The following is a 223,519-nucleotide window of genomic DNA, read 5'->3' on the forward strand; positions in this document are numbered from 1 at the left end:
CCCCCCCCCCCCCCCCCCCCCCCCCCCCCCCCGACGGTAAACTATCGCGCGTTGCGGCCGACGATACGATTGGCCGCTGACGTTACCGCTTCCAGTGAGGCAGCGACGATGTTGGTGTTGATGCCGGCGCCGAACAGCTTGCCGCCGGGATATTCCATCTCGACATAGGAGATGGCCGACGCATTCGAGCCGCGCTGCATCGAATGCTCGGAATAATCGAGCACCGACATCTCGACGCCGACATGGCGTGACAGCGCATCGACGAAGCCGTCGATCGGGCCGGTGCCGGTGCCTGATATCGTCACTTCCTTGCCGTTGTCGAGGATGACCGCCTCGACCACGCGCCGGCCCTTCACCTCGGTGGCCGGGTAAGTGTGATGATCGAGGAATTTCAGGCGGGCGCCAGGCTGGTCGACATAGGTTTCGAGGAAGCGGTCATGAATACGCTTGGCCGGCACTTCCTTGCCTTCGGCGTCGGTGATCGCCTGGATAGCCTGACTGAATTCGATCTGCAGGTTGCGCGGCAAATTGAGGCCGTAATCGGCCTGCAGCACATAGGCAATGCCGCCCTTGCCCGACTGCGAGTTGATGCGGATGATGGCCTCATAGCTGCGGCCGACATCGGCCGGATCGATTGGCAGGTATGGCACTTCCCAGCGCGGTGTGTTGGCCTTCTTCAAGGCCTTCATGCCCTTGTTGATGGCGTCCTGGTGCGAGCCGGAAAAAGCAGTGTAGACGAGTTCGCCGACATAGGGGTGGCGCTCGGGAATCTTCAGCTGGTTCGAATATTCGTAGACATCCTTCATCCGGTTGATGTCGGAGCAGTCGATGCCCGGATCGACGCCTTGCGTGTACATGTTGAGCGCCAAGGTGACGATGTCGACATTGCCGGTGCGCTCGCCATTGCCGAACAGCGTGCCCTCGACGCGGTCGGCGCCAGCCATCAAGCCGAGTTCGGTGGTGGCGATGCCGGTGCCACGATCATTGTGCGGATGCAGCGAGATGATCAGGTTTTCGCGGTTGTCGAGATTGCGGCACATCCACTCGATGCGGTCGGCATAGATGTTGGGCGTCGACATCTCGACCGTCGACGGCAGGTTGATGATCAGCTTGTTGTCGGGCGTCGGCCTGACGATCTCGGTGACGGCGTTGCAGATCTCCAGCGCAACCTCGAGTTCGGTACCGGTGAAGCTCTCCGGCGAATATTCGAAGCGATAGCCGCCGCCGGCCCTGGCAGCCATGTCGGTGATCATCTTGGCCGCGTCGGTCGCGATACGCTTGATGCCGCCGACATCTTTCTCGAAGACGACGCGACGCTGCAACTCGCTGGTCGAGTTGTAGAAATGCACGATCGGGTTGGTGGCGCCCTTCAGCGCCTCGAAGGTGCGGCTGATCAGTTCAGGCCGGCACTGCACCAGCACCTGCAACGACACATCGGCCGGCACGTTGCCTTGCTCGATGCACCAGCGCGCGAAGTCGAAATCGGTCTGCGAAGCCGAGGGGAAGCCGATCTCGATTTCCTTGAAGCCCATGTCGAGCAGCAGGCCGAACATGCGCGCCTTGCGCTCGTGGCCCATCGGATCGATCAGCGCCTGGTTGCCGTCGCGCAGGTCGACCGAGCACCAGATCGGCGCCTTGTCGATCACCTTCGAGGGCCAGGTCCGGTCGGTGAGGCCGACGGTCGGGTAGGGTTGATATTTGCGGGCTGCGTCCGGCATGCCCCGGCCAACTTGCTTGCCGGTCGCGGCCTCGCTGGCGCGGATGTCTTCTCGTGCGTTCATCGTTGTTTCTCCCGGCGGCTGGCGGGTCCACCTTTCAGGCGGATGTGGAGCCAAGCGGCGCCTTTACCAGAATTTCGTTCGCTTGATATGATTTGCCAAGGAGCATGCGCTTGCGCGGCGGTTCGACCGCCGGGCGCTCCTTCAGCGAACCCGGCGATCGCCGATAAGGCCGAGAAGAAGCAGGGTCGAGGCAAGCGCGCGCACGGTCTCGCCGGCAAAGCCGGTCTGACGGGAAGCGGTGGTGGCGCGCGTGTTCATGGCCGCTCTCATACAGGAGCGGCCTGTTGGAGGCAAGCGGGCCGGCCCCCGTCGAATTTTATCTTAACGCGGATGCTCTTCCCCGCGCGCCGCAAATGCGCCAGACTTGGCTTCCGGCGGGGTGCCGTCGGCAGGGGGCGTTCATGAATTTCGTGTTCTTCTCGCCGCATTTTCCCGCCAATGGCGCCGATTTCTGCGACCGGCTGAAGAAGGCCGGCGCGACCGTGCTCGGTATTGGCGATGCGCCCTATGATGCGCTCGACGGCAAGCTGAAGCAGGCGCTTTCGGAATACTATCGCGTCGCCGACATGGAGGATTACGAGCCGGTGTTCCGGGCGATAGGCCATTTCATCCACAAATGGGGCCGCATCGACCGGTTCGAATCGCTCAACGAGCACTGGCTGGAGCTGGAAGCCAACATCCGCACCGACTTCAACATCTACGGCACCAAGCTCGATTTCGTGAAGAATCTGAAGCGCAAGAGCCGCATGCGCGCCTTCTTCCGCAAGAGCGGTGTCGAGACGATCGCGCAGCGCAAATGCTCCGACCGGGCCGGCGCCATGACCTTCATCCGCCGCGTCGGCTACCCCGTGGTGGTGAAGCCGGATTCGGGCTCCGGCGCTTCGAACACGTTCAAGATCTCCAATGCGAAAGAGCTCGACCAGTTCTTCCGGGACAAGCCGGAGGACGTGACCTTCGTCATGGAGCAGTTCATCGAAGGGCTGGTGGTGACCTATGACGGATTGATCAACCGCGACGGCGAGGTGGTGCTGGCGGCCAGCCATCGCTACGACCAGAGCGTCATGGACGTGGTCAACAAGGACCGCCACATGAGCTACACCTGCTTTCCCCGGATCAGGCCTGCCGTCGAGGAGGCCGGCCGCAAGATCCTGAAAGCATTCGACGTGCGCGAGCGCTTTTTCCACATCGAACTGTTCGAGACCAGGGACGACCGCATCATCGCGCTGGAGGTCAACATGCGGCCGCCCGGCGCCTGGATGACCGACGCGATCAACTACACGTTCGACATCGATGTCTACGCGGCATGGGCGGACATGGTGGTCAAGGATGCCGTCGGCGGCCCTTATGAGGGCAAGTATTTCACCGCCTATGCCAGCCGCAAGCGCCACCTCGACTATTTGCACAGCCATGCGGACGTGCTAGCCGCCCACCGCGACAAGATCGTCCATCATCAGCCGATAGAAGAGGTTTTCAGCCGGGCCATGGGAAATTACGCCTACCAGATGCGCTCGAAGGATCAGGCTGATCTGCGCGAGGCGGTGGCCTATATCCACGCCGAAAAGGCTTGAGGCATGGACATTTCCTATCACAAGGTCTTCGCCCGCAATCTCGGCCGCGACATGGAGTACAAGCGCTACGGGCATGCCGGCCGGCCGGTCGTGGTGTTCCCGACCTCGCAGGGCCGCTTCTACCAGTTCGAGGATTCCGGCGGAGTGGGGGCGCTCGCCGAGTTCGTCGATACCGGCCGCATCCAGCTGTTCACCGTCGACGGCATCGATACAGAATCCTTCTTCGCCAGGAATGTCGATGCCGCGCATCGCATCGACCGGCACGAGGCCTATTTCCGCTATCTGCGCGAGGAGGCGCTGCCGGACTTTCTGGAAACCGCCGCGCAAGCCAATGGCGGACGGCGGTTGAAGCCGCTGTTCTCGGGCTGTTCGATGGGCGGCTACCATTCCTCGAACTTCGTCTTCCGGTTTCCCGAGCTCGCCAGCGGCGTCATCTCGCTGTCGGGTGTCTATTCGGCCCGCGATTTCTTCGGCAAGGCGCTCGACGGCGACATTTTCTACAATTCGCCGCTCGATTATCTGCCAGGGATCGTCGACCCGAAACTGCTGGCGCGGCTGAAAGCGCTCAGGCTGATCTTCTGCTGTGGGCAGGGCGCATGGGAGGAGCGCATGCTGGTCGAGACGCGCCAGCTGGAACAGATCCTGCACGACAAATCCATTCCGGCCTGGGTCGACTATTGGGGCGGCGACGTCAGCCATGACTGGCCGTGGTGGCACAAGCAGCTGGCTTATTTCTTCGGCCGCTGGCTGGATGACGATCTGATGCACAGGCTGGACTAAGGTGCATTGATATTCAGCCGGCCTGCGAATGGCTGACGCCTACCCTTCCTGGCAGGCCGGCAGGGATACGGTCTGGTGCTCCGCCGCGGATCCGCGGCGCAGGCCGAGAAAGACGACGAGGGCGGTGACGATGGTGATTGCCGCCAGCACGATCAGTAGCCTGTCGAACGCCGTTTCGTAGGCCTCGACCAGCACGGCGGCGCCGGCCGCCGGCAAACGGTGCACGGTTCCACCGAGATTGCCGGTCACCAGCAATTGCGCCGCGGCGGCCGCGTCGCTGGAAGGCGCAGCGCCCCGAGCGGCGAGTTGCGCGGCGGTGAAGCCTGACAGCGTCGCCATGACGATGGCCAGCGCCACACCTTCGCAAGCGACACGGGTGGTGTTGAAGATGCCGACCGCCATCCCGGCCCGCTCCGTCGGCACGACGCTGACGGCGAGCCCGTCCATCAACCCCCAAGGCAAGGCGATGCCGACGCCGATCAGAATCAGTGGCGCGACCAGCGCAACCTCAACCGGTGGCGTCAGGCTCAGCCAGATCAGGCCGGCCCCCGCGACGAGCAGGCCGACGCCGCAGATCGTGGCCGGAGCAATCCAGCGCGCCAGCTGGCCGGCGAGCAAGGGCAGGAACAGCAACGGTCCGGAGAGGCAGATCATCAATTGCCCGGCCTTGATCTCGCTCATCCCCTCGATGCCGATGAAGCGGATCGGTAAAAGTACGAGCAGGACGACGAAGCCATAGGCGGGCGCCGCCGCAAGAAACTGGACGCCGACGAAGCGAGGAAAGCGAAACAGGGTGAGATCGAGCATCGGCCGGCGCACGCGCCGCTCGGCGACGACAAACAGCACAAAGCAAAGGACGGCGACGCCGAGAAGCGTTGCCACCAGCGGGTCGGTCCAGCCGCTCTGGGGTGCCTGGAGCACGCCATAGGTCAGCGAGGCCAGCGCGAAGGTGAACGTGGTGGCGCCCGCCCAGTCGAGGCCGGTCGCATCCGGATCACGCGATTCCCTGATGGTGCGCAGGCCGAGGGTTGCCGAGGCAGCCGCGAGCGCCATCACCAGAACAAAGATCGACCGCCAGCCGAAGGCGGCGATGAGCAGGCCGGAGGCGATCGGGCCGAAGGCCAGCCCGATGCCGAAACTGGTGCCGAGAAAGGAGAAGGCGCGCAGCCGCGATGGTCCCTCGAATTCCTGGGCAAGTGCGGAGGCGCCGCCAGCGAAGGCCAAGGCACTGCCGAGCCCTTGCGCGGCCCTGAAGACGTCGAACCTGGTGATGTCGGACGCCAGCATCGCGCCGAGCGAGGCGATAATGTAGAGGGCGAGACCGACGAGGAAGATCCGCTTGCGGCCATGATTATCGGCCAGCGCTCCGGCCGCCATCAGGCTGGCGGCGAAGGTCAGCATAAAGGCGTTGGTCACCCAGTTGAGCGCGATCGGGCTGCCGCCGAGATCGGCCGCGATGCGGGAGAGCGCGACGGCCGGGCCGGTGAAGGTCAGAGGCATCGTCATAGCGGCGAGGCATACCGACAGGAGCACGAGCCATCGCTCGGCCGGGCCGGTGGTGGTCTTCAGGTCATGGGTTTTTCCTATCTGAGCGGTCTGCGCTGGCATGCGCGCAACCGCGGCGCCGATCATGCGGACCAAGATAGGTCAGAGACAGATCAGGAATAATAGTATTAAATATCCTGATATAACGGACGGAAACGCTCGAATGGAGCAGCATGATGGATCGCCTCAGCGGCCTTCTGGCTTTCGCCCGCACCGCCGAGTTCGGCAGCTTCGTCGCCGCCGGCCGGGCGCTCGGCATCTCCGCTTCAGCGGTCGGCAAAAGCGTCGCGCGGCTCGAACAGGAACTCGGCGTGCGGCTGCTGCAGCGCTCCACGCGGCGGATCGGCCTGACGGAGGAGGGCAAGCTGTTCAACGAGCGCGTGCGGCGCATCCTCGACGACATCGACGATGCCGAGGCGATGCTGTCGCGGACAAGGGAGACGCCGCGTGGGCGGTTGCGCGTCTCCACCCCGATCGTCACCTACCATCTTTTGCTGCCGGTGCTGTCGGAGTTCATGGCCCGCTATCCCGAGATCGAGCTCGATATCGATTTCAACGACCGGATCGTCGACGTCATCGAGGAAGGCATCGACGTCGCCATCCGCAGCGGCGAGCTGCCTGATTCACGATTGGTGTCCAGACCCATTGCGCCCTTCCGCATGCTGCTGTGCGCGGCTCCCTCCTACCTCGATCGCCATGGCACTCCCGGTGTGCCGGCGGATCTCATCAGGCATTTCGGCATAAACTTCCGCTATCTCAACAGCGGCAGGCTGCTGGACTGGCCGTTCATTACCGGGAGCGCCCAACCGCTGATCCGTTCAATGTTGACCTGCAACAACATGGAAGCTTTGAAAGGCGCCACGATCGCCGGACTCGGCATCGCCTGCATGCCCGATTTCCTGGTGCGGGACGCGTTGCGCGAGGACCGGCTGCGCACCGTGCTCGACGATCATGTCGACGGCCGTGGCCAGTTCCGGATGCTATGGCCCTCCAATCGCCATCTGTCGCCAAAGGTGCGGGTTTTCGTCGATTTCCTGCCCGAACGCCTGGCAGCCGCGCGATAGCGGTGCCCTGGTGGCAGCCCTCATCATTCCCGGATGCTTCTGGCTACCAGCCGGGCAATGCTGGGGCCGACAAGCAGCACGATCAGGAAGCGCGCCGACTGCAGGGCCATGACAAAGGAGATGTCGACGTTCTGCGCGGCGGCGGCGATGATGGCGACGCTGTCCATGCCGCCAGGGCTGGTCGCCAGATAGGCGGTCAGCGGGTCGACGCCGGCGAGCCGGCTGATGAGGAAGGCAAGGCCGCCGCAAAACGCGATCAGCGCGATGATCGAAGCGATGATCTGCGGCAAAGCGCGTGCCGCGTGGCGCAGGATCGGCCTGGTGAAGTTCAGGCCGATCGCCCAGCCGACCATCGCGTAACTGACCGCCAGCAGCCATTGCGGCAATTGCATCGGCACCCCGAGGCCGAGATGGATGACTGTGCCGAAGATGAAGCTGCCGAGGAAGAAGGGCGAAGGCAGCCGGCAAAGCCTGCCCGCGAGGCCGCCGATGAGCGCCATGCCGATGGTGGCGGCGAAGGGTTGCGGATCGATCTCGGGGAACCAGATAACGGGCGGGACCTCGATGCCCGAGGTGTCGACCCACATCTTGGCGACGAGGGCTGCCGTCATCGAGACGAAGATGACGCGCAGATACTGCATGAAGGCGACAAGGCGCTGGTCGGCGCCGAAGGCGCCGGCCATCAGCACCATGGCGGTGGCGGCCCCCGGCGAAGAACCCCAGACGGCGGTGGTGCCCGGCAGGATGCGCCAGCGGCTGATCAGCCAGCCAAGCAGGCTCGAGGCCGCGACGGTGGCGATCACCACGCCGAGGAACAGCGGCCATTCCTTGTAGAAGACCGGGAAGATATCGGCCGAGATCGAAGCCGCGACGAGGCAGCCGACGACAGCCTGGGCGGCGCCGAACAGAAGCCGCGGCACACGCACCGCGGCACCGTTGGTGCCGGCGACGATGGCCGCCAGCATCGGTCCGATCAGCAGCGCCGCCGGCAAAGCGGCGAGTTCCAGCGCGCCGGCGAAGAGCGCGGAGATGACCAGCAGGATGAGCCACTGCCAAGGCTTGCTCAGCCGCGTCATGCGCTCGATGGCGGGTTGGTCGGAAGATGGCTGCTCGGCCTCGGAAACCATGTTCTGGTCTAACCCCAGACGCGAAAAATGCGAACGCAAGTGCGCCTGAAAAAGCACGTTTCGGCCTCGGGCGCCCGCCTCAGCCCGTTTTGGCTTCAGCCAAGCCGAAGCCGCCCACCGGATGCGTTTCCACCTGGAATTCGAAGCCGCCGATGAAGGGGCGCGCCTTGGCGATCGCCGCCTGGACTTCGGGAAGCTGCAGCGAGGCCTTGTGGCTCGCCTGATCTGTCCACACCTCGGTCACCCAGATCGCGTCGGCATCGGCCGGATCGGTGGCGATGATATAGCTCAGGCAGCCGGGCAGGGCGCCAGTGCTCTCACGCAGCACGGCCATGACAGCGTCGCGCTGGCCACGCGCCGCCCGCATCTTGCCGATCAGTCCATACATGTCCTCGTCTCCCCCTGGGTTGGCGCGAAAGGAGTGTGTCCAGTATGCCGGTCGCCGGTCAAGGCATCAACTGGCCGCCATTGACTTCGATCACCTGGCCGGTGACGTAGCCGCTCAACAGGTCCGATGAGAGGAACAGATAGGCGCCGACGCAATCTTGCGCCGTGCCGGCACGGCCCTGCGGGATGGTGGCGACCATGCCCTTCATCTGCTCGTCGGTCGAATAGCGTTCGTGGAAGGGGGTGAGGATGGTGCCCGGCGCCACGGCGTTGACGCGGATGCCGAAGCCGATCAGTTCCTTGGCCATGCCGCGCGTCACGTTGGAGACGAAGGCCTTGGCCGAGCCGTAAAGGCCGGCGCCGCCGCCCGCCCCGTTGCGCGCGGCGATCGACGAGGTGTTGACGATGAAGCCGCCCTGTTTTTTCAGCCACGGGATCGCCTTACGCGAGGCGGTCAGCACCGAGCGTGCGTTGAGGTCCATCACCGCGTCGTAATGCGCCTCGGTCTGCTCGGCGTAGGGCACGCGGCCAAGCATGCCGCCGGCATTGTTGACCAGCCCGTCGAGCCGGCCGAAATGCCGCGCGCTGTCCTCGACGACGCGTTCGACATCGGCAGGGAGAGAAAAGTCGCCCTGGACGAGGAACACCTCACCGCCGCCGTCGCGGATGGTCTGGCCGAGTTTCTCGGCGGCGTCGCGGCTGGAATTGTAGTGCAGCGCCACCTTGCATTCCTGCCCGGCATAAGCGAGCGCGAGCGCCGCGCCGATGCCGGTCGAGGCGCCGGTGACCAGCACCGCCTTGCCGGCGAGGTCGGGGATGACAAGACCAAGGGCTGTCTCTGGCACTGCTGTTCCTCCGGGGGATTTCCAAGTTTCTTGGCGGGTGTTGCCACCCTTGCATTCAAGTCAGTGCCGCTTCAAGGCCTGAGATAGACATAGCCCTGGCTTTGCAGTTCGGCGAGCTTGACGACGCCACCCCTGTCGGTGGCATGGAAGCCGTCGAGCAAATCGGCGAGCGTAATATCCATGCCGTGCATGGTGTTGCCGCAGGCATGCGGGTCGAGCCCTTGCTGGACAAGACCGGTAAAGCGCCCCGAAACCGCCGCCGATATGCCCTTCGACTTGAAGCCGGCAAGCGCCGGACCATGCACGACCAGCGCGATATCGACGTTGCCGCCCGTGCCCTCATAGTGGTTCTTGATGTTGCCGAGCACGAAATTGACCTTGTCGAGGTCGCTGAGGTGATAGGCGACCTTCAGCCTGGCAGGCTCGGTGGTTGCCGCCTGCACCGCCCGCAGGCCTAGAAGCGTCCCGGCTCCGGCGAGAGCCGCGTGGAACATGTCACGTCGGCGCATGGCGTGCCTCCCTGGCTTGCCGGCTCAGCGCGATTTGCGTGGCCGCGGCCGCAATACTAGCATAAATTGACGTTACGTCCTGTCGATGCGGAGAGGGGCACATGGCGTTCAGGGAATGGAAGACGTTTGCCAGCGCCGGATTTGGCGCCGCACTGCTTGGCGGACTTGTGGGTTCTGCTTTTGCCGACAATGCGCTCAAACTCACCGAACTCAGCCCCAACGGGGCGGACGCCTGTTTCGGCCGGGTCTATGACGCGGCGCACCTCAAGGCGCGTCCGAAGCAGAAGGTGACGCGGATTTTCTTCTACTACGGCCGTGATCCGGTCAGCCGTCCGAATGAGGAACCGAACGCGAATTCCGATACTTCCTACAATGGGTTCCTCACCACCACGGTGCGTGGCGCCAAGGCGCCGGAATGGGCCGGAGGCTGGTGCAATCACGAGTCCGAGGATGGCAAATCGGGCCCGATCCGTTGCGGCATGGACTGCGACCGTACGCTGGCATCGCTGAAGGTCGACGGCAAGGGTCGGCTGATCCTGTCGGACCTGTCGTCCGATATCTACCTCGACGCCGGTTCGGAAGAAGAACTCGGCGCGGCTGAATACGACAGGCAGGCGCTTGGCAAGGAAGACGACAATTTCCGCCTCGATCCGATGCCGGCGGCGATCTGCAAGGCTGAATTCGCCCGCATCGATCCGATCGACCCGGCGCTCGGGCCGCCGCTGCGCGAGCGGCTCAAACCCGACCAGGCCTTCTGCTACGGGCGCGACTATGACGCTGCGCATATGAGTTCGCATCCCGAGCAACTGACGCAGTCGATCCGGGTGTTTCGAGGACCGGTGGAACTGGCATCCTTCGCCTCGGGAGGCGACGCCGCGAACTGGCCCGACGGCGCCGACATCGCGGTCTCGGTCACGACGCGGCAGAAGGGGGCCAAGGTCACGCAGACTTATTCATGCCAGGGCGAGGCCGATCAATGGCGTTGTGCCGCGAGTTCGAAGACGAGCAATTTCTCCTGCGACATCGCGCAAAAGGAAATCTTCCTCAAGCGTGGTGCCAACGGCGCCATCACGCTTGCCAACCCCAACAGCAGCCTGGCGGTCGTCGACCTGTGCTCGAAGGCGGCCGACGGCAAGACGATGTCCGACGACAAGGTCTATCGGCTGGAGCCAATGCCACAATCCGCCTGCGCGCCGTAACCAGCGTTTCGTCATCCTTCGGTCGCCGCTACGGAGCTGCGCTCCTGATTCGCCCAAGGATGACGAAGTCGAGAAACTTCGGTTCTTTGTTTTTACGCAATTCCGGACGGAAAACCGTTCACACTTTTCCAGGAATTGCTCTTCCAAGGTCGCGACGGTGACCCGCCTCAGGCGAACGGCACCGCGGTCGTGCCCTTGGGCAGCTTGGCTTCGTCGTCGGGCTCGACATGGATGGTCACCTGCACCGAGGGGAGTTCGGCCTTCAGCGCGTCTTCGATGCGATCGCAGATGACATGGCTGGCGCCGACCGACATGTCGGCGTCGACGACCAGATGGAACTCGATGAAGGTGGCGCGGCCGGCGATGCGGGTCTTGAGGTCGTGCACCTCCATGGCGCCCTTGCAATTGGCCGAGATGATGTCGCGGATGCGCACATGCTCCGCCGTGTCGACGGCCCGGTCCATCAGGCCGTTCATCGACGAGCCGATGACATGCCAGCCCTGCCACAGGATGTTGAGCGCGACGATGACGGCCAATGCCGGGTCGAGGATCTGCCAGCCGGTCAGGATTGCTCCGACCAGGCCGCCGAAGACGCCGACCGACGTCACCACATCGGTCATGATGTGATTGCCGTCGGCGACCAGCGCCGGCGATTTCTCCGCCCGGCCCGTGCGGATCAGCATCCAGGCCCAGAAGGCGTTGATGACGGTGGCGACGCCGTTGACGGCAAGGCCTTTCCAAGGCTGTTCGAGTGGCGCCGGGGCCTGCCAGGAGCGCCAGACTTCGTTCAGAATCAAAAGCGCGGCGAGCACGATCAGCACGCCTTCCAGCACGGCGGAGAAATATTCGGCCTTGTGATGGCCGAAGGGGTGATCCTGGTCGGCCGGCTTGTGGCTGACCTGGATCGCCCAGAAAGCGGCAATCGACGCGATGACGTTGACGATCGATTCCAGCGCGTCCGAATAGAGCGCGACGGAGCCGGTCACGTACCAGGCGGCGGCTTTCAGCGCGAGCACGACAAAAGCGACCACGATCGACCAGAAGGCAAGGTTGGCGACCTTGCGCTTCGCGGCCGCCCTGGCTGCGATCGCCATCGTGTTCTCGGCTTCGGCCATTGGCGTCAGGCTGCCTTTTCCTTGGCCTTTCGCGGCAAATGCGCGACGATGTTCTCGATGATGCGCATGCCGGCATTGTGGCCGAGCGTCATGATCGATTCCGGGTGGAACTGGACCGCGGCGATCGGCTCCTTGCGGTGCTCGAAGGCCATGATGACGCCGTCTTCCGTCTCGGCCGTAACCATGAAATCGTCGGGCAGGCGTACCGGATCGGCGAAGATCGAGTGGTAGCGGCCGACGGTGACTTCCTTGGGCAGGCCGGAGAAGATGATGCCCGGCTTCGAGACGCGGATACGCGACGGCTTGCCGTGCATGGGAATGTGCAACTGCCTGAGTTCTCCGCCATAGGCTTCCGCCAGTGCCTGCAGGCCGAGGCACACGCCGAAGATGGGCAGGTCGCGCGCGCGCGCCTTTTTGATGGTCGCGGCGCAGTCGAAGTCCTTCGGCGTGCCGGGTCCGGGTGACAGCACGACGAGGTCGGGCTTCAGCCGGTCGAAGACTTCCTCCGGCACCGGCGAGCGCACGGTCGAGACATTGGCGCCGGTCTGGCGGAAGTAGTTGGCCAGCGTATGGACGAAGGAATCCTCGTGGTCGACCAAAAGGATGTTGACGCCGTCGCCGACGCGCGCCGTGGTGCGCTCGGTGCTGGTCGAATTGCCCGTCTTGGCGTCGCGGATCGCGGAGAGCATGGCGGATGCCTTCAGTTCGGTTTCAGCTTCTTCTTCCTCTGGAATGCTGTCGAAGAGCAATGTAGCGCCGGCACGAACCTCGGCGATGCCGTCCTTGATGCGGATGGTGCGCAAGGTAAGGCCGGTATTCATGTCGCCGTTGAAGTTGACCATGCCGATCGCGCCGCCATACCAGGCGCGCGGGCTTTTCTCGTTCTGCTCGATGAAGCGCATGGCCCACAGTTTCGGTGCGCCGGTGACGGTGACCGCCCAGGCGTGCGAGAGAAACGCGTCGAAAGCGTCCATGCCTTCACGCAAGCGGCCCTCGATGTGGTCGACGGTGTGGATCAGGCGCGAATACATCTCGATCTGGCGGCGGCCGATGACGCGTACAGAACCCGGCTCGCAGACCCTGGACTTGTCGTTGCGATCGACGTCCGAGCACATTGTGAGCTCGGATTCGTCCTTCTTCGAATTGAGCAGCTTCAGGATCTGCTCGCTATCGGAAATGGCGTCGTCGCCGCGTTTGATGGTGCCGGAGATCGGACAGGTCTCGACGCGGCGGCCGTTGACGCGCACGAACATCTCCGGCGACGCACCGATCAGGTATTCGTTCTCGCCCAGGTTGATGAAGAAGGAATAGGGCGACGGGTTGATGGACTTCAGCTTGCGCGAAATCTCGGAGGGCTGGGTCTCGCAACGCTCGTAGAACATCTGGCCGGGGACGACCTCGAACAGGTCGCCACGCTTGAACGAGTCCATCGCGCGGCGCACCAGATTGGCGTATTCGCCGGGCTCATGGTCGCCGCGTGGCGGGATGCGGTCGGCGGTCCTGAACGGCTCGGCGATTTGGTCGCGTGGCAGGCCTTCGGTCGAAAAACCTTCGCCCGCATAGTCGTAGCGATCGGTCCAGGCCTTGGCCGAGTAGTGGTCGACGACCAGAATCTCGTCGGGCAGGAACAACACCAGGTCGCGCTGGCTTTGCTTGCGCACGAGCGTGTGGTCGACCGGGTCGAACTGGAAGGCAAGGTCGTAGCCGAAGGCGCCGTAGAGACCGAGATTGGCGTCTTCCGCCGTCTTGAACAGCGCGGTGATGGCGCGCAGCACAGTGAAGACCGAGGGAACGCGGCTGCGTTCCTCCTCGGTGAAGACACGGCCGGGTTTGGCGACATCGAGGCGGATCAGCTTTTTCGAGGTCTCGGCGATCGTGACCTCGGCGAGGCCGCCCAGTGTCCTGCCGATGACCGGCAACAGCGCCTCGCCACGGCCGTTCAGCGCCTCGATACGCATGGCGCGGCCGCGTGCCGAGATGACCAGCGGCGGATCGATGATGGCCGTATCCCAGCGCGTGTAGCGGCCGGGATATTCGTAGTTCGAGGAAAATACCGCGCCCCGGCGCGAGTTCAGTCCGTCGACATAAGTGTCGATCGCGCCTTCATAAGGGCGGCCGTGGCGCTCGCGGGTGATGGTGATGCCACCCGCCGTCGCGAAGCTTTCAGCGCCGTTTTCCAGAACCTTCAACGTCATTGCCGTCTCCATCAGCTACTTGGGCAACGGACCCGGGAATGGCTTTAAAAAACAAATGGCCGCCCGGACATTCCGTTGCGGCCACCCTCTATTTTCACGCGCACGCGTTCGAACAGGCCGCTGTCAGCAGGCCCACCACCAAATGGTCTTGATCGAACGCATGTTCATGGCGATTCCCTTAGCGGCGATTGGGCGGCCGCGCAACTGGATTCGACGCAGGCTCAATCCTCCAGCGTGCCCGACCTTGCATCGGCGCTCTTCCTGTCGCCAACCAGTTTCAACAGGTCTTCGCCGGAGCGGATGATGCGGCGCGAGCGGCGGGTCAGGATGATGCCGTCCTGCGGCGCGAACACTTCCGTGCGGCCATCGGCTTCGCCTGGCGCGTGAACGATGGTAGCGAGCCGCGCGCCCCTGGTGACGCGGTCGCCGGGCTTGACGTCGTAGAGGACCGCACCGCCACGGGGCGCCGGCATCATGTCGATATTTTCCAGAGGTGCCGCGACGCCCTTGAAGGGGCCGGGCGCGGGCAGGGCGGTGTCGGATATCACGCCGCGCGCCACCAGCAGCCGGTAGAGGCCTTCGGCGTCGGACTTGGCCAGCGCGCCGTCGACATCGAGAATGCCGCGATATTCGACGGTGGTGGCGAAGCGCCTGTCGAACTTCGCCACATCGGCCGATGCGTTCTGGTAGGGCATGATCGAAGCGCCCTCGAAGGTGCCGTCTGTGTCCTCGCTCCACAGCACCACGGCATCGACGCCCATGGCGGCGGCGCAATCGGCCATCTCAGGCCACAGGCTGGTGTGGACGTAGAGATAGGCAAGACCCTCATCGTCGCAGTGCAGGTCGAGCACGATGTCATGGCCGAGCGAAAGCTGCACCAGGCGCGACTTCAGCCGATGGTCGGCGCCGCCAAAGGTGGCGTCCGGCAAGAGCCTGGCGTCGGGCGCGGCCAGCAGCGGAAAGCCGCGGTTGAAGTTGGTGCGGGTGCCGAGATGAAAGCGACCCTGGTGCTCGCCGAAGTGGTATTGCGCGCGGCCGATCGGGTTGGCCCAGGGCACGATGGTGATGTTGCCCCTGATGCGACCCTCGGCCTCGGCCTTGTTCAGCATCGGCATCAATGCATCGATGGCGACGACGCCAGGCAATTCGCCGGCATGGAGCGCTGCCTGCAGGTAGGCCGAAGGTGCTGTCTTGTCGGCGCCGGCCAAGCGGAGCACCGGGAATTCGTAGGAAACGCCGTCGCTGTCGCCGGCGATGCGTTCGATCGATTTCTGCATGACGTTCTCCATGAAAGCGAGAAGACATGCCCATTGGAAGGTACCGATGTCGATTGGTCCAGCCCGCCGCGCTATGGGCGCAAGGGCCTATTCCGCGGCAGCGTGAAGCGTGACAGGCGCGCGCCTGTCCAGCGCCGCCGACAGCACCGCAACGGCGACCGCCAGCAGGGCTAGCACCGCGCCGACCAGTGGCAAACCGGCATAGGAAACGCCTGATGACAGCGCCACGCCGCCGATCCATGCGCCGCCGGCATTGCCGACATTGAAGGCGCCTTGATTGAGCGTGGCTGCAAGGTTCGGTCCTTCGGAAGCCGCCTCGACGACCCGGATCTGCAGAGGTGGCACGACGACGAAGATGAGCAGGCCCCAGAGGAAGACGATGCCGATGGCAACGCTGGCGATCGTGCCGAACTGCATGAAGCCGACGAACAGCAGGGCCATCAGCAGCAAGGTGGCGATCACTGTCGGCATCAGTTTCCAGTCGGCAAGCCTGCCGCCGATGATGTTGCCGATGGTCATGCCGGCGCCGAACAGCAAAAGCACCCAGGTGACCGCCGCGGTCGACAGGCCCGACACGCCGGTGAGGTATGGCTTTATGTATGTGAAAACGGCGAACAGGCTGGCCGAGGTCAGCGCCGCGATCAGCATCGCCAGCCACACCTGCAGCTTGCCGAGGACACGGACTTCGGCGCGCAGACCGCCGCCGCTCGGTTCCGTGACGTCGGACGGCACCAGCCAAGCGATGGCCGCGACCGAGATCAGGCCAATGCCGACCACGGCCAGAAAGGTGGCCCGCCAGCCGAAGGCTTCGCCGAGTGCGGTACCGGCGGGAACCCCGAGGATGTTGGCGAGCGTCAGGCCCGCGAACATCAGCGCGATGGCGCTGGCGCGCTTGTTGCGCGGCACAAGGCTTGCCGCGACGACCGAGCCGATGCCGAAGAAGGCGCCATGGCCGAAAGCGGTGAAGACGCGCGCCGCCATCAGCAGCCAGTAATTGGGCGCGATGGCGCAGAAGACGTTGCCGACGACGAACAGGGCTGCAAGTCCCACCAGCACGGGCTTGCGCGGCAAATGCGCGGTGGCCATGGCCACGACAGGCGCGCCGAAGACGACTCCCAGCGCATAGCCGGTGACCAGCAGGCCGGCGGCGGGGATCGTCACGCCGAGATCGGCGGCGACCTCGGGCAGCAGGCCCATGATGACGAATTCGGTGGTGCCGATGCAGAAGGACGCAATGGCAAGCGCAAGGATCGGCAAAGGCATGGGAGGTCCAGACTGAATCGGTTCAATTTCAGACTGCGCGAGGACCCCTGCCGGGCGCAACAGACATTGCCGCAATGCAGCAATGCAGAAAGCGTGGAGCGGACGTCTCCTCTTCTACCGGCCCGACGCAGACCGATCCTTCAAGGGCTGAAACGATGTCGCTTCGTCCCAGTTCTGCAGCCGGACACGTTATCTTGAAGCCTGCCGGTGCCCCAACAATAATTGCGTGATGACGACCGTGAAATCGCGGAGCCTTCGGCAAGACACAGGCGACGACTGAAGGGGCAGCGGCTGACAGTCTCACGCCAGCGGCTTCAGCTCCTGGGCGATGGTGGGCAGCAGCTCCGAGACGGTGGGATGGATGTGCACGGCGCGCGCCAGTGTGTCGACCGGCGCCTTGGCGTACATCAGGTCGAGCACGCAATGCACCGCCTCGTCACCGCCGGGACCGAGCACCGAGCAGCCGAGGATCTCCCTAGTGTCGGCGTCCACGAGGATCTTCATGAAGCCCTGCGTCTCGCCCTTCTCGATGGCGCGGCCGACACGGGTCATCGGCCGCTGGCCGACCAGGGCGCGACGTCCGGATTTCCTCACCGCCGTCTCGGTCATGCCGCAGCGGCCGAGCGGCGGGTCGATGTAGAGCGCGTACGCCTCGACACGGTCGCTGATCCTGCGCGGATCCTTGTCGAGCAGATTGGCGGCGACGATCTCATAGTCGTTGTAGGAGGTGTGGGTGAAGGCGCCCTTGCCGTTGCAGTCGCCCATCGCCCAGATGCCTGGCACGCTGGTGCGCAGCTGGTCGTCGACGACAACCGCGCCGCGTCCGTCGACCTCGACGCCCGCCTTGTCGAGGCCGAGATCGTCGGTATTGAGCGTTCGGCCCAGCGCCAGCAGCACATGCGAGCCGACCGCGGGCGGCTGGCCCGTGGAGAAACTCACGGCAATGTCCCCGCCCTGCTTGGCGAAGCCGATGTCGTCGGCGCCGACATGGACCGCGATCCCTTCATTTTCGAGGATCGACAGGATGGCGGCCGAGACGTCCTCGTCCTCGCGGCCGGTGAGGCGCGGGCTCTTTTCGATGACGGTGACTTCCGAACCGAAGCGGCGGAACATCTGCGCGAATTCGAGCGAGATGTAGCTGCCGCCGACGACGATCAGGTGGCGCGGCAAAACGTCGAGATCCATCATCGACGAGTTGGTCAGATAGTCGATGTCGTGGATGCCGGGCAGGTCCGGCACCGAGGCGCGGCCGCCGGTGTTGAGAAAGATCTTCTCGGCGGTCAACAGGTCGTCGCCGACGCGCACCGTGTTGGCGGATTCGAAGCGTGCATGGCCGCGATAGAGCGTGCAGCGCTCCATTCCGGCGATCCAGGTCTCCAGATTGCCACGGGCGTCGTTGGTGACCTTGTCCTTGCGCGCCTTGATCCTGCTATAATCGACCCCGACGGAGCCGGGGAACGTCACGCCATAGTCGGCAGCGCGCCGCGCCAGATGGGCGGCATAGGCGCTGGCGACCATGGTCTTGGTCGGCATGCAGCCGGTGTTGACACAGGTGCCGCCGACCAGCTTGCGCTCGATCAGCGCCACGCTCATACCGGCTGCCGCCAGGCGGCCCGCCAGGGGCGACCCCGCCTGGCCAGCGCCGATGATGATGGCGTCGAAGGTCCTTGCGTTCAAGGTCTGGGCCGTCATGCCACCGCCGCCACGATCAGCAGGCCGCCGATGATCGCCACCGCATCCTCGATGAAGGCCGCGGGCGGATCCTTGCCGAAAACGGCCGCCAGCCGGCCGCGCGCTTCGGCACCACCCAGGGTGCCGATGACCGCGCCGATCGCTCCGGCGATCAGGCACACGATGGTGGCGCCGCTGGTCGCGCCGATCACCGCGCCGCTGAACGCGCCGAGCAGAATGCGGGCGCCGAACTGCTGCGGCACCTTGCGGCTTGGCGTCGACGGCAGCTGGTCGGTGACCAGTTCGACTATGGCCAGGACGGTGAAGATGCCGACAGCCGCCCAATGGCCCATGAAGCTCGCCCAGGTGCCGGCAACCGGCAGCCAGCCGAGATAGGCGCCCCAGGCAACGGCGGCAGGTGCCGTCATGGCGCGCAGGCCGGCAATGACGCCGATCAGGAGTGCAAGAATGTAGAGCATGGTCGATCCCCCTCGATCCCGGGCCGGTACAGCCTTGAAACGGCAAGCTACCATAGGCCGGATATTTGGCTAGGCCGCAGACTCACAAGCGCACAGCCACGGCGGATCGAGGCAAGTCAGTTGGCTGATGGAGCGTTGATCGCAAATTGCGCGGCGAAAGCCCTGATATAAGCGGGCCGAGCTTCCCCGCGCGCCACATAGGCGGCCAGGTTTTGGTATTCATCCAGAATGCCTGACATTCTCAGTCGTAGCAGCACTGACACCATCAATAGATCGCCGGCGCTGAACGCATCATCGAGCCAGTCCGCGACGCCCAAATGCGTCGAGAGACAGTCCAGCCGGGCGCGAACACGGTCCTTTACCAGCGGCAAGCGCGCCTCGCTCCAGGGCTTGTCCGCTTCGAAAATTCTTGCCGTGGTCAATTCGAGGATCGGCGGCTCGATGGTGTTCAGCGCGGCAAACATCCACGTGATCGCTCGCGCGCGGGCGTTGCGCTCCTTCGGCAGCAGGCCCGCATGCTGCTCGGCAAGATGAAAGACGATCGAGCCGGTCTCGAACAGCGAGAGAGAACCGTCCTCATAGGTGGGGATCTGGCCGAAAGGATGGATGGCCAGATGGTCAGGCGCCTTCATGCCCGCGAAGGAAACAAAACGAACCGCGTAAGGCTGCCCCACTTCTTCCAGCGCCCAGCGAACACGCGTATCGCGGGCCAGTCCCTTCCCGCCATCGGGTGATCGTTCAAACGCCGTGATCGTGATTGTCATCGCATTTGTTCCTTGCCTGGGCGAATTTCTTCGGCTTCCTACCGAGGACGAATGAGCTTCCCGGAAATCGACATCGGTCCTGAACTATTTCATTGCTGGAGCAGATCGCGAATGGCCGCCAATCAGCAAGGCCGCGCATCCTGGTTTACGGATTTCACGTCAGTCCTCGCCTTGGCGCTGTTCGCAGTGATGTAAAAAAACGGAGGCACTGCCATGGTTCAGAGCGAACGCGCGAAAATGGCTGGTGGTGAATGGTATACGTGCCTGGATGACGATCTTGGCGCGTTTCGCGGCTTGGCCGCGGATGCGGTGTTCGAGCACAATACGCTGCCGCCTCGCCGACGCGGGAATCTCGGGCCGGCCCTGCGGACACTGCTGGGCGGCGTGGGCGAGGGTGCCCGCATCGAGGCGCCGTTCCATTGCGCCTACGGCTTCAACATCTTTCTCGGCGCCGGCACCTTCCTCAATGCCGGCTGCACCATTCTTGACACCGCGCCGGTGCGTATCGGCGAGGGGACGCTGCTTGGCCCCAATGTGCAGATCTATTGCGCCGAGCACCATAAGGAGGCGGCAAGGCGCCAGGCGGGGCTGGAGATCGCCAAGCCGGTCACGATCGGTGACAATGCCTGGATCGGCGGCAGCGCGGTCGTCCTTGGCGGCGTCAGCATCGGCGAGGGCGCCATCGTCGGCGCCGGGGCGGTGGTGACGCGCGACGTGGCGGCGCACACGACCGTGGTCGGCAACCCGGCGCGGGTGGTCAGGCGGGGCTGACACTACGCGGCGGGAACCTGATCGTCGCTTCAAAACCGTCCCGTCGGCCGGATGCCGGTGAGGTCAGGACAAGCGTCGCATCGATCTGCTGCAGGATTTTGGTGACGATCGCCAGTCCCAGGCCTGATCCTTCGGCACGCGTCCCACCGCGTTCGAACCGTTTGACCAGACCGCCGGGAGCTGACGCCACCGGACCTTGGTTGATCACGCTGAGCCGGGCATCGTCAGTGATGCGAACGACAACCTCGCCGCCCTCGGCGCCATGCCGCAAGGCGTTCTCGATGAGGTTGCGCAGGATAATGGCCAATGCATCCGTATCGATCGCGGCCAACGCCTTGCCTTGGTCGGACGCTTCAAGACGAAGCCGACCCCTGTTCTGGCCGTGCTGCTCGAAGTCGGCGACCACCAATGCGGCGACCGCGGCGAGATCGGCTGGCTTGCCGGCGATCGCTACTCCGGCGTCGGCGCGCGCCAGCTGCATCAGCTTTTCGGACAGGCCGGCGAGGTCGGACAGAGCCGCCTTGATCTGGCGCGGGCGTTTTCTTGCCGCCTCGTCGGATGTTTCCGCGATCAGGCGCTCCGTTTGTGCCAACGCCCCAGCGATTGGTGTGCGCAATTCATGCGCGGCGTTCGCCGTGAACTCCTTTTCAGCATCGAGCGCCATATGCAGGCGCCGCATCAGGCTGTTGACCGACTTGGCGATGGCGGCAAGTTCGGAGGGCAGGTCCTCGGTGCGGATCGGAGCAAGGTTGTCGCCGTGGCGGGCGCTGATTTCGCCGCGCAGTGTCGCGATCGGCCTCAGGAAACGCGTCAGGGTCAGCCACGCGACAAGTGCGCTCAACGGGATCAGAATGACCATCGGTATGAGGAAGCCGGTGGCGGCTTCGAGCGTTTCCTCATTGCGCCGTGAATCGAGCTCGGCGACCTGAATGAGTATTGTGCCGCTGACCGCAGGCTCGGTGTAGATGCGCCATCCGGCTGCCTCCGAGAAGCCCTGCGCGAGCTCAGCCGTGAGCGGCTCCGCGGGAGCGTCATGGGAATGCATGAGAACGCTGCCGCCGGCGTCCCGCACCTGGAAGATGAGGCGGCCGCCTTCGTCGTCCGAAACAGCCTCCCCCAGCCTGCGCGGCGATTGCGATGCCTCACGCCCGAACATATCGTCGATGACCAGCGGCAGCAGTCTGCGGGCTGCCTCCTGCATCGAATTGTCCATGGCTTCATTGATTTCGCGGTGCAGCGTGATGCTTCCGGTGCCAGCGGCGACCAGGCCAACAGCGACCGTGACGAGGATCAGCGACGACACGAGGCGACCGGCAAGGCTGCTGAAGACCTTCATGGGAGTGCAAGGCGGTAGCCCAACCCCCTCACGGTTGTAAGGACCTGGCGCCCGATCTTCTTGCGCAAGCGGCTGACATAGACTTCGACAGTGTTGCTTTCGATCTCCGCGCCGAAGGCATAGAGCGCCTCCTCGATCTGGTTCTTGCCGACTGTCATGCCGGGCCGGCGCAGGAACTGCTCCAGCACCGCCCATTCGCGCGATGTCAGCATGGCCTCCGTGCCGTCGATGGTAACGCGGCGCGCGGCCTGGTCGATTTCGACGGCTCCGAGCCGGATCAAAGGGTTGGGGTTTCCGGCATAGCGGCGCGCGACCGCGGCAAGGCGTGCGGACAACTCGCTGAGATCGAACGGCTTGACCAGATAGTCGTCCGCCCCGGAATTCAGCCCCGCTATGCGGTCTGAGAGCTGGTCGCGCGCGGTCAGGATGATGACCGGCGTATCGGTGCCCTCACGACGCAGCGTTTTAAGGAATTCGAGACCCTTGCCGTCGGGCAGATGCAGGTCAAGCAGGAGGAGCACATAGGAAACTACACGGAGGTGATCGCAGGCACCGCCAAGCGTCGTGCTCCAGTCCACGGCGTGGCCGTCGGCGGCGATATGATCGCGCACCGCTTCGCCCAGCACCGGATCATCTTCGATCAACAGAACGCGCACTTCGCCTCCGTGTCGCTGCAACACGCGCCTTCATGCGGCACGAGGCTGACAGGAAGCTGAATGAAAGCCAACTGAGGCTTTTGCACGATGCGATGCGTGTTCAGGCTGCTGTCAGGTTTCGCGGCCAAGGTCCTCGACATCGGAATTGGCCGATGGAGAAAATAAGATGAAGACCTTGATCCTGACCGCGCTGGTTATGGCTTTTGCCAGACCGGCCTTCGCCGCCGACAAATGCGATGTGCCGACCGGCCAGTGGCAGCCGCGCGAAGCCTTGCAGAAGAAGCTTGAAAGCGAAGGCTGGAAGGTTCGCAACATCAAGACGGAACAGGGCTGCTATGAAGCCAAGGCGCTTGACGCCAATGGCAAGAAGCTGGAAGCCGTCTTCAATCCCAAGACGCTGGAGTCGGTCGGTGCCGATTCCGATGACGGTTGACGGCCATGAACGCCACTGTTTCGACACGAGAAACCTCGGTCGAGTCGACACGAGAAACCTCGGTCGAGTCGACACGAGAGGCCTCGGTCGAGGTCTGGAGCCCCTACGTCCGCCTCTTTCACTGGTCGCTGGTCCTTTGCGTCGCGGTGGCGTGGCTTTCTTCAGGCGAAATCATGAAGGTGCATGAACTGGCCGGCTACAGTGCCGGGGTTCTGATTGCCTCGCGTTTGATCGCCGGTCTGGCGGGGTCGGGATACACGCGCTTCCGTCAGTTTGTGCGTGGACCGCGCGTGGTGAGTTCTTATCTCGCCGACGTGGCGCATGGCGATGAAAAACGCTATCTCGGCCACAACCCCGCCGGCGGTGCCATGATGCTGGCGCTTCTGGCTTGCGTGGCAGGAATTGCGCTCACCGGCTGGATGCAGACCACCGATGCCTGGTGGGGCGTGGCCTGGGTCGAGGATACGCACAAGATCCTGGGCAATGGTGTACTGGTGCTGATTGGACTTCATGTCGGCGGCGTGCTGCTCGCCAGTCTGCGTCATCATGAAAATCTGGTTCGCGCCATGATCACCGGCCGTAAACGCGCGGCCTCGCCGCAAGACGTTGGCTGACCGCGGAGAGCGGAAATGCAAGGGCACCGCAGCGACGCGACGCCCTTGCCGTTCGATCACGATGACAGGGCCAGCGCCACCCGTCCGTCCTGATCGACCCGTCTGGAAAACTCGCGCCGATATTGCGCGGGTGATGTCCTTAGCCGCGCGGCGAAATGTTGGCGCAAGGAAGTTGCGCTGCCGAAGCCGGCCTCGAAGGCGACCATGTCCACCGGCTTGTCCGTCGTCTCCAGCAGCCTCTGCGCCAGCGCGACGCGCTGGTCGGCCAGCCAGTCGCCGAAGCTGGTACCTGTCGTCTTCTGGAAACGGCGGGTAAAGGTGCGGCGGGTGAGACCGGCGGCGTCGGCGACGCTATCGAGACCGTGCGGTTCGCCTGATGTCGCGCGCACCTTGTCGAGAGCCTGGGTAAAGCGGTCGGCGGTCGGGCTCGGCGCTACCGGGCGTTCGATGAACTGCGCCTGTCCGCCCTGCCGGTGCGGTGAAAGCACGATGTGCCGGGCGAGCCGCAGTGCCGCCTCGGCGCCATAGCGGGCGCGCACGATGTGCAGGCAGCAGTCGAGCCCGGCGGCGACGCCGGCGGAGGTGATGATGTCGCCGCCGTCAACGTAGAGCACGTCCGCATCGACCGAAATGTCGGGATGGAGAGCCTGCAACTGATCCGTATAGGCCCAATGCGTGGTCGCCTTCCGTCCCGAAAGCAGGCCGACGGCGGCGAGGGCAAAGGTGCCGAGGCAGAGGCCCACGATCAGCGCGCCGCGCCGGTGGGCGCGGCCGAGCGCTTCCTCGAGCGGTTTTGCCACAGGCGCTCCGAGATCCTTCCAGCTCGGGATGATGACGATATCGGCGTCTTCGAGCGCGGCAAGCCCGTGCGGGACCAGGATGCTCAATCCGGCGTCGGTCTCGATCAGCCCTTCCTCCACGCCGCAGACGCGGAAGTCGAAGCGCGGCAGGCCGAGCCTGGTGCGGTCGGCGCCGAACACCAGGCACGGCACGGAGAGATGGAACGGACTGATGCCGGCGAAGGCGAGGACGGCGATGATGGGAGCGGTCATGGGGCGTTTCCAGTGTGAAGGAGGATTGTCCCAATTCTTTCGTATGATGTCAATCGGGCCACTGTTGGCGCCTCGGTCAGCAGGCTATCTTCGGTCCATCGCATTCAAGCCTGAAAGGAAATATCATGTCTGCCCCAGCCAACACCGCGCCGCGCCGCGCGCTGATCGTCGTCGACGTCCAGAATGACTATGACGGCGGCAACCTGGCTATCCAGCATCCGCCATTCCGCGACAGCGTCGTCAACGTGACGCGTGCCATGGATGCCGCATCGGCAGCAGGCATCAAGGTCGTGGTCGTCAAGCAGATGGCGCCCGAGACGTCGCCGATCTTCGCCCGGGGCAGCCATGGCGGCGAACTGCATCCCGAGATCGCCAGGCGCGGCCGCGACCATTATGTCGAGAAGAACTTGCCAAGCGCCTTCACCGGTACCGACCTCGAGGACTGGTTGCGCGCCAACGCCATCGATACGATCGCGGTCGTCGGCTACATGACGCATAATTGCGACCTGTCGACCATCATCCATGCCGTGCATATGGGCTTCGCGGTCGAGTTCCTGTCCGACGCGACCGGTTCGGTGCCTTACGCCAACAGCGCCGGTTACGCCTCGGCCGAGGAGATCCATCGCGTGGTGAGCATCATCCTTCAGTCGCGCTTCGCCGCGGTGCTCAAGACCGCCGAATGGATCGACTGCCTGGAGACCGGCGCGCTGCCGGAACGCGACACGATCCATGCGTCCAACCAGCGGGCGCTGTCGCGCAGCGCCGCGTAGGACGATCCGCAAACGAGAAGGGCGCCGCGGCGATGCGGCGCCCTTCTTGTTCTTGTCAAGATGAAGATCAGAACAGGCCTTCGATCTGGCCGGCCTCGTTGAGGAAGATCTTTTCCGACGACGGCTTGCTCGGCAGGCCAGGCATGGTCATGACCTCGCCGCAGATGATGACGACGAAGCCGGCGCCGGCGGACAGCCTGACCTCGCGCACCGGCACGGTGTGGCCGGTCGGCGCGCCGCGCAGGTTCGGGTCGGTCGAGAACGAGTACTGTGTCTTGGCCATGCAGACCGGAAGGTTGCCGTAACCAGCATCCTCCCAGGCCTTCAACTGGTCGCGCACCGATTTGTCGGCGATGGCTTCCGAGCCGCGATAGATGCGCTGAACGATGGTGTTTATTTTCTCGAACAGCGGCATGGAGTCGGGATAGAGTGGCGCGAACTGCGAGGCGCCGGATTCGGCGAGCGCCACCACCTTGTTGGCAAGCTCCTCGATGCCGGCGGAGCCGTTGGCCCAGTGCTTGCACAGGATCGCTTCCTCGCCCATCGAGGCGACGTAGTCCTTGAGCGCCTGGATCTCGGCGTCGGTGTCGGAATAGAAGTGGTTGATGGCAACGACCGCCGGGACGCCGAACTGCCTGATGTTCTCGATGTGGCGTCCAAGGTTCGGGCAGCCCTTCCTGACGGCTTCGACATTCTCCTTGCCAAGGTCTTCCTTCTTGACGCCGCCATTCATCTTCATGGCGCGCACGGTGGCGACGATGACGGTGGCGGCCGGCTTCAGCCCGGCCTTGCGGCACTTGATGTCGAAGAACTTTTCGGCACCCAGATCAGCACCAAAACCGGCTTCGGTGACGACGTAGTCGGCAAGCTTGAGCGCCGTTGTGGTGGCGACGACCGAATTGCAGCCATGCGCGATGTTGGCGAACGGGCCGCCATGCACGAAGGCCGGGTTGTTCTCCAGCGTCTGCACCAGATTGGGCTGCATGGCGTCCTTGAGCAGGACGGCCATGGCGCCATCGGCCTTGAGGTCGCGGGCATAGACCGCCGACTTGTCGCGGCGATAGGCGACGATGATGTCGCCGAGGCGCTTTTCCAGGTCCTTCAGGTCGGTGGCGAGGCACAGGATGGCCATTACTTCCGAGGCGACGGTGATGTCGAAGCCGGCTTCGCGCGGAAAGCCGTTGGCGACGCCGCCGAGCGAGCAGATGATCTCGCGCAGCGCCCGGTCGTTCATGTCCATGACGCGGCGCCACACCACGCGGCGGGTGTCGATGCCGAGTTCATTGCCCCAGTAGATGTGGTTGTCGATCAGGGCCGACAAAAGGTTGTGCGCCGTGGTGATGGCGTGGAAGTCGCCGGTGAAGTGGAGGTTCATGTCCTCCATCGGCACGACCTGCGCGTAACCGCCGCCGGCGGCACCGCCCTTGACGCCGAAATTCGGGCCGAGCGAGGCTTCGCGGATGCAGACGATCGCCTTCTTGCCGACGCGGTTGAGGCCATCACCGAGGCCGACGGTGGTGGTGGTCTTGCCCTCGCCGGCCGGGGTCGGGTTGATGGCGGTGACCAGGATCAGCTTGCCGTCCTTGTTGCCCTTCACCGACTTGATGAACTCGGCCGAAATCTTGGCCTTGTCGTGGCCGTAGGGCAGCAGATGTTCGGTCGGGATGCCGATCTTCTGGCCGATCTCCTGGATCTGCTTTTTCCTGGCGCCACGCGCGATCTCGATGTCGGACTTCACTTCGGCCATGACGGCGTTCCTCTGGATTGGACGGTGGAGGGGACGGGGTTGATCTTACTCGCAAGAAGGCTGGAGCCGGACGCGCGGGGCATCTAACCCTGTCGCTGCGGCGGCGTCAACTTTCATGCAACTATGTTTCCTATAGAGAAAATTCCTCTGCGGCGGGCCGACCTATTCCCGGTTCTTTATGGCTCCGCTTGCCGCGCCGTATAGAAGCCAGAGCAGGGGCGCTTCCGCCGTCTCAAAACAGCCGCACAATGCACGGAATGCGACAGACGCGACGACGCAAATCCGCCATCGCGAGTGTTGCCGTGGGACAGCGCTACTGCGTCAGCACGTTGCTGATTTCAACCATGTTCGAGCGCACCCGAAGCACGTAGAAGCCCATCGTCGTCAGATGGGTGGGCAGCAGCCAGCCGTCCTCGCGGCCATTGGCGATGATGAAGGGCTGGATGCGCAGGGCCGACACGAACTGCGCGTCCATCGTATCCCACAGGCTCTGCAGGTGCTTTTCCTTGATGACGTCCTCGAAGTCGGCCTGGGCGCCCTTCATCAGGCCGTAATAGGCATAGAGCTGGCCATAGGCGAACCAGTAGCGGTCGTCGGCGCGGGTGTCGAACCAGCCATTGTTGTGGTTCTCGGCACGCTCCTTGAGGATGGCGGAGGTCGAGCCGATGTCACTGGCGATGCGATCGATATACTGCTTCAGATTGTCGGCGCGGGCATCGAAAGTGGCCTGGCAGGTGGCGAGCCGGGCATTGAACGAACGCAGCTTGCGCACGGCGTCGCGATAGTAGCTCGGCGTCGGTGTCTTCGGTCCAAACGGGCTCACGCCGAAATACCAGGTATACTCGTCGAACTGCAGATTGCCACGCGCGTCCTGCAGGTCGGCATCGATCTGCGAGGTGGTGCGCACGCGGCCGAGATTGTCGGCAAGCTCGGTCGCCGTGCGTCGCACCGCCTGGTTGATGCCGCGCTGGAAAGAGGCCTTGTTGTCCATCCACGGGGTGTTGTCCCAGTCGATGCCGAACAGGCCGAGCTTGTAGAGGATCATCGACGAGATCCAGGCATTCTGGTTGACGTTGAAGTCAGTCAGGTCCGCCGCCACCTGGGCGATGCCGGAGTTGCCGCAAGTCTTGGCCGTGTCGGTGCCGGCGCCGGCGGCCACCTGTTCACCGGCGGAAACGTTGCGCTTCTCGAACGTATAGGTGTCCGGGTAGTTCGGGTTGAACCTGTTCCACCACTGGGTGGCGTAGAAGAAGTTGGCGTAAAGGCCGATCAGCACCAGCAAGGCTAGGCCGACGACGGCCTTCAGGATCCCGCCGCGCTGCGTGTACCAGCGGCCGGCCCACAAGAAGGGCCACAGGATCACGCCGATCAGAAGGCCGATGCCGCGGCCGATCCACTGGAACAGCTTGACGAAGAAGTTCACGATCGGGTCGAGCATGGCTGTATCACCCCCTCAGCACGATGCCAAAAAGTTGCAGACTTTTTGGATAACATCATGCACCAAAACAACAAGTTAGAACGGAATGACGGTTCATATCGTTCTAGTCGGTCAGGCCGTAGAGGCGTGTGCGAAACGCCACCTTTTCCTTCAAATATGTGGTTTTCAGAACGTCCACAACATGCGATCGCCAAGCGTCGCTGAAGCCGTCATAGTCCTTGTAGAAGCCGTCCTTGTTGAAGATGTAGCGCGACACGAAGTCCGACGGCACGAAATCCGAGATCAGCCGGTTGGTCAGCCAGGCGTCGGGATGATCAGGCTTGGCGCGGACCACCAGGAAGCGCTGCTGCGGGAAGACGTCCTCGATCTTGAGGTGGCCGAACTGGGCGATCTCGCGCTTGGCGGCGTTGAGGAAGGGAAAATTGCCGTCCCTGGTGATCAGGTCGGCATGGCCCTGGATCCAGGTCTGCAGCCAGACCTTGTCGACGTCGGTCAAATTGCGGTTCGGCTCGGCGTCGCGGATCAGCGCGCGCACGACCATTTCAGCGCGGTGCTCGAGATAGCCCGAGGTTTCGATCCAGGAGGCGCGCGGCAATTCGATGCGCCCGGTGGCGGCCAGGAATTTGAACACCTTGTCGGCGTCCTTGATGGAGAGATAGCTCACCTGCCAGGGCCGCGAGCGGCGGAAACCTGGAGCCGCCGGATCGCTGATCACCGTCGTCATGTCGGGATCGACGAAGACGTAGAGGCCGCCGAAATGGCTGGTCCAGTAGGCGTTGTGGCGGAAGATCACCTGGTCGGGCACCAGCGCGTTCTCCCTGATGTCGCCGCAGACCTTGGCGAGTTCCACCATGCGGGTCAGCATGGCATTGTCGCGCCAGGCGTCGGGCTCCTGCTTCAGCCGGTCGACGAGCTTGCCGAGCTCGGCCGCCTTGCCCAGCACGTCCTCGGCCGACAGCACCTTGAACTCGACCTGGCTGATCGACAGCAGGTCCTCGATGTCGTTGACCTTGGGAACGGAATCCTCCATCTCGCCGTAGATCACGTCCTTGATGGTCAGCGCGTCTATGGCGCGCTGGTTCCTGGACATGAATTCGAACATCAGCTGCGAGGTGTTCGAGAAGGCCGTGTGCACCACCGGCAGGTCGATCTGCGACGGCGTCAGGATGATGAAGCGGCGGTTGACCTCGTTGGGATCCAGATAATCGTAGTCGCCACACTCCTCGGCCACTTCGGGCGAAAAGCCGGTGCGGTCGATCTGGAAACTCTTCAGCTTTGTCGGCTTGAGACCGAAAGCCGCCAGCGCCTTGTTGTAGCGCTGGATGAGATGCGGCTCGTCGACCGTGAGCAGCCGGCCGTAGATGAGTTCGTTGTCGCGCAGGAGATCGGGTTTTTTGCTCATCTTGCCTTCTCCCCGTTCACGGGGAGAAGGTGCCCGAAGGGCGGATGAGGGGCGGCGCAAACGCTCATCATCTCGTCTCCAAGATTGAAGGCAGAAACTTCGCGTCGATGCCAATCATCTTCTTGTTCAGCCGACCATCCACGGCCGCAACGATGGTCTCCAATACGCTCTTTCGGCCGCTCAAAACATCAGCGTGCCAAATCCTCAATACCGACCAACCATTAGCGTTCATCGTTTCGTCCCTGTAGCGATCCCGGGATCCACCTGCATGCTGGCTGCCATCGACCTCCACGACCAGATTAGCCTCACGACAGGCAAAGTCGGCGAAATAGGGCCCGATGGGCAGTTGGCGAATGAATTTGTGGCCATTCAATCGTTGCCCACGCAGTTCATGCCAGAGCTTTTCCTCGGCATCGTTCTCGATTTTCCGAAGCTCGCGGGCTCTTGCCACCTTGGGCTCGTTTCCACCACGCATGGCGCTGCCCCTCATCCGCCCTTCGGGCACCTTCTCCCCGTGAACGGGGAGAAGGAAGAAGAGCTCGCCTCACGCATTCCACAGACCCTTCTTCTTCATCTCCTCCATCTCACGCGCCGCGCGTTCGCGCAGCCTTGCGTCGCGCAGCAGCTTCTCCACCGCGGCATCGTCGGATTTGTCGGAATAGCGGAACTCGGAATCGGCGTAGCGGTTGATCTCCTGCATGACCATGTCCAGCGAGAACGGCCCGCGCAATTCCTCGATCATCGCTTTCTTGGCGTCGTAGCTCTTGTGCATGAAGGCTTCCGGCTTTTCGAACCAGTCGTCGGGAAGCTCGATGTCCATGGCACGCATCTTGATGGCGTCGGTGACGTTCTTGATGGCGCGGCCGGTGAAGCGCGGCTCGGCGTCCTTGATCAGGTGCAGGTAGGTGCCGATGTCGGCCATGGTCTTGGGCGCGCCATTTTCCTTCATATAGCGCTCGTAGACCCGCACCAGTCCGTCCTCCCGCGGCTTTTCATGCTCTTCATAGGCTTCGGTCACGGCGCGCTGGATCTCCTGCGCGGCGTAGAGTTCGTGCTTGCCCAGGGGGATTTCGTGGTTCTTGCCGGCGAGCAGCACGAAAATGTCGATATAGTCGTCTCGGGTCTGCGGCCCGTCGACCAGCCAGCGGGCGCCGGCGCGCTGGCGCAGCGCATCGTCGACATTTTCGGGATAGTTGGAAAACATGCCGAACGAGCAATTGCCACGCACCACGGTGGCAGCACCGGCGAAGGCGTCCATCAGCACGCCGGTGATCTCCTGCTGGCCGGCCGATGCGCGGTCGTCGGAACGGCGGGCGGCCACCTGGTCGATGTCGTCGATGGTGCCGAAGCCGATGACGCGCGGGTTCAACACATTGTTGATGAACTGGCGGCAGTTCTGGCCAGACTTGCCTTGGTAGGACGAAATCTGGTCGACGCCGAAATTTTCATAGGCAAAGGGGTAGCCGGCGACCTGGCAATAGCCGTTGACGAGGCCGGCGATCATCTGGATCAGTGTCGTCTTGCCGGTACCGGGCGCGCCGTCGCCGATGAAGGTGAACAGGAAGCCGCCGAGCTCGACGAACGGGTTCAGTTCACGCTCGAAATCATAGGCCATCAGCATCTTGGCGAGCTTGACCGACTGGTATTTGGCGATGTGGTTGCCGACGACCTCTTCCGGTTTCTTGAAGGTCATCACCAGCGGCTTGGAGCGCTTGCCGGGCGCGACGTCGAAGCCGTCGAGGGTGAAGTCGTCGGCGTCGATGCGGATATGGGCGTTCTCGAACGGGCCGATGCCGTCGAAGCGGCTTTTGCGCGCCAAAAGCCCGTCGATGGCGACGCGGGCGAAGGCGCGCGCCCTGGTCGTCAGGTCGCCGTCGTCCGTCGAGCCCGCTATCGCCTTGTCGAGGCCGGCCAGGATCGATTTCACGGCATCCTGGGGCGTGTCGAACAGGAAGTCCGGCTCGGGGATATCGTTCGGCGCCTCGCCGTCGCCGTCGATGAGCTGGAACAGATACGAGGCGAGGCTGAAGGCCGAGATATAGGCCGAAGCCGACAGCAGTTTCTTGAAGGTGGACGCCTCGTCGCCTTCGAGCGGCGCGCGGGTGTTCCTGGCCTGCAGGCTTTCGAGATCAGAGCCTTCGGCGAAGACGTCCGATACCGCCAGCGCGATCGCCGTGCCGCGCCGGGCGCGAAAGAGCAGCGTGTGCTGCGGGATGGTCAGCAACTGGTCGTCGGGATGAACGGCGCCGACCGTCTTCGACAGCTCGACCTCGCGGGTGCGGCGCACCGAACCGACCGAGACGGTGGAGACGAAGCGGCGGTTGGTGCCGGCCAATGCCGTACCGGATTCGCGCGATGGATCCTCCAGCACGACGATGCGGGTGATGAAGCTCTGCGCGGTGGCGCGGTGTTTTTCGATAGCCGCTTCCGGGATGGTGGTCAGGCCGGTGTCCATGAAGGGTGCTCCGCGGTGTGACGGTCAGACGTCTGAGATGACCTGCCCATTCGACAGGATGTGAACCTTGTAGCCGCCAAAGATCTTCTGTGCTTCGCCGGCCGCGTAAAGCGCCTGGTAGGCTTCGTGCGGGATCAGCGCGTGGTTTTCGTAGCTCGACACGCCCTGGCGGGCGGCTTCCAGGTCGTCGGTGTTGATGAAGAATTCCTGCGTCGTCTTCTCGCTGGAGAACAGGCCCTTGCGGCCGGGCTTCTCGCCCTTGGAATAGACTTCCTGGATGGTCCAGGTCAAAAGCCAGGCATTTTCGGGCTTGCGCACCTTGGCCAGCACTTCCGTCACCGTCGAATTGTTGTCGGTGATGCCTGCCGAGTAGAAGGGGCCAAGCACCACCCGCCTCAGCTGCTTGGGGTGCAATGGCTCGAAATCCTTGTCGAGATTGACCGCGATGGTCGCCGGCGACAGCGTATAGGCTGAATTCTTCTCGGTGAAATCGTCGAAGCGGTGGGCAAGCTCGGGGTTGAGCAGGCCGTCGACGGGCAGCGGAATGTCGACCTTGTCGTTGAGCTTGCCGCTCCGGTCGACAAGCTGGCGGACCATGCTTTCCGAGGAATCCTCCACTGTCACCATGTAGACCAGAGGCAGGTTGGCGCTGCCGTCGAAGCTTGCCCAGTGGACGAGGTAATAAGGCCGCGCCGTCTTCGGATTGACCGACACCTTGGCCGTCTGCGCCAGCGTGAACGGACCGAAGGTCTGCTCGCTCTTGACGTCTTCGAGATAGAGCCGCTCGGCCATCGATTTCTGCAGCGCCTCGGGAAACTCCTTGTGGCGCAGGATGAAGTCGGCCATCTCCTCGCGCAGCTCGCCGGCCTGGGGGATGTTGGCGAGCCGCGCGTCGGCCTGCAGGCGGTCGTTTTCCAGTTCAAGCAGGTTCTGGAACACCGGGTAGCCGCTCTCGGCGCGCGAAATGCGGAACGTGTCCATGAAGCCCAGCCGGTTGCGCCAGCAGGAAAAGGACTTGTCGAGCCGAGCGATGTACTCGGCAACGATCTTGGCGACGATGCCGTGTCGGTAAAGCGGCGAGCGGTCGTCGCGCATGAACACTTCAAGGCCGCTGAGCGCGGCCGTGATTGCCGAGAAATACCGCGCTGCGGCGTCGTTTTCGGGGGTCATGCTGTCAGTCCTGGGATTGTCGCACCGATGCGCGCGGCAATTATGACTGCACGTAGTTGGCCGAATTGTGCTTCTTCAGCACCTCGTCGAAGCGGCGGGCAAAGGCATCGTCGGCCAGCTTCTTGCGGCGCTGGATGTCGGCGCTGGCGACCATGTTCTTCTCGTGCATCTCTAAGAGATCGCCGATGTGCTTCTGCGAGGCGGCGCCGATGCCGGCCATGGTTTCCTCGGCCGTGTTGTCGACCTGGCTGCCCAGCGTGTTGATCTTGTGGGCGACGTCCTGCTGGGCGGCGGTCTTCAGCGAGTCCTCGAGCGCCTTGTAGAGCACGATGCGCTGTTCGGTATCGATGGTCAGCTTGTTGATCAGCGTCGACTGCGCGGCGATCTGGTTGTTGAGCGAATCGACGAAGGTCTGGAACATCGAAGTATAGCGCTCCAGCGTCTGGCTTTCGGCCAGCAGCTCCTGCTCCTTCGCCTGCTTTTCATTGTATTCGGTGGCGAGCTTGGAACGCTCGCCCTCGAGCTGCGTGCGGTCTTTCTGGCTGGTCGAGGCGGCGATCCTGTTTTCGATGTCGAGCAGCATCGGATTGAGCTCCTCGATGCGCTTCTGCACGGTTTCGAGGTTGGTCATGGTGATCTTGCGGCGCTCGATAACCTGCGACAGGCTGGCCTCGGAGGTCTTGTAGCGCTGGTCGAGAATTTCCTTCTGCGCCTTCAATATGCCGACGATGGTATCGGACTTGGCCAGCAGCTCCTGCAGGTTGCCGGCGAGCGACATGTTGCGGACGCGATCGGTGCGCATGCGCTGCTTGCGCTGTGCCGAAAAAACGCCGACGAAGTTTTCCCAGCCGGTATAGTTCTTCATGCTCTCGAACTCGGCGCCGAAGACGTTGGTGGCGTCCTCCAGCCCGATGATCAGGTCGGCGATGTTGCCTTCCATCACCTTCTGCTGCTTCAGTACATCCTCAATGCGGGCGTTCTCGATGTCGAAATTGGCGTCGCCGATCTTCTTGTCGGCGGTTGCGAGCGTGTCGAGCACGGTGCCGGATTGCTCGATCTTGGTGCGCATGTCCTGGACGACCTGCTTGGTCTTGGCAATTTCGGCATCGAAATTCTGCAATGTCGCCATAGGGGCCTCCCGCTTCGGCTTCCGCTCGCTGGTTGCGAACAGCGGCGAATATATGTGGGGTATCAGGGGATTGAAAGACATGAAGACAGTGCACGGCGCGAAAACAAATATCCAGCCGAAACCCTTGAAAGCCAATGGAGCCGTGGTCATGGCGTGATCAACTGGCAGGCCAAGCCTTGTTCAGCTGGTTTTGAACTTTCATGCCAGCAAAGCAATCAATCCACGCGGAAGCGAATGGCTCCTAAACTCGACAACAACTGGCCATTTGCAGCCCCACACGGCGGCACAAGTCGGCCCGTCCGACGACGAACGGCGTCTGCTCAGGGTTTGGGGTCGGCCTTCAGATAGGCGATGACGTTGGCGATGTCGTCGTCATTGCTGAGGCCGCCAAAGGCCATCCTGTTGCCGGGCACCTTCAGCTTGGGCGATCTGAGGTATTCGGCAAGATTTGCCTCGTCCCAGACGAGGCCGGCAGCACCCGCGCTCTTCATGGCGTCCGAATAATGGCCGAGGAAGCTTTCGGCGGTTCCCGCCTTGCGGCCGACGACGCCCATCAGATGCGGGCCGACCTTGTCGCGGTCGGTCGCCGCCTCATGGCAGGCCATGCATCGGTTGAAAACATGTTTGCCCAGCACAGGATCGCCCCCGGCCCGGGCGGTAACGGAGGTGGCAAGCAAAAGAAGGCTGGCGGACAAGGCGGCTCGAAGCATGGCTGACCCCGGGAGGCTCTGGCTGAGGGTGGGAAAATAGGGCGCTGGCCTTAACAAAGGCACCATAGAACGGCGCGGCCGACAAGAGGTGGCAGCCAGCTACCCACGCCGACGCCCCAGCGAGCCACATTCAGCGGCTGATAAAGCCGATGAAGTCGTCAGGTGCCGCGCGGCCCATTTCCTCTTCCCAATGCCGGCGGCAGAGCGAGACGTAGACGTCCTTGCCGATCGCCACCTGTTCGCCCTGCCTGGCCACCTTGCCGTCGGGACCGAGGCGCACGACCATTGTCGCCTTGCGGCCGCAGCGGCAGATGGTGCGCACTTCGCGCAGATCGTCGGCGATCGCCAGCAGCGCCCGCGAGCCGGGAAACAGCTTTCCCTGGAAATCGGTGCGCAGGCCATAGCACATGACCGGGATGTTGAGCCGGTCGGCGATGCGGGCAAGCTGCCAGACCTGCTCCTCCTCCAGGAACTGCGCCTCGTCGACAAAGACGCAATGCACCGCCGTGTGCTGGTGATGCTCGGCGACGCGGGCGAACAGGTCGTCGCCGTCGCGGAACATCTCGGCTTCCGTTTCCAGCCCGATGCGCGACGAGATCAGGCCGGTGTCACCCTTGCGGTAGTGGCCGGCGACGAACAGCATCGTCGTCATGCCGCGCTCGCGGTAATTGTACGACGCCTGCAACAGCATGGTCGTCTTGCCGGCATTCATCGTCGCGTAGTGGAAGTAAAGCTTGGCCATGCCGCTCTTTTAAGCCGACTTGCCACGCCTCGGGGAGGGGCAGGCGCCGCATTCCCCTGAAAAAGCCGCCATTGCCGAGGCAGATTGCGCTTGGGCTCGGCGCGGAAAGCGTCAGCTGTGTCGCTGATGGGCCAGCCAGCGCCGTTGATCGTGATTGTCTTAGCGCTTGAAACCACTCCAGAATGGTGTTTGGCTGACGAAACAAGGCGGGCACAAAAACCGTAACTTCGCTTCGCCAAAGAATCGAAATGGGAGAATACAGATGTCGCGCATGAATTCCTTCGTCGCCGGCCTGGGCCTGGCGGCTTTCCTGTCCACGAGCGCCGCCTTCGCCGGCGATCCGGCAAGCTGCAAGGCGGTTCGCCTCTCCGATGTCGGCTGGACCGACATCCAGGCCACCACCGGGCTGGCCTCGGTGCTGCTCACCGCGCTCGGCTACGAGCCGCAGGTGATCCAGCTCTCGGTTCCGGTGACCTATGCGTCGCTGAAGAACAAGGACCTCGACGTCTTCCTCGGCAACTGGATGCCGTCGATGACCAATGACATCAAGGATTATACGGCCGACGGTTCGGTCGAGACCGTCAGCCAGAACCTGGCCGGCGCCGGTTACGGCATCGTCGTGCCGACCTATGTCGCGGATGCCGGCGTCAAGTCGCTGACCGACCTCGGCAAGTTCAAGGACAAGTTCAACGGCAAGATCTACGGCATCGAGGCCGGCAATGACGGCAATCGCATCATCCTCGACATGATCAAGAACCCGAAGGACAATCTCGACGGGTTCGAGTTGGTCGAATCCTCGGAGGCCGGCATGCTGACGCAGGCCGAGCAGTCGATGAAGAGCAATGAGTGGATCGCCTTCCTCGGCTGGACGCCGCATCCGGTGATGGGCGCCATGAAGATCACCTATCTCGACGGCATGGGCGACAGCGGTTTCGGCGCGGCCACCGTCTCGACCAATGTGCGCAAGGGCTACATGACCGAGTGCCCGAATGTCGGCAAGTTCATCGCCAACCTGAAGTTCAATCTGGATATGGAAGGCCAGATGATGGACGCCATCCTGAAGGGCAGCGATGCCAACAAGGTGGCAACCGACTGGTTGAAGAAAAACCCGGATGCGGTCAAGCCGTGGATCGCCGGCGTGACCACCTTCGACGGCGGCGACGCTGCGGCGGCGGTCAAGACCGCGCTCGGAAGCTGAGCCGACTTTGATTTCGGCGTGACCGAAACAGAGGGCAGTCTTTGTGGAAAAGGCTGCCCTTTTTCGTATCCTGTGACAAGATGACGTCGCGACAGTACGGGGCCGAAGGCAGAGCTCTGGCAAACGAGGGGTGAGATGGATCCGATTTCCAAGTTCATGGTCGATCACAAGATCCCGATCGGCGCCTGGGGAAAGGCGTTCTTCGGTTTCCTTACCGACAATTTCGACACCGTCTTCAGGGCGTTCTCGAATGGCCTCAATTTTCTGCTCGACGGGCTGGTCAACATCCTGCTGATGGTGCCGCCGGTGCTGCTCGCTTTGGTGATTGCCGTCATCGCCTGGCTGCTGCAGCGTTCGCGCCCGCTCGCCATTGGCGTTTTCATCGGGCTGATCTTCATCATCAACCAGAACCTTTGGAAACAGACGGTGCAGACGCTGGTGCTGGTTGTCGCGGCGGCGGCGGCGGCGATGGCGATCGGCGTGCCGCTCGGCATCTGGGCCGCGCACAAGCCGAAGGTCTATCGCATCATGCTGCCGGTGCTCGACCTGATGCAGACGCTGCCGACCTTCGTCTACCTGATCCCGGTGCTGACGCTGTTCGGTCTTGGCAACGCGCCCGGCCTGATCGTCACCATCATCTTCGTCATCCCGACCGCGGTCCGGCTCACCCATCTCGGCGTCGTCTCGGTACCGAAGTCGATCATCGAGGCCGGCGAGGCCTTCGGCGCCACCAAGAGCCAGCTGTTGTGGAAGGTCGAGCTGCCCTCGGCGCTGCCGACCATCATGGCGGGTCTGACGCAGTCGATCATGCTGTCGCTGTCGATGGTGGTGTTCGCGGCCCTGATCGGCGCCGGCGGGCTCGGCACGGAAATCAACCGGGCGCTCGGTTCGCGCCGCATCGACCTGGGCCTTGAGGCCGGTCTCGCTATCGTCGTGCTCGCCATCGTGCTCGACCGGATGACCCGCATTGGCGTTGGAGGCAAGAAATGACCGTCGCCGTCGATTTCAGGAATGTCGATATCGTCTTCGGCGCCGACCAGGCCGGCTCGCTGGCGATGATCGACAAGGGCGCCACCCGGGCCGAAATCCTCGAGAAGACCGGCAATGTGCTCGGCTGCGCCGGCGCCAGCCTGACCGTGCATGAAGGCGAAATCTCGGTGCTGATGGGCCTGTCCGGTTCGGGCAAGTCGACGCTGCTTCGCGCGGTCAACCGGCTGAACTTGGTGTCGCGCGGCCAGGTGCTGGTGAAGGACGGTGACCGCACGGTCGATGTCGTCACCTGCGACGAGCCGACCCTGCGGCGGCTGCGCCAGAAGCAGGTGGCGATGGTGTTCCAGCAGTTCGGCCTGCTGCCATGGCGCACGGTGGAAGAAAATGTCGGGCTCGGCCTCGAACTCGCCGGCGTGCCGGACGCCGAGCGCAAGGAGCGGGTGCATCGCCAGCTCAAGCTGGTCAATCTCGACCAATGGTCGAACAAATACGCCCATGAGCTGTCGGGCGGCATGCAGCAGCGCGTCGGCCTGGCGCGTGCCTTCGCCACCGAGGCGCCTATCCTGTTGATGGACGAGCCGTTCTCGGCCCTCGACCCGCTGATCCGCACCAAGCTGCAGGACGAACTTCTGCAGCTGCAGGCGGAATTGAAGAAGACCATCATCTTCGTCAGCCACGATCTCGAGGAGGCACTGAAGATCGGCAGCCACATCACTATCATGGAGGGCGGCCGTATCGTCCAGACCGGCGCGCCGGAAGACATCGTGCTGCGCCCCGCCAACGATTATGTCCGCGACTTCATCGCCAATGTGAACCCGCTCTCGGTGCTGACCGCCTGGAACGTGATGCGCGACCGCCGCGATCTCGAACAGGGCAAGGACGGCTGGGTGTGGCTCGACCGGCGCAAGACGACGCGCTTCAAGATCGACGAACACGGGCTGGTGGCGGCGGCCGAGCGCGACGGCAAGCCGGCCGTATGGGTGTCCTGCGCCGATGTCGAGGGCCAGCCGGAGGAGTTGGCGCAAGTGTTCTGGGCCAATCCCGGCACCTCGCTGAAGACCGTGATGCTGGCCATGCACCGGTCGCAGACCGCACCCGTGGCGCTGTTCGACGACCAGTCGCGCTTCGTCGGCGCGATCGGCATCCGCGACGTGCTGAGCGCGGTGCTGCGGCGCTGATGCATGTCGCCCAAAAGTGACCTCGGTTTTGGGAAGACGACATGCACAAAAAACGAAGACTGAAGCGCGGCGCCTGATCCGCTTCGGCGCGACGCGCTTCAGGCGGCTATGTCCTAAGCCGCCATCGGCAGGCGCAACTCGGTCAGCAGGCCGCCGTCTGGATGGTTGGACAGGCGCACTTCGCCGCCCGCCGCGCGCGCGATGTTGCGGGCAATGGTCAGCCCCAGCCCGAGACCGCCGGTCTGGCGGTTGCGGGACTGTTCGAGACGCACGAAGGAGCCGAAGACGGCGTCGATCTGGGCCTGGGGAATGCCCGGTCCCTCGTCACGGATGGCGAGCGTGATCGTGCCGTCCAAGCGGCTGAGGCTGAGATGCGCCTGCTTGCCGTAGGTGACGGCGTTCTGCACCAGATTGGTGACGCAACGCTTGAGGGCCACCGGCCGCGCCATGCAGATCAGGCCGCGCGGGCGGACGTCGTCATTGTCGAAGGAAACCGTCTCGTAGCTGTCGGCGACCGATTCGACGAGCGACCAGAAATCGATCCGTTCGGCCTTCTCTTCCGTGACCTCGAATTTGGCGAAGTCTATCACGGAACTCGCGATGCTTTCGATGTCGGCGAGATCGTGGGCGAGCGCCTGGCGCGCCGGTGATCTGCGCAACAGCTCCAGGCGCAGCCGCATCCTGGTCATCGGCGTGCGCAGGTCGTGCGCGAGGGCCGCCGCCAGGTGCTCACGATCCTCGACATATTCGCGCAGCCTCGCCTGCATGGCGTTGATCGCCTTGGCGGCTGCGCGCACCTCGCGGCTGCCGCTCTCGGCGATCGGCGGGCTCTTTAGGTCGTTGCCGATCCGGTTGACGGCGGTTTCCATCATCCGGTAGGGCGCGGTCAGCCGGCGCAGCGACCAGATCGACATGATCACCACCAGCCCCGCGATCAGCGAATAGAGCGGCAGGCTATCGACGCTCAGGATCGGGCCGACGGGCGTGATCGGTTCGGTGAAATTCAGCCATTGGCCGTCGGCGAAGCGCAGCGAAGCCGTCAGCTTGTCGCTCTGGGCGAAATCGGCGGCCAGCACCAGAAGATCCCGCTCGACCTGGCCGATCTCGGGTCCCGGCGCCGCGCCGCCGGCATCGTCGGCTTCGCGCGTCGCCGGATCGCGCCGCACGCGCGCGTCGGTGATGCCGAACTTGGACAATCGGCCGACGAGAATGTCTTCCAGTTCGGCCAGTTCGTCGTCGCCGGCGATCGAGGAGGTGACGGCGGGCGTGTCCGAGACGGTGAGCGCGTAGGTGGAGTTGAACAGCCCGGTCGCCGTCGCCTTGCGCTCCTCCGGCGTGGCGTCGTGCATCAGCTGCACGAGCGAGAAGGCGCGGTCGTTGAGGCGGTAGAGGTCGACCACGTCGTTGGCGGCGGCGCGGTCGCGCGATACGATATAAAGCGTCGCGACCTGACTGATCAGCAGGCCGGCAATGACGATCAGCAGCACCCAGACAGGCAAGGTCTGCGGCAGGAAACGTCTCATTCGGATGTCGTCTCGGGCAGGAACTGGTAGCCGCCGCTGCGCACGGTGAGGATCAGTTTGGGCGTCTTGGGATCATCTTCCATCTTGCGCCGCAGCCTGGAGACAAGGATGTCGATGCTGCGGTCGAAGGAATAGTCGCTGTCGCCGCCGGACAGTTCGATGAGCTGATCGCGGGTCAGCACGCGCTGGGCGCTCTTGACGAAGGTCTGCAGGAGGTTGAACTCAGCCATGGTCAGTTCGACCCTGACGTCGTCGGGCGCGGTCAGCCGCCGCCGCGAGCAGTCCATCGTCCAGCCGGCGAAGTGGTAAATCTGCTTGGTGGTGGCGCGCTTGGGCTCGGCGGCGCCATTGCGCCGCAGCACGGCGCGGATGCGGGCCAGCAATTCGCGCGGGTCGAAGGGTTTGGGCACATAGTCGTCGGCGCCCATCTCGAGTCCGACGACGCGGTCGGTCGTCTCGGTGACGGCGGTCAGCATGATGATCGGCGTTGTATACTGGGCGCGGATGTCGCGGCACAGTTCCAGCCCGCTCCTGCCGGGCAGCATCACGTCAAGCACGATCAGATCCACCTGCGTGCGGCGCAGGATGGTTTCCATCTCGGTGCCGTCGGCGGCAACCGAGGTGTGCAGGCCCCGTTTCTGGAAGAACTCCTGAAGCAGGTCGCGAATGCCCTTGTCGTCGTCGACGATCAATATGTGTGTCTCGGATTTCACAGCTGCCCTGTCTGGTTTGCCGGCCACGCCATTCTTGGCTCGTGAGCCACACGATAGAATTCGGGCCGTATGTTGGCCAGTGCCTTGGTTTTCAAGGAAGAATGAATTCCGCCTTCTCCACATGAAGCAACGGCCAGCTTGGCGTGGCCTGGCCAGACACAATCCAGAAACAAAATTCTACAATCGGGAAAAACTCCTGAAAAGGTAGGCCGGCATAACGGTGCCGTGGCGGTCAGGTCATCGGCTGCGACGCTAGTCTCCGGGTTCACGGATAAACCGATGCCAAGATTGTCGATCAGTTTGTTGGGAGTTTTGCTGGGCCTTGGCCTGCTCACTGCCGCTGTCGACCAATCCGACGCAAAGGCGCCGCTGACCCGGAGCGAACGGTGCGCCAATCTCAGCCACCAATTTGATGAAGCCCTCGAAACCCATGCCACGGCAACGCAGGTCACCGCGGCAAAGGCACTTCAGAGAAAGGGTAACCGGTACTGCGCCGCCAAGAAACAGGCGCAGGGCATCCGGATGCTCGCCAATGCTTTGAAGCTGCTTGGAGTGACACCGAACGACCCGGTCCAGTGACGCTCAAAACGACCCGCACAAAAAAAGGAAAACGAAGCCATGAAAAAATCCCTCCTGTCCGCCCTTGGTCTCGCCGTCGCTCTCGCCTTCTCGATGCCCGTTCTCGGCAACGCTGCCGCGACCACGACCGCTGCCCCGGCCGCTGCCACCACGACCACCGCTCCGGCTGCTGCCGCGACGACCACTGCTCCGGCCAAGGCTGCTCCGAAGAAGGTCGCCAAGAAGGCCGTTTGCAAGGTGACCAAGAAGCACAAGTGCCCGGTCAAGAAGGCTCCCGCAATGGCGGCTCCCGCGAAGGCGGCCCCTGCGAAGGCTGCTCCCAAGAAGCCCTGATCAGCTTCGAGGTTAGTTCTAGCAAGGCCGCCCCCCCCCCCAACCCGCGGGGGGGGGGGGGCCCTTCTGCCAAGGGCATGGTCGATGAGCTGAACGCCGGCGGCTTCCAGCCACGCATCTCGATCGTGCTTAACCCGTTTGCAATGCCGGCCCTGTAGGACAATCCGCATGAAGAAGCGGCTTTCGTCCATTTTTCGCTCTATGGTGATCGGCGGCCTGGTTGCCACCGGCGTCGCCAGGGTGCTGATTCTGCTCACCGCCAGCCCCGTGCCGGATCCTGCAAGCGGGCGCACCGAGCCTTCGCTATTCGCACCGGCGATTTCCAGCAACTGGGATTACATCACGCCGGTGCAGGCATGGCTTTTGATCGTGCTCGCCGGCGTGACGCTGATCTGTGTTGTCGGATGGCCGATCGCGGCATGGCTGGAACGCCGGGCGGATGCCGACCCAACGCGCCGCGTCTTCGGCCGTCAGGGCCGTTGAACCGCGACCGACAATTCCCCACATGATCCCGGAGGACCGGGCCCGCCCGCCGACGGTCCGTAAATGGACGATCACTGCCGCCCGTGGCAAAATGCGGACTTAAGCTGATCGCGAAAACAGTCGGGTCGAATGCCTGAAATCACCACAAAACCGCGCACCAAGGTCAAACCGCAGACAGAGCGGCCGAAGCTCTACAAGGTCATCCTCGTCAATGACGACTTCACGCCGCGCGAATTCGTGGTGACGGTGCTGAAGGGCGAGTTCAAGCTTTCGGAGGACCAGGCGCACCGGGTCATGATCACCGCGCACCAGCGTGGCGTCTGCGTGGTCGCGGTCTTCACCCGGGATGTCGCCGAGACCAAGGCGACGCGGGCCACCGACGCCGGCAAGGCCAAGGGCTACCCGCTGCTGTTCACGACGGAACCGGAGGAGTGAGGAGGGGCTCGTCATAGCCTTGGTTTCGACGATTGGCGAAACCACTCGCGATAGCGTCGCTCTCCGCGTCACTACACGGGGAGAAAGTAAGAGCGCACCGCTCTATCGTCCCTCGCGGTACCACATCGAACCCATCGCCAGGAGCAACAGGCCCAGGCCAAGGAAGCCGCCGAACAGTGGCACGCGCGACACGGCCTTGAGCACACTGTCATCGGTGGTGCGCAGGCCGATCCAGTCGCTGCCCGACGCCTCGCCGGCCGAGCGCACCGGCACGATGGAAGGCAGCGTCACGTCGCTGCCCGCGGCAGACGCCAACCGGCGCACGCTGCCGCCGGTGGCTTCCGCCGGCGCCTTCAGCCGCTCCTGCGTGGAGACGACGTCGGCGAATTCCGGAGCGTTGACCGGTCCGACATGGGCAAGCGCGGTGAGATCGCCATTGGCGACCTGGAAGAGGCCGATTTCGCTGGTCTGGACGCTGCCGAGGAAGACGCCGGGCTCGGACTTGTCGAGCTTGACGGCGAGCGTCTTGCCGGAGGGGGTGATGATCTGCGCCGGGCCGGGATCGTCGGCCATGGTCTGGCGGCGGATCTCCAGCACCATGCCGCGTCCCTCGGCGGTCAGCCGCTCTTCCTCGAGTTCGGGCTCCTTCATCAGCCAGTGGGCGATGCGCCGGTAGAGCTGGACATGCGGGCCGCCGCCCTCGAAGCCGCGCGCCCACAGCCAGCCCTGGTCGGACAGAAGCATGCCGACGCGGCCTTCGCCCTTGCGGTCGAGCAGCAGCAGCGGCCGGTTGTCGGCGCCCTTCATCACCACTTCACCCTGCGGATTCTGCACACCGATGGTGCGGAACCAGCGGCTCCAGTGCGGCGGCTCGGTGGCCGAACCGTCGAGGCCGCGCGTCACCGGGTGACGCTGACCGAGTTCGGTGAGGCGGGGATAAAAGGCCTTGTCGACGACCTCGCCGGTCGGCATGGCCGGCAGCGCCGACATCAGCGGCGTGCGTGCGATCGAAGCCTCGCCGGCATATTCGGGACCGGCGGCGATCAGCAGCGCGCCGCCCTTTTCGACATATTCGGAGATGTAGTCGTAATAGAGGATCGGCAGCACGTCGCGGTGCTGGTAGCGGTCGAAGATGATGAGGTCGAAATCCTTGATCTTCTCGACGAACAGCTCGCGGGTCGGGAAGGCAATCAGCGACAATTCGTTGATCGGCGTGCCGTCCTGCTTTTCCGGCGGCCGCAGGATTGTGAAATGGACGAGATCGACCGAGGCGTCGGATTTCAACAGATTGCGCCAGGTGCGCTCGCCCGCATGCGGTTCGCCCGAAACGAGCAGAACGCGCAGGTTCTCGCGGATGCCGTCGACCAGCGCGATGGCGCGGTTGTTGGTGTCGGTCAGTTCGCCCGGCTCACGGTCGATGGCAAGTTCGATGATGTTGCGGCCAGCACCCGGGATGGTCACCTGCAGCGGCATGGCCTGGCCGACCGTGGCATGCTCGACCGAAACCTGCTCGCCATTGACCGAGACCCGCACATCGACCGGTCCGGTCTCGTTTTCGGTCGAGATGACGCGATAGCTCATGTCGAGCGGCTTGCCGACGAGGCCGAAACGCGGCGCGTTCTCGAAACGTATACGGCGGTCCTTCTCATGGTCGTTGCCGGTGATCAGGGCATGCAGCGGGGCGTTGAACTCGGGCTTGCCCGACGGCGTGTCATGCACCTCGCCGTCGGTGACCATGATGGCGCCGCCGATGCGCGAGGGCGGCACGTCGCGGAAGGCGCCTTCCAGCGCTCCGAACAGCCGCGTTTCCGTGCGCTCCTCGGCGGCGTCGGATTTGCCGGCCTCGACGACACGGACGTCGAACTGCTTGAAGCGGCCAAGACGCTGCTGCAACCCGGCCACGGCCTCGTCGGTCTGCCTGGTACGGTCGCCAATGTCCTGGCTCTGGCTGCGGTCGACGACCAGCGCGACGACGCTTTTCAGCGGCTCGCGCTCCTCGTTGAGGAATACGGGGTTGAAGATGGCGGCGGCGAGCGCCAGCAGGGCGACCAGGCGCAGGACCGCGCCGCGCTGGCGAAACCAAAGGCCGACGAGCGCCAGCAGCGCCAACGGTACCAGCACCAGGGCCAGCAGCGGCCAGGATAGAAGCGGTTCGAAGGAGATAGACCAGTTCATGCTTCATCCTCTCCGTTGTGGAGAGAGTTGACCCGCCGTGGAGGGTAAGAACGTCATCCTACTGCCCCAGACGTTCGAGCAGGATGGGAACATGCACCTGGTCGGATTTGTAGTTGCCGGTCAGCATGTACATCATGATGTTGACGCCGGCGCGCAGCGCGTAGACCCGCTGCATCGGATCGTTTGGTACGGTCGGCAGCAGCGGATCGCCATTCTCGTCAACCGCCCAGGCGCCGGCGAAATCATTGGCGGTGATCATGATCGGCGATACGCCGTCGCCGGTGCGCACCGGTCGGTTGTCGGCATTGCTGGCATCGAGCGATGCCTCGACCCAGAGCGGGCTGCCGGCAAAGCGGCCGGGAAACTCGGGCAGGATGAAGAAGGATTTGGTCAGCACATGGTCCGACGGCACCGGCTCCAGTGGCGGCACGTTCAAGTTGCCGAGGATGTCGCGCAGCCGCTCGGTCGCCGGGCTGGTGGAATCGGCACCGATGCCGTTGGCGAACTGGTCGCGGGTGTCGAACAGCACGGTGCCGCCCTGCTGCATATAGGCGTCGATGCGGGCGATCGCGGCCTGGCTCGGCATCGGTGCCGCCGGATCGATCGGCCAGTAAATCAGGGGATAGAAGGACAGTTCGTCCTTCGAGATATCGACGCCGGCCGGCGCCCCCGGCTCCAAGGCGGTCTTCTCGATCAGGAAGCGGGTCAGACCCTCGAGCCCGGCGCGGCTGATCGAATCGACACCCGGGACGCCTGTCAGCACATAGGCGATGCGGGTTTTCGAAATCGCCTCGATAGCGACCTGATCGCCCGGCTTGGCATCGTCGGCGCGCGCGACATCGGCATGGCCGAACAGTGCGCCAAGCGCGATCAGCACGGCGGCTGTGGTCGCGGCCGCACCGGCACGGCGCGGCCGGCGCGAAAAGAGGCCGCCCATCCACAACACCGCCAGCGTGTCGAGCAGCATCAGCAGCAGAGCCGCCGCGACCAGCGTGCCCTTCAGGTTGCGCGATTCATCGAAGGCGTACTGGACGGTGGTAACAGGCACCGTCACTTGCGGGCGCGCCAGCGGGGCAAAGGTGCTTGAGGCGTCGAGCAGATTGTGGGCGAAGACGCCGGTCTCCGAGCCGTAGAGGCCAGGCGGGTTCTCGAAGGTGACCGGCAGTGGTCCTGCGCCCGGCACCAGCGGCCGTGCATCCGGTGTCGGCGGCACCAGCGAGCCGTCTGCCGCGATCATCCGATAGGGCGCCAGCGACGTGGCGGCGGCTTCGGCATTGGCGATCGCCGCGCCCTGGTTGCGCGACAATTGCACGATGCGGCGCAGCATCTCCACGAAACTGCCCGATATGGGCAGGTTCGACCACGTCGCCTCGGGCGTGACATGGAACAGCACCAGCGTGCCCTTGCCCTTCTTCAGCCCGGTCACCAGCGGCGTGCCGTCGGCAAGAGCCGCCCAGGTGCGCTCGACGATGTCGGGTGTCGGTTCGGCCAGCACCTGCCTGGTCACCGTGACCTCGGTCGGCGGCGCCAGGTCGGCGAAGGGGCCGGCCTTGGGAAATTCGGTGACCGGCTGCGGCGAGGTCCATGACAGCGCTCCGCCGAGCGAACGCTCGCCGGTGCGCAGGCGGACCGGCAGCAAATCGTCGTCATTGCCGGCAGCGGCCAGCCGCGAGCCGGCGAAACGCACGAGCGTGCCGCCATTGTCGACCCAGTCGACCAGTCTTTGCCGGACCTGTGCGGGAATGGTGCCGATATCGGCCATGACGATCATCGCCGGCTTCTGGTCGAGGATCTGCGGGATGGCGTCGGCGAGATCGGCGCTGGAGGGCTCGACCAGATCGGCGAAGGGCTGCAGCGCGCGCCTGATGTAGTAGAGCGGCGACAGAAGCGGCTGCGCCTGGTCGGACTCGGCTTGCGACAACAGCCCGACGCGGCGGCGTTTGGAGCTTTCGTCGAGCACGCGCACGGCACCTGCATGCCGTTCGCCATCGAGCGCGATCGAGGCGAAGTCGTTGCGCAATTCGAACGGCACCGCCATGGTGCCGGTGGCCGTGGCTTCGCCCGGCGCGAAGGTCAGGGTCGCATCGGCGATGCGGCGGCCCTTGTCGTCGAATGCGCCGGCGGTGACCTGCGCCGGGGCGGGATCGCCGGGCGCGCGGATGGCGGTCAAACCAAAGCCATCAACCTGGTTTTCGGCTGATGTCAGGCCAGTCAGCGACAGCCGGTCGGCCACCGCCCAGACGATGCGGGCGGCATTTTTCGACAACAGCGTGTTGAAGGCGGCCTCGTCGCCCCTTGCCGCCAGGCCATCGGCCAGCACGGCGACGCTGGCGCCTGGCAAGGTTTCCAGCATGCCGGCCACGCGCGCATAGACGGCGGGCCGGTCGGTCGGGATCGGCCGCGGCTTGGCGGCGCGCAGCCGGTCGAGCGCGGCGGCGGCATCGAAGGGGCCGATCTCGGCATTGGGCTTTTCGGCGGTGAAGGCGATGATAACAGGCACGCCGTTCGAGCCGGCGTCCTTGATCAGCCGCTCGGCGGTGGCGACGCGCTTGTTCCAGTCGGCGGCACTCGCCCAATCATTGTCGATGACCAGGGCAAGCGCGGCACCCTCGGCCGGCAGCTTTTCGCGCGGGTTGAACACCGGTTCGGCCAATGCCGCGACGACGAGGGCGGCCATCAGCAGCCTGAGCAGCGTCAGCCACCAGGGGCTGCGCTGCGGGGTTTCCTCACGCCTCAGCACACGGGCCAGGATCTTCAGCGGCGGGAACACCTCGGTCTGCGGCTTGGGCGGGGTGAGCCTGAGCAGCCACCAGATCACCGGTAGCGCCAGCAGGCCCCACAGCACCATCGGAGCGCCGAAGGAGAGCGGCAGCCAGCTCATGCGACCGCCTTTCCAGGCTGATCGCCCTTGGCGATCAGCCTAGGCTGATCGCCGGCAATGATACCGGCATGCCCGCCATCGGCGGTCATCGCCATGTGCAGGCGCACCAGCGCGTCGGACGCGAGCCGGTCGGTGTGGTTGACGGTAAAGCTCCAGCCAAGCCGCTTGCACCAGCCGGCCAACTCCTGGCGGCGAGCGGTGTAGAGCAGGCGGTATTCATCGGCCAGCATCTCGGCGCGGCCGGCAGTCAGCTTGTCGCCGGTCTCGGGATCGGTGAACTCGGTGCGGCCGGCATAGGGGAAGGTTTCCTCGGCCGGGTCGGCAACCTCGATCAGATGGGCGCGCACGCCATGGCGGGCGAGCACGTCGAGCCAGGCCATGGTCTCCTCGACGGGGTCGAGGAAATCGCTGGCGATGACGATGTCGCAGAAGCGCCTGATGTTGGAGAGATCGGGTTTTGCCGGCAGTTCGCCGGCATGCATGAGCTGGGCGGCGATGCGCTCGGCGCCGTTGCGGGCGGTGAATGGATCGGTCAGATCAGGCCAGGCGATGCGTTCGCCGCTGCGTGACAAAAGCTCGGCCATGGCCAAGGTCAGCACCAGCGCGCGCGATTGCTTGGAAACGCCGGCTCCCGTCGATTTGTATAGCATGGATGGCGAGGGGTCGGCCCACAGCCAGACGGTGTGGGCGGCTTCCCATTCGCGGTCGCGCACATAGGTGTGGTCGTCGCGGGCCGAGCGGCGCCAGTCGATGCGCGAGGCGTCGCCTTCGACATAAGGCCGGAACTGCCAGAAATTCTCGCCTATGCCGCGCTTGCGGCGGCCATGCCAGCCGGCGATCACGGTGTTGACGATACGGCGTGCCTCGACCAGCAGGTCGGGAACCAGCGAAGCCCGCAACCGGCCTCGGGCGAGCGCATCGCGCGTCGCTGCCGGGGCCTGGACTTCGCCGATACGCGCCATCAAATGCCTTTCACAAGCTTCGCCACCACGTCGCGCACGCTGGTGCCCTCCGCGCGGGCGGCGAAGGTCAGCGCCATGCGATGCTGCAGCACCGGTTCGGCCAGCGCCCTGACATCGTCGACCGAAGGCGCCAGGCGTCCGTCGTAGAGCGCGCGGGCCCTGGTGCACAGCATCAGCGCCTGGCTGGCGCGCGGGCCCGGGCCCCAGGCGACATGCTTGTCCGTGTCGGCATTGCCCTGGCCCGGACGCGCCGAGCGCACCAGGGTAAGGATCGCCTCGACGACGCTTTCGGGTACCGGCATGCGGCGGATCAGTGTCTGGATCTCCTTCAGCCGCGCCGGCTGCAGCACGTTCTGGGCTTTCGCGTCCTCGACGCCGGTGGTTTCCAACAGGATGCGGCGCTCGGCCTCGATTTCGGGGTACAAGATGTCGACCTGCATCAGGAAGCGGTCGAGCTGGGCTTCGGGCAGCGGATAGGTGCCTTCCTGCTCCAGCGGGTTCTGCGTCGCCAGCACATGGAAGGGGGAAGGCAGGTCGTAGCGCGCGCCGGCAATGGTGACATGATATTCCTGCATCGCCTGCAGCAGCGCCGACTGCGTGCGCGGCGAGGCGCGGTTGATCTCGTCGGCCATCAGCAGCTGGGCGAAGATCGGCCCGGAAATGAAGCGGAACGAGCGCTTGCCGGTCTCGTCCTGCTCCATGACCTCGGAGCCGAGGATGTCGGACGGCATCAGGTCGGGCGTGAACTGGATGCGGCGCGAATCGAGCCCCAGCACGACGCCCAGCGTCTCCACCAGCTTGGTCTTGGCGAGGCCCGGCACACCGACCAGAAGCGCATGGCCGCCGGCAAGCAGCGCCACCAGCGTACGCTCGACGACGTTCTCCTGGCCGAAGATCACCCGGCCAACCCCGTCACGGATCCTGGAGATGTCGGCAAGTGCCTTCTCGGCCTCGGCGACCATGTCCGTTTCGCTGATCGGGCTTTCCTTGACCATCACGCTCATGCCGCATCGATCCCTTTGGTTGGAAATGCCATGGTTTGGAAATGCTGGCCCGCACCATACCATAGACTGCCGCGATTCGGCCTCGCGGAGCGCCTATGGTTGAACTTAAATCACAGACTTAGGCTGACAAGCGGAACAACAGTGACTATTTCGTGACGATGAGCGAACACCACGAACATCGCCAACAAAGCCTTACGCAGGCCACCGAGGCTCGGGGCCTCGAGGCGCTGATCTCGCGCGCGGCCCGCGCAGGCAAGGGCGCGGCGCCGGTCGAGCGCTGGAATCCCGACTTTTGCGGCGATCTCGACATGGAAATCAAGGCCGACGGCACCTGGTTCTACCTGGGCACGCCGATCGGCCGCATGCCGCTGGTGCAGCTTTTCTCCTCCGTGCTGCGCAAGGACGCCGACGGCAGGACCTATCTGGTGACGCCGGTGGAAAAAGTCGGCATCCGCGTCGCCGATGCGCCTTTCGTCGCCGTCGAGATGGATGTTTCGGGCGAAGGCGAGGATCAGGTCATCACCTTCCGCACCAATGTCGGCGACGTGATCGAGGCCGGACCGGAGCGGCCGCTGCGCTTCGTCGACGAGAACGGGACCGGCGGTTTGAAGCCGTATCTGCTGGTGCGCGGCAGGCTGGAGGCGCTTGTGGCGCGGCCGGTCATGTACGAACTGGTCGGGCATGGCGAGGAGATCGAAATCGACGGCAGGACGATGTTTTCGGTGCGCTCCAAGAACGCCGTGTTTCCGATCATGCCGGCCGATCAGTTGAAGCGGTTGAGCGAATGATGGACCAGGTATCGCCGGCGCCGTTTTCGTCGGCGGATTTTCGCGCGCGCTTTGCCGCGCAGCCGGAGGCGCATGCCGGCGGCGACTATGGCGATCACCGCTTCAATCCCGGCCATCCACGCCTCAACCCTGGCAAGCCGCTGCGCAACGCCGCGGTGCTGATCCCGGTGGTCGACCATGACGGCGAGGCGACGGTTCTGCTGACCAAACGGGCCGAAAAACTCCGCAATCATTCCGGGCAAGTGGCTTTCCCGGGCGGCACGATCGATGCGACCGACGCAAGCCCGGAGGCGGCGGCACTGCGCGAGACCTTCGAGGAGATCGGCCTTGGCCAGGATCGCATCGAGATCATCGGCCGGATGCCCGATTACGTCGCCGGCAGCGGCTATCGCATCGCGCCGGTGCTTGGCATCGTGCGGCCACATTTCCAGCTGACCCTGAACGCGGATGAGGTCGACGCCGCCTTCGAAGTGCCGCTGCGCTTCCTGATGGACGCGGCCAACCACAAGCGCGACAGCCGCATCTGGAACGATCTCGAATGGTTCTTCTACGACATGCCCTATGGCGACCGGCGCATCTGGGGTGTCACCGCCGGGATCATCCGCACACTGTATGAAAGGCTCTATGCGTGAGTGTTTCGATCGCGGGCAGGGCGGACTGGCTCTTCGACAAGCATCTGCAGCGCCTGCTTGGCGCGCTCACCGAAGGCGGTGAAGAGGCGCGCATCGCCGGCGGCGCCGTACGCAACGTGCTGATGGGCCAGCCTGTCACCGACATCGACATAGCAACCTCTTGCCTGCCGCGGGAAACCATTCGCCGCGCCGAGGCGGAAGGCTTCAAAGCGGTGCCGACCGGTATCGAGCACGGCACCATCACGGTGGTCGCCGATGGCAAACCTTATGAAATCACCACCTTGCGCGCCGATGTCGAGACCGATGGCCGTCGCGCCAAGGTGTCGTTCGGGCGCGACTGGAAGCTCGACGCCGAGCGGCGCGACTTCACCATCAACGCGCTCTATGCGGAGGCCGACGGCAGCGTTGTCGACCTTGTCGGCGGCATCGCCGACATCGAGGCGCGCCGGCTGCGCTTCATCGGCGACCCGGAGGCACGCATCCGTGAGGATTATCTGCGCATCCTGCGCTTCTTCCGCTTCTTCGCCTGGTATGGCGAAGGCCGGCCCGACGCCGAGGGGCTGAAGGCCTGCGCCCGGTTGAAGGAAGGCCTCGCCCAACTCTCGGCGGAGCGCATCTGGTCCGAACTGAAAAAGCTCTTGTCCGCACCCGATCCCTCGCGGGCGCTGCTCTGGATGCGGCAGGCCGGTGTCTTGACCGCCGCGCTGTCGGAAAGCGAGAAATGGGGCATCGATGCGATCCACGGATTGACCAGGGCCGAGAAGGACCTGGGCTGGGCGGTGGATCCGATGCTGCGGCTGGAGGCGATGGTGCCGCCGGATACGGCGCGCATGAAGACGCTTGCGGAGCGGCTGAAATTCTCGACCGCCGAAGCGGATCGCCTGCGCCATTGGTCGATGGCAACCGCGGTCGAACCGAAGACGACCGAGGGCGAATTGGCGAAACGGCTCTATCGCGGCGACCGCCAAGGATTTGTCGACCGCCTGCGGCTTTCGCTTGCGGCGGCGCGGGTGCGGGCCGTCGAAGACAATGAAGCGCTGCTCGAAGCCGGCGGCTTTTCGCGCCTGCTTTCCTTTGCGCTCAAATGGAAAAGGCCCGAATTTCCGCTGCGAGGCGCCGATCTGACCGCGCTCGGCGCAACCCCGGGGCCGAAGCTCGGCGAGATCCTCAAGAACCTGGAAGCGGAATGGATCGATGCGAGTTTCACGCCCGATCGCGACGCACTGATCAAGCGCGCCGCGGAGGCACTTGAAGGCTGATGAGGATCATGCCGCGTCGCGGACCTTCTCAATTCGGGAGCGGATAGCCTCGATCATCGTCTCGCGGATGGTCGTTTCGCCATGTGTCTCACGCATATGCTCGACGGCACGGCGCATCACTTCGGCCTCCTCGCCGGCACGAGTATGCCACTCACAGCCGGGAACCAGCGACCCGCAGTGAAATTCCTTCATCGGATTTCTCCTTTTCCTCCGTGGAGCCTGCGAGGCTCCGGTACTTTTTTGGCTCATGATCCGACTTTTCCGATCATGGGCGGGGGTGAGAACCATAACACAGATGGTGTGATATTGGTTGCGGTCAACGGTGAAAGGGCGGAGCAGCGCTGCTCCGCCCTCTTACGCTAGCCCGGCGGGCAGGCCGTCACTTCACGATCTTGACTGCCTCGGCAACTTTGTCCTTGCCGCTCATGTCCCACGAAATTCTGACCTTCTCGCCGACCTTCAGGCCAGGATCCTTGAAGGTTTGGGGAAGCGTAAAAGACGATCCATTGTCGAGAACCAGGCTCTTGGCCGTCGCATCGAAGCTCTTGACCGTTCCGGTGGTGTGCTTGACGGCGGCGAACGCCACCGAACCGGAAGCAAGAAAGGCAGCCGCGGCAGCGGAAACAATGATCTTTCTCATGCTGATATACTCCTGGGAAAGCGGCCATCCTTTGACGAAGATGATCCGCATCGTCTTCGGGCCGTCCGGTCGCGTCGAGTCGCGGTTCGCCTGTTCCGACGCAATTCCGAAGGGAAAACCGCATTTTCCTGGAATTGCCCTCAGGCAAACCACCGGCGCTTCCCGACCCGAATGCGATAACTAACCCAGCTTTTTCAGATGGATATTAGACGAAAAAGATATTCATTGCGTCACATTCCGCGCCCAGATTCGAACAATGGGACATCAATGCGGCCTCACATCGCGCTCACAATTTTTTTATGGCCAGCGCACCTCCGGCGGCAGGCTGGACAGGATCGAGGCGACATTGCCGCCGGTCTTGAGCCCGAAGATGGTGCCGCGATCGTGAAGAAGGTTGAATTCGACATAGCGGCCGCGGCGAACGAGCTGTTCGTCGCGGTCGCCATCGGTCCAGTTCTCGTTGAAGTTGGCGCGCACGAGGTGGCCGTAGACCACGAGAAAAGAGCGCCCGACATCCTGGACGAAGTTGAAATTGGCATTCCAGCCGCCCTTCTCTTCTTCCGGATGCAGGTAGTCGAAGAAGATGCCGCCGGTGCCGCGCGGCTCGTTGCGGTGCGGCAGGAAGAAGTACTCGTCGCACCAAGCCTTGAATTTCGGATAGTCGGCGACGGCGGCATTCTTCTCGCAAGCGAATTGCATGGCACGCTGGAAGGCTATCGTGTCGGGATCATCCTGGGTGCGGCGGCGGTCGAGCACCGGCGTCAGGTCGGCGCCGCCGCCGAACCACTGGCGCGAGGTCACCACCATGCGGGTGTTCATATGCACGGCCGGAACGTTGGGGTTCCAGGGGTGCGCGATCAGTGAAATGCCCGATGCCCAGAAGCGCGGGTCTTCCTCGGCGCCTGGCATCTGCTTCCTGAACTCGGGCGAGAACTCGCCATGAACAGTCGAAGTGTGGACGCCGACCTTCTCGAAGACGCGGCCGTGCATCATCGACATGGTGCCGCCACCGCCCTTGCCGTGATCGCGCTCCCAGGGCGTCTTTTCGAAACGGCCCGGTGACCACGAAGCCAGCGGCCCGCCGAGATCCTGCTCGATCTGCTCGAAAGCGCCGCAGATGCGCTCGCGCAGCGCCTCGAACCAAAGCCGGGCCTTCATCTTCTTTTCTTCGATGTCGACAGGCAGCCCCGCCGGTATTTCAGGTCGTTCCAAGTGCCGTCTCCGGTTGCGGGGCGGTGAGTCGACAAAAGACTCGTCTTTTCCGGGCGCGATCCCTAATCTCTTAAGGGACAGGGTCAAGTCACTTTGGTTTCGCGCATGATCCTTTCCGAAACCCGATTCCGATTTCGGGGTCATGCGCCAGGTGCAAGGAGTTGTTTCGTGCGCACCCCGGCAAGACCGCCGCTGGATGGCCTGAAGAAAAGGCTCGATCAAAGCCGGGCCGAGCGCGCACGCATGCCGCGCGACGGTTTTTTGCGTGAAACCTTCGTGCTGCCGCGTTCGGACGCGCGCCTCAAGGCCAAGGAGTGGTTCGAGCGTTTCCCCAAGCAGGCCTACTGGACCGAGATCGAAAGCTGGTTCGAACGCCCGGGCGATCTGATCGAGTTCACGATAAGGCGGCTGCCAGCCGCGGATTAGCGCTCGGCCAGCAGGCGCCTCGCGCCCGTTCCCTCCCTTGCCAGCCGATCCCCCTTATTGCGAAGCGGGCATTTGTCGATCGACATGCAGCCGCAGCCTATGCAGTCGGTCAAGCCGTCGCGCAGCTTCCTTAGCTGGCTGATTTTCTGGTCGAGGCTATCGCGCCAAGCCGTTGAAAGCAGATTCCAATCCTCGCGCGTCGGCGTGCGGCCTTCAGGTAATGATTCAAGCGCGGCACCGATTTCCGCCAGCGAGATTCCGACCTCCTGGGCAATCCGGATGATGGCCACCCGGCGCAGCACGTCACGGCCGTAGCGCCGCTGGTTGCCTGCCGTACGATGGCTGCGGATCAGACCGCGGGCCTCGTAGAAATGCAGTGCCGACACAGCCACGCCGCTGCGCGCGGCCACCTGGCCGACCGTCAATTCCGTTACCGGCGCCATTTTCGCACTTTCCGCTTGACCTCAAGTTAAGTTGAGCTTGTAGCCAAGAAAGCCTGACTGTGCAAACCAAAGGAGAAGGCGGATGTGCGCCTGGGCAAAAATCACCGCTGACGGCGCTGCCGGCGATCCCCTATCGGAGTTGCCGGACGGCTTCGCCCGCCACCATGGCGACGGAAAGGGCGACGTTGATGCTGCGCGCACCGGGCTGCATCGGGATGGTCAGCCGCGCATCCGCCGCCTGATGGACTGGATCCGGCACGCCCGCGGATTCGCGACCGAACAGGAGGATGTCGCGGTCGGTGAAGCTGAAGTCGGTGTAGGGGGTCGTAGCCTTGGTCGACAGCAGCACCATGCGATCCGCGCGGGCCTTGCGCCACTCCTCGAAGGCGTCCCAGTCGACATGCCGGGTCAGGGCAGCCATTTCGAGGTAGTCCATGCCGGCGCGCTTGAGCGCTTTGTCGGAGAGCGGAAAGCCGGCCGGCTCAATGATGTCGACGCCGAGGCCGAGGCAAGCGGCGAAGCGCAGGATTGTCCCGGTATTGCCGGCAATGTCAGGCTGGTAGAGCGCGATGCGGAGACCAGGGTTCACTTCCGCGTCCTTCTAATAAGTGGCAGATCGGCCACAGCAGCTTCCTGGTTTTGGAAATTCCTGGACCTGCGGGTGGCCATTTTTTTCGAAGTCGGGTATATGACCGGCATTGTCAACCCGAACCGATGGAGGGGTAATTCATGGTGGCCATGTACATCCAGCGCCCCACCTGTGGGCTTATTTGCGCCCTGGCGGTTTCGGTACGACGTTTCTCCTGATCTTTTAGACACTTCCGCACCGATTTCCGCCGAAACCATACCCTGGTCTTCGAAGGAAACCCGCGATGTTTTTCAAGCTGCCGAAGGGGCCGATGGCCCCGTCCCAACGCGTTCCGACTGATCCGCCGCCGATCCCGCGGCACGACGTCGATCATCCTTTTTATCTCTATTTCAACACGGAGGACGGACCGATGTTCGATCCCTACAGAATACCGGGCTCGAGGAGCCTGCAACACCCGAAGGTGGTGGCTTGGGCGCTGTTGATCGGCGACACCTATTCGTCGGCGGTTCATGCCGAAGTACGCCGGCGTCCACATCGCGGCATGCTGCCGGATGTCGATTTCTCGCGCGCGGTACCCGATCCGAGCCGTCCGTCGCTGGTGCGCCGGATCATCCGGCTGATCCGGCCAGGCGCGAAAAACCGGACTGGTGGCGCCATGTCGTCAGGATCGACAAAGGTGGCTGTCGGCGAAAAGCCGGCGAACCCCTATATAGCGCGAAGCAGGGCCGACGCTCCGGATGATTCCGGAGCGTCGGCCCTCGATGCCATGCGGTCCGAGGACTTCGTACGCCGCCAAGCCGCGTAAGCGGAAAACAGATCTCACAGGCGTGACCTATGTTGTTGTTTAGCTGGTTTGAAAGAAAGCTCGATCCGTTCCCGGCCGCGGAACCGGTCGAGCCGCCCAAGACGCTTGTTGCCTTCTGCCTGCATTATACGCGCGGGGCATGGCCCTATATTCTTGTCGATGCGGTGCTGGTCGCGGCCATCGCCATCGCGGAAGTGTGGATGTTCGGCTTCCTCGGCCGCATCGTCGACTGGCTGTCGGGGCAGAACCGCGAAACCTTCCTGCAGACGGAGGGCTGGAAACTCGCCGGCATGGCCTTCATCGTATTGTTTGCGCTGCCCGGCACGGTCTGGCTGCATTCCCTGCTCAACCAGCAGACGCTGATGGGCAATTACCCCATGCGCATCCGCTGGCAGGTGCACCGCTACCTGCTCAAGCAATCGATGAGCTTCTACCAGGACGAGTTCGCCGGCCGCATCGCCACCAAGCTGATGCAGACCGCGCTTGCCGTGCGCGAATGCGTCATCAAGGTGATCGACGTCCTGAACTACGTCGTCGTCTATTTCCTCGGCATGCTGTTGATCGTCGGTTCGGCCGACTGGCGGCTGGCCGCGCCGCTCGGCGTCTGGATGGTCGGCTACATCCTGCTGCTGCGCTTCTTCATCCCGCGCCTGGGCAAGGTCGGCGAGGAGCAGGCCAATGCGCGCTCGACCATGACCGGTCGCGTCGTCGACAGCTACACCAACATCCAGACGGTCAAGCTGTTTTCCCATTCACGCCGCGAGGCCGCCTTCGCCAGGGAAGGCATGATGGGCTTCCTCGACACGGTCTACCGGTCGATGCGGCTGGTGACACTGCTGTTCGGCTCGCTCTACATACTGAACGCGCTGCTGCTGTTCTCGGTCACCGCCATCTCGCTGTGGCTGTGGATGGGGCAAGTGGTGACGATCGGTGCGGTCGCGGTGGTCATCGGCCTGGTGCTCCGGATGTGGGGCATGTCGCAGTGGATCATGTGGGAAATGTCGAGCCTGTTCGAGAATATCGGCACGGTGCAGGACGGCATTGCCTCGATTTCGTTGCCGCGCCTTGTCGAGGACAGGCCGGATGCCAAGGAGATCATCGTTTCCAAAGGCGATATCCGCTTCGAGGATATCCGCTTCCATTACGGCAAGCAGAAGGGCGTCATCGAAAACCTGTCGCTGGCGGTGAAGCCGGGCGAGAAGGTCGGCATTGTCGGCCGCTCGGGCGCCGGCAAGTCGACGCTGGTCAATCTCCTCCTGCGCTTCTACGACCTGGAAAGCGGCCGGATCCTGATCGACGGCCAGGAGATCGCCGGCATGAAACAGGATTCGCTGCGCGCCCAGATCGGGATGGTCACGCAGGACACCTCGCTGCTGCATCGTTCGGTGCGGGAGAACATCCTCTACGGCCGGCCCGATGCCACCGACGAGATGCTGCTCGAGGCGGCGCGGCGGGCCGAGGCGATGGATTTCATATCAGGACTTTCGGACCATCATGGACGCAAGGGGTTCGACGCCTATGTAGGCGACCGCGGCGTCAAACTGTCCGGCGGTCAGCGGCAACGCATCGCCATTGCTCGCGTTATGTTGAAGGATGCGCCCATACTTATCCTTGACGAGGCGACGTCGGCGCTCGATTCCGAGGCGGAAGCCGCCATCCAGGAGAACCTCTACAAGCTCATGCAAGGCAAGACCGTCATCGCCATCGCGCACCGGCTGTCGACCATCGCGGCGATGGACAGGCTCGTCGTGATGGACCAGGGTCGCGTCATCGAGGAGGGCTCGCACGAGGAACTGGTCGCCAGAGGCGGGCTCTACGCGCAACTCTGGCAGCGCCAGTCGGGTGGGTTCCTGCTCGATGACGTCCCAGTCGAAGCCGCCAATGACGCAATAGCAAAGGGGCAAGCCGCAGAATGATGGCCGCCGCATGATGACAGCCGTCTACCGCTGGTTCGAGACCTGGGTCTACCCGTTCAGGGAGCCGGCGAATCTTCGGCCACCGGCCAGCGTTACGGGCTTCCTCTGGCACTATGTCGGGCAAGCGAAGTTCGCCTTCTTCGCGATGCTGGTCATCGGCGGCATCGCGCCGCTGGTCGAGGCCGGCCTGTTCTATTTCGTCGGACGGCTGGTCGATATTCTCGACCAATTGCCCGGCGAACGGAGCTGGCACGCGCTGTGGACTGCCGCCGGCCCCGAACTGGTGTTCATGGTCGCGGTGGTGCTGATCATCCGCACCGTGGTCGTCGCCTTGTCGGCGCTGGTCGACGAACAGACGATCACGCCCGGCTTCTACAATCTGGTGCGTTGGCAGGCGCACCGGCACGTCTCGCGCCAATCCTACGCCTTCTTCCAGAACGATTTTGCCGGCCGCATCGCGACGAAAGTCTGGCAAGCCGGGCAGGCGACGGGCGACCTGATGGAAAGCTTCATCGAGGTCGTCTGGTTCATGGTCGTCTATACGGTGACGACGCTGGCGCTGGTCGCCGGGCTTGACCTCAGGCTGGCGGCACTCGTGGTGGTCTGGATCACCGCCTTCGGCTTTCTGGCGAAGCGCTATTTGCCGGCAATCCGCAAGCACGCCGAAGCGACGGCGGAGGCGGGCTCCATGATCAATGGCCGCATTGTCGATTCCTACTCCAACGTGCAGACGCTGAAACTGTTCGCGGCCGACGGCGACGATCGCTACATCAGGAACGGCTTCGACATCTATCTCGACGCATTGCGGCCCTTCACCCGCCGCTTGACCGGCGTGCGCATGGCGCTGACGACGCTGTCGGGCATCATGATCACGGCGATCGGCTGCTTTGCCGTTTATCTCTGGGTCGAGGGCTCGATCACGGTCGGGGCGGTCGCTTTCACGCTCAGCCTGGTGCTGCGGCTCAACATGCTGCTCGGCCGGCTGATGATGCAGATGAACGGCATCTTGCGGAATCTCGGCGTGCTGGAGAACTCCAAGGCGCTGATCTCGCAGCCGCTCGGCCTGACCGATGCACCGGACGCCGGGGAACTGGTCGTGGCGGGTGGGCGCATCGACGTAAAAAATGTCGAGTTCCACTACGGCAAGGGGTTTGGGGTGCTGAACGGCATCAACCTTATCGTCAAGCCGGGTGAGAAGGTCGGGCTGGTCGGGCCTTCGGGCGCCGGCAAGACGACGCTGGCGAACCTTATCCTGCGCCTCTACGATCTCGAAAGCGGCCAGATCACCATCGATGGCCAGGACGTCTCTGGTGTAACGCAGGATTCGTTGCGCGCCAATATCGGCGTCGTCAGCCAAGATACGGCCCTGTTCCACCGTTCGCTGCGTGACAACATCAAGCTCGGCATGCCCGACGCAACCGACGCGCAGGTCATCGCGGCGGCGAAAAAAGCCGAGGCCCATGAATTCATCCTGACCTTGCGCGACAACAGGGACCGCCAGGGCTACGAAGCCTTTGTCGGCGAGCGCGGCGTGAAACTGTCGGGCGGTCAGCGCCAGCGCGTGGCGATCGCCCGCGTCTTCCTCAAGGACGCGCCGGTCCTGATCCTCGACGAGGCGACGTCGGCGCTCGATTCCGACATCGAGGCGGCGATCCAGGAGAATCTGACGCGGCTGATGGAGAACAAGACCGTGATCGCGATTGCCCACCGGCTGTCGACGATCGCGGCACTTGACCGCCTGGTGGTGCTCGACGGCGGCCGCATCGTCGAGCAAGGCACGCATGACGAGCTGGTGGCGCTCGACGGGCTTTATGCCCGGCTGTGGAAGCGCCAGTCCGGCGGGTTCCTCTATCACGAGGAAAGCGTGCTGGAAGAGACGCGGCCGGCGGAGTAGGTGCATGGGTGGATCGCCAGAGCTCAGTCCGGAGATCGGCCCAGAGATCGGCTACACGCTCAAGCGTTTGCGGCCAACCGTGGCGGCTTTCGACGCGTTGAAGGAAGAGAGCCGGCTGGAAGGCTACTGGATGCTGGTGCGTCTGGGCGATGGCTGGGCAAGCGGCCGCAACAAGTTCCTGAAGCGGGGCGAGGCGCTGTTCGGAGCCTGGCATGGCGCCGAACTCGCCGGTGTCTGCGGGCTGAACATCGATCCCTATTTCGAGGGCAGGGACCACGGCCGGGTCCGCCACCTGTTCGTCAGCGCGCGTCACCGTCGCGCCGGCCTTGGCCGAACGCTGGTCGAGATCGTGATCGACCGAGCCCGCCAGTATTTCACCGTGTTGAACACCCGCGCGCCGCCGGAAGCCTTCGCTTTCTATGAACGGCTTGGTTTTCAGCGCGTGGAGGGCGAAGAATTCGTCACCCATCGCATGGTGTTCGGGAAAGGGAACTGAAATGTCCTTGCGTCCGCCGTCCCATCTTGCCGGCACGTCGGCCGCCGACGCGGCCTTCGACGCGCTTGGCCATGAAATCCTGGCAGAGAAGGCGGCGGCGCTCGGGCGGGCCGGCCAGCGCGTCGAAGAAACCTTGGCGCGGTTGCGCGATAACGGGGACGATGGGTTGCGCCCCCGTCTGCTCAAGGAGGCTGCCGTGGCCGTTCACGCCTATTTCATCCAGCGCGAACTGTGCGGCCTTCGCAAGCATGACGCCGTGATCCGCGAATACAATATCCCCAAGGCGGTTCTAGTGAGGCTGGGCGCCGCGTAAAATCAGTTTTTAGGAATCACTCCAGCCATTCGGTGATGAAGCTGCCGTTTTCGTGAATGTCGGTCGTTTCCAGCGGACCGGGACCGAGATTGGTGAACTTGTGCGGCGTGTTGGGCGGCACGATCAGGATCTGCCCCGCCGAAGCCTCGATTTCCTGGTCACCGACCGTGAAGAGGCCGGTTCCCTGGCGGATGATGAAGATCTCCGCATAGGGATGGGCGTGCAGCCGCGGGCCGCCGCCGACGTCGGGCAGGTGATTGAAGATCAGGCAGGAGTTTGAGCCGTAGGCACCGCACTGCAGTTCGCCCTTCCAGTGGTCGGAACGAACAGCCCATTGCTCGCGATCGATGACGTGCGCCATGCGAAGGAGGATAGATCACACCGGCGCCCTGTGTCGAGGCAAGCCGGAGCCTTGGATTTTGCTGATATTTCCCGGTTGTTTAGCCGCCCTTTGCAGCCATTCGCCGTCCCGCCGGACACGAGGGGATTTTGTCCCCGCGACAATCTGCCCTTGTGCCTTCACCCGTCTGGACAAAAACGGGCTTCACGCATAAACCGAAGTCCAAATGCCGGAGGAATTCGCTAGCCTGTTCGCCATGCGCTGTCGGGTTGGCGTGATTGAGCGGGGAACAAGGCTCGGCCACCGGCGCGGAAGAGGCGAAAGGATCAGGCACCCGTGAGCGCAACCGACATCCACGATCCCAATCGTCGAGATTTTCTCTACGTCGCCACCGGCATGGCCGCCGTGGTCGGCGCCGGTGCCGTGGCCTGGCCGTTCATCGACCAGATGCGCCCCGACGCCTCGACGCTGGCGCTCGCTTCGGTTGAGGTCGATGTCTCCTCGCTGGCGCCTGGCAGCTCGCTGATCGTCAAGTGGCGCGGCAAGCCGGTCGTGGTGCGCAACCGGACCGAGAAGGAAATGAAGGACGGAGAGGCCGTCAGCCTCTCCGATCTCAAGGATCCGATTGCCCGCAACGCCAATTTGCCGTCCGATGCGCCGGCGACCGACGCCAACCGCACCACGCCAGGCAAGGAAGCCTGGATGGTGATGGTTCAGGTCTGCACCCATCTGGGCTGCATCCCGCTCGGCCAGGAAGGCGATTTCGGCGGCTGGTTCTGCCCGTGCCACGGTTCGCAATACGACACGGCCGGCCGCATCCGCAAAGGCCCGGCGCCGGAGAACATGGCGATTCCGGTATTCAAATTCGTTTCCGACACCAAACTCCTTATCGGTTGAGGCAGGGGATATTTCGATGAGCGAGGGACACTCGACCTACACGCCGAAGACCGGTATCGAACGCTGGTTCGACGCCCGCATGCCGCTGCCCAGGATGGTCTATGACAGCTTCATCGCCTATCCGGTGCCGCGCAACCTGAACTATATGTGGACCTTCGGCGGCATCCTGGCGATCATGCTGGTGGCGCAGATCCTGACCGGCATCGTGCTGGCCATGCACTATACGGCCGACACCAATCTCGCCTTCGGTTCGGTCGAAAAGATCATGCGCGACGTGAATTCCGGATGGTTGCTGCGCTACATGCACGCCAACGGCGCCTCGTTCTTCTTTATCGCCGTCTATTTGCACATCTTCCGCGGCCTCTATTACGGCTCCTACAAGGCGCCGCGCGAGCTGCTGTGGATCCTCGGCTGCATCATCTACCTCCTGATGATGGCGACCGGTTTCATGGGCTATGTGCTGCCATGGGGGCAGATGAGCTTCTGGGGCGCCACTGTCATCACCGGCTTCTTCAGCGCCATTCCTCTGGTTGGCGACTGGATCCAGCAGCTCCTGCTCGGCGGCTTCGCCGTCGACAATCCGACGCTGAACCGCTTCTTCGCCCTGCATTACCTGCTGCCGTTCATGATTGCCGGCGTCGTCGTTCTGCATGTCTGGGCGCTGCATGTCGTCGGCCAGTCGAACCCGACCGGCATCGAGGTCAAGTCGAAGACAGATACCGTGGCCTTCACGCCCTACGCGACCATCAAGGACGCGTTCGGCATGATCGTGTTCCTGTTCGTCTTCGCCTACTTCGTCTTCTACCTGCCGAACTATCTCGGCCATCCGGACAACTACACGGTCGCCAACCCGCTTAAGACGCCGGCCCATATCGTCCCGGAATGGTACTTCCTGCCGTTCTACGCAATCCTGCGCGCCATCACGTTCAACATCGGGCCGATCAATTCCAAACTCGGCGGCGTGCTGTGCATGTTCGGCGCCATCGTCATGCTGTTCCTGGTGCCGTGGCTCGACACCTCCAAGGTGCGCTCGGCGGTCTACCGGCCCTGGTACAAGCTGTTTTTCTGGCTGTTCGTGGCCGATGCCATCCTGCTGGGCTGGCTGGGCTCGCAGCCGGCGGAAGGCAGCTATGTGTTCATGGCGCAGATGGCGACGCTGTTCTACTTCGCCTTCTTCCTGATCGCGCTGCCGGTGCTCGGCTTGATCGAGACACCCCGCAGGCTGCCGAACTCGATCACCGAGGCGGTGCTCGAAAAGAACAAGGGTGGCAGCGGGCATCCGGCGGGCGCCACGGCAGCACCTGAGACCAAGGGCTGAGCGGTAGAGAATCTAAGGGGATTTGGCATGAAAAAGATTCTCACCTCGCTTGCGCTGGTCGGCCTCGTGGCCGCCGGCACCGGAGTTGCAGGCACTTGGGCGTTCGCGGCCGAAGAGGCGCACAACGCGGCGGCACCGACGCATTTCCCGATCAACGAGCCGAAGGAAATGAGCTGGAGCTTCACCGGCCCGTTCGGCACCTATGACAAGGCGCAGTTGCAGCGCGGGCTGAAGGTCTACAAGGAAGTCTGCTCGGCCTGCCATTCGATGAACCTGGTGGCGTTCCGCACGCTTTCGGACCTCGGTTACAGCGACGCGCAGATCAAGACGCTGTCAGCCGAATACACAATCCATGATGGCCCCAACGATGCCGGCGACATGTTCGACCGTCCCGGCAAGCCGTCCGACCATTTCCCGGCCCCATTCGCCAATGAGGAAGCCGCCGCTGCCTCCAATGGCGGTGCGGCGCCGCCGGATATGTCGTTGCTGGCCAAGGCGCGCGGCGTCGAGCGCGGCTTCCCGCAGTTCGTCTTCGATATCTTCACCCAGTATGATGCCGGTGGTCCCGACTACATCCATTCGCTCTTGACCGGCTACGACCAGACCCCGCCCGCCGGCATGGTCATCCCCGAAGGCACACACTACAACCCGTACTTCATGTCCGGCGTGTCGCTGAAGATGCCCAAGCCGCTCTCCGACGGCCAGGTCACCTATGACGACGGTTCGCCGCAGACCATCGACCAGTATTCCCGCGACGTGGCTGCCTTCCTGACATGGGCTGCCGAGCCGCACATGGAAGACCGCAAGAAGATGGGCTTCCGCGTGCTGGTGTTCCTGCTTCTGTTCGGCGCCCTGGTCTACCTGACCAAGCGCAAGGTGTGGGAAGCCGTCGCGCACTAGGCCTGTTGATCTTCAGGTGAGGCCGGTCTGCAAACGATGGCTTCCTGCGCTTCCGGTGCTCACGTACTTCAAGTACGCTCCGCTCCGGTTCTCGGAAACCATCGTTTTCGATTCGGCCTGACCTGAATCTCAAAGGCCCTGGGCCGTTCAGTGTACAACATGGGGCGCCGCGAGGTGCCCTTTCTGCTTTTTGAGTGGATTGCGCCTCCACGTCTCGGCGGTGTCACATGGCCGTCACCACACATCGCGATCCTGCGGCGCTCTCATCAAAGGATCACGCCCATGAAAAGATACGCATCGCTTGCGGCAGGCCTGCTGCTGCTCGTCGTAGGTTCCGCGGCCCGCGCCGAAGACGCAAAACCATTCATCACCAACAAGGATGTCGACCTGACGATGATCCTGCCGCCGCCGCCGGCCAATGATTCGGCTGAGACCAAGGCCGAGCTTGGCGAAGTGCTGACCATGCAGGTCACGCGCACACCCGAGATGGAAGCCCGCGCCATCGCCGACGCCGAGGAAAACGTCTGGCGTTTCGCCGATGTCATGGGGCCGAATTTCAACAAGGACAAGCTGCCGAAATTCAGCGCCTTCTTCGATCGCGTGGTGGAGACCGAAGGCGCCGTCGTCGATCCGGCCAAGGATGTCTGGAAGCGCCCGCGTCCGCACCAGCTCAGCGATCTCGTCAAGCCGGTGGTCAAGCTGTCGAGCTCCGGTTCCTGGCCGTCCGGCCATGCGACCGTCGGCACGATGATGGGCATCATCCTGTCCGACATGGTTCCGGAAAGGCGTGCTGAGATCATGGCGCGCGCGGCTGAGTTCGCCCACAACCGCATCGTCGGCGGCATCCACTATCCGTCCGACGTCGAGATGGGCAAGATTTCCGGCAGCGTCATCGCCGCCGTCCTGCTCAACCGGGATGACTTCAAGGCCGAGTACGACGTGGCCAGGGCGGAGCTTCGTTCCGATCTCGGCATGTAGGATTTGGCCGATAGCCATCCGTTCGAGCGGGGCGCCTTCGGGCGCCCCTTTTTCGTGGCTGCGCCCAACAGGAGGAAAATCGCCTGGTGGTTGCTCCCAGCCCGTAGTCAATTCCTTTGCCGGATGCGCTTGTCTCGGTCGCCACATCGCGCTAGCCGTTGTCGGTCGCGCCGGGTTACGATCGGCCCCGCGCCGTTTCACTTTGTCAGCCGGATCATTCGGAGCCGCTTCATGAAACCTTCTCTCGAAGACACGCTGCTGGCCTCGATCCGTACCATCCCGGACTATCCCAAGCCCGGCATCCTGTTTCGCGACATCACCACGCTGCTCGGCAATGCGCGCGCCTTCCGCCGCGCCATCGACGAGCTGGTGCATCCCTATGCCGGGCAGAAGATCGACAAGATCGCCGGCATCGAAGCGCGCGGCTTCATCCTGGGCGGCGCCGTTGCTCACCAGCTCTCGGCCGGCTTCGTGCCGATCCGCAAGAAGGGCAAGCTGCCTTATGAGACCGTGCGCGTCGCCTACAGCCTGGAATACGGGCTGGACGAGATGGAGATGCACAAGGACGGCGTCGCGCCCGGCGAGAAGGTGATCCTGGTCGACGATCTGATCGCCACCGGCGGCACGGCTGAAGCGGCGGTCAAGCTGCTGCGCCAGATCGGCGCCGACATTCTCGCCGCCTGTTTCGTCATCGACCTGCCGGATTTGGGCGGGCGCGCCAAGCTCGAAGCGCTCGGCGTGCCGGTGCGAACGCTGATCGGGTTCGAGGGGGTTTGAGACCGGTTTGCCGAAGGCAAATTGAAAGGTCCAGTGGACCTTTCAAAGATCTCGAACGCCCGGAGCGATAGCGAAGGGCAGGGAGGCAACACGATAACCAGCGCGGGTGCCGCCCTCATCCGCCCTTCGGCCACGCCGTAAACGGGGCGAAGGAAGAAACTACTCCACCTTCACCAGCACCGCGCTTTCGAACTCCAGCACCTTGCCGCCGGTCGAATCAGTGGCCTCGCAGAGCAGCGCCAGCAACCGCCAGCCGGGGCGGGACGCGATGGGGCGGTGGGACAGCGCCGTGCGCGTGAAGGTGATGGTTTGCCCGGCAAAGACGGGCTTCAGCCACTTCAGGTTCTTGAATCCGGGCGAGGGGCCGAATTCGGGCACCGGGCCGTCCCAGCCTTCGGCGTCCAGGCGGCTCTCCAGGTTCAGCTTCATCCAGGTGGCGGCGGTATGCCAGCCGGAGGCGCAGAGGCCGCCGAGCACGCTCTTCTTCGCGGCCTCTTCGTCGATGTGAAAGATCTGCGGGTCGTATTTGCGGGCGAACGCCTTGATCGCCTCGGGCTCGAATCTGTGCGAGCCCAGCGTCACCGTGGTGCCGATGCGGAAGAATTCGTCGAGCGTCATGCCGCATTCCCCGCGTCGCGCGTCAGGAACATGACGGAGTTCTCGAGCTCGAAGACGCTTTCGCCGCGCTGGTTGACCAGTTCGCTGCGCATGGTCACGAAGCCGAGTTGCGGCTTCGATTTCGACAGGCGCCTGGCCAGAACCACCAGGCTGCCCCGCAGCGTATCGCCGGCGAGCACCGGCTTCTTCCATTTGACCTGATCGACTCCTGGTGCGCCCTGGCAGGTGGAGTCCAGCAGGAAGGCATCGGACAGCATGCGCATGAACATGGCGCAGGTGTGCCAGCCTGAAGCCGAGAGGCCGCCCAGGATACTCGCCTTGCCGGCCTCCTCGTCGAGATGCATCGGCTGGGCATCGAACTCGCTGGCGAACTCGATGATTTCGGCCGCGCTCACCTGTTTGGTGCCGAGATCGAACGAGATCCCCTCGACGAAGTCCTCATAGGCCCATGTCTTGCCGGTCATGGTCTGGCATCCCTGCAGAACGCGCGATCCGTATGGATCGGCAAACCCGGATGCAGGCCGCGGGCGATTTGGTCAAGCCCTTTCTGGTGAGCCAGCCGGCGCGATCGGGCCCGCGGCGGCCGTAGGGGCCAGCCGCGGCGCCTCCGATCGCCTAGCGGGCGTTCGGCAGGATCTGGTGCAGGACAATCGCCCAGACGGCGCCGAAGGCTATGGATGAGCCCAGAATGTACTGCACGATATCGGGCAGCGTCTTGACGAAATCCGGCGGTACCAGCGTGGCGAACAGCGCCATCAGGATGGGCAGGCCGATGACCAGCATGTTGCGTTCGGTCAGCGGCGTCCCGCGCACCACCCGAAAACCGTTCATGGCGATGACGACGCAAAGCACTCCGAAGACGCCGCCGATCACCGGCCCCGGGATTGAGGCGATGACCGCCGAAAGCTTGCCGATCAGCCCGAACAGCACCAGGAAGATGCCGGCCGCCCCGAAGGCGGCACGGCTGGCGATGCCGGTGATGGCGATGATGCCGGCGTTGGACGAATAGCCGGTGACCGGCGTGCTGCACAGCAGCGCGCTGATCAGGCAGCCAAGGCCTTCGCCCGTGGCGCCCCGGTCGAGCTGCTCGTCCGAGAGCGGCTTGTCGATGACGGCACCGACCGCGAACCAGGTGCCGGTGGTTTCGGCCAGGACGACGATGTAGACGATCAGCATGGTCAGCGTCGCCGACCAGGAGAAGGTGACGTCGAGATTGAGGAAGGCGATGCGCGGCATGGAAAACCAGGTCGCGGCGGAAACGCCCGTCATGTCGAGCTGGCCCATGAAGGCGGCGGCCACGCTGCCAGCCACAAGCGCGATGATCACGGACAGCAGGCGCAGCCATGCGCCTTTCGCGCCAAGCGCCATGCCGGTCAGCATGCAGCCGACAAGCACCGCCGCGGCGACGAAGGCGAGGACGATGTTGCCGCCGACGGTGGCGGTGCCGTGGACGGCGAAGACGCTCTCCTTCAGTGCCACCGGCATCAGCGCGACGCCGACGACGATGATGATGGCGCCGCCGACGATGGACGGCACGAAGCGGTTGACGAGGCGGTGGAAGAGCTTTGTGGGCGATCCCAGAAGCATGACCAGTATGGCGCCCGGAATGAGTGCGCCGATCACGGCCGACAGGCCCGGCAGGCCGCCGCCGGCGCCAAAGGCAATCGCCAGCACCGCGCCGATCGGGACGAAGGACGGTCCCTGGACGACGGGCAGCCGCATCAGCAACTGCGACTGGATCAGGGTTGCGATGCCTGCCGCCACGAAGGCCGACTGGATGAAGGCGCCAGCGTCGCCGACGCTGAAGGCAAGCACCGACGCGATGATGAACGGCACGATATAGACGTCCATCGCCAGCACGTGCTGGAGGCCGAGCAGGGCGGCCTTGCCCAGGGGCAACGGATCGTCCGGCTGGGCGATCAAACTGATTTCTGGCGCAACGCGTTCCATGATGTCCCCTCTGGAAATCCCCGGCCGATCATGGGATCAGTCGGCGGCAAAGGACAGCGGCGGAAATGTTTGCCAACTGTTTTCTTCTAGGCCACGCATTGGCAGCCCCGCCCGCCAGCAGCACTGGAGCGACGATATGACGGCAGATCCTTTCATGCTGCTCGGCACCGCCTTCCATACGCCTGAGCGCGGCAGGCTGGAGGTGCTGGAGGAGCATCTGTTCTGCGTCGATGCACAGGGGCGCATCGCCGAGATCCTGGCGCCTGGCCACCCGGAATACACGGCCACGATAAGCGATGCCCGCCGGGCGGGCAGGCTGGTGGAACTTGGCGAGGGGCAGTTCCTGCTGCCGGGGCTCGTCGACCTGCACATCCATGCGCCGCAATGGCCGCAGATGGGCAAGGCGCTGGACGTGCCGCTCGAAGTCTGGCTGCGGAAATACACTTTTCCGCTCGAGGCCCGCTATGCGGATTTGGACTATGCTCGCGCGGTCTATGCTGATCTGGTCGACAATCTGCTCGCCAACGGCACCACCACCGCGCTCTATTTCGCCACCGTCCATGTCTCGGGGAGCGTGGCGCTCGCCGAGACATGTCTTGAGAAAGGCCAGCGTGCCCTGGTCGGCAAGGTGGTGATGGACGACCCCGAACAGTGTCCGCCCTTCTATCGCGATGCCGATGCGGCAAGCGCTGTTTCGGATACCAGGCGCTTCATCGAGGCCGTCATGTCATTGGATCCGGGCGAGAGGCCGCTTGTCCAGCCGGTGATCACGCCGCGCTTCATTCCAAGCTGCACCGACGCGGCCTTGCAGGGGCTGGGCGAACTCGCGGAAGAGTTCGGGTGCCACGTGCAGACCCATTGCTCCGAAAGCGATTGGGCAAAGCAGTTCGTGGAAGCGCGCTTCGGCCAAACGGATGCGGCAAGCCTCGATGGTTTCGGCCTGCTCACCCGTCATACGATCCTGGCGCATTCGAACTTCATCGATGGGCAGGACATGGACCTGATCAAGGAGAAGGGCGCCGGCGTCGCTCATTGCCCGCTGTCCAACGTCTACTTCGCCAATGCAGTGTTTCCGCTTCGCGAGGCGCTCGACCGGCACATGCATGTCGGGCTCGGCACCGATATTTCAGGCGGCTACAGCCCATCGCTGTTCGACGGTTGCCGGAACGCGCTGTCGGCCTCGAGAACATTGCAGAGCGGCGTGCATGCCGGCCTGCCGGCAAAGGAGCGCGGCGCGCCCGGCGAGCCGATCACGCATCAGGAAGCGTTCTGGCTGGCGACTGCGGGAGGCGCGGAAGCGCTCGACCTGCCGACAGGCAGTTTTCGCGTCGGACACGAATTCGACGCCCTGCTGATCGACACCGAAGCAAGCGCCTCGAACATCCATGTCAACGGCGCCGACGATACGCTCGACGACGTCTTTCAGAAGATCGTGCTCAATGCGGCACGGGCCAATATTGCCACTGTTTGGGTCGGAGGCCGGGCGGTGGTCGGCTATAGCTAAGCTACGCTCACTTGTAGTGGCCTCGCCTGCGCGAATAAACATGGCCCTGTGCCGACGTCGGCAGCGCCTGCGAGCATGGAATACGACAGCCCGTTTTTGTCTTTCGCAACGGGCGCTATACGAGATCGTCAACCGAGACATTGAGGGCGGCGGCGATGCGCTTGATCGTGTCGAAGCTACCGTCGCGGGTGCCTGTCTCGATCTGCGAGAGATAGCCTGCGCTGATCTCAGTCTTTTCAGCGAGGTCGCGAGCCGAAATCCCGCGATGCTCGCGCCAGACGCGGATCTTATTCTCGCCGTCCAGGATGCGGTTGACGACGGCGGCCGGAATAAGCTCCTCCTCGCCGGCAGCGATCTTTTGCTTGATCTGATCGTAGGTTTGAATGTCGGCCACGTCCTCCGCCGCTTCAACAAGGCTCTCGTAATCAGCGAGTGGCAGAATAGCCATACGGTCGCCATTCGGCGTGGTAATGATGGTGGGCTTGTTCATGTCCTCATCCCTCGTAGATGCTACCGCGCGGTCCGATCTCCAGAATGTCCATTACCGTGCCTTCCTGATCGAAGATAACACGGTAGTCCCCGACCCTAAGCCTGAAGCCTGGCCGGCCTTTCAGCCGTTTGACATTTTTCGCCAAGCTGGCCGGTTCGGCTGCATATTGGCCGATTTTAGCAGTGATCAGCCGAGCCGTGTTGGCGGGCATCCGCGCGCAAGCTAGAAATTTGCGTTAGCAAATAATGGGACATGGCTTTCATCGGTCTCCACCGGGTGCTGATCGGGGTAAGGCGACTTATGGTCTTCAATACCCCCGCGAGAGCTCTGCGGCAGGGATGGTGCTGTCCGACTGACGGTTGGGTCGCTCCGCCGCGACCTCCTCAGGTATTGAACTTGAACAGCATGATGTCGCCGTCCTGGACGACGTACTCCTTGCCTTCGTCGCGTGCCTTGCCGGCTTCCTTGGCCGCCACTTCGCCGCCCAGCGTGACGAAGTCGTTGTAGGCGATGGTCTGGGCGCGGATGAAGCCGCGCTCGAAATCGGTGTGGATGACGCCGGCCGCCTGCGGCGCCTTGGCGCCCTTGTGCACGGTCCAGGCGCGCGTCTCCTTCGGTCCAACGGTGAAATAGGTGATGAGCTGCAACAATTCGTAGCCGGCACGGATCACCTTGTTCAGGCCGGGCTCGTCGAGGCCGAGCGAGGACAGGAATTCCATCTCTTCCTCGTCGGAGAGCTGCGCAACCTCGGCTTCGATCGCGGCCGAAATGACGACAGTGCGGGCGCCCTGCGCTGCGGCCATCTGCTCCACGGCCCTGGTGTGCTCGTTGCCGGTGGCCGCGTCCGCCTCGGCGACGTTGCAGACGTAGAGCACGGGATGTGAGGTCAGAAGGTTCAAGCCCTGCAAAATGTGCAGATCTTCCGCCGAGATGCCGTCGAGCAGGATGCGGGTCGGCTTGCCTGCCTGCAGCAGCTCGAGCGCGGCCTCCATCATAGGCAGCACGGTCGTCGCTTCCTTGTCCTTGCTGCCGGCGCGCTTGCGGAACTGGACGATGCGGCGCTCGAGGCTGTCGAGGTCGGCGAGCATCAGTTCGGTCTCGACCGTCTCGGCGTCGGCGACGGGGTCGATGCGGCCCTCGACATGGGTGATGTCGTCATCCTCGAAGCAGCGCAGCACATGCACGATGGCGTCGACCTCGCGGATGTTGGCGAGGAACTGGTTGCCCAGGCCTTCGCCCTTGGAGGCGCCGCGCACCAGGCCGGCGATGTCGACAAAGGAGATGCGGGTCGGGATGATCTCCTTCGACTTGCCGATCGCCGCGATCTTCTGCAGGCGCGGATCGGGCACCGCCACCTCGCCGGTGTTCGGTTCGATGGTGCAGAACGGGTAGTTGGCGGCCTGCGCGGCGGCCGTCCTCGTCAGCGCGTTGAAAAGCGTCGACTTGCCGACATTGGGCAAGCCAACGATGCCGCATTTGAAACCCATTTTATCTAGTCCTATCGGGAAAAGCGAAATTTGATGAGGCTATGGGCGATAGGGGTTGGGAACGTCAAGTCCCGTGACGCCGCATGCGCCTACGCCTCAGTCCTTGTTGCCGAAGAGTTTCTTCAGCATGGCGGCCATGGGGCCGCTTTCCGGCAGCTTGGCGACCGGCTGCTGAGGGCGGGCCTGGCGGACATGACTTTGCTGTTTCGGGCTTTGCTGTTTCGGGCTCGACTGCTTCCGCGCCGGGTTTTCCGGTTCGGCGCCGGTCTTGCCCTGGACGGCAAGGGCGGCCTTGTTCATGAAACCGGATTCGTCGCCCTTGACGATCATCGCCGCATTGTCGGCGATCGCGTCGAGCAGCGGGTCGAGCCAGTCGCGGTCGGCCTTGGCGAAATCACCGAGCACATGATGCTGGACCATTTCCTTGACGCCGGGATGGCCGACGCCGATGCGCACACGGCGGTACGCATTGCCGACATGGCCGTCGATCGAGCGGATGCCGTTGTGGCCGCCGGCGCCGCCGCCGGTCTTGATGCGCAGCTTGCCTTCGGCAAGGTCGATCTCGTCGTAGAAGACGGTGAGGGCGGAAAGGTCGAGCTTGTAGAAGCGCAGCGCTTCGCCGACCGACTGGCCGGACAGGTTCATGAAGGTCTGCGGCTTGATCAGGATGATCTTTTCGCCGCCGAGCGTGCCCTCGGAAATCAGGCCCTGGAACTTCTTCGACCAGGGTGAAAAGGAATGGCGGCGGGCGATAGCGTCCGCCGCCATGAAGCCGACATTGTGCCGGTTTTCAGCGTATTTCGCGCCCGGATTGCCGAGGCCGGCAAAGACAAGCGCTGTCTTTTCTGGCATCGTCGCCTCCGGGCGTGAAAAGAGTTACTTCTCTTCGGCGGCGGGAGCCGCTTCGGGAGCCGCGGCCTCAGCTGTCTCTTCGGTCTCCGGCTTCATCGCCGACGAACCGGCAACGGTCGCGATGGTGAAGTCGCGGTCGGAGATGACCGGCTTGACGCCGGCCGGCAGCTTAACCGACGAGATGTGGATCGAATCGCCAATGTCGGCGCCGGTGAGATCGACGGTGATGAATTCCGGGATCGCATTGGCCGGGCAGTGGAACTCGACTTCGTGACGCACGATGTTGAGCACGCCGCCCCGCTTGATGCCGGGTGACTTGTCTTCATTGATGAAGTGCACGGGAACATCGACGTTGACTTCGGTGTCCTTGCCGATGCGCAGGAAGTCGACATGGACAGGGAAATCCTTGACCGGGTCGAGCTGGAAGTCCTTCGGCAGGACCTGGATCTTCTTGCCGTCGACATCGATCGTGGCGATCGTGGTCAGGAACCCGCCGCCATGGATCTTGTAGTAGATGTCCTTGTAGGTGAGCGCGATCGCCAGGGGAGGCTGTCTGTCACCATAAATTACTGCAGGCACTTTACCGTTGCGGCGAACTGCACGGGCGGACCCCTTACCGACCTGTTCGCGCGCTTCGGCCTTGAGCTCGTAAGTATCGTGGCTCATGGCTTTTCCTTTCGCGTGTTATGGAGCGCCTACGGTTGGCAATGTACCAGGCCGTAAACGTCGAAAGCCGCCAGACCTCGATGTCCGAATGCCGGAAACCGCAGCGAGCGGATCTTTGTTCGGGATCACAAGGGGAAGGCAGCCTTCCGCCGCGTTGCCTCCAAGGGTGTCTACGCGGGTGGCGGCTCTATAGCGGAAGGCGGGCAGGCGTGCAAGCGGCGGGTGGGAAGGCCGTTGCTACCGGTCGCCGCTCAACGCGTCGCGCAACGCCTGGACCTGCCGGTTCAGCGTGTCGAGTTCGGCCAGCGTCATGCCCGAGCGTTCGACCAGGGTCGCGTTCAGGCAGTTGCACTGGACGAGCAGCTTGCGGCCGGCCGGTGTCAGGTCGACCTGTACCTGGCGCTCGTCGGTCTGGCTGCGCTGGCGGGTAACCAGGCCGGCCTGCTCCATCCGCTTCACCAGCGGCGTGACCGTGCTCGATTCCAGAGCGAGCCTGTGCGCGATCGTGCCGACAGACATGCCGTCGGCCTCTCCCAGCGCGTTGAGCACGAGATATTGCGGATAGGTGATCCCCATCTCGTCCAACATCGGCTTGTAGGTGCGATTGATCGCCATGCTGGTGGCGTAGAGCGTGAAGCAGAGCTGATTGTCCAGCGGGAGAGGCACGGTGGATTCCTTTGCCGATTAAGCGCACGCATTATGTACCACGGAAAAAGATATCGCGATACATATTTCCATGGACAAGAACCTCGATCTGGGTTAGCGATATTGATATCGCGATATTGTTTATCGCGACAGCAATAAAACGGAGATTGATATGACTTCGCAGACCAAACCAGGCTCAGGCAGCGGCACGATCACCACCAAGGACGGCACGCAGATCTATTACAAGGACTGGGGAACCGGTCAGCCCATCGTGTTCCATCACGGCTGGCCGCTGAGCAGCGACGACTGGGATGCACAGATGCTGTTCTTCCTGGGCCAAGGCTACCGGGTCATCGCCCACGACCGCCGCGGCCACGGCCGTTCGACGCAGACGGATATCGGCAACGAGATGGACACCTATGCCGCCGATGTGGCTGAACTTGTCGCGCATCTCGATCTCAAGGACGCCATCCATGTCGGCCATTCGACGGGTGGCGGCGAGGTGGCGCGCTATGTCTCCCAGTATGGAGCGGGCGGCCGTGTCGCCAAGGCAGCGTTGCTCGGCGCGGTACCGCCGATCATGCTCAAGACCCCAGCCAATCCCGGCGGCCTGCCGATCGAGGTCTTCGACGGCTTCCGCTCCGGCGTCGCCGCCAACCGCGCGCAGCTATATCTGGATGTTCCCGCTGGCCCGTTCTACGGGTTCAACCGTCCGGGCGCCGTGGTCTCGCAGGGCATTATCGACAACTGGTACCGCCAGGGCATGATGGGCGGCACCAAGGCGCATTACGACTGCATCAAGGCCTTCTCGGAGACCGACTTCACCGAAGACCTCGAGAAGATCGACGTGCCGGTGCTGGTCATGCATGGCGACGACGACCAGATCGTGCCGATCGCCGACTCGGCGCTGCTGAGCATCAAGCTGCTCAAGAAGGGCGAGCTCAAGGTCTACAACGGCTTTCCACACGGCATGGCCACGACCCACGCCGATGTCATCAACGCCGACCTGCTGGCTTTCTTCAAGGCCTGAAGCCCTCCGCCTGAACAGAAAAAGGCATCCGCCATATGGCGGGTGCCTTTTGCCTGGATAGAGATGATTCAAGCGGCCGCTTGCGCCTTCCGGGCTTCCTTCATGTTGGGCAGGAACACCGTCAGCAGCCCCAGGAATGGCAGGTAGGAGCAGATCTGGAAGACGAAGTCGATGCCCTTCATGTCGGCGACGACGCCAAGCACCGCGGCCGCGATACCGCCGACGCCGAAGGCGAAGCCGAAGAAGATGCCGGCGATCGTGCCGACGCGGCCCGGCACCAGCTCCTGCGCGAAGACGACGATGTTGGAGAAGGCCGACGACAGGATGAGGCCGATCAGCACGGTCAGCACCATCGTCCATTCCATGTTGGCGTAGGGCAGCGCCAGGGTGAAGGGCAGGACACCGACGATCGAGAACCAGATCATCGCCTTTTGTCCATAGCGATCGCCGAAGGGACCGCCGAGCAGGATGCCCAGCGCCGAAGAGCCGAGGAAGAGGAACAGCATGACCTGCGACATCTGCACCGAAACGCCGAACTTGTGGATGGAATAGAAGGTGTAGTAGCTGGCCAGGCTGGCGATGTAGGCGTTCTTGGTCAGCACCAGCAAGGTCAGCACCGCTAGGGCCCACATCACCTTGCGGCGCGGGAAGGGCGACACGAAGCTTGCCGCCTTGCGATTGCCTTGCGCTGCGCGCAGGCGGCTGTACCAGCCGCCGACCTGCCACAGGATGACGATGCCGATCAGCGAGCCGACGGCGAACCAGGCGATGCTGGTCTGGCCGAAAGGCACGACGATGAAGGCGGCCAGCAAGGGACCCATGGACTGGCCGAAATTGCCGCCGACCTGGAACAGCGACTGCGCCAGGCCAAACCGGCCGCCGGATGCGAAGCGGGCGATGCGCGAGGATTCCGGATGGAAGATCGCCGAACCGATGCCGATCAGCGAGGCGCCGATCAGCAGCAGGTAGTAGTGCCCGGCATAGGCCAGCACGATCAGGCCGATCAGCGAGGATGCCATGCCCCAGGGCAGCGAGTAGGGCATAGGCCGCTTGTCGGTGACCGCGCCGATGATCGGCTGCAGCAGGGATGCCGTTACCTGGAAGGTGAAGGTCAACAGCCCGATCTGCCAGAAGTCGAGGCCGTAATTGTCCTTCAGAAGCGGATAGATGGCCGATAGCAGCGACTGCATGATGTCGTTGATGGAATGGCAGAGGCTCACTGCCAGGATGACGGTGAAGGCCGTCGCCTGGGCTGACGCGTGACTGGCGGTCGCAGGCGGCGCGACGCCGGTGGCTGTCGTATCGGTCAAGATAGGCTCCGTAGTCTTTTTGGCGGGGTTGTTCCCGCAGGCGACGTGGCGGGCGCTTCCCGCAGGCAGCCTTATAGTCCGGTTGCCAGGCGACTTCTTTCGTGGTTTGGTCCAATAGTTTCGCAAGTGGGCCATACCGAATGCCAAAAACCAGGGAAATTTTCGGCGCCGGACACACCGACCTCGAGCAATTGCACGGGCTGCGCTGGCAGTGGCTCGAGCAGGCGGTCGGGCCGGCGGTGGTGCTGCCGACCGAATATCCGGATGGCTACCACGTGCCGCACCACCACCACAGCCGCAGCCAGTTGCTGCATGCGCTGGTCGGCGTCGTGCTGGTGACGACGCGGCATGGGCGCTGGATGGTGCCGCCGGACCATGCGATGTGGATTCCGGCTGGCATCGAACATTCCGTCGAGATGCTCGGCGACGTCTCGATGCGCTCGGTCTATGTCATGCCGCAGGCGATCCCGGGCCTGCCGGAGGGCATGCGCGTCGTCGGCGTCACCGACCTGATGCACAGTCTTATCGTGGAATCCGAGAAGCTGCCGCAAGGCAGCGAACTGGAAGGGCGCGGTGGCCTGATCATGAACCTGCTGCTGCATGAGATCCCGCAATTGCCGGAGCGGCCGCTCGGCCTGCCGTTCCCGTCGGATCCCAAACTGGCGGCGCTTTGCCGGCGTTTCGTCGCCGCACCCTCACCGCACGCGACGATCGACGAATGGGCCGATACCGTCGGCATGAGCCGGCGCACCTTCACGCGGGCCTTCCAGCGGCAGACCGGCCTGTCGCTGTCGACATGGCGCCAGCAGGCCTGCCTGTTCGCGGCGCTGCCGAGGCTCGCCGATGGCGAGCCGATCACGCGGGTGGCGCTCGATCTCGGCTATGACAGCGTGCCGGCCTTCATCACCATGTTCAAGCGCATGCTTGGCTCCTCGCCGCGCGGCTATATGCGCGGTGCACGTGACGCCGGCGAAGGCATGCGGCGAGTCCCGGCCCGGTTGGAGGCGCCGACGCCATCGGCCTTGCCGCAGGAATAATTTGGGCCGCAGGGGTAACTTGGGCCGCAGGGATAACTGGTTTTCAGTCGAACAGGCTCGAGACCGATTCCTCGGGCGCTGTGCGCGAAATGGCTTCGCCCATCTGGTCGGCGATCGATTATCCGGTGGAATTCGGGATGCGAACCGTGCATTTCGCCAGACACGAAGCCGGACCATCGTCCGTTCGGAATTCAAAATGCGGGTTGCCTCAATATGTAACGGTGACAACTACCGTGTCGGTGTAGACACCGGGTGACGGCGTGGCTTGTGGCGGCACGCGGCCATACACGGGCAGATTCTGCGCTGTGCCCCCGCCTGTGCCGGCCACCGTGTTTGTGCCGACCGTGTTGCCCCAGGATTGACTGCGGTTGGCGTCCCGATAGAGACCATAGGTGACTGCCTGGGTGCCAAGTGTCATGCGTCTTGTCGTGGGGGCAGTGCCGGTCAGCCCATTGCTTAGGCCAACGGTGTAGGTAGTTCCGGGTGTGCAGGTTACAGAGACCTGGCCCGTAGCATCGACATTGTCGCTCAGCACCCCTTTGGGGCCGAAATCCACATCCTGAGTGCCGACGAGACAGTTCGCTGCAACGGTAGCCGCCACGTTGAAGCTCGGCCGGGCGATAGTCCCGGTCCCGGTGCCGCATGAACTCGAGGTTGTATACAGGTAGCGGAATTCAACGTGGCTGCTGGAAAAAGTCGAGAGATAGCTGCCCGGCGGAACAGTCCCCTGGCTGCCGAGAATCGCGCCGTAGACCGTGGCGCTGCCCGAGCCTGTGCCCAATACACCGAGCGTCAGCGCCAAGGCCGGCGCGCGTGCTGGATAGGGCCAGAAATATGCACCCCAGACAACACTGCGCGCCGAATCCGAATAGAGCTGATAGTTGAGGATGTTGGATCCGCTGAGCATCTGCCGGGCCGATGCCGTGGCACCACCGCTGCCGGTGCCGAGGTTTGGACAGATCAGAATGCGCGCCAGCGGCGTACCGCTGCAATTAACGCTCATTGTCGCCGTGGAACTGGTCTGGGCACCTGACAAGGTATCGACTTGGCCAAAACTCATGCCAGAGACGCCAAAGCTACAACTCTGAGCCCAGGCTGCTGCCGGCAAAAGGATTACGAGAGCGGCAATGAGAATGCGGAGGATCGGCTCTGGAATCTTCATTGGCATTTCACGTTCTCGATGGTCACTTGCGTGCCGGAGGCTGGTCGATATGAAAATTCCGCGCGACAGGAACTGCCGTCGTCAAGCCCGATGACTGCAACATTCCGCGCCTGCAGTCCGCGGATATAGGCCTCGCCGTCATAGCCGACGACGAACGATTCCGAGGCGCCTTCCATGTGGCCGCTCAAGCCGGCTTGCAGCGGCGCACCGCTCGCATCTGCAAAGGAGACCAATGCGGCGGCCGCCTTCTCCGAGACGCCGAATTCGACGACAACGCCGCTGCGGTCAGCAGGGACGACGACCTCCTTTGTGGCCGGCACATCGGCGTCTACCGGCAGCTTGCTCGGATCGATCGACACGGTATTCGGCTCGTAAGACTTGAGATCGGAGACGATGATCTTCCCCTGGCGGTTGGTCTTGCCGACCGGCCGGTTCTGAAATTGCACATCGACGTCGGGCGTGCCCACGTTGACGACCGCGAAAGCGTCATCGATGCGGTTCGTGGCAAACACGCCGCCACCCGCGACTGCGATCGCACCATCGACCTGAGCCGTGGCCCGGAAATCGTCGTCATATTGCTGCACGCCCGCTTCGAACCGTGCGAATGGTGACCGGTAACTGGCAGCCACGGACCGGTTTGGTACATCACCTTCGGAGGTTCGGAGCCGAAAGCCCGTGCTCCCGTCCTCAAGACGCTCGGACTTCACCAGGTCCGCGACGACATTGAGGCCATCGGGACCCTGCTCGATCCCGCTGGAAGCCGTGATGGCGTCGCCGAACGGAATGGAAATACCTGCGAAAACGCCGAAACTGTCCCTGTCGTCGAGATCCTTGAAAGCAGTCGCATAGATCGTGCTACGCTTGAAAATCTGTTGGCTGTAGGAGAGGCCGACAATCTGGCTGCGCTCGCCATCCGCATCCGTCAGACGAGTGTACGAAAGGTTGAGGCTGGACAGATCGAGCGGCGTCGGCACGCTAAGTGTGACCTGATCTATCGCGCGCGGAACGCCGGCGCTGAAGACCGGAAGACCGTTGGAGCCGAAGGTCGGTTCAGCCGTTATCGAGGCTATGTCTTCATAGTCGCCGAACGCGCGCTGGATCCGGCCATAGAGAGACCATCCATCCCAGCTCAGTTCAAGCGCGGCGTTGACGAGCGATCCGGTGCTGCCATCATGATGACTGCCGGCGACAGCAACAGAGGCCGCACCGTAAGGACCGAGCGGAAATGCAGCACCCAGCCCGCCATTCAGCAGGTCCTCGCCGCCCTCGGCATGCCCTTCGAGCGTCAGCCAATCGGTGAGCCCGTAGCGCGCGCTCAAAATCCCCATCATTCGATCGTCATAGTCATTGGACTCGACGCCGAAGTTGCGGCGCGGGTAGCCAATCTCGGCGGAGAAATCGAGCAACCCCTTACGCAACAACATGCTGGATGCGTAATAGGGCAGGTTGACCACGGTTTCGCGGCCAAGACTGTCTCGCAGAACGACCCGCGCTTCCCCCGCGCCGGTGAAAGCGGGCAGGTTGACGACCTGGAACGGGCCGGCGGCGACATCGCCGGCATAGGTGCGCGCATTCTGCGTATAGACCTCAAGTGTCGACGGCACCGCCGCGGTCCCGGAGAAAGACGGCAAAGGCAGCGTTACGAGATCGGAGCGCAGCGCGAAGTTTCGTTCGGCCTGCAAGCCGCCGAGATAGACGGGCCGCGTCCATGAAAGGCCGCCGGAAACGAAATCTCCAGCCCTATACGTCAGCAAGCGCTCGGGATCAGAATAGCTCCATGTCGTGTTGAGCCTGGTGAAGTCGTCAAATCTGTTGTTGGTGTAACCGCCAATGAAGGACTGGCTGAGCGTGCCGAACGGGCTGAAGAGCCGCGCGTCGAAGCCTCCTGACACCCCTTGGAACAACTCGGTGTCTTTTTCGAAGAGCGTGTTGGAGCTTGCAAAGAGCGTGTAGTTGAGCACGCCGCCATAGCCCGATTTGGGTTTCAGCCGATCCTTTTTTTCGCCGGCTGAAAGGTCAATCACCTTCGCCGCCCGCGCCTCGTTCGTGGTCGTGACGTAAAGCCGCTGTGCCGGCTCATCGATTTTATAGGTTACACTCGGAAGCTGGTCGACGCGCACAAGGCCGTCCACGGTCCTTGCGGCTTCCGCAGGCTTGAGACCGACTTCCGTCAGGTCCTCTACCGTCGTGGCGAGCCCGCCGTCCGGGATCTCTTTGAAGTTTCCGATCAGTTCGGTCGAAACGTTGTTGATGAAAACTTCAAGGTATAGATCGCGCGACGCCTTTGAAGTCGTGCCCGCATCTGTAATGTCGGTTGCCAGTTCCTCCGCTTGCGCGGACGACAAAACAGCGAACAATTCTCCTATGACAAAGGCGATCCTAATGGCCGGTCGTAACGCTCGCACTGATTGGGCCGAAGTCGCTCTGAGCAGAGAGTGTCACTGCACCGCCCGAGAGCCGGCTTGCCCTGCCCACAGGCCATTGCATGGTTGCTCCCCCAAGCACATAGCCGAGCAGCCCCTTGCGTCCGCCAAGCGATTTTCCACCCTGCGAAAGGGAAACGTCCGACAACCTGACCCTGCTGCCGCCGTTGTTTTGCGCAACAAGCATCAGGCTGCCGCCGGAGCGCGCCAGACTCCACGAAACATCGGCGCCGGGTGCGTCGGCGTTTCGAAAGAAAACCGGAAGCACATGGCGTACGAGCTGGCTGACGGTTCCCGCTTTCCGGCGTGAAGGATCCGGAAGCTCGTCGACGACCACCCGATAGCTCTCCTCCGATTTGACGGGCGCCTTCGAAACGCGGACGACCCGCACCACATAGTCCTCGTTGGATGAGAGCTGGGCCGACGGAGGGCTCGCGACCACGTCGGATGTTGGCTCAAGCTGCTCTGAGCCGCCCTGCTGTGTCCAGCGGAAGACCCGCACCTGAACATTGAGCGGCCGTTGCGCTTCGTTGCGAAGATTCAAGACGGTGGCGCTATCTGGCGCGATGAGCTCGACCGTCGTCGGCGCGACTCGCAGAGACGCGGCCTCGGCAGCCGTGAGGCCCAATAGCAGCGCAGCAACGACCCCACCTATCCCTTTCAGGATGGAATGCATGGCGTTCTCCTGCCGGTTGGATCAATAGGTTATGGTGACAGCGACGACATCGGAATAGACGCCAGGCGCTGGAGTGGTCTGAGCTGGCACCCGACCGTAGGCCGTCAGACTCTGTGCCGACCCGTTGCCAGTTCCCGTGATCACATCCGTGCCGACGGTATTGCCCCAGACCTGGGTGCGGGCAGCATCCCGGTAGATTGCATAATTGATCGTGGCCGATGCCGGGCCGGTCATCTTGCGAACCGCCACGGTTGCGCCTGCGCCACCCCCGGCATTCAGCCCGACGCTGTAAGGCGTGCTGTTCGTGCACTGGACCGAGATCGTTGTCGTCTGGTCTATATTGGCGTCGACTACACCCCGCGTGCCGAAATCCAGATCCGCGGCCGTAACGACTTTGCATTCCGCCTGGATGGTGATGCGGACGTTGAGGTTTCCGGTCGCTGTCGCGGAAAAGGCCGACGCCATAAAGAGCGGTTGGGCCAAAAGGCTTGCCGATAAAGCGATTGGCAGAATCCTCATATGCGTGCTCCCTCAAGTTGCCCGCTCACGTGATCAACGAAAAGCGCGCGCAGAAGCCCCTGCCTCGTGGCTTAATGCCATAGCTCCAATGACGATTCAACTAAGAGGTGCAATTTACGACGCCGGAACGGGGATTTTCATTGCGGTGCGATATGCGATGGCTATCGCCGCGACAGCGCCGGCGCGCTCGGCTTCCCCACATTTTGCTACGGCGCATATGCCTAGTCTAGTCGAACAGGCTCGAGACCGATTCCTCGGTCGCTGTGCGCGAAATGGCTTCGCCCATCAGGTCGGCGATCGAGATGACGCGGATGTTGGGTGCGTCGAGCACGCCTTGCGTCGGCTGGATGGAATCGGTGATCACCAGTTCCTGCAGCTTCGAGCCGCTGATGCGAGCGACCGCGCCGCCCGACAGCACGCCGTGGGTGATATAGGCGGTGACGCTGGTGGCGCCGTTGGCTAGCAGTGCGTCTGCGGCATTGCACAGCGTGCCGCCGGAATCGACGATGTCGTCGATCAAAAGGCAATCCTTGCCGGCGACCGCGCCGATGATGTTCATGACTTCCGATTCGCCGGGACGCTCACGGCGCTTATCGACGATGGCAAGTTGCGCGTCGAAACGCTTGGCAAGCGCACGCGCACGCACCACGCCGCCAATATCGGGCGACACGACGACGACATTGCCGAGTTGCTTGTACTTCGCCTTGACGTCGCGGGCCATCACCGGCACCGAGAACAGATTGTCGGTGGGGATGTCGAAAAAGCCCTGGATCTGGCCGGCATGGAGATCCAGCGTCAAAACCCGGTCGACACCTGCACGGGTGATCATGTTGGCGACCAGCTTGGCAGAGATCGGCGTGCGCCCGGAAGCGCGGCGATCCTGCCTGGCATAGCCGAAATAGGGAATAACCGCCGTGATGCGCTTGGCCGACGAGCGCATGAAGGCGTCGATCATGATGAGCAGTTCCATCAGGTGATCGTTGGTCGGAAACGAGGTCGACTGCAGGATGAAGACATCCTCGCCGCGCACGTTTTCCTGGATCTCGACGAAGATTTCCTGGTCGGCGAAGCGCCTGACACTGGCCTTGCCCAGCGGGACGTTGAGATAGCGGGCGACCGCTTCGGCCAGCACCCTGTTGGAATTGCCCGCGAAGAGTTTCATGCACCGTTCCTGGTGGAGGACGGAGAAGCCTGGCGGACTCTCCTGCACCTTTTAACCGGGCTTTTAGCGGCCCGCGCGGCTATTGCAAGCGCCGAGATCGTGAATCCGCCGGCTAAGCCTAAGAAAGCTGTTCGGCATCACCGGCTGGCAACACCTCAACTCGCCTTGCCGCTGAGAAAGGCCGCAAACTGGTCGATGGTCTGGTCGGCGATCGCCTGCATGGTGGCTGGCGAGACCGACTTCCAGCTGTCGGCGCCCGCGCTGTCGCGGGAACCGGTGGAAGGCGCCTTCATCTGGCCGTTGATGCGGTGCAGCCGGTTGCCGGAGGGGTCGTAGACGTCCCAGACATAGATGACCGTGGTGTCCTTGCCCTCGGTCATCGCCGAGAAGTAGCCCTTGAGCACATGGGTCGCGGTCTGGTCCTGGCTGCCGGCCAGCGTGATGCCGCGCTGCCTGGCGCGTGTCTGCAGTTCCGCCGTCAGCGGCGTGGCGGCGTCCACCGAAGCGCCGACGATCGGCGCGATCTGCAGCCGGGTCTTCGACAGGATGGCGGCGGCCTGGGCCGAAGTGATGGGCGCGGGCGCGCCCGCCGTCGTGGTGGCCGTCGCGGCCGTGGATGGCGCCGGGGCGGAAACGGTGGCGGCAGCGCTGCCTTGCGCGGCCGGTGCGGAGGCCGCCGGCGGGGTGATGGCGGAAGGTTCGAGGACGTCCTTTGCGTTGGTGCAGGCGGTCAAAGCCAATGCCACAAGCAATGACACGGTCGTCACATGCGATCGTCTCATTTGCCTTCTAACTCCTTGGCGAAGAACGCCTCCCATCATGGATTCACTGCACGATCAAGTCGAGATCATGGCGGGACAGCGGCTTCGGCTGGGATTCGGTGGTCAGGTAGGTGCGGCCAAGCGTCATCGCCGTCTCGGTCTCGGAGTCCATGATGATCATGTGGGCAAACAGCGTCATGTTCGGCGCGATCGGCTCGGGATTGCCCTGGTAGAACATCGGCATGTCCATCCAGGAGGGCGTGAAGCGGGCGCCGACCGAATAGCCGCAGGCGTTCAGCCGGTGCTTGGTCAGCCCGTGCGCTTCCATGGTGCGGGCATGGGCGTCGAACACATCGCCGAAGCTGTTGCCCGGCGTCATCGCCTTTTCAACGGCCAGAAGTGCCGCGCGTGCGGCGTCGAACAGCTCCTGATGGCGCTTGGAGACCTTGCCGGTCAGCACCGTGCGCATCATCGGCGCATGGTAGTGATGGAAGACGCCGGCCCATTCGAGCGTCAGCTGGTCGTTCTTGGTGAGCTTGCGGCGGCCGGCCTTGTAGCGGCACAGCAGCGCATCGACGCCGGAGCCGATGATGAACTCGTTGGCCGGATAGTCGCCGCCGCCGGCGAAGATCGCGCCCTGCATGGCGGCCAGGATCAGCGCCTCGTCGCCGCCCTGCTTGATCAGCGGCAGGGCCGCGTCCAGCGCGTCGTCGGAGAGATTGGCTGCCTTTTCCGCCTTGGCGACCTCGGCCGGGCTCTTGAACAGGCGCAGCCGCCCGACGATGCCGGAGGCGTCGGCGATCTGGCCGAAGGTCTGCAACTGCTCGTCCAGGCGGCGGCCATTGTAGGCGGTCAGGCCGTGAGTGTCGTATTCGACGCCGATGCGGGCGCCGAGCAGGTCGAGTTCGTTGAGCAGGTTGCGCAGGTCGACCGCGGGATTGGCGCCGTCGCGGTCGGTCCACAGCACAATGTTGTCGATGATCGAGGTTTGGCGCGCCTGGCGCAGATCGGCCGAGCGGGTCAGCAGCACCATCGAGCCGTCGGCCTTGACCACCATGCACTGGAAGAAACAGAAGCCGAACGTGTCGTAGCCGGTGAGCCAGTACATGCTTTCCTGGGCGAACAGCAGGATGGCGTCGAGCTTTTTCTCGGCCATCTCTATCATCAGCCGGTCGCGCCGCGCGTCGAATTCGGATCGTTCAAAATGCAGCGCCATTATACCTTCTCCAAAACGATTGCCGAAACCTGCCGGCCATAATCGGGCTCCCTGCGGTGCGTGGTGCGCCGGTAGGAGTAAAACAGATCTTCCTCGGCATAGGTGCAGCGGCCAAGGCCATCGGCCGTCACACCAGCCTTGGCCAGCCGGTCGATCGTGTAGCGGTTGAGGTCGAACATAGCGTGGCCGGCATGGGCCGAAGGCGCGAAATACCGGGCATTTTCGCTGTCGGCCTCGACGAAGCGGGCGACGAATTCGGGGCCGACCTCGTAATTTGCGGGGCCGATGGAAGGGCCAAGCACGGCGACGATGTTTTCGCGCCGGGCGCCGAGGCGCTCCATGGCGGCAATGGTGTTTTCGAGCACGCCTGACAAAGCGCCTTTCCAGCCGGCATGCGCCGCGCCGATGATGCGCGCGCCGGGATCCGCGAACAGAACCGGGCCGCAATCGGCGGTCGAGGCCCCGATGGCGATGCCCGGCCGGTCGGTGACGATGGCGTCGGCCTTTGGCCGCTCGCCGGCAAAGGGTTCCCTGGCGACGATGACGTCGGGCGAATGGACCTGCCAGGCGGTCAGCAGATGATTTGCGGGCACGCCTATCCAGGCGGCGACACGGGCGCGGTTCTCGGTCACCAGTGCCTGGTCGTCATCCGACCCGGTGCCGATGTTGAGGCCCCGGTAGATGCCCGTGGAGACGCCGCCGATGCGGGTGAAATAGCCGTGGCGGATGCCTTGTGCCTGTGCCTTGTCCAGCAGCGGCGACCGAATGGGATCCGGTTTGGTCTGATTGAGCATGCGGGCGTTGTTGTCCGTGTGGGCGGTTTCGTCAAGGAAAAGCGGCCGGCAGTCCGGCGGCTCTTTTACCGGACGGGAGATTGGGAGGGGTAGCGACGAAAAGTCAATCCGCCGTTGCGAAGGGCCTGACGGAGACGTCGCGTGGAACGACGGCCAGGACCTTGAAGAGTTCGCCCATCGCTTGCGGCCCGGCGAGCCGTTCGACGGCATCCGATATGTTGTCGCGTGCCGCCTGGCCGGCATCGGCGCCCAGCAGGCCGGCGCGCTCAAGAATGCCCATGCCGAGCAGGAAATTGCCCTGCGTCGACAGATGGGCATCGAGACCATGCGCGCGCACGATCGCTGCAAGAGCGGCGAAATCGACATGGGACGTAAGGTCTGCTTCGCCGGGATTGGCCAGCACATCTTCGTGATTGTGCCGGCGCAAGGCCTGCAGCGTGTCGCCGACGCCGGGCCGCAGATGGCCGTAGTCGAGGAATAGCCCGGCGCCGCCATGAGCCGCCATGCGCTCGGCGATCGCCGCCATCAAGGCGGTGCGGGCGGGCGCGATTTCGACGATCGCGCCTTGCGGCGCGTCGGCCGCATCCCTGGGCAGCAGCGTCGGGTCGACCGAGCCGGCGCCGGCGAAGAAGCAAAGATTGTCGGCATCGCCCAGGCCGACCATGCGCTCGCGCCAGTCGGCGCCGGCGCGGATGAACTGGCGGATCGGCACGGCATCGAACAATTCGTTGCCGACGATCAACAGCGGTTGATGGGGCAGGGTCTCGATCGCTTCATGCCAGTCTATCGCGAAGGGTGTCGCTCCAAGCGTCTGCTTCTGGATCTCGGCCAAGCGCGGACTGGTCTCGATCATGGCGAAGGCGGCGCCATTGGCCAAGGCCGGATCGAGCCGCGACAGAGTGCGCAGCATGTCCTTCATCAGCGTGCCACGGCCGGGGCCGATCTCGGCGACGGTGACCGGCATCGGCCGGCCGATCGCCGCCCAAGCCTGATAAAGCCAGACGGCGACGAGTTCGCCGAACATCTGGCTGATCTCCGGCGCGGTGATGAAGTCGCCGGCCGCGCCGAACGGCTCGTGCGTGGTGTAATAACCATCGCGCGGATCGAACAGGCACAGCGCCATGTATTCGTTGATGGGCATCGGACCGACCGCCTCGATCAGATCGACGATACGAGCCTTCAGCCGCGTCATGTCGCCTGCGGCTGCGCTTGCGTCACCGGCTTGGCCGTCGCCATCGCCCAGATGCCGGCCAGCACCATCGGCGTCGACAGGATCATGCCCATGGTCAGCCAGTTGGTGCCGAGGAGATAGCCGAGCTGCTGGTCGGGCTCGCGAAAGAACTCCACGAAAATTCGTGACAGGCCGTAGCCGCAGATGAAGGCGCCGCCGACAAAGCGCGGTGTCTTCAGCTTGAGGCGCGAATGGGTAAGAATGCGCAGCACGACAAACAGCACCAGCCCTTCGAGCAAGGCCTCGTAGAGCTGGCTCGGATGGCGGGTGAACGGACCGCCATTGGGGAATTCGATCGCCCAGGGCACATCGGTGGGCCGCCCCCAGAGCTCGGAATTAATGAAGTTGGCGACGCGCACGAGACCGAGACCGACTGGCACGCCAGCTGCCACGACATCGAACAGCGACCAGGTGCGGATGCCGCGCTTCATGGAAAACAGCGTCATGGCGAGGATGACGCCGAGCAGGCCGCCATGGAAGGACATGCCGCCTTGCCAGACAGCGAAGATGTCGAGCGGATGGGCGATATAGCGCGCCAGGTCGTAGAACAGGACATAGCCGGTGCGGCCGCCCAGAACCACGCCAATGGCCGCCCAGACAATGAAATCGTCGAGATCCTCAGGCTTCATCGGCAGGACGCCGTCGGGCCAGAGTTTAGGATTGGCGGCGAGCCGCTTGGCATACCACCAGGCAAACAGGATGCCTACGATGTAACCGATGCCGTACCAGTGCACCGCCAGCGGCCCGATCTGGACGAGGATCGGATTGATATTGGGAAAAGGCAGCGAAGCCAGCGGCAGCAGGAAATATTCGTTCAACGGGGAGCTCTCGGTTGCGATCGGCGCGGACCATGCGGCAGGGTTTTGGCAGGGTCAAGGCAAGGTCACGGGCGTCAATGCTGCGGGAACAGATTCGGGTCCGGGAACAGATTCGCTTCCAGCTCCGTCGCCGGGGAAGCCGTGCTTACCCCCTGGGCTTGGCGGCCACCACTTCGCGCAAGGCGTCGTTGATCCTGTCCTGCCAGCCGGGACCATCTTCCTGGAAATGATCGAGCACGGCCCGGTCGATCCTGATCGAGACAAGCTCGCGGGCATTCGGTGCGGTGGAGGGTTCGCGAGGCGGGGCCGCGGCCGGTTTCTTGACCGGCTTGAAGACTGCTTCGGCGGCTTCCGTCGGATTTGTCGGTCTGCGCGGGGGCGTTGCCATTGGTGATCCTGATTGAAACGTGCGTGAAGGGAGACGAGGGCCTTACAATAGGCGAGTTGCCGCTACCAAGTACAGCTTCGGAGCCGTTCGAGAGGCTCCTGCAGGACCCGCGCCCATCATGCGGGCCGTGCGCCATAGCAGCGCGGAGGCCGCCTCGGACCCCAACGTTCTTGCATTCCTCGCGCCACCTCACTAATTCAAATCAAGCAAGCGAGGATTTGCCATGTCGACCGGACCGAACCGCATTCTCGATGAATTCGCCAAGCTGATGACCGATGCGGCCGGTGCCGCTCAAGGTGTGCGGCGTGAGGTGGAGACGGCCTTCAAGGGCCAGGCGGAACGCATCCTCAACTCCATGGATGTCGTGCAGCGCGAGGAGTTCGAGGCCGCGCGCGAGATGGCCGCCAAGGCGAGGGAAGAAAACGGCAGGCTCGCCTCGCGCATCGAGACGCTCGAGGCCAGGATCGCCGAGCTGACCGGTCAGGCCACACCTGCGGCGCCGGCGAAGCCCAAGCCGAAAAAATAATTCGTTAAACTTTTCCACAAAGCACCAGCCTGAAAATCGCTTTGCCGTGAATCGCTTACCGGCATTGCGTGACTCTTTGTGACAGGCACCTTTCCACATGCGAATGACGCAGTGCGAAAAATTGGGCTGTTCACGCGACTCCCGATCAATAGACTGAATTTGTTGCATGATTCGGAGCATGGTCATGCAACCGGGCGGTGGGGTTCGGTCTGGGGTCTTTGCGTTGATAAGTCCCGGCCGTCCGAGTTCTAGACAAGATTGTTCGTCGTGTGTGCCCCGCGGAGCGTGTGGCGCTCCCCCTGAACACAGGAAGCATTCCATGGAACTTCTCGAACTCGAATTTTCCCGCGAAATCCATCCGGTGGATGTGATCGAGCAGGTGGCCCACAACAATGACTGGTCCTTCGAACGGGCCGGCGATGACGAAATCTCGATCTCGGTTGCCGGCAGCTGGACCGACTATCACGTCTCCTTCTCGTGGATGGAGGATTTCGAGGCGCTGCACCTTGCCTGCGCCTTCGACATCAAGGTGCCGGAAGCCCGCACGCTGGAAGTGATGCGGCTGTTGTCGCTGATCAACGAACAGATGCTGTTCGGCCATTTCGACCTCTGGGAGCAGGAAGGCGCGATCATGTTCCGCCAGTCGCTGCTGCTCGCTGGCGGGGTCGAACCCTCGAGCCAGCAGGTCGAGGTGCTTTTGTCCTCGGCGCTGGAAGCCTGCGAATGCTATTTCCAGGCTTTCCAGTTCGTCGTCTGGTCGGGAACCTCGGCCAAGGACGCGCTGGCCGGCGTGCTGTTCGAGACCTTCGGCAACGCCTGAGCAGAAGCGTTCGACATGGGTTCAAACAACGAGCGCAAGCCTGAAATCAGCTTCGCCGATTTCGATCGTGTCGACATCCGTGCCGGCACGATCGTCGAGGCCGAACCGTTTCCAGAGGCGCGCAAGCCGGCCTTCAAGCTGAAGATCGATTTTGGGCCCGAGATCGGAGTGAAGAAGTCCTCGGCGCAGATCACCAAATATTATACGCCCGAGACCTTGATCGGCCGCCAGGTGTTCGCGGTGGTCAATTTCCCGCCGCGCCAGATCGGCCCGTTCATGTCGGAAGTGCTGACGCTCGGCTTTCCCGATGAAGAGGGCGCCGTGGTGTTGGGCGCTATCGAACGCAAGGTGCCGGATGGCGGCAGGCTGTTCTAGGCTTTCCGAGGTCAAACAGAATACCGCCTCGTTCCTTGGCGTCCCCGCCGGCCTGTCGGATCAGGCAGCCAGCTTGCGCGTCTTTCCCAGTGCTTCCTCGACCGCGTCGAGAAACATTTCCGCGCAGGCCTTCCAACTGTAGCGCATGGCGCGCTCGCGGGCCTGGTCGCGGCTGACGTCGAGCGCGGCCAGCGCGGCCTCGCGCAAATCGGTGGAAACAGCACCGCCGACACCATCACCAACGATGTCGATCGGCCCGGTCACCGGGTAGGCGGCGACCGGCGTGCCGCTGGCCAGCGCCTCGATGATGACGTTACCGAAAGTGTCGGTGCGGCTGGGAAAGACGAAGACGTCGGCGGAGGCGTAGATTTCGGCCAGTTCGTCATTGGGGCGATGGCCGAGGAAATGCGCCTTAGGATATTTCGCCTTCAGCTTGGCAAGCTCGGGCCCTTCACCGACGATCACCTTGCTGCCGGGCAGGTCTAGGTCGAGAAAGGCCGACAGGTTCTTTTCGATGGCGACGCGGCCGACGCATAGGAAGACCGGTCCGGGGAAGCCGAGGTCCTTGCGCTTGTCGGGCCGGAAATGCTCGGTGTCGACGCCACGCGTCCAGGGCCTCAGCTTGTTGAAGCCGCGCGCCGTGAGATCGTCGGCGAGCGACTGGGTGGCGACCAGCGTGCCTTGGCCCGAATTGTGGAAATCGCGCAGCCAGCGATAGGCCCAGCTCTCCGGCACCGGCAGGCGGGCGCTGAGATATTCGGGAAAGCGGGTGTGGTAGCTGGTGGTGAACGGCCGGCCGGCATTGCGGCAATGGCGCCGCGCCATGATGCCAAGCGGTCCTTCGGTGACGATGTGAATGTGGTCGGCCTTGTAGCCGTCGATCAGGCGCGCGACATGGCCGGGCGTGGTCAGCGCCAGGCGGATGTCGGGGTAGGTCGGCAGGGGCAGGGTGCGAAAGATGTTCGGGGTCAGGAACTCGACCGCGACGTCGAAGGATTTCAGGGTCTCGGTGAGCCGCTCGAGCGTGTGGACGACGCCGTTGACCTGCGGGCGCCAGGCGTCGGTGACCATCACTATGCGCATGGCGGCCCTTTGCTCCGGAGGTCGGCGGTTGCCTTGAAACGATGCCGGAACGGCGACCATGCGGCCGCCCTCGCTTCGCTCCAGCGCACCCTGACGGGTACGGGATCGAAGTGAGGCGGCAAGGACGAATCAAGTGCGGTCGCGCGCTTCATGCGCGCTCTTGACCATGGTTTCATGACGGGCGGATGAAGCAGACCGTGATCCCGAAAAGTCGAAAGCGGTTTTCAGGCAAGATCATGCCAAATAGAAATCAGGCCGGAACCTTGATCACCGCGCGCAGGCCACCCATCGGGCTGTCGTCGAGCGTGATGTCGCCGCCATGGCTGCGGGCGATGTCGCGGGCGATCGACAGACCGAGCCCGGTGCCGCTGGCGTCGAGATTACGGGCTTCGTCGAGCCGCACGAAGGGCTTGAACACGTCTTCGCGCCTGTCGGCCGGAATGCCTGGCCCATTATCGTCGACGGTGACCAGAAGCGAGCCGCGGCCGTGGTCGGCGGTGACCTCAACGGTGCGGGCATAGCGGAAGGCATTGCCGATGACGTTGGACAGCAGCCGCGCGAAGGCGTTCGGCCTGACATGCACGGTCGGATCGCCGGAAAGCGTCGTCGACAGTCTGCATTTGCGCAAGTTCGCTTCTTCGCCAAGCTTCTGGAAATAGGCTTCCAGATCGAAACGTCCCGGGTCCTCCGAGGCCTCGCCCTTGGCAAAGGCGAGATAGCCTTCCAGCATCGACTGCATGTCCTCGATGTCCTGGTCGAGCGCCGCCTTGGTCTCGGCCTTGCCGCCGGCCAGCGCCAGCTGCAGCTTGAAGCGAGTAAGGATGGTCCTGAGATCATGGCTGACACCGGTCAGCATGGCCGTGCGCTGCTCGATCTGGCGCTCGATGCGCTCCCGCATCTGGATGAAGGCAAAGCCGGCGCGGCGCACCTCTTCGGCCCCGCGCGGGCGGAAATCGCGCGGCATCGGCCGGCCCTTGCCGAAGCTTTCGGCGGCCTCGGCAAGCGCCAGGATCGGCCGGATCTGGTTGCGCAGGAAGGGGATGGCGATCATCAGGAGCACCAGCGAGGTGCCGACCATCCAGATCAGGAAAATGTGGGTGTTGGAGGCATAGGCCTGGCTGCGGCGCACGAAGACGCGCAGCACCTTGTTCTCGAGCTGGACGCGCACTTCGATGATGTTGGAATTGCCGACAGTGTCGATCCAGAAGGGGCGGTTGATCTGCCGGGTGATTTCGGCGGAGAGAACATCGTCGAGGATAGAGAAGAACGGCTTTGGACCGGGAGGCGGCAGCGGATCGGGCGGCAGGAGATCGACCTTCAGCTGCATGCGATCCTGCGCGATGCGGATGATGTTGGCGTAGTCGGCGTCGTGCGGATAAGTCTCGATCAGGTCGATGATGGCGGCGATGTCGCGCACGGTGGCCTGCGACAGGCGTTGCGTCACGGTTGCCCAGTGGCGTTCCATGAAATCGAAGGCGACGACCGACTGCAAAAGGATCATCGGCGCGATGACGATGATCAGCGAGCGCGCATAGAGGCGCTTGGGCATGTAAAGCGAAACCAGGCGCCAGAACCGGTTCCAGATGCGCGGCACCGCCTTGAGCGACCGTGTGGCGCGTGCACTCAAACCGTCATTGTCCGGCTGTTCCAGTTCCGTGGTCGCCATTGGCTCTTTTCATCCGTCGGCGGTATTGGGTCGGGATGACGTTTGGCTGAATCGTCATCCTGATCCAACTCTTTGTTGGAGCATGATCTTTTCCGAAAACCGGTTCCCACTTTTCGGGACCATGCACTTGGGCCGCCGCCGGCATTCTATTCCACGCTGAGCCGATACCCAATACCGCGCACGGTCTGCAGCCAGACCGGATTGGACGGATCGCGCTCGATCTTGCGGCGCAGCCGGTTGATCTGGACGTCGATGGTGCGCTCGCCGACTTCCGAATCGTCGCCGACGAGTTCGTGGCGGGGGATGGTTTCGCCGGCGCGCGCGGCGAAGATCGCCAGGATCTCCTGTTCGCGGTCGGTCAGCTTCAGCGCCTCGCCGCCTCGCTTCAGTTCGCGCCTGGCGATCTGGAAGGTGTAGGGGCCGAACACCAGCTGCTCGACCTTGGGCGTCGCCGCCGGGCCGCCACGGCGCAGGATGTTGTTGATGCGCAGGATCAGCTCGCGCGGGTCGAAGGGTTTTGGCAGGTAGTCGTCGGCGCCGGCTTCGAGCCCCGAGATGCGGCTGTCGGTTTCCGACAAGGCCGTCAGCATCAGGATCGGCACGTTCTTCTCGGCGCGCAGCGCCTTGGTGAGATCGACGCCGCTTTCTCCCGGCATCATCACGTCGAGCACGAGCAGGTCGAAATCGAGGCCGGCGAGCTTGCGGCGGGCCTCGCCGGCATTGCCGGCGACGGTGACGCGAAAGCCGTTTTCGGTCAGATACTGCTTGAGAAGATTGCGAATGCGGGTGTCGTCGTCGACCACGAGCAGATGTGGTGCGTCGTCATCCGGTGCGGCCGCGGTGTCGACCCTCTCAGTGCTCTCCATGGCTTTTCCCTGACATTTTTGCGGACCCAACGTCGATCTGAGCTCTCAGTTCCGGATTGACCATTGCTTCGAGGAAGCGTTCCACCAAGGTCCGTTCGGTGGCGCCGGAATCTTCCAATGCAGCACGGATGCGGCGTGACTGTGGCCGCGCCAGCGCCAGCGCCAGCGCACGGCCCTTGGCCGTCGGATAGAGTTCGCGCTGGCGACGGTCGCGCGGGCCCTGCAACTGCACGACGTGATCGGTGTCGATCAATTGCTTCAGCACACGCGCCAGGCTCTGCTTGGTTATCTTCAGCACGTCGAGCAATTCGGCGACGGTCAGGCCCGGCCGGCGGTTGACGAAATGCAGCACGCGGTGGTGGGCGCGGCCGAAGCCGTAGTCGGCCAGGATCTGATCGGGATCGGAAGTGAAGTCGCGATAGGCGAAGAAGAAGAGTTCGATGATGGCGAAGTCGATGCCGTCCTCGCTGGTGATTGCGGTCCTGATCGGTTTTCCGGCAGCTGGGCTTTTGTCCGTCATCATTTCTCCATGGGAACAGGAGATTATGTCAGTACTATTGACGTAATTTCCCTGCAATGGTAATTTTTGACAAGCTTTTGGGCGGATTGCGAACGAAAAGGCGAGGCAAGCCGGTTTTTCCGGAACTTCCTGAGTTTGCCAGGGCGCGATTATCCGCTTACGCTTCCAGACACCGGCCGGCGTCTCCAACCACATGGCGCTGCCAAAAGAACACGCAACGACACTAGGATATGCGGGTCGCGACCCGCGGGAGGTTACCATGGCATCCGTTCCCTTCGATCAACTGGACGGCTTCATCTGGATGAATGGCGCGTTCGTCCCGTGGGGGGACGCCAAGATTCATGTGCTGACCCACGGCCTGCATTACGCCAGCGCGGTCTTCGAGGGTGAGCGCGCCTATGGCGGCGAGATCTTCAAGCTCAACGAGCATACGGAACGCCTGCATGAATCGGCACGCCTGCTCGGCTTCAAGATTCCCTATTCGGTGGCCGAGCTCAACGACGCGTCGACCACGCTCCTGAAGAAGCAGGGCTTCCAGGACGCCTATGTCAGGCCGATCGCCTGGCGCGGCAGCGAGCAGATGGGTGTTTCGGCGCAAAACAACCGCATCAACGTCGCCATCGCCATTTGGCAATGGCCGAGCTATTTCGACCCGGCGCAGAAGCTGAAGGGCATCCGTCTCGATGTGGCGGAATGGCGCCGGCCCGATCCGCGCACGGCGCCGTCGCGGTCGAAGGCCGCCGGCCTCTACATGATCTGCACCATGTCCAAGCATGCCGCCGAGGCCAAGGGCTATGCCGACGCCATGATGCTCGACTGGCGGGGCCAGGTCGCCGAAGCGACGGGCGCCAACATCTTCTTCGTCAAGGACGGCAAGATCCACACGCCCAAGCCCGATTGCTTCCTCGACGGCATTACCCGCCGCACGGTCATTGGACTCGCCAGGGATCGCGGCCTGGAGATCATCGAACGCGCCATCCTGCCGGAAGAACTGGAAGGGTTCGAGCAGTGCTTCCTGACCGGAACGGCAGCGGAAGTAACCCCGGTTTCGGAGATCGGCCCTTACCGATTCGAAGTCGGCGAGATCGCCAAGAATCTCATGAACGACTATTCTATCGCCGTTCAACCCAAGCATGCTATCGCCGCAGAATAACGATAGTCACAGCTTTTCGCGCAAGCAGGGGCGGTTTTCGGGCCGCCCCTTTTATTTCAGCGTTTCTGCATTTGACTTTCCTCCAATTCGGCGTCTCATGATGGTGTCGGCCCGGGAGGCTGGCAGCTATGGAGGGACTAATCATATGGACATGAACACGCTTCTTCCGATCATCATTCAGATCATCACAGGCATCATTGGTGGTCAGGCGGTCGGCGCGGCGATCAAGACGGCGGCAATGGGTCAGCTTCCCAAAATCCTGGGCGGAGCCATCGGCGGTGTCGGCGGCGCGGCGATCCTCGGCAGCCTGCTTGGCGGCGGTGCGATCAGTCCTGACGCGGCCGCGGCGGCGACCAGCGGCCTGGGCAGCGCGCTCAACCTGCAGAACATCGTCGGTGGCGCCGGCGGTGGCGCGATCCTGACCGGCATTCTCGGCGCGGTCATGGGCGCCATGAAGAAATAAGCCTGCCGATCTCGGGCTTCGCAGAATGGGCGGCTTCGGCCGCCCATTCCTTTGGAGACGCACTGTTTGGCCTTCCGGCTGTGGACGGTTTTAAGCGATGCCTCTACATGATCGCTGACACAGCGAAAGGACGATCATGGGTCAGCTCAATGCCGGCATCGTGCCGGTCACACCGTTCCAGCAGAACTGCACCATCCTGTTCGACATGGACGACAAGCATGGCGTCGTCGTGGATCCGGGCGGCGACATCGACAAGGTGCTGGCAACGTTGAAGGACAACGCGATCGCGGCCGAGGCGATCTGGATCACGCACGGTCATATCGATCATGCCGGCGGCGCCATGGAACTGAAGGAAGCACTCGGCGTCGAGATCATCGGCCCGCATGAAGCCGACAAGATGCTGCTCGACAATCTGGAAAACCAGGGCAGGCGCTACGGCATCGGCGGTGTGCGAAACTGCGTGCCCGATCGGTTCCTCGCCGAAGGCGAGACGGTGTCGTTCGGCGGCCATGTGTTCGAGGTGCTGCATTGTCCCGGCCACGCACCGGGCCACGTCGTCTATTATAACCGCGCCGCCAAATTCGCCCATGTCGGCGATGTTCTGTTTCGCGGCTCGGTCGGCCGCACCGACCTGCCCGGCGGCGACCATGCGGCCCTCATCGCCTCGATCAAAAACAAGCTGTTGCCGCTCGGCGACGACATCGGCTTCATCTGCGGCCATGGCCCCGGCGGGCGTTTTGGCGAGGAACGGCGAACCAACCCGTTTTTGACCTGAATGAGATCGCTGCCGGAAGCCCAACAAACCGACAGCAAAAAAGCGCTGGCCTTGCGGTCAGCGCATTTTTGTTTGGGGCAGGGAAGCCTCAGTTTGCGGTGCAGAAATGCTGTTCACCGTCGCTGCCGGTGAAGGTGCCGGTACGGGAATTGAAGGTGCGGTAGCGGTCCGAGCAGTACTCGTACCAGCCGCGCGTCCACGGTTCGGCGTAACGGTCGGCATAGACCACCTGCGGTTCCGCGTAGTAGCGGCGGACCGGGGCAGGGCGCACCCGCACGTCACGATCGTAGTAACCGTCATCGTAATAACGGTCGGAATCGGGCGGTGGCCGGTCATTGGCCAATGCGCCACCGATCAATGCGCCGGCGGCAAGGCCGAGAACGCCGGCTGCCACGGCATCGCCATGGCCATGGCCGTGATGGTGCCAACGGCGCCAGTCATCGGCATTGGCCGCCGAGAAGGTCCCCAGCGTGGTGGCGACCACGGCTGCGGACAGCACAGCTGTCTTGAAAATGCGGTTCATCTTGGTCTCCTTCGTACCGGACCGTGCAGTTTCTTGCAGGGGATGCAGTCCGGCTTTACGAATGACTAATATGGGACCGTGGCTGAACGGGGGCTGAACGAAAATTTGGCCGCACGCATTCTTTCACCGCCTCAAAATCGCACCTTTCGGCGCGGACCTGACTGTCGGAGCCGGTCCGAAGCCGGCTCAGCCGACCGACAGGTTGACGGCCTTGGGTCCCTTGCCGCGCTTGTCCGGCTCGGTGTCGAATGTCACTTTCTGCCCATCTTCGAGACCGGGGAGACCCGACGCCTGCACGGCCGAAATATGGACGAAGACATCCTTCGCGCCATCATCGGGTGTGATGAAGCCGAAGCCCTTGGCATGGTTGAAGAATTTGACGGTGCCGGTCTGCGGCATGGGAAGCTCCTTTGATCCCATAAACTCCAGTCTCGGGCCGGCAAATGCCCGAATGCAAATTTGTCCTTTATTTTAGCGCTATCGGCAAGAGAAAGTTTTGCTGGCACTTAAAGCACGTCGCTTTAAGTGCTTGTTTTGATGCGCGTCATTGGCCCGGACCCGGGATGAACTTCCGGATGAGATGCGTCTGCGCTGCGCGGCGGACATGAAAAAGGCGCGGCGAAAACCGCCGCGCCTTTCAAAAATCCGTCTGCCTGCCCAGGTGCTGGTCAAGCTCCTCGTTCGCCCATCCGCCTGGGATGCGCGCGCGCCGATCGCTCAGGCTGCGCGCAGGTTGACCGCCTTCGGGCCTTTGCCCATGCGGTCCGGCTCGACGTCGAACGTGACCTTCTGGCCATCGACGAGCGTGCGCAGGCCCGAGGCCTCGATCGCTGAAATGTGGACGAACACGTCCTTGGCGCCGCCGTCGGGCGTGATGAAACCGAAGCCTTTGGTCGCATTGAAGAATTTAACGGTGCCGGTCTGGGCCATTGGGGAAACTCCTTCACCCGTTCAGTCTTGGTGGTCCTGCCCGCCACCTGGCGTCGAGGGCAGTTCCTGGTGGTTGCTTTCGGCAGTCATGCATTGGCGCATGGTCAAACCCCCCGCCGAAAAACGGGGCCGTCAGAGATTCACAGTATCGGGGAAAGGTCGTCCAAAACGTTCCGCTCTCCGGGTCGCAAATGCCCGAACACAGAATTTATCGCACGGAAACGTGAAGGTTGCAAGATAGCGCCGCGGGCCGCCGCCCTTGGCGCATCCCGACGCAAAAATCGACCGATCAAAGCGTCGACCGGCCGCAAATAGGCTTCGTTGGCGGAAGGGTCATCGGCCCACAGCACCGGTCATGGATGGGCCAGGAGCGACGATTGCCGGGGACGCGGCTGGGGCCCATCGGTTCGGGTGTCGTTCTCCTACAGAAGCCGCAAACAAGGGTTGCAATTGGCGGTGGAATGACGACGCTCACGCCATTGGGTGACTGATCCAAATCTTGTTTTGATCGATATCATCATCAACGAACCGCCACGCAGTCTTGGGCGGTACGGACCGGGACGGGGATCGAGGGAGAGACGATCATGAGGTTTCTTGCGGCGATCTTTTCACGGCAGGTTTTTGCCGTCCTTTTCCTGTCGGCAATTCTTGCCGCCTGCACGGTCGTCGTCGATGACGGACCTGGGCCGCGACCGCGTCCGCCGCGCCCTGAACCGCAATTCTGCACCAAGCAATACGAGCCGGTCTGCGCCCGGCGCGGCGGAGATCGCCAGACCTTCGCCAATGCCTGTCTGGCCGATCGGGCGGGTTACCGCATCGTGCGTGACGGCGCCTGTCACGGCGGTGATGGCGGTGATGGCGGTGGCGAGAAGACGTTCTGCACCCGCGAATATGCTCCGGTGTGCGCCCGCCGGCATGGAGAGATGCGCACCTTCCCCAACGCCTGCGAGGCGCGGGCCTCGGACTACCGCATCGTCGGCGAGGGGCCGTGCTGAGATTCTGCCGTCTCCCGCATGAGGGGAAGGCCATTATTTGTCCACGCCAACATAAGCTTTGCTCTTGAGCAGGCCGGCCAGATGAGCAGCGTTTGAGGCCGCCATTTCGATGGCTTCGGTAACCTTGGCGGGGGTTTTCGGCAGGTCGACGTAATTGACGTCATGCATGGCTTCACCGACCCAGTAGACGCCGCCATTGGCGGGAATGGTGAAGCCGACATCGTTCAGCGCCTGGAAGCACTCCGCATGGCAATGATGCGCGCCGTCCTCGTTGCCGACGATCGCCACTAGGGCCACCTTGCCGGCGGCCGGCATGCGGCCCTTGTCGTCGGTCTCCTCGAGAAAGGCGTCCATCCGCTCCATGACGCGCTTGGCGACGCTCGATGGTTGGCCCAACCAGATCGGCAAGCCGAGAATGAAGATATCGGCGGCCAGGATCTTTTCGCGCAGGCCAGGCCAGTCGTCGTCCCTGCCCATGTCGGAGAGCACGCCAGGCTTGATGTCATGATCAAGCGTGCGCACGACCTCGCCTTCCACGCCATGCGGTTTGAGCGCCGCGAGCAGATCGGCGATGATCTTGTCGGTGGACGATTTTTCCTTGTCGCCGGATGCTTTCAGCGAACAGTTGAGGGCAAAGGCGGTGAGGGACATCGCAAAACTCCTGCATCTGGTGTGCAGGCTCAACGCCGCGAGGCGTTTGCGGTTGCGCGGTGTGTCGGCTGGCCTCCGCTCAGCTGGCCGGATTGTCGGCCAGTTCGAGATTGTCTTCCGTGGTGACCCGTTCGTGGGTCTCCTGGTCGCTGCGGATGCGGTATTGCGGGGAACCGTCCTTGACCGGCAGCCTGCTCTTGATCTCGAACAGTTCCGCGGCCTTGTTGACCAAGCCGGTCCGGCTTTTCATCCGCACGGTCTGGCCGATGGCGAAGAGATGCGAGGGGGTGTCGGTGCGCGGTCGCGCATTCTGTTGAAAACGGATCATGCTGCATTCTCCCGGTCGCGCACCAGCGCGGTTTCGAGGTCCAGGTGGTCGATGGCGACGAGCTGGCTGGTGAGCGGGTTGTTCACCGCCTTTGCCGGCAGATGGATGAAGGTGGCGACGCGGCGCCAGGCAAGCCGCGACATGCCCTCGATCAACTCCTCGTCGTGATCGATGTCGTAGTCGCCGGCCGGCAGTTGTCCTTCCAGGCCACCGAGCATGAATGGCGCGGTGAAATGGGCGATGGAACGGGTGGTGCGGTCGGGCATTGTCCTGGCCTTTTGGGATGAGATTGGCGGGTCGAGAACCTCTGACGCCGCGAGATGCCAATTCTGGCCCAAACCATATGTGATATATAACGGAAATCGGCGCTCTATTCAAGAATAATAACGGAATTCCTTGCTTCGATTTGAAAAATAGACGGATATTAATTTTAGAATAAATCTGCTATGGCTGCGGATATCTTCGAAAATTTCTTGGAGACGTTCCGAGTTTTTCCTCGGCGCTTATGTTTTTATTTTTCAAAAGGGATAAAGCCATGGATTCAATCAGAACTTCGAAAGGGAAGAGCATGGCGATCAATCCGATCGTCAGGTCAATCGCCACGTACCCCATTGGCGCTGCCGGAAAGCCGATGGCCGTCCAGTCGGCGCGGCTGACCATCAGAAGGGACGAGGCGGCAAGGCGAACGATCTCCGATACCGATGGAACTGTGAGGCGGGCCAGGCAGGTTGCAGAGACCAATCGCCTGATTTGATCGCTTTCGCCGCGACGTGAGGCGCAGAATCAAGCAAAGCCTTGAACCTGTAACGCCGATGGCCTAGATCGCGGCAGGCGCACGAACACGGTAGGTGTCCCATCAACAGAGATCAGAGAAGAGCGGCGGGTGCGGGGACCAAGCCTGGCGCGGCCAAGTCTGGCGGGGGAGGACAGCCGCCGCTGGGCCTCGACCAGTATGTGCAGCAGGCATTGCAACTGCACCAGGCCGGGCGCCGGCAGGAGGCCGAGGCGATCTACCGCCAGGTGCTGACGCGTCAGCCCAAACACGCGGCCGCGGCGCATTTCCTGGGGTTGCTGCTGCACCAGACGGGGCGCAGCGAAGAAGGCATGGATTTCCTCGAACAGTCGGTTCAGCTGCAGCCGACCAATCCCGACTTCCTCAACAATCTCGGCACGGTGATGCGCGATCTGGGCCGTGTCGCGGCGGCGATCGATTTCTTCCGCGGCGCGGTGGACCTGCGGCCGGAGCAGCTCGCGGCGCGCGACAATCTCGGCTCGTCGCTTAAGCAGATCGGCCGGTTCGACGAGGCCGAGGACATCTATCGCGGCACGGTGCAGCGCAATCCATTCCACGTGCGCGCCCGTATCGGGCTTGCCGAAACCCTGCAGGAAGCCGGACGCCTCGACGAGGCGCTGGCTGTCTTCCAGGAGGCACTGACCATCCGGCCTAGGGATGCCGACCTGCTGCACGGACTGGGCGTCGGGCTGATGGAAAAGGGCAAGCTCGACGAGGCGACCGGCCTGTTCCGGCAGGCGGTGGCGATCCAGCCCGGCATGGCCCGCGCGTGGCTGATGCTGACGCAGGTCAAGCGCCAGAAGGAGCGCGATGCCGAAATGGCTGGCATGGAGGCGCAGCACGCCAAGGCGCCTCAGGACAGCCTGGCACGCATGCAGCTGTCGTTTGGCCTCGGCAAGGCCAATGACGATCTCAAGGATTATGGCAGGGCCTTCGACTATTTCGCCGAGGGCAATGCCATCCGCCGCAAGGGCATCGACTACGACCCGGTGAAGACGCGCGCCGAATTCGAGGCAATGAAGACGGTGTTCGATGCCGGTTTCTTCGAAAAGCACAGACCGAGCCCGATTGCCGACGACGCGCCGATCTTCGTCGTCGGCATGCCGCGTTCGGGTACGACGCTGGTCGAACAGATCATCGCCAGTCACCCCCAGGTCTATGGCGCGGGTGAGCTCAGCATCCTGAAGACGGCGGTCGGCAAGCAGTTCCCGTCGAACATGCCGGGCGGCTTCCCCTGGGGCGTGGCCGACACGGACGATAGGGATTTCGCCGAGGCGGGGCAGGCCTATCTGGACATGCTGCATGCCCGATATCCGCATATGCGCCACGTCACCGACAAGATGCCGGGCAACTTCCTGCTTGTCGGCTTCATCCACATGATGCTGCCGAAGGCCAGGATCATCCATTGCGCCCGCGATGCGGCGGCGACATGCCTGTCGATCTACAAGGTGCATTTCCGCGGCGACAGCCACCGCTATGGCTATGAGCTCGGTGAGCTCGCCGATTTCCACAATCTCTACACCGACATCATGGCGCATTGGCACAAGGTGCTGCCCGGCGTCGTGCACGATGTGCGCTACGAGGATTTCGTCGCCGACCAGGATGGGCAGAGCCGGGCGCTGATCGACTATCTCGGCCTGCCATGGGACGATGCCGTGCTGTCGTTCCACGAGACCGACAGGCCGGTGCGCACGGCGTCGGCCGCGCAGGTGCGCCAGCCCATGTACCAGGGCTCGGTCGATCTGTGGAAGCGCTATGGCGACAGGCTGAAACCACTGCTGGATAAGCTCGGATAGGCCGATAGCGCGGTAAGGCCGGCCTGCGAACGGCGGTCGAGCCGTCTCAAAGTTCCATGAAGGGCTGGAAGCCGCCGAAGATCATGCGCTTGCCGTCGAACGGCATCGTGGCCATATCGCGCTGCAGACGAGGGTCGGCCATCACCTTGGCCATCACCGCATCGCGATCCTGCCTGGATTTGTATACGGCCCAGGAGAAAACGACGATCTCATCATCCTTGGCCTGAACGGCACGCGGAAACGAGGTGATTTCGCCATAGGGCACGTCGTCGCCGATGCATTCGACATAGGCGAGCGCGCCATGTTCCATCCATATGGGGCCTGCGAGGTCGGCGAGCTTTTTATAGTCATCGAGATTTGCCTTCGGCACGGCAAGCACGAAGCCATCGACATAGGACATGGTGGTCTCCTCTTTGCTGAATTCGAACGCCGGGTCGGCGGGAATACACCCGGCGCGATTGGGCGCATCCCCTCGGCGAGGGGCGCGCTCGCTAAAGCCTATTCCGTCGGTGCGTTCATTGCCCATGCGACGCCGAAGGGATCCTTCACCTGGCCCCAGCGGTCGCCCCAGAACATCACCTGCAGCGGCGTGACGGCCTCGCAGCCGGCGTCGACGGCGCGCTTCCACCAAGCGTCGATATCATCCTTGCCGAGATGGAGCTGCAGCGTATAGCCCTGTGCCGCCTGGTGCGGATGGCCGTGTTCCGGATAGGCGTCGCCTAGCATCAGTGTCGAGCCGTTGATATAGAGATGGATATGCATGGTGCGGCCTTTTTCGTCCGCCGGGTAGGCAAAGACTTCCTCGGCCCCGAAAGCCTTCTTGTAGAACTCGGCCGCCTTGATGGCACCGTCGACCTGAAGATAGGGGGTCAATCCGCCAAGCACTTTTGGCCGGGGTCGGGTCTGGTCGGTCATTGCATGTTCCTCTTCACGTTTGTTTGGTCTTGCGGACCACAGGACGGATGAGACGACGGCAATCCTACAGGACGCCGAAAATTTTTGGCCGGGCGACAACCGATGGGTTGGGAAGGCGTGCAACGAACTTGCGTCGGCGGCTTCCAATCAGAGCGCAATTCTCTCGGCTCCCAAGCTAAAAGAGTTGGATTGCGCGCCGCCTACTCAGCCCGGAGACGACAATGATCCTCTATTATCAGACCCACTCACCTTTCGCGCGCAAGGCGCTGGTCTTCGCGCATGAGGCAGGCGTCGCCGATCAGCTCCAGGTCATTCATCACGAAACCAGCCCGACCTTGCACAACGCCAGTGTCCACGCCGAAAACCCGCTAGGCCAAGTGCCGGTGCTGCTGCGTCCGGGTGCGCCGGCGATCTTCGATTCCGACGTCATCTGCGCCTATCTCGATACGTTGCATGATGACCGGAAGTTGCTGCCGCAGGTCGGCGAGGCACGCTGGCAGGCGTTGCGGCTGCAATCGGCCGCCCAAGGCCTTGCGCAGACGGGCATCGCCTTGCGCTGGGAGACGGAAAGGAGACCCGAACAGCTGCGCTATGATGCTCTTGCCGAAGGATATCGGCAGAAGATCGAGGCGACCTACGACTGGGCCGAGGGCGCCCTTGACGACGAGGCGCCGCTCCATGTTGGACATATTGCGCTAGCCACCACGCTGTCCTGGATGGCGTTCCGTCATCTTCCGTCGTTTGGTTCGCGGGCGCGGCTGACGCGCTGGTTCGAGGCTTTCGAAAGGCGTGCGTCGATGCGTGCGACGCCGCTTTCGGGCGATACACATGATTGATTCGCGCTCGCCTGAGAGGCGGCGAGCGTCAACGGTTGTTCCGCGTGTCGAGGATTTCCGGAAAGCCGATATCCTTGCGCAGCGCGGCAGGCAGCGACAGCAGGATGCGTTCGCTGCGGTGACGGGCGCGCGCCGCGGCATACCGGGTTGCGATGCGGCCGATGGATGACAGGACGGACATGACGAATTCTCCCTGGTTGGCGCCGGCATCATCGTGTCGGCATCCCAAGGACGGGGCCGCAACGGGCGATCCGACAGATTGCCCGGAAAATTTTTTGTCAGCATTTACATCTCGTTCAGGCGTCGCCGAGGAGAGCCTATGCGACCTTGAGCGTGGGAATAGCCGAAACATCGACCTCACGCTCGGCGTGCCAGGCATCGAAAGCCGCCTGCATCCGAAGCCAGATCGCGGCGCCGTCGCCGAACAGCTTCCCAAGGCGAGCGGCCACCGCCGGCGAAACCGGCTTCCTTTCGCGGATAATGTCATAGAGCTGCTGCCGGGATATCCCGAGCAGATTTGCAATTTCCACCTTGGTCTTTCCAGTTGCCGGGATAATGTCCTCAAGCAGCGCTCCCGGGTGGGAGGGGCAACGCTCGATCGGACGCGTCGGCTCGTGCACGGTCATACGTCGAACTTCTCCAATCTGGCCGCCTCAGTGATATTGCTCGAAATCGACGCGGGCGGCGTCGTTACCGTCGAATTCAAATGTAATGCACCACGGACCATTGACGTGGACCGTGTAGCGGATGGGATCGAGGCCTTTCAGCGAATGGAAGTCGAAGCCGGGAAGGTTCATCTCCTCCGGCTTTTCCGATGCTTCCAGGCGGTCAAGCCGAACAAGGATGCGCTTGTGCATCTTGGCATCGATCTTGCCGGTTTTTCCGGTTTGAAAAAGGTCGGACAGCGCCTTGTTCTTGAACGATTTGATCATGACATATGTAAACAGATCGCTTACACAAATCAAGAACCCTGTAAGCAAATAATTTACAGGCATGCCGATCTCCCGCCGCTCAGCCGGTTCCCTCAGCCACCTCGCGGAAGAAGCTCTCCGGATCCTCGACTTCGGTCAGCTTCCGCTTCTCGATCAGCCAGAAGCGGTTGCCGATGGCGCGGATGAAGGAGCGGTCGTGCGAGGCGAGCAGACAGCTTGCCTGGTGCTTCAGCAACTCTTCCTCCAGCGCTTCCTGGCCGTCTATGTCGAGATGGTTGGTGGGCTCGTCGAGCAGATAGAAATTGGGATTGGCGAGCCTGAGCGCCAGCATCATCAGCCGTGCCTTCTGGCCGCCCGACAGAACACCGATCTTTTTCTCCTGCATCTCGATGACCACGCCGGCGCCGGCAAGCAGCGAGCGGGCGCGCTGTTCGCCGACATCGTAACGGCGCGAGACCATCGCCAGCGGCGTGTCGTCGCCGCTGATGCCCGACAGCGCCTGGTCGCTGTAGCCGAGCACGGTGGACGGCGTCACCTTCACATTCCGCACCGTGTCCGGCTCGAGGATGGCGTTGCGGATCATGGTGACGAAGCGCGACTTGCCGACGCCGTTGCGGCCGAGCAGCACGATGCGGTCGCCCTGGCAGATGTGGCGCTTGCCGGTCCTGAACAGCAGCGTGCCGTCGGGCGTTTCGACCGCCACGTCGTCAAGCGTGATCAGCACCTTGGCGTGGGTGCCGCGATTGGCGAGTTTGATCGCGCCCGCCGATTTCTCGCGATGAGCCGGATTGGCGGCCTCTTCCAATTTTTCCGCGCGCTGGTTGAGTTGCTTGGTCTTGACCGTCAGCAGGTCGCTGCCGGAATTGATGCCGATATTGTTGAGCTTGGCCGCCTGCCGGCGCAATTGCTGCGCCACCTTCATGTCGCGCTGGAACTTTCGTTCGGTCGACGCGTCAACCTCGTCCAGCGCCTCCCTGGCGCGGGAATAGGGGAGGGAGAACACCGGCGACTGTTCCGGGCGCAGGAACAGCGTCCGGTTGGTGGTGGCGTCTAGGAAGGCGCGGTCATGGCTGGCGATGATGACGGGCACCTCGCGCGGCAGCGCGTTGAGCCAGGTTTCCAATTGGCTGATGCGGGCAAGGTCGAGATGGTTGGTCGGCTCGTCGAGCAAAAGCATGTCGGGATCGGTGACCCAGACGCGGGCGATCAGCGCCAGCCGCTGCCAGCCGCCGCTCAGTGCCTGCATTTCTCGCCCGCGCATCGGCTCGGGCACGTCAAGCGAATCGAGAACCACATCGACGCGCCACATCTCGCTGTCGGCCTGTTCGGGCGGTAACGCCTCAGCCACAACCTCGTAAAAAGTGCGGCCAAGCAGGGCAGGGGCAACGGACTGCTCGACATGGCCGACACGCAGACCGCGCGTGCGGCTGATGTCGCCTGTCGTCGGTTCCAGTTCGCCGGTCAGGCATTTGAGCAAGGTCGACTTGCCGCGGCCGTTGGCGGCGACGATGCCGAGCCGGTCGCCGTTGCCGATGCTGAGGTCGAGATTGGAAAAGAGCGGCGCACTCATGGTGACGCCGAGGGATTTGAAGCTGATCAGGGCCATTTTGATTTCTCTGGTCTTGCCGGAATGCCGGCTCATGCACTTTGACGGTGCGCGTGCCGGCCATCAGGCCAGGCGTTGCACACCACGAAGGGCAGACCAAAAATCGAAGCGGGAAAACCCGGACCGTCCCTGGTCAGCCCTGCAAGCTGGCTCGCAGGGCGGAAATCGGGCCACGCTGACGATGGTGACGATAGAACGTAAACACGTGAGCCCTCCTTTCGAGACGTTCGAGTGTGACGACTGGCTACATCAAAGGCGAGGCTGATGGCAAGGCCGCCGCTTTCAAGCGGCGCGGGAAGGGGTCCAGCACCAGTATGCAGCCGCCGATGATTGCCACCGCGCCGAAGCCCTGGATCAGGGTCAGCGACTCGCCGAGCACAATCGTTCCAGCCAGCACCGCGATCGTGGTCACGGCGAATTCGACGCTGATGGTCCTGGTGGCTCCGATGCTGGCCACCAGCCGGAAATACACGACATAGGTCAATGCGCTCATCACGCAGGCCAGTATGGCCAGGTAGAGGAAGTCGACAGGGCGCGGCATGGCCGGCACCGGCACGGCGAGCAGCAGCGGCAGCGTCATCAGGCCGCCGAACAGGAAGGCGGCGCTGGTGAGTTCCAGCGAGCCGGCCGAGCGCAAATGGCGATTGGCGTAGTTGCTGCCGAATGCCGCCGAGAAGGAACTGAACAGCGAGGCGGCACAGCCGATCGCAAAGGATGCGGTGACCGGAACGGCGGGGAAACCGACCAGGACGATGATGCCGGCAGCGCCGAGCAGCAGTCCGGCCAGGCCGCGAACAGCGATGCGCTCAAGCCCCCAGAGCTGGCCGATGATCATCGAGAACAGCGGGATGGCGGCAACCAGGATGGCCGCCATCGCCGTGCCGATGCGCGGCGTGGCATAGGACAGGCCGATCAGCTGCGCCGCCACCGTCGTCGCGCCGACCATGGCGAAATGCCGCCAGCCGGCGCTGAAATCCAGCCGTCGCCGCGTCGCGGCGGCAAGCAGAAAGAGCGTGATGCCGGCGATCAGCGCGCGCAAGGTGACCGCGCCGACCCAGCCAAAGGCATGTACCACCTTGAGCAGCACCAGGAACGACAGTCCCCAGGTGACAGCCAGGAAGACGTAGGCGGCGATGTCTCTGGGTTTCATGGGGGAGTTGGCTGATGGTTTTCGGAGCGGAAGAGCAGAATTGAAAGGCCCGTATAGGTTCGTCCCACGACTGGCAAGGCGGCAAGAAAAGCTGATCTATATTGGAGGGACAGCGGGGGCGCGAAGAATTGCTACCGTCCGGGCCTGCCTGTCTTGCCCGGCCGGCGCTTTTCGCGGCGGGCGTCGCCTTGGTCCTTGTAGGAGCCGATGCCGGAGCGTTGACGGACGATAGGCTTGTCGGCATCGCCGCGATCCTTCGCGCCCCTCTCTGTCCTGCCGGACATCTCCTCCACGGGGGAGATTGGCTGTGGCTTCGCCGGCACTTTTCCTTCTACCGGTTTTTCGGTGCGGCGCACCGTCATCTCGTCGAGCGAGTTCTTCTTGAACAGCGGCTTGGTCGCATCGCCGGGGATGCCGAAGTCGGAGCCATGCGCTTCTTCCGCCGACTGCTTCTTGAACAGCGACCGCGACACCGCGCCTGACGGCGTCGGCATGTCGGTGCCAGGCCCCATGTCGTCCAGTGACGGCTTGGCGAACAGTGGCTTCTTCACCGGCACGGCGCCGTCGGCGCCCATCTCGTCGAGATCGGGCTTGCGGAAGAGGTTCGGCCTGGCGGCCTTGGCTGCCTCTTCGGCGGCGCGTGCCTGATCGAGCTTGCGGAACCGTTCCTGTTCCTCCAATGTCCGATGCTTGGCCACGCCCTTGTTGTGCTTGCCCTTTTCGCGGCCAGAGGCCGGACTTTGGCCTTCCACCTCGCGCGCCAGCGGATCGTCGGAGATCGACAATTCCATCTCGTGCAGCCGCTTGATCTCGTCGCGGATGCGGGCCGCCTTTTCGAAGTCGAGATTGGCGGCGGCGTCGCGCATCTGCTTGTCCAGCGCGTCGAGATGGGCCTTGAAATTGTTGCCCATCATGGCGCCGGCGCTGTCGGTGAACTGCGAGATGTCGGCGCGAACATGGTCCTTCTCGTAGACCGAGTCCAGAATATCGGAGATGCGCGACTTGACCGATTCCGGCGTGATGCCGTTGGCGGTGTTCCACTCCATCTGCTTCTCGCGGCGCCGGTTGGTCTCGGCCATCGCCCGCTCCATCGAACCGGTGACTTGGTCCGCGTAGAGGATGACCTTGCCGTCGACATTGCGGGCGGCACGGCCGATGGTCTGGATCAGCGAGGTTTCCGAACGCAGGAAACCTTCCTTGTCAGCGTCGAGAATGGCGACGAAGCCGCATTCGGGAATATCGAGGCCTTCGCGCAAAAGGTTGATGCCGACCAGCACGTCGAAGGCGCCGAGGCGCAGGTCGCGCAGGATCTCGATGCGCTCCAGCGTGTCGATGTCGGAGTGCATGTAACGCACGCGCACGCCCTGCTCGTGCAGGTATTCGGTCAGGTCCTCCGCCATGCGCTTGGTCAGCACGGTGACCAGCGTGCGGTAGCCGGCCTTGGTCGTCTCGCGGATCTCGCCGACGACGTCGTCGACCTGGGTCTTGGCCGGACGCACCTCGACCGGCGGATCGATGAGGCCGGTCGGTCGGATGACCTGCTCGGCGAACACGCCGCCGGACTGCTCCATCTCCCAGCCGCCGGGCGTTGCCGAGACAGCGACCGAAAGCGGGCGCATAGCGTCCCATTCCTCGAAGCGCAGCGGCCGGTTGTCCATGCAGGAAGGCAGGCGGAAGCCGTATTCGGCAAGCGTCGCCTTGCGCCTGAAGTCGCCGCGATACATGCCGCCGATCTGCGGCACGGTGACGTGGCTCTCGTCGATGAAGACCAGCGCATTGTCTGGAATGTACTCGAACAGCGTCGGCGGCGGATCGCCCGGCTGGCGGCCGGTGAGGTAGCGCGAATAGTTCTCGATGCCGGCGCAGGAGCCGGTGGCTTCCAGCATTTCGAGGTCGAAGCGGCAGCGCTGCTCCAGCCGCTGCGCCTCGAGCAGGCGGCCGGCGCGCTCGAGTTCCACCAGCCGGTGCTTGAGCTCTTCCTTGATCGACTTGATCGCCTGGTTGAGCGTCGGGCGCGGCGTCACATAGTGCGAGTTGGCGTAGATCTTGACGCTCTTCAACTCGCCGGTCTTCTGGCCGGTCAGCGGGTCGAACTCGGTGATCGCCTCGATCTCGTCGCCGAACATCGAGATGCGCCAGGCGCGGTCCTCAAGGTGGGCCGGGAAGATCTCGATCGTGTCGCCGCGCACGCGGAACGAGCCGCGCACGAAATTGATGTCCTGGCGCTTGTACTGCTGGGCAACGAGGTCGGCGAGCAGAGCGCGCTGGTCGAGCCGGTCGCCGATCTGCATCTGGAAGGTCATCGCCGTGTAGGTTTCGACCGAACCGATACCGTAGATGCAGGATACGGAGGCGACGATGATGACGTCGTCGCGCTCGAGCAGCGAACGCGTCGCCGAATGGCGCATGCGGTCGATCTGCTCGTTGATCGAGGATTCCTTCTCGATGAAGGTGTCGGTGCGCGGAACGTAGGCTTCCGGCTGGTAATAGTCGTAGTAGGAGACGAAATACTCCACCGCATTGTCGGGGAAGAATTTCTTGAACTCGGAATAGAGCTGCGCGGCCAGAGTCTTGTTGGGCGCCAGGATCAGAGCCGGGCGCTGTGTCTCCTCGATCACCTTGGCCATGGTGAAGGTTTTCCCGGAACCGGTGACGCCGAGCAGCACCTGGGTGCGGTCGTTGTTGTCAACGCCCTCGACCAGATCCTTGATGGCGGTCGGTTGGTCGCCGGCGGGTTCGAAGTCCGACACCATCTTGATGGCGATGCCGCCTTCGGATTTTTCCGGCCGGGCAGGGCGGTGCGGCGTCCACAGCACGCCGTCCTTGTGCAGCGGATTGCCGGCTTCGATCAGCGCCGAGAGCGCGGCCACCGTGGCGGTGACGCCACTGGACGACATCGTCTCGGCTTCTTCCAGCGAGATGTCGAGCCCGGCGACCGGATTGAGGCCGGCCGCCGTGCGTTCGCGGGCCGACGCGGCGCCGCCCATCGAGGTGCCGCGCGCGGTGCGGCCCGGCGCGGCGGAGCGCTCGGGTATTTTCTTCGGCGACTTGGCGCCGCCGCCTTTGCCCGCGGCGCGTCCTTCCCGTTCAGCCTCCTGCTCGATCTGCTCGGCCCAATCGGCGATCGAGCCGGTCAGCGGCGTGCCCGACAATTCGGCCTGCGGCATCTCGGCGAAGCCGCCTTTGTGCAGCGGTTCCGAGGCGTCGAGGAAATCGGTCAGCGGGCTGCGCCGCTTCGGCGCGGCGCGGTCCTCATTCGCCGTCGGCGGCGTTCTTTTATCGGGGGATTTGGCCATGTCCCGAATATGGGATTTCTCGGCCAAAATGGAAAGAGCGCGATGAGGACGGGCCGGCGGTCGCGTCAGACTCCTGACAGAAGGCTGTCAGGAGGTGGCGGACGGTTTCGCCTTATCTCAAGCGCCGCTTCCGTTCGACGCGACCCGGGTCGCCGATCCGTTCAGGCGATCCACCACGACGAGGCGGGTGACCTTGCCCTTCTTGAAGGCGGCGAGGAAGCGGGAATAGTCCCTGAAGACGACGCAGCCATTGGATTCGGCGCGACCGCCCCGCAGCATGTAGGTATGCGCGAGCAGGCCGTTGCGGTTGTATTTGTTGCCGCCGCTCGTCGGGGTCAGGCGAATGGCCTCGACGCCGTGGAAGCGGGATTCGCGCAGCGACAGATTGTAGGTGTTGGGCGGCGTCGGGCCACGGTCCTTGACGTGGACATAGCGCGGCTGGTCGACCATTGCGCCGAGGCCGGAATGCGCCTCGAGCCGCTGGCCGTCGGGCATGTAGACGGTCTTGGCACTGATGTCGTAGACGGCGACCCCATGGCCGGCGCCGCTTCCGGCGCTCGGGCCGTTGAACAGGTTCCTGAACGCCTGGCCGAGGCCGCCCGAAGGCGTGTCCGGCTTGGCATAGGCCAGCACGTCGCCACCATCACGGGTCCGGCCTTGCCGGGCCGGCTGCCTGGCTTGCTGGACGGGCTTCGGCTGGGGCGCCGGCTTCTGCTCCAAGGTCCTGGGCTGTGCGGCCGGCTTGTCCTCTTCCACGATCCGGGGTTGCCGCGGCGCGTCATATTGCGGGCGGCGGGTCGGCAGCGGCACGTCGTCGGTGAGCGCATCCGGCAGCGAAGCGGCGTCGCCCGGCTGTTCCTGCTGGGTCTCGACAGGCGCCACCGCGACATCGGGCGAGGATTCGGTCATCGGCAGCGGCGAGGCGAAAGCTTCGTCCTCGACCGGCATCGACTCGACCAGGGCAAGCGCCAGTTGCGCGTTGTCGGGCGTTTCCGATTGGGCAAAGCCCATCGGCGCCGGCGCGGTCTGCACGACGGAATCCGTTTCGGCGCGGGCGAAGCGTTCCGCCGCCGGAGCCGGCATGTCGTTGGACAGGCTGGCCATGACCTGGACGGACGGCACGAGGGACGCCTCGGTGATCCGTGGAGTGGCGCTCGAAATCACTGGATGGGTGCTGGCCGCGGTCGCAGGCTTTCCCGCGCCGGCGAAGGCAGCGGCAAGCTTTGTCGGCGACAGCGACGCTTCCATCAGTTCGAAGCGCTGCTGCGATTTCGACTTCGCCGGCGTTGGCTTGGCCTGCGCCACCAGGCGCCCGGATTTCTCCGCCTTGGAGGTTATCGCGGCCAGCTTGAAGCAACTGGCACCGCACTGTACGGCATGGTCGTGCAGCGCCTGCGCGCCGCCATGCGCATTGGCTGTCATGAAGGGCGCCGAAGAGCTGAGGAAATGCTGCTTCAGCGGATCGGCGAGAGCGAGCGTGCCCGGCATGGACAGCGTCTGCGGCAGGCCGACCGACGTGACCGAAAGCGAGGCACCGACAGAGCTAAGGCCGGCCATGGTGCCGATCAGCCATAGGCCGACGGCGGCGCTGACGCCCGGCACCGCAATCCAGCGGACAACCCGTTCAGGGGTGAAGGATGAGGCACGTGGCGCTTCGAAGGCGGTCTCGCCGCTGCAACGCCTGTCCCCGACAATTTTACGACTCAACAACGCCATGCAACCAATCTTGCTCCAATCGGCTCCCACGTCCGCGGCTGTGATAGCCGCGACGACCATTCTGTGAGTGATCCCAGGTGGTCCCCGACGCGTTTGCCGCGCCTGTCGTTAGTTGCCGATTGCTTCAAAATATGGACAAAGTTGGTTAACCAATCCCTCTCAAAACCAATCGAGAGACGTGGACTTTGTGCCGAAAAAGGCTCGTCCACGACCATGCACGCGGTATTGCAGCCCTTCCAAGGCTTTTTTGCTGCCTGTTTTTGCCGGGCGAGTCAAGCGAAACAGCCTTCGCTAATCCTCGCAAAAGGCGATTCGGCGCTTCCGGGACAGTGAGGCACGCCAAATGCCTGTCGGCCGGGCGCCCGCAAACATCACGGGTGCCAACAGATTTTGTTGCCGTGCTGCCACAAGTCTTCGGCCCAAAAGGGTCGGCTCTCGGGGCTCATAGCAGCGGTCGTGGTGGGCTCCTACGGCTCCAACGCCGCTGTCCAAGGGTTCCCTACTTTCGGATACGTCGGAGTTCGGCCGACGCGCAGCGTCCGCGCCGCTCAGTTGAACCACAGTGCGAACGTCAAAAACCCGCCACCTCCAAACTCGCGCTGGATCTGGTCGAAATCCTCGCTGGTCAGGATCTTGCCGCTCTCCAGATAAGGCGCGATGCCGGGACCGGTGATCGAGAGTACGAGGTCGAAGGGTTTAGGCTCGTCGAAGAAGCGCTTCATGTTGATGCCTTTGCCGGTGATGCGGAAGTGCGGCAGCAGCGCGCGGCCTTCGAGCAGGTCCTCGGCCATCGTCAGGGTCGCGAGCCAGGCCTGCACCTGCTCCTCGCCGACTTCGAGGCCGGTGAGCGGGTTCTCGCCCTTTTGCTGCGGGCCGGGCAGCCATTCGCGGTCATTGTCGGTCTCGGCGCGGATCGCCTTCCAGTCCTCGCGCGACAGCCGGATCATTTCGAGCAGCTCCTGGCGCGCCGCCTTGCGGCGTTCCGGTTCGACAACCGGCCAGTTGACGAGATGCACCATCGAGATGAAGTCGGCGATGCGCCATTCCGAGGAGAAGATGCTCGAGCCCATCTCGCTTGGCGGCGGCACGAGGATGTCCTGCAACGGCAGCTTGGCGCGCGGAAACAGCATGTGGAACGAGCCGTCGAACGTGCCCTTGAAATCATGCGCCAGCCAGAAATCGGCCTGCGCCATCAGGAATTCGGCATAGCCTTGCAGCCAATAGCCGTCGGCGCGGTCGAAGCGGAAGGTGAGCGCGGGGGCTGTATCGCCCGGGGAGATGCCGCCGCGCGACAACGCCGCCATGATCGCCGCCATGCTTTCATCCGGTGCGATGGTGCCGTCCTCGTTGAGGTCGATGCCGACATGGGTGAGGTCGATGACCATGCCGATTTCGGCATCGGCCGGCACCGAACCAAGCGTGGTGGCGGACTTTGCCAGCCGGTCACGGAAAGCCACCAGTATGGCGCGGAACTCTTCGTAGGTCAGCGGCTCGGGATTGGGGTTCGCCGGTACCGGCAGCTGCATCAGCGGCAACATGAAGGATTGCGGGCTCTCAAACCCATGGCGATGCAGGCCGCTGGCCAGCAGTTCCAGCGCGGTGAAGAACTCGCCGGCGCCGGCGGCATAGGCTGACGCTGGATCTTTCGGCGCGGCCGCTTCCAGGGTCGACAGCGCGCCGTCGCGCGCGGCCACGGTCCTTGCCTCGAACAAAGCGGTTGCCGCTTCGGGCATGGCCGCCGATGCGGACGACAGCGGCACGAGCACAATGAAGGCCGATGCCAGCAGGCTTGCTATTCGTGTCATCTTTTCCCTCCCATTTGTCGCCGGCGACCATACACAGATTTACGACGCCGCGCCTGTGATGCCGGCACGCCGTTCACATCGTTGCATGATTGTCACCGGGGCACGCTTCAACCGGTCCGGCGGACGGTCTACAGAAGGCCAACGATGAGGCGTGCCGTGTCGAACTATCCGCTCTCCTACAAACTGTCCTGGCTGCCGCGTTTCCTGAAACCGTCGCTCGAGGGCGACGTCAACGGGTTCGAGCCGGCATCGGGGACGCTGATGGAGCCGCCACCGAGACAGACGGTGCGGCTGGCCTTCATCGGCGACATCTCGGCGGTAGCCAACCGGAGCGCGCCGGACTGCGATCCGGCGATCAAGGCGCTGCTGGGCACGGCCGACCTGGTGATCGGCAATTGCGAAAGCCCTGTCGTCGACAGGCCGAGCGCCGTGCTGGGGACAAAGCTCGGCACGCATCATGCTATGGGCGAACGCTTTCTGGCCGAGACACTCGCGGCGGTCGGCATCGGGCGCGAAAAACTGGTCCTGTCGCTGGCCAACAATCATGTGTTCGACCAGGGCGTCGCCGGTTTCGACGCAACGGTCGCGGCGTTGAAGCGGCTCGGTATCGGCACCATCGGCCTCGCCGCCAAGGGTCCGGTCGAACGCTTCGCTGCCGGGCCGCTCGCTCTCGGCTTCGCCGCTTTCACGCTCTGGCGCAACGCCGACGAGAGACTGTTTGCCGACCGCGTCTCGATGGAAGGCGATCCGGCGCGCTGGCCGCGCGAGGCGAGTGCTGGGGTCGATCTCCTCTGTGCCGTGCCGCATTGGGATTGGGAATTCCGGCATTTTCCGCGCGCCGCAACACGGGCACTGGCGCGGCGGCTGGCCGGGCAGGGCGTCGGTCTGATCGCCGGCCATCACGCCCATGTCGTGCAGCCGGTGGAGCGGATCGGCGGGACGGTGATTGCCTATGGGCTCGGCGATTTCCTCGGCACGGCTTTTGCCCGGCAGCCATGGCCGGGGCGGATTGGCGGGATTTTCATCGTGGACGTCAGCGCCGATGCGGAGACGCGCGGCGCTGTCGCGTCCTATTGGTTTCATCCCTTTGTGCGCTTGCGTGCGGGAGACCACGAACGGCTGCTGCCGGTCGAGGCATTGGACGAGCCCATGCGGCAAAAAATCGAGGGCCGGCTGGACGCGATCTTTCCTGCTTCCCTTGTGGACGCGTCGCCCTGACCGCGTGACAGGTCCACGACAGGAGAGGGGTAAGCGCTGGCGACTTTCCCGCGAAAATGGCTATCATGCGGCAACACTGGCGGCGGGGATTGGCGATGGAGACAGCGGATTTCATGCCGGGCGCGGCTGCTATCGCAGCCATTAAGAAAGACATCGAGATCTACGAAGCGAAAAGGGCCTCGGTGGCACGCGCGGCCAAGTGGCGCGCACCGTTGTTCGTTGGCCTGGCGGTCGTCTTCGTGGCGCTCATTGCGTGGCTGTTCAACACGGTCGCCGATCCCAACGAGCAATGGTTCTCGACGCCGCACGTATTTCTGTACGTGGTCGGCTTCGTGGTGGCGGTCGTGCTTTATTTCCGGGCGATCAGGCCGGCGGCGAGGCTGCAGCAATCGTTTCGCCAGACGCTGATGCCGATCATCTTCGGCTTCATTGGGGATATGCGCTACCAGCATGACGTGACGCCGCATTCTTTTGACCGATTGCCGCGCGAGACCGTCGGCGGTTTCACCATGAGCCGCTTCGACGATATCATCTCCGGACGCTATGACGGATTTGCGTTCGAACTGTACGAAGCCGACCTATGGGACGGGGGCGCCACCAAGAACAAGGCCACCACATTCAAGGGCGTCGTCGTCGCCTTCGAAACCATCGAGCCGTTTCCAGGAATACTGGTCGCGGCGCGACGTGCCAGTGGCGTGATCGGCTTTTTCCGCGGCATGTTCGCGCCCAGGATGCAGGAACTGCCGTCCGGCGTGCCGGAGCTCGACGCCGCCTACGAGTTCCGCACCAACAATGTCGAGGCGGCGCGGCCGCTGGTGACCGGCCGGCTGGCGCAAGCGCTGAAATGGCTCGGCGAAACCTGGCCGGACGAGCCCGCGCGCGTCGCGCTCAACGGCAGCGATGGTTTTCTGCTCCTGCCGCAACCGAAGAACTTTTTCGAGCTACCTGATATTTCGGTGCCGCTCGACTACGCCAGTCATGTCGCACCGATGATTTCGGACCTGGGTGCCATGCTGGCGACCGCGGCACTGGTGCGCAAGATCGGCGCAAGCTAGTCCGGTTGGGCAAACGATCAACAATCGTAACCGGATTTGTCGCGCAGGTAGTCCGCTTCTTCCTTCGACATCCTCTTGAACATCACACACACGGTGAAGCTCCCTACTTGCCGCCCGTCGTGTCTGTATCCCCAGTCCGAAATATCGTCCCTGGTGAATTCTATCTCCTGGCCGAGGACGACATTGCGCACAGCTGCCGGTTCGTTTGCCAATATGCCGACGAACCCCGTTTCGGTGCGCTGGAACGGGATGACCCAGAAGTGCTCGCTGATATCCCCATCCCGCACCTCGACCTTCAATTTGAACCTGTCCGTCCCCGAGGGCGGCGTTCCAGCCAGGGCCAGGAACTCATCCAGGCTGGCAAGAGCCTTTGCAGTCGCCGTCGCCATCTCGGGGTCGTCCGTAGCAAACATAAGCGCTTTGTCATCGTTAGGATTCGCGGCTTGCGCGCCGGCCGATCCCGGAGCACACGCCAACATCATCAAGGACATCATGGACCGGACTGCAAGCTTCATGGAAAGGCCCCCTCATGGTAACGGCGCACCATCCGGCATCCGTTCCAGATTTGCAACCGGAGCGCGAGTTTTCTCCATTTCAATTGGCGATCTGAACTGATCCATGACACAAAATGTGTATCGATAACGGCTCGGCGGTCTGTTTCGTGATGCTGCTCGAGACGGATTGCGGCGGCCTCGCCGTGATCGCAACCGCTCGCCACAATCCCTCTAAACGACTCTTTTCGCGAACGGAAATGCGCTCGCCGGGGGAACCGAAGCGGCCCGGAATGATGTCGGCCGCAGACAATATGTCGGAATTAAGCTTATGATATCCTTTGCGAAAATTCACCCAACGTGATTTGCCGATGATAGCTGTTTCGTTCCAGTTTCGGGCCGTTCGGTGCTGCCCTCTCCCAAGCGGTACCGGAAAACCGAAACAGCACGGAGTGATATCCATGAAGAAGACCCTCGCAACCACCGCCGCTTTGCTCGCCTTCCTCGGCACGGCCTATGCCGCGACCGTTCAGGGCACCATCCAGGCCGTCGATCCGACAACCAGGTCGGTCACCCTCGACGACGGCAAGATCTACCAGCTGTCGCCCGATGCGTCGGTCGGGAAACTGAAGGTCGGCGCCAAGGTGGCGGTGACCGTCGATGACAAGACCGGCATGGTGACGTCGATCAAGAAGGCCTCGTAGAGACTGCCGACCGGACTTTGAGACCCTGCTCCAATCTGGCCGGTTCCTTGGGGAACCGGCCATTTTCATTGGCTTGGACACTCACCGCCGGGCGACGACGGTGGCGGAACGCCGTTGCGGCAGCGACGCTATGGTCTTTGCCAAAAGGCCGCGCTATTCCTTGGCTGCGGGGGGATCCGATGGCCGAGGAACAAAAGGGATTGCGCCTGTCGCGGCGGCTGCTGCTGGGGGCGGCTGTTTTTGGCGGCGCCGTGCTGTGGGGCGGCACCACCGTGGCGCGGCTGGCGCGAGGCCCGTCAGGGCCGAAGAACAGCGGACGCATCGCCGATGTAGACGGCATCGCACTGCCGCTGAAGCCGATCGGGAGCCCGCCGGCCTTCGATCCGTCGCTGCCCTGGCTGGCCAAGGGCGGCGACATCAACGATGCCAGCGGTCTGTCGAGGACCCCGATCTATGGCGTCGTCGAGGTCAGCGAGGAAGAGCATATCGCCAAGGCGCTCGCCTTCGCGCGCGCCAACGGGCTGAAAGTGTCGCTGGCGGCCATCCGCCATTCGATGGGCGGGCATGCTTTCGACGACAATGCGCTGGTCCTGGATATGAGAAAGTTCAACAAGGTTACGGTGGACGCCGCGGCCAAGACCATGACCTTGCAGCCGGGCGCGTGCTGGCACGACATCCAGACCATGCTGCATCCGCGTTTCGCGGTGAAGGCGATGCAGTCGACCGACATCTTTTCAGTCGGCGGTTCGCTGTCGGTGAACGCGCATGGCATGGACCATCAGGCGGGCTCGGTGGCCGGCTCCATCCGTTCGATGCGGGTGATGCTGGCCGACGGATCGGGGATCATCTGCTCGCCAACCGAAAACATCCAGCTGTTCCGACATGTCGTCGGCGGCTACGGTCTGTTCGGGGTGGTGCTAGAGGCGACGCTCGATATCGTCGACAATGCCGTCTACCGCACCTCGCGCGAGATCATCAGATCCGACGATTTCCCGAAATTCTTCGCCGAGGTGCTGGAGCCGAACAAGGACATCGGCCTGTTCTACGGGCATCTGTCGACCGCGCCGGGCAATTTCCTAGAGGACATGATCGTCTACCGCTACGATAGAGTGGCGGAGCAGCCGCCGGGCGACCAGCCGGCGCTCGGCGAACCCGATGGCGTCGGCCTGAAGCGGGTGATCATGAACATGGCCAAATGGGGCAGCGCGTTCCAGGAACTGAAATGGTTCACCGAAAAGACGCTGGAGCCGAAATTCGAAAGCTGCACGGTGCCGCGTAGCTCGGCGCTTGCCCAGGGCGAGGCCTGTCTCGTCACCCGCAACAACCCGATGCACGATTCGGTGCCGTATCTGTTCAACGACCTGATGAACGAGACCGACATACTGCACGAATATTTTATTCCTCGCGCGAGCTATAATTCATTCATCGCGGAAGCGCGCGAGATCCTGCGCAACCAGGATCTGCCGGTGCTCAACGCCTCGGTGCGCATCGTCCACAAGGAGGACGTGGCGCTGACCTACGCGCCGGAGCCGGCCTATTCGCTGGTGCTCTATATCAACCAGCCGGCCGATGCCGATGGCAATGCCAGGATGCGGGCGCTGACGCGGGCGCTGATCGACGTGACGATCAAGCATGGCGGGCGCTTCTTCCTGCCCTACCAGCTGCACTACACGGCCAAGGAATTGCTGGCGTCCTATCCCGAATTGCCGGCCTTCCTGAAGGTAAAGCGGCACTATGACCCGGCGGAATTGTTTTCCTCGACCTTCTACCGTGCCATCAAGGCGCTGAGCGGGACGGTGTAGACGGGCGGCACGCGGGCCGGCCTACAGGCCCGTCGGCATCAGCCCCGCCAGCCAGTTCACGGAGCGTTTTGCCGCGTCGGCGGTTGCCGAGGCGGCGCGGCCGAGATCGGTCTTGACCAAGGCGTAGCCATTCTTCGTGCGATAGAGCACGCCGGTTCCGCCGTCGACCACCTGTTCATAGGCGACGGGTCGGGCAGCGGCCGCGTCCAGGGCCGTCGTCGGCGATCCGACCGGCACGCTCGGCCGATGGCTGAGCTCCGGCGGCAGCGGGCTTTCCGTCCTGACGGCCCGGCTGGCGGGCTTCAGTTCCGGGCCCGACGCGATCGCGGCCAGGTGCGAGGAGGACGCCGAGCCCTTTGCGCGGCAGATGCCGGACACCAGCGGATAATTGAAATTGCGCTCGTGCAGGATCTGGCTCTTCATCGCCGCTTCGCAATCGGCGATGGTCGACCACTTGGCCGGCGTCTCGCCGATATATTCGCACAGCTTGGCGTCGCAGTCGCAGCCGACAATGGTCATGGCGACAAGGGCGGTCTTGATCACGGTCTCGTCCCTTCGAGATGCCCCCCGGCAGCCCAGTCAGGCATGTCGCGCCTTCAGGCCGACATGCGATCTTCCATTGCGCGCGAACAAGGCGGGATTTTGCCGCGATTGTGGAATGAGCATGACGGCTCGCCGATCCAGGCCAGGCGTGGCTGAAAAACCTCAGTAGTCGTAGACGTGTTCGAGCCTGGCGCCGGCCTTGATCAGCGACGGCAGCACCAGATGCAGCTTGCGCACGGCCACGACCATGCCGGTGCGGCGCGTCGAGGGCTCCGCCGGCAGCGGATAGCTGAAAAGGATGCGCATGCCTTCGGGAATGGCGATCGAATCGGTCGACAGCACCGTGACCATGATCTCGTCATTGCCGCCGATCTCGACAAAGGAGACACCCTTGTCGATCAGCTGCGGGATCATGTCGGTGAACACCTGGTAGCGCCTGGTGACGAAGACGGTGCCGTCCGCGCCGTAATCGCGTTCCAGCAAGGTGTCGGGCTCGTTGCGGGTGGCTTCGCCGACCGGCCCCCTGGCCCAGACATGGACATCGAGGAAGGCTGGGTCGGAGGTCGCGGCAAGCGCCTTGGTGATCAGGTCGGCATAGCCTTGCTTGATGATGTCGGCGAGACCGAAGGCAAGCTTGCGTTCGCTGGTGCGGATGGAACTGTCACCAGGCGCCGGCTGCACCGCGAACAGCCCGGCGCGCTTCTCGGCATAAGGGAACTGGTACCACGGCACCTGATCGAGGAAAGAGGCATACTCCGCGGCCACCTTGGCCTGGTAGATGTCGGCCGCCGTGCGCTTGGCTGACGTCGCCTCGGTGATGCGACCGACCGTGTTCTCATAGGCCCATTGCAGGATATGCTCGATCGAATGGCTGGTGCCGATGATGACCAGCATCTGGTGGTTGGCGTAGTTGAACTTGTAGGGAGAACTGGCGCGGATCACCGTGGCATAGTCTTGCCAGAAGCGGCCGACGTAGGACCAATAGGGAAAGCCGCTCGGCTGGTCCTTGGCGACGAAACCGGCATATTCGCGCGCGGCGTAGACGATCGCCCATTCCGGGTAGGTGAGGAAGGTCGACTCCTCCGGCCGCTGGTAGCCGGGGATTTCGGCGCGCACCTTGTCGGCCAGTGCCTTGGGCGGCGCGCCGTCGGCAATGCCTGGCAGCGGCGTCCTGTCGAGCGCCGGCGTCGTCAGGAAGCCATAGGCCAGCCCGGCGATCGGGATCAGGATGACGATGACGATCAGCCAGAGGATCGCCTTGACGATGCGCTTTATCAAGCGGAACAGGAACATGGCCCGTCAGGCCGTGGCGAAGTGGTCGTAGATGCGCTTCGACAGCCAGAAGCCGATATAGACGGCGATGCCGCCAATGACGATGTGCGGCAGGTTGGCGAAGAAGCGGGCAGGGAATTCGATGTCGTTGAGGGAGCGGAAGCCGTTGATGAAGATACCGGCATCGAGGCAGCCTGAGCCGGTGATCAGCCCGAGCACGCCGTCGAACAGGTAGACCGAGCCGAACAGCTTGAAATAGAACACCGCCTGGCGATGCGAGATGAAGGCGGCGGCCAACGCCCAGACGCCGGAGAAGGCGTGCAGCAGGTCGTCGTACCATTGCAATGAGAACAGGCCGAACAGATTGCCGTCTGCATCGTTGAAGGCCGGAATGTAGCCGATGGCCACGACGCCGAAGAACAAGAACGCGTAGGCGACTGCAAGCTTCTGGATCAGCGTCATGAAGTATCCCCCTTCTACGAGCCCATTTGTAAACGCTACTCTGCCAGCCGCCTGACGCGGTTTTCTGCGCTTCCGCGTTCTACTGCACCGCAGTAGAACTGTGCTCACGGACCCAAAGGTCCGCTGTGCTTCGGTTCTCGAAAACCACGCCATCCGACTCGGCAGAGCGCGTTTTCAAACGGGCTCTGACGACGTCGAACGTTAGCTGATTTTGCCGCCGGTTGCAGCCCCAACCGGAAACACCGTAAAAATTGCGTGGGAGAGCCAAAAGACAGTCGGCGCCGGGATTTCTCCCAGCGCCTCCCTGTCAGATCAGGACACGGTCGCGGCAGCAACTTCCGTAAAGTCGTCGCGCCATGCCGGCCTTGATTTTGACGGTCCTGCCAGAAGCCACCCGAGAGCAGCATCCGTTCCAGACCACGCCGGTCTTGGCCCTCGCGGGCCTTTGCCCTGCGTGCCATCGAAGGTTTTTGCCGTCCTTCATGGCAGCATCGGTCCGCCGTCGGCGTTGGCACGCTTTCCGCGGCCCCGTAGGTCTCGGCTTCCGTCCCTTGAACAAGCAAGCCTGCTCTCGTTCCGGGCCGTACGGGCCTCAGGAAATCCGCCTTTCACTTCGCCTTTCGGCTTGATGATCGGTAGCCGCCTGAGATGGGTTCAACTTACGCCGGGTAAGGGGTTTGGGGAATGGCCGCGCCCCTGTGGATAGCGGGATTATCGGGGACCAATGCCAGAAGCCAGGGAAGTTCAAGCGCGAAGGCCTTAGACAGCCTGCCCCGCGCTTTTTGGCGTCCGAAAGCGCCCTTGCTCCGCCGGCCGGTACGAGTTTGAATGCCGGCAAAGGATCGGGCATCCAGGTCCGGCGCCGGGGGGGAAACTTGAAGGTCGGGGTGGTGCTCAATCCGATTGCCGGCGGCGGCCGGCTGAAACAGCATTGGCCTGACGTCGCCGCCGCGCTGAAAAAACACTTCGGCGATTTCGAACTGCGCGAGACGCAGGCCGAAGGCGACGCCGAGCGGCTGGCGCTCGATCTCGCGGCAAACGGCTTCGATCTGGTGATCGCGGCCGGCGGCGACGGCACGGCGAGCGAGGTGGCCGACGGCTTGCTGCAGGTCCGCGAGGAGGGCGGCAGGACGACCGAGCTCGGCCTGCTGCCGTGCGGCACCGGCATCGATTTCGCGCGTGGCCTCGGCCTGCCGAAGGAGATCGGCGCGACGCTGGAACGGATTGCCGGGGCGAAGGCCAGGGCGGTCGATGCCGGCCGCATCTGCTATATCGACGACCATGGCGCGCTGGCCAGCCGCCACTTCATCAACATCGCCAGCCTTGGCCTGTCGGGCGCCACTGATCGCGCCGTCAATGCCGACAAGCGCAAGGGCAGGATGTCGGCCAAGGCGCTGTTCCTGTGGCGCACCGTGGTCGAGTTCATCCGCTACCGCTTCCAGGACGTGCGGATCACCGTCGATGACGGCGACGCGGTCGAGGCGCGCATGGCGCTGGTGGCGGTGGCCAATGGCAAATTCTTCGGCGGCGGCATGATGATCGCGCCCGATGCGGAACTGACCGATGGACAGTTCGACATCGTCATCCTGCGCGCGGCGGGCAAGCTGAAGCTGATCTGGGACATCCGCCTGCTCTATGGTGGGCGGCACCGCAACCATCCAGCGATCACCATCCTGCGCGGCAGGAAAGTGGTTGTCGAACCGCTCGGCGACGTCGAGAAGAATGGCGCGCTGGTCGACATAGACGGCGAGTCACCGGGGCGCATACCCGCCACCTTCGAGATCCTGCCTGGCGCGTTGCTGGTGAGATATTGAATCAAGGCACAGCCCGGCGGTGGAGCGTCTCAACGTCGTCATCCCAGGGCGAAGCAGGAGCGAAGCTCCGTCGCGGAGACCCTGGGATCCATGCCGTGATATTGGCCGAAGAGTGCGGCGGAGCCGAAATCAGCACCGTTGCAGCGCCTTGATGTTACGGGATGGATCCTCGGGTCAAGCCCGAGGATGACGAAAGGATGGGGTGTCTCCCGCCAATCGCCGAGCCATGCAGTCCGATCGAAACTCTCGCCCGAGAAACCGGTCGAGATGTTGCAGCTCTGATTCAAATTGTTGCCGCTATGATTCTAGATGCTCGCCCAACATCTTGATTTTATTTGCTAGTTCATATTTCCAGCCTGGCCGGAAAGCCCGGCGCGCGCAGGTCGGTGCCGACGGTATCTTCAAGCAATTTGACGATCTGGGTCGACCAGGCATCGCCGCCATAAGCCGCCTTGCCTTGCTCGAAGATCGCGTTGACGCGCGACGCCAGATCGAGCGGCACGCCGGATTGTTCGGCCATGGTCAGCGCAAAGCCAAGGTCCTTCAGCGCAAGGTCCATGGTGAAGCCGATATCGTAGGAGCCGTTCAGCACCAACTGGCTTTCGGTCTCGTGGACGAAGCTGTTGCCTGAAGACGCGACGATGGCGTGGTAGGATTGCGCGAGGTCGAGCCCGCCTTGCTTGGCCAGCATCAGCGCCTCGCCGGCGGCGACCAGATGGATGAAGGCCAGCATGTTGGTGATAACCTTGATCACCGCCGCCGAGCCGATCGGGCCCATCAGGAACGACTTGGCGCACATCGCTTCGATGGCCGGGCGGTGACGCTCGTAGAGGGGGGCGTCGCCGCCGACCAGCGCGGTGATCTTGCCGGCCGCCGCCAGATGCACACCGCCGGTGACCGGGCATTCCAGCGTCTCGATCCCCTTGGCCGAGGCGAGGGCGGCCAGCCGCAAAATCTCGTCGCGGCCGTTGGTCGACATCTCGATCCAGGTGCCGCCCCTGGGCAGCCCTTCCAGCAATCCGCCCGGGCCGCCCAGCACCGCCTCGCTGACTTTTGGCGAAGGCAGGCACGTGATGGCATTGCCGGCCCGCGCCGCGGCTTCGGCCGGGCTATTGGCGGCCGTCGCGCCGAGCGCGACAAGGCGCTCGACGGCGGCGGGGTCGCGGTCGACGACGGTGACGTCAAAGCCGTTGCGGATCAGGCTGGCGGCAAGATTGCCGCCGAGATGGCCAAGGCCGATGAAGGCGTAGCTTTCGCTCACGGCATCAGCGGCGTCTGCATCATCTGCAGATGCAGGTCCTTGCCGGTGTAGGGATGGGCGTCGCAGACCGCCTCGTTCAGCTCGACGCCGAGGCCCGGCTCCTTCGACGGGATGACATTGCCGTCCTGCCATTCGATCTTCTTCTTCAACAGCGTGGCGTGGAAACCGTCCCACTGCTTCAGCGATTCCAGGATCAGGAAGTTGGGCAGCGTCACCGCGAGCTGGATGTTGGCGGCACCGACGATCGGCCCGCAATAGCAGTGCGGCGCGACCTGGATGTGATAGGCCTCGGCCATGGCCGCGATCTTCTTGGTTTCCAGAATGCCGCCGGAGCGGCCGAGGTCCGGCTGCAGGATGGTGGCGGCGCGGTTCTCGATGACACGGGCGAATTCGGATTTGGTCGTCAGCCGCTCGCCGGTGGCGATCGGGATCGAAGTCGCGCGGGCGACCTGCGCCATCACTTCGGGCATGTCGGGCGGCACCGGCTCCTCGAACCACAGCGGATCATAAGGCTCGATGGCGCGCGCCATGCGCAGCGCGCCCGATGCCGTGAACTGGCCGTGCGTGCCGAACAGGATATCGGCGCGGGTGCCGACCGCCTCGCGGATCGCCTTGATCATGCGGGTCGAGACATCGATGTCGACGAGGCGCGGCTGATGGCCGTCGAAGGCGGTGTAGGGGCCGGCCGGGTCGAGCTTGACGGCATTGAACCCCTGCTCGACATATTCGAGCGCGCAAGCCGCCGCCATCTCCGGGTCGTTATAGACATTCCTGCCATCCGGCGCGTCCTCGGAATGGACGCTGCCGGTGTGCGGATAGAGATAGGTGTAGGAGCGCAGCGTCTCGTGCACCTGGCCGCCAAGGAGCTTGTAGACCGGCTTGTTGGCTTCCTTGCCGACGATGTCCCAACAAGCCATTTCGAGTGCGGAAAAACAGCCCATGCCGGTCACGTCGGGGCGCTGGGTAAAGCCGGAGGAATAGGCGCGGCGGAAGAAGTTCTCGATGTCGTGCGGATCGTGGCCGATCAGATAGCGCTCGGCCATGTCCTCGACGAGCTTGGCCGTGACATGGGCGGAGAAGGTGGCGTTGTAGGCCTCGCCATAGCCGACCACGCCGCCATCGGTGGTGAGCTTGACGAAGATGAAATACTTGCCGCCGATGCCGGGTGGCGGGTTGCCGACAACCCAGGTCTTGACGTCGGTGATCTTCATGTGTGGTCCTCCAGAACCAGTTCGGCGCCCTTCCACCCGGTCATGACCGAGGCGGCGTTGGTGTTGCCGGTGATGTTGTCGGGAAAGATCGAGGCGTCGATGATGCGCAAGCCTTCGAGCCCGTGCGCCTTGAGGCGCGGATCGACGACGGAGCGCGAGGGATCGGGTCCCATGCGGCAGGTCGAGACCGGGTGATAGACGGTGCCGGAGCGTTTCCTGAAATCGGTGATCAGGTCGGCGTCGGACCGGATCGACGGACCGGGCAGCACCTCTTCGGCGATGATCTCGGCCATGGCGGGCATCGAGGCGATCTTGCGCACGAATTTCACCGCCGACAGCATTTCGTCGACATCGGCATTGGTGGAATAGGCGTTGGCGACGATCTTGGGATAGTCGAGCGGATTGCTGGAGCGGATCATGATCTCGCCGCGGCTCGATGGCCGGCAGTTGGACAGGCCGATGGAGAAGCCCGGCCACGGATCCGGCGTCAGGATCGGCCGCTCGCCGTTCTTCGGGATGAGGGTCGAGAAGGCCTGGAAATAGAGCTGCATGTTGGGGCGCGAGAAGGCCGGATCGGTGCGGAAGAAGCCGCCGCCATGGTTCATCGACAGCGACAGCGGCCCGGAGCGGGTCAGGATGTACTGCATGCCGACCAAAAGCTTGCCCCACCAGGGACGCAGGATCTGGTTCAGCGTCGGCAGCTTGCCCTTGAAGGTGTAGTTGATGCCGACATGGTCCTGCAGATTGGCGCCGACATTCTCGTTGGCATGCACGACCGGGATGCCCAAGCCTTCAAGCAGCGCCGCCGGACCCACCCCGGAGAGCTGCATGAGCTGCGGCGAGTTGATCGAACCCGCGGACAGGATGATTTCGCGGCCGGCGCGGGCCGTCCTGGTCTGACCGTTCTGCAAATACTCGACGCCGACGGCGCGCTTGCCTTCGAACAGGACGCGGCTTGCCAGCGCCTTGGTCTCCACGCGCACATTGGCGCGCTTCATCGCCGGGCGCAGGAAGGCACGGGCGGCCGACATGCGCCGGCCGTTCTTGGTCGAGATCTGGTAGATGCCGACGCCTTCCTGGGCAGCACCATTGAAATCGGGGTTGAGCGGCAGACCGGCCTGCTGGCCTGCGGTGAGATAGCGCTTCGTCAGCGGGTGGACGGCATCGGTGGTGTCGCTGATGTGCAGGGGACCGCCGCTGCCGCGCCATGCGTCGGCGCCGGCTTCATTGTCCTCGAGCGCCTTGAAGGCCGGCAACAGATCGTCATAGCCCCAGCCGGGATTGCCGGCGGCGCGCCAGTCATCGAAGTCTTCGCGGGCGCCTCTGATCCAGACCATGGCGTTGATCGAGCTCGACCCGCCAAGCAGCTTGCCGCGCGGCCAGTGGTCGACATTGCCGCCGAGGCCGGGATCCGGCTCGGTCTTGTAGTTCCAGTTCACCGTGGGATCGAAGAAGGTCTTGCCGTAGCCGAGCGGCATCTGCACGTAGAAGCGCCGGTCGCTGCCGCCGGCTTCCAGCACCAGCACCGAGAAGCGGCCCGAAGCCGACAGTTTGTCGGCCAGAACCGAGCCGGCCGAGCCGGAGCCGACGATGATGAAGTCATAGGTCTGCATGATGAAAATGGCGGCTCCGGAAATCTGGCGCAGCCTAGACGCCATGGGTTCGCCGCGTCGCCGCGCCTTCCGGCATCGGTTGTGAAAAAAGCGACTGGTATACCGGCCGGCTTTCGGGGAATGCCGACAATCGCGCTTGATATGCATGGGGTCGACGGACTATGCGGATAGCATCATTTCGGCATGATTTTTTCCGATAAGTCTGCAACTTTTCGGAATCATGCCCCTGGCCACTCCGCGCAAAGGCAGGAGAACCCATGCGTGTCCTGTCGGATGCTTTCATTCCCGAACTGCCGGGCTATTACAAAGGCAAGGTCCGCGAGAATTACGACCTGGCCGACGGCAGGCGTATCATCATCGCCACCGACCGTCTCAGCGCCTTCGACATCATTCTGACCTCGATCCCGTTCAAGGGAGAGATCCTCACCCGGACGGCGCGGTACTGGTTCGAGGAAACCGCCGACATCTGCCCGAACCATGTGCTGGAATATCCCGACCCCAACGTCGTCGTCGGCACAAGGCTCGACATACTGCCGGTCGAGATCGTCGTGCGCGGCTATCTGGCGGGGACCACCAGCACCTCGATCCTGACCCGCTACCGACGCGGCGAACGGGACATGTATGGAATGCGCCTGCCAGACGGCCTGCGCGACAATGAGAGGCTGGCCGAACCGGTCATCACGCCGACCAGCAAGGCGGCCGACGGCGGCCATGACGAGCCGCTGTCCAGGGCCGAGATCCTGGAGCAGGGCCTGCTTACGCAGGAGCAGTGGGACACGGTTTCGGATTATGCCTTGAAGCTGTTCGCCCGCGGCCAGGCGCGCGCAGCCGAACGCGGCCTGATCCTGGCCGACACGAAATACGAATTCGGCACAGACAAGGACGGGACGATCATTCTCGCCGACGAAATCCACACGCCCGACAGCAGCCGGTACTGGATCGCGGCGAGCTACCAACAGGCGCTGGCTGATGGCACGCGGCCGGAGAGCTTCGACAAGGATTTCATCCGCTCATGGGTGACGGCGCGCTGCGATCCCTACAAGGACCCGATCCCGAGGATTCCGGACGAGATCGTCGAACAGGCCTCTGGGGTGTATGCCCAGGCTTACGAGGCGATCACCGGCAAGGCATTCGTTCCAGACATTTCCGGGGATACGGTTCTCGACCGCATCCGCGCTAACCTTGCACGTTATTTCTGAGAGGTGCGATCTCCAGGAACCGCGTTCCTCGGCGATTGGAGGAAACCCTCCCTGACACCCGAAGCCGCTGAAAATCCGGCACAATCGGGCGAATGCAGGGTTAGCCTATGGCCTTGGGGCGAGGAAACAGCAGCGGCGGCGCGTTGACCTATTCCCGTAGCGGCGATACGGGATCGATGACCATCACTGCTTGAGGATTCTGCCCATGGTGCAGTACGCGGACGGACGGCCGATCGGAGACCTGACGCTGCGCACCCTGGCCATGCCTTCGGACGCCAATGCCGCCGGCGACATTTTCGGTGGCTGGGTGATGGCGCAGATGGATCTTGCCTGCGGCATCCGCGCCGCCGAGCGCGCCAGGGGCCGCGTGGTGACGGCGGCGGTCAAGGAGATGTCCTTCGCCAAGCCGATGAAGATCGGCGACACGCTGTGCATCTACACCCATGTCGAACGCGTCGGCCGCACCTCGATGACGCTCAAGGTCGAGGCCTGGGCGCAGCGCTACCTTTCCGACCTGATGGAAAAGGTGACGCACGCCGATTTCGTCATGGTGGCGCTCGACGGCGAGGGCAAGCCGAAGGCGGTTCCGGCCGAGAGCTGATTCGACACCGCCAAGCCGGGGGCATTTGTAACATCGCCCGAGTGAAGCGATGCGTTCAGCGACATGCTGCCGTTGCCTTCCACGCGCAATTCTCCCGGACACCGGAGGAAGACAATGCGTCAACACCTGTTGAACGGCTGGCTTGCGGCGGCTCTCGTGGCCCTTGTCTGCCTGCTCGGCATAACCGCTTACGCCGAAGTCAAACAGGACCTTGGGCGCACCGCCTGCCTGCATGACACGACGGATGCGAAGCAGCGAACAGCGACGTGCACGATCTGCAGCCAGACGCCTTGCTTGGCGCGAAGGGCCTGACTGGCTGCCGTTGGAATGTGTGTTACCGTCGAGAGGGGGCCGGGCGCGTCGGGCCGGCATCGAGCGCCATGGACTGTTTCCAAGTCGCCTTTAGGTCCAGTCGCTTTCAAGGAGCCGTGACTTCGCTTGGGCAGCTAGAGCCGCTCAGTGCAGGTCCCGAATCCCTTGCCGCGCATGGGCTTCAGGCGTGCATGTCGTCGAATCTGGCGCGTGCCGACTGGACACGCTGGGTGTTCTTGCGGGCCCATTCGCCGAGCGCGCCGACCGGCACCAGCAACTCGTGACCGAGCTCCGTCAGCTCGTAATCGACGCGCGGCGGAATGGTTGGAAACACCTTGCGGGTGATGAAGCCGTCACGCTCCAGGCCGCGCAAGGTGGTGGTCAGCATCTTCTGGGAGATGCCGCCGACGGCGGCGCGCAATTCGTTGAAACGCAGCGGTCCGCCGCCCAGCTTGCCGACCACGAGCACGGTCCATTTGTCGCCGACGCGCTGCAGGATTTCCGATACGGCGCGGCAGTCCTCGGTGTTATGCGGGTGCCTCAGTAACAAAAACGTGCCTCCTTGCGCATCAAATTGTCAGTATCACATATAGCGCCGGTATCCAAACGATACCAAAAATTCCCGCAAGGAGAGCCCCTTATGTCCAAGCCCAAAATCGCCATTGTCATCGGTTCGACGCGCGCCGCCCGCTTCGCCGACGTGCCGACGCAGTGGATCGCCAAGATCGCCAAGGCACATGCCGACATCGATGTCGAAATTGTCGATCTGCGCGACTTTCCGCTGCCCTTCTTCGATGAGGTCGCGTCCTCCGCCTGGGCGCCGTCGCAGAACGAAGTCGCACAGCGCTGGCAGAAGAAGGTCGCCGGATTCGATGGCTTCATCTTCACCGCCGCCGAATACAATCACGGCCCGACGGCCGTGCTGAAGAATGCGATCGACTACGCCGCCAACGAGTGGAACAAGAAGCCGGCCGGCTTTGTCGGCTATGGCAGCGTCGGTGGCGCCCGCGCCGTCGAACAGCTTCGTCTCCACGCCGTCGAATTGCAGATGGCGCCGGTCAAGTCCGCAGTCCATATCGCCTGGGGCGATTTCCTCGCCGTGCGCCAGGGCGAGAAGAAGCTCGAAGATCTCGAGCACCTGAACCAGGCCGCCACCGCGCTGGTCAACGACGTCGCCTGGTGGGCCAAGGTGCTGAAGGCCGCCCGCGCCGCCGACGCCATCGCCGGAGAAGCCCAGGCGGCCTGATCCGCCGGATCGGATTGTCCTCCCAAGGGATATGGGGCGGCGCTTGCGTCGCCCTTTTTTCGCGTTCCTGCAAGGAGTTGCGGCTGCGCGAAAGATCTGCATGCAACGCCGCGCCGCCCCTCAGCGCCTCGCAAGCAGGTGAGGGTGCCGCAGACACAGCGCTCTTGCGAAGGCGCCCGTCCCGGGAGCCACGTGCTCGTCCTTTGCCCGAAGAGGGCGGCTCGACCGGCAAGGTCGTGCTGATGCCTTAGTTCCCGAAGCTGCTCGTCGGCAGACTGCCACCTCAAAGGGCGGTCGTCGGTCCAGGTCGGGTCGGCTCCGAATATCGAACGGCTCAAATACCCGCGATCGCGAAAAGCCAGGCCAGGATGTCGAACAACAGAAGGACCAGCGCAATCTGCAATGCCACCCGAAGCCGCTGGATAATGCGCCAGTTGCTGACCATGTCCGCCTTGATGCGAAGGGCGAGCGCGCGCTGCATGGCCGACATGTTTGCCGGCCTGTCGCCGTCGACATATTGATGGAGCAGCTCTTCTGGGTCGAAGCGGAACGTGTATTTGTGGTAGGGCCAAAGCAAGAAGACGATCAGCCCGCCGATGACGAACAGCAGAACCACCGCGATCCAGTCCCAAAGCCCAAGCCCGTCGGAAAGCGCCCTTCCGCCAAGCAGCGAGTTGGCGAACGCAGTGGCGAAGATGAGGCTGCCAGCGCGGGCGTTCATGTTCTCGACGAGGTTCTGCTGGTGATTGAGGCCTCTCACTGCCTCCTGATAAATGAAGGCAAGGCGGGGATCGCCGTCGGCAAGGTCGCTCGCGACTGCTGTGTTGCTGTCTGCTCTATTGGCAGATTCGTTCATAAGGGTGCTCTATAGCGCGCCAGTGCTGCGTCATCCTAACTCAAATCTCTTGCCGCCAAAACGTTGGCCGTACAGGACAGCTCCTCGACTCTTCCACCGGCCTCCATTTATGGGCCGACTGTTTTTGACGGCACTCTGGCGGAGATCTTTGATCTCCAGGATCAGATCGCCTCAAACATAGTCGGCGCAATCACGCCGAAGATCGAGGAGGCTGAAATCGAACGTGCCAAGCGCAAACCGAGATCTTTGCGCTCGCAGCCAAACTACGCGAGCGCGATGCGTGTCGCGATGGCAAGTCATGCCTTGGCGGGACAGCTTTCTGAAGCGGAGAAGATGCGCGCCTGCGCGAACTCGATCCCACATTGCGGCTTTCGGACCTCGCGGAGGTGCTGCCCCGTTTCAACGGGTGGAAGACCGCGACAACTATATCGAGGGCCTTCGGAAGGCGGACTTGCCAGAATAGCGCAAAAGCCGGTCCGTCATGCCATGGCCGAAACTCGATGCTCAGATATCCGCTTTCGCGGTCACGCGCCGCTAGACAAGCCGGCAATGGTTGGCGGGCTCGCTGCGAGCTTTCCCAGCCATTCCACAAGTCGCCATGGTTGGACCGCCATATCGGCGGGGCTGCCATCTGGCCCCGCCGGTCCGCCCTGATATATCCGGCTGCGATCCGTCACATGAGGGGCCTCGTGAAGTCATCCAGCCTGGCAGGCGCCGTTTCTCCCATGATCCCGGTGCTTGTCTGCGCGCTTGGCATCTTCCTGCTGTCGGGGATGGACGCGGCGATGAAGGTCCTGGTCCTTGCCGTCGGCGTCTACAACACGGTGCTGTGGCGCAGCATGCTCGCGACCGTGGTTGCCGGCGCCGGCTGGTCGGCGGGACCGCGCACGCTGCCCAAGCCTTCCGTGCTCAGGCTGCATGCGCTGCGTGCCGCGGTCGTCGGCTTTGTCCTGCTGTCCTTCTTCTGGGGGCTTGCCAGGCTGCCGCTGGCGGAGGCGATCGGGCTCAGTTTCGTGGCGCCGCTGTTCGCCCTGCTGCTGGCGGCGTTGCTGCTCGGCGAACGCATACAGCGTCAGGCGATCTGGGCTTCGCTGGCCGGCATTGCGGGCGTCGCAATCATCGTCGGCGGACAGTTCGGGCAGACAAGCCATGCCAGGGATGCCTTGCTCGGCACGGCGGCGGTGCTGGTGTCGACAGGGTTCTATGCCTACAATTTGATCCTTGCGCGGCAGCAGGCGCTGGTGGCCAAGCCGATCGAGATCATGCTGTTCCAGAACCTTTGCGTGGCGGTCTTCCTTGGTCTCGCTGCACCCTGGCTGGCCATTGCCCTGCCGCGCGAGCTCTGGCTTCCGCTCGCCGGGGTGACGGCGCTGTCGCTCGCCGGCCAATTCCTGATGAGCTGGGCCTATGCGCGTGCCGAAGCGCAGTATCTGATTCCGACGGAATACTCCGCCTTCATCTGGGCGATCGCACTTGGCTGGTTTTTCTTCGACGAGGCGGTGACCTGGACCACGCTGGCGGGAGCGGGTCTCATCGTCACCAGTTGCCTGATCGCGGCACGCTCAAATCCCAGGCTTGCCGAGCCGATCGAAGCCGCTCTCTGATGGCCTAAGCTTCCCGCCCACCATGCGCCGAGGAGGGAGGCTGATGGGCTCGGAGGGGTAGCCGTCATCTAAGTAGATCATTCATCTAAGTAGATCCTTTGCAATTTCTAGTTTATACACCATTTTACTAAATATCTTTGCTTAAGCGCCGCTCTTTTCCCGGACAATAAGTATATGTCTTCCGAAAGATCGATGTTATGGTGGATTGTGTAATGATTCCCCGGAACGAAATCGTTCCTTTCAGCATTGATCCGACGTGGCCATCCGGAAGTCCGTAAGCGAACGGTTCGAGGCGGCCATGCCTCACGAGGAGGATGTATCCGATGAGCTTCTTCGTCAACGCCGTGGGTGTTCCTCTTCCCTATAGCGGTACGTCCAACCACTGGTTCTCGGCGCCTGGTGCCGGGCCGGACTTGTATGGCAGCGCGGGAAATGACTCGTTTTACGGAGCGGGCAATCTCAACGTCACCATGCATGGCGGCACGGGCGATGACATCTATTACCTCTATGGGGCGGGCAACAAGGTGGCCGAGGGCGCCGGGGCAGGCATCGACACGATCAGCACGTGGATGAGCTACAAGCTCCCCGCCAATGTCGAGAACCTCATCGTCACAAACCCCAACAACTACGCTTTCGGAAACGGCTTGGACAACATCATCACCGCCAAGGCTGGGCACCAGACGCTGGACGGCGGCGCGGGAAACGATGTTCTGATCGATGGCGGCGGTGGCTACGACACGTTCGTCATCTCGAAAGGCAACGGCAGCGACCTGATCGCCAATTTCGCCGCCACCGACACCGTCCGCCTCAATGGCTATGGTTTCACGTCGTTCGATGCCGTTCACTCGAACCTGATCCAGGCGGGATCAAACGTGCTGCTGAACCTCGGATCCGGCGAGATCCTCGAGTTCAAGGACACGACCATCGACAAGCTGCAGCCCAACCAGTTCGAATTGCCGATCGACATGTCCGGCATGAAGCTGTCCTTCAGCGACGACTTCAACGCGCTCAATCTTCACAACGCTCAGGGCGGCACGTGGGATACCAACTTCTCATGGGGAGCGCCGAACGGCAGCACATTGACCAGCAATGGCGAGCTGCAATGGTACATCGACGCCAATTACGGGCCGACGAGTTCCGTCCACCCGTTCAGCGTGAATAACGGCGTGCTCACCATCACCGCCGCGCAGGCGCCGGCCGACATCAAGCCGCTGATCAACAACTACGAATACACGTCAGGTATCCTCAATACGCACAGCACCTTCTCACAAACCTACGGCTATTTCGAAATGCGCGCCGACCTGCCCGAGAACGCCGGCGCCTGGCCCGCCTTCTGGCTGCTGCCGGCAGACGGCTCGTGGCCGCCGGAACTGGATGTGGTCGAGACGCGCGGGCAGGACCCGAACTCGTTGATCATGACGGCGCATTCGAATGAAACGGGAACCCACACCAAGGTGACGTCGACGGTAAACACCATGGATACCGCCGGCTTCCACACCTATGGGCTGCTGTGGACGCCGGACAAGCTCGTCTGGACTTATGACGGTGTCCAGGTCGCGGAAGCGGCGACGCCATCCGATATGCACAAGCCCATGTACATGCTGGCCGATCTCGCGGTCGGCGGTCTTGCCGGCGCGCCTCCCGATCATCTGGCGACGCCTGCCGAGATGAAGATCGACTATATCCGCGCCTATACGCTGGACAACGCGCCGGCGAGCGCTTTGCACACCACCACCAGCACCGCCACGCATAGCATCGCCAGCAGCACGCTGCACGGCGGTTCCGAATTCGGGGGCCACGCGTAAGGGCCGGGATCATGCAGCGGCGGGAAATGCGGAAATGACTGGACCGTCCGGCCTGCGTCCGGTCTTCCTGCGCGCTATCGCCGATGTCGGCGTCTTCTCGCTGCTGATCAACATCCTGCTGTTGGTGATTCCGCTCTACCTGCTGCAGATGTATGACCGCGTGCTGCCGTCCTCCAGCGTCGAGACGCTTGTCTATCTGTCAGCTATCGCGGTGCTCGCGCTCGCCTTCCTCGGGCTGCTGGACGCGATCCGCGCCGTTTACACGCAGCGCGTCGCGGCGACCGTCGACCGCAAGCTGGGTGCCAGCACCTTCGCCGTTTCGCTCGGCGCGAGATATGCCGGCGGCCTGTCGCCGCTGCGCGATCTCGCTTCGGTCTGCGCCTTCATCAGGTCACGCGGCGTGGCGGTGCTGTTCGACCTGCCTTTCGCCCCTGTCTTCCTCGCCTTGCTCTATCTCATCCATCCGGTGCTGTTCTGGGTGACGGTCGCCGGCGCGGTGCTTCTGCTATTCCTCGTCGTGGCCAACCAGCTTGCGATCGGCAGGAACGATGCCTTGTCCGCGGAGTGTTCGGCGTTGGCCAGCCAGGCGGAACAGGCCTTTGCCCGCAATGCCGAGACGCTGCGCGCCATGGGCATGGTGCGGAATGCCTCCCTGGTCTGGGGACGGCACGTGGCGGCGGCGCTCACTTTCCATGATCGTTCCTCGAGCGCCAACGCGATCTTCAGCGGCGCCTCGCGGGCGCTGCGCATGATGCTGCAACTGGCGATCCTCGGCGCCGGCGCATGGCTGGTGCTGCAGGGGCAGATGACGGCCGGCATGATCTTCGCCTCCTCGCTGGTGTCGTCGCGCGCGCTGCAGCCGCTCGACCAGCTGATCGGCGCCTGGCGGCAGATCGCCGACGCGCGGCGGGCGTGGACGCGGCTGGAAAAAGCGCTCGCAATGCGCCCGGCCGAGCCGCGAAAACTGATCCTGCCCGATCCGGCCGGTGCGATTTCCGTACAGGACGTCTTCTTCATGGCGCCGAACGCCCAACCCGGCACGGAACCCATCCTCAAGCGGCTCAACTTTGCGATCGGCGCGGGCGAAGCGCTGGCCATCGTCGGCCCGAGCGGGGCCGGCAAATCGACACTGGCGCGGTTGCTCGTGGGGGCCGCCCAACCGACCGGCGGCTCAATCAGGATCGACGGCGCCGACCTCAGGACCTGGGACGAAAGCCAACTCGGAAAGCATGTCGGCTACCTCGCGCAGGAGGTTGAGCTCTTTCCTGGATCAATCGCGCAAAACGTCGCCCGCTTCGACCCGCAAGCAGACGACGCCGCAATCGTCGAGGCGGCAAGGCGCGCCCAGGTGCACGAACTGATCCTGGCGCAGCGCGACGGCTATCAGACCATGATCGGCCCGTCGGACAGGGCGCTGTCGGGGGGCGAGCGCCAGCGAATCGGCCTGGCGCGCGCCTTCTACGGCAATCCGCGGCTCCTGGTGCTCGACGAGCCCAGCTCCCATCTCGACGGCAGCGGCGAGGCCGCGCTCGAGGCGGTGCTTTCAGCCGCGCGGGCGGCGGGCGTCACGGTGATCGTGATCACCCATCGCCCTTCGATCGCCGCCGCTTGCGACCGCGTGATGCTTTTGCGCGCCGGCATGGTCGAAGCCTTCGGCCCTGGCGACGAGGTGCTGCGGCGCTCGGTCATCGGCAAGGCCCCCCAGCAGAGCACGGTGGTGACCGGGTCATTCGTCCCGACAATCCGCGCAGGTGGCAGTTTCGGATCGTGAGATGACGACACAGAGCCTCGCCTGGGACAGCCAGCCGCGCACCGACATAAGACGCGTGGCCCTCACCGGCTACGTCGCCATAGCGGTTCTGGCGGGCGGCTTCGGCTATTGGGCCGTCAGCGCTCCCTTGTCGGGAGCGGTGATCACGCAAGGCACGATCTCGGCGACCGGCGGAAACATCCGCATCCAGCATCGCGAGGGCGGGATCATCAGGGAGCTACCGGTCCATGAAGGCGATCGGGTGCAACAGGGCCAGGACCTGGTCTTGCTGGATCCAACGGCCGCGCAGGCCGAGCTCAACCGGCTGGTGAGGCAGTCGATCGCGCTCAGGGCAAGTGCGGCGCGGCTGGAGGCGGAACGCGACGGATTGGACAGGATGGCGCCCATCACCGAAGCGGCGCCGGCACCTTTTCAGCACGATTTCGAGATCCTGGTTCGCGAACAGCAAAAGGAATTCGACGCCAGGCTCGCCCGGTTCCGGTCGGAAAAATCGATCCTGGCACAACGCGTCGCCATGCATCGGCAGTCGGTGGTGGGGTTGCAGGCCCAGCAACAGGCCATTCAGCAACAAGCCGACGTCGTGAAGAACGAACTCGGCATCAAGACCGGTCTGCTGGACAAGGGCCTCACCAACCGCACCGAGTACTCCCAGCTATTGCGCAGCGAGGCCGATCTCGTCGGGCAGGCCGGGGCGCTGGAGGCCAATCTGGCGACGGCCAACACCCAGATCGTCGAAGCCCAGGAGCAGATCGAGCGCCAGACCACGCAACGCGTCGAGGAGGCGCTGACGAAGCTGGACGACGTTCGCTCCAATCTGGCCGACGTCGAGGAGCAGACCAGGGCGGCGGAGGCGGTGCTGCGGCGCACGACGATCAAGGCGCCGGCGGCAGGCATCGTGGTGTCGTCGGCCTATAATTCCAAGGGAAGCGTGATCGCCCCCGGCGAAAAGATCATGGAGATCCTGCCCACGGCATCGGGCCTCGTCGTCGATGCAAGGCTGCGGCCGAAAGACCTCGATCAGGTCCGTGTCGGCCAGCCGGCGAAGCTGCGGCTGTCGGCTTTGAACGCGCGGCTCACTCCCGAGGTCTCAGCCACGGTGGCGCAAATCTCAGCGGACCGGCTCATCGACGAGGCAACGCATGAGCCCTATTTCCGCGCCAAGCTGAGGATCGCGGCCGACCTTCCGTCCGGCGTAAAGCCCGAGCAGCTTTATCCCGGAACGCCGGTCGAGGCGTTCATCAACACCGGTGACCGGACTTTCCTGGAGTATCTGGCGCGTCCGATGCTCGATTCCTTCGCCCGCGCCTTCACCGAGCGGTAGAGATCGCGGTCCGCGCAATATATTGGCCGCCGTCGAGGGCCGCCGGGCCGAACCATGCATATGCCGTCAGCGCACCATCTCACGGTGGCCGCTGGGCAGGCGGGTGGCGATCAGCTTGTCGATGCGGCGGCCGTCGAGGTCGACGACCTCAAAACGCCAGCCCTGCGCGTCGACACATTCGCCGGTCGCCGGCAGATGGTGCATGTGCGACAGCACATAGCCGGCGACGGTCTCGTAGTCGCGGTTCTCCGGCAGGTCGATGCCGAGCACCTCGGCCATCTCGTCGGCCTGCATGTAGCCGGCGAGAAGCCATGAGCCGTCGTCGCGCTGGACGGCGTTTTCTTCCTCGCCGGCCTCGAGATCCGAGCGGAAGACGCCGGTGATGGCTTCTAGGATGTCGGCGGGGGTGACGATGCCTTCGAAGTGGCCGTATTCGTCATGCACCAGCGCCATCGGCACGTCGCTCTCCTTCAGCTTCTGCAACACATCAAGCGCATCGGCCTGATCGTGCACGATCGGTGCCGCGCGCACATATTTGCGCGGGTCGAGCGCGCGGCCGCCGAGCAGTGCCGCCAGCACGTCGCGTGTCTGGATGACGCCGATCATGGCGTCCACCCCGCCGTCGCCGGCGGGCAGGCGCGAATGCTGGGTGTCCATCAGAAGCTTGCGGATCGTGGCATCGTCGGACTGCAGGTTGATCCAGTCGACATCGGTGCGCGGTGACATGACGGCGCGCACGGCGCGGTCGCCAAGCCGCATGACGCCGGCGATCATGCGCCGCTCGTCGGATTCGATAGTGCCGTGATGCTCGGCCTCGGCGACCAGCATCTTGATCTCCTCGTCGGTGACCTTTTCCTCGCTTTCGCCGCGCTGGCCGAGCAGCCAGAGCACGGCACGGCCCGAAATATCGAGCAGGAAGACCAGAGGGGCCGAGATGGTGGCCAGGATGGTCATTGCCGGCGCCGCCCGTGCCGCGACCCGCTCGGGATCGCGCAACGCGATCTGCTTGGGCACGAGTTCGCCGATAATCAGCGAGGCATAGGTGATGATGGCCACGACGATGCCGACGCCGAGCGGATCGGCTATGTTCTCGCGGATGCCTGCCGTAGCCAGATATTGCGCCAGCCTCTGGCCGAGCGTGGCGCCGGAAAAGGCACCCGAGAGCACGCCGACCAGCGTGATGCCGATCTGCACGGAGGACAGGAATTTGCCGGGATTGGAGCCAAGCGCCAAAGCGCGGCCGGCACCCTTGACGTTGCGGTCGATCATCGCCTTCAGGCGAGCCGGCCGCGATGAGACGATGGCGAGTTCGGACATCGACAGAAGGCCGTTCACGCAGATGAGGACGACCACGGTGGCGATTTCAACGTATAGCATGAGGGCTCAATAGCATTGCCGCACGGCTTTCGAAAATAGTCGGCGGCCATTTTAGAAAGATGACAGCGGATGCGGGTGGATCAGACAGCATCCCAGGGCGGCGCGCCTTCGAGAAGGGGCCGTTCGGCAAGATCGTCATCGCGACGACCTGACCTGCCGTTACGGCAACTGCTTCAGCACGCCGACGACCGCCTTGCCGTCGGTGAAATAAGGGTCGCCGCCGCCATTGCGGCCGCTCCGGGTGGGGCCGATGCCCGCCAGGCCGCTGGTCGAGGCCAACAGGCCGGCGGCATTGAGATCGCCGATCATAAAGTCGCGCTCGGCATCGAGGTCGGGACCGATGTGATGGGTGATGGCGCCCGTGTCATGGCTCAGACCGACGCCGCGATCGAAGCTGGCGGCACCCAGCCAGAGCGGCCTGCCATCGTCGCCAACCATATCCGTTCGCCAAAAACGGACGTGATGGCGCCGGTCGGCACTGTCGCCGACCGGCTTTTCGAAAGCGAGTTCCTGGGCGCGGCCTTCGAACAGCAGACGGCTTATCGGTGCGTCGGGATAGGGGCGGGAAAACAGTACACTTTCGCCGATGTCGATGGCGGTTCTCAAGGTGACGGCGTCGGCGGTGTCCCAGCCGGCGACGGCGAAAGCGTGCACCAGCTCCTTCTCCGTGCCGATCAGGCCGACATTGATGGGGTCGCCGGGAATGCCTTGCGACGTGTGGGTGACCATCTCGAAATGCCGATCGCGAAAGCCGCGATCACGGAATGTCCAGAATTCCGGCGCCGCGACATAGGCGAGCGCCAGATAGCCGCCCAGCACGGCCACTACCCAGATCGCAATGCGTCGCTGGAGGCTTCGTTGGCTCATAAAGGCGGCTCGATCCGAGCGCTATCTGTTGCCTGACGGTTCCCTGGAAATCAATGGCCAGAGATGAGCAGACGGTTTATCGTCAGCCATCATTTTTTCGTGGGGGCGGGAATGAAACGGAAGCCGACGGGCCCGAGAACGATGGCGTTGACCGCGGATCTTGTCGCCCGGGTCGAGCGCGTCGAACTGGATCCCGGGCCTGAGCCTGGAACGGCCGAGCACACCAACGCGGAGTTCGATGAGTTGGTCGCTCGACTGCTTGCCGAATATCGGCCCGAAATGCTGTGGGTCTTCGCCTATGGTTCGTTGATCTGGAATCCCGAATTCGTTCCTGTCGAGCAGCGCCCGGCGACGGCGCCTGGATGGCACCGTTCGTTCTGCCTGAAGCTGACGCGTTGGCGGGGCACGCGCGAATTGCCTGCCCTGATGCTGGCGCTGGACCGCGGCGGCAGCTGCAACGGGATCGTCTACCGGCTTCCCGATGAAGATCATTTCGGGCAGCTCGGCCAGCTGATGCGCCGGGAAATCGATGCCAACCCACCAACCAACGTGCCCTGCTGGATCAAGGTCAAGACCAAGCAGGGTCCGCTGCGCGCTCTGGCTTTCGTCGCCGCGCCGGGTGGCAAGGCCTATGCCGGACGGTTGCCGTTGGAGCAGGTTGCGGACACGCTGGCGCGAGCCGCCGGACACTGGGGGTCGTCGGCGCAGTATCTGTTCCGGACCGTCAGCAAGCTGGAAGAAAGCGGTATTCGGGACAAGAATCTCTGGCGCATCCAGGATCTCGTGGCTCGGCAAATTGTCGCGTCCACCGGTGACGCATGATCTTTTCCTACCGGCAGGCGCGGTAACCGTTCCTGCGGTTCTTGATGTCGAAATGGAAATGGTTGCGGTGGTCGTAATTGTAGCCGGGGCCGAGCACGGTGGTGAAATACTGGCAACCGTCGGCGCGCACATTGTTGAGGAAGCCGCGGGTGCGGAAGGCGAACAGGCCGGGTTTGCGCACGTCGATGTCGTCGCCATTGTTGAGTTCGATGCTCATGACATCGAGCGCGTTGCCCTTGCCGTGCTCCGACAGCACGCCTTCGCCGGCAATGTTGCGGCAGGAGTAGCTTGAGCCCTGGTGGATGGTCCTGACGCCGGAGAAATAGCGCCAGCGGGCGGAGGGAACGAGTTCGTTCTTGGTCCAGGCGGCGAAGGTGGCGGCCATGTCGCAGGTCAGGGTCGCGGCGGGTTTCATCTCGATGCTGCCGATAGCCGTGACCTTGACCGGATAGTCGATGCCGCACTGGCCCTCATGGATCGGTGCCAGATCGGTGTAGGCGACATCGAGGCGCTTCAGCTGCTGGCGGCAATCGGTTTCGCTGGCTGGAATCTGCTCCACCGGCGACATCGGCTCGTCCATGCGCGGATAGGCGGCCTGAGTCATGTAGGGATTGGACGGAACAAGCTTCTGCATGCCCTGATATTGCGGCACGGCCGCGGTCTGCGAGCCGACATCGACGGCAGGCTGCAGCGACAGCACGCTGCCGGTGTTGCAGGCGGAAACCGTGGCCAATGCAAGACCGGCGGCCATAAGCGCCGCAGGTTTCAATTGGTGCGCGGCGGCGAGGAAAACGGCGCGAAATTTGCCGGCCATTGGCGGAATCCTACTTCTGGATATCCGGCATTTTAACGATCAAGGGTAAAGGAAAACTCAGCGTCCGCGTTCATGCCTGCGGCGGAATTGCGGCGGCGATCCTGCGTCAACCGCGTTTACTGGCAGAACGTGCCGCCATGCCGCCGGGGCTCAAGGTCGAGATGGAAGTGCAGCGCGTGGTCGGCGTCGGCGCCTGGGCCGAGCACGGTCTTGAACGGGCCGCAGGCGGCCTTGCGCACGGCGTCGAGGAATTTGCCGTCTTTTTCCGGCGGCGCCGGCCCGACCTCGATCGTCCTGCCATCGGACAGCGTAAAGCTGGCAATGTCGAGCGCGTTGCCGAAAGCATGTTCCGACAGTTTGCGCGTGCCATTGCGCGGCCGGCAGACGAAGGCCGACGCCTGGCCGATCGATTTCAGGTCGGCGCCGAATTCGGCTTTAGCCGCCGGCTGGATGACGTCGGCGGCAAAACGCGCCGCCGCCTCGGCCATCGGGCAGTTGAGCTCGGTGCCCGGAGCAATCGCGATCGATTTGCCAAGCGACTTCAGCACGACGGGGTAGGGGATCGAGCAGCCGATTTCGGGGTTGCTTTCGGCCTTGTGCTCCTCGAATTCGACCCCGAGTGTCTTCAGGCGCTCGCGGCAGGCGACTTCCTCAGCCGGCATCTTGTCGGCGGGAAGATCGGCCGAGCGTGGATCGGGCAGCATCTTCTCCTCGTCACCTGCTTCCGCCGGCTTTGGCGTTGGCTGCGGGGCGACGGCCGGCGGTTGAGGTTCGGGCGTCGTGGTGGCGGGCTTTGGCGTCGGCGTCGGCGCCACGGCAGGCGGCTCCGGCTCGCTTTCGGTTTCGGCTGGTGGTTCCGGTGGTTTCGGGCTTTTCTGATGGGACTCTTCGTCGCTGGGTAGATCGGGGTCCTTGGGCGGGTTGGGCGCCGCGCCGCTCTTTGGATTTTCAGCGTTCTGGTCTTGGGACTTCGGGGTGTCCACTTTCTGAGTGTCCACCGGGCGTGGCTCGGGCACCGGAACATCGGCAGACGGCCGAGCATCCTGCGTTGCCGGCGGTGCCGGATTGGGCGCGAGATGCTGCCTGGTTCGCGCTCTCGACTGCCGCTTGCCGCGCGATTTCAGCGGCTGATCGGCCCGCTGTGTCAGCGGCTGCTCCACGCGCGGGCTCAGCGCCCTATGGTGTTTGTGACGATGTCTGGCGTCGGCCGGCATGACCAGCAGAGCCGTGACGGCCAAGGCCAATGCAATCCTGTACCCTCGAGAAAAGCTCAGCTTTGCCATCATCCACAAAACGGCGCCAGTCGGCCGAAGTTGCCTGGACAGGCGCTTAGACCCGATCACAATCGGTTACCTCCGCGTTACGCGCCGATCGCTTCCAGCCCCTCTTCCAGCCAGTCGGCGAGCAGCGGCATGCCGAGCAGGTATTTTGCCGTGCGCTTGTTGGCGCGCTCGCGTGCCGCGGTTACGGCGTCAGCCCATTCCGAGGCGTCGTAGTCGCCGCGGCCGACCCAGGCCAGCGCGATCAACTCGGCGGCCTCGTCGATGTTGAGGTCGTTGATCAGCTCGCGCAGCTCTTCCTCGGTGAGGTTTTCGGAGCTTTCCTCGGCAAGGCCGTCATGGTGATGGTTGTCATGGGTGTCACCGTCGAACTCGACCTCGTGTTCGGCGCCGTCGGCATAGTCCTCGTTGACGGCCGCGCTCAGCGCCTTGGCCTTGAGAATGAACAGCCGCACGGTATCGGGGCCGATCGTGAGATCCCAGTCCTTTTCGAGCCGTCGCTGCACGGGCCCTCTCCGTCAGTCGTTTGCCGGATGATACCGGATTTGCGGCATCCGTCACCTCATGTTCTCCAGGCGATCTTTTCCGGGATGAAACGCGGACCGCTCGGCGTTAGTGTTGCATTGTCACACCCTCAGGAGGTTTCCATGCATAAAAGAGTGCTGATCCAGGCGGCGAGCGCGCTTCTCGCCCTGCAGTTCCTTGCCGTTCCGGTTTTCGCCGCCGGCAGCGGCGGCGACACCAATACGACCACCCAATGCAAGAAGGGCATGGTCTGGGACAAGAAGAAGAACAAATGCGTCGCACCCCAGGAAGGCAAGCTGGACGACGACAGCATCTATTATGCCGGACATGACCTGGCGATGGCCGGCCGCTATGACGAGGCGATCGCCGTGCTCAGCCTCGCCGCCAACAAGCAGGATCCGCGCATCCTCAACTATCTCGGCTATTCGCACCGCCATTCCGGCCGCGTCACCGTCGGCCTCGGCTATTACGAGGAAGCGCTGCGCATCGATCCCGATTACACGCTGGTGCGCGAATATCTCGGCGAGGCGCATCTGCAGATCGGCGATCTGGCCGGCGCCCAGCAGCAGCTGATGGAAATCGAAAAGCGCACCGGCAAGGGTTCGCGCGAATACGGCATGCTGTCCGAGCAGATCGAGCATTTCATGAGGAGCTGATCGGGCTCTCATGATTTCTCAAAGCGGCTGCGAGCGATCGCGGCCGTTTTCGTTCGGCTCCGTCCCACGGCCGCCCTTGCTATAAAAGAAGGGATGATTTTTACAAAACCGATTTTTGGGCGTGAAAAGCCCGCAAAGATTGCTATATTCAGGGAAATTGCGGTGAAACGGTTCCGTTAGCCCGAGGCTGCCGGACCGTTTTCTTTTTGTACCCCAACGACAAGGCTTCCCCCGAATGCGGGGGCGGCGGCAGGAAAGGTCAGGCACTATGAACAAGGTCCCGATGACAGGCGAGGGGTTCGCGTCATTGAAGGAAGAACTGCGTTGGCGCCAGCAGGAAGAGCGGCCTCGCATCATCGAGGCGATCTCCGAGGCGCGCTCGCATGGCGACCTGTCCGAAAATGCCGAATATCACGCCGCCAAAGAGGCGCAGAGCCTCAATGAAGGCCGCGTCAACGAGCTTGAGGATTATATCGCGCGCGCCGAGGTGATCGACGTGACCAAGCTTAGCGGCGAAAAGGTCAAGTTCGGCGCCACCGTGGTGCTGGTCGACGAGGACACCGAGGAGAAGAAGACCTACCAGATCGTCGGCGACCAGGAAGCCGACGTGAAATCCGGCCGCATCTCGATCTCCTCCCCGATCGCGCGCGCGCTCATCGGCAAGGAAGTCGGTGACGCCATCGAGGTGAATGCGCCGGGCGGCGCCAGGGGTTACGAGATCGTCCAGGTGCAGTTCATCTGAGGGTCTCGGCTGGGCGCGGCTCCGCGCTGACAGGTGCTATTCGCGCGAGATTGGCGCCGCCCCTGCCGGCAGGCAGATGGGCAACGCCACCCTGCAATCGTTCATCGAAAATTCAGTCTTTCCCGGTAGTTGTCCGCCTAAGCTCTAAAAGTCGTTCCGCTTCCGCCATCACTTCCGAGGGCGTCACGCGCCTGCCACCAGGTGCCAGCAACGTCGATGCATACGGCCCGCGCGGTCCGGTCAAACCCGGCTCCGTCGCCAGGAACACGGCGACCGTCGGCAGGCCGAGGGCGCTGGCGAGATGGGTCAGCCCGGTATCGGCGCCGATGACCAGGGTCGAGCGGCCGAGGATGGCGGCAATGTCGGCCAGCGGCGACTTCGGCACCACGACCGTGGCTGGCACGGCCTTGGCGATCGCTTCGGCCACCGCCTTCTCCCGTTCGTTCGACCAGGTTGTGACCGGCGTCATGCCACGCTCGACCAGCAGGCGGGCGGTTCCGATCCAGCCCTCGACCGGCCATTTCTTGTCCTCGCGGCTGGTGCCGTGCAGCAGGAACGCGGTCCTGCCGTCGATGCCGGCGATCATGCCCGTCGGCGCCACGATGCCGGAGTCGAGCGTCAAAAGGTCCGGCCGATAACCGAGCGCCAGCCCGAACAGCCGCCGTGTCCGCTCGATGGCGTGCAGGTCGCGCGCCACCGCATAGGTGATATCATAGAACAGCGTCGCCGAGGCCTCGCGCACGCTCGACCGGTCGAAGCCGGCGATCGGCGCGCGCGCCTGGCGTGCCACCAGGGCCGACTTCAGCAGGCCTTGCGCATCGATGACGAGGTCGTAGCGGCAGGCGCGCAAGGTTCGGCGCAAGGCCGCCGCCTCGCGCCAGGTGTTCGTGTCGAAGAGGTTCTTTCGCCAGCGCCTTATCGCCACCGTGTGGATGGTGCCGATCGCCGGATGCAGCGTGAGGATACCGGCAAACGCCTCCTCCACGCACCAGTCGAAAGCGATATCGGGCCGTGCGCGGCAGGCATCCTGAAGTGCCGGAAAAGTGTGGATGACATCGCCCATCGACGAAGTCTTGACGATCAGCACCTTCATGCCGCGTCCGGTACTTCCAGCAGGCGGTCCGCTGCCGCGGCGACCTGCCCGACTTCCAATGTCCTCAGGCAGTTGAGATGACCGAGCGGACAGATTTTCCGGTGGCAGGGCGAGCAGGACAGGCCGAGCCAGACCAGTTCGCGACGCTCCGCCAGCGGCGGCGTGTTTTCAGGCGAGGTCGAGCCATAGACGGCGACGATGGATGTACCGACGGCGGCCGCGACATGCATCAGCCCGCTGTCGTTGGAGACCGCGAGCCTTGCCGCCGCGATCAGGTCGATGGCGTCCTCCAGCCGCGTCTGGCCGGCGAGGTCGACGACGCCGGGGGCAAGGGCTGCGATCTCCGCCGTCACATCGCGGTCGTTCTTCGAACCAAACAGCGCGACCCCTAGGCCCTTGGCCATGAATTCGCGGGCAAGGCCGGCATAGCTCTCGCTTGGCCAGCGCTTGGCCGGGCCGAACTCGGCCCCAGGCATCAGGGCTACGAATTTCCGCGGCGCCAGGCCGAAACGATCGAGCAGGGCGGCCTGGTTTTTCACGTCCACGGTCAGCCGGGGCGCGCGGAAGTTGCCGCCCTGGGCGAGGCCGAAATAGGCCTGCGCGGTACGCCGTTTCACGGCATCGGGCAGCGGCACGATGTCGGTCAAGAGGCCGTAGCGCATTTCGCGCAGATGGCCGAAACGGCGCGGAATGCGGGCAAAGAACGGGATCAGCGCCGACTTCCAACTGCCCGGCAGGACATAGGCCATGTCGTAGCGGCCGCGCAGCAGACGGCCGAAACGGCGGCGATGGCTGAATTCGAGTGCGCCAGGCTTCAGCGGAAAGTCGATCTGCTGTCGGATTTCGGGCATGCGCTTGACCAGAGGTGCCGCCCAGGCGGGCGCCAGCACATCGATCGCGGCATCGGGATGGAGTTCCTTCAGCGCCGAGAACAGGCACTGCGCCATCACCATATCGCCCACCCAGCGTGGGCCGATCACGAGGATCGTTGGGCTTTCAGCCATTCGACATAGTCTCTGACGCCGGTTTCTACAGTGCGGAATTGCCCGTTATAGCCGGCCGCGCGCAAGCGGGACATATCAGCCTGGGTAAAACTCTGGTAGCTGCCCTTGAGGTGGTCGGGGAAGGGGATGAACTCGATCTCGCCCTTGCCCAGCGTGTCGATGACCGTTTCGGCGATCGCACGGAACGGCTGCGCGCGGCCGGTGCCGCAGTTGAAGATGCCGCTGGCGCCGCGCTTCCACAGCCACAGATTGACGTCGGCGACATCGCCGACATGGATGAAGTCGCGGCTCTGTTCGCCCGGCCCGAAGCCATCGTAAGCGCCGAACAGCTTTGGATTCTCGCCACGCTCGACCTGGTTGAACAGATGGAAGGCGACCGAGGCCATGGCCCCCTTATGCGCCTCGCGCGGGCCATAGACATTGAAGTAGCGCAAGCCGGCGACCTGCGAATGATCGCTGTCGAACACCGTGCGCCTGACATAATCGTCGAAGAGTTTCTTGGAATAGGCATAGACGTTGAGCGGCCGCTCCAGCGCCGGCTCCTCGCGAAATTCGGCGCCGCCGCCATAGACCGAAGCGGAGGAGGCGTAGAGGAAGGGCACGCGCAGCGCCTGGCAGGCATGCAGCAGCCGTTTCGAATAGGCGTAATTCACCTCCATCATGAACTTGCCGTTCCACTCGGTGGTGGTCGAGCAGGCCCCCTGATGGAAGACGGCCTCGACACGGCCAAGCGAGCCGGCCTCCATGCGCGACAGGAAATCATCCCTGTCGAGATAGTCGGCTATCGTCAAATCGGCCAGGTTGGCGATCTTGTGGCCGTCGGTGAGATCGTCGACGACCAGGATGTCGTCATGGCCTTCCGCATTGAGCGCGGCGACGATGTTGGAGCCGATCATGCCGGCGCCGCCCGTGACGATGATCATGAAGGCCTCTGGTTGCGTGCGATTCCGGTCCTTATAAGGGAGGCTGGCCGGGCTGTCGACAAAGCAGGCCGTCGCTCGGGGCTCGCCCGCTCAGGCTTGTCTGTTTTGTCTATTATGGGCAAACGGAGTTTCCAATGAAACACTATCCATCCACTGATCTGAAACAGAATCTCGGCGATGTGCTCGCGGCTGCCAGCCAGCGGCCGGTCGCCATCACTCGCCACAACAGGCCGAGATACGTCCTGATGAGCATCGAGGCCTACGAAGCGCGCTTCGGCAACGATAGCCGTCGCGTCTACGCGGCCGAGGATGCACCGCTGCAACATGTCGAGATGCTGGAGGAGTACGCCGCGGAATTGGACCGTGATTAAACCCGTGGCCGCGGGCGATATCCATATCTATGGCATCGCCAACATGGAGACGGCGAGGCTGAAGCCCGCAAGGCGAGGCCTGTCGCCTTCGTCGCCGCTCTTCCCGGAAAAGCCGGAGGCACGAACCTTTTCATCCTTGCAATCACCTCCACCCAGCAAGGCCGTGATCGCGTCGCAGTTGGCGTTCCGGAAATTGAACGCCGCCGCGCCGGCCTTGACCCAATCCCGCTTTGGGTCATAGTCGACGAGTACAACCACGATGTTCTGGAATCGTCGGCTTATTTCGAACCGGGTGCGCGTATCGGCGCATTCAGTCCGTCATTCCACAAAAAAGTCATGTCGGCTTTCATGGCAACTGTTCGCGCGGGCCAATCCAAAGCCATCCCACGGGCTGACTGAAGGCCTGCAATCGGGCAGGGCAGGATCATGAGGGACAAGAAATGCCGCCGGCCGAACTGCTGATCGCGTTTTTCGCCACCACGGCGATCTTCGCCTACATTCCGGGCCCCGCCATGCTCTACGCCGCCGCGCAGACCATGGCGCGGGGGCGCTGGTCGGGGCTGACGGCCGCACTCGGCATTCATCTGGGCGGCTATGTCCATGTCCTTGCCGCCGCCGCTGGCCTGTCGGTGCTGTTCCACGCCGTGCCGCCGCTCTACATGGCCGTCAAGCTGGGGGGCGCGCTGTACCTGATCTGGTTGGGTATCTCGCTGTTTCGCAAGCGCGTGGAGGGCGACGTGGCGCTGCCGGCGATCGAGCGGAAGTCGGCGCGGCGTGCGTTCTTCGAGAGCATCACCGTCGAGGTGCTCAATCCCAAGACCGCGATCTTCTTCATGGCATTCCTGCCGCAGTTCATCGATGCCTCGGCGGGGTTGCCGGTCTGGCTGCAATTCGTGGTGCTGGGCACCATCGTCAACCTGATGTTCTCGTCGGCCGATGTCGTGTGCGTGTTCCTGGCCGGCCTCGTGATCGGCCGGCTGCGGCGTTCGAGCCGTGCGCAGCGGCTGATGCAGAAGGCCGGCGGCGCGGTGCTGGTCGGGCTGGGCGTCCACGTCGCCTTGCAGAAGGCCTGACCCGTCCGGGTTTGCCTTTCCGCCCCGGCGTTGCGCTGTGCCCAATTGCGGTATATCGGCAGGCATGACCCGGCCGGCCTCGCAAATCTGGTGTTTCGACCTATTTGAGATCGGCGTTTCCCGCGCGTGGCAGATGACATGATCAAGCACAATCCGCCTTCTCCCGAACCCCTGCACCGCGCCATTGCGCGTTTCGGCGACGTCGCCGTGCTGGTGGTCGGCGATATCATCCTCGATCGCTTCGTCAATGGCGTCATCGAGCGGATCTCGCCGGAAGCGCCGATCCCGGTGTTGCATGGGCGTGGCGAAAGCTCGGCGATGGGCGGCGCCGGCAACGTCGTGGCCAACATCGTCTCGCTTGGCGCGCGCGCCATTCCGGTCTCGGTGATCGGCACCGATCCCGCCGGTGACAGTCTGGTGCGGATGCTGGGCGAGCTTGGCGCCGAGACAGTGGGCCTTTCACAGCAGCGCGGCCGCATGACCTCGTCGAAGAGCCGCTTCAGCGCGCTCAACCAGCAGGTGCTGCGTTTCGACGAGGAAGAGATCAAGCCGCTCGGCGAGGCGGAACGGGCGGAGCTGATCCGCCGCTTCCGGAACGCGTTGCAACAGGCCGACATCGTCATCCTGTCCGACTACGGCAAGGGCATATTGCTGGACGGCGTCGCCGCCGAATTGATCGCCATCTGCCGCGAGGCGGGCAAGCCGGTGCTGGTCGACCCGAAGGGCCGCGACTACGCGCGCTACGCCGGTGCGACCGCCGTCACCCCCAACCGCAAGGAGCTTGGCGAGGCCGTCGGCCATGCGGTGTTCGCCGATGACGAGATCGTTGCGGCGGCGCGGGAACTGATTGCGGCGCACGGCTTCGACTTCGTCGTCGCCACGCGCAGCGAGAAAGGCATGAGCGTGGTCGGTCCCGACGAGGCGAGCCACATCGCCACCCAGGCGCGCGAGGTGTTCGATGTCTCGGGCGCCGGCGATACGGTGATCGCGAGCTTCGCGCTGGCGCTTGCCGCCGGTGCCGATCCTGTCGCCGCTGCCTCCATTGCCAACGCCGCCGGCGGCGTCGTGGTCGGAAAACGCGGCACCGCGCGGCTGAGCGTCGAGGAACTCACCGGCGCGCTGTTCCGCTCGCATGGTCCGACCGCCCACAAGGACGCCATCCTGGACGCCGCCTCGGCCGCGCGCATGGTGGCGGGATGGAAGGCGGAGGGCCTGAGTGTCGGCTTCACCAATGGCTGTTTCGATATCCTGCATGCCGGCCATGTCAGCCTGCTGCACGCGGCGCGCAGCCAGTGCGACCGGCTGGTGCTCGGGCTCAACAGCGATGCCTCGGTGCGCCGGCTGAAAGGACCGGGCCGACCGGTCAACGACCAGCATGACCGCGCCTGCGTGCTCGCCGCGCTCGCTTCGGTCGACGCCGTCATTGTCTTCGATGAGGATACGCCGCTGGCTCTGATCGAGGCGCTTCTGCCCGACATACTGGTCAAGGGCGCGGACTACACGATCGACACCGTGGTCGGCGCCGATGTGGTGCAAAAGGCGGGCGGGCGCGTCGTTCTGGTCGATCTCGTCGCCGGCAAGAGCACCACTGGCACCATCGGCAAACTGCGCGCCGGCAGCGCCACCAACTGAGGGAATTCATGTCCGAATTGAACGACTATCTGGTCCGCTCGGCGGCCGCCATCACTGCCACGGTCGAGCGAGATCTGACCGGAGAGATGGACCGTGCGGTGAATGCCGTCGTGGCGGCGCTTTCCCAGGGAAAGGCCCTGCTGGTCTGCGGCAATGGCGGCTCGGCCAGCGACGCCATCCATATCGCCACCGAACTGGTCGGCCGCTTCTTGAAGGAGCGCAAGGCCTACAATGTGATCGCGCTGCCGGCCAATGCCGGGATGCTGACCGCCTGGGGCAATGATTACGGCTTCGACACAGTGTTTTCGCGCCAGGTCGAAGCGCATGGCGCCGCGGGCGGCGTGCTTTTGGCGATCTCGACCAGCGGCAATTCACCGAGCATTCTCGCCGCGGCCGAACAGGCGCGCATGATGGACATGACGGTGGTCAGCCTGACCGGTGATACCGGCGGCAAGCTCAAGCCGCTCACCGACATCCTGCTCAACGTCCCCTCGACCTCGACGCCGATCATCCAGCAGGGGCATCTGTGCCTCTATCACTATCTGTGCGAGGTGGTCGAAGCGCGCCTGTCGAATGGCTGACAGGACCGGGAAGCCGCACCCGCTGACCGAACCGGGCCTGTGGGTGGAGCAGGTCGGCGGGCGGGTTTTTCCCGCGCGCTCGCCGGCGCTGTTCCTGGACCGTGACGGCACCATCAATGTCGACACCGACTATCCCAGCGATCCGGCCGAGATAGAACTGAGACCGCGGATGCTGCCGGCGATCGCCGCCGCCAACCGGATCGGCATTCCGGTGGTCGTGGTCACCAATCAGTCCGGCATCGCGCGCGGCTATTTCGACTGGGGCGTCTTTGCCGCGGTAAACGACCGCGTGCTCCATTTGCTGGACAGGCAGGGCGCGTTCGTCGACATGGTGCTGGCCTGCGCCTATCACGAGGCCGGCGTCGGGCCGCTCGCCATTGCCGACCACCCGATGCGCAAGCCCAATCCGGGCATGCTGATGGAAGCGGGCAGGCGCCTTGATCTTGACCTCCAGCGCTCCCTGATGGTCGGCGACAAGCTGGCCGACATGCAGGCAGCCCAACGCGCAGGGCTGGCACAGGGCTGGCTGGTCGACGGTGAGGCGGCGCTTCAGCCTGGCTTCGCCATCAGGCGCTTGCATGACGACCACGATCTCGGCGGCCTGCTCGCCGCCATCGACGCGCTCGGATCGTAGGGCCTACGCCTGGTCGTTTTGCTGCGAGGCTTCGTAGAGCTTGGCTTCGGTGGCGAAGGAATAAATCATCACCGACATCGAATAGACGAAACCGTGCCGGCCGCACAGAAAGTAGCGCTTGGCCAGGTAGAATTTCAGGAAGTTGCCGAACGGCGACAGCACCAGCCGCATCAGGCCGGGCTTCTTGCCCCTCTCGACCTGCGTCACCGCCTTGAGGCTGGAATAGGTGTTGGCTCGGGCAAGATCCTCCTCGACCGATATTTCACGGCGATGCAGCAAGAGACCCTCTTCGATCGTGTCGGTCTCGCCCGGCACGTGAACGGATTCATGCACCCGCGCCGTTAGATCCATGCTGGCGCCTTCCCTGCGGAAAAGCCTGAGCAGCCTGTTGTGCAGCACCCAGCGATGGGCATAGCCGTAGCCCTTCAGCCAGTCGCGGCGGCGCATGTACCATCCGCTGGCCTTGCCTCCGGCCGCCTCGGTGATGGCCACGATCGACTGCCGCAAGCGATCGTCGACGCGCTCGTCCGGGTCGATCGAAAGGCACCAGGGCTGGTTGGCGTGGTCGAGCGCGAATTGCCGCTGGCGGGAGAAGCCCGGCCAGTCATTGTGCAGCAGCGTTATCGGATAGCCCTTGGCGATATAGCTTTCAACACATTCGACGGTGCCGTCCGTCGAGCCGGAATCGACGATGATGATCTCGGCACAGAAATCGATGCTTTCCAGGCACGGGCCGATCATGTCGGCCTCGTTCACGCAGATGATCAGCGCCGAGACCGGGCTTGCAAAACGGGTCATGGTCCCCTTCCCATGGCGGATTCTTTCCGGAATATACGCTGCTGCTGGCGCCATCTGTTCTCAAGCAATTCCGGGCGGAGAACCGTTACACATTTTTTGCTGGAATTGCTCGGGAACCAATCAAGCGTCGGTTGAGCGGCGAATCCGACAGAGCCGTCCAGCCTTGTACATCAGCGTCTTTCGAATACCAACGCGGCACCGATGTGGCGAATGTCGGGAATTTGGCCATCGCGCAGGCGTTCGCCTGGCTCAGGATCGCTCGAACGACACCAGGCCCTCATCCTTGACGCGGCGGATGGTGAGCGCGGTGCGCACCGTGTCGACGTTCGGCGTCGAGGTCAGTTCCTCGATGACGAAGGTCTGGAAGGCGCCGAGGTCGCTCGCCACGCAATGCAGCAGAAAGTCGGATTCGCCCGACACCATCCAGGCATCGCGCACGACCGGCCAGCCGCGCGTACGCTCGGCGAAGATGCGCAGTTCGGCATCGGCCTGGTGATGCAGCCCGACCAGGCAGAAGGCAACGACATCGAGGCCCAGCGCCGGGGCGTTGAGCAGCGCGCGGTAGCCGCGAATGATGCCGGCTTCTTCCAGCCGCTTGACCCGGCGCAGGCAGGGCGGTGCCGAAATGCCGACGCGGTTCGAGAGCTCGACATTGGTCATGCGCCCGTCCGACTGAAGCTCGCGCAGGATCTTCCAGTCGATGGCGTCAAGATCGGCCTTGAGGGGCATCAGGGTTCTCGATGATCAGTGTGGCGCAAGAATCTTTCGCTATTTTGTAATTAAACGACTTTTGCGTCGAAGCCAGCCCTCGTCGACGCGATTGTGGACAGGTAACGAAAGCGGCCATCGCGCGAATATCCATATGGGTCGAAGCTTTCCGGGGACGACGGTCCGTTCGTCTTGCTGGCGTGGTTGGCAGCCCTTACATTAAGCGCGATATTCTACGTCTTTTTCCAAGGCACACTCGCTGTCCGCCCCCGCAGAGGCTCCAAATGACCACCAAGCACGCGCCCGTTCTCATCATCGGTTCCGGTCCGGCCGGCTATACGGCGGCGGTCTATGCCGCGCGCGCCATGCTGAAGCCGATGCTGGTCGCCGGTCTGCAGCAGGGCGGCCAATTGATGATCACCACGGATGTCGAGAACTACCCCGGCTTCGCCGATCCGATCCAGGGGCCGTGGCTGATGGAGCAGATGCTCAAGCAGGCCGAGCATGTCGGCACCGACATCGTCAACGACATCATCACCGAGGTTGACCTCAACGTGCGGCCGTTCCGCGCCAAGGGCGATTCCGGCACGACCTACACGGCCGATGCGCTGATCATCGCCACCGGCGCGCAAGCCAAGTGGCTGGGCATCCCGACCGAACAGGACTTCATGGGCTTCGGCGTTTCCGCCTGCGCCACCTGCGACGGCTTCTTCTATCGCGGCAAGGATGTCGCGGTAGTCGGCGGCGGCAATTCGGCGGTGGAGGAGGCGCTCTATCTGTCCAACCTCGCCAAGAGCGTCACCGTCATCCACAGGCGCTCGGATTTCCGTGCCGAACGCATCCTGCGCGAACGGTTGCTGAAAAAGGACAATGTCCGCGTCATCTGGGACACGATCGTCGACGAGATCACCGGCCGCCCCGGCAAGGCACCGCTGCCGCCTTCGGTCGAAGGGCTGAAGCTCAGGCATGCCGTGACCGGCGCCGAGAGCCACCTCAAGATCGACGGCGTCTTCGTGGCCATCGGCCATGCGCCCGCGGTCGAGCTGTTCGCCGGCAAGCTGAAGCAGAAGCCGAACGGCTATCTGTGGACAGCGCCGGATTCGACGCGCACTGACGTGCCCGGCGTGTTCGCCGCCGGCGACGTGACCGACGATATCTATCGGCAGGCCGTGACAGCCGCGGGGCTGGGCTGCATGGCCGCGCTCGAAGCGGAAAAGTATCTGGCCGGCATCGAGGTACATCGCGAAGCAGCGGAATAGGGGCCGCCGCGGACTGTAAAAAAACGGCTTGGAAACGCCGTGTAAAAGCCTGATTTTTCATTCAGACGCCAACCGGAACGAGGGGAAAATCATGGCGTTGGACTGGGACAAGCTACGCGTGTTTCACGCTGCGGCGGAAGCGGGGTCGTTCACGCATGCGGCCGAGACGCTGCATCTGTCGCAATCGGCAATCTCGAGGCAGGTGAGCGCGCTCGAACATGATGTCGGCGTGCCGCTGTTCAACCGCCATGCGCGTGGCCTGGTGCTGACCGAACAGGGCGAGATGCTGTTCCGCACGGCGCATGACGTGCTGATGAAGCTCGAGACCATCAAGTCGCGGCTGACGGAGACCAAGGACCGGCCGTCCGGCGTGCTCAGGGTAACGACGACCGTTGGCCTCGGCGCCGGCTGGCTGACCGAGCGGGTGCAGGAGTTCATCGAACTCTATCCCGAAGTCAGCCTGCAGCTGATCCTCGCCAACGAGGAACTGGACCTCACCATGCGTCAGGCCGATTGCGCCATCCGTTTGCGCCAGCCGCAACAGCCGGACCTGATCCAGCGCCGCCTGTTCACCGTGCATTTCCACCTTTACGCAGCCCCCTCCTATGTCGCCAAGCACGGCAAGCCGGGCTCGGTCGCGGAGCTCAGAACCCATCGCATCGTCACCTTCGGCCTGCCCGTGCCGTCGCATCTGTCGGAGTTGAACTGGCTGGAGACGGTCGGCGATTTCGAGAGCGGCCAGCGCGTGCCGTCGCTGCAGATCAACGACATCCTGTCGATCAAGCGCGCCGTGCAGGGCGGCGCCGGCATCGCCATGCTGCCGGACTATGTGATCAGCAAGGATTCCGGTCTGGTGCAATTGCTGCCGGAAACCGAGGTGCCGTCCTTCGACACCTATTTCGCCTACCCCGACGCGATGAAGAACCAAGCCAAGCTGCATGTGTTTCGCGACTTCATCATCGCCAAGGCCAGAAGCTGGTCGTTCTGATCCAAGGTCAGCTCTGCGAGCCTATCCCTTCCAAGGCGTAATCCGCGGCAGCCAGCCCGGTACGTTGCGGCGGTAGGCCTCGTATTCGGCGCCATAGCGGCCGGCGAGCGTCGGCTCCTCGTAGAGCTTGACGAAGGTGACCATGGCAGCCGCCGCGATTGCCGCGTAGGCAGCGATCGACCAGCTCGAGAACAGCAGCGCCTGGCCCAGAATGATCGACAGCACGGCGACATACATGGGATTGCGGACATGGCGGTAGATGCCGCCGATCACCAGCCTTTCGGTCGGTGCGACGGGGGCGGGCGTGCCCAGCCCCTCCAGCGCGAAGCGGGCGAAGGCATGCAGCAGCACCGCGGCCGCGGCAATGACGAGCATGCCGCCGGTGAGCGCAAACAAGGGCAGGGGCGACCATGGCAGGCCCCAGCGATCGCTAAGCAGCCAGGGAACCAGCCCGGCGACAACGCCGGGAGCCGCGATCAGGAAAATGCCGCTGCCGGCGATCGCCGAAAACCTGCGCAATGGTCGATCCTCGCTTGACTGCCTTGGAAATGAACCGCCGCTGCCTCATTCCACATCATCAGTGTTTTTCGGCATTCGGGAGCAAAATCGGTCGGGATCGGCGTTTTCGAGACGACAATGACCCGAAATCGCGCCTCATTTTCACGATTCTGCTGGTCCTATTGGCTTTCGGAATGGGTTGGACCACAGCCTGTGCCTTTTTGCATGTGTGTGTTGCAAAATAGATGCTTGTTTCTTGGGCATGAAGAGCACATATATAGATCATCTCCTGGACGCGTTCTCCTCCCATTAGCGTCCTCGAGTGTTCCCCTCTGGAGGTTAGCCTTAACAGGCACTTCCAATCAAACTCAGCCGGATCTTCATTGATCCGGCTTTTTTGTTGCCTGCATGCCACTGGGATGGCTGAAAAATTCACCAGAATTGCCGCGTAACAGTGTCATGTAACCTCTGGTAACATGACAAGGACACCCTCCATCTGCTAAGTGGATGATAGGACGCGGTGTGGTTCGGACGGGAGATGGGGGCATCACTCGTACGGCCCGGGCTCAGGCGGCTACCGCGTCCGAACTTTTTCCGCCGAAGCGCGGCGACCTCGACATGCGGCGGACCTGCCGTTTTTCCTCCCGAGAAGACGGTCCGCAAACAAAACGACGTCCGGCCCCCCGGGCGTCGTTTTTGGTTTTTGCCCCCTCGATCGTTCGAGGGGGCTTCACATGAATCGAAATCTGGCACCGGGCGAAATCAGGCAGCCTTGCCGTTGGCGTTCATCGCTTCGTCGGCGAGACGGCCAGTCAACTCGGCCATATGGTCGAAAGCGGCGCGGTAGCTGGCAACGCCTGAGGTGGCCGAGCGCAACTCGATAATCAGATCGCCGATCTCGGCCTGCGGCATGGTCGCCTCGACGACATCCCATCCCGGCCAGTCGGGCCGCGCGTCATAGCCGAGGATCTGGCCGCGCCGCTGCGGGATCAGCGCGATGATCTTCGACGTCGCGTCCGACGGCGTGACGATCTCTACCTTCATCACCGGTTCCAGAAGCACTGGCGAGCAGGCGGCCATGCCTTCCTTCATGGCGAGCTTGGCCGCCATCTGGAAGGCCATGTCGGAGGAATCTACCGCATGGTACGAGCCGTCCGACAGGTTGACCGCGACATCGACCACGGGAAAGCCGAGCGGGCCGGATTTCAGGTAGTCACGTATGCCTGTCTCGACCGACTGGATGTAGGTCTTGGGCACGACGCCGCCGGTGATGGTGTCGGTGAACTGGAAGCCGGAGCCGCGCGGCAGCGGCTTGATCTCGATGACCACATCGCCGAACTGGCCGTGGCCGCCCGACTGTTTCTTGTGGCGGCCGCGCTGCTGCACCGGCTTTCGGATCGTCTCGCGATAGGGCACCGCCGGCGCATGGCCTTCCACCGGTATCTGGTTCTTGCCCTCCAGCCGCTCGCGCACGACGCGCAGATGCATCTCGCCATGCCCTGACAGCACTGTCTCGGCCGAATCCTGGTTGTGGCGCAGGCTGAGCGAGGGATCCTCCTCGGCCAGGCGCTGGATGGCGGCCGACATCTTGACCTCGTCCTTGCGCTCCCTGGGGCGCAGCGCGAAGGCGAAGACCGGCTGCGGCGGCTCGACATCGAAGAGCTGTCTGGCTCCGCCCTTGGCCGAGGTGAGGGTCTGGCCGGTCTTGACCGCGTCCAGTTTGCCGAGCGCCACGGTGTCGCCGGTCCTGGCGGCGGTCAGCTTGACCTGATCCTTGCCCAGCATCCTGTAGATTCCGGAAACCTTGGCGGTGTCGCCGCCGGGCAGCCACAGTTCCGAGCCGTCGGCGACCTGGCCGGACAGGATGCGCGACACCGACAGCTTGCCGCCATGCGGCGTGTGGATGGTCTTCATCACCTGGACCACCGTCGCAGTGCCGTCCGGAGCGCCGAGCCGCTTGCGGGTCGCCTCGATGTCGGGCGCATCGTGGCGGATCGTCTTCAAGAGGCGCAGCACGCCATTGCCTTTCTCGGCGGTGCCGATCAGCACCGGCGTCACCGCGCCTTCGCGCAGATCGGCGGCGAGATCGTCGAAGATCGCGTCCTTCGGCGGCTCTATTTCTTCCAGCAGCTGCTCCATCAAATCATCGTCGTGATCGGCCAGCGTCTCCAGCATCGAGAAGCGCGCCTCCAGTTCGCGCGCCTTGTCGTCGCCCGGTATCTCGGCCACCTCGCTCTCGGCATATTCGCGGTAGATGTAGGCGCGCTCCAGCGCCAGATCGATCGATCCGATGACGACGCCGTCCTTGCGCAGCGGGATCTGGCGCAGAAGCAGCGGCGCCGCGCTTGTCGGCTGCAGCATCTTCAGCGTATCGCGCACGCCCGCGATCGCCTTGTCGACCTTGTTGAGAAACAGGATGCGCGGCACGCCGAGATCGTCGAGCTTGCGCATGATGAGCTGCAAGGCGGGGATTTTCTTTTCGTCGGCCTCGGCCACGACCACAGCGATGTCGCAGGCGGCCAGCACCGGTTCGGCCTCGAAGGAGAATTCGATCGATCCGGGGCAGTCGATGAAGGTGAACTGCTCGCCCATGAACTCGGTGGTGGCGATCGACGCCTCGACGCTCATGGCGTGGGCGCGGGCCTCGGGCGAATGATCTGAAACGGTATTGCCTGAGGAAACCGGGTTCTGGCGGGGAATGGCGCCGGTACGGGCCAATATGGCTTCGAGAAGTGTCGTCTTACCGCTTGCGAAGGGACCGACTATGGCAATGCATTTCGGTCCCGTGCGTCGTCCTCCGGCGCGAGTACCCATGACTGACCTCCACTCAGGCGTTTCCTGGGGACCGACTGGCATTCATGGTTCAGGCCAGGGTCAATCGGTCCTGAGCGGCGGCCGGCCTGTTCGACCGTCGCGGGCGGCCTGTTTCGACCTGCCCGCGATTATCGTCCCACTTGTTTGCCGGCAGGGCAAGAAAAATAGGAAGCAGGCACGGCCGGTCGTCTCATGCGCTGAGCGCGAGCGGTTCGACCGAGCGCCCGTCAAGCAGCGCGAGCTTGCCGCGAGGCGCCGGCCTGCCAAAAAAATAACCTTGGAAACGATTGCACCCGGCCGCCTTGGCGAGAGCGAATTCCTCCGCCGTCTCCACGCCTTCCGCCACGATGGTGACCTCCTGGATGCGCGCGATCTGCGCCAGCGCCGAGACGAATATCTGTGCTACCTGATCGTGAGCGAGGGCGCGGATGTAGGAGCGATCGATCTTGATGATATCGACGGGCAAGGTCTTCAGATAGTTGAAGCCGCAATGGCCGGTGCCGAAATCGTCGAGGGCGATGTGAAAGCCGAGGCCACGCAATGCTTCGAGGCGCCGCAGGATCTCGGGCGTGGCGGCGGTCGCCACCGTCTCGGTGATCTCGATGATGAACTGTGATGCCGACCGGCCAGTGTCCTTCAGCACGCGGTCGCACATGGTCACGATCTCGTCACGCTTGAGCTGCTCGCCGGAGACGTTGATGGAAATGCGGCGGCCGGCGAACTGGCCGATGTCGGCACAAGCCCGCTTGAACACCCATTCGCCGAGCATGTCGATCAACGTCGATCGCTCGGCGATCGCAATGAACTCGGCCGGCGCGATCAGCCCGCGAACCGGGTGGCGCCAGCGGATCAGCCCCTCGAACGCCTCGGTGGAACCGTCCGGGCCGACGATCGGCTGATAATGCAGTTCGAGTTCGCCCAGATAGACCGCGGCGCGCAATTCCCGTTCGACCAGCCGCCGGTAGCGCTTGTCGGACAGCATCTCCTCGTCGAAGACGGTGACGCGGCCACGGCCCGCCGCCTTGCTTTCATAAAGCGCCAGATCGGCAACCAGCATCAATTCCGTCGTGTTCGAGGCATGGGCCGGCGCCAGGGCGACGCCGATCGAAATGGAGAGCGGAATGGTCTTGCCTTCATGCGATTTGCCGGCGCGCATGGCATCCAGCAATCGTCTGACATCCTTGTTGATGGCCGTCAGGTCGCCATGCGGAATGATGACACCGAATTCGTCGCCGCCGAGGCGTCCTACCATGGCGCCGGCAAAGATGCGCTCCGCGGTCTTGACCAGATGCGCCAAGGTGAGGTCGCCGAACTGGTGTCCGAACGTGTCGTTCAACTGCTTGAAATGGTCGAGGTCGATCAAGAGCAAGGCTGCCTCGCGCCTGTCGCGCCTGGTGCCCAGGCTTTCGCGCAGCGCTTCGAGGAAATAGCGTCTCGTCGTGGCGCCGGTCATCGCATCCCTGGTGAGGAAATGATGTTTCTCGGCTTCCGCAGCGGCGGCCGACTGGAGACGATGGACGACGCTGCTGCGCATGTACATCAATGCCAGCAAGGCCAGGCTCGTGGCCAGGATCGAGATGGCGAAGGCACCGCCGGCTGACAGGTCTTGCGAGACGTCGAAAGCGCCAAGCACCGCCGCGCCGGTGCTGATCACGAGCAGCGACTGGATACCGCGATAGATCCGGCCGCTATGGTCCTTGATCGTCGCCAGTATGCTCATCCGCCAGCCCCCGCAATGCAGGCCAACGGCTAGTGCGCAGCCGTTAAGAAGACATTGAATTCGCCGGCATTTCGCTTGGCGGTCCCGTGCCGGCAAGTGTCATGGTTAAGAAATCAGGCCTTCGTCCAAGCGAGGTGACAAGGGCGGTTGCATCAGAGCCGATCCAGACCGAGAATGCGGCTCACTTCGCGGGCCGGCATCTCACCGGCAACCACCAGTTCCAGGGAACAGACGATGAAGATCATTGCTTGCGGCAGCGTGCCGACCGTTATAGCGCCGGAAAAATACTTCACCGGCCGGGTTCTGCAGACGCCAATCATCGAGAAGGAGCCGCCAGCGCGGCTCAGGGCCACGCTGGTCAGTTTCGAGCCCGGCGCGCGCACCCACTGGCACACGCATCCGCTTGGCCAGACGCTTTATGTCACCGCAGGCGCCGGCTTGGTCCAGACATGGGACGGGCCGATCCAGGAAATCAGGGCCGGTGACGTCATCTCCTTCGCGCCTGGCGAGAAGCATTGGCATGGCGCGGCGCCGAAATCGGCAATGACGCACATCGCCATGCAGGAGGCGCTCGACGGCGTCCATGCCGACTGGCTGGAAGAAGTGACCGCGGCGCAATATGGCGGCTGATTGCTGTATCCACAAAACCCGGCGGTAACGCCTGACAGCGGTGACGCCGGGTTTGTTTCGGATCTACCAGATCAGGTCAGCGATGCCGTGAAGCGCTGGATGCGCGTGCAGGCTTCCTCCAGCAGCGTCTCCGAGGTGGCGTAGGAGATGCGGAAGTTGGGACCAAGGCCGAAGGCCGAGCCGAACACCACCGCGACGCCCTCGGCCTCGAGCAGTTCCGAGCAGAAGGCCTCGTCGGTGTCGATCACCTTGCCGGCCCTGGTTTTCTTCCCGATCAGCTGGGCGCAGGACGGATAGACATAGAAGGCGCCTTCCGGCGACGGGCAGGTGATGCCGCGCGCCTGGTTGAGCATCGAGACGACGAGGTCCCGCCTGCCTTGAAAGATCGCCTTGTTCTTGGCGATGAAATCCTGCGGGCCATTCAACGCCTCGACCGAAGCCCATTGCGCGATGGTGCAGGCGCCGGAGGTCTGCTGGCCCTGAATCATGTCCATCGCCTTGATCAACTGGACGGGACCGGCGGCGTAGCCGATGCGCCAGCCGGTCATGGCATAGGCTTTCGAGACGCCGTTCATGGTCAGCGTGCGCTCGTAGAGCTTGGGCTCGACCTCGGCGATGGTCTTGAAGACGAAGTCGCCATAGGTCAGGTGTTCGTACATGTCGTCGGTCAGCGTCCAGACCTGCGGGTGCTTCAACAGCACGTCGGCGAGCGCCCGCAGTTCGGCCTCGCTATAGGCCGCGCCCGACGGGTTCGACGGCGAGTTCATCAGCAGCCATTTGGTCTTCGGCGTGATTGCCTTTTCCAGCACCGCCGGCGTCAGCTTGAAGCCATTGTCGATCGAGGTGTCGGCAAACACCGACGTGCCGCCGCAGATCGCCACCATTTCGGGATAGCTGACCCAGTAGGGGCGGGGGATGATGACCTCGTCGCCGGGGTTCAGCGTCGCCATGAAGGCGTTGAACAGGATCTGCTTGCCGCCGGTGCCGACGATGGTCTGCTCGGGCTTGTAGTCGAGATTGTTCTCGCGCTTGAATTTTTTCGCGATCGCCTCGCGCAGCGGCACGATGCCCGAAACCGGCGGGTATTTGGTCTCGCCACGGCGAATGGCCTCGATCGCCGCATTCTTGATGTTGTCGGGCGTGTCGAAATCGGGCTCGCCGGCGCCAAGGCCAATGATGTCCCGGCCGGCATTTTTCAGCTCGCGCGCTTTCTGCGTCACCGCGATGGTGGCGGAAGGCTTAACGCGGGAAAGGGTGTCGGCAAGAAAGGCCATGACCTTTTGTCTCTCCAAAGGATCGGCGCGGCCAGAAGCGGCCGCGGCGCTTCTCATGTCGCAACATTCCCGTCAGCGCAAGCCTTGTCGGCTGGGCCAGGTGGGGCAGCGCGGTCAATGAGGCGTGATCGGCAAAAGAAAGTTCATTAACGGGCGGTAGAGGCTTGCATGGCAGGATCGCGGTTCAATTCCGCCAGGTCGCGGAGCGAGGAACCTTTGTCGCGCAGCATCGGACTTGCCCATATCACCCGTCATGATGACGGCACCTCGAGTGGTGTCTGGGGCATTTATACGCTGCAAAGCGCTTTTCAGCCGATCTTTGCCTTCAACGAGGGCAAGCTTTCGGTTGCCGCCTTCGAAGGGCTGATCCGTCCGTTTCGCGACGGCGAGCCGCAATCGCCGATGAGCTTTTTTTCGACCTGTCCGGCGGCCGACCGTCTGCATGTCGAGGCGCTGACCAGGACGCTGCATCTGCTCAATGCCGGCGCCTGCCTGCCGCAAGAGGCGTCGATCTTCATCAATTTCGACCCGTCGGTGTTCACCGAGCGCGCTGTCGCCGACAATGCCTTGCGTGACATGCGGCTGGTGCTGCAGGAAGCCGGCATCGATCCGGGCCGCGTCGTTTGCGAGGTGACGGAGCAGAGATCGGCATCGCAGGAAACCCTGCACGGCTTCGTCGCCGCGCTCAGGGCCAACGGCTTCCGGATTGCCGTCGACGACTATGGCGCCGACGATTCCGACATCACCCGCGTCAAGGAATTGCGCCCCGACATTGTCAAGTTCGATGCGCACTGGATCACGCAACTGATGGAATCGGGCGCCGGTTTCGCGCTGCTGACATCCATGGTGAGGAGCTTCGAGGACCAGGGCATCCGCACGGTGTTCGAAGGCATCGAGGAAGGCTGGCAACTGGAGCTGGCGGAACGATCGGGCGCCTCGATGGTCCAGGGCTATGTGCTGGCCCGCCCAGAACTGGCGCCGACGAGTTTCCGCGCTTTCGGCCAGGGCAGTCCCGAGCCGGTTCCTCCTCCGAGCCATGCGTCCGCTCCCGCCGCCGTCGCGCCGCGCACCGGGCGGCCCGCAAAAGCCTTCGGGCGCAAGGTGGCGCCATGAGCGTCGAGCGGCGGCGCACCGTGGGCGATGCGATCTTCGTCGACGAGATCGGCATCGAATGTGGCATCCATGGCGACTTCCGCCTGCGCAGCGCCTACCAGCCGATCTACGCCCAGCGCGGCGGCAGCTTGCATCCGGTCGCCGTCGAGGGCCTGATCGAACCGCACCGCGCCGGCCGGCCGGTGTCGCCGCGGGTGTTCTTCGACAGCGTCGCGGCTCCGGAGCGGCTGTACGTCGAAACAATGTGCCGGGTGCTGCATCTGAGGAATTTCCACAATATCGGGGTCGACGGGCTCGACCTGTTCTTCAATTACAATCCCCTGGTCAACGACCATGCCGGACGGGCGCTGGCCGAGATCCGGCTGATGAGCCGGCACCTCGACGAACTTGGCCTGGCTCCGGCAATGCTCGTGTGTGAAATCACCGAGCAGGCGGCGGACGATGCGCAGCTGGCCAGGCTGGTGCGTGAAATGCGGCGCGACGGCATCCGCATCGCCATTGACGATTTCGGCACCGGCCACTCGACCGTGGAGCGGGTGAGCCTGCTTCAGCCCGACATCGTCAAGATCGATGGCGGCTGGTTCGCGGAATTCTGCCGCCACGCCGCCGCGGAACGCTTCTTCCGCCCGCTGGTGTCCAGCCTCCACGATCGCGGTGCCAAGGTGCTGGTCGAGGGCATCGAACAGCCCACCCATTTGCGTGTCGCGCTCGAAGGCGGAGTCGATTTGCTGCAGGGCTTTCTTCTTGGGCGTCCGGCGCTGGCCGGCACCATCTTCAACGAAGAGCCGCTTGCCGTCGATGCGCTGCTGGGCTTCGACAACAAGGTTGTGCCGTTGCATAAGCGGCGCTGATGGTCGCGCCAAAACAAATCATTGGTTGAGGATGGCGCCGCTGCGATAATCCGCTCGCAGAAGCAGCGCTCCGGGGAACCATGATGATACTTTACAGCATGATCGATAGCGGCAATTGCTACAAGCCGCGTTTACTGATGGCCAAGCTCGGCCTGGCCTTCACCACCGTCGAGGTGAGTTCGCATACCGGCGATACGCGCAAGGCCGATTTCGTCGCCAAGAACCCGAACGCCATGGTGCCACTGCTGGAACTGGACGACGGCCGGCGGCTGGCAGAATCCAACGCCATCCTGCTCTATCTCGCCGAAGGCACGCGCTTGCTGCCCGCGGACAAATATGAGCGCGGGCTCGCTTATCAGTGGCTGTTCTTCGAACAATACAGCCACGAGCCCTATATCGCCGTGCGCAAGGCGCTGCTGACCTTTCCGGAACGCGCAGCGGATGCCACGCCGGAGCGGCTGGCTGTGACGCTGGAGCGCGGCAACAAGGCGCTTGGCGTCATGAACACATATCTCGAAAACAACGCCTTCTTCGCCGGCCGCACATTCAGCATCGCCGACATCGCGCTCTATGCCTATACCCACACGGCGGAGCAGGGCGGGTTCCAGCTCGACGCCTATCCGGCGGTGGTCGCCTGGCTCGGCCGCGTGGAGGCGGACCCGGGGCATGTGCCGATCGAGTGGGTGGGGTAGGCGACGCAGGTGATTGGCGAAAGCGGCAACACAGCGTGATCTCTGAACCCCAGACAAATAAAAAGGCGGGATAAATCCCGCCTTCCCATTTCGGTAGCCTGATTGGGAGCGTCCGGTCCGGGCTGGCAGCTATCTGCTGTTCCAGCTTGTCGGGTCTTTCCGCTCCGGCGCGCTTCTCGCGCGACCGTCAGTACATCCGTGACTTGCCGCGCGCCCCGAACTCTCGTCCGGCGCGCGCCATTTTCAAAATCAGGCTGCCTTGCTCAGAGAACCAGCGGACGACTTGCCGGTGCGGCGGTCCTGCTCGATCTCGAAGTTGATCTTCTGGCCTTCGACCAGGGTCGACAGTCCAGCGCGCTCGACAGCCGAGATGTGGACGAAAACGTCCGCGCCGCCGCTGTCAGGCTGGATGAAGCCGAAACCCTTGGTGGCGTTGAACCACTTGACCGTTCCAGTTGCCATAAAAATAGTCCTTCACATTTGCTTTGGTATGACCGGACCGAAGTCCAGCCGGTGTGCATCGAGATTTTGGAGATAGACGTCAGCAAACGCGAAGATCGCGAGGCCCGGATCGATCGGCCGAAATATCAATGGGGCTGATATAGGCTGCTTTCGCACAAAAAACAAGACTGCGTGAAAACGTCGTGATCCGGGGCCGCCCAACGGCCGCCCCAATCTGGTGAAACCGTGGCGCAAGATCGTGCCGTCCCGGGCGGCGGATCGAGGGAGAGGACCATGAAAACCATCCTGCTTGCCGCCTGCCTCACGCTGGTGGCCGCCCAGGCGCAGGCCATCTCGCGCTACGACCCCACACGTCTGAGCTGCGGCAAGGTTCAGTCGACGATCGCGCGCCAAGGTGCGGTTATCCTTCGCTATCAGTCGAACCGGGTGCCGGGGCTGCCGCTCTATGACCGCTATGTGCAGAGCCAGCAGTTCTGCACCATCGGCGAGGTGCGGACACGCGCCTATGTGCCGAGCGCCGACACCAAGTCCTGTCCGGTGTACAACTGCAAGCGGCCGGACAATGAGCATTTCAGGCATCGATTCATCCGGCGCCATTAGCACCCGGGAGCGGCTTACTGCTCTCAGAAGCCGAAGGACACCTGCGCCGGCGGCGGCGGGCCGACATGCACGCCTTCCATGGCCAGCATCTTTTCCTTGGTGGTCGAGCCGCCGGGCGCCGAGAAGCCGCCGATCTTGCCGCCGGCGGCAAGGATGCGGTGGCACGGGATGACCAGCGGCACCGGATTGGCGCCAAGGGCCGCCCCTGTTTCGCGCGGCAGGCCGGCATGGCCGGCGCGCTTGGCGAGTTCGCCATAGGTGGTGGTTTCGCCATAGCTGAGCTTTCGTGCCGCGTCGTAGATGGCGAGGCGGAAATCGTCGACGCCGTCGAGGTCGACGGGAAAGCCGGTGAAATCGACGTCCTCGCCAGCGGCGTAAGCCTTGATCGAGGCGATCAGTTCGACCACCCATGATGGCTGGGCCGTGGAGGCGGAAATCCCGGCATGGCGCATCAGCCGCCGCTCCACCGCTTCGCGGCTGCGTTCGGGCAGGCAAAGCCGGATCAGGCCCTTTTCGCTCCAGGCGATGCCCATGAAACCGATCACTGTTTCTAACACTGCGTGGCCGGCCGTGATCGAAGATGTCGTTTCCATGCTGCACTCCTTTCCGCAAAGCGGCGAAATCCGGGATTCCTGCCGGTACATATCAGGAACAATATGGCATCGCTGCCTGCATCCCGCCACCCGAAAACCACCAGATGGCCCCGATTGCTACCCAGGAATCGCTGGTGTAAGGAAAATCTTAACACCCGACAAACCGGACACCGAACGCGGCTTGCCAGCAAAACAAACCCTTATCGCCATCGGCGTGATCGTGGCGGCTGCCGGCATCAGCGGCTGCACCTCGACCTCGCAGATGAAGGCCGCGCCGTCGCTGACCGAAACCGCGACCGTTGCCGGCAGCGATGCCGGCTTCACCATCCCCTTGCCGGAGACGGTTTCGGTGCTGCCGCAATCCTCCGGAATCAGCCCCGTCCAGACCACCGAGTCGACTCCAAGCGCGGGTGCACCGGCCCTCGATGCCGTCGCCCAGCCGGCTGCGACCTTTGCCGGGGCGACCCCAACCGCGCCTGCCGTGCCCGCCGTGATGGCCGCCAATGCCTGGCAGGCGCCGGCCCCGGCGAAAGCCGGCCGACCGATCCAGTCGGCGGAGACCTATACGACCGCCGGGCTCATCGTGCCGGCGGTTGCCAAGGGCGGCCAGAAACTGCCTGGCGTGCAGCAGGTGGCCTATGTCGTGCCGCAGAACCCTGCCGCCCTGGTGCAGTTCCCGTCGGAGCCGGTCGAGCCGGAGCAGCATGCGACCGGCATGCGCGGCGACGTCGACCGGCTGATCGTCAAATACGCCGCCTTCTACCAGGTGCCGGTGGATCTGGTGCGCCATGTCGTCAACCGCGAAAGCACCTACAATCCCAAGGCCTACAACAATGGCCATTGGGGGCTGATGCAGATCAAGCACGCGACGGCGCGCGGCATGGGCTATGATGGGCCGGCCAAGGGCCTGTTCGACGCCGAGACCAACCTCAAATACGCGGTCAAATATCTGCGCGGCGCCTGGCTGGTGTCCAACGGCAACGCCAAGAAGGCCGACTGGCTCTACCAGACCGGCTATTATTTCGACGCCAAGCGCAAGGGCCTGCTCGAGGCGACCGGCCTCGGCGTCGACCGCAAGCGCGGGCGCCTTCAGCCCGACGCCTGAGCGCGATGCCCGAACCGCGCCCGCCGGCTCCGAACGACATCCGGCTGCGCAAGATCCTCGACGAGACACTCGTTCCACCGCATTGGCCGGACGGCTTCGTCATGCGCTCGTTCGAGCGCGGCGACGCGCTGCCCCTGCATGCGTTGCTGGGCGAAGTGTTCGACGACGGCACGGACGGCCCCTTCGACGAATGGTGGCCGCGCATATCCGAAGATCCCCAATTCGACCCGGCGCTGTGTTTCCTCGTCATCGACGCCAAGGGCAGGCTGGCGGCGGCTGCACTGTGCTGGAGCTCGGCGTTCGTCAAGGATCTGGCCGTTCATCCAGAGGCGCGCGGCAAGGGTGTCGGCGAAGCGCTGATGTGGCACGCCTTCGCCATTTTTCGCGACCGGGGCGCCGCCCATGTCGACCTCAAGACCAATACGCTCGAGAACCCCGCCGCCGTGCGGCTTTACGAGCGGCTGGGCATGAGGCCCGTCGCCTGGGAAGGCTGACTGGCGGCGATGGCTGTTCGGGAACCCAAGGCGCTGCTCCGCATTCAATGAACGGTGGGGTCCTGACCGGCTGCCGGTGCCGTGCGCCGCCGGCTGCCAAGGGAGATCCACCGCGATGAAGCTTTTCCATGCATGGCTGGCGTTGAGCGCCGCTGTCGTGCTCGCAGCGGGTCCGGCGCGCGCGGTCGAGCTGTCGATCGTGTCGGGCGACACCGGCAACGGCCTCAAGGTGCTGCGCGAGATCCTCGACCGCTATGAGAAGGAGAGCGGCGACACGGTCACCATCGTCGCCATGCCGTCGTCCGGGACCGACCAGTTCGGCCAGTACAGGCTGTGGCTCGCCGCCGGCAACAGCGACGTCGACGTCTACCAGACCGATGTCATCTGGGCGCCGCAGCTCGCCAGCCAGTTCGTCGACCTGACCCAGGCGACCAGGGATGTCGTGGCCCAGCATTTCCCGTCGATCATCCAGTCGCAGACCGTCGACGGCAGGCTGGTGGCGCTGCCGATCTTCACCGATGCGCCGGCGCTCTACTACCGCAAGGACCTGCTCGACAAATACGGCGCCAAGGTGCCGGCCACCTGGAAGGAGCTGGGCGACACCGCCAGGCTGGTGATGGACAAGGAGCGGGCGTCGGGCAACAGGGATATCTGGGGTTTCGTCTTCCAGGGCAACGCCTATGAGGGGCTGACCTGCGACGCGTTCGAATGGGTGGTGTCGAATGGCGGCGGCCATATCGTCGAGCCGGATGGCGCGATTTCAATCAACAACCCCCAGGCGGCGGCCGCGCTCGACATGGCGAAGGCCTGGATCGGCACCATCGCCCCGCCCGGCGTGCTCGCCTACCAGGAAGAGGAGGCGCGCGGCGTGTGGCAGACCGGCAATGCGGTCTTCATGCGCAACTGGCCCTATGCCTATGCACTGGGCAACAGCCAGGGGTCGCCGATCAAGGGCAAGTTCGATGTCGCACCGCTGCCGGCGGGCACGGGCGATGGCGCGCGGCCGGCGGCGACGCTCGGCGGCTGGAACCTCGCGGTCTCGAAATATTCCAAGCACCCGGATGCGGCGATCGAGCTGGTCAAGTTCATCGCCTCGCCGGCAATGCAGAAATACCGCACGCTCAAGACCGCCAACCTGCCGACCATCCAGGCGCTCTATGACGATGCCGACATCGCCCGGCAACAGCCGATCATTCCACACTGGAAAGAGGTCTTCCTCAATGCCGGGCCTCGGCCCTCGGCGGTGACCAGAAACAAGTACAACGAGGCGTCGAGCCAGTTCTGGAACGCCGTCCACAAGACCTTGTCCGGCGAAGGCAGCGCCGCCGACAATCTGGCCGACCTCGAAGCGACGCTGACCCGGCTGAAAGGCGAGGGCTGGTGAGCGTGCATCCGGCCGATGCGCGCTCTGGTTCGAGCCTGACGCGCCAGCGTGCGCGCTCGGCATGGCTGTTCCTGGCGCCGATGCTTGTGGTGCTCGCCGCCGCTGCCGGCTGGCCGCTGGCGCGCACGGTCTATTTCAGCTTCACCGATGCCTCGCTGTCAGACCTCGATGCCCGCCAATGGGTCGGCCTGGCCAATTACGTCTCGGTGCTGCGCATGCCGAGCGGGCGGGTCATCTATGACGGGCTGCTTCTCGATCCGGTCTGGTGGGGCGCCGTTTGGAACACCGTGCGGTTCGCGGTGGTTTCGGTGACCTGCGAGACGATCCTCGGCATGGTCGTCGCCCTGGTGCTCAACGCCGAATTCCCCGGCCGCGGCATCGTCAGGGCGGCGATCCTCATCCCCTGGGCGATCCCGACCATCGTCTCGGCGAAGATGTGGCAGTGGATGCTGAACGACCAGTTCGGCATCATCAATGTCGTGCTCGTCAATCTCGGTCTGATCGACCACAAGATCGCCTGGACCGCCAGCGCCGACACGGCGATGGCGGCGGTGCTGATCGTCGACATCTGGAAGACGACGCCCTTCATGGCGCTGCTGATCCTTGCCGCGCTGCAGATGCTGCCGCGCGAGATCATCGAGGTCGCCAGGCTGGACGGCGCCAATCCCTGGCAGATCTTCTGGCGGGTGACCTTGCCGCTGATCCGCCCGGCGGTGATGGTGGCGGTGATCTTCCGGGCGCTCGATGCGCTGCGCATCTTCGACCTGATCTATGTGCTGACGCCCAACAACGCGCACACCAAGTCGATGTCGGTGTTCGCCCGCGAGAACCTGTTCGAGTTCGACAAGTTCGCCTATGGCTCGGCCGCCTCGACCCTGCTTTTCCTCATCCTCGCTCTGCTCACCATCCTCACCATCCGCATCGGCCGGATAAGCCTGGACGGAGGCCGCTGATATGTGGCTGCTGAAGCGCATAGGTTTTTATCTGCTGGTCGGAGCAATCGTGCTGATCGCGGTGTTCCCGTTCTATTACGCCATCGTCACCAGCCTGAAATCGGGGACCGAGCTGTTCCAGGCCGACCTGTGGCCGAAGGCGCCCAGCCTCGGCAATTATCGCAACGTGCTGTCCGAAGGCGCCTTCCTGCGCAACCTCCTGAACTCGCTGGTCGTCTCTGGCGCGGTGGTGGCGCTGTCGCTGTTCCTCGGCGTCACCGCGGCCTACGCGCTGGCGCGTATCCGTTTTCGCGGCCGCCCGGCATTGCTGTTCGCCATCCTGTCGGTCTCGATGTTCCCGCAGGTGGCGGTGCTGGCCGGGCTGTTCGAGCTGGTGCGGCTGTTCGGCCTCTACAATTCGCTCCTCGCGCTGATCTTCTCCTACATGATCTTCACGCTGCCGTTCACCGTCTGGGTGCTCACCGCTTTCGTGCGCGACCTGCCGGTCGAGGTCGAGGAGGCGGCGATCCTCGACGGCGCGACGCCGTGGATCATCATCACGCGCATCTTCCTGCCGCTGATGTGGCCGGCGCTGGCGACCACCGGGCTGCTGGCCTTCATCGGCGCGTGGAACGAGTTCCTGTTTGCGCTGACCTTCACCTCCAACGACGCGCGGCGGACCGTGCCGGTGGCGATCGCGCTGCTTTCGGGCAATTCGCAGTTCGAAATCCCCTGGGGCAACATCATGGCCGCCTCGGTGATCGTCACGGTGCCGCTGGTGGTGCTGGTGCTGATCTTCCAGCGCAAGATCGTCTCCGGCCTCACTGCCGGCGGGGTGAAGGGGTGAGGGGCGGTCGGCGTTCAGATATCGGGCGCGTTGCCGATTTTCTGCTTGATCTCCAGCGCCCAGGCGCGGCCCTCGTCGCCACCCCATAAGAGCCAGGCGATGGTGCCGGCCGAAGGGTTTTCCTCATTGCCGTAATTCTTGCCGCGCTTGTCGACCTCGTGGCGGGCAAAGTAGCTGACAATGCGGCGGATGGTGGAAGGCGCCAGCTTCTCGCGGTTCTTCAGCTCCGTCGCCCGCGCCACGCCGATCTCGGTGCCGCCACGGCCGAACTGCTTGCGCAGCCGCAGGCCCTTGGCGGCATTGTCGGCCACCACTTGCGGGCAGCGCAGGTCGATCTCGTCGGCTTCGTGCATTCTTCTCTCCACTCCGCAGCTGTAGCCGATAACGGGGATGTGGCAAGGCCGGGCCTGTCCCGATGCGAAATGTCGGGACCGGTTCCGGCCAAACGTCCTTGGGTCGCAGAGCAACCGCGCCGGGACGCCGGCGCGCGGAACCAAGGAGCCGATCATGATCACCTTTCCCAACGAATCCGCCAGATACCGCACCGCGCGCGAAAAGCTGCTGAACAAGGAAATCGAGCTGCGCCGCGCCATGGAAGCCGTGGCCGAGGCGCGCCGCGCGCTGCCGCCGGGCGGGCTGGTGCCGCAGGATTATGTATTCGACGGGCTCGATGCCGCCGGCAAGCCCGCCAGGATAAAATTGTCGGAGCTGTTCACGCCCGGCAAGAACACGCTGATCCTCTACAACATGATGTTCCCGCGCCATCCGCGGGAGACGCGCGACGTCGCGACCAGCGGCGGCACCGCGAAGCTCGCCCGACCCGACCAGCCATGCCCGTCCTGCACCGCCCTGCTCGACCAGTTCGACGGCGCGGTCGGCCATCTCGAAGCGGCCGGCTTCAACTTCGCCGTGGTGGCCAAGACGGCGCTGGAAAACCTCGTCACGCTCGGCCGCGATCGCGGCTGGCGCAACATGCGGCTGCTGTCGTCGGCCAACAACAGCTTCAAGCGCGACTACAATGCCGAGGATGCGGACGGTGCGCAGATCCCGCTGCTGTCGGTGTTCCACCGCGACGCTGACGGCATCAGGCATTTCTGGTCGTCGGAACTCGGCTTCGCACCGACCGAGCCCGGCCAGGACCCGCGCGCCATCGGCACCTGCGAGATCCTGTGGAACCTGATGGATTTCACGCCGGAAGGCCGGCCGAATTTCGGCGAGCAACTGCAATATGGCGAGGCGTGCTGCCACTGAAGTCGCTCGGTCCGCACGCTTCAGTTCCGAGTGGCTCTTCAGCACATGGTCGCCGTCGGCCTGTTCGATGAGGCAGGCGGGCTCGTCGGGGGATGCCTTGTGTTTGACCCGTGTCCTTGATCCGCGCTTCACGTGGCTGCTGAAACTCTCGCTCGGGTCGCCGGAACATCGGAAGATCCGCTGCATTGATAGGAGACGGTTTGCGACCCGCTTCACGGATTAGACGTGCGCCCTGCAATTAAAGACGTATGGGACTTGGTGCGAGAAAGCGTGGTTGGCTTTGTCAACGACAATGCTCTTAGCCATGGCGCGGCGATGGCGTTTTATGCCGCCACGTCGCTGGCCCCGGTCCTGATAATCGTCGTCGCGATAGCCGGCATCGCTTTTGGTCATGACGCGGCACAGTTGGCCTTGTCTGCACAGACATCGGGGCTGATGGGCCGGGAAAGCGCGGCGCTGCTTCAGACGGCGCTCGAAGGGGCATCCAGCAAATCATCGGGGACCCTGGCGGCCCTGATCGGCGTGGCCACGCTGCTCGTCACCGCGTCAGCGGTGTTTGGCGAGATGCAGCAGGCCCTGAATGCAATATGGAAGGTTGAAGCGAAAGGGGATTCGCTGTCGCGTCTGTTGCGCGCGCGTGCGGCAAGTCTGGGCCTGGTCGCCGCCCTTGGCTTCATGTTGCTGGTATCCTTGGCGGCGAGCGCGGCGATCTCGGCTCTGGGCAGTGTGATCAGCGCTCATCTGCCGTTCGGCCAATTTGTTCTGAGCGCCATCAACACCCTGATTTCCTTTTCCCTGATCTCCGTGATGTTTGCCGCGATCTACAAAGTGCTGCCGGACCGTGCCTTGCAATGGCGGGATGTCGGGATCGGTGCCGTGGTGACCGCCGCTCTGTTCACGTTGGGAAAGTCGCTTATCGGTTGGTATATCGGCACGAGTGCGATCGCATCGTCCTATGGTGCGGCCGGAGGGCTGCTCGTCATACTGCTCTGGGTCTATTATTCATCGGAAATCTTTCTGCTCGGTGCGGAGTTGACGCGCGCCTATTCCGTTCGACGGGGGAGCAGGTCCGACCTGGACGGGTTGGTTCAAAATGCTCCGGCTCCGGAAAGCCTTGTTCCAATGCACCGAAGCCCCGGCTCTTCGGGCTTGGTCCCCTTGTTGGCGGTGGCGTGCGTGAGCGCGACGATGACAGCCTTTCTGCTGGGGCCTCGCCGCCCTTAGGGAGAGATCCTGCCGCGGTCGCAAGGCTGCTTTCCCTTCTACGGCGCGACGAGAAGGATGCGGCTGGCAACCTCGCCGCATCTGCGGCGTTGGACTCCTCGAGGGAACCATTCCGATCGGAGACGCCAGATGAAAATGCTCCTGACCATGGTCGCCGTCGCGCTGACCGCCGTCGCGCCCGCCGCCCTTGCCCAGACGAACGGCACCAACTCGAATGCCGTCGCGCCCATGTTGCCCGACAGCAAGGTCGACACCCCGACTTTTGTCGGCACCGTGCCCAGTGCCAATGAATTCGAGATCCAGTCGAGCCAGTTGGCCGAACAGAAATCCGCCTCGGCGGACGTCAAGGCCTTCGCCGCCCAGATGATCAAGGACCACACCAAGGCCGGCGAGGACTTCAAGCAGGCGCTGAGCAAAGGGCAGACCACCGCCTCGATCAAGCCCGCCGGACCGGCGCTGCAGCCCAAGGACCAGCAGATGCTGGACCAGCTGAAAGCCGCCAGCGGCAAGGCGTTCGATGAGAAATACGTCATGATGCAGACCGAGGCCCACAAGCAGGCGGTCGCCCTGTTCAGCACCTATGCGAAATCGGGCGACGACCCCGCGCTGAAGGAATTCGCCAAGAAGACGCTGCCGACGCTGAAGATGCACGAGAAGCACGTGAAGGAGCTCGGCGCGGCGCATTAGGGGGGCGGTGGCCAGGGCGAGAACGGTTCGAGATCCGCGCTCTACGGCGCCCCCCCTGTCCTGCCGGACATCTCCCCCTCAAGTGGGGAGATTGGCGGCTTCGGCGCCGGCTCTCTTCCTGGCGCTGTTGAAAATTGGCGAGAGCAGCGACAACAGCCAATCTCCCCCCAAGAGGGGGAGATGTCCGGCAGGACAGAGGGGGGCGCCGTAGGGCGCTACGTCGGTACGCCCAGGCAAAACGCGCAACTTGGCCCTGTGCCTTCACCGGCCATGCGCTACACTGCCGCCTCACCTCGGGAGCACCCCATGCCCAAGATCGACCTCGCATCCGTGCCCGTGCGCAAGGGCTCGGGCTACCCCGCACCCTTCGACGCCCCTTGCGCCCTCCGCACGCGCCGGCGCCTCGGCGATGCCGGCGGGCTTACCGATTTCGGCGTCAACCTGATGACATTGCCACCCGGCGGCTGGTCGAGCCAGCGTCACTGGCACAGCCACGAGGACGAGCTCGTCTATGTCTTGGAAGGCGAACTGGTGCTGGTCGAGGATGGCGGCGAGACGCTGCTCAAGGCCGGCGACAGTGCTGCCTTCGCCAAGAACAGCGGCAACGGCCACCACATGATCAACCGCTCGCCGGTCACCGCGCGCTACCTGGAAGTCGGCTCGCGCTCTCAGGACGATGTCATCACCTGTTCGGACATCGACATGATGAGCCCGAGTTCGGACGGGCGCTTCCTGCACAAGGACGGCACGCCGTATCCGGGGCAGGGGTGAGGGCAATCGCATAGGGCGGCGCCGCCCCCTCTCCGTCTCGGCTTCGCCGCGCCACCTCTCCCCCACGCTGTGGGGGCGAGGAACCCAGGTTTTTCAAGGCCGCGACGTCCGAGATTGGCGTTTCCTCGCCCCCATGAAATGGGGGAGAGGTGGCCCGGCACAGCCGGGTCGGAGAGGGGGAGCGCCATACGAGATTCTCTGGGACAGTGACGAGCTCCGGCTCTGCACCAAGGGTTTGCCACTGGCGTTCCGCCAGTGCCGGGATAAGCTCCCACAACCCAGGGAGCACCACCATGAAAAAAGAAGTCATCGAAGTGCCCGTCATGTCGGACAAGGTGCGGGCGCTGGGCCTGCCCTGTTCGACGGCGGTGCGGGCCAACGGCTTCGTGTTCATCTCGGCGACGCCGCCGGTGGACATGGTGACCGGCGAGATGGTGCGCGGCGACATCGAGGTCCAGACCGAGGCGTCGCTGAAGGCGTTGAAACACTGCCTGGAAGCGGCCGGAACCTCGCTGGAAAACGTCGTGATGGTGCGCATCTACGCCGTCAATTCCGGCTTCTACAACGCGATAAACAGGGTGTATGCGCGGTATTTCAATGTGAACCCGCCGGCGCGGAGTTTCGTGCCGGTGGCGTCATGGCCGATGGAGTTTGATATCGAGATTGAGTGCGTGGCTGTGGGGTGAGGGGGGCCTAAACCGCAATGCGTCGTATTTCTCTCCCCTTAGAAAAAAGCAGTCAATCTCAACTTCCTTCGGGATCTACGGATGACGTGAACTGCTGGAAAATCGGTAGAGAGGGACTGACAAGCGCATATTTGTCTAATCAGACACGTTAACAGTCTGGTTAGACAAAATACCGTTTGCGTCCCGTCCGAATCGTGATACAAGCGGCGCAAAGGATGGCACCCATGGACGGAAAACGATCTCGCGGAGCGCTGCTCGAATTTATCGACTACCTTTCCAAGAAAGGGTTGATGAACAAGGCTACTGCCAACGCTCGCAAAGCTGCAGCTAACACAGTGCTTAGCATCTTGGATGAGAATGAGGCCGAAGACGTCACAGTTATTGACATTGATCAGTTGTTTGTCAGGTATGCCAATCTTGCTGGGTCGAAATATAAGCCGGAAAGTCTGAATGTTTACAAAGGTCGCCTGAGAGCGGCGATTGAAGATTTCAAGAATTACCAGAGCAATCCAATGACTTTCCGTCCCTCGGTGCAGTCGAATGGACGCAAGCCAACGGAGCGACCGAGAGCTTCTGGGCAAGGGGAGCCCGCAGTCCCTTACCAGTCTGTGCCTCGCCCTACGGTTAGTGCTTCGGGACCTCCGCCAGCCTCAGTATCAATTTTGCCGGTTCCTATCAGGCCAGAGCTAGTCGTCCAAATTCAAGGGCTTCCCTATGATTTGACCCCTGCAGAGGCGAATAAGATCGCGAACGTGATACGTGCGATGGCGTCTACGGAATAATTTCCCGGTCCAAATGGGAGATTAGCTCAGCCTAGCTGAGACCACGGGAGCCGCTGGCTCGGTGTCCAAAACCGATGTCCAGCGGCCCTCTTGCCCGTACTGGGGCAAGAAAATAATAATGAACAAACTTGATGATTGCAATTCAATTTGCCTCTAGCAGCCTTGGCATTCAATGACTTCCCCTGACCCGACGCGACAGAAGGAGGCATGGCGAGAGATCGACAGCATTTTTTTGGACGCAAAGAATACTTGGGTAATTCATTATTCCTGCGAAAGTTTCTATGATCGGGCCGAGGGCCGCTCCCCTAGGGTTACCTCTATTGGTGTTCGCAAGTTGAGCGATGCGCAGACGCATTCATTCTCTATTCACCAAATTGCTGAGCGCCAAGGCGTGGCGTTTGGAGAGATAGAGCAGCATTACGATCGATTGGAGCGGCTTATGTTGGATGCGTTCTTTTCGTTTGTGGGCTCATACCGAAACAGTCACTTTTTGCATTGGAATATGCGCGATGCAAACTATGGATTCGCCGCAATCGAGCATCGCTATACTGTTCTCGGTGGTACTCCTGTTATAATCGACGATGAGCGAAAGCATGATCTTTCGAGGATTATTATAAACATTTATGGCAAGGGGTATATTTCGCACCCTAGAATGGAATCGCTAATCGAAAAAAATCAGATACGACCTTTGGATTTTATGACCGGAGCACAAGAGGCGGCTGCGTTCGATCAGAGAAATTTTAACGGCCTCCATCAGTCCACGTTGCGTAAAGCGGACATCCTGGCAAATCTCGCAACTCTGGTGAAAGATCGTTCTCTCAAAACTAACACTACGCGGTGGGAAATGCATGGCGGTCGCATTCGTGCGAGTGTTTCATGGGCCCTCGAAAACAAACTTGTTGCTTTCTCGGCCAGTATTGCAAGCATCATAGGCTTAGGGCTAACGATCTATGCCCTAAAGTAGCGCGCTACCCTCATCTGTGCCGGCATCTTCTCTCCGTTAAATGGGGAGAAGGGATCTAATCTTACCCAAAATACTCCTGCAGCGGCCTGACCTCCAGGCTCCCCGCCTTCAGCGCCGCGATCGCCTCGGCCACGGCCGCGGCACCCGACAGCGTCGTGTAGTACGGCACCTTCTGCATCAGCGTTGCCCGGCGCAGCGATTTGGAGTCCGACACCGCCTTCTGGCCATCAGTCGTGTTGAACACGATCTGGACCTGGCGGTTGCGGATGGCGTCCTCGATGTGAGGGCGGCCTTCCAGGACCTTGTTGATTTTCTGGGCGTCGACGCCGTTTTCGGCGAGGAAGCGTTGCGTGCCCGAGGTGGCCAGCACCTTGAAGCCGAGGCCGGCGAGGCGCTTGACCGCCGGCAGGATGCCTTTCTTGTCCTCGTCGCGCACCGAGACGAACAGCGTGCCGGAGCGGGGCAGGTCGACGCCGGCGCCGAGCTGGCTCTTGGCGAAGGCCAGCGCGAAGTCGCGGTCGAGGCCCATGACCTCGCCGGTCGAACGCATTTCCGGGCCGAGCAAGATGTCGACGCCGGGGAAGCGGGCGAAGGGGAAGACGGCTTCCTTGACCGCGATATGGCCGGGGTTGCGGGGGTCGGGCATGGCGCCGTAATGGGCGAAGGCGTCTTCTAGCGTCTCGCCGGCCATGATGCGGGCGGCGATTTTCGCGATCGGGCGGCCGATCGTCTTGGCGACGAAGGGCACGGTGCGCGACGCTCGCGGGTTGACCTCCAGCACATAGACCGTGCCGTCCTTGATCGCGTATTGCACGTTCATCAGTCCGCCGACATTGAGCGCGCGGGCAAGGGCTGATGTCTGGCGCTCGAGCTCGTCGACGAGGGCCGAGGGCAGCGAATGAACCGGCAGCGAGCAGGCGCTGTCGCCCGAGTGGATGCCGGCTTCCTCGATGTGCTCGAGAATGCCCGACACGAAGGTCGCCTTGCCGTCGCAGAGGCAGTCGACATCGACCTCGATGGCGCCGGAGAGATAGGTGTCGAACAGCAGCGGGTTCTTGCCCAGCAGCGTGTTGATCTGGCCGGTCTTGTCGTTGGGGTATTTCTGCTTGATGTCCTCCGGCACCAGGCCGGGCACGGTGTCGAGCAAATAGGACTGCAGCATGCCCTCGTCATGGATGATCTGCATGGCGCGGCCGCCGAGCACATAGGAGGGGCGCACCACCAGCGGGAAGCCGAGCTCGCCGGCGACGAGGCGGGCCTGCTCGACCGAATAGGCGATGCCGTTCTTCGGCTGGCTGAGGTTGAGCTTGTGCAGCAGTTTCTGGAAGCGGTCGCGGTCTTCGGCCAGATCGATCATGTCGGGCGAGGTGCCGAGGATCGGAATGCCGGCCTTCTCCAGCGCGTCGGCCAGCTTCAGCGGCGTCTGGCCGCCGAACTGGACGATGACGCCGACCAGTTCGCCCGAGGCCTGCTCGGCGCGCAGGATCTCCAGCACGTCCTCCGCCGTCAGCGGCTCGAAATAGAGCCGGTCCGACGTGTCGTAATCGGTCGACACGGTTTCGGGGTTGCAGTTGATCATGATCGCTTCATAGCCGGCGTCGCGCAGCGCGAAGGCGGCGTGGCAGCAGCAATAGTCGAACTCGATGCCCTGGCCGATGCGGTTCGGTCCGCCGCCGAGAATGACGACCTTCTTGCGCGCCGAGACCTGCGCCTCGTTGGCGAGCGCGCCGGCGAAGGGCACTTCGTAGGTCGAGTACATGTAGGCGGTGGGCGAGGCGAACTCGGCGGCGCAGGTGTCGATGCGCTTGTAAACCGGATGAACGTCGAGCTTTTCGCGAGTCTTCTGAACGACTTCGGCGTCGGTCTTCGTCAGTGACGCGAGGCGGGCGTCGGAGAAGCCCATCGCCTTCAGCATGCGCAGATTGACGGCGTCGCCCGGAATGCCGTGCTCGCGGATGCGGGCTTCCATGGCGACGATGCCGGCGATCTGTTCGAGGAACCAAGGGTCGATCTTGCACATGGCGTGCACGTCTTCCAGAGAGGTGCCCATGCGGATCGCCTGCGCCACCATGCGCAGCCGGTCGGGCGTCGGCGTGCCCAAGGCGGCGCGGATGGCGTTGCGGTCGTCGGCGCTGTTGGTCGCGCCGAGGCCGGGGATCTCGATCTCGTCGAGGCCGGTGAGGCCGGTTTCGAGACCGCGCAGCGCCTTCTGCAAAGACTCCTGGAAGGTGCGGCCGATGGCCATGACTTCGCCGACCGACTTCATGGCCGTGGTCAGCACCGGCTCGGCGCCGGGGAACTTTTCAAAGGCAAAGCGCGGGATCTTGGTCACGACATAGTCGATGCTCGGCTCGAACGAGGCGGGCGTGGCGCCGCCGGTGATGTCGTTCTCCAGCTCGTCTAGCGTGTAGCCGACGGCAAGCTTGGCGGCGATCTTGGCGATCGGGAAGCCGGTCGCCTTGGAGGCGAGCGCGGACGAGCGCGAGACGCGCGGGTTCATCTCGATGACGACGAGACGGCCATCGACCGGGTTGACGGCGAACTGCACGTTGGAGCCGCCGGTCTCGACGCCGATCTCGCGCAGCACCGCGATCGAGGCGTTGCGCATCATCTGGTATTCCTTGTCGGTCAAGGTCAGTGCCGGGGCGACGGTGATGCTGTCGCCCGTGTGCACGCCCATCGGGTCGATGTTCTCGATCGAGCAGACGATGATGCAATTGTCCGCTCTGTCGCGGACCACCTCCATCTCATACTCCTTCCAGCCGAGCACGCTTTCCTCGATCAGCACTTCGGTGGTCGGCGAGGCGTCGAGGCCGGACTGGACGATCTCGTAAAATTCGGCCCTGTTGTAGGCGATGCCACCGCCGGTGCCGCCCATGGTGAAGGACGGGCGGATGATGGCCGGCAGGCCGACATGGTCGAGCGCCTGGGCGGCGATCGCCATGCCGTGGCTGATGTAGCGCTGCTTGCGGTCGCCTTCGCCGAGGTTCCAGCGGGTTTCCAGCGCATCGAGTTCGGCGTCGAGATTGTCGGGCTTCTCGGCCTTCAGCGCGGCGCGCTCGGCCTCATGCGTCTTGCGGTCGGCGTTCTTGACGTCGGTGGCGTTGGCCAGCATCGACTTCGGTGTTTCCAACCCGATCGTCTTCATCGCCTCGCGAAACAGCGCGCGGTCCTCGGCCTTGTCGATGGCATGGGCGTCGGCGCCGATCATCTCGACATTGTAGCGCTCGAGCACGCCCATGCGGCGCAGCGACAAAGCGGTGTTGAGCGCGGTCTGGCCGCCCATGGTCGGCAGCAGCGCGTCGGGCCGCTCCTTGGCGATGATCTTGGCGACCACTTCGGGGGTGATCGGCTCGATATAGGTGGCGTCGGCCAGTTCCGGGTCGGTCATGATGGTGGCCGGGTTGGAATTGACCAGGATGACGCGAAAGCCCTCTTCCTTCAGCGCCTTGCAGGCCTGGGTGCCGGAATAGTCGAATTCGCAGGCCTGGCCGATGACGATGGGGCCGGCCCCGATGATCAGGATCGACTTGATGTCGGTGCGTCTGGGCATGTCTATGAATTCCGTTCGGCAGCGGGCTTGCACAAAAAACCGGGACGGGAAGACCCGGCCGGTTGTGCTCGCGATTCTGGTATCAGGCTAGGAGGGCCTTATAGGGAAGAGTTTTGCCCGATGTAACCCCGAAAATGCGGGATTGGGCGGGGCTGCACAGGCTGGGCGCGCGCGTTGGGTTTGAATGGGTATCTTGCAGTGCGTTGGCGCTGCCCCTCACCTGCCTGCCGGCATCCTCTCCCCGTATAGCGACGGGGAGAGGGGTGCTGCCGTCGCCGGTGTCGCCAATCACCGCTGTTGCAAGAAGAGCGCAAGGTTGCGGCCAGCATCTTTCTCCCCGTCATTATACGGAGAGAAATGCCCGGCAGGGCAATGAGGGCGGCGCAAACCCCAGCATTCAGGCAGCCACGGCAAAAGTCGCCGAACTCTAATCCCCCAGCACCACCGTGTCCGTGATCTCGAACCGCTCCGACACGCCGATGCGGATCATGTTGAGTTTGCCTTCCCGGGTGAAGCGGAAGTCGCTGCCGGCGTCCGAGCTTGCCGGCAGGCCGGCAGCGAAGGAGATGACGCGGCTGCCGCCATCGGGCCAGGTCACGGTCACGTCGGCCTTGTCCGTGCCCTTGTGCGTCACGCTCGCCGCGCAAGGCGCCATGGGCTGTCCAACGTAGCGGGCGCAGGGAATTTGCACGGCGCCATCGACGGCCGCCGTGGCCCCGGTTGGCTCTTCGGCCGCGGGTCCGTTTTCAGCCGCAGCCAGCGCCAGGCCATAGGCATCCTGCATGGCGATCTCCGCCGCGGATTTCGGCGGGGCTTCGGGGCTGGCTGGTTGGCTCGCACCACCCAGCCGAGCGGTCAGGTCGGGTGCATCGGGCGTCGCTGCGGCTTCGGTGGCCATGGCGGGCGTATCCGCGGCCTCGTCGGGCACGGTCGCCGGATTGAGAGGAATGAGGTAGCGCGCGGGAGCCCAGCCGGTGGCTTTGGGATTGTCTGACTCAACCTTGCACCAGGGATGGCCGTCAATGTCGTTGCAGCCGAGGTTCCGTACGCTCGCACCGGCCGCCAGGCGGGCCTCGGTCTTGCCGATCGCCGACGGCTTGGCGCGCACATTGAGCAGGTCGTCGGGGGCGAGCCCGGTGACGACGGAGATGAAAGGACCTTCTTCCGCACGGGCCGGGACAACAGCCAGCCACGCCACCATCAGCAGCGGAACCGCAACCAGCGCATGCAAACCTGTTCGGAGCGTAACTGTGCGCCTCATCATCTGGCCGTGCGCCGATACTCGAAATTCCATGCCGCGGCCATCTTGCCGCATGTTCGGCCGGTTTTATAGGGGACGATGGGCCGCCATGTAAGCCGGAAATTGAGGCTAATCATGGCGGCGGACCGGCCCGCCGCCTCGTGGTGCAGTCGACGGCGATCGTCTCGAAGCGATCCGGCCGGCCGGCGCCGTCCAAGGTGATGATGCCGTCGCGGGCTAAGCGCATTTTCGAGGGGGCCCCACAGGCTGGCGAAGGACTGGTCGAAAGGGCGACCCTGACAGGGACATGAGTTCCTCCCGCTTAGCGAGGGAAAGGAAATGCGTCAGGCCGACACTTCGATGTCGTGGCCGCCGACGGCCGGCAGGGCGGCGTCGTCCGCGGCCGCGGCGATGACGCTGTCGAGCAGGCCGGGGAAGCGGGCGTCGAGATCGGCGCGGCGCAGCGTGATCATGCGGTTGGTGCCGACCACTTCGGCGCGGGTGACACCGGCCTCACGCAGCTTGGCGAGGTGGTAGCTCAGATTGGTCTTGGAGCCGAGATCGAGGAAGCGGCTGCAGTTCAGCGGCACGCCTTCCTTGCTGGCGAGATAGCGCACGATCGCAAGCCGCGTCGGGTCGCCGAGCACGCCGAGCACAATGGGCAGGCTGATCTGGTCCGTATTGGGGTGTGGCAAGGTCATGGCTGGAACCTAAGCACAGTTCGGGCCGATTTCAACGCGTCGATCCTGCCCGGTCCATACACACTGTTTCTCCACTTCATGGCCGTCCTGACACAGGGCTGTCAGCATGGTTATGCTATTTTTGCCTGGCTTCATTGACATGATGCCCCTTTATGTCCAATTGTTCAATAACTTTTGAACTAAGGACGCTTTCCCATGGACAAGAGAATTTTCTGGCTTGCGCTCGGATCGTTTGCGATCTCGACCGAAGGCTTCGTCATCTCCAGCCTCCTGCCCGATATCGCCAGGGATGCCGGCATCTCCGTGCCGCTCGCCGGCTCGCTGATCACCGCTTTCGCGCTCGCCTATGCCGTGGGCACGCCGATCCTGGCGACGCTGACCGGCGAATGGGACCGGCGCCGCGTTATCCTGTGGACGCTGGTGTTCTTCGTCGTCGGCAATGTCGTCGCCGCCTTGAGCTCATCCTTCGAAGTGCTGCTCGTCGCACGCATCATCATGGCGCTGTCGTCGGGCCTGTTCGCGGCGACCGCGCAAGGCACGGCGGTGGCGCTGGTGGATGACCATCACCGCGCCCGCGCCATCGCCGTCGTCGTCGGCGGCACCACGGTGGCCGTCGCTGTCGGTGCACCGCTTGGCGCGCTTGTCGCGGCCATCGCCGGCTGGCGCGGCACCTTCTATGCCATTGCCGGCCTTGGCGCGCTGTCCGGCGCCATCCTGTGGTCCGCCTGCCGCGCGGCATCATCGGCACCAGGCTGCCGCTGAAGCGCCGGCTGGCGGCCGCCATGCGTCCCGGCGTGATGCCGATCCTGGTGACGACATTGCTGGCGCTGGTCGGTGCCTTCACCGTCTTTGCCTATGTCGCGCCGCTTGCCATCGAGGGCGGCGGGCTGAGCGAGATCGCGCTGCCCGGCATGCTGCTCGCCTTCGGCGTCGGCGCCGTCATCGGCAACATTGCCGGCGGCCAGGCGGCCGACCGTTTCGGCGCCACGCGCACCGTCGGCTGGTCGCTGGCGTTGAGTGCCGCCATGCTGATCATGCTGTCGGTCATCCCGACCTTCCTGCCGCAGCACATTGCCGGACCGGCGCTGATGGCGATGATGGTGCCGTGGGGCATCGTCGGCTGGGCGTTCCCGCCGGCGCAGGCCAGCCGCATCATCAAGCTGGCGCCGGACGCCGCTCCAATCGTGCTGTCGCTCAATGGTTCGGCGCTCTATCTGGGCGTGGCGGTGGGCGCGGTGGTCGGTGGTGGCGTGCTGCGCTACGGCGCGCCCGCCGATCTCGGTCTGGTCGCGGCGGTATTTCCGATCGTCGGGCTCGGCATCGTGCTGGCGGGGCGGGTGTTTGCCCGGGCCGTCACCATGCCGGCGGAATAAGGCCGGCTCCGAGGCTTGCATCCTTGTTTTTTCGCGGCCGCTTCTTCAGCTGGAAGGAGTGGCCGCGGGCAATTCCAGCTTCAACGCAGCCACTTCATCGAGCGTGGCCCGCAGTTTCGCGGCCTGCTCCGCGCCGATCATGGCCTCGAATTGCCGCTGGGCGACACTCCATAGCTTGATCGCCTCGTCGAGCTTGGCCTGGCCAGATGGCGTCAGCCGTACGCGCTTGACGCGGCGATCGTCCTTGTCGGGGAAGGTTTCGACATAGCCGTCGCGGACCAGGGGCTTCAGTGTGTGGCCGAGCGCCGAAAGGTCCATGATCAGCGCCTCCGCAATGGCTCCCATCGCCGGCTCGCTGCCGACACTGATCTGGAAGAGCAGGCCGAACTGCGTGCCCTTCAGGCCGGAAGGCGCCATCGCGTCGTCGTAGAACCGGCCGAGCCTGCGCGCGGTGCGCCGCAAGGTGGCATTGTTGCAACGGCTAAATCCGTCAGCTTCACTCATGATCGCTCCTTGTGGAGCATCTCCGGCGAAACGCATCGCCTCCAATGCTCTCTTGTCACGCAATTCCGGACGCAGAACCGCTGGGCACTTGCTGGAATTATCCTGGCAGGTGCGCCAGCCTGCCGCAGAAATAGTTTTCGCCGCCGCCGTTGACAAGATGGTGGCATATACCTACTTCGCAAAAGTGGCATATACAACTAATTCGAAAAACAGCCTGGCCGGCGGATATTTATCCACCGGGGCCGAAGACAGCGAACACAAGGAACGTGACAATGAGCAAGAATGACAACAAGGGCACGGCGGTCGTCACCGGCGCTTCATCGGGGATCGGCGCCGTCTATGCGGACCGTCTGGCGGGGCAGGGCTACGACCTGGTGCTGGTGGCGCGCCGTGCCGACCGGCTGCAGGCGCTGGCCGAGAAGTTGCGCCATGACCACGGCCGCAACGTGAGCGTGATCAGCGCCGATCTGTCCGACGACGGCGATGTGCGCCGTGTCGAGCAGTCGATATCAGCCGACGAAACCGTGACGCTGCTGGTCAACAATGCCGGCCTTGGCGGTCAGGCAGTGGTGGCAACCGCCGATGCCGACGCGGCCGAGCGCATGATCAAGGTCAATGTCGTGGCGCTGACCCGGCTGACACGTGCCGTGCTGCCTGGGTTCCTGGCGCGCAACCGGGGCGGGATCGTCAACATCGCCTCGGTCCTGGCCTTCGACACCTCGTTCGGCGGCATCTACAGCGGCACCAAGGCCTATGTCGTCAACTTCACCGAAGCCCTGCATCGCGAGGTCGCGGGCACCGGAGTGACGGTGCAGGTGGTGCTGCCGGGCGCGACCCGGACCGATTTCTGGGAGCTTTCCGGCGGTGATATCGACCAGCTGCCGAAGGAGATCGTCATGACCGCCGACGATATGGTCGACGCTGCCCTTGTCGGCCTGGCCAGGGGCGAGGCCGTCACCGTGCCGGCGCTTGCCGACACGGGAAAGCTGGATACATTCCTAGGCGCCCGCCAGGCCTTCTATGGCAGCCTGCACGCCGACAAGCCGGCCCCGCGCTACGCGGCTTAGGCTGACGTGGCGGCCGGCCGTCAGGCCGTCCGCCACATCGGGATGATCGAGGCGGCGAGCACCAGCGCCAGCACGATGTTGAGCGCGCGCCATTGCCACTCGGTTTTGAGCAGCCTGGCCAGCACCATGCCGGCGATGCACCAGACGGACAGCGAGATGGCAGCGGTGAGGCCAAAGGTCGAGCCGAGCAGCAGTGCGAGTTGTCCGGGTCCGTCGGCGAGGGCGGCGAACGAAGCCGCCGCGCCCAGGCCCATCGCCCAGCCCTTGGGATTCATCCACTGGATGCCGGCGCCGCCCAGGAAGCTGTTCGGTTTGGCCATGGTGACGTCAAGGTTGGGTGGCCCTGCGCGACCGATCTTGATCGCCAGCCACAGAAGATAAAGCGAGCCGATCACCTTCATCGCCAGTTGCAGCGAAGGCACCGCAAGCAGCAGGCTGGCGAGGCCGGCGGCGGCCGCCCCCGTCACGGTAGCGAGGCCGGCGGCGCTGCCGATCATCAGCGGTACCGAACGGCGAAAACCGAACTGCGCTCCGGAAGCGGTCGACAAGGTCGTGGCGATGCCGGGCGTGGCGGTAGCCACGAAGGCAAACAGGATGAGCGGCAGGATCGGCTGGAGCATGGAGCATCCTTTGTCAAAGGCTTCATGGTAGACTGCGCGTGACATCAGTAAATGCAATGTTTGCGATGATGATCATTAGCATTTATAATGCTGATGATGATCCGCAATCTCGATACCAGTCTCATGCGCACCTTCGTCACCGTCGCCGACAAGGCCAGCATGACGGCGGCGGCCAACGCGCTGCACCTGACTCAGGGCGCGGTCAGCCAGCAGGTCAAGCGGCTGGAAGACACGCTCGGCTGCGGGCTGTTCGAGCGCGACCGGCGCGGTCTGCGCCTGACCCATTCCGGCGAGCGGCTGTTCGACAAGGCAAGGCGCCTGCTCAGCCTCAATGACGAGATATGGACCGAGATGGTGGGGAGCGCTGTCGCCGGACAGGTGCGGCTCGGCGTTCCCTACGACCTTGTCGGCACCTTGCTGGCTCCCGTCCTGAAGGCCTATGCCGAGGCCTATCCGCAGGTCGAGATATCGCTGGTCTGCGCCTCCTCGCCGGAACTGGCGGCGGCACTGGCGGCCGGAACCATCGACCTCGCGGTAATCGAGGAGCGGGTCGGCCCGACCTCTGGCGAATGCCTGGCCATCGATCGGTTGGTCTGGGTCGGCGCAAGGGGTGGGGTGGCTCGCGCCAAGCGGCCATTGCCCGTCTCGATCGTTGCCGACACCTGCGCCTTCCGGCCGGTGGTGCTGGCGGCACTCAACGAGCATGGGCTGGAATGGCGCAGCGTGTTCGAGAACGGCAACATCGACGCGACGACCGCGACGGTGCGTTCCGACCTCGCCGTCACCACATGGCTCGCTGCCACCGTGCCAGCCGATCTCGACATATTGCCGTTCGACACCGGCCTGCCGCCGCTGCCGAATTTTGCCATCAACCTGCACCTGCCTAGGCATGGCGTGAGCACGGCGGCGCAGGAATTCGCACGCCATATACGCGATGGGCTGGCGCGGCGATCGCAGGCTGCTTGATGCCCGAATTTACTTCCAGTTCTTGCGCCGCTCGAGTTCGGCCGGGGATGGCTCGCCCGTGACAAAGGAGCCGACCTTGATTTCGCCTGCGCGCTCATAGGTCGCGATGATGACGCCGGTGGTCGAAGTCTGCGATTTGACAAGCTTGAAAGCGGCCGGCATCGCTGCATCGCCGAACAGCCGCTTGCCCTTGCCCAGCACCAGCGGGAAGATCATCAGCCGGATCTCGTCGATTAGCCCGTTGGCGAGCAAGGTCTGAATGAGATGCCCAGATCCCTGGATGAGCAGGTCAGGTCCATCTTCCTGCTTGAGGCGACGCAAGGCCGTGATGATATCGGGCCCAAGCGCGTGCGTGTTCTGCCAGGTCAAAGTATCCGGCCGATGCGTCGCCACATACTTGGTCGCGGGGTTGAAGGCATCCGCGATCGGATCTTTCTGGTAGGGCCAGTACGCGGCGAAGATGTCGTAGGTTCTGCGGCCGAGCAGCAGGGCGAAGGGTTTGGAGAACAATTCCTCCATTGCCGCGCCTCCCACCTCGTCAAAATAGTGGAACGTCCAGCCGCCGAATTCGAAGCCGCCGACCGGATCCTCTTCCGGCCCGCCCGGCGCCTGCATGACGCCATCGAGGCTGACGAAGGTCGCGGCGATGATCTTTCTCATTGTGTTCTCCCTTGCTTGTGTCCACGCCATCGCGGCCGGACTTCAACCCAAGGACGGAGCAACCGCGCCCGTCCCGACAAAGGCCGCGAGATTTGGTCCGCCCTCGATAGATCAGCCGCGGACGCGAACGGCTTTCGACGAGAACCAGACATGCTCGAAGATCGCCGTGGCGGTGCGGTCCGGCTGCCTGTCCTCGACCAGCCAGATCGAGCGGCTGCGCGTGGCCTGCTCGCGTGTCGGGATCTTCGCCGCAAGATCCGCGAGCGAGGCGCCGAAGCATGGGATGAACCAGGCACGCATGAACGGATCGCAGGCAAAGCCCTTTTCGGTGCGGGTCACCAGCATCGCCAGCGGGACGCGCTCGGCGGGACGCCAGGGGAAGATCATGCGGCCGCCGGGGCGCAACGCTTTCAGCCATCCGGCGGGAGGGGCGACGACACCGGCATTGACATAGATGATGTCGGATGGCGGCAGCGGCGACGTCACGGCATCGCCATGGACAATGGTCGCATTGCCGTAGGTTTCGAGATTCTTGCGCGCCAACCCGGCCAGGTTTTCGTCGATCTCGAAGGCGGTGATGGTGCCGCATGGCGAAACCAGTTTGGCCAGCAAAGCCGTGTAGTAACCGCTGCCGGCGCCGATATGCGTGATGGCCTCACCAGGCTTTGGTGCGAGTTTTCCGATCCACATGGCGTGCAGAAAGGGCTCGCCATTGTTGATGCCCTTGTCGGTATCGAGCGCTACCAGGACGTTCTGGCAGATGTGGGCCGGATCGGCGCTTGGCGTGGTGACCGTGCCGTTGCCGGTGATGACCGTCCATGGGCCGGGGCCGAGGAAGGCCTCGCGCGGTACGCTGGCGAACACCTCTTCCAGGCGCGGGTCCGATGAGGCGGCGTTGACCGCCATCAGCCGCGCGTAGAATGTCCGGATATCTTCGAGGTCGCTCATGGCATCGGGAAGATAGCGCGATCCGGCGGTTTGTCCCGTGATTAAACGGAACTTCAGCCAACCCCGAACATGGTGTCGTAGAGCAGCTTGAAATTGAGCACCAGGATGATTGCCGCGACCACCCAGGCCAGTGCGGCGACGCCGCGCGGGATGGCGAGATTGCCCATCTTCTTCTTGTTGGACACGAACTGCACCAGCGGGACGACCGCGAAAGGCAGCTGCATGGACAACACCACCTGGCTGAAGACCAGCAACTGGCCAGTGCCCTTCTCGCCATAGAGCGCGGTGACGACCACCACCGGTATGATGGCGAGGCCGCGGGTCAGCAGGCGCCGCGCCCAGTTGGGGATGCGCAGGCGCAGAAAACCTTCCATGATGATCTGGCCGGCGAGCGTCGCCGTCACCGTCGAATTCAGGCCCGACGCCAGCAGTGCCACGGCGAACAGGATCGAGGCGATGCCGAGGCCAAGCAGCGGCGACAGCAGCTTGAAAGCCTGGTCGATCTCGGCGACATCCTGGTGGCCGGTTTCGTGGAAGGCGACGGCCGCGACGATCAGGATGGCGGCGTTGACGAACAGCGCCAGCATCAGGGCGATGGTGGAGTCCGTCGTCGCCCATTTGATGGCATCGCGTTTTCCGGCCTCCGTGCGCTCATAGGCGCGGGTCTGCACGATCGAGGAATGCAGGTAGAGATTGTGCGGCATCACCGTTGCGCCGATGATGCCGATGGCGATGTAGAGCATCGCTGGATCGGTGACGATTTCGGAGGACGGCACGAACATCGAATGCAGGATCGTGCCGGCCGGCGGAGCGGCAACGAAGATCTGGATGGCAAAGCAGCTGAAGATGATGACCAAAAGCGCGACGACGAAGGCTTCGAGATAGCGGAACCCCTTGTTCATCAGGAGCAGAACCAGGAAAGCGTCGAGCGCGGTGAGCATGGCGCCGCCGATCAGCGGGATGCCGAACAAAAGCTGCAGCGCGATCGCGGTGCCGATCACCTCGGCGAGGTCGCAGGCGATGATGGCGAGTTCGCAGGCGATCCACAGCACGAGATTGACGGGGCGCGGATAGTAGGCGCGGCAGGCCTGGGCGAGGTCGCGGCCGGTGGCGATGCCAAGGCGCGCGGCCAGCGCCTGCAGCAGGATCGCCATCAGGTTGGACAGCATGATGATGAACAAAAGCGTGTAGCCGAACTGCGCGCCGCCGGCGAGGTCGGTCGCCCAGTTGCCCGGGTCCATGTAGCCGACCGAGACCATGTAGCCGGGACCCATGAAGGCGAACAAGCGGCGGAACCATACGCCTGATGTCGGCACCGCGATGGAGGAGTTGACCTCGCGCAGGCTGGGCTGATCGTCTTCATCCCGTCTGGCGAACCGCCATGCGGACCGGGAGGTTGTGACGTCTGCTTCTGACATGAAAAGGCTTTCCGCGACTTCCGGAGGATGCCCTCAAGGTATGCCATGGCTCAACATTATGCAATAGGCTATATTTCATTGTCGGTGCTTTTTAGCATGTCGCGCTGTGCGTGCGAGGATGACGCCCCCGGAGACGCCGGTTGCGCCTCTCTCGGAATGCAAATAAACGGCCTGAAGAATCAGAGCCCGTGCTATAAAAGCAGGGACGGCAAACTCCCGAGGAGGAGCGCGCATTGGCGCTGAAGAACAGACCGGTCCCGCGTGAGCCGTTGCTCGATGCCGATGTCCATTCGGAAGGGTTCCGGCAGACGCGCGAAGCGCGCCGCAGCGCGCTGGTCGAGGATTATGTCGAACTGATCGCCGACCTGATCGAGGACGGCAACGAGGCGCGCCAGGTCGACATCGCCGCGCGCCTCGGCGTCGCCCAACCGACGGTGGCCAAGATGCTGACGCGGCTATGCGCCGACGGGCTGGTGTCGCGAAAGCCCTATCGCGGCGTGTTCCTGACCGATGCCGGGCGCAAGGTCGCAGAGGAAAGCCGCATCCGCCACCAGACGGTCGAGGCCTTTCTGCGCTCGCTCGGCGTCAGCGCCGAGACGGCGCGCATCGATGCCGAGGGCATCGAACACCATGTCAGCGCCGAGACGCTGAAAGCGTTCCGCAAGGCGATGACGGCGCGCTGAAGCGCTTCATTGCCGCGTTTTCGACCATGTTAGCCGCTGGAACTGCCGGCGCTTATGCGCGTTCCCCTCTCGTTGCGCGCCTATCGCGCGCCAGGGAGGCAGCAATGGGCATCGAGCAGGCACCGACCGCAAAAGGCAAGCAGGCAGCCACAGGATTGGAACAGGCGGCCGCCAGGGACGAGCGCAAGACCGAGGCCGAAACGGGACATCCGCTGAAGAAAGGCGCCGATCGTTTCGAGGAACGCTCGAAAAGCTCCGACGGCAAGAGCGCCGGCGCCAAGCAGAAAGAGTAAGCGGCAGCAGTTCTGGACCGATGCGGATGACCATCGAGTGGCGCCCGCCTGAACGCTTTGTCTTTCAGGGACATTCGATTGCCTGGGGCGTCATGGGGGAAGGACCGCCCGCCGTCGTTCTCCACGGCACGCCATTCTCCTCGGTCGAGTGGCGCCGCATCGCGCCATGGCTGGCGAAGCAGCGACGCGTCCACTATTTCGACATGCTTGGCTATGGCTGGTCGGACAAGCCGGACGGCGATGTGTCGCGTGGCATGCAGAAAGAGCTGTTCGCGGCGCTCTATGCCCACTGGAAGCTGGAACGGCCCGACGTGGTCGCGCATGATTTCGGCGGATCGACCGCTCTGCGCGGTCATCTGCTCAACGGTTGGAGTTCCGCTCGATGGTGCTGATCGATCCAGTGGCGATCAGCCCGCAAGGTTCGCCGCTGGTCCAGGCAGCCAGGCAGAACGAGAAGGTTTTTGCCGGGCTGCCCGCATATGTCCACGAAGCGATCTTGCGGGCCTACATCGATGGCGCGACGGACAATTCGTTGCGCACAGACGAGATGCAGGCCTATCTGCGTCCATGGCTTGGCGACGAGGGCCAGAAGGCGTTCTGGAGGCAAGTCGCGCAGGTGGACGACAAGTACACGGAGGAAGTGGAGTGGCGATATGGCGAGATTCGCTGTCCGGTCACCATCCTGTGGGGCGAAAATGACGATTGGATCCCGATAAAGGACGGCCGGGAGCTGGCGCGGCGCATTCCCGGTGCGACGTTTCAGACAGTCGCCGGCGCCAAGCATCTCGTCCAGGAAGACGCGCCGGAGGCGATCGCCGCAACGGTCCTCCAGTTCTGGCGGAGCCTGGAAGGCGGCTAGGGCGGTTCAGCGTTTGATAGAACCGCCGGACCGGCCCAATTTCCTTCGCTGGTCTTCGGCTCGTCTGATATCTCGCGCTTGACCGTGTCGCGCACGCTGGCCAGCGCCGGCACCGAAAACTGGCTGCTATTGTCGGCGTCGCGGGTGAGGCCGAGCGTGGGACCGAGCAAATGGCTGATCGACAGGCCGCCGCGCTCCAGCGCCTGCAACGTGGCCGGATCGGTGACGGCGACGCTGGGATCGAGCGTCACCGCGCCGGCATTCGCAAGCCCGAGGCACGGCAACGCCACCGGCATCGACAGGAAACACCTGATCGTCCTCAAGCCTGGAACCCCCTTCCAATGCCGGCGATGCGACAGGCCTTGCGGCGCTCCCGGCCAGTGTGGTGGAGCGGCCATGCGGCGCTGCCTGGCCACAAAAATGCTGTGACTTGGAGCAACCATTGCGATACTTGTTTGTTGGATTGAGCCGGCCCTGCCGGAGCAATGGGGAAGTTTGCAGCACGAGGAGTTGCCATGCTCTGGAGAGGCCGTCGTCAGAGTGACAATATCGAGGACGACCGCAGCGATGGCGGCGGCGGCGGGATCGGTGGTGGTGGCGGCCAGTTCCGCATTCCGATCGGTGGCCGCGCCGGTGGCGGCGGTAGCATATTCCTCGTCATCCTGGTGGTGCTGGCAGGATGGTATTTCGGCTTTGATCCCTCAACGATCCTGGGCGGTGGCGACGGTGGCCTGCTGCCAGGCGGCGGTGGCCAGATATCGGACAACAGCGGCGGCCAGGACAGCGGCGCAACGCCAGCCAATGACGAGATGAAGCAGTTCGTGGCGACCGTGCTCGCCGAGACGGAAGACACCTGGACCGGCATCTTCAAGTCGCAAGGCCTGACCTATGAGGACCCGAAGCTGGTGCTGTTTTCCGGCCAGGTCCGCTCCGCCTGCGGCTTTGCCTCGGCGGCGGCGGGACCGTTCTATTGTCCGGGCGACCACAAGGTCTATCTCGACATGACCTTCTTCCAGCAGCTCGACCAGCAGTTCGGCGCTTCCGGCGAGTTCGCCCGCGCCTATGTCATCGCGCATGAGGTCGGCCACCACGTGCAGAACCTCACCGGCATCATGGGGAAGTTCAACCAGATGCGGCAAGGCATGAGCGAAGCCGATGCCAACCAGCTGTCGGTGCGCATCGAGTTGCAGGCCGACTGCTTCGCCGGCGTGTGGGCGCATTACACCGGGCAGAAGGGCATATTGGAGCAAGGCGACTTCGAAAGCGCGCTGAACGCGGCCAAGCAGATTGGCGACGATACGCTGCAGAAGAAGATGCAGGGCTATGTCGTGCCGGAAAGCTTCAACCACGGCACCTCGCAGCAGCGGCAGACCTGGCTGACACGCGGATACAAGAGCGGCAAGCTTTCGGACTGCAACACGATGAGCGGCCCGCTCTAAGCAGCCGTTTTCGGACATGGACCTGGCGGCCAACGCGCCGTCAGGGAGTGTCAGGATCAAAGCTTCCTGCCTGTTCCCGCACTGTTCCTTTCCGCGGGCTCGCCTATAAGGTGCGTCCGCCCGCGCCCCCCAGGCGGCCAGAGGAGCTTGACCCATCATGATCGATCCCAAAACCGCCAAGCGGGGCCTTGCGCTGGTTTTCACCACGCTGCTGCTCGATATCATCGGCTTCGGCATGATCATGCCGGTGCTGCCGGCCTTTCTCAGGGAATTGACCGGCGTCGGCATCAGCGAAGCGGCGATCGAGGGCGGCTGGCTGTTCTTCGTCTATGCGGCCATGCAGTTCTTCTTCGCGCCCATCATGGGCGGCCTGAGCGACCGATTCGGGCGGCGGCCGATCCTGCTCGCCTCGGTGTTGACCTTCTCCATCGACAATTTGATCTGTGCCATCGCCTGGTCCTATCCGATGCTTTTCATCGGCCGCGTCCTGGCCGGCATTTCGGGCGCCAGCTATTCGACGACGTCGGCCTTCATCGCCGATATTTCGAACGACGAGAACCGGGCGAAGAATTTCGGCCTGCTCGGCATCGCCTTCGGCGTCGGCTTCGTCATCGGGCCGGTGCTGGGCGGATTGCTCGGTACGTTCGGGCCGCGCGTGCCGTTCTTTTTCGCCGCCGGGCTCGCCTTCGTGAACTTCCTCATCGCAATGTTCTTCCTGCCCGAAACGCTCGATGAAAAGCACCGCCGCCGCTTCGAGTGGAAACGCGCCAACCCGGTCGGCACGCTTCTGCAGATGCGCCAATATCAGGGCATCGGCTGGATTGGGCTGGTCTTCTTCCTGATGACGCTCGGCCACATGATGTATCCGGCGGTGTGGTCGTTCGTCTCCAACTACCGCTACGGCTGGAGCGAGCAGCAGATCGGCTTCTCGCTCGGCGCTTTCGGCCTGTGCGGCGCCATCATCATGGGCACGGTGCTGCCGCGCGTCATCCCCAGGCTCGGCGAGTGGAGGACGGCGGTCATCGGCCTGACGTTCACCGCGGCCAGCGCCTTCGGCTATGCCTTCGCCTCGCAAGGCTGGATGGTCTACGCGGTGATCGTCGTCGGCTGCCTGGAAGCGCTGGCCGATCCGCCGCTGAGAAGCCTCGCCGCAGCCAAGGTTCCCCCTTCGGCACAAGGCGAATTGCAAGGCGCGATGACCTCGATCTTCTCGATCACCTCGATCGTCACGCCGCTGCTCTATACCGCGATCTTTTCCTGGTTCACCGGCCCCAGCGCGCCCGTCACCTTCGGCGGCGCGCCCTATCTGGTCGGTGCATGCTTCCTGGTGCTGGCGGTCATCGTCTTCGTCACCAAGGTGGCCAGGCCGGCGACGGTCATGACTGTCACGAACGATGTCGTGGAAGATGGAGCCCAGCTATGAGCCGGAGGCAAGTGAGGGGTGGCGCGACGCGTCTCAGGCCCTTTCCGCCAGCAATTCCTCGCCGCGCTTTTCGCGGATGAGGTTGACGAAGCGGCGGAACAGGTAGTGCGAATCCTGTGGGCCGGGCGAAGCCTCGGGGTGATGCTGGACCGAGAACACCGGGCGGCCGGTCAACGCGATGCCGCAATTCGAGCCGTCGAACAGCGAGACATGGGTTTCCTCGACACCCGCGGGCAGCGAGTCGGCATCGACGGCAAAGCCGTGGTTCATCGAAACGATCTCGACCTTGCCGGTGGTGTGATCCTTGACCGGATGGTTGGCGCCGTGATGGCCCTGGTGCATTTTGGCGGTCTTGCCGCCCAGCGCCAACGCCAGCATCTGGTGGCCGAGGCAAATGCCGAACACCGGAATGTCGGTCTTGAGCAGGTCCTGGATGACCGGCACGGCATAGTCGCCGGTGGCTTCCGGGTCGCCGGGGCCGTTGGAGAGGAAAATGCCGTCGGGCCGCATGGCGAGGATTTCTTCCGAACCGGTGCTGGCCGGAACCACCGTCACCTTGGCGCCCAGACCGGCGAGCAGCCGCAATATGTTGCGCTTGACGCCGTAGTCGATGGCGACGACGTGCAGCGAAGGCTCCGCCTGTTCGCCAAAGCCTTCGTTCCACGCCCAAGGCGTCTCGCGCCAGACAGAAGACTGGCCCGACGTGACCTCCTTGGCGAGATCGAGCCCGATCAGGCCCGACCATGCGGCGGCACGCCGCTTCAGGTCGTCGAGGTCGAAGACGCCGTCGGGCGCGTGGGCGATGACGGCATTGGGCATGCCCTTTTCGCGGATCAGCGCGGTGAGCGCGCGGGTGTCGATGCCCGACAGCGCGACGATGCCCCGCTTCTTCAGCCACTGGTCGAGATGGCCAGCGGCGCGGTAATTGGACGGGTTGGTGACGTCGGCCTTGAACACGGCACCGACGGCGCCGGCACGAGCGGCCGGATTGAGGTCTTCGATGTCCTCGCCATTGGTGCCGATATTGCCGATATGCGGGAAGGTGAAGGTGACGATCTGGCCGGCATAGGACGGGTCGGTGAGGATTTCCTGGTAGCCGGTAAGTGCCGTGTTGAAGCAGACCTCGGCGACCGCCGAGCCGGTGGCGCCGAGGCCGCGACCCTCGATGACGGTGCCGTCGGTCAGCACCAGAAGGGCGGTCGGCTTTTCAGTGGCCCAGGCGGGCGTCATCTCGGCCATGGCGGCACTCCTATCAAGCCGCGCGCTTCCATAGCCCGGCGGGCGTTGGCGCGGCAAACGGCGCGAAGCGGCGAATTCGCGGCCTCCACGCACCCAAGCTTCAGTTCATGCAAGGCCCAGTACATAGGGGAAGGGGACAGGGCGGTCAATGATCATGCGAAAGAGGGCCGCAATTTATTTCATTGAGGAATATCATAGGCTTGCCCGGGCATATCAGAGTTTGCGTTGGCCTGTCCCCGGCGCTATTGTCCGCGCCGACCGAAGGAGAGAGAGCAATGCGCGCGAAAATCGCCGAATCCCTGAAGACCGCGATGAAGGCGCAGGACAAGCACCGGCTGCCGACATTGCGGCTGATCCAAGCCGCCATCCACGACCGCGACATCGCCAATCGCGGTGCCGGCAAGGAACCCGCCAGCGATGAGGAAATCCTGCAGATCCTGGCCAAGATGGTGAAGCAGCGCGAGGAATCGGCCAAGGCGTTCGAGGACGGCAAGCGCCCGGAACTGGCCGCGCAGGAACGCGGCGAGATGGAGATCATCCGCGGCTTCCTGCCGACGCAGCTTGACGATGCGGCGGTCACGGCGGCGGCGCGCGAGGCGATAGCGGCGACCGGTGCGGCCAGCCAGAAGGACATGGGCAAGGTGATCGCGGCGCTGAAGCAGAAATATGCCGGCCAGATGGATTTCGGCAAGGCGAGCGGCATCGTCAAGGCGCTGCTGCAGTAGGGCTTTCTACTCTCGCATCGTCGGCTTCCAACACGGCCACTCGACGCCAAGGCGCGGCTTGCTGTTAGGCCCGAGGTTCCAATGCGCGGCGCAATGCCGGTGCTTCCTGCTGGATATGGTCCCACAAGCGATTGGCGATCGGGCCGTGCGGCCGGTCGCGGCGGCGCGCCACCACCAATTCGTCGGTGCGGCCCGGCAGATGGCTGCCGGCTATGGATATTAGCTGGCCGTCATGCAGCTCTTCAGCGATCAGGAAGTGAGGCAGGTGGCCCCAGCCGAGCCCTTGCAGGATGAGTTCCTTCTTCATGGCCTGATCGGGGACCAGGCATTGCGGCGCCCCCTCGGCTACGAAGTAATCCTGTCGTGGCGAATGCAGGGCGGTGTCGCGCATCACGCACTGGGTGAATGCCTGCATTTTCTCCAGTGTGACCGGTTGGTCGACGCGCTCCGGCAGAAAGCCCGGCGCCACGACGGGAATGAACGACACCTTGCTGAGATCGATCCATTCCACCCGTACGTCGCCCTTGTCGATCCAGTGCAGGATGAGATCGGCTTTGTCGTCAAAAAGGCGTTCCCACGGGCCGCCGACGGCTTCGAAATGGAGATGCAGCCGCGTGCCGGGGCACTGGGCGAAGAACCGCCCAAGCATGCCCAGTACGTGCGGGCGCGGGCAGAGGTCGCCGATCACGACGTGGATATCGCTTTCCTCGCCCATCGAGAGCTGGGCGGCGTGGACGCTCAGGCCTTCCAGTTCGCGCAGCAGCGATTGCGCCCGTCGATGGAACGACAGCCCCGCTTCGGTCGCCCGTACGCGATAGCCGCCGCGATCCAGGAGGACGAGATCAAGCTGTCGTTCGAGCCTGGCGACGGCGGCGAACACCGCCGGATGCGAGCGATGGAGCAGGGCCGCGGCCGGCTGAAAGCCGCCGCAGCGGATCACTGCGTCGAAGCACTGGAGGTCGTGCAAGGTGAATTCGGCCATGTCAGCTTTGATTACAGAGATTGTCTTATCTTTGTAATATCACCAAATCCCGGCCACAGCTACGCTTTGCCTCATTCAACGTTCCAAAAGGATTTTAATCATGAGTGAGCTGAATTTCGTGACTGTCGGCGACGGCACGCGCATCGCCTACCGGCTCGACGGTGACGCTGGGCAACCGGTGCTGGTGCTGTCCAACTCCATCGCCACGACGCTGCACATGTGGGATGGCCAGATCGGCGAACTGTCCAGGCATTTCCGCGTTCTGCGCTACGATTTTCGCGGCCATGGCGGATCGAGCGTGCCGGTCGGCGCCTATTCGCTCGACCGGCTTGGCCGCGACGTGATCGAACTCATCGACGCGCTCGGCCTTGGCCAGGTGCATTTCCTCGGCCTGTCGCTGGGCGGTTTCGTTGGGCAGTGGCTTGGCATCCACGCGCCCGAGCGGGTCGACCGGCTGATCCTGAGCAACACTTCATCTCACCTCTCGCCGGCAAGTTATTTCGACGAGCGGATCGCCGTCGTGCGGCAGGCGCCGGACATGTCGGAAACCGCCGAAGTGTTCCTCAACAACTGGTTCCCGGCCGGCATGGTGGCGGCCAACGAGCCCGTCATCGAGAAATTCCGCGCCATGTTGCTTGAGATCGACCGTCTGGGCCTGGCGGGTCTATTCGCCGCGGTTCGCGACGCCGACCTTCGCCGCACGGTGGCCCTGATCAACCGGCCGACATTGGTAATCGCCGGCCAGCATGACACGGTGACAGCGGCAAGCCACAGCGAACTGATCGCGGCAGCCGTGCCCGGGGCGAAGCTTGTCGTGCTGCCCGCGGTTCACCTGTCGAACGTGGAATACCCCACCGAGTTCATGCAGGCCGTGCTCGATTTCCTGCACTGAGCCGGAGCAGGGGGCCGTGGGTCCATCTCACGGCTCCTTGCAGATCGGCAGTGGCTGCGGCGGCGCCGCCGGATGGTCCTTCTTGTACTGGGCAATGACCGGCTCAAGGGTTTTTCGCGGCCAGAATTTCGGCGTACCGATCTCTTTCAGGCAGGATGCGTTCCAGTAGGTGCCTGAACCGGAATGGCCGTTTGCCACGGCGGCGATGTCGCGCGATTCCGGATAGATATAGAGCGTGGTGGGGTTGTCCTTCACCATCGAGATGAGCTGCCTGGCATCGGCCGGCGACCAGCTGGTGCAGCCATTGCTGCGGCCGCCGGCATAGTCCACCAGCTTGCCGAACGGCACGAAGCCGTCATGGTCGGCATAGGAACTGCTCGGGCTCTTGCGCAGGCACATGCCGCGCAGCACCTGCGCCGCGTGGCCGCCGATCACGCGCTGCCTTGCGTTGGCGGCTTCGCCTTCGCCGTCGAACTGGATGAAAGTGCGCTGGAAGGCCACGTCCTGTTTGGCGCCGATGCGATAATAGCCCTTGAACGAGGTTTTCGCCTCGCGGGTCATGTAGGGACCGCCGGCGGTAAGTTCCGAATCCATGGCATTGCCGAAATTCCTGGCGCAGCGCCTGCCATTGGAGAAATCCACCGTGCCTTTCAGGTTGCGGCCGCCGCCGTGACCCGACGAAATCGCGCGAAACGACTGGCTGGCTTCGCATACGACATAGTAGCGGCGCCCGAGCACGCCATTGCCCAAATCGCCGGGACGGGTGGCGTCCATGGCGAAGTAGCAGGGGTTCCGGACGACACCCTGCGCGACCTTTTTCAGGTAAAGCGCGCGCGCCCGCTCCAGCACCACTTGTGAAATCTGGCCATCGCCATCTCCGACATGGGCCTGCAGCCAGGCCGGAATGGCCGATGGCGCGGCAAAGGACCGGGCCGATGCCATCAAGGCCATGACGACGACGAGGAGACCGAGGAACGTAACGACCCCCAACGGGACAGATCTCAACCGCACCGGACCCATTCTCCTGTCGAAGCCGTTTGTGATCCCTGCGGAATCACCCGAGGCGATCATAAAACGCGGCGCGCCGTCAGGCGAAACACATCTTGTTTAGCGCACCGGCAAGTAGGCGCGAAAAGACCAGGCCGACGCGCAACCCTCCATAAACGGACATGCTGGGTCAAGGCTTGCGGCGGGAGCCTCCATATCTACGAACGCCCGATTTTCGAGCCGGCTCGATTGGGCTATGATCTGATTCTGGCGCGGCCCACGCCTCCTCCCTCCGCCGGGAAAGCATCGTTCATGCGGGGCCATCCAATCACCGCACCGACTGTTCGAGCACCAGGCATAAGGAGGGGTTGCAAAAACTGCTCGCACCAGGAGGTTTTGCGATGAGGCTGTTTTGGCCCGTCTATCATCTGAAGCGTCAAGCCAGGCTGTTGTCCCGCGAGGTGAAGATACCGCTCCACCAGGCGCTCGACCGTATCGCGGCACAAGAAGGTTTCGCGAGCTGGAGCCTGCTTGCGGCGAAGGCCGCGGAAACTGGGCCCGCAGGCAGATTGTTTGCACAACTGGCGCCCGGCGACCTCTTGCTGGTCGGCGCCCGGCCGGGCCAGGGCAAGACGCTGATGAGCCTGGAACTGGCGGTCGAAGCCATGAGGCGCGGCCGGCGCAGCGTGTTCTTCACGTTGGAATATACGCAGGCGGACATTCTCGACCGCTTCCGCGCGATCGGGGTCGAGCCACGGCAATTCGAGGGTCGGTTCGAATTCGACAGTTCCGATGCCATCTCGGCTGACTACATGGTGGCGCGGCTGACCTCGGCCGGAGCCGGCACGCTGGTGGTGATCGACTACCTGCAATTGCTCGACCAGAAGCGGGAAAATCCGGATCTGATGATCCAGGTACGCAGGCTGCGATCATTCGCGCGCGACAGGGGGCTTATCCTGGTCTTCATCGCGCAGGTCGACCGTTCGTACGAACTGTCGAAAAAACCAGTCCCCGATATCGACGATATCAGGCTGCCCAATCCGCTCGACCTGTCGCTGTTCAGCAAGACCTGCTTCCTGAACAAGGGAGAGATACACTTCCAGGCGGCTTGAGCCCCCTGCTGTCCAAGGCTATGCCTGCAGCGTTTTTCAGGAGGCATCGATCATGGTCGAGATCGTCAAACCGGCGCTTGAACATCTGCCGAGCTACAAGGCGGCGCTCGAAAGCGGCTGGTCGCCGGACAATGTGCGGCTCCTGGACGCGACGCGCGAGCAGCTTGCGGCAATAGAGGAAGACCCGGCGGCGTTCCTGGCCAGCCTCGACGATCCCGAAGCCAAGGGGCCGCCCATCGCCTTGCCCGACGGGACACGGGTGCCACGCCTGCCGGGCTTCCGCCGCTGGATCTGGGACGGCGAGGCGGCGGGCTCGATCGGCTTTCGCTGGCAGAAGGGCACGGCGGAACTGCCTTCGCACGTGCTTGGTCATATCGGCTACGCCGTCGTGCCCTGGAAGCGGCAGCGCGGCTACGCCACCGAAGCGTTGCGGCTGATGCTGGACGAGGCGAGGGCGGTAGGCCTTCCCCATATCGAGATCACCGCCAAGCCGGGCAATCCGGCCTCGCACAAGGTGATCCTGGCCAATGGCGGCAAACTCGTCGAGCGCTTCTTCGAGGACGCCGCCTATGGCGGGGTGCAGAGCCTGCGGTTCCGGATCGATTTGTAAGAGGCGGTTTGGAAACTCCACGCCGGCGGCCATCTGATGGCGTTTTCCGCGCCTATCGCCTTTCGGGCTGGTCGCACAGCCAGTCGGCGAGCGATGCGCGATGCGTGCCGGCCCTGCCGGTGAATGCCTCGGCGGACAGCATGGAGTTCAACACCGCCTCCTGCGTCGCCTCCGCCGCCGCCCGGAAGAGAATATCGACGCGTGCTTCGTTGAGCGCGAGCAGCGGCACCAGATCTCGGTTTTCATCGTGGTCGACCGGGTTGCCGGTGCTGAAGGCGATGGCGATGTCCCCGCTGCCATTGCCCCAGAAGGAGCCGAGCCTGGCGATGCCGGCGCCCGCACGGCGCGCCAGGCGCTCGAGCTGGCGGTGTTCGAGCGGCACATCGGTCGCCAGAACGACGATGATCGAGCCGCGTTCGGCCTCGGCCTGCCGCCTGGGGTCGGGCCGGCGCCCATCGGGCAGGACGAGGTCGCCGGCCCTGCCGAAATTCGACAGGACGAGAACGCCAAGATGATGTCCGCCGGCGAGCGCGATTTTCCTGGAGGCCGAGCCGACGCCGCCCTTGAAGCCGAAGCAGCTCATTCCCGTTCCGGCGCCGACATTGCCCTGTTCGAACGCGCCTTCTCGGGCATCCGCCAGCGCGGCAAGGGCATGCTGCTCTGATATCGCCATGGCCTGGATGTCGTTCAAGGGACCGTCATTGCATTCACCGACCACCGGATTGACCGTTCCGGTGGTGCGGCCGATATCGGGGTTCTGGCGGATGGCGTCACGGATCAGCGCCGTGGCGCAGGTGCCGACCGAAAGCGTGTTGGTCAAGAGAATAGGCGTCTCGATGGTGCCGAGTTCCTTGACCTGCATCAGCCCGACGGTCTTGCCGAAGCCGTTGATGACATGGCTTGCCGCCATCACCTTGGTGCGGAACAGGTTTCCGCCATGCGGCAGGATCGCGGTCACGCCGGTGTTGATGTCGCCGTCGCGCAGCGTGCAGTGACCGACGCGCACGCCAGGCACGTCGGTGATCGCGTTTTGCGTGCCCGCCGGCAAGATGCCGCAGGTCAGGCCGAAATCGGCGACAGTCCTTGCCATCTTATTCGGCGGCCGCCGGTACCGGCGGGCCGATGTCGCTGCGCCGTTCCCAAAGATGGGAGATGACAGCCACAATGACGGCGACGAGCATCGCAAAGGCGCCAACAAGCGACAGGCTGCGATAGCCGTAGCCGGCATTGAGCATGGCGGCACCCAGCGATGCGGCCAGCGCGATGCCGATATTGAAGCCGGACGGGATGAGCGAGGCGGCGAGGTTGGAGGCGTCGGCCGTCCAGGCCAGGATGCGGGTCTGGATCGGCGTGCCGATGGCGAAGTTGAGGCCGCCCCAGACGATGATCGCGACGACCATCGGCACGGGATAGGGGCTGACGGCATAGATGATGGTCAGCGTCACCGCCTGCAGGGCAAGCATGGTGATCAGCGACGGCATCAGTTTCCAGTCGGACAGTTTGCCGCCCAGGAAGACGCCAAGCGTGGCGCCGACGCCGTTGAGCAGCAGCACCCAGGGCACCAGGTTTTCGTCGAGCCCGGTGACCTCCAGCAGCGTCGGGGTGATGTAGGTGAACAGGCAGAACTGGCCGAGCATCAGCATCAGCATCAGGATCAGCGAAGTCCAGACCTGCTGGCGCGCCAGGACGCGGACCTCGCTGGCAAGGCTCGCCGACCTGGCCTGATATCCGGTGGTGCGCGGCAGCAAGGCCGCCATGGCGAGCGTTGCCGCCACGCCCAGCGCGCACATCACCCAGAAGGTCGCGCGCCAGCCCCAGATGTTGCCAATGGCGGTGCCGGCCGGCACGCCGATGACGTTGGAGACGGTGAGACCCGACAGGATGACGGCGACCGCCATGCCGCGCTGATCCTCGCGCACAAGGCCGACGGCGACCACCATGGCGACGCCGAAATAGGCGCCATGCGCGACAGCCACGGCAATGCGCAGCAACAGCATCGAGGTGAAGTCGGGTGCCAGCGCGCAGGCCGCCTGACCGAGGGTGAAGACGACGGCGAGGCCAAGCAGCAAGGTCTTGCGCGATAGGCTCTTGGTGGCAAGCGCCAGCAGCGGCCCGCCGATGGCGATGCCGCAGGCATAGCCGGAGACGAGGTAGCCGGCGGAAGGAACCGAAACGCCTAGCCCCTGCGCCACCTGCGGCAGCACGCCGGCGATGACGAATTCGGTGGTGCCGAAAGCGAAGGCGGCGATGAACAGGGCGATGAGCGGCAGCGACATGAAAAGGAACCCCCGAATGCAGGGCTCAAACCATGGATGGCCTTGGCAGGCAATCCAGAAATTTTTGTCGCCGGTTTAGGTTTTCTTGACGGGACCGATCGATCGCAAGCCCTTCAAGTCACGGATTTGCGTCCGTAAGGAATCTTCAGCCATGCCCGCTCATGAAAATAATAGAGCAGCGACTTGGTGAAGACCTCCGTCACCCCGATGGCGGCCGCAAGCTTGATGCTTCCGGTCACCACCAGCGAGATGATCATCGTATCGATGGTGCCGGTCACGCGCCAGGAAAGCGCCTTGGCGAAACTGCGCGAATGGGTATCCATCGATTTCCTCCCGGTGGAAACGGATGCTTAGCCGACGGATGGCTGGATAAGCAAAGGCTAAATTTGGCGCTCTTTCCCGAATGATGGAAGCGTGTTCCAAATCGGTGCGATTGCAGGAAGCTTCCGCCAGTCAGCTCGCCTTCAGCCGCGATCCCGTGAGCAGGCCGCGCTCTTCCAGAACCGGGTAGGCCATCGAGGCCAGCAGCGAGTTGATCTGCTTCAGGTCGCGGATGGTGTCGAGGTGGATCGAGCTGGTTTCGACGCTTTTGGCGGTGCCTTCGCGCAGGCGCATAAAATGGCTGGCGCTGGTTTCCTTCTCGCGGTCGCGCAGCCGGTCCTTTTCCAGCACGAGCTGGCGCGCGGTTTCGGGATCGCGCGAGACCAGGACGTTGAAGGCGAGCCGGGCATTGGCCAACACCGAGCCATGGAAGGCGCACAATTCGCTCCAGCCTTCGTCGGTGAATTCCAGCCCGCGGTCGAATTTCTTCTTCACATGCACCAGCATGTTGCGCACGATGATGTCGCCGACCTGCTCGAGCTTGACGCAGGCGCCGATCAGCTCCTGGCAGCGCAGCGCCTCGTCTTCGGTCATCGGATTCCTGGTGACCTTGGCGAGGTAGAGCTTTATGGCCGCGTGCCTGCGGTCGACACGGTCGTCGAGGGCCGCCAGCGCCTTGATCTTGTCCGATTCTGCGTCCTCGTAGAGTTCGATGATGCGCTTGAGCATGATCTCGACCGTCTCGCAGACACGCACCACCTCGCGTGTGGCGTTGGCCAGGGCCTGGCTCGGCACATCGATCGCGCTTTCGTTGAGCGCCGACAGTTCGACGACGTCGAGCGCAGCGGCCGGCGCCGGCTTGGCGCCGAGCGCCACGATCCTTTCGGAGGTTCGGTAGACCAGACCGGCCAGCGGCAGGCCGGCGAGCAGGATGACCACGTTGAACAGGATATGGGCGTTGACGATCTGATCGGCCGCCGTCGGGCCGAGGAAGGCAACATGCGGCCGGAAGATCATGAACAGGATCAGCATGACCAGCGAACCCAGCCCGCGCATCAAAAGGTTGCCGACCGGCACGACGCGCACTTCGGGACTGGCCGAGCGTGTCAGCATCGGCGCGATCAGCGACGAACCGAGATTGACGCCGAGGATGAGGACAAGGCCGAGTTCAGGGCTGATCAGCCCACGGCCGGCCAGCGTCGCCATCAACAGCACCGCCGCGATGCTCGACTGGAACAGCCAGGTGATCATTGCCGCCAGCAGGTACGCGGTGATGGAATCGGTGGAGAAGTAATTGAGGATGACCGGCAGCAGCTGGCTGTTGCGCAGCGGCTCGGACGCCTGGCCGATCATTTCGAGGGACAGGATCAGGAGGCCGATGCCGACCAGGATGCGGCCGGTCTGGCGCCAGTCGCGCCGCTCCGTGGCCATGAACATCACCGTGCCGGCAATGAGGCAGAGCGGCACCAGCAGCGTGAGGTCGAAGGTCAGCAGCTTGACCACCAGAGCCGAGCCGATCTCGGCGCCACGCACGGCCAACTGACCGGCGGCGCCCGAGACGATGCCTGAACCGGCGAAGGAGCCGACCAGCAAGGTGACGGCGGTGGAGCTTTGCAGCGCGATCGCAAGGCCGGTGCCGGCCAGCACCGCCATGATCGGATTGCGCATGGTGGCGCGCAGGCGATGACGCAGCACGTCGCCATAGGCCCGTTCGACGCCGGTCTTGACCATGCGGGTGGCAAACAGCATCAGCGCCACCGCGCCGGCCAGGTGCAGAAGGACGACCGAGCCGCTCATCGCGGCGCCTGCATGGCGGCATGGCGCGCGCGGCGGGCAGCATGGCGACCGGTGGTTAAAGCGAGGGTACGAATCATGGTCATGGCAGCCTTGGAATATAGCCGGAATATTTTAGCCGGGTAATAAAAATTTGTCGATTTCAAGGGCTCGCCGCGAGGCGACGGCCGGTGTCGGAAAATGGACTGGCCCGCAAATGGTTGCACGGGCTTGAGCCGTGGATCGGCCGGACCTGCGAGGGTGTGGGCGCCACTGCTTGCGATGATGTTCAAATCTTCTGGATAAGCGGCGGGATTCATTACACAATTGTAATGCTGGCGTTCAGTTTCGGTTCATCCCCTGGCCGCTATTCCTCTGGCATCGGCAACCAAGGAGACTTCCGATGAAACGCATTGTTCTTTCCGCTCTGGCTTTCTCGATGCTGGCCGCCACCTCGCTCACCGGCCAGGCAGCGCCGATGAACGCTCCGGTCGCGCCGCAGTCGAACTACACCAAGGTCGATTGGCAGAGGCCCGGCGACCACAGGGATATGAAAAAGCGTGTGTTCAAGAAGAAGGTCGTGGTGAAGCGGAACAACTGGCGCAATGGCCAGAAATATTCCGGCTGGAGGCAGCACCGGCCGATCCGCGACTATGGCCGCTACGGCCTGCACCGTCCCGGCCGCGGCCAGGAGTGGATCCGCGTCGGCAACGACTATGTGCTGGTCGGCATCCTCTCCGGCGTCATCTTCGGTGCGCTTGCCGCGCAGTGAGTTCCGACTGGTGTCGGACTGAAAAAGAAAGGCGGTCCGCAATGGCCGCCTTTCTATCTGGCCTGTGGAAACCGGGCATCGTCCGCATTAGGGGTCGTCTGAAATCGCGGGCATGATTATATGGTGGGGAAACGAGTTCCCTAATGCGCTTTCCACCCGCCTTTCTCGACGAGATCCGCGACCGCGTGCCGATTTCATCGGTTATCGGCCTGCGCGTCGCGTGGGATCGCAAGAAGACCAATGCCTCGCGTGGCGATTATTGGGCGTGCTGCCCGTTTCATGGCGAAAAGAGCCCGTCTTTCCACTGCGAGGACAAGAAGGGGCGTTACCACTGTTTCGGCTGCTCGGTCTCGGGCGACCATTTCAAGTTCCTCACCGAACTCGAGGGACTGAGCTTTCCCGAGGCGGTCGAGAAGATCGCCGACATGGCCGGCGTGCCGATGCCGGTTCGCGATGCGCAGGAAGAACGGCGCGAGAAGGAACGCGCCAGCCTGACCGACGTCATGGAAATGGCGACCGTCTTCTTCCAGGAGCGCCTGCAAGGGCCTGAAGGCGCCAAAGCCCGCGCCTATCTGCGCGACCGTGGGCTGACGCCCGCGACGCAGCAGTCGTTCCGGCTCGGCTTCGCGCCCGACAGCCGCAATGCGCTGAAGGAACATCTGGCGGCCAAGGGCGTGCCGAAGGCCGATATCGAGGCCTGCGGGCTGGTGCGCCATGGCGACGATATCCCGGTCTCCTATGACTGGTTCCGCGACCGCATCATGTTTCCGATCCCGGATTCGCGCGGCAAGATCATCGCCTTCGGTGGCCGCGCGCTGGCGCCCGACGCGCTCGCCAAATACATGAACTCGCCCGACACCGAGCTCTTCCACAAGGGCAATGTCCTCTACAATTTCGCCCGCGCCCGCAAGGCATTGGCGAAAGGCGGTACGGTCATCGCCGTCGAGGGCTACATGGACGTGATCGCGTTGGCGCAGGCCGGCTTCGACAATGTCGTGGCGCCGCTCGGCACCGCGCTTACCGAAAACCAGCTCGAATTGTTGTGGCGCATGGCGCCGGAGCCGATGCTGTGCTTCGACGGCGACAAGGCCGGGCTGAAGGCGGCGTGGCGGGCCGCCGACATGGCGCTTCCGTCGGTACAGGCCGGACGCTCGGCGCGCTTCGCGCTGCTGCCGGAAGGCAAGGATCCCGACGACCTGATCAAGGCCGAGGGGCCGGATGCCTTCCGCGCCGTGCTGGCCGATGCGCGGCCGCTGGTCGACCTCCTGTGGATGCGGGAGACGGCGGGCGGCGTCTTCGACACGCCGGAGCGGCGGGCGGAATTGGGACAGACGCTGCGGGAACTCAGCAGCCGCATCCGCGACGAAAGCACGCGCTACCACTACCAGCAGGAAATGCGCGAACGGGTGCAGAGCTTCTTCGGCTCCCAGCGCAATGCGCGCCAAGGCCGCCAGGACTGGAAACCGGGGCAGGGCAAGGCAGCCGCACCCGGTGGCCAATTCGCCAAGCCTGGCGGCGGCCGCATGGCGATCACCGAAAGCCTCGGCCAGTCGGCGCTGGTCAAGCGCGGCAGCGAAGGGATGTCGGTGCGCGAGGCGACGATCATCGTCGCCTTGATCAACCATCCGGCGCTGATCGACGAGAACTTCGCTCATGTCGAGTTCCTCGATCTCGCCAATTCCGATCTGACCCGGCTGCATGCCGCCATCCTCGACGCGATGGCGCATGACATGGCCAACGACCGCCACGCCGTGGTGGCGACGATCGAGCGCGCCGGCTGCGCCGAGATCTGGGAGCGCGCCGTCGGCCTGATCAAGCGGGCGCGGCAATGGCCGGCGCTGGAGACGGCGGCGCTCGAGGATGCCCGCGACGCCCTGAACCAGGCGTTGCACTTGCAGCGCAGCGCGCGCACCTTACATAAGGAACTGAAACAGGCGGAAGCGGCGCTGGAGGCGGACCCTTCGGACGAAAATTTCCGCCATCTGATCGAAATTCAGGCGCAGTTTCAGGATGTACAAGCGACGGAAGCGCTGATCGAAGGATTTGGCGTTTCGTCGGGCAGGGCTGGGCGAGCCTAAGTGCAGCTGAGTGCAGGAATGAAGGCGCGGCCGCGCTCCCCTTGGGGGCGCGGTGCGCTAAGTCGGGTAATTGATTCGCTTTTTTCATGCGAATCATGCCAGAGGCGCTTGACCTTCGGACAGAATGACGGAATCAGGACGATTCGAAACGTTAACCCGCACCCGCGTCGACGGGAAACAAGCGATGCAAGGTACTTGGTCACTGGACAGGCGGCCCGCCTGCCACAGATATCAGGGTTAATCTGGACTTAATGTATGCCGCCCAAGAGTGAAACCCGGTTTTGGGGCAACGGCATGCACCAAACAAAAGAGTGGATGCAGTTTGTGGGCCGGGTAAGGCGCGTTTAGAAAAACGGGCGTATCCGATTTGACTGGTCCGACAGCTTACGCGGCCCCGATGGCCGGCCGCTAGGAGAAGATAAAGACTATGGCGACAAAGGAAAAGGAAGAGGTCGAGACCGAACGCGAAGGCGCCACCGATGGGCCTCTGCTCGACCTTTCCGATGATGCTGTCAAGAAGATGATCAAGGCCGCCAAGAAGCGCGGCTATGTCACCATGGACGAGCTGAATTCGGTGCTGCCTTCCGAGGAAGTGACCTCCGAGCAGATCGAGGACACGATGGCGATGCTGTCCGACATGGGCATCAACGTCGTCGAGGATGACGAACAGGGCGAAGAGGCCGAGGCCGGCGACACCGCCGCCGATGCCGAGGAAGACGCCAACGAGCTGGCCGAGCAGACCGGCACCGCGGTCGCCGCCACCACCACCAAGAAAGAGCCGACCGACCGCACCGACGATCCGGTGCGCATGTATTTGCGCGAGATGGGCTCGGTCGAGCTTCTGTCGCGCGAAGGCGAAATCGCCATCGCCAAGCGCATCGAGGCCGGGCGCGAGACGATGATTGCGGGCCTGTGCGAAAGCCCGCTGACCTTCCAGGCCATCATCATCTGGCGCGACGAGCTCAACGAATCCAAGATCCTGCTGCGCGAGATCATCGACCTCGAAGCCACCTATGCCGGCCCCGAAGCCAAGCAGGCGCCGGTGGTCGAACGCGTCGAGGAAGCACCCAAGGTCGAGGAAAAGTCGCGTCGCGGACGCGATGACGAAGACGACATCACCAATGTCGGCGCCGACACGCGCGGCATCGGCGATGATGACGAGGAAGACGAGGACGAGGCGAGCCTGTCGCTGGCGGCGATGGAAGCGGAACTCCGCCCTCAGGTGATGGAGACGCTCGACGTCATCGCCGACACTTACAAGAAGCTCAGGAAGCTGCAGGACCAGCAGGTCGAGAACCGTCTGGCCGCCGCCGGCACGCTGTCGCCCTCCCAGGACCGCCGGCTGAAGGAGCTGAAGGACCAGCTGATCAAGGCGGTGAAGTCGCTGTCGCTCAACACGGCGCGTATCGAGGCGCTGGTCGAGCAGCTCTACGACATCAACAAGCGGCTGGTGCAGAACGAGGGCAAGCTGTTGCGCCTGGCCGAAAGCTATGGCGTGCGCCGCGAGGAATTCCTGAAGGAATATCAGGGCTCGGAACTCGACCCCAACTGGACGCGTTCGATCGCCAACCTGACCTCGCGCGGCTGGAAGGAATTCACCAAGAACGAGAAGGACGCGATCAAGGATTTGCGCGCCGAGATCCAGAATCTGGCCACGGAAACGGCCATTTCGATCCTGGAATTCCGAAAGATCGTCAACCAGGTGCAGAAGGGCGAGCGCGAAGCCGCGATCGCCAAGAAGGAAATGGTCGAGGCCAATCTGCGCCTCGTCATCTCCATCGCCAAGAAATACACCAATCGTGGCCTGCAGTTCCTCGACCTGATCCAGGAAGGCAATATCGGCCTGATGAAGGCCGTCGACAAATTCGAGTACCGCCGCGGCTACAAGTTCTCGACCTACGCGACATGGTGGATCAGGCAGGCGATCACGCGTTCGATCGCCGACCAGGCGCGCACCATCCGCATTCCGGTGCACATGATCGAGACGATCAACAAGATCGTGCGCACCTCGCGCCAGATGTTGCACGAGATCGGCCGCGAGCCGACGCCGGAGGAACTGGCCGAGAAGCTCGCCATGCCGCTCGAAAAAGTGCGCAAGGTCTTGAAGATCGCCAAGGAGCCGATCTCGCTCGAAACGCCTGTGGGCGACGAGGAGGATTCGCATCTGGGCGATTTCATCGAGGACAAGATGGCGATCCTGCCGATCGACGCGGCGATCCAGGCCAATCTGCGCGAGACCACCACGCGCGTTCTGGCTTCGCTCACCCCGCGCGAGGAGCGCGTGTTGCGCATGCGCTTCGGCATCGGCATGAACACCGACCACACGCTGGAAGAGGTCGGCCAGCAGTTCTCGGTCACCCGCGAGCGTATCCGCCAGATCGAAGCCAAGGCGCTGCGCAAGCTCAAGCACCCGAGCCGCTCGCGCAAGCTGCGCAGCTTCCTCGATAGCTGAGTTCATTTTTGTCGCGAACAGTTAAGGGCGCCGATCGGCGCCCTTTTTCGTTTCGGGCGTCAAAGCAACGGCACGTTCAGCCGCGCGCCCTTGACGGTGATGCCGCCCCGGTTGCCGATCTCTATCGAGCCATAGCGCTGCCGGAAGCAGTCCGGCAGCGGACGGTCGCCGGGGACCGACAGCCACAGGCGCAGCATATGGCGCTGCTTGTCGGGATCCGGCCAATCGCGAAAGCCCATGCGATCGTGAAGCAGCGAATGATTGTAGACAAACTGCATGTCGCCGGGCTGGAGCCGCATAGACAGGTTCAGCCTGACATCATTGGCAAGGCTGTCGAAAAGATCCAGCGCCTCGACATGGGCTGGAGTGAGGCGCATGGCATCGGGGAAGCGCTGCGCGCTGTCGATGTACTGACGCTGATAGATGCCGGTCAGCAGTCCGGCATGCCAGTTGAGCACCGGGATTTCGAAGTAGGGCTTTTCGCCTTCCGGGATCTCGCCGCGCCGGTCGGTGGCAATCGGATCGAACAGCAGGGGAACCAGATCGGGCCGTCTCTTGCGCATCTCGTTGTAGATCGTCACCGTGCTCACCAGCAGGGACTCGCCGCCCTGCATGGCATCGCGCAGGCAGAGCAGGCCGACGACATCGGCCGAATCGGTGTGAAATGTCTGGCGTTCCGACGTCTGGTAGATGCGTGTCCTGGGGTCCCTGGCGTCGGCGCCGATGTCGCGGACATGGCCGAGTATATGGCCCTGGGCATTCTGGGACCGAGCGCTTCCCAGATGGGCGCCAACCCCGCGGAAGATCGTTGCCGTCATCTCGGCGGAATATCTCTCGACCGGGAGACCGCGCAGCACCTCGAAGCCAATTCCGGCAATCAGTTTTTCGCGAAGCGCGGCAAGGTGGCCGGCAAGCCGGGGCAAGGGGAAATGAGCCTTGGTCAGACTGCCGATATCGTGCGAGCCGGCGAGAAAGCCGGTTGCGGCAGCTTCCAACTCCGCGACGTCCTCTGGCTCCAGGTCGACCAGCCATTTTTCAGGATGCTTCGCCATGTCCTCGCCGATCCAGGCGGCGGGAATTTCGATCTGTTCCGGCGGCAGCTCTGATGTCTCGCGCATGAAGCTCTCCTGCGGCTGGGTTGGCCCGGATGGGGTATTGCCGGCCTGGGGGCCACGACGGAGATTGCCGCAATCAGGCGGGTTTTTAAACCGGCTTTACCTGACCGCCGCCGGCTGATTTGCGGTTGATGCCTGCGAGCGCCTTTGTTGCGTCGGCTGGCGTGAGGTCGCACTCACTCGGCATTGGGTTCCCGCGCGGTAGCGCTTGCAGGACGTCGGCAGCGGGAGGATACTCCGGCGTCGGATGCATTTTCGGGCGACAACCCCGGAAGCCAGCCCCGGTCGAGGCCATGTCGACAAACCAATGGCCTGAGTGCCGTGCTCCGCGGCCCCGGAGAGAGGCCTACCATGACGACCTACATCATGCTGATGAACTGGACCGAGCACGGTGCCAAGAACGTGCGCGACTCGCCCAAGCGCCTCGACGCCGTCAGGAAGCAACTGGGCGAGATGGGAGGATCGTTCAAGTCGTTCTACCTGACCATGGGCGAATTCGATATGGTGGCGGTGGTCGAGGCGCCCGACGATGCGGTGCTGGCGCGTTTCGCGCTGATGCTGGCCGCGGGCGGCAATATCAGGTCGCAGACGATGAAGGCTTTCCCGGAGCTCGCTTACCGCGAGATCATCTCGTCGCTTGGATGATAGTATCCGCCTTGCGCAAACAGGTCGGCACGGCCAATCCCGCATCGGTCCATTGCGCGGCGATTGACGGACGCCTGACAATCAAGAAGGACAAGGCCGGCAACGGGTTTTGCCACCTGCCCAACGGGCGCCTCTGTGAAGAGTGGGCGCTGTTTCGCGACAACAGACGCGTCGGGCCGTCATGCATCGGAACTGAGGCGCGGACTTCCGTTGGGCGATCTCGCAAACCGTGCCTGGCGGTGTGGTCGATGACATGGCGTGCCACCATGATAGGGTAAGCCATGACCCATTCCCATTCGCATCTTTGGCCTGGCGTACCGCTTGCCCTCGGCTCTGCCGTCTTGTTCGGCGCGACGCCGCCCCTGTCCAAGCTGCTGCTCGACAGCGTCAATCCGTTCATGCTTGCGGGCCTGCTATATCTCGGCGCGGGCCTTGGCCTTGCCCTCTATCGCCTGTTGCGCGACCGGCAAGCCAATGCCGGCGAGGCGCGACTGGCCGCCGAGGATATTCCATGGCTTGCACTGGCCATCGGCATGGGCGGCATTGTTGGACCGGTCCTGCTGATGTTCGGCCTCATCCTCAACACGGCATCCAGTTCGGCATTGCTGCTCAACCTCGAAGGGCTGGCAACGATGGCGATCGCCTGGCTCGTCTATCGCGAAAATGTCGACCGGCACCTGCTTTTCGGTGCCTTTGCCATTCTCACTGGCGCTGTTTTGCTTTCGTGGCAAGGTAATGGCGTCACTTTCAACCTTGGCGCGTTGCTGGTCGCGGGGGCGTGCCTGGCATGGGGACTGGACAACAATTTCACGCGCCGAATATCGGCCACAGACCCGGTGGTGATCGCCATGCTGAAGGGGCTCGTGGCCGGTACCGTCAATGTCGGCCTGGCATTGATCGGCGGCGCCTCGCTTCCCGCCGCGCCGATTGTCGCCTCGGCGGCGGCTGTCGGTTTCTTCGGCATCGGCGTCAGCCTGGTGATGTTCATCCTTGCGTTGCGCCATCTCGGAACGGCGCGCACCGGAGCCTATTATTCGCTGGCGCCGTTCATCGGTGCCTTGCTGGCCATCGTCATGCTCGGCGATGCCGTGACGCTGAAGCTGGCGATTGCAGGGTTGCTGATGGGCGTCGGGCTCTGGTTGCATCTGTCGGAACGCCTCGATCACGAGCATGAGCACCAGGCGCTGGAGCATGAGCACAGCCATGTGCATGACGAGCACCACCAGCATCATCATGACGGGCCGGTGACGGAGCCGCATTCGCACTTGCACCGGCATGCGCCGCTGCGCCACAAGCATCCGCATTATCCCGATCTGCACCACCGGCACGATCACGGCTGACACATGTCCAGGCCCGTGCTGACCGTCTGGTACAACACGCGCTGCCCCGTCTGCGATGCCGGCATCGGTCGGCAGAAGCGGCGGCTGGTCGAGGCGGTCAAGGCCGGTCGGATCGAATTCCGCGACATCAACCTGGAGCCAGATGCGCTGTCGTCGCGTGGCATCGCGCTGGAGGACATCCGCCGCCGGTTGCATGCGACCGACGCCCAGGGCAGGCTGCTGGTCGGTGCAGACGTGGCGATCGCGGTCTGGCTGACAACGCCTGGCGAGGGATGGCTGGCGCGCCTGTTCGGCAATCGGCTCATGCTGCCGCCGACCCGCATTGCCTACGATCGCTTCGCCGATCTGCTGTACGGCTGGAATCGGCGCAAGGGCCGCTGGTAGCCCATTCACACACCATCCATTCCTGCCGCGCCTGACGCCTCGACGCCACCCCTTGGTTCAGATACATCGTAAGATATATCTTGACTCACCGACAGGGTGTTCCTAATTAAGATATATCGTGAGATAGAACTCAAGGAGCAATCAATGCACAAGCACAATTTTGGGCACAATCATTCCGACCGTCATCATTTCGGCGAGCGCATGTTCATGCACATGGCCGGCAAGTTCGGTGGTAGGGGGGGCGGCGGCTTCGGTCCGTTCGGGGGCAGGGGCGGCGGCGGCCGCGGTGGACCTGGCGACTTCTTTCGCGCCGGGCGCATGCTGGCCGACGGCGACCTCAAGCTGATCACGCTGTCGCTGCTGGCCGAGGCGCCGCGTCACGGCTACGACATCATCAAGGCGCTGGAAGAGCGCACCAGCGGCATCTACACCCCGAGCCCGGGCGTGGTCTACCCGACGCTGACCTTCCTGGAAGAGGCTGGCTATGCCGTGTCGTCGAGCGAAGGCAACAAGAAGGTGTTCTCGATCACCGAGGCCGGGCAGGCGCATCTGGCCGACAATCGCGAGATGATCGACGGCGTGCTCGATCATCTCGAGCGGTTCGGCCGCAAGATGGCCAAGGCGCGCGACTGGTTCGGCTGGAACGACGACGGCGAGGATCGTCGCGGCGGCCGGGGTGGACGTGGCGAGCGCTCCGAAACGCGCGACGAATTCCGCGCCATCCGCCACCGGCTGCGCGCGGCACTCGGCGAGATCGTCGATGCCCCGGCCGAAAAGCAGGCCGAAGCGATCGCCATTCTGGAAGCCGCCGCCGAAGCGCTGGAAGCGCTGACACATCGCTGAGCCCACGATGCGGCGCGTCTCCTGAAGCGCGAAAGCTCAACAAAAAGCCCGGGGAGATCCGGGCTTTTCTCGTCAGGGCAGGTCGGCATCATTCCTTGCCGACATATTCACTGATCAGCTTCTCGTGCGCGCCTTCTCGATCTTGGCGGTCCCGGCGGAGATGCGCTCGTCGGTGCGGTACTTGACTAGATTCACGAGGCTGCCGGTGAGCAGCAGGATGCCGATGGCCCAGTAGCCGATAGCAGGAATGAACCTCGTTCAAGACCTTTTGAACACTGTTCACGATAACCTGGATGTGGTAAACGAAGCGGCGTCGGGTCGAAAACAGCAGGTCATCTGCAAGGCGCGCTCATTCAGAAGGAAAGCATGGCACTCGACAAGGAAGAGACGGGCGAGCGGGTGCTGGCCATTGCCGAAGCGCTGCTCAACGAGGGCGGCATGGACAATCTGAAGGCCAGGACCATTGCCGAACAGGCGGGCATCTCGGTCGGCTCGGTCTACAACCTGTTTTCCGATCTGGACGGGGTGCACCGCGCCGTCAACATGCGCCTGCTCGACCGGCTGGGGATCGCGGGCGCCGCGGCGATGGCCGAGCTTGCCAGGCGTGGCATCACCGACGTGCGCCAACGGCTGATGGCACTAGCAGGCGCCTATGTTCGTTTCGTCGAGGCGCATCCCGGCAGCTGGCCGGCGCTGCTTGCCTTCAACAGGCGGCGTCCGGTGCTGACCGAGCCCGACGTCTACGAGGCGCGTCTCGACCAGCTGTTCGAGATCATCGCCAGCGTGCTTGCCGATGGCGGCTTCGATCTCGACGAGGACACGCGCCGGATCGCCGCGCGAACCCTCTGGTCAAGCGTACATGGCATCGTCACCAGCGGCTATGCGGCCAGGTCCGACCGCCGCAAGACCGATGAGATCGGCCAGCAGATCGAGCTCCTGGTCTCCGTCTTCATCAGGGGACTGGAACGCGGCGGCACATTCGCGCATGCTGGAGGGACAACGTCGTGAATCGCACGCGAACCGCGATCGCCGGCGACAGGGAGATTTGAGCGATGTCTTTTCTGAAGCGTCTTTTCGGCGGTGGCGGCGAAGCGGCCGAGCCCGGCAGTGCCGCACCGGCCAAGCAGGTCGAGCACAAGGGCTTCACGATCAGCGCCACGCCCTACAAGGCTGATGGCCAGTACCAGACCTGCGGCGTCGTCTCCAAGGAAGTCGACGGCGTGGTGAAGGAGCACAAATTCATCCGCGCCGACCGTTTCGCCGGGCTGGACGACGCCGTCGACATCTCGATCAAGAAAGGCATCCAGCTCGTCGACGAACAGGGCGAGCGGATTTTCGGCTAGGGCATGCCGTTCCCGAAGCGAGCCTGGGGTGCGCGTAAGAGGACCGAAACCCTCGAGCACCGCGGTCGAAGCGCTCGAGGTCTTACGTCAGCCGGTTTGCATCCAGACGGATATTATCCACGCTTGTGGATGACGCCGTAAAGCACGTTGCGGTTCTCGCCGAAGTAGACCTGCGCGTCGACTGCGTTGCGGTCGACGCTGGCGTTGATGATGTTCCACATGTCGACCTCCGACCGCAGCAGCAGCACCCAGTCCATGAATGTTTCCCGGTAGCCGGCGTCAGGAGTGCCCTCGGCGTAGTTGGCGAACAGGAAGGTCCCGTTCGGCTTCAGCATCTGCAGGCAGGTCTTGGTGAGTTTCACGGCGACGTTGTGCTGGAGGTAGTCGTAAAGGCCGGAGGCATAGATGAGGTCGAACTTGCCGAGCTTGTGGCCTCTGGTGAGCACAGTGCGCACCGAGCCGTCGATGGCCTCGACCGCGGTGCCCTGGAAGTCGCGCGCGATCAGTCCGACGCTCTGGGGATCCTGGTCGAGCGCGACCCAGCGCTTGAGGCCGCCCTCGGCCAATGCGGCCGAACGGTTCGCCTCGCGCAGATGGCCGGCAGCGATCGCCAGGACTTCCGTTTCGGGCCCGTTCCTGGCCGCGGTTTCATCGACATAGCGGGTCAGCAGATCGCGGCGCTCGCGTGCGGCGACGCATGACGGAACGTTCTGGGTGTGGCTGTAAAGCGCCTTGCCGACCTCCGAGGCGCTTGCGACGCTCTCGGCAACATGCGGGTCGCAATAGATGTAGTCGAGCAACTGCGCGTCGCCGGAATAACCCCTGGGCTTGGTGAAGGACCAATGTGTCAGCGGATCCTCCAGAAAGTACCTCTGGATCGGGTGGTTCTGCGCCACCGGTATCAAGGCCTGCCAAACGTCGGGATGGACCTTGGCGCGCAGCGCGTTGAGAAGCGACAGCAGGCGGCGGACGATCTCGGCGGGAAATTTTTGCTGCTCGACCTGTTGCTGTGTGGCGTGGAGGATGAGCGCCAGCTCCGCGCGAGCGGTTTCGAACGCTTCGCCATGATGCTCGGGCTTTCCTCGACGGAGACCACCGGCGATCGCTTCAGCAGTAATCAGACTCTGGCCGTCAAAGACAGTTTGCACACCAAGGCTCCATAGTTAACAGTCAGTTAACTTATTGCGTAGAATACTCGATTTGCCAACGGCGGCTCCGTTGCATTCTATCGATATGATTAATTTCCCGCTAACCATATCAATTCTTTGGGGTTTTTGAGGGCGGGATTCCGGGTTCGAGTTAACGGAAACTTGTCCTGCGTCATTGCATTTGATCGCGCGGCAAGTCGTGTCGCGCCAAGGAGTCGGTCTGCGTTGGGGGCAGAAGCTGGAAAAGAGTTCGGAACGCGAAATGTCCTTCAGTCGGGATTTGTCGTGAACGAACGCGCGTCATCCGCAGTGGCCGATGCGGTGGATGCGGAACCGCCGCGCCAGGAACTGGGGGCGGCCGAACTTCGAACCCTTTACCGCACGGAAGCCCAGGCGAAGCGAAGGAAGGAAGCCAGGCCAGGCCTCTGGATCGCCGTCGTCATCTACGTCTTGTTTTCGGTATCGGATCTGCTGCTGATACCCGACGTGGCCGCCCTTACAATCACGGCCCGCTTCGCTGTCGGACTGACTGCACTGTTGGTCCTGGAAGCACAGCTTCGCAGGGGAGCCGCCACCGACTGGCTTGACGTAACCTGCGCCGCGGCCATCATCTTTGGCTATATCGGCTGGCTTTGCCCCGCGTCCATGGGCGCGAACAAGGAAAGCGTCGCCTATTATATGGTCTTTGGCACCATTTTCATGATGAGTGCCAATCTCTTCTTCACATTCCGCTTCAAGGTCTCGATCATAACGTCGACGATAATTTTGTGCATCTTGTATGTGGTGAACTACTTTTTACCCGCTACGCTGATATACAAGATGGTCTTCGGCACTTTCTACGTTTCGTGCTTCACATTCACGTCCTATGTTAACTGGAAGCTGAACGAAGAACGCTACAACGTCTTCCTGAACGCGCTGGAAGCCAAGATCCAGCACAAGGAGGCGACCGAGCGCGGCAAGGCCCTGCTCAGGCTGTCGCGGACGGATCCGCTGACCGGGCTGGAGAACCGGCGCGCCATCGACGAAAAACTGCGCGACTATTGGAACGACTGGCAAAAGCTTGGCCACGGTTTCGCGGCGATCCTCATCGATGTCGACTTCTTCAAGAAGTTCAACGATTGCTATGGCCATCAGGAAGGCGACCGTTGCCTGATCCAGGTCGCCGATGCGCTCAGCGACCTGATCAAGCAACATGATGGCTCCATCGGCCGCTATGGCGGCGAGGAATTCATCGTCCTGGCCCGCATGGACAAGAAGGGCGAGGTCGCGGATCTGGCGGAAGCCATTTGCCGCACGATCGAGAACCTGGCGATCGCGCATGAGTTGCGCCGGGATGGCATCTCGATCGTGACGGCGAGCGTGGGCGCGGCGTTCACCAGGAAGCAGACCGCCGCCAAGCTGGAGAAGATCATCCACGAGGCCGATCGAGCGCTCTATCTTGCAAAAGCCAGCGGCCGAAACTGTGCCCGGCTGTTCGATCCGACCGATCCCCAGAGCAGCGACGAGAGCGAGAACCTGGCGGCATTGCTGAAGATCGCCATTGGCCAGGACCTCGTTTCGCTCGTCTACCAACCCATCCAGGACGTCGCGTCGGGCGGGTTCGAGGCCGTGGAGGCGCTGATGCGCCTCAAGATGCTCGACGGCACCCTGGTTCCGCCGAGCCTGTTCATTCCCGTCGCGGAACGAACCGGCGCCATCCTCGAGCTCGGGCGCTGGGCAATAAG

At 63.5% G+C, this 223,519-nt stretch carries 227 protein-coding genes and 2 pseudogenes (1 of these 229 cut by a window edge); 106 read left to right on the plus strand and 123 right to left on the minus strand.

From position 1 onward, the window contains the following. Positions 1 to 41 precede the first annotated feature (41 nt). Positions 42 to 1,781: a 2-isopropylmalate synthase gene (leuA, locus tag LB555_RS21290; RefSeq protein WP_224683683.1), complete on the minus strand. Its 1,740-nt coding sequence runs from the start codon at positions 1,779 to 1,781 to the stop codon at positions 42 to 44. Between the two features lie 401 nt (positions 1,782 to 2,182). Here leuA and LB555_RS21295 point away from each other — a divergent pair, with 401 nt between their 5' ends. Together LB555_RS21295 and LB555_RS21300 are read left to right on the plus strand one after the other, a co-directional pair. Next, positions 2,183 to 3,349: an ATP-grasp domain-containing protein gene (locus LB555_RS21295; RefSeq protein ID WP_140665180.1), complete on the plus strand. Its 1,167-nt coding sequence runs from the start codon at positions 2,183 to 2,185 to the stop codon at positions 3,347 to 3,349. Positions 3,350 to 3,352: 3 nt separating this feature from the next. Continuing rightward, positions 3,353 to 4,129, plus strand: a complete 777-nt coding sequence (locus LB555_RS21300) for an esterase family protein (protein ID WP_224683684.1) — start codon at positions 3,353 to 3,355, stop codon at positions 4,127 to 4,129. A 39-nt stretch (positions 4,130 to 4,168) separates the two neighbouring features. On the opposite strand, the gene LB555_RS21305 is transcribed toward LB555_RS21300, so the two are convergent. Further along, a complete protein-coding gene (locus LB555_RS21305) occupies positions 4,169 to 5,737 on the minus strand; it encodes an MFS transporter (RefSeq protein WP_224683685.1) in 1,569 nt (522 codons plus the stop codon). A 113-nt stretch (positions 5,738 to 5,850) separates the two neighbouring features. Between LB555_RS21305 and LB555_RS21310 the strand changes: the two genes are divergently transcribed. Then, the gene (locus tag LB555_RS21310) at positions 5,851 to 6,738 is read left to right on the plus strand and encodes a LysR family transcriptional regulator (protein WP_140665177.1); all 888 of its coding nucleotides are present in this window, start codon (positions 5,851 to 5,853) and stop codon (positions 6,736 to 6,738) included. A 23-nt stretch (positions 6,739 to 6,761) separates the two neighbouring features. Here LB555_RS21310 and LB555_RS21315 read toward each other — a convergent pair whose 3' ends face one another. The 4 genes from LB555_RS21315 to LB555_RS21330 all read right to left on the minus strand — a co-directional run bounded on the left by LB555_RS21315 (position 6,762) and on the right by LB555_RS21330 (position 9,606). After that, positions 6,762 to 7,865: an AbrB family transcriptional regulator gene (locus LB555_RS21315; protein WP_224622997.1), complete on the minus strand. Its 1,104-nt coding sequence runs from the start codon at positions 7,863 to 7,865 to the stop codon at positions 6,762 to 6,764. 79 nt (positions 7,866 to 7,944) lie between these two features. After that, positions 7,945 to 8,253, minus strand: a complete 309-nt coding sequence (locus tag LB555_RS21320) for a putative quinol monooxygenase (RefSeq protein WP_015316017.1) — start codon at positions 8,251 to 8,253, stop codon at positions 7,945 to 7,947. A 58-nt stretch (positions 8,254 to 8,311) separates the two neighbouring features. After that, entirely contained in the window at positions 8,312 to 9,097 is a 786-nt protein-coding gene (locus LB555_RS21325; RefSeq protein ID WP_140875352.1) for an SDR family NAD(P)-dependent oxidoreductase, read from the minus strand. A gap of 71 nt (positions 9,098 to 9,168) precedes the next feature. Further along, positions 9,169 to 9,606 (minus strand): DsrE family protein, encoded by a 438-nt coding sequence (locus tag LB555_RS21330; RefSeq protein ID WP_224683686.1) that lies wholly within the window; start codon positions 9,604 to 9,606, stop codon positions 9,169 to 9,171. Between the two features lie 101 nt (positions 9,607 to 9,707). On the opposite strand from LB555_RS21330, the gene LB555_RS21335 reads away from it, so the two are divergent. Next, positions 9,708 to 10,805 (plus strand): hypothetical protein, encoded by a 1,098-nt coding sequence (locus LB555_RS21335; protein WP_224683687.1) that lies wholly within the window; start codon positions 9,708 to 9,710, stop codon positions 10,803 to 10,805. 167 nt (positions 10,806 to 10,972) lie between these two features. Here LB555_RS21335 and LB555_RS21340 read toward each other — a convergent pair whose 3' ends face one another. From LB555_RS21340 to LB555_RS21370, 7 genes are all read right to left on the minus strand, one after another. Then, on the minus strand, positions 10,973 to 11,920 hold the full coding sequence (locus tag LB555_RS21340; RefSeq protein ID WP_318013030.1) for a cation diffusion facilitator family transporter: 948 nt from the start codon (positions 11,918 to 11,920) through the stop codon (positions 10,973 to 10,975). Between the two features lie 5 nt (positions 11,921 to 11,925). Continuing rightward, positions 11,926 to 14,115, minus strand: coding sequence for an anthranilate synthase (locus LB555_RS21345; protein WP_140721627.1), 2,190 nt, complete (start codon positions 14,113 to 14,115; stop codon positions 11,926 to 11,928). A gap of 221 nt (positions 14,116 to 14,336) precedes the next feature. Beyond that, positions 14,337 to 15,392: a succinylglutamate desuccinylase/aspartoacylase family protein gene (locus LB555_RS21350; protein ID WP_224683688.1), complete on the minus strand. Its 1,056-nt coding sequence runs from the start codon at positions 15,390 to 15,392 to the stop codon at positions 14,337 to 14,339. 87 nt (positions 15,393 to 15,479) lie between these two features. Further along, a complete protein-coding gene (locus tag LB555_RS21355) occupies positions 15,480 to 16,655 on the minus strand; it encodes an MFS transporter (RefSeq protein WP_224592893.1) in 1,176 nt (391 codons plus the stop codon). A 300-nt stretch (positions 16,656 to 16,955) separates the two neighbouring features. Beyond that, a complete protein-coding gene (locus LB555_RS21360) occupies positions 16,956 to 18,332 on the minus strand; it encodes an FAD-containing oxidoreductase (RefSeq protein ID WP_224683798.1) in 1,377 nt (458 codons plus the stop codon). Positions 18,333 to 18,343: 11 nt separating this feature from the next. Further along, entirely contained in the window at positions 18,344 to 18,805 is a 462-nt protein-coding gene (locus tag LB555_RS21365; RefSeq protein ID WP_140721635.1) for a DUF4126 domain-containing protein, read from the minus strand. A 116-nt stretch (positions 18,806 to 18,921) separates the two neighbouring features. Continuing rightward, entirely contained in the window at positions 18,922 to 19,569 is a 648-nt protein-coding gene (locus tag LB555_RS21370; protein ID WP_140713590.1) for a glutathione S-transferase family protein, read from the minus strand. Positions 19,570 to 19,782: 213 nt separating this feature from the next. Between LB555_RS21370 and LB555_RS21375 the strand changes: the two genes are divergently transcribed. Further along, positions 19,783 to 20,340 (plus strand): sugar O-acetyltransferase, encoded by a 558-nt coding sequence (locus LB555_RS21375; RefSeq protein WP_224683689.1) that lies wholly within the window; start codon positions 19,783 to 19,785, stop codon positions 20,338 to 20,340. On the opposite strand, the gene LB555_RS21380 is transcribed toward LB555_RS21375, so the two are convergent. Further along, positions 20,327 to 21,676 carry an ATP-binding protein gene (locus LB555_RS21380; RefSeq protein ID WP_224683690.1) on the minus strand — a complete coding sequence of 450 codons (1,350 nt, stop codon included), beginning with the start codon at positions 21,674 to 21,676 and terminating at the stop codon, positions 20,327 to 20,329. The two genes, LB555_RS21375 and LB555_RS21380, sit on opposite strands and share 14 nt — an antisense overlap. Further along, entirely contained in the window at positions 21,673 to 22,332 is a 660-nt protein-coding gene (locus tag LB555_RS21385) for a response regulator (protein ID WP_140665149.1), read from the minus strand. Before LB555_RS21385 ends, LB555_RS21380 begins: the two co-directional genes overlap by 4 nt. Positions 22,333 to 22,498: 166 nt before the next feature. On the opposite strand from LB555_RS21385, the gene LB555_RS21390 reads away from it, so the two are divergent. Together LB555_RS21390 and LB555_RS21395 are read left to right on the plus strand one after the other, a co-directional pair. Next, positions 22,499 to 22,765: a PepSY domain-containing protein gene (locus tag LB555_RS21390; RefSeq protein ID WP_224683691.1), complete on the plus strand. Its 267-nt coding sequence runs from the start codon at positions 22,499 to 22,501 to the stop codon at positions 22,763 to 22,765. Positions 22,766 to 22,770: 5 nt separating this feature from the next. After that, a complete protein-coding gene (locus LB555_RS21395) occupies positions 22,771 to 23,379 on the plus strand; it encodes a cytochrome b/b6 domain-containing protein (RefSeq protein WP_224683692.1) in 609 nt (202 codons plus the stop codon). A 56-nt stretch (positions 23,380 to 23,435) separates the two neighbouring features. Here LB555_RS21395 and LB555_RS21400 read toward each other — a convergent pair whose 3' ends face one another. Further along, on the minus strand, positions 23,436 to 24,431 hold the full coding sequence (locus LB555_RS21400; RefSeq protein ID WP_224683693.1) for a helix-turn-helix domain-containing protein: 996 nt from the start codon (positions 24,429 to 24,431) through the stop codon (positions 23,436 to 23,438). Between the two features lie 125 nt (positions 24,432 to 24,556). Here LB555_RS21400 and LB555_RS21405 point away from each other — a divergent pair, with 125 nt between their 5' ends. Beyond that, positions 24,557 to 25,201 (plus strand): cysteine hydrolase family protein, encoded by a 645-nt coding sequence (locus LB555_RS21405; protein ID WP_140721653.1) that lies wholly within the window; start codon positions 24,557 to 24,559, stop codon positions 25,199 to 25,201. 67 nt (positions 25,202 to 25,268) lie between these two features. Here the strand turns inward: LB555_RS21405 and LB555_RS21410 are convergent, their stop codons facing one another. The 9 genes from LB555_RS21410 to LB555_RS21450 all read right to left on the minus strand — a co-directional run bounded on the left by LB555_RS21410 (position 25,269) and on the right by LB555_RS21450 (position 35,994). Next, positions 25,269 to 26,948, minus strand: a complete 1,680-nt coding sequence (locus tag LB555_RS21410; protein WP_015316036.1) for a formate--tetrahydrofolate ligase — start codon at positions 26,946 to 26,948, stop codon at positions 25,269 to 25,271. Positions 26,949 to 27,261: 313 nt separating this feature from the next. Then, positions 27,262 to 28,386 (minus strand): DUF2333 family protein, encoded by a 1,125-nt coding sequence (locus LB555_RS21415; protein WP_224683694.1) that lies wholly within the window; start codon positions 28,384 to 28,386, stop codon positions 27,262 to 27,264. Positions 28,387 to 28,489: 103 nt separating this feature from the next. Then, complete coding sequence (locus LB555_RS21420; protein ID WP_015316038.1) at positions 28,490 to 29,788, minus strand: DUF6638 family protein; 1,299 nt, start codon at positions 29,786 to 29,788, stop codon at positions 28,490 to 28,492. A gap of 67 nt (positions 29,789 to 29,855) precedes the next feature. Beyond that, the gene (locus LB555_RS21425) at positions 29,856 to 30,263 is read right to left on the minus strand and encodes an endonuclease domain-containing protein (protein ID WP_224683695.1); all 408 of its coding nucleotides are present in this window, start codon (positions 30,261 to 30,263) and stop codon (positions 29,856 to 29,858) included. 69 nt (positions 30,264 to 30,332) lie between these two features. Then, positions 30,333 to 32,243 (minus strand): AAA family ATPase, encoded by a 1,911-nt coding sequence (locus LB555_RS21430; protein ID WP_224683696.1) that lies wholly within the window; start codon positions 32,241 to 32,243, stop codon positions 30,333 to 30,335. A 24-nt stretch (positions 32,244 to 32,267) separates the two neighbouring features. Then, positions 32,268 to 33,413, minus strand: a complete 1,146-nt coding sequence (locus tag LB555_RS21435; protein ID WP_140721661.1) for a hypothetical protein — start codon at positions 33,411 to 33,413, stop codon at positions 32,268 to 32,270. Between the two features lie 40 nt (positions 33,414 to 33,453). Then, complete coding sequence (locus tag LB555_RS21440) at positions 33,454 to 34,542, minus strand: hypothetical protein (RefSeq protein WP_140665129.1); 1,089 nt, start codon at positions 34,540 to 34,542, stop codon at positions 33,454 to 33,456. A gap of 320 nt (positions 34,543 to 34,862) precedes the next feature. Continuing rightward, entirely contained in the window at positions 34,863 to 35,252 is a 390-nt protein-coding gene (locus LB555_RS21445) for a c-type cytochrome (RefSeq protein ID WP_224683697.1), read from the minus strand. Between the two features lie 130 nt (positions 35,253 to 35,382). Further along, positions 35,383 to 35,994 carry a thymidine kinase gene (locus LB555_RS21450; protein WP_140665126.1) on the minus strand — a complete coding sequence of 204 codons (612 nt, stop codon included), beginning with the start codon at positions 35,992 to 35,994 and terminating at the stop codon, positions 35,383 to 35,385. A gap of 262 nt (positions 35,995 to 36,256) precedes the next feature. Here LB555_RS21450 and LB555_RS21455 point away from each other — a divergent pair, with 262 nt between their 5' ends. From LB555_RS21455 to choV, 3 genes are all read left to right on the plus strand, one after another. Beyond that, complete coding sequence (locus LB555_RS21455) at positions 36,257 to 37,192, plus strand: choline ABC transporter substrate-binding protein (protein WP_023781406.1); 936 nt, start codon at positions 36,257 to 36,259, stop codon at positions 37,190 to 37,192. A 135-nt stretch (positions 37,193 to 37,327) separates the two neighbouring features. After that, positions 37,328 to 38,182 carry a choline ABC transporter permease subunit gene (gene choW / locus LB555_RS21460; RefSeq protein WP_140665124.1) on the plus strand — a complete coding sequence of 285 codons (855 nt, stop codon included), beginning with the start codon at positions 37,328 to 37,330 and terminating at the stop codon, positions 38,180 to 38,182. Further along, positions 38,179 to 39,360 carry a choline ABC transporter ATP-binding protein gene (choV, locus tag LB555_RS21465; protein WP_224683698.1) on the plus strand — a complete coding sequence of 394 codons (1,182 nt, stop codon included), beginning with the start codon at positions 38,179 to 38,181 and terminating at the stop codon, positions 39,358 to 39,360. Before choW ends, choV begins: the two co-directional genes overlap by 4 nt. 113 nt (positions 39,361 to 39,473) lie before the next feature. Here choV and LB555_RS21470 read toward each other — a convergent pair whose 3' ends face one another. Both LB555_RS21470 and LB555_RS21475 read right to left on the minus strand, forming a co-directional pair. Beyond that, a complete protein-coding gene (locus LB555_RS21470) occupies positions 39,474 to 40,883 on the minus strand; it encodes an ATP-binding protein (protein WP_015316048.1) in 1,410 nt (469 codons plus the stop codon). Beyond that, the gene (locus tag LB555_RS21475) at positions 40,880 to 41,596 is read right to left on the minus strand and encodes a response regulator (protein WP_015316049.1); all 717 of its coding nucleotides are present in this window, start codon (positions 41,594 to 41,596) and stop codon (positions 40,880 to 40,882) included. The genes LB555_RS21470 and LB555_RS21475 overlap by 4 nt, the downstream gene beginning before the upstream one ends. A 279-nt stretch (positions 41,597 to 41,875) precedes the next feature. On the opposite strand from LB555_RS21475, the gene LB555_RS21480 reads away from it, so the two are divergent. From LB555_RS21480 to clpS, 4 genes are all read left to right on the plus strand, one after another. Continuing rightward, positions 41,876 to 42,175, plus strand: coding sequence for a hypothetical protein (locus LB555_RS21480; protein WP_015316050.1), 300 nt, complete (start codon positions 41,876 to 41,878; stop codon positions 42,173 to 42,175). Between the two features lie 39 nt (positions 42,176 to 42,214). Next, a complete protein-coding gene (locus LB555_RS21485; RefSeq protein WP_140665121.1) occupies positions 42,215 to 42,508 on the plus strand; it encodes a hypothetical protein in 294 nt (97 codons plus the stop codon). Positions 42,509 to 42,676: 168 nt separating this feature from the next. After that, positions 42,677 to 42,991, plus strand: coding sequence for a hypothetical protein (locus LB555_RS21490; RefSeq protein ID WP_224683699.1), 315 nt, complete (start codon positions 42,677 to 42,679; stop codon positions 42,989 to 42,991). A 129-nt stretch (positions 42,992 to 43,120) separates the two neighbouring features. Next, positions 43,121 to 43,426, plus strand: coding sequence for an ATP-dependent Clp protease adapter ClpS (gene clpS, locus LB555_RS21495; protein ID WP_015316053.1), 306 nt, complete (start codon positions 43,121 to 43,123; stop codon positions 43,424 to 43,426). 102 nt (positions 43,427 to 43,528) lie between these two features. On the opposite strand, the gene LB555_RS21500 is transcribed toward clpS, so the two are convergent. From LB555_RS21500 to LB555_RS21515, 4 genes are read right to left on the minus strand one after another with little or no spacing between them, the layout of a single operon-like run. Further along, positions 43,529 to 45,601 carry a hypothetical protein gene (locus LB555_RS21500; RefSeq protein ID WP_224683700.1) on the minus strand — a complete coding sequence of 691 codons (2,073 nt, stop codon included), beginning with the start codon at positions 45,599 to 45,601 and terminating at the stop codon, positions 43,529 to 43,531. Between the two features lie 58 nt (positions 45,602 to 45,659). After that, on the minus strand, positions 45,660 to 48,482 hold the full coding sequence (locus LB555_RS21505) for a DUF4159 domain-containing protein (RefSeq protein WP_224683701.1): 2,823 nt from the start codon (positions 48,480 to 48,482) through the stop codon (positions 45,660 to 45,662). Further along, positions 48,479 to 49,444: a DUF58 domain-containing protein gene (locus tag LB555_RS21510; protein WP_140617678.1), complete on the minus strand. Its 966-nt coding sequence runs from the start codon at positions 49,442 to 49,444 to the stop codon at positions 48,479 to 48,481. Before LB555_RS21510 ends, LB555_RS21505 begins: the two co-directional genes overlap by 4 nt. After that, positions 49,444 to 50,448, minus strand: coding sequence for an AAA family ATPase (locus tag LB555_RS21515; RefSeq protein WP_023770308.1), 1,005 nt, complete (start codon positions 50,446 to 50,448; stop codon positions 49,444 to 49,446). Before LB555_RS21515 ends, LB555_RS21510 begins: the two co-directional genes overlap by 1 nt. Positions 50,449 to 50,606: 158 nt before the next feature. Here LB555_RS21515 and LB555_RS21520 point away from each other — a divergent pair, with 158 nt between their 5' ends. From LB555_RS21520 to LB555_RS21530, 3 genes are read left to right on the plus strand one after another with little or no spacing between them, the layout of a single operon-like run. After that, complete coding sequence (locus LB555_RS21520) at positions 50,607 to 51,236, plus strand: DUF1285 domain-containing protein (protein ID WP_140823205.1); 630 nt, start codon at positions 50,607 to 50,609, stop codon at positions 51,234 to 51,236. Then, positions 51,236 to 51,868 (plus strand): CoA pyrophosphatase, encoded by a 633-nt coding sequence (locus LB555_RS21525; protein ID WP_140617851.1) that lies wholly within the window; start codon positions 51,236 to 51,238, stop codon positions 51,866 to 51,868. The genes LB555_RS21520 and LB555_RS21525 overlap by 1 nt, the downstream gene beginning before the upstream one ends. Continuing rightward, on the plus strand, positions 51,865 to 53,127 hold the full coding sequence (locus LB555_RS21530) for a CCA tRNA nucleotidyltransferase (RefSeq protein ID WP_140665109.1): 1,263 nt from the start codon (positions 51,865 to 51,867) through the stop codon (positions 53,125 to 53,127). The genes LB555_RS21525 and LB555_RS21530 overlap by 4 nt, the downstream gene beginning before the upstream one ends. 6 nt (positions 53,128 to 53,133) lie before the next feature. On the opposite strand, the gene LB555_RS21535 is transcribed toward LB555_RS21530, so the two are convergent. From LB555_RS21535 to hemF, 3 genes are all read right to left on the minus strand, one after another. Then, complete coding sequence (locus tag LB555_RS21535) at positions 53,134 to 53,319, minus strand: DUF1059 domain-containing protein (RefSeq protein WP_015316061.1); 186 nt, start codon at positions 53,317 to 53,319, stop codon at positions 53,134 to 53,136. Between the two features lie 187 nt (positions 53,320 to 53,506). Then, the gene (locus LB555_RS21540; protein ID WP_015316062.1) at positions 53,507 to 53,767 is read right to left on the minus strand and encodes a DUF1344 domain-containing protein; all 261 of its coding nucleotides are present in this window, start codon (positions 53,765 to 53,767) and stop codon (positions 53,507 to 53,509) included. Positions 53,768 to 54,064: 297 nt separating this feature from the next. After that, positions 54,065 to 54,979: an oxygen-dependent coproporphyrinogen oxidase gene (hemF, locus tag LB555_RS21545; protein ID WP_224683702.1), complete on the minus strand. Its 915-nt coding sequence runs from the start codon at positions 54,977 to 54,979 to the stop codon at positions 54,065 to 54,067. A 168-nt stretch (positions 54,980 to 55,147) separates the two neighbouring features. On the opposite strand from hemF, the gene LB555_RS21550 reads away from it, so the two are divergent. Beyond that, on the plus strand, positions 55,148 to 55,405 hold the full coding sequence (locus tag LB555_RS21550; protein WP_023770299.1) for a hypothetical protein: 258 nt from the start codon (positions 55,148 to 55,150) through the stop codon (positions 55,403 to 55,405). Here LB555_RS21550 and soxR read toward each other — a convergent pair. Both soxR and LB555_RS21560 read right to left on the minus strand, forming a co-directional pair. Next, positions 55,402 to 55,848 carry a redox-sensitive transcriptional activator SoxR gene (gene soxR / locus LB555_RS21555; protein ID WP_140721677.1) on the minus strand — a complete coding sequence of 149 codons (447 nt, stop codon included), beginning with the start codon at positions 55,846 to 55,848 and terminating at the stop codon, positions 55,402 to 55,404. The genes LB555_RS21550 and soxR overlap by 4 nt on opposite strands. A gap of 130 nt (positions 55,849 to 55,978) precedes the next feature. Next, positions 55,979 to 56,437 carry a tRNA (cytidine(34)-2'-O)-methyltransferase gene (locus LB555_RS21560; RefSeq protein ID WP_015316066.1) on the minus strand — a complete coding sequence of 153 codons (459 nt, stop codon included), beginning with the start codon at positions 56,435 to 56,437 and terminating at the stop codon, positions 55,979 to 55,981. 283 nt (positions 56,438 to 56,720) lie between these two features. On the opposite strand from LB555_RS21560, the gene LB555_RS21565 reads away from it, so the two are divergent. The 5 genes from LB555_RS21565 to LB555_RS21585 are packed head-to-tail and all read left to right on the plus strand — an operon-like array spanning position 56,721 to position 61,861. Further along, positions 56,721 to 57,242 (plus strand): hypothetical protein, encoded by a 522-nt coding sequence (locus LB555_RS21565; protein WP_224592855.1) that lies wholly within the window; start codon positions 56,721 to 56,723, stop codon positions 57,240 to 57,242. 29 nt (positions 57,243 to 57,271) lie between these two features. Continuing rightward, positions 57,272 to 59,158: an ABC transporter ATP-binding protein gene (locus LB555_RS21570; RefSeq protein WP_140617682.1), complete on the plus strand. Its 1,887-nt coding sequence runs from the start codon at positions 57,272 to 57,274 to the stop codon at positions 59,156 to 59,158. A 10-nt stretch (positions 59,159 to 59,168) separates the two neighbouring features. Then, entirely contained in the window at positions 59,169 to 61,052 is a 1,884-nt protein-coding gene (locus LB555_RS21575; RefSeq protein ID WP_224683703.1) for an ABC transporter ATP-binding protein, read from the plus strand. Between the two features lie 4 nt (positions 61,053 to 61,056). Further along, positions 61,057 to 61,548: a GNAT family N-acetyltransferase gene (locus LB555_RS21580; protein WP_224683704.1), complete on the plus strand. Its 492-nt coding sequence runs from the start codon at positions 61,057 to 61,059 to the stop codon at positions 61,546 to 61,548. A 1-nt stretch (position 61,549) separates the two neighbouring features. Then, complete coding sequence (locus tag LB555_RS21585; protein ID WP_140793087.1) at positions 61,550 to 61,861, plus strand: DUF6665 family protein; 312 nt, start codon at positions 61,550 to 61,552, stop codon at positions 61,859 to 61,861. 16 nt (positions 61,862 to 61,877) lie between these two features. On the opposite strand, the gene LB555_RS21590 is transcribed toward LB555_RS21585, so the two are convergent. Beyond that, entirely contained in the window at positions 61,878 to 62,222 is a 345-nt protein-coding gene (locus tag LB555_RS21590; protein ID WP_140617686.1) for a cupin domain-containing protein, read from the minus strand. Between the two features lie 315 nt (positions 62,223 to 62,537). On the opposite strand from LB555_RS21590, the gene petA reads away from it, so the two are divergent. The 5 genes from petA (at position 62,538) to LB555_RS21615 (ending at position 67,071) form a co-directional block, all read left to right on the plus strand. Continuing rightward, entirely contained in the window at positions 62,538 to 63,098 is a 561-nt protein-coding gene (gene petA / locus LB555_RS21595) for a ubiquinol-cytochrome c reductase iron-sulfur subunit (protein WP_140617687.1), read from the plus strand. A gap of 16 nt (positions 63,099 to 63,114) precedes the next feature. Then, complete coding sequence (locus LB555_RS21600; protein ID WP_015316074.1) at positions 63,115 to 64,416, plus strand: cytochrome b; 1,302 nt, start codon at positions 63,115 to 63,117, stop codon at positions 64,414 to 64,416. Positions 64,417 to 64,443: 27 nt separating this feature from the next. Continuing rightward, a complete protein-coding gene (locus tag LB555_RS21605; protein ID WP_015316075.1) occupies positions 64,444 to 65,316 on the plus strand; it encodes a cytochrome c1 in 873 nt (290 codons plus the stop codon). 282 nt (positions 65,317 to 65,598) lie between these two features. Beyond that, positions 65,599 to 66,294 (plus strand): acid phosphatase, encoded by a 696-nt coding sequence (locus tag LB555_RS21610; protein WP_015316076.1) that lies wholly within the window; start codon positions 65,599 to 65,601, stop codon positions 66,292 to 66,294. A 231-nt stretch (positions 66,295 to 66,525) separates the two neighbouring features. Next, positions 66,526 to 67,071, plus strand: a complete 546-nt coding sequence (locus LB555_RS21615; RefSeq protein ID WP_015316077.1) for an adenine phosphoribosyltransferase — start codon at positions 66,526 to 66,528, stop codon at positions 67,069 to 67,071. Positions 67,072 to 67,230: 159 nt separating this feature from the next. On the opposite strand, the gene LB555_RS21620 is transcribed toward LB555_RS21615, so the two are convergent. The 3 genes from LB555_RS21620 to LB555_RS21630 form a co-directional block, all read right to left on the minus strand. Continuing rightward, positions 67,231 to 67,689, minus strand: coding sequence for a MaoC family dehydratase (locus tag LB555_RS21620; RefSeq protein WP_015316078.1), 459 nt, complete (start codon positions 67,687 to 67,689; stop codon positions 67,231 to 67,233). Continuing rightward, on the minus strand, positions 67,686 to 68,153 hold the full coding sequence (locus tag LB555_RS21625; RefSeq protein WP_224683705.1) for a MaoC family dehydratase: 468 nt from the start codon (positions 68,151 to 68,153) through the stop codon (positions 67,686 to 67,688). Before LB555_RS21625 ends, LB555_RS21620 begins: the two co-directional genes overlap by 4 nt. 151 nt (positions 68,154 to 68,304) lie before the next feature. Then, positions 68,305 to 69,639, minus strand: a complete 1,335-nt coding sequence (locus LB555_RS21630) for a uracil-xanthine permease family protein (RefSeq protein WP_224683706.1) — start codon at positions 69,637 to 69,639, stop codon at positions 68,305 to 68,307. A 136-nt stretch (positions 69,640 to 69,775) separates the two neighbouring features. On the opposite strand from LB555_RS21630, the gene guaD reads away from it, so the two are divergent. Further along, on the plus strand, positions 69,776 to 71,143 hold the full coding sequence (guaD, locus tag LB555_RS21635) for a guanine deaminase (RefSeq protein ID WP_224683707.1): 1,368 nt from the start codon (positions 69,776 to 69,778) through the stop codon (positions 71,141 to 71,143). Between the two features lie 115 nt (positions 71,144 to 71,258). Here guaD and LB555_RS21640 read toward each other — a convergent pair whose 3' ends face one another. From LB555_RS21640 to LB555_RS21665, 6 genes are all read right to left on the minus strand, one after another. Then, positions 71,259 to 71,633, minus strand: coding sequence for a helix-turn-helix domain-containing protein (locus LB555_RS21640; protein WP_141906199.1), 375 nt, complete (start codon positions 71,631 to 71,633; stop codon positions 71,259 to 71,261). A gap of 4 nt (positions 71,634 to 71,637) precedes the next feature. Then, entirely contained in the window at positions 71,638 to 71,844 is a 207-nt protein-coding gene (locus tag LB555_RS21645; RefSeq protein WP_224683708.1) for a type II toxin-antitoxin system RelE family toxin, read from the minus strand. A gap of 172 nt (positions 71,845 to 72,016) precedes the next feature. After that, positions 72,017 to 73,120 carry a redox-regulated ATPase YchF gene (gene ychF, locus LB555_RS21650; protein WP_015316083.1) on the minus strand — a complete coding sequence of 368 codons (1,104 nt, stop codon included), beginning with the start codon at positions 73,118 to 73,120 and terminating at the stop codon, positions 72,017 to 72,019. Positions 73,121 to 73,216: 96 nt separating this feature from the next. Next, positions 73,217 to 73,972 carry an aminoacyl-tRNA hydrolase gene (gene pth / locus LB555_RS21655; protein ID WP_140665084.1) on the minus strand — a complete coding sequence of 252 codons (756 nt, stop codon included), beginning with the start codon at positions 73,970 to 73,972 and terminating at the stop codon, positions 73,217 to 73,219. Positions 73,973 to 73,996: 24 nt separating this feature from the next. Next, the gene (locus LB555_RS21660; protein WP_015316085.1) at positions 73,997 to 74,638 is read right to left on the minus strand and encodes a 50S ribosomal protein L25/general stress protein Ctc; all 642 of its coding nucleotides are present in this window, start codon (positions 74,636 to 74,638) and stop codon (positions 73,997 to 73,999) included. Between the two features lie 237 nt (positions 74,639 to 74,875). Beyond that, positions 74,876 to 75,304 (minus strand): MarR family winged helix-turn-helix transcriptional regulator, encoded by a 429-nt coding sequence (locus tag LB555_RS21665; protein ID WP_140617695.1) that lies wholly within the window; start codon positions 75,302 to 75,304, stop codon positions 74,876 to 74,878. A gap of 151 nt (positions 75,305 to 75,455) precedes the next feature. On the opposite strand from LB555_RS21665, the gene LB555_RS21670 reads away from it, so the two are divergent. After that, positions 75,456 to 76,313, plus strand: a complete 858-nt coding sequence (locus tag LB555_RS21670) for an alpha/beta fold hydrolase (protein ID WP_224683709.1) — start codon at positions 75,456 to 75,458, stop codon at positions 76,311 to 76,313. A 68-nt stretch (positions 76,314 to 76,381) separates the two neighbouring features. Here LB555_RS21670 and LB555_RS21675 read toward each other — a convergent pair whose 3' ends face one another. Continuing rightward, a complete protein-coding gene (locus LB555_RS21675; RefSeq protein WP_224683710.1) occupies positions 76,382 to 77,623 on the minus strand; it encodes an MFS transporter in 1,242 nt (413 codons plus the stop codon). Positions 77,624 to 77,763: 140 nt separating this feature from the next. Here LB555_RS21675 and LB555_RS21680 point away from each other — a divergent pair, with 140 nt between their 5' ends. Then, positions 77,764 to 78,660, plus strand: coding sequence for an AraC family transcriptional regulator (locus LB555_RS21680; protein ID WP_224683711.1), 897 nt, complete (start codon positions 77,764 to 77,766; stop codon positions 78,658 to 78,660). A 208-nt stretch (positions 78,661 to 78,868) separates the two neighbouring features. On the opposite strand, the gene LB555_RS21685 is transcribed toward LB555_RS21680, so the two are convergent. From LB555_RS21685 to LB555_RS21735, 11 genes are all read right to left on the minus strand, one after another. Beyond that, a complete protein-coding gene (locus tag LB555_RS21685) occupies positions 78,869 to 79,828 on the minus strand; it encodes a spore coat protein U domain-containing protein (protein ID WP_224683712.1) in 960 nt (319 codons plus the stop codon). Then, positions 79,819 to 82,179, minus strand: a complete 2,361-nt coding sequence (locus LB555_RS21690) for a fimbria/pilus outer membrane usher protein (RefSeq protein WP_411970784.1) — start codon at positions 82,177 to 82,179, stop codon at positions 79,819 to 79,821. Before LB555_RS21690 ends, LB555_RS21685 begins: the two co-directional genes overlap by 10 nt. Before the next feature lie 22 nt (positions 82,180 to 82,201). Then, positions 82,202 to 82,921 (minus strand): molecular chaperone, encoded by a 720-nt coding sequence (locus LB555_RS21695; RefSeq protein WP_224683713.1) that lies wholly within the window; start codon positions 82,919 to 82,921, stop codon positions 82,202 to 82,204. A gap of 21 nt (positions 82,922 to 82,942) precedes the next feature. Further along, the gene (locus LB555_RS21700) at positions 82,943 to 83,386 is read right to left on the minus strand and encodes a spore coat U domain-containing protein (RefSeq protein WP_224683800.1); all 444 of its coding nucleotides are present in this window, start codon (positions 83,384 to 83,386) and stop codon (positions 82,943 to 82,945) included. A 280-nt stretch (positions 83,387 to 83,666) separates the two neighbouring features. Next, the gene (locus tag LB555_RS21705; protein ID WP_015316090.1) at positions 83,667 to 84,602 is read right to left on the minus strand and encodes a ribose-phosphate pyrophosphokinase; all 936 of its coding nucleotides are present in this window, start codon (positions 84,600 to 84,602) and stop codon (positions 83,667 to 83,669) included. A 155-nt stretch (positions 84,603 to 84,757) separates the two neighbouring features. Further along, the gene (locus LB555_RS21710; protein ID WP_224683714.1) at positions 84,758 to 85,384 is read right to left on the minus strand and encodes a hypothetical protein; all 627 of its coding nucleotides are present in this window, start codon (positions 85,382 to 85,384) and stop codon (positions 84,758 to 84,760) included. Positions 85,385 to 85,427: 43 nt separating this feature from the next. After that, a complete protein-coding gene (locus tag LB555_RS21715) occupies positions 85,428 to 86,579 on the minus strand; it encodes a M24 family metallopeptidase (RefSeq protein WP_224683715.1) in 1,152 nt (383 codons plus the stop codon). Beyond that, on the minus strand, positions 86,579 to 87,373 hold the full coding sequence (pgeF, locus tag LB555_RS21720) for a peptidoglycan editing factor PgeF (protein WP_224683716.1): 795 nt from the start codon (positions 87,371 to 87,373) through the stop codon (positions 86,579 to 86,581). Before pgeF ends, LB555_RS21715 begins: the two co-directional genes overlap by 1 nt. Positions 87,374 to 87,476: 103 nt before the next feature. After that, positions 87,477 to 88,565, minus strand: coding sequence for a class I SAM-dependent methyltransferase (locus tag LB555_RS21725; protein ID WP_224683717.1), 1,089 nt, complete (start codon positions 88,563 to 88,565; stop codon positions 87,477 to 87,479). Further along, complete coding sequence (gene lgt, locus LB555_RS21730) at positions 88,562 to 89,422, minus strand: prolipoprotein diacylglyceryl transferase (RefSeq protein ID WP_140664831.1); 861 nt, start codon at positions 89,420 to 89,422, stop codon at positions 88,562 to 88,564. Before lgt ends, LB555_RS21725 begins: the two co-directional genes overlap by 4 nt. A 145-nt stretch (positions 89,423 to 89,567) precedes the next feature. Continuing rightward, positions 89,568 to 89,810 carry a BrnA antitoxin family protein gene (locus LB555_RS21735; protein ID WP_224592816.1) on the minus strand — a complete coding sequence of 81 codons (243 nt, stop codon included), beginning with the start codon at positions 89,808 to 89,810 and terminating at the stop codon, positions 89,568 to 89,570. 223 nt (positions 89,811 to 90,033) lie between these two features. Between LB555_RS21735 and LB555_RS21740 the strand changes: the two genes are divergently transcribed. From LB555_RS21740 to LB555_RS21750, 3 genes are all read left to right on the plus strand, one after another. Then, positions 90,034 to 90,336: an accessory factor UbiK family protein gene (locus LB555_RS21740; protein ID WP_015316097.1), complete on the plus strand. Its 303-nt coding sequence runs from the start codon at positions 90,034 to 90,036 to the stop codon at positions 90,334 to 90,336. Positions 90,337 to 90,655: 319 nt separating this feature from the next. Next, positions 90,656 to 91,156: a YbjN domain-containing protein gene (locus tag LB555_RS21745; RefSeq protein ID WP_015316098.1), complete on the plus strand. Its 501-nt coding sequence runs from the start codon at positions 90,656 to 90,658 to the stop codon at positions 91,154 to 91,156. A gap of 15 nt (positions 91,157 to 91,171) precedes the next feature. After that, positions 91,172 to 91,531 carry a tRNA-binding protein gene (locus tag LB555_RS21750; RefSeq protein WP_224529397.1) on the plus strand — a complete coding sequence of 120 codons (360 nt, stop codon included), beginning with the start codon at positions 91,172 to 91,174 and terminating at the stop codon, positions 91,529 to 91,531. Between the two features lie 60 nt (positions 91,532 to 91,591). On the opposite strand, the gene LB555_RS21755 is transcribed toward LB555_RS21750, so the two are convergent. The 4 genes from LB555_RS21755 to LB555_RS21770 form a co-directional block, all read right to left on the minus strand. Further along, a complete protein-coding gene (locus tag LB555_RS21755; protein WP_224683718.1) occupies positions 91,592 to 92,614 on the minus strand; it encodes a glycosyltransferase family 4 protein in 1,023 nt (340 codons plus the stop codon). Positions 92,615 to 92,864: 250 nt separating this feature from the next. After that, the gene (locus LB555_RS21760) at positions 92,865 to 94,280 is read right to left on the minus strand and encodes an ATP-binding protein (protein ID WP_015316101.1); all 1,416 of its coding nucleotides are present in this window, start codon (positions 94,278 to 94,280) and stop codon (positions 92,865 to 92,867) included. A gap of 146 nt (positions 94,281 to 94,426) precedes the next feature. Next, positions 94,427 to 95,146, minus strand: coding sequence for a response regulator (locus tag LB555_RS21765; RefSeq protein WP_023770265.1), 720 nt, complete (start codon positions 95,144 to 95,146; stop codon positions 94,427 to 94,429). Then, positions 95,133 to 95,666, minus strand: a complete 534-nt coding sequence (locus LB555_RS21770) for a MarR family winged helix-turn-helix transcriptional regulator (protein WP_015316103.1) — start codon at positions 95,664 to 95,666, stop codon at positions 95,133 to 95,135. The genes LB555_RS21765 and LB555_RS21770 overlap by 14 nt, the downstream gene beginning before the upstream one ends. 259 nt (positions 95,667 to 95,925) lie before the next feature. On the opposite strand from LB555_RS21770, the gene LB555_RS21775 reads away from it, so the two are divergent. The 3 genes from LB555_RS21775 to LB555_RS21785 all read left to right on the plus strand — a co-directional run bounded on the left by LB555_RS21775 (position 95,926) and on the right by LB555_RS21785 (position 98,057). Beyond that, entirely contained in the window at positions 95,926 to 96,819 is an 894-nt protein-coding gene (locus LB555_RS21775; RefSeq protein WP_140617704.1) for a branched-chain amino acid aminotransferase, read from the plus strand. A gap of 145 nt (positions 96,820 to 96,964) precedes the next feature. Then, positions 96,965 to 97,282, plus strand: a complete 318-nt coding sequence (locus LB555_RS21780; RefSeq protein ID WP_015316105.1) for a hypothetical protein — start codon at positions 96,965 to 96,967, stop codon at positions 97,280 to 97,282. Between the two features lie 136 nt (positions 97,283 to 97,418). Next, on the plus strand, positions 97,419 to 98,057 hold the full coding sequence (locus LB555_RS21785; RefSeq protein WP_224592810.1) for an MBL fold metallo-hydrolase: 639 nt from the start codon (positions 97,419 to 97,421) through the stop codon (positions 98,055 to 98,057). Between the two features lie 88 nt (positions 98,058 to 98,145). On the opposite strand, the gene LB555_RS21790 is transcribed toward LB555_RS21785, so the two are convergent. The 3 genes from LB555_RS21790 to LB555_RS21800 all read right to left on the minus strand — a co-directional run bounded on the left by LB555_RS21790 (position 98,146) and on the right by LB555_RS21800 (position 99,510). After that, complete coding sequence (locus LB555_RS21790; RefSeq protein ID WP_015316107.1) at positions 98,146 to 98,580, minus strand: BA14K family protein; 435 nt, start codon at positions 98,578 to 98,580, stop codon at positions 98,146 to 98,148. A gap of 186 nt (positions 98,581 to 98,766) precedes the next feature. Continuing rightward, a complete protein-coding gene (locus LB555_RS21795) occupies positions 98,767 to 98,979 on the minus strand; it encodes a cold-shock protein (RefSeq protein ID WP_008877668.1) in 213 nt (70 codons plus the stop codon). Between the two features lie 318 nt (positions 98,980 to 99,297). Next, complete coding sequence (locus LB555_RS21800) at positions 99,298 to 99,510, minus strand: cold-shock protein (protein ID WP_006202520.1); 213 nt, start codon at positions 99,508 to 99,510, stop codon at positions 99,298 to 99,300. Positions 99,511 to 100,094: 584 nt separating this feature from the next. Here LB555_RS21800 and LB555_RS21805 point away from each other — a divergent pair. Further along, positions 100,095 to 100,505 carry a Kazal-type serine protease inhibitor domain-containing protein gene (locus tag LB555_RS21805; RefSeq protein ID WP_015316108.1) on the plus strand — a complete coding sequence of 137 codons (411 nt, stop codon included), beginning with the start codon at positions 100,095 to 100,097 and terminating at the stop codon, positions 100,503 to 100,505. A gap of 33 nt (positions 100,506 to 100,538) precedes the next feature. On the opposite strand, the gene LB555_RS21810 is transcribed toward LB555_RS21805, so the two are convergent. From LB555_RS21810 to LB555_RS21825, 4 genes are all read right to left on the minus strand, one after another. Further along, positions 100,539 to 101,156 (minus strand): flavodoxin family protein, encoded by a 618-nt coding sequence (locus LB555_RS21810; protein WP_224683719.1) that lies wholly within the window; start codon positions 101,154 to 101,156, stop codon positions 100,539 to 100,541. Positions 101,157 to 101,235: 79 nt separating this feature from the next. Next, on the minus strand, positions 101,236 to 101,484 hold the full coding sequence (locus LB555_RS21815; RefSeq protein ID WP_015316110.1) for a hypothetical protein: 249 nt from the start codon (positions 101,482 to 101,484) through the stop codon (positions 101,236 to 101,238). Next, entirely contained in the window at positions 101,481 to 101,750 is a 270-nt protein-coding gene (locus LB555_RS21820) for a hypothetical protein (protein ID WP_015316111.1), read from the minus strand. The genes LB555_RS21815 and LB555_RS21820 overlap by 4 nt, the downstream gene beginning before the upstream one ends. Before the next feature lie 178 nt (positions 101,751 to 101,928). Continuing rightward, positions 101,929 to 102,225, minus strand: coding sequence for a hypothetical protein (locus tag LB555_RS21825; protein ID WP_224683720.1), 297 nt, complete (start codon positions 102,223 to 102,225; stop codon positions 101,929 to 101,931). Between the two features lie 213 nt (positions 102,226 to 102,438). Here LB555_RS21825 and LB555_RS21830 point away from each other — a divergent pair, with 213 nt between their 5' ends. Then, positions 102,439 to 104,073, plus strand: coding sequence for a tetratricopeptide repeat-containing sulfotransferase family protein (locus LB555_RS21830; RefSeq protein WP_015316113.1), 1,635 nt, complete (start codon positions 102,439 to 102,441; stop codon positions 104,071 to 104,073). A 46-nt stretch (positions 104,074 to 104,119) separates the two neighbouring features. Here the strand turns inward: LB555_RS21830 and LB555_RS21835 are convergent, their stop codons facing one another. Together LB555_RS21835 and LB555_RS21840 are read right to left on the minus strand one after the other, a co-directional pair. Beyond that, a complete protein-coding gene (locus LB555_RS21835) occupies positions 104,120 to 104,473 on the minus strand; it encodes a DUF1428 domain-containing protein (protein ID WP_015316114.1) in 354 nt (117 codons plus the stop codon). A 98-nt stretch (positions 104,474 to 104,571) separates the two neighbouring features. Next, positions 104,572 to 104,988, minus strand: coding sequence for a VOC family protein (locus LB555_RS21840; RefSeq protein WP_015316115.1), 417 nt, complete (start codon positions 104,986 to 104,988; stop codon positions 104,572 to 104,574). Between the two features lie 221 nt (positions 104,989 to 105,209). Here LB555_RS21840 and LB555_RS21845 point away from each other — a divergent pair, with 221 nt between their 5' ends. After that, the gene (locus tag LB555_RS21845) at positions 105,210 to 105,824 is read left to right on the plus strand and encodes a glutathione S-transferase (protein ID WP_015316116.1); all 615 of its coding nucleotides are present in this window, start codon (positions 105,210 to 105,212) and stop codon (positions 105,822 to 105,824) included. 28 nt (positions 105,825 to 105,852) lie between these two features. Here LB555_RS21845 and LB555_RS21850 read toward each other — a convergent pair whose 3' ends face one another. The 8 genes from LB555_RS21850 to LB555_RS21885 form a co-directional block, all read right to left on the minus strand. Continuing rightward, positions 105,853 to 106,005, minus strand: a complete 153-nt coding sequence (locus LB555_RS21850) for a hypothetical protein (RefSeq protein ID WP_083883193.1) — start codon at positions 106,003 to 106,005, stop codon at positions 105,853 to 105,855. Positions 106,006 to 106,141: 136 nt separating this feature from the next. After that, on the minus strand, positions 106,142 to 106,450 hold the full coding sequence (locus LB555_RS21855) for a HigA family addiction module antitoxin (RefSeq protein ID WP_015316118.1): 309 nt from the start codon (positions 106,448 to 106,450) through the stop codon (positions 106,142 to 106,144). 27 nt (positions 106,451 to 106,477) lie between these two features. Further along, on the minus strand, positions 106,478 to 106,756 hold the full coding sequence (locus LB555_RS21860; RefSeq protein ID WP_015316119.1) for a type II toxin-antitoxin system RelE/ParE family toxin: 279 nt from the start codon (positions 106,754 to 106,756) through the stop codon (positions 106,478 to 106,480). Positions 106,757 to 106,835: 79 nt separating this feature from the next. After that, positions 106,836 to 108,362: an ABC-F family ATP-binding cassette domain-containing protein gene (locus LB555_RS21865; protein WP_015316120.1), complete on the minus strand. Its 1,527-nt coding sequence runs from the start codon at positions 108,360 to 108,362 to the stop codon at positions 106,836 to 106,838. Positions 108,363 to 108,606: 244 nt separating this feature from the next. After that, positions 108,607 to 109,512 carry a DMT family transporter gene (locus tag LB555_RS21870; protein ID WP_015316121.1) on the minus strand — a complete coding sequence of 302 codons (906 nt, stop codon included), beginning with the start codon at positions 109,510 to 109,512 and terminating at the stop codon, positions 108,607 to 108,609. 131 nt (positions 109,513 to 109,643) lie between these two features. Further along, complete coding sequence (gene uvrB, locus LB555_RS21875) at positions 109,644 to 112,808, minus strand: excinuclease ABC subunit UvrB (RefSeq protein WP_224683722.1); 3,165 nt, start codon at positions 112,806 to 112,808, stop codon at positions 109,644 to 109,646. A gap of 117 nt (positions 112,809 to 112,925) precedes the next feature. Then, positions 112,926 to 114,524, minus strand: coding sequence for a DUF2778 domain-containing protein (locus tag LB555_RS21880; protein WP_224683723.1), 1,599 nt, complete (start codon positions 114,522 to 114,524; stop codon positions 112,926 to 112,928). Between the two features lie 548 nt (positions 114,525 to 115,072). Further along, on the minus strand, positions 115,073 to 116,329 hold the full coding sequence (locus LB555_RS21885) for a hypothetical protein (RefSeq protein WP_224683724.1): 1,257 nt from the start codon (positions 116,327 to 116,329) through the stop codon (positions 115,073 to 115,075). Between the two features lie 144 nt (positions 116,330 to 116,473). On the opposite strand from LB555_RS21885, the gene LB555_RS21890 reads away from it, so the two are divergent. Both LB555_RS21890 and LB555_RS21895 read left to right on the plus strand, forming a co-directional pair. Beyond that, positions 116,474 to 117,547 carry a CapA family protein gene (locus LB555_RS21890; protein ID WP_224683725.1) on the plus strand — a complete coding sequence of 358 codons (1,074 nt, stop codon included), beginning with the start codon at positions 116,474 to 116,476 and terminating at the stop codon, positions 117,545 to 117,547. Between the two features lie 95 nt (positions 117,548 to 117,642). Continuing rightward, the gene (locus LB555_RS21895) at positions 117,643 to 118,602 is read left to right on the plus strand and encodes a hypothetical protein (protein WP_224683726.1); all 960 of its coding nucleotides are present in this window, start codon (positions 117,643 to 117,645) and stop codon (positions 118,600 to 118,602) included. A gap of 17 nt (positions 118,603 to 118,619) precedes the next feature. On the opposite strand, the gene LB555_RS21900 is transcribed toward LB555_RS21895, so the two are convergent. Continuing rightward, positions 118,620 to 119,117 (minus strand): YegJ family protein, encoded by a 498-nt coding sequence (locus tag LB555_RS21900; RefSeq protein WP_224683727.1) that lies wholly within the window; start codon positions 119,115 to 119,117, stop codon positions 118,620 to 118,622. A gap of 437 nt (positions 119,118 to 119,554) precedes the next feature. On the opposite strand from LB555_RS21900, the gene LB555_RS21905 reads away from it, so the two are divergent. Next, complete coding sequence (locus LB555_RS21905; RefSeq protein WP_224683728.1) at positions 119,555 to 119,797, plus strand: DUF1344 domain-containing protein; 243 nt, start codon at positions 119,555 to 119,557, stop codon at positions 119,795 to 119,797. Positions 119,798 to 119,976: 179 nt separating this feature from the next. After that, a complete protein-coding gene (locus LB555_RS21910; RefSeq protein ID WP_224683729.1) occupies positions 119,977 to 121,599 on the plus strand; it encodes an FAD-binding oxidoreductase in 1,623 nt (540 codons plus the stop codon). Positions 121,600 to 121,620: 21 nt separating this feature from the next. On the opposite strand, the gene LB555_RS21915 is transcribed toward LB555_RS21910, so the two are convergent. From LB555_RS21915 to LB555_RS21925, 3 genes are all read right to left on the minus strand, one after another. Beyond that, positions 121,621 to 122,142, minus strand: coding sequence for a hypothetical protein (locus LB555_RS21915; protein ID WP_224683730.1), 522 nt, complete (start codon positions 122,140 to 122,142; stop codon positions 121,621 to 121,623). A 162-nt stretch (positions 122,143 to 122,304) separates the two neighbouring features. Continuing rightward, complete coding sequence (locus tag LB555_RS21920; RefSeq protein ID WP_224683731.1) at positions 122,305 to 123,435, minus strand: hypothetical protein; 1,131 nt, start codon at positions 123,433 to 123,435, stop codon at positions 122,305 to 122,307. A 6-nt stretch (positions 123,436 to 123,441) separates the two neighbouring features. Next, positions 123,442 to 123,876 carry a hypothetical protein gene (locus LB555_RS21925; protein WP_140617720.1) on the minus strand — a complete coding sequence of 145 codons (435 nt, stop codon included), beginning with the start codon at positions 123,874 to 123,876 and terminating at the stop codon, positions 123,442 to 123,444. 875 nt (positions 123,877 to 124,751) lie between these two features. Here LB555_RS21925 and LB555_RS21930 point away from each other — a divergent pair. Then, entirely contained in the window at positions 124,752 to 125,690 is a 939-nt protein-coding gene (locus LB555_RS21930; protein WP_224683732.1) for a diacylglycerol/lipid kinase family protein, read from the plus strand. A 343-nt stretch (positions 125,691 to 126,033) separates the two neighbouring features. Here LB555_RS21930 and LB555_RS21935 read toward each other — a convergent pair whose 3' ends face one another. From LB555_RS21935 to LB555_RS21945, 3 genes are read right to left on the minus strand one after another with little or no spacing between them, the layout of a single operon-like run. Then, positions 126,034 to 126,951: an NAD(P)-dependent oxidoreductase gene (locus tag LB555_RS21935; RefSeq protein ID WP_224683733.1), complete on the minus strand. Its 918-nt coding sequence runs from the start codon at positions 126,949 to 126,951 to the stop codon at positions 126,034 to 126,036. Then, a complete protein-coding gene (locus LB555_RS21940) occupies positions 126,948 to 128,162 on the minus strand; it encodes a mandelate racemase/muconate lactonizing enzyme family protein (protein WP_015316135.1) in 1,215 nt (404 codons plus the stop codon). The genes LB555_RS21935 and LB555_RS21940 overlap by 4 nt, the downstream gene beginning before the upstream one ends. After that, a complete protein-coding gene (locus tag LB555_RS21945) occupies positions 128,159 to 129,775 on the minus strand; it encodes a GMC family oxidoreductase (protein WP_140875573.1) in 1,617 nt (538 codons plus the stop codon). The genes LB555_RS21940 and LB555_RS21945 overlap by 4 nt, the downstream gene beginning before the upstream one ends. A gap of 257 nt (positions 129,776 to 130,032) precedes the next feature. Here LB555_RS21945 and LB555_RS21950 point away from each other — a divergent pair, with 257 nt between their 5' ends. Together LB555_RS21950 and LB555_RS21955 are read left to right on the plus strand one after the other, a co-directional pair. Beyond that, positions 130,033 to 130,974: a phosphoribosylaminoimidazolesuccinocarboxamide synthase gene (locus LB555_RS21950; protein ID WP_140721768.1), complete on the plus strand. Its 942-nt coding sequence runs from the start codon at positions 130,033 to 130,035 to the stop codon at positions 130,972 to 130,974. A gap of 205 nt (positions 130,975 to 131,179) precedes the next feature. Then, positions 131,180 to 131,575, plus strand: a complete 396-nt coding sequence (locus LB555_RS21955) for an acyl-CoA thioesterase (protein WP_013893544.1) — start codon at positions 131,180 to 131,182, stop codon at positions 131,573 to 131,575. 493 nt (positions 131,576 to 132,068) lie between these two features. On the opposite strand, the gene LB555_RS21960 is transcribed toward LB555_RS21955, so the two are convergent. After that, positions 132,069 to 132,437, minus strand: a complete 369-nt coding sequence (locus tag LB555_RS21960) for a winged helix-turn-helix transcriptional regulator (protein ID WP_015316139.1) — start codon at positions 132,435 to 132,437, stop codon at positions 132,069 to 132,071. 90 nt (positions 132,438 to 132,527) lie between these two features. On the opposite strand from LB555_RS21960, the gene LB555_RS21965 reads away from it, so the two are divergent. After that, complete coding sequence (locus tag LB555_RS21965; RefSeq protein ID WP_140617723.1) at positions 132,528 to 133,133, plus strand: NADPH-dependent FMN reductase; 606 nt, start codon at positions 132,528 to 132,530, stop codon at positions 133,131 to 133,133. A 334-nt stretch (positions 133,134 to 133,467) separates the two neighbouring features. On the opposite strand, the gene LB555_RS21970 is transcribed toward LB555_RS21965, so the two are convergent. Beyond that, the gene (locus LB555_RS21970) at positions 133,468 to 133,989 is read right to left on the minus strand and encodes a hypothetical protein (protein ID WP_015316141.1); all 522 of its coding nucleotides are present in this window, start codon (positions 133,987 to 133,989) and stop codon (positions 133,468 to 133,470) included. 74 nt (positions 133,990 to 134,063) lie between these two features. Between LB555_RS21970 and LB555_RS21975 the strand changes: the two are divergent. The 5 genes and pseudogenes from LB555_RS21975 to LB555_RS21995 all read left to right on the plus strand — a co-directional run. Beyond that, positions 134,064 to 134,229 (plus strand): annotated as a pseudogene (locus LB555_RS21975) (CadC-family transcriptional regulator); the annotation flags it as partial. 437 nt (positions 134,230 to 134,666) lie between these two features. After that, positions 134,667 to 135,593: a DMT family transporter gene (locus tag LB555_RS21980; protein ID WP_041163692.1), complete on the plus strand. Its 927-nt coding sequence runs from the start codon at positions 134,667 to 134,669 to the stop codon at positions 135,591 to 135,593. 323 nt (positions 135,594 to 135,916) lie between these two features. Then, positions 135,917 to 137,398, plus strand: coding sequence for a family 16 glycosylhydrolase (locus LB555_RS21985; RefSeq protein WP_015316143.1), 1,482 nt, complete (start codon positions 135,917 to 135,919; stop codon positions 137,396 to 137,398). A 34-nt stretch (positions 137,399 to 137,432) separates the two neighbouring features. Continuing rightward, complete coding sequence (locus LB555_RS21990) at positions 137,433 to 139,169, plus strand: type I secretion system permease/ATPase (protein ID WP_224683734.1); 1,737 nt, start codon at positions 137,433 to 137,435, stop codon at positions 139,167 to 139,169. A 1-nt stretch (position 139,170) separates the two neighbouring features. Next, positions 139,171 to 140,490 carry an HlyD family type I secretion periplasmic adaptor subunit gene (locus LB555_RS21995; RefSeq protein ID WP_224683735.1) on the plus strand — a complete coding sequence of 440 codons (1,320 nt, stop codon included), beginning with the start codon at positions 139,171 to 139,173 and terminating at the stop codon, positions 140,488 to 140,490. Positions 140,491 to 140,556: 66 nt separating this feature from the next. Here LB555_RS21995 and LB555_RS22000 read toward each other — a convergent pair whose 3' ends face one another. Both LB555_RS22000 and LB555_RS22005 read right to left on the minus strand, forming a co-directional pair. Beyond that, a complete protein-coding gene (locus tag LB555_RS22000) occupies positions 140,557 to 141,867 on the minus strand; it encodes a hemolysin family protein (RefSeq protein WP_015316146.1) in 1,311 nt (436 codons plus the stop codon). A 159-nt stretch (positions 141,868 to 142,026) separates the two neighbouring features. Continuing rightward, the gene (locus LB555_RS22005; RefSeq protein ID WP_140721786.1) at positions 142,027 to 142,734 is read right to left on the minus strand and encodes an LssY C-terminal domain-containing protein; all 708 of its coding nucleotides are present in this window, start codon (positions 142,732 to 142,734) and stop codon (positions 142,027 to 142,029) included. A 111-nt stretch (positions 142,735 to 142,845) separates the two neighbouring features. On the opposite strand from LB555_RS22005, the gene LB555_RS22010 reads away from it, so the two are divergent. Further along, positions 142,846 to 143,556, plus strand: a complete 711-nt coding sequence (locus tag LB555_RS22010; RefSeq protein WP_224683736.1) for a gamma-glutamylcyclotransferase — start codon at positions 142,846 to 142,848, stop codon at positions 143,554 to 143,556. A gap of 7 nt (positions 143,557 to 143,563) precedes the next feature. Here LB555_RS22010 and LB555_RS22015 read toward each other — a convergent pair whose 3' ends face one another. The 3 genes from LB555_RS22015 to LB555_RS22025 all read right to left on the minus strand — a co-directional run bounded on the left by LB555_RS22015 (position 143,564) and on the right by LB555_RS22025 (position 146,156). Beyond that, positions 143,564 to 144,370 (minus strand): extensin family protein, encoded by an 807-nt coding sequence (locus LB555_RS22015; protein ID WP_140617732.1) that lies wholly within the window; start codon positions 144,368 to 144,370, stop codon positions 143,564 to 143,566. Positions 144,371 to 144,486: 116 nt separating this feature from the next. Then, complete coding sequence (locus LB555_RS22020; RefSeq protein WP_263489237.1) at positions 144,487 to 145,614, minus strand: extensin family protein; 1,128 nt, start codon at positions 145,612 to 145,614, stop codon at positions 144,487 to 144,489. A gap of 116 nt (positions 145,615 to 145,730) precedes the next feature. Continuing rightward, on the minus strand, positions 145,731 to 146,156 hold the full coding sequence (locus LB555_RS22025) for a DUF3775 domain-containing protein (RefSeq protein WP_023770218.1): 426 nt from the start codon (positions 146,154 to 146,156) through the stop codon (positions 145,731 to 145,733). A 141-nt stretch (positions 146,157 to 146,297) separates the two neighbouring features. Between LB555_RS22025 and LB555_RS22030 the strand changes: the two genes are divergently transcribed. Continuing rightward, positions 146,298 to 146,831 (plus strand): tetratricopeptide repeat protein, encoded by a 534-nt coding sequence (locus LB555_RS22030; RefSeq protein WP_224683737.1) that lies wholly within the window; start codon positions 146,298 to 146,300, stop codon positions 146,829 to 146,831. Between the two features lie 268 nt (positions 146,832 to 147,099). Beyond that, positions 147,100 to 147,573 (plus strand): transcription elongation factor GreA, encoded by a 474-nt coding sequence (gene greA / locus LB555_RS22035; protein WP_023767588.1) that lies wholly within the window; start codon positions 147,100 to 147,102, stop codon positions 147,571 to 147,573. Between the two features lie 112 nt (positions 147,574 to 147,685). Here greA and waaC read toward each other — a convergent pair whose 3' ends face one another. The 3 genes from waaC to rfaD are packed head-to-tail and all read right to left on the minus strand — an operon-like array spanning position 147,686 to position 150,593. Then, entirely contained in the window at positions 147,686 to 148,666 is a 981-nt protein-coding gene (gene waaC, locus LB555_RS22040; RefSeq protein WP_224683738.1) for a lipopolysaccharide heptosyltransferase I, read from the minus strand. Further along, positions 148,663 to 149,670 (minus strand): lipopolysaccharide heptosyltransferase II, encoded by a 1,008-nt coding sequence (waaF, locus tag LB555_RS22045; RefSeq protein ID WP_224683739.1) that lies wholly within the window; start codon positions 149,668 to 149,670, stop codon positions 148,663 to 148,665. The genes waaC and waaF overlap by 4 nt, the downstream gene beginning before the upstream one ends. Next, the gene (gene rfaD, locus LB555_RS22050) at positions 149,643 to 150,593 is read right to left on the minus strand and encodes an ADP-glyceromanno-heptose 6-epimerase (protein WP_224683740.1); all 951 of its coding nucleotides are present in this window, start codon (positions 150,591 to 150,593) and stop codon (positions 149,643 to 149,645) included. The genes waaF and rfaD overlap by 28 nt, the downstream gene beginning before the upstream one ends. 134 nt (positions 150,594 to 150,727) lie before the next feature. Here rfaD and LB555_RS22055 point away from each other — a divergent pair, with 134 nt between their 5' ends. From LB555_RS22055 to gmhB, 5 genes are all read left to right on the plus strand, one after another. Further along, positions 150,728 to 150,964 carry a type II toxin-antitoxin system Phd/YefM family antitoxin gene (locus LB555_RS22055; RefSeq protein ID WP_224683741.1) on the plus strand — a complete coding sequence of 79 codons (237 nt, stop codon included), beginning with the start codon at positions 150,728 to 150,730 and terminating at the stop codon, positions 150,962 to 150,964. 440 nt (positions 150,965 to 151,404) lie between these two features. Further along, positions 151,405 to 152,037 (plus strand): LysE family translocator, encoded by a 633-nt coding sequence (locus LB555_RS22060; RefSeq protein WP_224683742.1) that lies wholly within the window; start codon positions 151,405 to 151,407, stop codon positions 152,035 to 152,037. A 138-nt stretch (positions 152,038 to 152,175) separates the two neighbouring features. Next, a complete protein-coding gene (gene rfaE1 / locus LB555_RS22065) occupies positions 152,176 to 153,669 on the plus strand; it encodes a D-glycero-beta-D-manno-heptose-7-phosphate kinase (protein ID WP_224683743.1) in 1,494 nt (497 codons plus the stop codon). An 8-nt stretch (positions 153,670 to 153,677) separates the two neighbouring features. Next, positions 153,678 to 154,250: an SIS domain-containing protein gene (locus LB555_RS22070; protein ID WP_140617741.1), complete on the plus strand. Its 573-nt coding sequence runs from the start codon at positions 153,678 to 153,680 to the stop codon at positions 154,248 to 154,250. Then, complete coding sequence (gene gmhB, locus LB555_RS22075) at positions 154,243 to 154,884, plus strand: D-glycero-beta-D-manno-heptose 1,7-bisphosphate 7-phosphatase (RefSeq protein WP_224683744.1); 642 nt, start codon at positions 154,243 to 154,245, stop codon at positions 154,882 to 154,884. Before LB555_RS22070 ends, gmhB begins: the two co-directional genes overlap by 8 nt. Before the next feature lie 3 nt (positions 154,885 to 154,887). On the opposite strand, the gene LB555_RS22080 is transcribed toward gmhB, so the two are convergent. Both LB555_RS22080 and LB555_RS22085 read right to left on the minus strand, forming a co-directional pair. After that, complete coding sequence (locus tag LB555_RS22080; protein ID WP_224683745.1) at positions 154,888 to 155,682, minus strand: glycosyltransferase family 2 protein; 795 nt, start codon at positions 155,680 to 155,682, stop codon at positions 154,888 to 154,890. Between the two features lie 249 nt (positions 155,683 to 155,931). Then, a complete protein-coding gene (locus tag LB555_RS22085) occupies positions 155,932 to 156,411 on the minus strand; it encodes an Lrp/AsnC family transcriptional regulator (protein ID WP_015316163.1) in 480 nt (159 codons plus the stop codon). A gap of 263 nt (positions 156,412 to 156,674) precedes the next feature. Between LB555_RS22085 and trxB the strand changes: the two genes are divergently transcribed. Together trxB and LB555_RS22095 are read left to right on the plus strand one after the other, a co-directional pair. After that, positions 156,675 to 157,649 carry a thioredoxin-disulfide reductase gene (gene trxB / locus LB555_RS22090; protein WP_224683746.1) on the plus strand — a complete coding sequence of 325 codons (975 nt, stop codon included), beginning with the start codon at positions 156,675 to 156,677 and terminating at the stop codon, positions 157,647 to 157,649. 91 nt (positions 157,650 to 157,740) lie between these two features. Further along, the gene (locus LB555_RS22095; protein WP_224683747.1) at positions 157,741 to 158,637 is read left to right on the plus strand and encodes a LysR family transcriptional regulator; all 897 of its coding nucleotides are present in this window, start codon (positions 157,741 to 157,743) and stop codon (positions 158,635 to 158,637) included. A 21-nt stretch (positions 158,638 to 158,658) separates the two neighbouring features. On the opposite strand, the gene LB555_RS22100 is transcribed toward LB555_RS22095, so the two are convergent. The 3 genes from LB555_RS22100 to LB555_RS22110 form a co-directional block, all read right to left on the minus strand. Next, complete coding sequence (locus LB555_RS22100) at positions 158,659 to 159,156, minus strand: methyltransferase family protein (protein WP_140823251.1); 498 nt, start codon at positions 159,154 to 159,156, stop codon at positions 158,659 to 158,661. A 741-nt stretch (positions 159,157 to 159,897) separates the two neighbouring features. Then, positions 159,898 to 161,949, minus strand: a complete 2,052-nt coding sequence (locus LB555_RS22105; RefSeq protein WP_224683748.1) for an elongation factor G — start codon at positions 161,947 to 161,949, stop codon at positions 159,898 to 159,900. A gap of 190 nt (positions 161,950 to 162,139) precedes the next feature. Then, positions 162,140 to 163,669, minus strand: coding sequence for a putative bifunctional diguanylate cyclase/phosphodiesterase (locus LB555_RS22110; protein ID WP_224683749.1), 1,530 nt, complete (start codon positions 163,667 to 163,669; stop codon positions 162,140 to 162,142). A 234-nt stretch (positions 163,670 to 163,903) separates the two neighbouring features. Here LB555_RS22110 and LB555_RS22115 point away from each other — a divergent pair, with 234 nt between their 5' ends. Continuing rightward, positions 163,904 to 164,299, plus strand: a complete 396-nt coding sequence (locus LB555_RS22115) for a cupin domain-containing protein (RefSeq protein WP_140617749.1) — start codon at positions 163,904 to 163,906, stop codon at positions 164,297 to 164,299. A gap of 71 nt (positions 164,300 to 164,370) precedes the next feature. Here LB555_RS22115 and LB555_RS22120 read toward each other — a convergent pair whose 3' ends face one another. Continuing rightward, positions 164,371 to 165,573 (minus strand): pyridoxal phosphate-dependent aminotransferase, encoded by a 1,203-nt coding sequence (locus tag LB555_RS22120; RefSeq protein ID WP_140664964.1) that lies wholly within the window; start codon positions 165,571 to 165,573, stop codon positions 164,371 to 164,373. Between the two features lie 216 nt (positions 165,574 to 165,789). Here LB555_RS22120 and LB555_RS22125 point away from each other — a divergent pair, with 216 nt between their 5' ends. The 3 genes from LB555_RS22125 (at position 165,790) to LB555_RS22135 (ending at position 168,229) form a co-directional block, all read left to right on the plus strand. Further along, positions 165,790 to 166,686, plus strand: a complete 897-nt coding sequence (locus LB555_RS22125) for an EAL domain-containing protein (protein WP_224683750.1) — start codon at positions 165,790 to 165,792, stop codon at positions 166,684 to 166,686. Next, positions 166,683 to 167,537: an EAL domain-containing protein gene (locus tag LB555_RS22130; protein WP_224683751.1), complete on the plus strand. Its 855-nt coding sequence runs from the start codon at positions 166,683 to 166,685 to the stop codon at positions 167,535 to 167,537. The genes LB555_RS22125 and LB555_RS22130 overlap by 4 nt, the downstream gene beginning before the upstream one ends. Before the next feature lie 83 nt (positions 167,538 to 167,620). After that, positions 167,621 to 168,229 (plus strand): glutathione S-transferase family protein, encoded by a 609-nt coding sequence (locus LB555_RS22135; protein ID WP_015316173.1) that lies wholly within the window; start codon positions 167,621 to 167,623, stop codon positions 168,227 to 168,229. Between the two features lie 249 nt (positions 168,230 to 168,478). Here the strand turns inward: LB555_RS22135 and LB555_RS22140 are convergent, their stop codons facing one another. Next, on the minus strand, positions 168,479 to 168,691 hold the full coding sequence (locus LB555_RS22140) for a cold-shock protein (protein ID WP_015316174.1): 213 nt from the start codon (positions 168,689 to 168,691) through the stop codon (positions 168,479 to 168,481). A 273-nt stretch (positions 168,692 to 168,964) separates the two neighbouring features. Here LB555_RS22140 and LB555_RS22145 point away from each other — a divergent pair, with 273 nt between their 5' ends. Further along, the gene (locus LB555_RS22145) at positions 168,965 to 169,291 is read left to right on the plus strand and encodes a hypothetical protein (protein ID WP_224683752.1); all 327 of its coding nucleotides are present in this window, start codon (positions 168,965 to 168,967) and stop codon (positions 169,289 to 169,291) included. A 23-nt stretch (positions 169,292 to 169,314) separates the two neighbouring features. On the opposite strand, the gene LB555_RS22150 is transcribed toward LB555_RS22145, so the two are convergent. Next, positions 169,315 to 169,884 (minus strand): methylated-DNA--[protein]-cysteine S-methyltransferase, encoded by a 570-nt coding sequence (locus LB555_RS22150; protein WP_140713725.1) that lies wholly within the window; start codon positions 169,882 to 169,884, stop codon positions 169,315 to 169,317. Positions 169,885 to 170,065: 181 nt separating this feature from the next. On the opposite strand from LB555_RS22150, the gene LB555_RS22155 reads away from it, so the two are divergent. The 5 genes from LB555_RS22155 (at position 170,066) to LB555_RS22175 (ending at position 174,646) form a co-directional block, all read left to right on the plus strand. Next, entirely contained in the window at positions 170,066 to 170,989 is a 924-nt protein-coding gene (locus LB555_RS22155; RefSeq protein ID WP_224683753.1) for a lytic transglycosylase domain-containing protein, read from the plus strand. 5 nt (positions 170,990 to 170,994) lie between these two features. Beyond that, positions 170,995 to 171,483 (plus strand): GNAT family N-acetyltransferase, encoded by a 489-nt coding sequence (locus tag LB555_RS22160; RefSeq protein ID WP_140617760.1) that lies wholly within the window; start codon positions 170,995 to 170,997, stop codon positions 171,481 to 171,483. A gap of 115 nt (positions 171,484 to 171,598) precedes the next feature. Further along, positions 171,599 to 172,867: an ABC transporter substrate-binding protein gene (locus LB555_RS22165; RefSeq protein ID WP_224683754.1), complete on the plus strand. Its 1,269-nt coding sequence runs from the start codon at positions 171,599 to 171,601 to the stop codon at positions 172,865 to 172,867. An 80-nt stretch (positions 172,868 to 172,947) separates the two neighbouring features. Next, the gene (locus tag LB555_RS22170) at positions 172,948 to 173,820 is read left to right on the plus strand and encodes a carbohydrate ABC transporter permease (RefSeq protein ID WP_224683802.1); all 873 of its coding nucleotides are present in this window, start codon (positions 172,948 to 172,950) and stop codon (positions 173,818 to 173,820) included. Position 173,821: 1 nt separating this feature from the next. Further along, on the plus strand, positions 173,822 to 174,646 hold the full coding sequence (locus tag LB555_RS22175) for a carbohydrate ABC transporter permease (RefSeq protein WP_224683755.1): 825 nt from the start codon (positions 173,822 to 173,824) through the stop codon (positions 174,644 to 174,646). 14 nt (positions 174,647 to 174,660) lie between these two features. On the opposite strand, the gene LB555_RS22180 is transcribed toward LB555_RS22175, so the two are convergent. Then, a complete protein-coding gene (locus tag LB555_RS22180; protein ID WP_140664989.1) occupies positions 174,661 to 174,999 on the minus strand; it encodes a hypothetical protein in 339 nt (112 codons plus the stop codon). 154 nt (positions 175,000 to 175,153) lie between these two features. On the opposite strand from LB555_RS22180, the gene LB555_RS22185 reads away from it, so the two are divergent. From LB555_RS22185 to LB555_RS22215, 7 genes are all read left to right on the plus strand, one after another. Beyond that, complete coding sequence (locus tag LB555_RS22185) at positions 175,154 to 175,897, plus strand: DUF899 family protein (protein WP_224683756.1); 744 nt, start codon at positions 175,154 to 175,156, stop codon at positions 175,895 to 175,897. A 225-nt stretch (positions 175,898 to 176,122) separates the two neighbouring features. Beyond that, positions 176,123 to 177,121 (plus strand): YihY/virulence factor BrkB family protein, encoded by a 999-nt coding sequence (locus tag LB555_RS22190; protein ID WP_224683757.1) that lies wholly within the window; start codon positions 176,123 to 176,125, stop codon positions 177,119 to 177,121. Positions 177,122 to 177,250: 129 nt separating this feature from the next. After that, on the plus strand, positions 177,251 to 177,808 hold the full coding sequence (locus LB555_RS22195) for a DUF4142 domain-containing protein (protein WP_224683758.1): 558 nt from the start codon (positions 177,251 to 177,253) through the stop codon (positions 177,806 to 177,808). 306 nt (positions 177,809 to 178,114) lie between these two features. After that, the gene (locus LB555_RS22200) at positions 178,115 to 178,579 is read left to right on the plus strand and encodes a cupin domain-containing protein (RefSeq protein WP_224683759.1); all 465 of its coding nucleotides are present in this window, start codon (positions 178,115 to 178,117) and stop codon (positions 178,577 to 178,579) included. A 293-nt stretch (positions 178,580 to 178,872) separates the two neighbouring features. Then, positions 178,873 to 179,265, plus strand: coding sequence for a RidA family protein (locus tag LB555_RS22205; protein WP_140789581.1), 393 nt, complete (start codon positions 178,873 to 178,875; stop codon positions 179,263 to 179,265). A gap of 224 nt (positions 179,266 to 179,489) precedes the next feature. Further along, positions 179,490 to 180,047: a hypothetical protein gene (locus tag LB555_RS22210; RefSeq protein ID WP_224683760.1), complete on the plus strand. Its 558-nt coding sequence runs from the start codon at positions 179,490 to 179,492 to the stop codon at positions 180,045 to 180,047. Positions 180,048 to 180,219: 172 nt separating this feature from the next. Continuing rightward, positions 180,220 to 181,011 (plus strand): hypothetical protein, encoded by a 792-nt coding sequence (locus LB555_RS22215; protein WP_224683761.1) that lies wholly within the window; start codon positions 180,220 to 180,222, stop codon positions 181,009 to 181,011. Positions 181,012 to 181,072: 61 nt separating this feature from the next. Here the strand turns inward: LB555_RS22215 and carB are convergent, their stop codons facing one another. The 3 genes from carB to LB555_RS22230 all read right to left on the minus strand — a co-directional run bounded on the left by carB (position 181,073) and on the right by LB555_RS22230 (position 186,505). Then, positions 181,073 to 184,564 (minus strand): carbamoyl-phosphate synthase large subunit, encoded by a 3,492-nt coding sequence (gene carB, locus LB555_RS22220; RefSeq protein ID WP_224683762.1) that lies wholly within the window; start codon positions 184,562 to 184,564, stop codon positions 181,073 to 181,075. Positions 184,565 to 184,991: 427 nt separating this feature from the next. Then, complete coding sequence (locus LB555_RS22225; RefSeq protein WP_224683763.1) at positions 184,992 to 185,828, minus strand: SH3 domain-containing protein; 837 nt, start codon at positions 185,826 to 185,828, stop codon at positions 184,992 to 184,994. Between the two features lie 320 nt (positions 185,829 to 186,148). Further along, positions 186,149 to 186,505, minus strand: coding sequence for an ArsR/SmtB family transcription factor (locus tag LB555_RS22230; protein WP_140617775.1), 357 nt, complete (start codon positions 186,503 to 186,505; stop codon positions 186,149 to 186,151). Positions 186,506 to 186,700: 195 nt separating this feature from the next. Here LB555_RS22230 and LB555_RS22235 point away from each other — a divergent pair. Then, positions 186,701 to 187,878: pseudogene (locus tag LB555_RS22235) on the plus strand (MFS transporter). A 45-nt stretch (positions 187,879 to 187,923) separates the two neighbouring features. Here the strand turns inward: LB555_RS22235 and LB555_RS22240 are convergent. Then, positions 187,924 to 188,382 (minus strand): MarR family winged helix-turn-helix transcriptional regulator, encoded by a 459-nt coding sequence (locus LB555_RS22240; RefSeq protein ID WP_224683764.1) that lies wholly within the window; start codon positions 188,380 to 188,382, stop codon positions 187,924 to 187,926. 88 nt (positions 188,383 to 188,470) lie between these two features. Between LB555_RS22240 and LB555_RS22245 the strand changes: the two genes are divergently transcribed. Then, positions 188,471 to 188,668 (plus strand): hypothetical protein, encoded by a 198-nt coding sequence (locus LB555_RS22245; protein WP_224683765.1) that lies wholly within the window; start codon positions 188,471 to 188,473, stop codon positions 188,666 to 188,668. Beyond that, positions 188,655 to 189,449 (plus strand): SDR family NAD(P)-dependent oxidoreductase, encoded by a 795-nt coding sequence (locus LB555_RS22250; RefSeq protein ID WP_140878665.1) that lies wholly within the window; start codon positions 188,655 to 188,657, stop codon positions 189,447 to 189,449. Before LB555_RS22245 ends, LB555_RS22250 begins: the two co-directional genes overlap by 14 nt. Before the next feature lie 20 nt (positions 189,450 to 189,469). Here LB555_RS22250 and LB555_RS22255 read toward each other — a convergent pair whose 3' ends face one another. Continuing rightward, complete coding sequence (locus tag LB555_RS22255) at positions 189,470 to 190,069, minus strand: LysE family translocator (protein ID WP_140713756.1); 600 nt, start codon at positions 190,067 to 190,069, stop codon at positions 189,470 to 189,472. Positions 190,070 to 190,165: 96 nt separating this feature from the next. Between LB555_RS22255 and LB555_RS22260 the strand changes: the two genes are divergently transcribed. Further along, positions 190,166 to 191,035, plus strand: a complete 870-nt coding sequence (locus LB555_RS22260) for a LysR substrate-binding domain-containing protein (protein ID WP_051041337.1) — start codon at positions 190,166 to 190,168, stop codon at positions 191,033 to 191,035. A gap of 9 nt (positions 191,036 to 191,044) precedes the next feature. Here LB555_RS22260 and LB555_RS22265 read toward each other — a convergent pair whose 3' ends face one another. The 3 genes from LB555_RS22265 to LB555_RS22275 form a co-directional block, all read right to left on the minus strand. Then, the gene (locus tag LB555_RS22265) at positions 191,045 to 191,695 is read right to left on the minus strand and encodes a dihydrofolate reductase family protein (RefSeq protein ID WP_224683766.1); all 651 of its coding nucleotides are present in this window, start codon (positions 191,693 to 191,695) and stop codon (positions 191,045 to 191,047) included. Positions 191,696 to 191,806: 111 nt separating this feature from the next. Further along, on the minus strand, positions 191,807 to 192,643 hold the full coding sequence (locus LB555_RS22270; RefSeq protein WP_140823263.1) for a protein-L-isoaspartate O-methyltransferase family protein: 837 nt from the start codon (positions 192,641 to 192,643) through the stop codon (positions 191,807 to 191,809). Between the two features lie 53 nt (positions 192,644 to 192,696). Further along, positions 192,697 to 194,061, minus strand: a complete 1,365-nt coding sequence (locus tag LB555_RS22275; protein ID WP_140713760.1) for an Nramp family divalent metal transporter — start codon at positions 194,059 to 194,061, stop codon at positions 192,697 to 192,699. A 233-nt stretch (positions 194,062 to 194,294) separates the two neighbouring features. On the opposite strand from LB555_RS22275, the gene mntR reads away from it, so the two are divergent. The 4 genes from mntR (at position 194,295) to LB555_RS29345 (ending at position 195,896) form a co-directional block, all read left to right on the plus strand. Further along, positions 194,295 to 194,744, plus strand: coding sequence for a manganese-binding transcriptional regulator MntR (gene mntR / locus LB555_RS22280; RefSeq protein WP_224683767.1), 450 nt, complete (start codon positions 194,295 to 194,297; stop codon positions 194,742 to 194,744). Between the two features lie 104 nt (positions 194,745 to 194,848). Continuing rightward, positions 194,849 to 195,037: a hypothetical protein gene (locus tag LB555_RS22285; RefSeq protein ID WP_015316201.1), complete on the plus strand. Its 189-nt coding sequence runs from the start codon at positions 194,849 to 194,851 to the stop codon at positions 195,035 to 195,037. Positions 195,038 to 195,063: 26 nt separating this feature from the next. Further along, positions 195,064 to 195,429 (plus strand): alpha/beta fold hydrolase, encoded by a 366-nt coding sequence (locus tag LB555_RS29340; protein WP_263489240.1) that lies wholly within the window; start codon positions 195,064 to 195,066, stop codon positions 195,427 to 195,429. Further along, the gene (locus LB555_RS29345; protein ID WP_263489241.1) at positions 195,420 to 195,896 is read left to right on the plus strand and encodes an alpha/beta fold hydrolase; all 477 of its coding nucleotides are present in this window, start codon (positions 195,420 to 195,422) and stop codon (positions 195,894 to 195,896) included. The genes LB555_RS29340 and LB555_RS29345 overlap by 10 nt, the downstream gene beginning before the upstream one ends. Here LB555_RS29345 and LB555_RS22295 read toward each other — a convergent pair. Next, positions 195,893 to 196,294, minus strand: coding sequence for a hypothetical protein (locus tag LB555_RS22295; RefSeq protein ID WP_224592661.1), 402 nt, complete (start codon positions 196,292 to 196,294; stop codon positions 195,893 to 195,895). The two genes, LB555_RS29345 and LB555_RS22295, sit on opposite strands and share 4 nt — an antisense overlap. 117 nt (positions 196,295 to 196,411) lie before the next feature. Here LB555_RS22295 and LB555_RS22300 point away from each other — a divergent pair, with 117 nt between their 5' ends. Both LB555_RS22300 and LB555_RS22305 read left to right on the plus strand, forming a co-directional pair. After that, a complete protein-coding gene (locus LB555_RS22300) occupies positions 196,412 to 197,335 on the plus strand; it encodes a neutral zinc metallopeptidase (RefSeq protein WP_015316203.1) in 924 nt (307 codons plus the stop codon). Between the two features lie 157 nt (positions 197,336 to 197,492). Beyond that, positions 197,493 to 198,758, plus strand: coding sequence for a TCR/Tet family MFS transporter (locus LB555_RS22305; RefSeq protein WP_015316204.1), 1,266 nt, complete (start codon positions 197,493 to 197,495; stop codon positions 198,756 to 198,758). Positions 198,759 to 198,791: 33 nt separating this feature from the next. Here LB555_RS22305 and carA read toward each other — a convergent pair whose 3' ends face one another. Beyond that, positions 198,792 to 199,997, minus strand: coding sequence for a glutamine-hydrolyzing carbamoyl-phosphate synthase small subunit (carA, locus tag LB555_RS22310; RefSeq protein WP_015316205.1), 1,206 nt, complete (start codon positions 199,995 to 199,997; stop codon positions 198,792 to 198,794). 275 nt (positions 199,998 to 200,272) lie between these two features. Between carA and LB555_RS22315 the strand changes: the two genes are divergently transcribed. Continuing rightward, on the plus strand, positions 200,273 to 200,722 hold the full coding sequence (locus LB555_RS22315; RefSeq protein ID WP_015316206.1) for a GatB/YqeY domain-containing protein: 450 nt from the start codon (positions 200,273 to 200,275) through the stop codon (positions 200,720 to 200,722). Positions 200,723 to 200,786: 64 nt separating this feature from the next. On the opposite strand, the gene LB555_RS22320 is transcribed toward LB555_RS22315, so the two are convergent. Next, positions 200,787 to 201,704, minus strand: coding sequence for a LysR family transcriptional regulator (locus tag LB555_RS22320; protein ID WP_015316207.1), 918 nt, complete (start codon positions 201,702 to 201,704; stop codon positions 200,787 to 200,789). 100 nt (positions 201,705 to 201,804) lie between these two features. On the opposite strand from LB555_RS22320, the gene LB555_RS22325 reads away from it, so the two are divergent. Beyond that, a complete protein-coding gene (locus LB555_RS22325) occupies positions 201,805 to 202,596 on the plus strand; it encodes an alpha/beta fold hydrolase (protein WP_015316208.1) in 792 nt (263 codons plus the stop codon). A gap of 27 nt (positions 202,597 to 202,623) precedes the next feature. Here the strand turns inward: LB555_RS22325 and LB555_RS22330 are convergent, their stop codons facing one another. Then, positions 202,624 to 203,607 carry a hypothetical protein gene (locus LB555_RS22330; RefSeq protein WP_015316209.1) on the minus strand — a complete coding sequence of 328 codons (984 nt, stop codon included), beginning with the start codon at positions 203,605 to 203,607 and terminating at the stop codon, positions 202,624 to 202,626. A gap of 377 nt (positions 203,608 to 203,984) precedes the next feature. Here LB555_RS22330 and LB555_RS22335 point away from each other — a divergent pair, with 377 nt between their 5' ends. Beyond that, positions 203,985 to 204,695, plus strand: a complete 711-nt coding sequence (locus tag LB555_RS22335; protein ID WP_140617789.1) for a DNA helicase — start codon at positions 203,985 to 203,987, stop codon at positions 204,693 to 204,695. Between the two features lie 52 nt (positions 204,696 to 204,747). Beyond that, the gene (locus LB555_RS22340; protein WP_015316210.1) at positions 204,748 to 205,305 is read left to right on the plus strand and encodes a GNAT family N-acetyltransferase; all 558 of its coding nucleotides are present in this window, start codon (positions 204,748 to 204,750) and stop codon (positions 205,303 to 205,305) included. Between the two features lie 52 nt (positions 205,306 to 205,357). On the opposite strand, the gene LB555_RS22345 is transcribed toward LB555_RS22340, so the two are convergent. From LB555_RS22345 to LB555_RS22360, 4 genes are all read right to left on the minus strand, one after another. Beyond that, a complete protein-coding gene (locus LB555_RS22345; protein WP_015316211.1) occupies positions 205,358 to 206,395 on the minus strand; it encodes a P1 family peptidase in 1,038 nt (345 codons plus the stop codon). Position 206,396: 1 nt separating this feature from the next. After that, positions 206,397 to 207,581 (minus strand): MFS transporter, encoded by a 1,185-nt coding sequence (locus LB555_RS22350; RefSeq protein WP_224683768.1) that lies wholly within the window; start codon positions 207,579 to 207,581, stop codon positions 206,397 to 206,399. 113 nt (positions 207,582 to 207,694) lie between these two features. Next, a complete protein-coding gene (locus LB555_RS22355) occupies positions 207,695 to 207,904 on the minus strand; it encodes a DUF2061 domain-containing protein (RefSeq protein WP_015316213.1) in 210 nt (69 codons plus the stop codon). Between the two features lie 130 nt (positions 207,905 to 208,034). After that, a complete protein-coding gene (locus LB555_RS22360; protein WP_224683769.1) occupies positions 208,035 to 209,699 on the minus strand; it encodes a Na/Pi cotransporter family protein in 1,665 nt (554 codons plus the stop codon). A gap of 379 nt (positions 209,700 to 210,078) precedes the next feature. Between LB555_RS22360 and LB555_RS22365 the strand changes: the two genes are divergently transcribed. The 3 genes from LB555_RS22365 to rpoD all read left to right on the plus strand — a co-directional run bounded on the left by LB555_RS22365 (position 210,079) and on the right by rpoD (position 214,977). Beyond that, a complete protein-coding gene (locus LB555_RS22365; protein ID WP_015316215.1) occupies positions 210,079 to 210,447 on the plus strand; it encodes an RcnB family protein in 369 nt (122 codons plus the stop codon). 143 nt (positions 210,448 to 210,590) lie between these two features. Next, the gene (dnaG, locus tag LB555_RS22370; RefSeq protein ID WP_224683771.1) at positions 210,591 to 212,525 is read left to right on the plus strand and encodes a DNA primase; all 1,935 of its coding nucleotides are present in this window, start codon (positions 210,591 to 210,593) and stop codon (positions 212,523 to 212,525) included. Positions 212,526 to 212,952: 427 nt separating this feature from the next. Then, positions 212,953 to 214,977, plus strand: a complete 2,025-nt coding sequence (gene rpoD / locus LB555_RS22375; RefSeq protein WP_140713786.1) for an RNA polymerase sigma factor RpoD — start codon at positions 212,953 to 212,955, stop codon at positions 214,975 to 214,977. Positions 214,978 to 215,036: 59 nt separating this feature from the next. Here the strand turns inward: rpoD and LB555_RS22380 are convergent, their stop codons facing one another. After that, positions 215,037 to 216,095, minus strand: coding sequence for a TauD/TfdA family dioxygenase (locus LB555_RS22380; RefSeq protein ID WP_224683773.1), 1,059 nt, complete (start codon positions 216,093 to 216,095; stop codon positions 215,037 to 215,039). A gap of 348 nt (positions 216,096 to 216,443) precedes the next feature. Here LB555_RS22380 and LB555_RS22385 point away from each other — a divergent pair, with 348 nt between their 5' ends. From LB555_RS22385 to LB555_RS22415, 7 genes are all read left to right on the plus strand, one after another. Continuing rightward, positions 216,444 to 216,737 (plus strand): GYD domain-containing protein, encoded by a 294-nt coding sequence (locus tag LB555_RS22385; protein WP_224683775.1) that lies wholly within the window; start codon positions 216,444 to 216,446, stop codon positions 216,735 to 216,737. Further along, the gene (locus LB555_RS22390) at positions 216,734 to 217,015 is read left to right on the plus strand and encodes a DUF333 domain-containing protein (protein WP_140721910.1); all 282 of its coding nucleotides are present in this window, start codon (positions 216,734 to 216,736) and stop codon (positions 217,013 to 217,015) included. Before LB555_RS22385 ends, LB555_RS22390 begins: the two co-directional genes overlap by 4 nt. A gap of 3 nt (positions 217,016 to 217,018) precedes the next feature. Next, positions 217,019 to 218,077: a DMT family transporter gene (locus tag LB555_RS22395; protein WP_224683777.1), complete on the plus strand. Its 1,059-nt coding sequence runs from the start codon at positions 217,019 to 217,021 to the stop codon at positions 218,075 to 218,077. 3 nt (positions 218,078 to 218,080) lie between these two features. Next, complete coding sequence (locus tag LB555_RS22400) at positions 218,081 to 218,461, plus strand: thiol-disulfide oxidoreductase DCC family protein (RefSeq protein WP_015316221.1); 381 nt, start codon at positions 218,081 to 218,083, stop codon at positions 218,459 to 218,461. A 144-nt stretch (positions 218,462 to 218,605) separates the two neighbouring features. Continuing rightward, positions 218,606 to 219,304: a PadR family transcriptional regulator gene (locus LB555_RS22405; protein ID WP_015316222.1), complete on the plus strand. Its 699-nt coding sequence runs from the start codon at positions 218,606 to 218,608 to the stop codon at positions 219,302 to 219,304. 366 nt (positions 219,305 to 219,670) lie between these two features. Continuing rightward, positions 219,671 to 220,312, plus strand: a complete 642-nt coding sequence (locus LB555_RS22410) for a TetR/AcrR family transcriptional regulator (protein WP_224683779.1) — start codon at positions 219,671 to 219,673, stop codon at positions 220,310 to 220,312. A 44-nt stretch (positions 220,313 to 220,356) separates the two neighbouring features. Next, a complete protein-coding gene (locus LB555_RS22415) occupies positions 220,357 to 220,647 on the plus strand; it encodes an HlyU family transcriptional regulator (protein ID WP_140617800.1) in 291 nt (96 codons plus the stop codon). A 113-nt stretch (positions 220,648 to 220,760) separates the two neighbouring features. Here LB555_RS22415 and LB555_RS22420 read toward each other — a convergent pair whose 3' ends face one another. Continuing rightward, entirely contained in the window at positions 220,761 to 221,795 is a 1,035-nt protein-coding gene (locus tag LB555_RS22420) for a class I SAM-dependent methyltransferase (protein ID WP_224683781.1), read from the minus strand. Positions 221,796 to 222,080: 285 nt separating this feature from the next. Between LB555_RS22420 and LB555_RS22425 the strand changes: the two genes are divergently transcribed. After that, positions 222,081 to 223,519, plus strand: the 5' portion of a protein-coding gene (locus LB555_RS22425; protein WP_051041256.1) for a putative bifunctional diguanylate cyclase/phosphodiesterase. Its footprint extends 562 nt past the window's final position; only the first 1,439 of its 2,001 coding nucleotides appear in the window; it begins with the start codon at positions 222,081 to 222,083; the stop codon falls past the right edge of the window.

Source organism: Mesorhizobium sp. BR-1-1-10, assembly GCF_020165595.1.
Classification (GTDB): domain Bacteria; phylum Pseudomonadota; class Alphaproteobacteria; order Rhizobiales; family Rhizobiaceae; genus Mesorhizobium; species Mesorhizobium australicum.

Coding starts and splice junctions, on each gene's coding strand:
- LB555_RS21335 (WP_224683687.1), top strand. CDS start 9,708: ATGGCGTTCAGGGAATGGAAGACGTTTGCCAGCGCCGGATTTGGCGCC.
- LB555_RS22320 (WP_015316207.1), bottom strand. CDS start 201,704: ATGGCCGAATTCACCTTGCACGACCTCCAGTGCTTCGACGCAGTGATC.
- carB (WP_224683762.1), bottom strand. CDS start 184,564: ATGCCCAGACGCACCGACATCAAGTCGATCCTGATCATCGGGGCCGGC.
- LB555_RS21685 (WP_224683712.1), bottom strand. CDS start 79,828: ATGCCAATGAAGATTCCAGAGCCGATCCTCCGCATTCTCATTGCCGCT.
- LB555_RS22175 (WP_224683755.1), top strand. CDS start 173,822: ATGTGGCTGCTGAAGCGCATAGGTTTTTATCTGCTGGTCGGAGCAATC.
- LB555_RS21775 (WP_140617704.1), top strand. CDS start 95,926: ATGGCATCCGTTCCCTTCGATCAACTGGACGGCTTCATCTGGATGAAT.
- guaD (WP_224683707.1), top strand. CDS start 69,776: ATGACGGCAGATCCTTTCATGCTGCTCGGCACCGCCTTCCATACGCCT.
- LB555_RS21370 (WP_140713590.1), bottom strand. CDS start 19,569: ATGACAATCACGATCACGGCGTTTGAACGATCACCCGATGGCGGGAAG.
- LB555_RS21565 (WP_224592855.1), top strand. CDS start 56,721: ATGTTTTTCAAGCTGCCGAAGGGGCCGATGGCCCCGTCCCAACGCGTT.
- LB555_RS22085 (WP_015316163.1), bottom strand. CDS start 156,411: ATGCCCCTCAAGGCCGATCTTGACGCCATCGACTGGAAGATCCTGCGC.
- LB555_RS21520 (WP_140823205.1), top strand. CDS start 50,607: ATGAGCGAACACCACGAACATCGCCAACAAAGCCTTACGCAGGCCACC.
- LB555_RS21715 (WP_224683715.1), bottom strand. CDS start 86,579: ATGGCGCTGCATTTTGAACGATCCGAATTCGACGCGCGGCGCGACCGG.
- LB555_RS21480 (WP_015316050.1), top strand. CDS start 41,876: ATGCCAAGATTGTCGATCAGTTTGTTGGGAGTTTTGCTGGGCCTTGGC.
- LB555_RS21950 (WP_140721768.1), top strand. CDS start 130,033: ATGCGTGTCCTGTCGGATGCTTTCATTCCCGAACTGCCGGGCTATTAC.
- choW (WP_140665124.1), top strand. CDS start 37,328: ATGGATCCGATTTCCAAGTTCATGGTCGATCACAAGATCCCGATCGGC.
- uvrB (WP_224683722.1), bottom strand. CDS start 112,808: ATGGCCAAATCCCCCGATAAAAGAACGCCGCCGACGGCGAATGAGGAC.
- LB555_RS22390 (WP_140721910.1), top strand. CDS start 216,734: ATGATAGTATCCGCCTTGCGCAAACAGGTCGGCACGGCCAATCCCGCA.
- LB555_RS22410 (WP_224683779.1), top strand. CDS start 219,671: ATGGCACTCGACAAGGAAGAGACGGGCGAGCGGGTGCTGGCCATTGCC.
- LB555_RS22185 (WP_224683756.1), top strand. CDS start 175,154: ATGATCACCTTTCCCAACGAATCCGCCAGATACCGCACCGCGCGCGAA.
- LB555_RS21535 (WP_015316061.1), bottom strand. CDS start 53,319: ATGAAGGAATTTCACTGCGGGTCGCTGGTTCCCGGCTGTGAGTGGCAT.
- LB555_RS21350 (WP_224683688.1), bottom strand. CDS start 15,392: ATGCAGAAATCGATCGAACGCATCGCCGGCGACAGCGACGGCGTTTCC.
- LB555_RS21575 (WP_224683703.1), top strand. CDS start 59,169: ATGATGACAGCCGTCTACCGCTGGTTCGAGACCTGGGTCTACCCGTTC.
- LB555_RS21415 (WP_224683694.1), bottom strand. CDS start 28,386: ATGCTCGACCCGATCGTGAACTTCTTCGTCAAGCTGTTCCAGTGGATC.
- carA (WP_015316205.1), bottom strand. CDS start 199,997: ATGGCCGAGATGACGCCCGCCTGGGCCACTGAAAAGCCGACCGCCCTT.
- LB555_RS22135 (WP_015316173.1), top strand. CDS start 167,621: ATGATACTTTACAGCATGATCGATAGCGGCAATTGCTACAAGCCGCGT.
- LB555_RS21995 (WP_224683735.1), top strand. CDS start 139,171: ATGACGACACAGAGCCTCGCCTGGGACAGCCAGCCGCGCACCGACATA.
- LB555_RS22295 (WP_224592661.1), bottom strand. CDS start 196,294: ATGGCCGCTCCACCACACTGGCCGGGAGCGCCGCAAGGCCTGTCGCAT.
- LB555_RS21470 (WP_015316048.1), bottom strand. CDS start 40,883: ATGAGACGTTTCCTGCCGCAGACCTTGCCTGTCTGGGTGCTGCTGATC.
- waaF (WP_224683739.1), bottom strand. CDS start 149,670: ATGGCTGAAAGCCCAACGATCCTCGTGATCGGCCCACGCTGGGTGGGC.
- LB555_RS22010 (WP_224683736.1), top strand. CDS start 142,846: ATGAAACGGAAGCCGACGGGCCCGAGAACGATGGCGTTGACCGCGGAT.
- LB555_RS21300 (WP_224683684.1), top strand. CDS start 3,353: ATGGACATTTCCTATCACAAGGTCTTCGCCCGCAATCTCGGCCGCGAC.
- LB555_RS21620 (WP_015316078.1), bottom strand. CDS start 67,689: ATGACGCTCGACGAATTCTTCCGCATCGGCACCACGGTGACGCTGGGC.
- choV (WP_224683698.1), top strand. CDS start 38,179: ATGACCGTCGCCGTCGATTTCAGGAATGTCGATATCGTCTTCGGCGCC.
- LB555_RS22095 (WP_224683747.1), top strand. CDS start 157,741: ATGGCGTTGGACTGGGACAAGCTACGCGTGTTTCACGCTGCGGCGGAA.
- LB555_RS29345 (WP_263489241.1), top strand. CDS start 195,420: ATGGTGCTGATCGATCCAGTGGCGATCAGCCCGCAAGGTTCGCCGCTG.
- LB555_RS21760 (WP_015316101.1), bottom strand. CDS start 94,280: ATGGCGACCACGGAACTGGAACAGCCGGACAATGACGGTTTGAGTGCA.
- LB555_RS21315 (WP_224622997.1), bottom strand. CDS start 7,865: ATGGTTTCCGAGGCCGAGCAGCCATCTTCCGACCAACCCGCCATCGAG.
- LB555_RS21660 (WP_015316085.1), bottom strand. CDS start 74,638: ATGAGCCACGATACTTACGAGCTCAAGGCCGAAGCGCGCGAACAGGTC.
- LB555_RS21640 (WP_141906199.1), bottom strand. CDS start 71,633: ATGAACAAGCCCACCATCATTACCACGCCGAATGGCGACCGTATGGCT.
- LB555_RS21540 (WP_015316062.1), bottom strand. CDS start 53,767: ATGAGAAAGATCATTGTTTCCGCTGCCGCGGCTGCCTTTCTTGCTTCC.
- LB555_RS21765 (WP_023770265.1), bottom strand. CDS start 95,146: ATGGAGAGCACTGAGAGGGTCGACACCGCGGCCGCACCGGATGACGAC.
- LB555_RS22355 (WP_015316213.1), bottom strand. CDS start 207,904: ATGGATACCCATTCGCGCAGTTTCGCCAAGGCGCTTTCCTGGCGCGTG.
- LB555_RS22260 (WP_051041337.1), top strand. CDS start 190,166: ATGATCCGCAATCTCGATACCAGTCTCATGCGCACCTTCGTCACCGTC.
- LB555_RS21970 (WP_015316141.1), bottom strand. CDS start 133,989: ATGAACGAATCTGCCAATAGAGCAGACAGCAACACAGCAGTCGCGAGC.
- LB555_RS22150 (WP_140713725.1), bottom strand. CDS start 169,884: ATGGAAACGACATCTTCGATCACGGCCGGCCACGCAGTGTTAGAAACA.
- LB555_RS21525 (WP_140617851.1), top strand. CDS start 51,236: ATGGACCAGGTATCGCCGGCGCCGTTTTCGTCGGCGGATTTTCGCGCG.
- LB555_RS21860 (WP_015316119.1), bottom strand. CDS start 106,756: ATGATCAAATCGTTCAAGAACAAGGCGCTGTCCGACCTTTTTCAAACC.
- LB555_RS21840 (WP_015316115.1), bottom strand. CDS start 104,988: ATGACCGACCAGACCCGACCCCGGCCAAAAGTGCTTGGCGGATTGACC.
- LB555_RS21885 (WP_224683724.1), bottom strand. CDS start 116,329: ATGACACGAATAGCAAGCCTGCTGGCATCGGCCTTCATTGTGCTCGTG.
- LB555_RS21630 (WP_224683706.1), bottom strand. CDS start 69,639: ATGGAACGCGTTGCGCCAGAAATCAGTTTGATCGCCCAGCCGGACGAT.
- LB555_RS22240 (WP_224683764.1), bottom strand. CDS start 188,382: ATGAGTGAAGCTGACGGATTTAGCCGTTGCAACAATGCCACCTTGCGG.
- LB555_RS21390 (WP_224683691.1), top strand. CDS start 22,499: ATGAAGACCTTGATCCTGACCGCGCTGGTTATGGCTTTTGCCAGACCG.
- LB555_RS22080 (WP_224683745.1), bottom strand. CDS start 155,682: ATGACCCGTTTTGCAAGCCCGGTCTCGGCGCTGATCATCTGCGTGAAC.
- LB555_RS21940 (WP_015316135.1), bottom strand. CDS start 128,162: ATGAAGATCACCGACGTCAAGACCTGGGTTGTCGGCAACCCGCCACCC.
- LB555_RS22120 (WP_140664964.1), bottom strand. CDS start 165,573: ATGGCCTTTCTTGCCGACACCCTTTCCCGCGTTAAGCCTTCCGCCACC.
- LB555_RS21990 (WP_224683734.1), top strand. CDS start 137,433: ATGACTGGACCGTCCGGCCTGCGTCCGGTCTTCCTGCGCGCTATCGCC.
- rpoD (WP_140713786.1), top strand. CDS start 212,953: ATGGCGACAAAGGAAAAGGAAGAGGTCGAGACCGAACGCGAAGGCGCC.
- LB555_RS22230 (WP_140617775.1), bottom strand. CDS start 186,505: ATGACCTTGCCACACCCCAATACGGACCAGATCAGCCTGCCCATTGTG.
- LB555_RS21925 (WP_140617720.1), bottom strand. CDS start 123,876: ATGACGCTGATCCAGAAGCTTGCAGTCGCCTACGCGTTCTTGTTCTTC.
- LB555_RS21615 (WP_015316077.1), top strand. CDS start 66,526: ATGAAACCTTCTCTCGAAGACACGCTGCTGGCCTCGATCCGTACCATC.
- LB555_RS21865 (WP_015316120.1), bottom strand. CDS start 108,362: ATGGCCCTGATCAGCTTCAAATCCCTCGGCGTCACCATGAGTGCGCCG.
- LB555_RS22180 (WP_140664989.1), bottom strand. CDS start 174,999: ATGCACGAAGCCGACGAGATCGACCTGCGCTGCCCGCAAGTGGTGGCC.
- pth (WP_140665084.1), bottom strand. CDS start 73,972: ATGCCAGAAAAGACAGCGCTTGTCTTTGCCGGCCTCGGCAATCCGGGC.
- LB555_RS22400 (WP_015316221.1), top strand. CDS start 218,081: ATGTCCAGGCCCGTGCTGACCGTCTGGTACAACACGCGCTGCCCCGTC.
- LB555_RS21310 (WP_140665177.1), top strand. CDS start 5,851: ATGGATCGCCTCAGCGGCCTTCTGGCTTTCGCCCGCACCGCCGAGTTC.
- LB555_RS29340 (WP_263489240.1), top strand. CDS start 195,064: ATGACCATCGAGTGGCGCCCGCCTGAACGCTTTGTCTTTCAGGGACAT.
- LB555_RS22165 (WP_224683754.1), top strand. CDS start 171,599: ATGAAGCTTTTCCATGCATGGCTGGCGTTGAGCGCCGCTGTCGTGCTC.
- LB555_RS22300 (WP_015316203.1), top strand. CDS start 196,412: ATGCTCTGGAGAGGCCGTCGTCAGAGTGACAATATCGAGGACGACCGC.
- LB555_RS21790 (WP_015316107.1), bottom strand. CDS start 98,580: ATGAACCGCATTTTCAAGACAGCTGTGCTGTCCGCAGCCGTGGTCGCC.
- LB555_RS21305 (WP_224683685.1), bottom strand. CDS start 5,737: ATGCCAGCGCAGACCGCTCAGATAGGAAAAACCCATGACCTGAAGACC.
- LB555_RS21680 (WP_224683711.1), top strand. CDS start 77,764: ATGCCAAAAACCAGGGAAATTTTCGGCGCCGGACACACCGACCTCGAG.
- LB555_RS21755 (WP_224683718.1), bottom strand. CDS start 92,614: ATGCGCATAGTGATGGTCACCGACGCCTGGCGCCCGCAGGTCAACGGC.
- LB555_RS21780 (WP_015316105.1), top strand. CDS start 96,965: ATGGACATGAACACGCTTCTTCCGATCATCATTCAGATCATCACAGGC.
- LB555_RS21455 (WP_023781406.1), top strand. CDS start 36,257: ATGTCGCGCATGAATTCCTTCGTCGCCGGCCTGGGCCTGGCGGCTTTC.
- LB555_RS22110 (WP_224683749.1), bottom strand. CDS start 163,669: ATGAGCATACTGGCGACGATCAAGGACCATAGCGGCCGGATCTATCGC.
- LB555_RS21785 (WP_224592810.1), top strand. CDS start 97,419: ATGGGTCAGCTCAATGCCGGCATCGTGCCGGTCACACCGTTCCAGCAG.
- LB555_RS21800 (WP_006202520.1), bottom strand. CDS start 99,510: ATGGCCCAGACCGGCACCGTTAAATTCTTCAATGCGACCAAAGGCTTC.
- LB555_RS22005 (WP_140721786.1), bottom strand. CDS start 142,734: ATGAGCCAACGAAGCCTCCAGCGACGCATTGCGATCTGGGTAGTGGCC.
- LB555_RS22255 (WP_140713756.1), bottom strand. CDS start 190,069: ATGCTCCAGCCGATCCTGCCGCTCATCCTGTTTGCCTTCGTGGCTACC.
- LB555_RS22285 (WP_015316201.1), top strand. CDS start 194,849: ATGGGCATCGAGCAGGCACCGACCGCAAAAGGCAAGCAGGCAGCCACA.
- LB555_RS21900 (WP_224683727.1), bottom strand. CDS start 119,117: ATGAAGCTTGCAGTCCGGTCCATGATGTCCTTGATGATGTTGGCGTGT.
- LB555_RS22335 (WP_140617789.1), top strand. CDS start 203,985: ATGAGGCTGTTTTGGCCCGTCTATCATCTGAAGCGTCAAGCCAGGCTG.
- LB555_RS22140 (WP_015316174.1), bottom strand. CDS start 168,691: ATGGCAACTGGAACGGTCAAGTGGTTCAACGCCACCAAGGGTTTCGGC.
- LB555_RS22200 (WP_224683759.1), top strand. CDS start 178,115: ATGCCCAAGATCGACCTCGCATCCGTGCCCGTGCGCAAGGGCTCGGGC.
- LB555_RS21485 (WP_140665121.1), top strand. CDS start 42,215: ATGAAAAAATCCCTCCTGTCCGCCCTTGGTCTCGCCGTCGCTCTCGCC.
- trxB (WP_224683746.1), top strand. CDS start 156,675: ATGACCACCAAGCACGCGCCCGTTCTCATCATCGGTTCCGGTCCGGCC.
- soxR (WP_140721677.1), bottom strand. CDS start 55,848: ATGGCGCCGGTAACGGAATTGACGGTCGGCCAGGTGGCCGCGCGCAGC.
- LB555_RS21745 (WP_015316098.1), top strand. CDS start 90,656: ATGGAACTTCTCGAACTCGAATTTTCCCGCGAAATCCATCCGGTGGAT.
- LB555_RS21430 (WP_224683696.1), bottom strand. CDS start 32,243: ATGGACACCGGCCTGACCACCATCCCGGAAGCGGCTATCGAAAAACAC.
- LB555_RS22070 (WP_140617741.1), top strand. CDS start 153,678: ATGTCCGAATTGAACGACTATCTGGTCCGCTCGGCGGCCGCCATCACT.
- LB555_RS21820 (WP_015316111.1), bottom strand. CDS start 101,750: ATGCCCGACCGCACCACCCGTTCCATCGCCCATTTCACCGCGCCATTC.
- LB555_RS22215 (WP_224683761.1), top strand. CDS start 180,220: ATGACTTCCCCTGACCCGACGCGACAGAAGGAGGCATGGCGAGAGATC.
- LB555_RS21600 (WP_015316074.1), top strand. CDS start 63,115: ATGAGCGAGGGACACTCGACCTACACGCCGAAGACCGGTATCGAACGC.
- LB555_RS21490 (WP_224683699.1), top strand. CDS start 42,677: ATGAAGAAGCGGCTTTCGTCCATTTTTCGCTCTATGGTGATCGGCGGC.
- LB555_RS21810 (WP_224683719.1), bottom strand. CDS start 101,156: ATGTCCCTCACCGCCTTTGCCCTCAACTGTTCGCTGAAAGCATCCGGC.
- LB555_RS21805 (WP_015316108.1), top strand. CDS start 100,095: ATGAGGTTTCTTGCGGCGATCTTTTCACGGCAGGTTTTTGCCGTCCTT.
- LB555_RS22210 (WP_224683760.1), top strand. CDS start 179,490: ATGGACGGAAAACGATCTCGCGGAGCGCTGCTCGAATTTATCGACTAC.
- LB555_RS21570 (WP_140617682.1), top strand. CDS start 57,272: ATGTTGTTGTTTAGCTGGTTTGAAAGAAAGCTCGATCCGTTCCCGGCC.
- pgeF (WP_224683716.1), bottom strand. CDS start 87,373: ATGCTCAATCAGACCAAACCGGATCCCATTCGGTCGCCGCTGCTGGAC.
- LB555_RS21750 (WP_224529397.1), top strand. CDS start 91,172: ATGGGTTCAAACAACGAGCGCAAGCCTGAAATCAGCTTCGCCGATTTC.
- LB555_RS22415 (WP_140617800.1), top strand. CDS start 220,357: ATGTCTTTTCTGAAGCGTCTTTTCGGCGGTGGCGGCGAAGCGGCCGAG.
- LB555_RS21795 (WP_008877668.1), bottom strand. CDS start 98,979: ATGCCGCAGACCGGCACCGTCAAATTCTTCAACCATGCCAAGGGCTTC.
- LB555_RS21850 (WP_083883193.1), bottom strand. CDS start 106,005: ATGTCCGTCCTGTCATCCATCGGCCGCATCGCAACCCGGTATGCCGCG.
- LB555_RS21695 (WP_224683713.1), bottom strand. CDS start 82,921: ATGCATTCCATCCTGAAAGGGATAGGTGGGGTCGTTGCTGCGCTGCTA.
- LB555_RS22405 (WP_015316222.1), top strand. CDS start 218,606: ATGCACAAGCACAATTTTGGGCACAATCATTCCGACCGTCATCATTTC.
- LB555_RS22105 (WP_224683748.1), bottom strand. CDS start 161,949: ATGGGTACTCGCGCCGGAGGACGACGCACGGGACCGAAATGCATTGCC.
- LB555_RS22395 (WP_224683777.1), top strand. CDS start 217,019: ATGACCCATTCCCATTCGCATCTTTGGCCTGGCGTACCGCTTGCCCTC.
- LB555_RS21770 (WP_015316103.1), bottom strand. CDS start 95,666: ATGACGGACAAAAGCCCAGCTGCCGGAAAACCGATCAGGACCGCAATC.
- LB555_RS22015 (WP_140617732.1), bottom strand. CDS start 144,370: ATGGCCGGCAAATTTCGCGCCGTTTTCCTCGCCGCCGCGCACCAATTG.
- LB555_RS21450 (WP_140665126.1), bottom strand. CDS start 35,994: ATGGCCAAGCTTTACTTCCACTACGCGACGATGAATGCCGGCAAGACG.
- LB555_RS21375 (WP_224683689.1), top strand. CDS start 19,783: ATGGTTCAGAGCGAACGCGCGAAAATGGCTGGTGGTGAATGGTATACG.
- LB555_RS22265 (WP_224683766.1), bottom strand. CDS start 191,695: ATGAGAAAGATCATCGCCGCGACCTTCGTCAGCCTCGATGGCGTCATG.
- LB555_RS22345 (WP_015316211.1), bottom strand. CDS start 206,395: ATGGCAAGGACTGTCGCCGATTTCGGCCTGACCTGCGGCATCTTGCCG.
- LB555_RS21405 (WP_140721653.1), top strand. CDS start 24,557: ATGTCTGCCCCAGCCAACACCGCGCCGCGCCGCGCGCTGATCGTCGTC.
- LB555_RS21815 (WP_015316110.1), bottom strand. CDS start 101,484: ATGATCCGTTTTCAACAGAATGCGCGACCGCGCACCGACACCCCCTCG.
- LB555_RS22000 (WP_015316146.1), bottom strand. CDS start 141,867: ATGCTATACGTTGAAATCGCCACCGTGGTCGTCCTCATCTGCGTGAAC.
- LB555_RS21645 (WP_224683708.1), bottom strand. CDS start 71,844: ATGCCCGCCAACACGGCTCGGCTGATCACTGCTAAAATCGGCCAATAT.
- LB555_RS21625 (WP_224683705.1), bottom strand. CDS start 68,153: ATGACCGGCAAGACATGGGCCTATGAGGACTTCGTCGAGGGGATCTCG.
- LB555_RS21590 (WP_140617686.1), bottom strand. CDS start 62,222: ATGGCGCACGTCATCGATCGCGAGCAATGGGCTGTTCGTTCCGACCAC.
- LB555_RS21510 (WP_140617678.1), bottom strand. CDS start 49,444: ATGGCGCGTATCGGCGAAGTCCAGGCCCCGGCAGCGACGCGCGATGCG.
- LB555_RS21855 (WP_015316118.1), bottom strand. CDS start 106,450: ATGACCGTGCACGAGCCGACGCGTCCGATCGAGCGTTGCCCCTCCCAC.
- LB555_RS21340 (WP_318013030.1), bottom strand. CDS start 11,920: ATGGCCGAAGCCGAGAACACGATGGCGATCGCAGCCAGGGCGGCCGCG.
- LB555_RS22350 (WP_224683768.1), bottom strand. CDS start 207,581: ATGTCGCTGCCGCTCATCGCCCTGTTCATCGCCGCCTTCGCTTTCGGC.
- LB555_RS21980 (WP_041163692.1), top strand. CDS start 134,667: ATGAGGGGCCTCGTGAAGTCATCCAGCCTGGCAGGCGCCGTTTCTCCC.
- LB555_RS22130 (WP_224683751.1), top strand. CDS start 166,683: ATGAGCGTCGAGCGGCGGCGCACCGTGGGCGATGCGATCTTCGTCGAC.
- LB555_RS21945 (WP_140875573.1), bottom strand. CDS start 129,775: ATGCAGACCTATGACTTCATCATCGTCGGCTCCGGCTCGGCCGGCTCG.
- LB555_RS21610 (WP_015316076.1), top strand. CDS start 65,599: ATGAAAAGATACGCATCGCTTGCGGCAGGCCTGCTGCTGCTCGTCGTA.
- LB555_RS21410 (WP_015316036.1), bottom strand. CDS start 26,948: ATGGCCGAAGTGAAGTCCGACATCGAGATCGCGCGTGGCGCCAGGAAA.
- LB555_RS21920 (WP_224683731.1), bottom strand. CDS start 123,435: ATGTTCCTGTTCCGCTTGATAAAGCGCATCGTCAAGGCGATCCTCTGG.
- LB555_RS21345 (WP_140721627.1), bottom strand. CDS start 14,115: ATGACGTTGAAGGTTCTGGAAAACGGCGCTGAAAGCTTCGCGACGGCG.
- LB555_RS22160 (WP_140617760.1), top strand. CDS start 170,995: ATGCCCGAACCGCGCCCGCCGGCTCCGAACGACATCCGGCTGCGCAAG.
- LB555_RS21845 (WP_015316116.1), top strand. CDS start 105,210: ATGATCCTCTATTATCAGACCCACTCACCTTTCGCGCGCAAGGCGCTG.
- LB555_RS21705 (WP_015316090.1), bottom strand. CDS start 84,602: ATGAAACTCTTCGCGGGCAATTCCAACAGGGTGCTGGCCGAAGCGGTC.
- LB555_RS21700 (WP_224683800.1), bottom strand. CDS start 83,386: ATGGCGTCGGCCTTTTCCGCGACAGCGACCGGAAACCTCAACGTCCGC.
- gmhB (WP_224683744.1), top strand. CDS start 154,243: ATGGCTGACAGGACCGGGAAGCCGCACCCGCTGACCGAACCGGGCCTG.
- LB555_RS21965 (WP_140617723.1), top strand. CDS start 132,528: ATGTCCAAGCCCAAAATCGCCATTGTCATCGGTTCGACGCGCGCCGCC.
- LB555_RS22270 (WP_140823263.1), bottom strand. CDS start 192,643: ATGAGCGACCTCGAAGATATCCGGACATTCTACGCGCGGCTGATGGCG.
- leuA (WP_224683683.1), bottom strand. CDS start 1,781: ATGAACGCACGAGAAGACATCCGCGCCAGCGAGGCCGCGACCGGCAAG.
- LB555_RS22225 (WP_224683763.1), bottom strand. CDS start 185,828: ATGATGAGGCGCACAGTTACGCTCCGAACAGGTTTGCATGCGCTGGTT.
- LB555_RS21435 (WP_140721661.1), bottom strand. CDS start 33,413: ATGACCCCCGAAAACGACGCCGCAGCGCGGTATTTCTCGGCAATCACG.
- LB555_RS21735 (WP_224592816.1), bottom strand. CDS start 89,810: ATGGCAACGCCCCCGCGCAGACCGACAAATCCGACGGAAGCCGCCGAA.
- LB555_RS21440 (WP_140665129.1), bottom strand. CDS start 34,542: ATGGCGACATTGCAGAATTTCGATGCCGAAATTGCCAAGACCAAGCAG.
- LB555_RS22365 (WP_015316215.1), top strand. CDS start 210,079: ATGAAACGCATTGTTCTTTCCGCTCTGGCTTTCTCGATGCTGGCCGCC.
- LB555_RS21425 (WP_224683695.1), bottom strand. CDS start 30,263: ATGCGTGGTGGAAACGAGCCCAAGGTGGCAAGAGCCCGCGAGCTTCGG.
- LB555_RS21585 (WP_140793087.1), top strand. CDS start 61,550: ATGTCCTTGCGTCCGCCGTCCCATCTTGCCGGCACGTCGGCCGCCGAC.
- LB555_RS21870 (WP_015316121.1), bottom strand. CDS start 109,512: ATGAAACCCAGAGACATCGCCGCCTACGTCTTCCTGGCTGTCACCTGG.
- rfaE1 (WP_224683743.1), top strand. CDS start 152,176: ATGATCAAGCACAATCCGCCTTCTCCCGAACCCCTGCACCGCGCCATT.
- LB555_RS21395 (WP_224683692.1), top strand. CDS start 22,771: ATGAACGCCACTGTTTCGACACGAGAAACCTCGGTCGAGTCGACACGA.
- LB555_RS21420 (WP_015316038.1), bottom strand. CDS start 29,788: ATGAGCAAAAAACCCGATCTCCTGCGCGACAACGAACTCATCTACGGC.
- ychF (WP_015316083.1), bottom strand. CDS start 73,120: ATGGGTTTCAAATGCGGCATCGTTGGCTTGCCCAATGTCGGCAAGTCG.
- LB555_RS21955 (WP_013893544.1), top strand. CDS start 131,180: ATGGTGCAGTACGCGGACGGACGGCCGATCGGAGACCTGACGCTGCGC.
- LB555_RS21445 (WP_224683697.1), bottom strand. CDS start 35,252: ATGCTTCGAGCCGCCTTGTCCGCCAGCCTTCTTTTGCTTGCCACCTCC.
- LB555_RS22060 (WP_224683742.1), top strand. CDS start 151,405: ATGCCGCCGGCCGAACTGCTGATCGCGTTTTTCGCCACCACGGCGATC.
- LB555_RS21515 (WP_023770308.1), bottom strand. CDS start 50,448: ATGAGCGTGATGGTCAAGGAAAGCCCGATCAGCGAAACGGACATGGTC.
- LB555_RS22275 (WP_140713760.1), bottom strand. CDS start 194,061: ATGTCAGAAGCAGACGTCACAACCTCCCGGTCCGCATGGCGGTTCGCC.
- LB555_RS22325 (WP_015316208.1), top strand. CDS start 201,805: ATGAGTGAGCTGAATTTCGTGACTGTCGGCGACGGCACGCGCATCGCC.
- LB555_RS21505 (WP_224683701.1), bottom strand. CDS start 48,482: ATGAGCTGGCTGCCGCTCTCCTTCGGCGCTCCGATGGTGCTGTGGGGC.
- LB555_RS21400 (WP_224683693.1), bottom strand. CDS start 24,431: ATGACCGCTCCCATCATCGCCGTCCTCGCCTTCGCCGGCATCAGTCCG.
- LB555_RS22385 (WP_224683775.1), top strand. CDS start 216,444: ATGACGACCTACATCATGCTGATGAACTGGACCGAGCACGGTGCCAAG.
- LB555_RS21880 (WP_224683723.1), bottom strand. CDS start 114,524: ATGGCGTTGTTGAGTCGTAAAATTGTCGGGGACAGGCGTTGCAGCGGC.
- LB555_RS21710 (WP_224683714.1), bottom strand. CDS start 85,384: ATGAGACGATCGCATGTGACGACCGTGTCATTGCTTGTGGCATTGGCT.
- LB555_RS21320 (WP_015316017.1), bottom strand. CDS start 8,253: ATGTATGGACTGATCGGCAAGATGCGGGCGGCGCGTGGCCAGCGCGAC.
- LB555_RS21380 (WP_224683690.1), bottom strand. CDS start 21,676: ATGAAGGTCTTCAGCAGCCTTGCCGGTCGCCTCGTGTCGTCGCTGATC.
- greA (WP_023767588.1), top strand. CDS start 147,100: ATGAACAAGGTCCCGATGACAGGCGAGGGGTTCGCGTCATTGAAGGAA.
- LB555_RS22315 (WP_015316206.1), top strand. CDS start 200,273: ATGCGCGCGAAAATCGCCGAATCCCTGAAGACCGCGATGAAGGCGCAG.
- clpS (WP_015316053.1), top strand. CDS start 43,121: ATGCCTGAAATCACCACAAAACCGCGCACCAAGGTCAAACCGCAGACA.
- LB555_RS22205 (WP_140789581.1), top strand. CDS start 178,873: ATGAAAAAAGAAGTCATCGAAGTGCCCGTCATGTCGGACAAGGTGCGG.
- LB555_RS22305 (WP_015316204.1), top strand. CDS start 197,493: ATGATCGATCCCAAAACCGCCAAGCGGGGCCTTGCGCTGGTTTTCACC.
- LB555_RS21740 (WP_015316097.1), top strand. CDS start 90,034: ATGTCGACCGGACCGAACCGCATTCTCGATGAATTCGCCAAGCTGATG.
- LB555_RS22380 (WP_224683773.1), bottom strand. CDS start 216,095: ATGCGCGAGACATCAGAGCTGCCGCCGGAACAGATCGAAATTCCCGCC.
- LB555_RS22195 (WP_224683758.1), top strand. CDS start 177,251: ATGAAAATGCTCCTGACCATGGTCGCCGTCGCGCTGACCGCCGTCGCG.
- dnaG (WP_224683771.1), top strand. CDS start 210,591: ATGCGCTTTCCACCCGCCTTTCTCGACGAGATCCGCGACCGCGTGCCG.
- LB555_RS22145 (WP_224683752.1), top strand. CDS start 168,965: ATGAAAACCATCCTGCTTGCCGCCTGCCTCACGCTGGTGGCCGCCCAG.
- LB555_RS21725 (WP_224683717.1), bottom strand. CDS start 88,565: ATGACGCGGCTGAAGGCTCGTATCGTCGATCTGATCGAGGCGGTCGGT.
- LB555_RS21895 (WP_224683726.1), top strand. CDS start 117,643: ATGGAGACAGCGGATTTCATGCCGGGCGCGGCTGCTATCGCAGCCATT.
- LB555_RS21355 (WP_224592893.1), bottom strand. CDS start 16,655: ATGCCTTTGCCGATCCTTGCGCTTGCCATTGCGTCCTTCTGCATCGGC.
- rfaD (WP_224683740.1), bottom strand. CDS start 150,593: ATGATCATCGTCACGGGCGGCGCCGGCATGATCGGCTCCAACATCGTC.
- waaC (WP_224683738.1), bottom strand. CDS start 148,666: ATGAAGGTGCTGATCGTCAAGACTTCGTCGATGGGCGATGTCATCCAC.
- LB555_RS22030 (WP_224683737.1), top strand. CDS start 146,298: ATGCATAAAAGAGTGCTGATCCAGGCGGCGAGCGCGCTTCTCGCCCTG.
- LB555_RS21905 (WP_224683728.1), top strand. CDS start 119,555: ATGAAGAAGACCCTCGCAACCACCGCCGCTTTGCTCGCCTTCCTCGGC.
- LB555_RS22250 (WP_140878665.1), top strand. CDS start 188,655: ATGAGCAAGAATGACAACAAGGGCACGGCGGTCGTCACCGGCGCTTCA.
- LB555_RS21890 (WP_224683725.1), top strand. CDS start 116,474: ATGAGGCGTGCCGTGTCGAACTATCCGCTCTCCTACAAACTGTCCTGG.
- LB555_RS21500 (WP_224683700.1), bottom strand. CDS start 45,601: ATGAACTGGTCTATCTCCTTCGAACCGCTTCTATCCTGGCCGCTGCTG.
- LB555_RS21985 (WP_015316143.1), top strand. CDS start 135,917: ATGAGCTTCTTCGTCAACGCCGTGGGTGTTCCTCTTCCCTATAGCGGT.
- LB555_RS22115 (WP_140617749.1), top strand. CDS start 163,904: ATGAAGATCATTGCTTGCGGCAGCGTGCCGACCGTTATAGCGCCGGAA.
- LB555_RS22055 (WP_224683741.1), top strand. CDS start 150,728: ATGAAACACTATCCATCCACTGATCTGAAACAGAATCTCGGCGATGTG.
- LB555_RS21670 (WP_224683709.1), top strand. CDS start 75,456: ATGACTTCGCAGACCAAACCAGGCTCAGGCAGCGGCACGATCACCACC.
- LB555_RS21580 (WP_224683704.1), top strand. CDS start 61,057: ATGGGTGGATCGCCAGAGCTCAGTCCGGAGATCGGCCCAGAGATCGGC.
- LB555_RS21365 (WP_140721635.1), bottom strand. CDS start 18,805: ATGCTCTACATTCTTGCACTCCTGATCGGCGTCATTGCCGGCCTGCGC.
- LB555_RS21605 (WP_015316075.1), top strand. CDS start 64,444: ATGAAAAAGATTCTCACCTCGCTTGCGCTGGTCGGCCTCGTGGCCGCC.
- LB555_RS22360 (WP_224683769.1), bottom strand. CDS start 209,699: ATGAGCGGCTCGGTCGTCCTTCTGCACCTGGCCGGCGCGGTGGCGCTG.
- LB555_RS22340 (WP_015316210.1), top strand. CDS start 204,748: ATGGTCGAGATCGTCAAACCGGCGCTTGAACATCTGCCGAGCTACAAG.
- LB555_RS21330 (WP_224683686.1), bottom strand. CDS start 9,606: ATGCGCCGACGTGACATGTTCCACGCGGCTCTCGCCGGAGCCGGGACG.
- LB555_RS22170 (WP_224683802.1), top strand. CDS start 172,948: ATGCTTGTGGTGCTCGCCGCCGCTGCCGGCTGGCCGCTGGCGCGCACG.
- LB555_RS21295 (WP_140665180.1), top strand. CDS start 2,183: ATGAATTTCGTGTTCTTCTCGCCGCATTTTCCCGCCAATGGCGCCGAT.
- LB555_RS21910 (WP_224683729.1), top strand. CDS start 119,977: ATGGCCGAGGAACAAAAGGGATTGCGCCTGTCGCGGCGGCTGCTGCTG.
- LB555_RS21835 (WP_015316114.1), bottom strand. CDS start 104,473: ATGTCCTATGTCGATGGCTTCGTGCTTGCCGTGCCGAAGGCAAATCTC.